Annotated in this window: 211 protein-coding genes and 4 pseudogenes (1 of these 215 cut by a window edge); 86 read left to right on the plus strand and 129 right to left on the minus strand. The window is 63.4% G+C overall.

Annotated features, from left to right (window positions below; genetic code table 11):
* Window positions 1–103: 103 nt before the first annotated feature.
* From BM019_RS25455 to BM019_RS25575, 25 genes are all read right to left on the minus strand, one after another.
* Window positions 104–1,168: a serine/threonine-protein kinase gene (locus BM019_RS25455; RefSeq protein ID WP_092421291.1), complete on the minus strand. Its 1,065-nt coding sequence runs from the start codon at window positions 1,166–1,168 to the stop codon at window positions 104–106.
* Complete coding sequence (locus tag BM019_RS25460; protein ID WP_007930264.1) at window positions 1,165–1,893, minus strand: PP2C family protein-serine/threonine phosphatase; 729 nt, start codon at window positions 1,891–1,893, stop codon at window positions 1,165–1,167. Before BM019_RS25460 ends, BM019_RS25455 begins: the two co-directional genes overlap by 4 nt.
* Window positions 1,893–5,420 (minus strand): type VI secretion system membrane subunit TssM, encoded by a 3,528-nt coding sequence (gene tssM / locus BM019_RS25465; protein ID WP_092421294.1) that lies wholly within the window; start codon window positions 5,418–5,420, stop codon window positions 1,893–1,895. The genes BM019_RS25460 and tssM overlap by 1 nt, the downstream gene beginning before the upstream one ends.
* A 14-nt stretch (window positions 5,421–5,434) precedes the next feature.
* Window positions 5,435–6,304 carry a type IVB secretion system protein IcmH/DotU gene (gene icmH, locus BM019_RS25470; RefSeq protein WP_007930266.1) on the minus strand — a complete coding sequence of 290 codons (870 nt, stop codon included), beginning with the start codon at window positions 6,302–6,304 and terminating at the stop codon, window positions 5,435–5,437.
* A 5-nt stretch (window positions 6,305–6,309) separates the two neighbouring features.
* On the minus strand, window positions 6,310–7,641 hold the full coding sequence (gene tssK / locus BM019_RS25475; protein ID WP_009051584.1) for a type VI secretion system baseplate subunit TssK: 1,332 nt from the start codon (window positions 7,639–7,641) through the stop codon (window positions 6,310–6,312).
* A gap of 2 nt (window positions 7,642–7,643) precedes the next feature.
* Window positions 7,644–8,144, minus strand: a complete 501-nt coding sequence (gene tssJ, locus BM019_RS25480; RefSeq protein ID WP_007930268.1) for a type VI secretion system lipoprotein TssJ — start codon at window positions 8,142–8,144, stop codon at window positions 7,644–7,646.
* 5 nt (window positions 8,145–8,149) lie between these two features.
* Complete coding sequence (gene tagH / locus BM019_RS25485) at window positions 8,150–9,343, minus strand: type VI secretion system-associated FHA domain protein TagH (RefSeq protein ID WP_092421297.1); 1,194 nt, start codon at window positions 9,341–9,343, stop codon at window positions 8,150–8,152.
* A 17-nt stretch (window positions 9,344–9,360) separates the two neighbouring features.
* Entirely contained in the window at window positions 9,361–9,501 is a 141-nt protein-coding gene (locus tag BM019_RS25490; protein ID WP_007930271.1) for a hypothetical protein, read from the minus strand.
* A 95-nt stretch (window positions 9,502–9,596) separates the two neighbouring features.
* Window positions 9,597–11,114 (minus strand): sigma-54 interaction domain-containing protein, encoded by a 1,518-nt coding sequence (locus tag BM019_RS25495; protein ID WP_062824223.1) that lies wholly within the window; start codon window positions 11,112–11,114, stop codon window positions 9,597–9,599.
* Window positions 11,115–11,124: 10 nt separating this feature from the next.
* On the minus strand, window positions 11,125–13,779 hold the full coding sequence (gene tssH, locus BM019_RS25500) for a type VI secretion system ATPase TssH (protein WP_092421303.1): 2,655 nt from the start codon (window positions 13,777–13,779) through the stop codon (window positions 11,125–11,127).
* Window positions 13,780–13,790: 11 nt separating this feature from the next.
* A complete protein-coding gene (gene tssG, locus BM019_RS25505; RefSeq protein WP_007930277.1) occupies window positions 13,791–14,798 on the minus strand; it encodes a type VI secretion system baseplate subunit TssG in 1,008 nt (335 codons plus the stop codon).
* Complete coding sequence (gene tssF / locus BM019_RS25510; RefSeq protein ID WP_009041350.1) at window positions 14,762–16,549, minus strand: type VI secretion system baseplate subunit TssF; 1,788 nt, start codon at window positions 16,547–16,549, stop codon at window positions 14,762–14,764. The genes tssG and tssF overlap by 37 nt, the downstream gene beginning before the upstream one ends.
* A 24-nt stretch (window positions 16,550–16,573) precedes the next feature.
* Entirely contained in the window at window positions 16,574–16,993 is a 420-nt protein-coding gene (locus BM019_RS25515; protein WP_139217392.1) for a hypothetical protein, read from the minus strand.
* Window positions 16,994–17,013: 20 nt separating this feature from the next.
* Window positions 17,014–17,430, minus strand: a complete 417-nt coding sequence (locus BM019_RS25520; RefSeq protein ID WP_225970750.1) for a hypothetical protein — start codon at window positions 17,428–17,430, stop codon at window positions 17,014–17,016.
* A gap of 45 nt (window positions 17,431–17,475) precedes the next feature.
* Entirely contained in the window at window positions 17,476–17,853 is a 378-nt protein-coding gene (locus tag BM019_RS25525) for a hypothetical protein (protein ID WP_092421307.1), read from the minus strand.
* A gap of 134 nt (window positions 17,854–17,987) precedes the next feature.
* Complete coding sequence (locus BM019_RS25530; protein WP_092421321.1) at window positions 17,988–18,194, minus strand: hypothetical protein; 207 nt, start codon at window positions 18,192–18,194, stop codon at window positions 17,988–17,990.
* The gene (locus tag BM019_RS25535) at window positions 18,194–18,997 is read right to left on the minus strand and encodes a hypothetical protein (protein WP_092421323.1); all 804 of its coding nucleotides are present in this window, start codon (window positions 18,995–18,997) and stop codon (window positions 18,194–18,196) included. Before BM019_RS25535 ends, BM019_RS25530 begins: the two co-directional genes overlap by 1 nt.
* Window positions 18,994–19,506, minus strand: a complete 513-nt coding sequence (locus tag BM019_RS25540; protein ID WP_009041354.1) for a PAAR domain-containing protein — start codon at window positions 19,504–19,506, stop codon at window positions 18,994–18,996. The genes BM019_RS25535 and BM019_RS25540 overlap by 4 nt, the downstream gene beginning before the upstream one ends.
* Before the next feature lie 10 nt (window positions 19,507–19,516).
* On the minus strand, window positions 19,517–19,924 hold the full coding sequence (tssE, locus tag BM019_RS25545; RefSeq protein ID WP_007930282.1) for a type VI secretion system baseplate subunit TssE: 408 nt from the start codon (window positions 19,922–19,924) through the stop codon (window positions 19,517–19,519).
* Between the two features lie 14 nt (window positions 19,925–19,938).
* Window positions 19,939–21,414, minus strand: coding sequence for a type VI secretion system contractile sheath large subunit (gene tssC, locus BM019_RS25550; RefSeq protein WP_009051592.1), 1,476 nt, complete (start codon window positions 21,412–21,414; stop codon window positions 19,939–19,941).
* 29 nt (window positions 21,415–21,443) lie between these two features.
* Window positions 21,444–21,947 carry a type VI secretion system contractile sheath small subunit gene (tssB, locus tag BM019_RS25555; RefSeq protein WP_007930286.1) on the minus strand — a complete coding sequence of 168 codons (504 nt, stop codon included), beginning with the start codon at window positions 21,945–21,947 and terminating at the stop codon, window positions 21,444–21,446.
* A gap of 33 nt (window positions 21,948–21,980) precedes the next feature.
* Window positions 21,981–23,537 (minus strand): type VI secretion system protein TssA, encoded by a 1,557-nt coding sequence (gene tssA / locus BM019_RS25560; protein WP_092421325.1) that lies wholly within the window; start codon window positions 23,535–23,537, stop codon window positions 21,981–21,983.
* 628 nt (window positions 23,538–24,165) lie between these two features.
* Entirely contained in the window at window positions 24,166–24,441 is a 276-nt protein-coding gene (locus tag BM019_RS25565; RefSeq protein WP_003213368.1) for an HU family DNA-binding protein, read from the minus strand.
* A 188-nt stretch (window positions 24,442–24,629) separates the two neighbouring features.
* On the minus strand, window positions 24,630–25,778 hold the full coding sequence (locus BM019_RS25570; protein ID WP_092421327.1) for an NAD(P)/FAD-dependent oxidoreductase: 1,149 nt from the start codon (window positions 25,776–25,778) through the stop codon (window positions 24,630–24,632).
* 38 nt (window positions 25,779–25,816) lie between these two features.
* Window positions 25,817–25,984 carry a rubredoxin gene (locus BM019_RS25575; protein WP_007930291.1) on the minus strand — a complete coding sequence of 56 codons (168 nt, stop codon included), beginning with the start codon at window positions 25,982–25,984 and terminating at the stop codon, window positions 25,817–25,819.
* Window positions 25,985–26,200: 216 nt separating this feature from the next.
* On the opposite strand from BM019_RS25575, the gene BM019_RS25580 reads away from it, so the two are divergent.
* Window positions 26,201–26,764, plus strand: a complete 564-nt coding sequence (locus BM019_RS25580; RefSeq protein ID WP_009041358.1) for a chorismate--pyruvate lyase family protein — start codon at window positions 26,201–26,203, stop codon at window positions 26,762–26,764.
* Window positions 26,764–27,654 (plus strand): 4-hydroxybenzoate octaprenyltransferase, encoded by an 891-nt coding sequence (gene ubiA, locus BM019_RS25585; RefSeq protein WP_009041359.1) that lies wholly within the window; start codon window positions 26,764–26,766, stop codon window positions 27,652–27,654. The genes BM019_RS25580 and ubiA overlap by 1 nt, the downstream gene beginning before the upstream one ends.
* A 75-nt stretch (window positions 27,655–27,729) precedes the next feature.
* On the opposite strand, the gene BM019_RS25590 is transcribed toward ubiA, so the two are convergent.
* Entirely contained in the window at window positions 27,730–28,113 is a 384-nt protein-coding gene (locus BM019_RS25590; protein WP_092421329.1) for a COG4315 family predicted lipoprotein, read from the minus strand.
* 151 nt (window positions 28,114–28,264) lie between these two features.
* On the opposite strand from BM019_RS25590, the gene phoB reads away from it, so the two are divergent.
* The 3 genes from phoB (at window position 28,265) to BM019_RS25605 (ending at window position 31,785) form a co-directional block, all read left to right on the plus strand.
* On the plus strand, window positions 28,265–28,954 hold the full coding sequence (gene phoB, locus BM019_RS25595) for a phosphate regulon transcriptional regulator PhoB (RefSeq protein ID WP_007896474.1): 690 nt from the start codon (window positions 28,265–28,267) through the stop codon (window positions 28,952–28,954).
* Window positions 28,955–29,034: 80 nt separating this feature from the next.
* On the plus strand, window positions 29,035–30,327 hold the full coding sequence (gene phoR, locus BM019_RS25600) for a phosphate regulon sensor histidine kinase PhoR (RefSeq protein ID WP_239691108.1): 1,293 nt from the start codon (window positions 29,035–29,037) through the stop codon (window positions 30,325–30,327).
* A 117-nt stretch (window positions 30,328–30,444) separates the two neighbouring features.
* A complete protein-coding gene (locus tag BM019_RS25605) occupies window positions 30,445–31,785 on the plus strand; it encodes a hemolysin family protein (protein WP_062824214.1) in 1,341 nt (446 codons plus the stop codon).
* A gap of 206 nt (window positions 31,786–31,991) precedes the next feature.
* Here BM019_RS25605 and BM019_RS25610 read toward each other — a convergent pair whose 3' ends face one another.
* From BM019_RS25610 to BM019_RS25655, 10 genes and pseudogenes are all read right to left on the minus strand, one after another.
* Window positions 31,992–32,888 (minus strand): peptidoglycan DD-metalloendopeptidase family protein, encoded by an 897-nt coding sequence (locus BM019_RS25610; protein ID WP_062824213.1) that lies wholly within the window; start codon window positions 32,886–32,888, stop codon window positions 31,992–31,994.
* Window positions 32,889–32,949: 61 nt separating this feature from the next.
* Complete coding sequence (locus BM019_RS25615; protein WP_037004383.1) at window positions 32,950–33,264, minus strand: helix-turn-helix domain-containing protein; 315 nt, start codon at window positions 33,262–33,264, stop codon at window positions 32,950–32,952.
* 4 nt (window positions 33,265–33,268) lie between these two features.
* A pseudogene (locus tag BM019_RS25620) lies at window positions 33,269–33,592 on the minus strand (type II toxin-antitoxin system RelE/ParE family toxin); the annotation flags it as partial.
* A gap of 596 nt (window positions 33,593–34,188) precedes the next feature.
* Window positions 34,189–35,151, minus strand: coding sequence for a response regulator (locus BM019_RS25625; RefSeq protein WP_087087478.1), 963 nt, complete (start codon window positions 35,149–35,151; stop codon window positions 34,189–34,191).
* 167 nt (window positions 35,152–35,318) lie between these two features.
* Window positions 35,319–36,080 (minus strand): phosphate signaling complex protein PhoU, encoded by a 762-nt coding sequence (gene phoU / locus BM019_RS25630; protein WP_009041366.1) that lies wholly within the window; start codon window positions 36,078–36,080, stop codon window positions 35,319–35,321.
* A gap of 118 nt (window positions 36,081–36,198) precedes the next feature.
* The gene (gene pstB / locus BM019_RS25635; RefSeq protein ID WP_007928526.1) at window positions 36,199–37,032 is read right to left on the minus strand and encodes a phosphate ABC transporter ATP-binding protein PstB; all 834 of its coding nucleotides are present in this window, start codon (window positions 37,030–37,032) and stop codon (window positions 36,199–36,201) included.
* Between the two features lie 92 nt (window positions 37,033–37,124).
* A complete protein-coding gene (pstA, locus tag BM019_RS25640) occupies window positions 37,125–38,795 on the minus strand; it encodes a phosphate ABC transporter permease PstA (protein ID WP_062824210.1) in 1,671 nt (556 codons plus the stop codon).
* A gap of 15 nt (window positions 38,796–38,810) precedes the next feature.
* Entirely contained in the window at window positions 38,811–41,096 is a 2,286-nt protein-coding gene (locus BM019_RS25645; protein ID WP_009041368.1) for an ABC transporter permease subunit, read from the minus strand.
* Window positions 41,097–41,315: 219 nt separating this feature from the next.
* Window positions 41,316–42,314: a phosphate ABC transporter substrate-binding protein PstS family protein gene (locus tag BM019_RS25650; RefSeq protein ID WP_092421331.1), complete on the minus strand. Its 999-nt coding sequence runs from the start codon at window positions 42,312–42,314 to the stop codon at window positions 41,316–41,318.
* 264 nt (window positions 42,315–42,578) lie between these two features.
* Window positions 42,579–43,868, minus strand: coding sequence for an MFS transporter (locus BM019_RS25655; RefSeq protein WP_164485219.1), 1,290 nt, complete (start codon window positions 43,866–43,868; stop codon window positions 42,579–42,581).
* A gap of 397 nt (window positions 43,869–44,265) precedes the next feature.
* Between BM019_RS25655 and BM019_RS25660 the strand changes: the two genes are divergently transcribed.
* Together BM019_RS25660 and BM019_RS25665 are read left to right on the plus strand one after the other, a co-directional pair.
* Entirely contained in the window at window positions 44,266–44,670 is a 405-nt protein-coding gene (locus tag BM019_RS25660; protein WP_003229628.1) for an acyl-CoA thioesterase, read from the plus strand.
* Between the two features lie 72 nt (window positions 44,671–44,742).
* On the plus strand, window positions 44,743–45,642 hold the full coding sequence (locus tag BM019_RS25665; protein ID WP_092421622.1) for a D-hexose-6-phosphate mutarotase: 900 nt from the start codon (window positions 44,743–44,745) through the stop codon (window positions 45,640–45,642).
* Between the two features lie 7 nt (window positions 45,643–45,649).
* On the opposite strand, the gene BM019_RS25670 is transcribed toward BM019_RS25665, so the two are convergent.
* From BM019_RS25670 to BM019_RS25690, 5 genes are all read right to left on the minus strand, one after another.
* Window positions 45,650–46,186, minus strand: a complete 537-nt coding sequence (locus BM019_RS25670; RefSeq protein ID WP_009041371.1) for a DUF3299 domain-containing protein — start codon at window positions 46,184–46,186, stop codon at window positions 45,650–45,652.
* A gap of 86 nt (window positions 46,187–46,272) precedes the next feature.
* Window positions 46,273–46,518, minus strand: a complete 246-nt coding sequence (locus BM019_RS25675; RefSeq protein ID WP_092421333.1) for a GlsB/YeaQ/YmgE family stress response membrane protein — start codon at window positions 46,516–46,518, stop codon at window positions 46,273–46,275.
* Window positions 46,519–46,625: 107 nt separating this feature from the next.
* Complete coding sequence (locus BM019_RS25680; protein WP_085532795.1) at window positions 46,626–47,708, minus strand: 5-(carboxyamino)imidazole ribonucleotide synthase; 1,083 nt, start codon at window positions 47,706–47,708, stop codon at window positions 46,626–46,628.
* Between the two features lie 11 nt (window positions 47,709–47,719).
* Complete coding sequence (gene purE, locus BM019_RS25685; protein WP_003196369.1) at window positions 47,720–48,211, minus strand: 5-(carboxyamino)imidazole ribonucleotide mutase; 492 nt, start codon at window positions 48,209–48,211, stop codon at window positions 47,720–47,722.
* A 392-nt stretch (window positions 48,212–48,603) separates the two neighbouring features.
* On the minus strand, window positions 48,604–49,521 hold the full coding sequence (locus BM019_RS25690; RefSeq protein ID WP_009041373.1) for a LysR substrate-binding domain-containing protein: 918 nt from the start codon (window positions 49,519–49,521) through the stop codon (window positions 48,604–48,606).
* Between the two features lie 181 nt (window positions 49,522–49,702).
* Between BM019_RS25690 and aspA the strand changes: the two genes are divergently transcribed.
* The 11 genes and pseudogenes from aspA (at window position 49,703) to BM019_RS25735 (ending at window position 61,722) form a co-directional block, all read left to right on the plus strand.
* A complete protein-coding gene (gene aspA, locus BM019_RS25695; RefSeq protein ID WP_007928510.1) occupies window positions 49,703–51,127 on the plus strand; it encodes an aspartate ammonia-lyase in 1,425 nt (474 codons plus the stop codon).
* Between the two features lie 403 nt (window positions 51,128–51,530).
* Window positions 51,531–52,256: a hypothetical protein gene (locus BM019_RS25700; protein ID WP_092421335.1), complete on the plus strand. Its 726-nt coding sequence runs from the start codon at window positions 51,531–51,533 to the stop codon at window positions 52,254–52,256.
* Between the two features lie 24 nt (window positions 52,257–52,280).
* Entirely contained in the window at window positions 52,281–52,505 is a 225-nt protein-coding gene (locus BM019_RS30630) for a hypothetical protein (RefSeq protein WP_139217393.1), read from the plus strand.
* A pseudogene (locus BM019_RS25705) lies at window positions 52,478–52,750 on the plus strand (2Fe-2S iron-sulfur cluster binding domain-containing protein); the annotation flags it as partial. The gene BM019_RS30630 and the pseudogene BM019_RS25705, both read left to right, overlap by 28 nt.
* 282 nt (window positions 52,751–53,032) lie before the next feature.
* A pseudogene (locus BM019_RS31090) lies at window positions 53,033–53,210 on the plus strand (hypothetical protein); the annotation flags it as partial.
* A 474-nt stretch (window positions 53,211–53,684) separates the two neighbouring features.
* Window positions 53,685–55,130: an alanine/glycine:cation symporter family protein gene (locus BM019_RS25710; protein ID WP_092421337.1), complete on the plus strand. Its 1,446-nt coding sequence runs from the start codon at window positions 53,685–53,687 to the stop codon at window positions 55,128–55,130.
* Window positions 55,131–55,230: 100 nt separating this feature from the next.
* Window positions 55,231–56,235, plus strand: coding sequence for an asparaginase (locus BM019_RS25715; protein WP_092421339.1), 1,005 nt, complete (start codon window positions 55,231–55,233; stop codon window positions 56,233–56,235).
* Window positions 56,236–56,430: 195 nt separating this feature from the next.
* Window positions 56,431–57,423 carry an AraC family transcriptional regulator gene (locus BM019_RS25720; protein ID WP_085532753.1) on the plus strand — a complete coding sequence of 331 codons (993 nt, stop codon included), beginning with the start codon at window positions 56,431–56,433 and terminating at the stop codon, window positions 57,421–57,423.
* Window positions 57,424–57,494: 71 nt separating this feature from the next.
* Window positions 57,495–59,414 (plus strand): ankyrin repeat domain-containing protein, encoded by a 1,920-nt coding sequence (locus BM019_RS25725; protein ID WP_092421341.1) that lies wholly within the window; start codon window positions 57,495–57,497, stop codon window positions 59,412–59,414.
* 161 nt (window positions 59,415–59,575) lie between these two features.
* Window positions 59,576–60,607, plus strand: a complete 1,032-nt coding sequence (locus tag BM019_RS25730; RefSeq protein WP_062824201.1) for a histone deacetylase family protein — start codon at window positions 59,576–59,578, stop codon at window positions 60,605–60,607.
* 14 nt (window positions 60,608–60,621) lie between these two features.
* Window positions 60,622–61,722, plus strand: coding sequence for a polyamine ABC transporter substrate-binding protein (locus BM019_RS25735; protein WP_092421343.1), 1,101 nt, complete (start codon window positions 60,622–60,624; stop codon window positions 61,720–61,722).
* Between the two features lie 227 nt (window positions 61,723–61,949).
* On the opposite strand, the gene BM019_RS25740 is transcribed toward BM019_RS25735, so the two are convergent.
* Both BM019_RS25740 and BM019_RS25745 read right to left on the minus strand, forming a co-directional pair.
* On the minus strand, window positions 61,950–63,161 hold the full coding sequence (locus BM019_RS25740) for a YeeE/YedE family protein (protein ID WP_092421345.1): 1,212 nt from the start codon (window positions 63,159–63,161) through the stop codon (window positions 61,950–61,952).
* Between the two features lie 39 nt (window positions 63,162–63,200).
* On the minus strand, window positions 63,201–64,763 hold the full coding sequence (locus tag BM019_RS25745; RefSeq protein WP_092421348.1) for a MocR-like pyridoxine biosynthesis transcription factor PdxR: 1,563 nt from the start codon (window positions 64,761–64,763) through the stop codon (window positions 63,201–63,203).
* A gap of 124 nt (window positions 64,764–64,887) precedes the next feature.
* On the opposite strand from BM019_RS25745, the gene BM019_RS25750 reads away from it, so the two are divergent.
* The 3 genes from BM019_RS25750 to BM019_RS25760 are packed head-to-tail and all read left to right on the plus strand — an operon-like array spanning window position 64,888 to window position 66,656.
* Complete coding sequence (locus BM019_RS25750; RefSeq protein ID WP_092421351.1) at window positions 64,888–65,523, plus strand: FMN-binding negative transcriptional regulator; 636 nt, start codon at window positions 64,888–64,890, stop codon at window positions 65,521–65,523.
* Window positions 65,520–65,966, plus strand: a complete 447-nt coding sequence (locus BM019_RS25755) for a GNAT family N-acetyltransferase (protein WP_007927568.1) — start codon at window positions 65,520–65,522, stop codon at window positions 65,964–65,966. The genes BM019_RS25750 and BM019_RS25755 overlap by 4 nt, the downstream gene beginning before the upstream one ends.
* Before the next feature lie 18 nt (window positions 65,967–65,984).
* A complete protein-coding gene (locus BM019_RS25760) occupies window positions 65,985–66,656 on the plus strand; it encodes a GNAT family N-acetyltransferase (RefSeq protein ID WP_092421354.1) in 672 nt (223 codons plus the stop codon).
* A gap of 1,149 nt (window positions 66,657–67,805) precedes the next feature.
* On the opposite strand, the gene BM019_RS25765 is transcribed toward BM019_RS25760, so the two are convergent.
* On the minus strand, window positions 67,806–68,705 hold the full coding sequence (locus BM019_RS25765) for a homocysteine S-methyltransferase family protein (RefSeq protein ID WP_092421357.1): 900 nt from the start codon (window positions 68,703–68,705) through the stop codon (window positions 67,806–67,808).
* Window positions 68,706–68,816: 111 nt separating this feature from the next.
* On the opposite strand from BM019_RS25765, the gene BM019_RS25770 reads away from it, so the two are divergent.
* The 3 genes from BM019_RS25770 to BM019_RS25780 all read left to right on the plus strand — a co-directional run bounded on the left by BM019_RS25770 (window position 68,817) and on the right by BM019_RS25780 (window position 73,621).
* On the plus strand, window positions 68,817–69,638 hold the full coding sequence (locus tag BM019_RS25770; protein WP_092421360.1) for an ABC transporter substrate-binding protein: 822 nt from the start codon (window positions 68,817–68,819) through the stop codon (window positions 69,636–69,638).
* Window positions 69,635–70,471, plus strand: coding sequence for an amino acid ABC transporter permease (locus BM019_RS25775; RefSeq protein ID WP_092421362.1), 837 nt, complete (start codon window positions 69,635–69,637; stop codon window positions 70,469–70,471). Before BM019_RS25770 ends, BM019_RS25775 begins: the two co-directional genes overlap by 4 nt.
* Before the next feature lie 117 nt (window positions 70,472–70,588).
* Window positions 70,589–73,621 (plus strand): autotransporter family protein, encoded by a 3,033-nt coding sequence (locus tag BM019_RS25780; RefSeq protein WP_092421365.1) that lies wholly within the window; start codon window positions 70,589–70,591, stop codon window positions 73,619–73,621.
* A gap of 83 nt (window positions 73,622–73,704) precedes the next feature.
* On the opposite strand, the gene oadA is transcribed toward BM019_RS25780, so the two are convergent.
* Together oadA and BM019_RS25790 are read right to left on the minus strand one after the other, a co-directional pair.
* Window positions 73,705–75,513, minus strand: a complete 1,809-nt coding sequence (oadA, locus tag BM019_RS25785; RefSeq protein WP_009041393.1) for a sodium-extruding oxaloacetate decarboxylase subunit alpha — start codon at window positions 75,511–75,513, stop codon at window positions 73,705–73,707.
* Window positions 75,514–75,524: 11 nt separating this feature from the next.
* Window positions 75,525–76,940, minus strand: coding sequence for an acetyl-CoA carboxylase biotin carboxylase subunit (locus tag BM019_RS25790; protein ID WP_062824193.1), 1,416 nt, complete (start codon window positions 76,938–76,940; stop codon window positions 75,525–75,527).
* A 367-nt stretch (window positions 76,941–77,307) separates the two neighbouring features.
* Here BM019_RS25790 and BM019_RS25795 point away from each other — a divergent pair, with 367 nt between their 5' ends.
* Window positions 77,308–78,270 (plus strand): LysR family transcriptional regulator, encoded by a 963-nt coding sequence (locus BM019_RS25795; RefSeq protein WP_028683627.1) that lies wholly within the window; start codon window positions 77,308–77,310, stop codon window positions 78,268–78,270.
* On the opposite strand, the gene BM019_RS25800 is transcribed toward BM019_RS25795, so the two are convergent.
* The 3 genes from BM019_RS25800 to BM019_RS25815 all read right to left on the minus strand — a co-directional run bounded on the left by BM019_RS25800 (window position 78,212) and on the right by BM019_RS25815 (window position 82,494).
* Window positions 78,212–78,424, minus strand: coding sequence for a PA3496 family putative envelope integrity protein (locus BM019_RS25800; RefSeq protein WP_007927592.1), 213 nt, complete (start codon window positions 78,422–78,424; stop codon window positions 78,212–78,214). The two genes, BM019_RS25795 and BM019_RS25800, sit on opposite strands and share 59 nt — an antisense overlap.
* 112 nt (window positions 78,425–78,536) lie before the next feature.
* Window positions 78,537–79,403 (minus strand): transcriptional regulator HexR, encoded by an 867-nt coding sequence (hexR, locus tag BM019_RS25810; protein WP_007927594.1) that lies wholly within the window; start codon window positions 79,401–79,403, stop codon window positions 78,537–78,539.
* Between the two features lie 226 nt (window positions 79,404–79,629).
* Window positions 79,630–82,494 (minus strand): EAL domain-containing protein, encoded by a 2,865-nt coding sequence (locus tag BM019_RS25815; RefSeq protein ID WP_092421368.1) that lies wholly within the window; start codon window positions 82,492–82,494, stop codon window positions 79,630–79,632.
* Between the two features lie 246 nt (window positions 82,495–82,740).
* Between BM019_RS25815 and uvrD the strand changes: the two genes are divergently transcribed.
* The 4 genes from uvrD (at window position 82,741) to BM019_RS25835 (ending at window position 87,517) form a co-directional block, all read left to right on the plus strand.
* Complete coding sequence (gene uvrD, locus BM019_RS25820; protein ID WP_092421371.1) at window positions 82,741–84,924, plus strand: DNA helicase II; 2,184 nt, start codon at window positions 82,741–82,743, stop codon at window positions 84,922–84,924.
* Window positions 84,925–85,180: 256 nt separating this feature from the next.
* Window positions 85,181–86,059: a Tim44 domain-containing protein gene (locus tag BM019_RS25825; protein WP_007927597.1), complete on the plus strand. Its 879-nt coding sequence runs from the start codon at window positions 85,181–85,183 to the stop codon at window positions 86,057–86,059.
* Between the two features lie 138 nt (window positions 86,060–86,197).
* The gene (locus tag BM019_RS25830; protein ID WP_009041398.1) at window positions 86,198–86,605 is read left to right on the plus strand and encodes an SMI1/KNR4 family protein; all 408 of its coding nucleotides are present in this window, start codon (window positions 86,198–86,200) and stop codon (window positions 86,603–86,605) included.
* 60 nt (window positions 86,606–86,665) lie between these two features.
* Entirely contained in the window at window positions 86,666–87,517 is an 852-nt protein-coding gene (locus BM019_RS25835; RefSeq protein ID WP_092421374.1) for an alpha/beta hydrolase, read from the plus strand.
* Here BM019_RS25835 and BM019_RS25840 read toward each other — a convergent pair.
* A complete protein-coding gene (locus tag BM019_RS25840; protein WP_092421377.1) occupies window positions 87,514–89,277 on the minus strand; it encodes a cation:proton antiporter in 1,764 nt (587 codons plus the stop codon). The genes BM019_RS25835 and BM019_RS25840 overlap by 4 nt on opposite strands.
* 266 nt (window positions 89,278–89,543) lie before the next feature.
* On the opposite strand from BM019_RS25840, the gene BM019_RS25845 reads away from it, so the two are divergent.
* Entirely contained in the window at window positions 89,544–90,026 is a 483-nt protein-coding gene (locus BM019_RS25845; RefSeq protein ID WP_007927601.1) for an acyl-CoA thioesterase, read from the plus strand.
* Between the two features lie 62 nt (window positions 90,027–90,088).
* Here the strand turns inward: BM019_RS25845 and pdxY are convergent, their stop codons facing one another.
* Window positions 90,089–90,961 carry a pyridoxal kinase PdxY gene (gene pdxY, locus BM019_RS25850; protein ID WP_009041401.1) on the minus strand — a complete coding sequence of 291 codons (873 nt, stop codon included), beginning with the start codon at window positions 90,959–90,961 and terminating at the stop codon, window positions 90,089–90,091.
* A 116-nt stretch (window positions 90,962–91,077) separates the two neighbouring features.
* On the opposite strand from pdxY, the gene BM019_RS25855 reads away from it, so the two are divergent.
* Window positions 91,078–91,473, plus strand: a complete 396-nt coding sequence (locus BM019_RS25855; RefSeq protein ID WP_007927603.1) for a DUF3301 domain-containing protein — start codon at window positions 91,078–91,080, stop codon at window positions 91,471–91,473.
* A 145-nt stretch (window positions 91,474–91,618) separates the two neighbouring features.
* On the opposite strand, the gene BM019_RS25860 is transcribed toward BM019_RS25855, so the two are convergent.
* The 4 genes from BM019_RS25860 to dksA all read right to left on the minus strand — a co-directional run bounded on the left by BM019_RS25860 (window position 91,619) and on the right by dksA (window position 95,093).
* Window positions 91,619–92,581 (minus strand): CobW family GTP-binding protein, encoded by a 963-nt coding sequence (locus BM019_RS25860; RefSeq protein WP_092421380.1) that lies wholly within the window; start codon window positions 92,579–92,581, stop codon window positions 91,619–91,621.
* Window positions 92,582–92,748: 167 nt separating this feature from the next.
* Window positions 92,749–93,447, minus strand: coding sequence for a DUF1826 domain-containing protein (locus BM019_RS25865; RefSeq protein ID WP_092421383.1), 699 nt, complete (start codon window positions 93,445–93,447; stop codon window positions 92,749–92,751).
* Window positions 93,447–94,655, minus strand: a complete 1,209-nt coding sequence (zigA, locus tag BM019_RS25870) for a zinc metallochaperone GTPase ZigA (RefSeq protein ID WP_092421386.1) — start codon at window positions 94,653–94,655, stop codon at window positions 93,447–93,449. Before zigA ends, BM019_RS25865 begins: the two co-directional genes overlap by 1 nt.
* Window positions 94,656–94,688: 33 nt before the next feature.
* Complete coding sequence (gene dksA / locus BM019_RS25875) at window positions 94,689–95,093, minus strand: RNA polymerase-binding protein DksA (RefSeq protein WP_009041405.1); 405 nt, start codon at window positions 95,091–95,093, stop codon at window positions 94,689–94,691.
* Window positions 95,094–95,227: 134 nt separating this feature from the next.
* Here dksA and BM019_RS25880 point away from each other — a divergent pair, with 134 nt between their 5' ends.
* Window positions 95,228–95,608 carry a hypothetical protein gene (locus tag BM019_RS25880; RefSeq protein WP_007927609.1) on the plus strand — a complete coding sequence of 127 codons (381 nt, stop codon included), beginning with the start codon at window positions 95,228–95,230 and terminating at the stop codon, window positions 95,606–95,608.
* A gap of 134 nt (window positions 95,609–95,742) precedes the next feature.
* On the opposite strand, the gene BM019_RS25885 is transcribed toward BM019_RS25880, so the two are convergent.
* The gene (locus BM019_RS25885; RefSeq protein WP_092421389.1) at window positions 95,743–96,963 is read right to left on the minus strand and encodes an N-acetylmuramoyl-L-alanine amidase; all 1,221 of its coding nucleotides are present in this window, start codon (window positions 96,961–96,963) and stop codon (window positions 95,743–95,745) included.
* 130 nt (window positions 96,964–97,093) lie between these two features.
* On the opposite strand from BM019_RS25885, the gene folE2 reads away from it, so the two are divergent.
* Genes folE2 through thrS form a run of 8 tightly spaced genes read left to right on the plus strand, consistent with a single transcriptional unit; the run spans window position 97,094 to window position 104,690 of the window.
* Window positions 97,094–97,990, plus strand: coding sequence for a GTP cyclohydrolase FolE2 (folE2, locus tag BM019_RS25890; RefSeq protein ID WP_092421392.1), 897 nt, complete (start codon window positions 97,094–97,096; stop codon window positions 97,988–97,990).
* Window positions 97,987–98,655, plus strand: a complete 669-nt coding sequence (locus tag BM019_RS25895; protein WP_092421395.1) for a metal ABC transporter ATP-binding protein — start codon at window positions 97,987–97,989, stop codon at window positions 98,653–98,655. The genes folE2 and BM019_RS25895 overlap by 4 nt, the downstream gene beginning before the upstream one ends.
* The gene (locus BM019_RS25900) at window positions 98,655–99,521 is read left to right on the plus strand and encodes a metal ABC transporter permease (RefSeq protein ID WP_053263161.1); all 867 of its coding nucleotides are present in this window, start codon (window positions 98,655–98,657) and stop codon (window positions 99,519–99,521) included. Before BM019_RS25895 ends, BM019_RS25900 begins: the two co-directional genes overlap by 1 nt.
* 11 nt (window positions 99,522–99,532) lie before the next feature.
* Complete coding sequence (locus BM019_RS25905) at window positions 99,533–100,417, plus strand: metal ABC transporter substrate-binding protein (protein WP_085532708.1); 885 nt, start codon at window positions 99,533–99,535, stop codon at window positions 100,415–100,417.
* A complete protein-coding gene (gene hisI / locus BM019_RS25910; protein WP_092421398.1) occupies window positions 100,414–100,851 on the plus strand; it encodes a phosphoribosyl-AMP cyclohydrolase in 438 nt (145 codons plus the stop codon). The genes BM019_RS25905 and hisI overlap by 4 nt, the downstream gene beginning before the upstream one ends.
* Window positions 100,848–101,408 carry a gamma carbonic anhydrase family protein gene (locus tag BM019_RS25915; RefSeq protein ID WP_053263163.1) on the plus strand — a complete coding sequence of 187 codons (561 nt, stop codon included), beginning with the start codon at window positions 100,848–100,850 and terminating at the stop codon, window positions 101,406–101,408. The genes hisI and BM019_RS25915 overlap by 4 nt, the downstream gene beginning before the upstream one ends.
* Window positions 101,409–101,410: 2 nt before the next feature.
* Window positions 101,411–102,748, plus strand: coding sequence for a dihydroorotase (locus BM019_RS25920; protein ID WP_092421400.1), 1,338 nt, complete (start codon window positions 101,411–101,413; stop codon window positions 102,746–102,748).
* Window positions 102,749–102,791: 43 nt separating this feature from the next.
* The gene (gene thrS / locus BM019_RS25925; protein ID WP_092421403.1) at window positions 102,792–104,690 is read left to right on the plus strand and encodes a threonine--tRNA ligase; all 1,899 of its coding nucleotides are present in this window, start codon (window positions 102,792–102,794) and stop codon (window positions 104,688–104,690) included.
* An 80-nt stretch (window positions 104,691–104,770) separates the two neighbouring features.
* Here thrS and BM019_RS25930 read toward each other — a convergent pair whose 3' ends face one another.
* Window positions 104,771–105,292, minus strand: coding sequence for a DUF3617 domain-containing protein (locus BM019_RS25930; RefSeq protein ID WP_007927620.1), 522 nt, complete (start codon window positions 105,290–105,292; stop codon window positions 104,771–104,773).
* Between the two features lie 222 nt (window positions 105,293–105,514).
* Here BM019_RS25930 and cls point away from each other — a divergent pair, with 222 nt between their 5' ends.
* A complete protein-coding gene (gene cls, locus BM019_RS25935; RefSeq protein ID WP_092421406.1) occupies window positions 105,515–106,954 on the plus strand; it encodes a cardiolipin synthase in 1,440 nt (479 codons plus the stop codon).
* Window positions 106,955–106,964: 10 nt separating this feature from the next.
* Here the strand turns inward: cls and cfaB are convergent, their stop codons facing one another.
* The 5 genes from cfaB to BM019_RS25960 all read right to left on the minus strand — a co-directional run bounded on the left by cfaB (window position 106,965) and on the right by BM019_RS25960 (window position 114,359).
* Entirely contained in the window at window positions 106,965–108,152 is a 1,188-nt protein-coding gene (cfaB, locus tag BM019_RS25940; RefSeq protein ID WP_092421409.1) for a C17 cyclopropane fatty acid synthase CfaB, read from the minus strand.
* Window positions 108,153–108,398: 246 nt separating this feature from the next.
* Window positions 108,399–110,303 (minus strand): cation-translocating P-type ATPase, encoded by a 1,905-nt coding sequence (locus BM019_RS25945; RefSeq protein ID WP_092421412.1) that lies wholly within the window; start codon window positions 110,301–110,303, stop codon window positions 108,399–108,401.
* A complete protein-coding gene (locus BM019_RS25950; RefSeq protein WP_092421415.1) occupies window positions 110,300–111,358 on the minus strand; it encodes a protease modulator HflK in 1,059 nt (352 codons plus the stop codon). The genes BM019_RS25945 and BM019_RS25950 overlap by 4 nt, the downstream gene beginning before the upstream one ends.
* Window positions 111,355–112,395 carry a protease modulator HflC gene (locus BM019_RS25955; protein ID WP_092421418.1) on the minus strand — a complete coding sequence of 347 codons (1,041 nt, stop codon included), beginning with the start codon at window positions 112,393–112,395 and terminating at the stop codon, window positions 111,355–111,357. Before BM019_RS25955 ends, BM019_RS25950 begins: the two co-directional genes overlap by 4 nt.
* Window positions 112,392–114,359 (minus strand): protease modulator HflK, encoded by a 1,968-nt coding sequence (locus BM019_RS25960; RefSeq protein WP_092421421.1) that lies wholly within the window; start codon window positions 114,357–114,359, stop codon window positions 112,392–112,394. Before BM019_RS25960 ends, BM019_RS25955 begins: the two co-directional genes overlap by 4 nt.
* A gap of 240 nt (window positions 114,360–114,599) precedes the next feature.
* Between BM019_RS25960 and BM019_RS25965 the strand changes: the two genes are divergently transcribed.
* The 7 genes from BM019_RS25965 to lpdA all read left to right on the plus strand — a co-directional run bounded on the left by BM019_RS25965 (window position 114,600) and on the right by lpdA (window position 121,932).
* Window positions 114,600–115,253 carry a CDP-alcohol phosphatidyltransferase family protein gene (locus tag BM019_RS25965; protein WP_092421424.1) on the plus strand — a complete coding sequence of 218 codons (654 nt, stop codon included), beginning with the start codon at window positions 114,600–114,602 and terminating at the stop codon, window positions 115,251–115,253.
* Between the two features lie 10 nt (window positions 115,254–115,263).
* Entirely contained in the window at window positions 115,264–117,021 is a 1,758-nt protein-coding gene (locus BM019_RS25970) for a bifunctional alpha/beta hydrolase/class I SAM-dependent methyltransferase (protein WP_092421427.1), read from the plus strand.
* Window positions 117,021–118,364, plus strand: a complete 1,344-nt coding sequence (locus tag BM019_RS25975; RefSeq protein ID WP_092421625.1) for a phosphatase PAP2/dual specificity phosphatase family protein — start codon at window positions 117,021–117,023, stop codon at window positions 118,362–118,364. The genes BM019_RS25970 and BM019_RS25975 overlap by 1 nt, the downstream gene beginning before the upstream one ends.
* Window positions 118,354–118,809, plus strand: a complete 456-nt coding sequence (locus tag BM019_RS25980; RefSeq protein ID WP_092421430.1) for a hypothetical protein — start codon at window positions 118,354–118,356, stop codon at window positions 118,807–118,809. The genes BM019_RS25975 and BM019_RS25980 overlap by 11 nt, the downstream gene beginning before the upstream one ends.
* Before the next feature lie 9 nt (window positions 118,810–118,818).
* On the plus strand, window positions 118,819–119,442 hold the full coding sequence (locus tag BM019_RS25985) for a lysophospholipid acyltransferase family protein (RefSeq protein ID WP_062824171.1): 624 nt from the start codon (window positions 118,819–118,821) through the stop codon (window positions 119,440–119,442).
* A gap of 1 nt (window position 119,443) precedes the next feature.
* The gene (locus tag BM019_RS25990) at window positions 119,444–120,376 is read left to right on the plus strand and encodes a phosphatidate cytidylyltransferase (RefSeq protein ID WP_007927638.1); all 933 of its coding nucleotides are present in this window, start codon (window positions 119,444–119,446) and stop codon (window positions 120,374–120,376) included.
* A gap of 155 nt (window positions 120,377–120,531) precedes the next feature.
* Window positions 120,532–121,932: a dihydrolipoyl dehydrogenase gene (gene lpdA, locus BM019_RS25995; RefSeq protein WP_092421433.1), complete on the plus strand. Its 1,401-nt coding sequence runs from the start codon at window positions 120,532–120,534 to the stop codon at window positions 121,930–121,932.
* A gap of 98 nt (window positions 121,933–122,030) precedes the next feature.
* On the opposite strand, the gene BM019_RS26000 is transcribed toward lpdA, so the two are convergent.
* Complete coding sequence (locus BM019_RS26000; RefSeq protein WP_009051665.1) at window positions 122,031–122,504, minus strand: Lrp/AsnC family transcriptional regulator; 474 nt, start codon at window positions 122,502–122,504, stop codon at window positions 122,031–122,033.
* Window positions 122,505–122,650: 146 nt separating this feature from the next.
* Here BM019_RS26000 and BM019_RS26005 point away from each other — a divergent pair, with 146 nt between their 5' ends.
* Window positions 122,651–123,277 (plus strand): LysE family translocator, encoded by a 627-nt coding sequence (locus BM019_RS26005; protein WP_009041429.1) that lies wholly within the window; start codon window positions 122,651–122,653, stop codon window positions 123,275–123,277.
* 320 nt (window positions 123,278–123,597) lie between these two features.
* On the opposite strand, the gene BM019_RS26010 is transcribed toward BM019_RS26005, so the two are convergent.
* The 5 genes from BM019_RS26010 to BM019_RS26030 are packed head-to-tail and all read right to left on the minus strand — an operon-like array spanning window position 123,598 to window position 129,368.
* On the minus strand, window positions 123,598–124,422 hold the full coding sequence (locus BM019_RS26010) for a class I SAM-dependent methyltransferase (RefSeq protein WP_092421436.1): 825 nt from the start codon (window positions 124,420–124,422) through the stop codon (window positions 123,598–123,600).
* The gene (locus tag BM019_RS26015; protein ID WP_092421438.1) at window positions 124,416–125,573 is read right to left on the minus strand and encodes an acyltransferase family protein; all 1,158 of its coding nucleotides are present in this window, start codon (window positions 125,571–125,573) and stop codon (window positions 124,416–124,418) included. Before BM019_RS26015 ends, BM019_RS26010 begins: the two co-directional genes overlap by 7 nt.
* The gene (locus BM019_RS26020; protein ID WP_092421441.1) at window positions 125,570–126,457 is read right to left on the minus strand and encodes a class I SAM-dependent methyltransferase; all 888 of its coding nucleotides are present in this window, start codon (window positions 126,455–126,457) and stop codon (window positions 125,570–125,572) included. The genes BM019_RS26015 and BM019_RS26020 overlap by 4 nt, the downstream gene beginning before the upstream one ends.
* Complete coding sequence (locus BM019_RS26025; RefSeq protein ID WP_092421444.1) at window positions 126,457–127,761, minus strand: glycosyltransferase; 1,305 nt, start codon at window positions 127,759–127,761, stop codon at window positions 126,457–126,459. Before BM019_RS26025 ends, BM019_RS26020 begins: the two co-directional genes overlap by 1 nt.
* Complete coding sequence (locus tag BM019_RS26030; RefSeq protein WP_092421447.1) at window positions 127,761–129,368, minus strand: glycosyltransferase; 1,608 nt, start codon at window positions 129,366–129,368, stop codon at window positions 127,761–127,763. The genes BM019_RS26025 and BM019_RS26030 overlap by 1 nt, the downstream gene beginning before the upstream one ends.
* An 813-nt stretch (window positions 129,369–130,181) precedes the next feature.
* Here BM019_RS26030 and BM019_RS26035 point away from each other — a divergent pair.
* From BM019_RS26035 to BM019_RS26065, 7 genes are read left to right on the plus strand one after another with little or no spacing between them, the layout of a single operon-like run.
* The gene (locus BM019_RS26035; RefSeq protein ID WP_092421450.1) at window positions 130,182–131,153 is read left to right on the plus strand and encodes a GDP-mannose 4,6-dehydratase; all 972 of its coding nucleotides are present in this window, start codon (window positions 130,182–130,184) and stop codon (window positions 131,151–131,153) included.
* 3 nt (window positions 131,154–131,156) lie between these two features.
* The gene (locus BM019_RS26040; protein ID WP_092421453.1) at window positions 131,157–132,599 is read left to right on the plus strand and encodes a mannose-1-phosphate guanylyltransferase/mannose-6-phosphate isomerase; all 1,443 of its coding nucleotides are present in this window, start codon (window positions 131,157–131,159) and stop codon (window positions 132,597–132,599) included.
* Window positions 132,599–133,396 carry an ABC transporter permease gene (locus BM019_RS26045; RefSeq protein ID WP_009041437.1) on the plus strand — a complete coding sequence of 266 codons (798 nt, stop codon included), beginning with the start codon at window positions 132,599–132,601 and terminating at the stop codon, window positions 133,394–133,396. The genes BM019_RS26040 and BM019_RS26045 overlap by 1 nt, the downstream gene beginning before the upstream one ends.
* A complete protein-coding gene (locus tag BM019_RS26050) occupies window positions 133,396–134,670 on the plus strand; it encodes an ABC transporter ATP-binding protein (protein WP_092421456.1) in 1,275 nt (424 codons plus the stop codon). The genes BM019_RS26045 and BM019_RS26050 overlap by 1 nt, the downstream gene beginning before the upstream one ends.
* Window positions 134,667–136,043: a glycosyltransferase family 4 protein gene (locus tag BM019_RS26055; RefSeq protein WP_092421459.1), complete on the plus strand. Its 1,377-nt coding sequence runs from the start codon at window positions 134,667–134,669 to the stop codon at window positions 136,041–136,043. The genes BM019_RS26050 and BM019_RS26055 overlap by 4 nt, the downstream gene beginning before the upstream one ends.
* On the plus strand, window positions 136,027–137,157 hold the full coding sequence (locus BM019_RS26060; protein WP_009041440.1) for a glycosyltransferase family 4 protein: 1,131 nt from the start codon (window positions 136,027–136,029) through the stop codon (window positions 137,155–137,157). The genes BM019_RS26055 and BM019_RS26060 overlap by 17 nt, the downstream gene beginning before the upstream one ends.
* Window positions 137,158–138,288 (plus strand): glycosyltransferase family 4 protein, encoded by a 1,131-nt coding sequence (locus BM019_RS26065; RefSeq protein WP_062824159.1) that lies wholly within the window; start codon window positions 137,158–137,160, stop codon window positions 138,286–138,288.
* Window positions 138,289–138,293: 5 nt separating this feature from the next.
* Here BM019_RS26065 and BM019_RS26070 read toward each other — a convergent pair.
* From BM019_RS26070 to rpmH, 36 genes and pseudogenes are all read right to left on the minus strand, one after another.
* Window positions 138,294–139,166, minus strand: a pseudogene (locus BM019_RS26070) (pyridoxamine 5'-phosphate oxidase family protein); the annotation flags it as partial.
* A gap of 64 nt (window positions 139,167–139,230) precedes the next feature.
* A complete protein-coding gene (locus BM019_RS26075) occupies window positions 139,231–139,854 on the minus strand; it encodes a glutathione S-transferase family protein (RefSeq protein WP_009041443.1) in 624 nt (207 codons plus the stop codon).
* A gap of 130 nt (window positions 139,855–139,984) precedes the next feature.
* Window positions 139,985–140,887 carry a LysR family transcriptional regulator gene (locus tag BM019_RS26080; RefSeq protein WP_092421465.1) on the minus strand — a complete coding sequence of 301 codons (903 nt, stop codon included), beginning with the start codon at window positions 140,885–140,887 and terminating at the stop codon, window positions 139,985–139,987.
* A gap of 58 nt (window positions 140,888–140,945) precedes the next feature.
* Window positions 140,946–141,602: an HAD family hydrolase gene (locus BM019_RS26085; RefSeq protein ID WP_085532670.1), complete on the minus strand. Its 657-nt coding sequence runs from the start codon at window positions 141,600–141,602 to the stop codon at window positions 140,946–140,948.
* Window positions 141,599–142,801, minus strand: coding sequence for an MFS transporter (locus BM019_RS26090; protein WP_092421468.1), 1,203 nt, complete (start codon window positions 142,799–142,801; stop codon window positions 141,599–141,601). The genes BM019_RS26085 and BM019_RS26090 overlap by 4 nt, the downstream gene beginning before the upstream one ends.
* Complete coding sequence (locus tag BM019_RS26095; RefSeq protein ID WP_092421471.1) at window positions 142,794–143,699, minus strand: ABC transporter substrate-binding protein; 906 nt, start codon at window positions 143,697–143,699, stop codon at window positions 142,794–142,796. The genes BM019_RS26090 and BM019_RS26095 overlap by 8 nt, the downstream gene beginning before the upstream one ends.
* Entirely contained in the window at window positions 143,692–144,300 is a 609-nt protein-coding gene (gene nudK, locus BM019_RS26100) for a GDP-mannose pyrophosphatase NudK (RefSeq protein WP_009041448.1), read from the minus strand. Before nudK ends, BM019_RS26095 begins: the two co-directional genes overlap by 8 nt.
* A 4-nt stretch (window positions 144,301–144,304) precedes the next feature.
* Window positions 144,305–145,216 carry an S-methyl-5'-thioadenosine phosphorylase gene (gene mtnP, locus BM019_RS26105; RefSeq protein ID WP_092421474.1) on the minus strand — a complete coding sequence of 304 codons (912 nt, stop codon included), beginning with the start codon at window positions 145,214–145,216 and terminating at the stop codon, window positions 144,305–144,307.
* Window positions 145,213–146,325: a fatty acid desaturase family protein gene (locus BM019_RS26110; protein WP_092421477.1), complete on the minus strand. Its 1,113-nt coding sequence runs from the start codon at window positions 146,323–146,325 to the stop codon at window positions 145,213–145,215. The genes mtnP and BM019_RS26110 overlap by 4 nt, the downstream gene beginning before the upstream one ends.
* Before the next feature lie 2 nt (window positions 146,326–146,327).
* Window positions 146,328–147,026, minus strand: a complete 699-nt coding sequence (locus BM019_RS26115) for an HAD family hydrolase (protein ID WP_092421480.1) — start codon at window positions 147,024–147,026, stop codon at window positions 146,328–146,330.
* The gene (locus BM019_RS26120) at window positions 147,023–148,393 is read right to left on the minus strand and encodes an NAD(P)/FAD-dependent oxidoreductase (protein WP_092421483.1); all 1,371 of its coding nucleotides are present in this window, start codon (window positions 148,391–148,393) and stop codon (window positions 147,023–147,025) included. The genes BM019_RS26115 and BM019_RS26120 overlap by 4 nt, the downstream gene beginning before the upstream one ends.
* The gene (locus tag BM019_RS26125; protein ID WP_062824148.1) at window positions 148,374–149,480 is read right to left on the minus strand and encodes a DegT/DnrJ/EryC1/StrS family aminotransferase; all 1,107 of its coding nucleotides are present in this window, start codon (window positions 149,478–149,480) and stop codon (window positions 148,374–148,376) included. Before BM019_RS26125 ends, BM019_RS26120 begins: the two co-directional genes overlap by 20 nt.
* Window positions 149,477–149,989, minus strand: a complete 513-nt coding sequence (locus BM019_RS26130) for an NUDIX hydrolase (protein WP_275668618.1) — start codon at window positions 149,987–149,989, stop codon at window positions 149,477–149,479. Before BM019_RS26130 ends, BM019_RS26125 begins: the two co-directional genes overlap by 4 nt.
* On the minus strand, window positions 149,989–151,098 hold the full coding sequence (locus BM019_RS26135; RefSeq protein ID WP_009041455.1) for a DegT/DnrJ/EryC1/StrS family aminotransferase: 1,110 nt from the start codon (window positions 151,096–151,098) through the stop codon (window positions 149,989–149,991). Before BM019_RS26135 ends, BM019_RS26130 begins: the two co-directional genes overlap by 1 nt.
* Window positions 151,088–152,167: a Gfo/Idh/MocA family protein gene (locus BM019_RS26140; protein WP_009041456.1), complete on the minus strand. Its 1,080-nt coding sequence runs from the start codon at window positions 152,165–152,167 to the stop codon at window positions 151,088–151,090. The genes BM019_RS26135 and BM019_RS26140 overlap by 11 nt, the downstream gene beginning before the upstream one ends.
* A 671-nt stretch (window positions 152,168–152,838) precedes the next feature.
* Entirely contained in the window at window positions 152,839–154,671 is a 1,833-nt protein-coding gene (gene glmS, locus BM019_RS26145) for a glutamine--fructose-6-phosphate transaminase (isomerizing) (RefSeq protein WP_092421490.1), read from the minus strand.
* Between the two features lie 10 nt (window positions 154,672–154,681).
* Window positions 154,682–155,449, minus strand: a complete 768-nt coding sequence (locus tag BM019_RS26150) for a DeoR/GlpR family DNA-binding transcription regulator (RefSeq protein ID WP_009041458.1) — start codon at window positions 155,447–155,449, stop codon at window positions 154,682–154,684.
* 226 nt (window positions 155,450–155,675) lie between these two features.
* On the minus strand, window positions 155,676–157,043 hold the full coding sequence (glmU, locus tag BM019_RS26155) for a bifunctional UDP-N-acetylglucosamine diphosphorylase/glucosamine-1-phosphate N-acetyltransferase GlmU (protein WP_037034405.1): 1,368 nt from the start codon (window positions 157,041–157,043) through the stop codon (window positions 155,676–155,678).
* 115 nt (window positions 157,044–157,158) lie between these two features.
* The gene (locus BM019_RS26160) at window positions 157,159–157,584 is read right to left on the minus strand and encodes a F0F1 ATP synthase subunit epsilon (protein WP_009041460.1); all 426 of its coding nucleotides are present in this window, start codon (window positions 157,582–157,584) and stop codon (window positions 157,159–157,161) included.
* A gap of 45 nt (window positions 157,585–157,629) precedes the next feature.
* Window positions 157,630–159,006 carry a F0F1 ATP synthase subunit beta gene (atpD, locus tag BM019_RS26165; RefSeq protein WP_007924510.1) on the minus strand — a complete coding sequence of 459 codons (1,377 nt, stop codon included), beginning with the start codon at window positions 159,004–159,006 and terminating at the stop codon, window positions 157,630–157,632.
* A gap of 27 nt (window positions 159,007–159,033) precedes the next feature.
* Complete coding sequence (atpG, locus tag BM019_RS26170) at window positions 159,034–159,894, minus strand: F0F1 ATP synthase subunit gamma (RefSeq protein WP_007924507.1); 861 nt, start codon at window positions 159,892–159,894, stop codon at window positions 159,034–159,036.
* A 50-nt stretch (window positions 159,895–159,944) separates the two neighbouring features.
* Window positions 159,945–161,489 carry a F0F1 ATP synthase subunit alpha gene (gene atpA, locus BM019_RS26175; protein ID WP_007924506.1) on the minus strand — a complete coding sequence of 515 codons (1,545 nt, stop codon included), beginning with the start codon at window positions 161,487–161,489 and terminating at the stop codon, window positions 159,945–159,947.
* A gap of 21 nt (window positions 161,490–161,510) precedes the next feature.
* Window positions 161,511–162,047, minus strand: a complete 537-nt coding sequence (locus BM019_RS26180) for a F0F1 ATP synthase subunit delta (RefSeq protein WP_007924505.1) — start codon at window positions 162,045–162,047, stop codon at window positions 161,511–161,513.
* Window positions 162,048–162,059: 12 nt separating this feature from the next.
* Window positions 162,060–162,530, minus strand: a complete 471-nt coding sequence (locus BM019_RS26185) for a F0F1 ATP synthase subunit B (protein ID WP_007924504.1) — start codon at window positions 162,528–162,530, stop codon at window positions 162,060–162,062.
* A gap of 57 nt (window positions 162,531–162,587) precedes the next feature.
* Window positions 162,588–162,845 (minus strand): F0F1 ATP synthase subunit C, encoded by a 258-nt coding sequence (gene atpE / locus BM019_RS26190; protein ID WP_002555987.1) that lies wholly within the window; start codon window positions 162,843–162,845, stop codon window positions 162,588–162,590.
* A 133-nt stretch (window positions 162,846–162,978) separates the two neighbouring features.
* Window positions 162,979–163,848, minus strand: a complete 870-nt coding sequence (atpB, locus tag BM019_RS26195; protein ID WP_025806879.1) for a F0F1 ATP synthase subunit A — start codon at window positions 163,846–163,848, stop codon at window positions 162,979–162,981.
* A gap of 16 nt (window positions 163,849–163,864) precedes the next feature.
* The gene (locus BM019_RS26200) at window positions 163,865–164,272 is read right to left on the minus strand and encodes a F0F1 ATP synthase subunit I (protein ID WP_037004398.1); all 408 of its coding nucleotides are present in this window, start codon (window positions 164,270–164,272) and stop codon (window positions 163,865–163,867) included.
* 148 nt (window positions 164,273–164,420) lie between these two features.
* A complete protein-coding gene (locus tag BM019_RS26205; protein WP_007924496.1) occupies window positions 164,421–165,293 on the minus strand; it encodes a ParB/RepB/Spo0J family partition protein in 873 nt (290 codons plus the stop codon).
* A gap of 9 nt (window positions 165,294–165,302) precedes the next feature.
* Window positions 165,303–166,100: a ParA family protein gene (locus BM019_RS26210; protein ID WP_092421493.1), complete on the minus strand. Its 798-nt coding sequence runs from the start codon at window positions 166,098–166,100 to the stop codon at window positions 165,303–165,305.
* A gap of 18 nt (window positions 166,101–166,118) precedes the next feature.
* Entirely contained in the window at window positions 166,119–166,763 is a 645-nt protein-coding gene (gene rsmG, locus BM019_RS26215; RefSeq protein WP_007924492.1) for a 16S rRNA (guanine(527)-N(7))-methyltransferase RsmG, read from the minus strand.
* Complete coding sequence (mnmG, locus tag BM019_RS26220) at window positions 166,760–168,658, minus strand: tRNA uridine-5-carboxymethylaminomethyl(34) synthesis enzyme MnmG (RefSeq protein ID WP_007924490.1); 1,899 nt, start codon at window positions 168,656–168,658, stop codon at window positions 166,760–166,762. Before mnmG ends, rsmG begins: the two co-directional genes overlap by 4 nt.
* A gap of 595 nt (window positions 168,659–169,253) precedes the next feature.
* Window positions 169,254–170,624: a tRNA uridine-5-carboxymethylaminomethyl(34) synthesis GTPase MnmE gene (gene mnmE / locus BM019_RS26230; RefSeq protein WP_092421496.1), complete on the minus strand. Its 1,371-nt coding sequence runs from the start codon at window positions 170,622–170,624 to the stop codon at window positions 169,254–169,256.
* Between the two features lie 91 nt (window positions 170,625–170,715).
* Window positions 170,716–172,398: a membrane protein insertase YidC gene (yidC, locus tag BM019_RS26235; RefSeq protein ID WP_092421499.1), complete on the minus strand. Its 1,683-nt coding sequence runs from the start codon at window positions 172,396–172,398 to the stop codon at window positions 170,716–170,718.
* A gap of 2 nt (window positions 172,399–172,400) precedes the next feature.
* Window positions 172,401–172,646: a membrane protein insertion efficiency factor YidD gene (gene yidD / locus BM019_RS26240; RefSeq protein WP_010465488.1), complete on the minus strand. Its 246-nt coding sequence runs from the start codon at window positions 172,644–172,646 to the stop codon at window positions 172,401–172,403.
* Window positions 172,639–173,040: a ribonuclease P protein component gene (rnpA, locus tag BM019_RS26245; RefSeq protein ID WP_009041465.1), complete on the minus strand. Its 402-nt coding sequence runs from the start codon at window positions 173,038–173,040 to the stop codon at window positions 172,639–172,641. The genes yidD and rnpA overlap by 8 nt, the downstream gene beginning before the upstream one ends.
* 16 nt (window positions 173,041–173,056) lie before the next feature.
* Window positions 173,057–173,191: a 50S ribosomal protein L34 gene (gene rpmH / locus BM019_RS26250; RefSeq protein WP_003213577.1), complete on the minus strand. Its 135-nt coding sequence runs from the start codon at window positions 173,189–173,191 to the stop codon at window positions 173,057–173,059.
* A gap of 567 nt (window positions 173,192–173,758) precedes the next feature.
* On the opposite strand from rpmH, the gene dnaA reads away from it, so the two are divergent.
* From dnaA to gyrB, 4 genes are read left to right on the plus strand one after another with little or no spacing between them, the layout of a single operon-like run.
* Window positions 173,759–175,279, plus strand: a complete 1,521-nt coding sequence (gene dnaA / locus BM019_RS26255) for a chromosomal replication initiator protein DnaA (protein WP_007924474.1) — start codon at window positions 173,759–173,761, stop codon at window positions 175,277–175,279.
* A 38-nt stretch (window positions 175,280–175,317) separates the two neighbouring features.
* A complete protein-coding gene (gene dnaN / locus BM019_RS26260; RefSeq protein WP_007924473.1) occupies window positions 175,318–176,421 on the plus strand; it encodes a DNA polymerase III subunit beta in 1,104 nt (367 codons plus the stop codon).
* A 20-nt stretch (window positions 176,422–176,441) separates the two neighbouring features.
* Window positions 176,442–177,545 carry a DNA replication/repair protein RecF gene (recF, locus tag BM019_RS26265; RefSeq protein ID WP_007924472.1) on the plus strand — a complete coding sequence of 368 codons (1,104 nt, stop codon included), beginning with the start codon at window positions 176,442–176,444 and terminating at the stop codon, window positions 177,543–177,545.
* 4 nt (window positions 177,546–177,549) lie between these two features.
* On the plus strand, window positions 177,550–179,967 hold the full coding sequence (gene gyrB, locus BM019_RS26270; protein ID WP_007924471.1) for a DNA topoisomerase (ATP-hydrolyzing) subunit B: 2,418 nt from the start codon (window positions 177,550–177,552) through the stop codon (window positions 179,965–179,967).
* 77 nt (window positions 179,968–180,044) lie between these two features.
* Here gyrB and BM019_RS26275 read toward each other — a convergent pair whose 3' ends face one another.
* A complete protein-coding gene (locus BM019_RS26275; protein ID WP_007921041.1) occupies window positions 180,045–180,761 on the minus strand; it encodes a response regulator transcription factor in 717 nt (238 codons plus the stop codon).
* Window positions 180,762–180,992: 231 nt separating this feature from the next.
* Between BM019_RS26275 and BM019_RS26280 the strand changes: the two genes are divergently transcribed.
* From BM019_RS26280 to BM019_RS26295, 4 genes are all read left to right on the plus strand, one after another.
* Window positions 180,993–181,277, plus strand: a complete 285-nt coding sequence (locus tag BM019_RS26280) for a hypothetical protein (RefSeq protein ID WP_092421502.1) — start codon at window positions 180,993–180,995, stop codon at window positions 181,275–181,277.
* Window positions 181,278–181,581: 304 nt separating this feature from the next.
* Window positions 181,582–182,271 carry an aquaporin Z gene (gene aqpZ / locus BM019_RS26285; protein ID WP_007921032.1) on the plus strand — a complete coding sequence of 230 codons (690 nt, stop codon included), beginning with the start codon at window positions 181,582–181,584 and terminating at the stop codon, window positions 182,269–182,271.
* A 198-nt stretch (window positions 182,272–182,469) separates the two neighbouring features.
* On the plus strand, window positions 182,470–183,456 hold the full coding sequence (locus BM019_RS26290) for a FecR family protein (protein ID WP_092421505.1): 987 nt from the start codon (window positions 182,470–182,472) through the stop codon (window positions 183,454–183,456).
* Window positions 183,457–183,468: 12 nt separating this feature from the next.
* Window positions 183,469–185,784 carry a CHASE2 domain-containing protein gene (locus BM019_RS26295; RefSeq protein ID WP_092421628.1) on the plus strand — a complete coding sequence of 772 codons (2,316 nt, stop codon included), beginning with the start codon at window positions 183,469–183,471 and terminating at the stop codon, window positions 185,782–185,784.
* Between the two features lie 169 nt (window positions 185,785–185,953).
* On the opposite strand, the gene BM019_RS26300 is transcribed toward BM019_RS26295, so the two are convergent.
* The 4 genes from BM019_RS26300 to glyQ form a co-directional block, all read right to left on the minus strand.
* Complete coding sequence (locus BM019_RS26300; RefSeq protein WP_009041472.1) at window positions 185,954–186,724, minus strand: lysophospholipid acyltransferase family protein; 771 nt, start codon at window positions 186,722–186,724, stop codon at window positions 185,954–185,956.
* An 83-nt stretch (window positions 186,725–186,807) separates the two neighbouring features.
* Entirely contained in the window at window positions 186,808–187,341 is a 534-nt protein-coding gene (gmhB, locus tag BM019_RS26305; RefSeq protein WP_009041473.1) for a D-glycero-beta-D-manno-heptose 1,7-bisphosphate 7-phosphatase, read from the minus strand.
* Between the two features lie 7 nt (window positions 187,342–187,348).
* Window positions 187,349–189,403, minus strand: a complete 2,055-nt coding sequence (gene glyS, locus BM019_RS26310; RefSeq protein WP_092421508.1) for a glycine--tRNA ligase subunit beta — start codon at window positions 189,401–189,403, stop codon at window positions 187,349–187,351.
* Window positions 189,400–190,353 (minus strand): glycine--tRNA ligase subunit alpha, encoded by a 954-nt coding sequence (glyQ, locus tag BM019_RS26315; protein WP_003177094.1) that lies wholly within the window; start codon window positions 190,351–190,353, stop codon window positions 189,400–189,402. Before glyQ ends, glyS begins: the two co-directional genes overlap by 4 nt.
* Before the next feature lie 81 nt (window positions 190,354–190,434).
* On the opposite strand from glyQ, the gene tag reads away from it, so the two are divergent.
* From tag to BM019_RS26330, 3 genes are all read left to right on the plus strand, one after another.
* On the plus strand, window positions 190,435–190,995 hold the full coding sequence (tag, locus tag BM019_RS26320; protein WP_062824135.1) for a DNA-3-methyladenine glycosylase I: 561 nt from the start codon (window positions 190,435–190,437) through the stop codon (window positions 190,993–190,995).
* Window positions 190,996–191,186: 191 nt separating this feature from the next.
* On the plus strand, window positions 191,187–192,074 hold the full coding sequence (locus tag BM019_RS26325; RefSeq protein WP_009041476.1) for a lysophospholipid acyltransferase: 888 nt from the start codon (window positions 191,187–191,189) through the stop codon (window positions 192,072–192,074).
* Window positions 192,075–192,144: 70 nt separating this feature from the next.
* The gene (locus BM019_RS26330) at window positions 192,145–192,384 is read left to right on the plus strand and encodes a pilus protein PilZ (RefSeq protein ID WP_009041477.1); all 240 of its coding nucleotides are present in this window, start codon (window positions 192,145–192,147) and stop codon (window positions 192,382–192,384) included.
* Window positions 192,385–192,549: 165 nt separating this feature from the next.
* On the opposite strand, the gene BM019_RS26335 is transcribed toward BM019_RS26330, so the two are convergent.
* From BM019_RS26335 to def, 5 genes are all read right to left on the minus strand, one after another.
* The gene (locus BM019_RS26335; protein WP_009041478.1) at window positions 192,550–192,873 is read right to left on the minus strand and encodes a tetratricopeptide repeat protein; all 324 of its coding nucleotides are present in this window, start codon (window positions 192,871–192,873) and stop codon (window positions 192,550–192,552) included.
* 139 nt (window positions 192,874–193,012) lie between these two features.
* Window positions 193,013–194,386, minus strand: coding sequence for a Trk system potassium transporter TrkA (gene trkA / locus BM019_RS26340; protein WP_009041479.1), 1,374 nt, complete (start codon window positions 194,384–194,386; stop codon window positions 193,013–193,015).
* 21 nt (window positions 194,387–194,407) lie between these two features.
* Window positions 194,408–195,736, minus strand: coding sequence for a 16S rRNA (cytosine(967)-C(5))-methyltransferase RsmB (rsmB, locus tag BM019_RS26345; RefSeq protein ID WP_092421511.1), 1,329 nt, complete (start codon window positions 195,734–195,736; stop codon window positions 194,408–194,410).
* Entirely contained in the window at window positions 195,733–196,692 is a 960-nt protein-coding gene (gene fmt / locus BM019_RS26350; protein ID WP_092421514.1) for a methionyl-tRNA formyltransferase, read from the minus strand. Before fmt ends, rsmB begins: the two co-directional genes overlap by 4 nt.
* 69 nt (window positions 196,693–196,761) lie before the next feature.
* Window positions 196,762–197,268, minus strand: a complete 507-nt coding sequence (gene def, locus BM019_RS26355; protein WP_009041482.1) for a peptide deformylase — start codon at window positions 197,266–197,268, stop codon at window positions 196,762–196,764.
* 152 nt (window positions 197,269–197,420) lie between these two features.
* On the opposite strand from def, the gene BM019_RS26360 reads away from it, so the two are divergent.
* The 3 genes from BM019_RS26360 to BM019_RS26370 all read left to right on the plus strand — a co-directional run bounded on the left by BM019_RS26360 (window position 197,421) and on the right by BM019_RS26370 (window position 200,392).
* Window positions 197,421–198,446, plus strand: a complete 1,026-nt coding sequence (locus BM019_RS26360) for a LysM peptidoglycan-binding domain-containing protein (RefSeq protein WP_092421517.1) — start codon at window positions 197,421–197,423, stop codon at window positions 198,444–198,446.
* A gap of 81 nt (window positions 198,447–198,527) precedes the next feature.
* Entirely contained in the window at window positions 198,528–199,637 is a 1,110-nt protein-coding gene (gene dprA / locus BM019_RS26365; RefSeq protein ID WP_092421520.1) for a DNA-processing protein DprA, read from the plus strand.
* Window positions 199,638–199,834: 197 nt separating this feature from the next.
* A complete protein-coding gene (locus tag BM019_RS26370) occupies window positions 199,835–200,392 on the plus strand; it encodes an L-threonylcarbamoyladenylate synthase type 1 TsaC (protein ID WP_062824130.1) in 558 nt (185 codons plus the stop codon).
* Window positions 200,393–200,444: 52 nt separating this feature from the next.
* On the opposite strand, the gene BM019_RS26375 is transcribed toward BM019_RS26370, so the two are convergent.
* On the minus strand, window positions 200,445–201,422 hold the full coding sequence (locus BM019_RS26375) for an NADPH:quinone reductase (protein WP_092421523.1): 978 nt from the start codon (window positions 201,420–201,422) through the stop codon (window positions 200,445–200,447).
* 168 nt (window positions 201,423–201,590) lie between these two features.
* On the opposite strand from BM019_RS26375, the gene hemF reads away from it, so the two are divergent.
* The gene (gene hemF, locus BM019_RS26380) at window positions 201,591–202,508 is read left to right on the plus strand and encodes an oxygen-dependent coproporphyrinogen oxidase (RefSeq protein WP_009041486.1); all 918 of its coding nucleotides are present in this window, start codon (window positions 201,591–201,593) and stop codon (window positions 202,506–202,508) included.
* Window positions 202,509–202,623: 115 nt separating this feature from the next.
* A complete protein-coding gene (gene aroE / locus BM019_RS26385) occupies window positions 202,624–203,445 on the plus strand; it encodes a shikimate dehydrogenase (RefSeq protein ID WP_009041487.1) in 822 nt (273 codons plus the stop codon).
* Window positions 203,446–203,577: 132 nt separating this feature from the next.
* Here the strand turns inward: aroE and BM019_RS26390 are convergent, their stop codons facing one another.
* From BM019_RS26390 to betC, 3 genes are all read right to left on the minus strand, one after another.
* Window positions 203,578–205,146: a SulP family inorganic anion transporter gene (locus BM019_RS26390; RefSeq protein ID WP_092421526.1), complete on the minus strand. Its 1,569-nt coding sequence runs from the start codon at window positions 205,144–205,146 to the stop codon at window positions 203,578–203,580.
* 187 nt (window positions 205,147–205,333) lie between these two features.
* The gene (gene choX / locus BM019_RS26395; RefSeq protein ID WP_092421529.1) at window positions 205,334–206,266 is read right to left on the minus strand and encodes a choline ABC transporter substrate-binding protein; all 933 of its coding nucleotides are present in this window, start codon (window positions 206,264–206,266) and stop codon (window positions 205,334–205,336) included.
* A gap of 15 nt (window positions 206,267–206,281) precedes the next feature.
* Window positions 206,282–207,796 carry a choline-sulfatase gene (gene betC / locus BM019_RS26400; RefSeq protein ID WP_092421532.1) on the minus strand — a complete coding sequence of 505 codons (1,515 nt, stop codon included), beginning with the start codon at window positions 207,794–207,796 and terminating at the stop codon, window positions 206,282–206,284.
* 114 nt (window positions 207,797–207,910) lie between these two features.
* Between betC and BM019_RS26405 the strand changes: the two genes are divergently transcribed.
* Window positions 207,911–208,861 (plus strand): choline sulfate utilization transcriptional regulator, encoded by a 951-nt coding sequence (locus BM019_RS26405; RefSeq protein ID WP_009041490.1) that lies wholly within the window; start codon window positions 207,911–207,913, stop codon window positions 208,859–208,861.
* A 95-nt stretch (window positions 208,862–208,956) separates the two neighbouring features.
* Here BM019_RS26405 and BM019_RS26410 read toward each other — a convergent pair whose 3' ends face one another.
* A complete protein-coding gene (locus tag BM019_RS26410; protein WP_092421535.1) occupies window positions 208,957–209,607 on the minus strand; it encodes an NAD(P)-dependent oxidoreductase in 651 nt (216 codons plus the stop codon).
* An 80-nt stretch (window positions 209,608–209,687) separates the two neighbouring features.
* Between BM019_RS26410 and BM019_RS26415 the strand changes: the two genes are divergently transcribed.
* Complete coding sequence (locus tag BM019_RS26415) at window positions 209,688–210,014, plus strand: DOPA 4,5-dioxygenase family protein (RefSeq protein ID WP_009046239.1); 327 nt, start codon at window positions 209,688–209,690, stop codon at window positions 210,012–210,014.
* A 97-nt stretch (window positions 210,015–210,111) separates the two neighbouring features.
* Here BM019_RS26415 and BM019_RS26420 read toward each other — a convergent pair whose 3' ends face one another.
* The 3 genes from BM019_RS26420 to trpB form a co-directional block, all read right to left on the minus strand.
* The gene (locus tag BM019_RS26420) at window positions 210,112–210,567 is read right to left on the minus strand and encodes an anti-virulence regulator CigR family protein (protein ID WP_007926184.1); all 456 of its coding nucleotides are present in this window, start codon (window positions 210,565–210,567) and stop codon (window positions 210,112–210,114) included.
* A gap of 114 nt (window positions 210,568–210,681) precedes the next feature.
* Window positions 210,682–211,500: a tryptophan synthase subunit alpha gene (gene trpA, locus BM019_RS26425; protein ID WP_085532600.1), complete on the minus strand. Its 819-nt coding sequence runs from the start codon at window positions 211,498–211,500 to the stop codon at window positions 210,682–210,684.
* Window positions 211,500–212,735, minus strand: a complete 1,236-nt coding sequence (gene trpB / locus BM019_RS26430) for a tryptophan synthase subunit beta (RefSeq protein WP_009041495.1) — start codon at window positions 212,733–212,735, stop codon at window positions 211,500–211,502. Before trpB ends, trpA begins: the two co-directional genes overlap by 1 nt.
* Window positions 212,736–212,862: 127 nt before the next feature.
* Between trpB and BM019_RS26435 the strand changes: the two genes are divergently transcribed.
* A complete protein-coding gene (locus BM019_RS26435) occupies window positions 212,863–213,756 on the plus strand; it encodes a LysR family transcriptional regulator (protein ID WP_092421538.1) in 894 nt (297 codons plus the stop codon).
* On the opposite strand, the gene BM019_RS26440 is transcribed toward BM019_RS26435, so the two are convergent.
* Window positions 213,753–214,079: an ElaB/YgaM/YqjD family protein gene (locus BM019_RS26440; RefSeq protein ID WP_007926179.1), complete on the minus strand. Its 327-nt coding sequence runs from the start codon at window positions 214,077–214,079 to the stop codon at window positions 213,753–213,755. The two genes, BM019_RS26435 and BM019_RS26440, sit on opposite strands and share 4 nt — an antisense overlap.
* A 156-nt stretch (window positions 214,080–214,235) precedes the next feature.
* Here BM019_RS26440 and BM019_RS26445 point away from each other — a divergent pair, with 156 nt between their 5' ends.
* Complete coding sequence (locus BM019_RS26445; protein ID WP_009041497.1) at window positions 214,236–214,451, plus strand: dodecin; 216 nt, start codon at window positions 214,236–214,238, stop codon at window positions 214,449–214,451.
* A gap of 129 nt (window positions 214,452–214,580) precedes the next feature.
* Entirely contained in the window at window positions 214,581–214,805 is a 225-nt protein-coding gene (locus BM019_RS26450) for a DUF1161 domain-containing protein (protein ID WP_062824119.1), read from the plus strand.
* A 157-nt stretch (window positions 214,806–214,962) separates the two neighbouring features.
* On the opposite strand, the gene BM019_RS26455 is transcribed toward BM019_RS26450, so the two are convergent.
* Complete coding sequence (locus BM019_RS26455; protein WP_009041499.1) at window positions 214,963–215,964, minus strand: LLM class flavin-dependent oxidoreductase; 1,002 nt, start codon at window positions 215,962–215,964, stop codon at window positions 214,963–214,965.
* 242 nt (window positions 215,965–216,206) lie between these two features.
* Here BM019_RS26455 and BM019_RS26460 point away from each other — a divergent pair, with 242 nt between their 5' ends.
* Together BM019_RS26460 and BM019_RS26465 are read left to right on the plus strand one after the other, a co-directional pair.
* Window positions 216,207–216,638 (plus strand): OsmC family protein, encoded by a 432-nt coding sequence (locus BM019_RS26460; protein WP_009041500.1) that lies wholly within the window; start codon window positions 216,207–216,209, stop codon window positions 216,636–216,638.
* Between the two features lie 210 nt (window positions 216,639–216,848).
* Window positions 216,849–217,088 carry a DUF1161 domain-containing protein gene (locus BM019_RS26465; RefSeq protein WP_009041501.1) on the plus strand — a complete coding sequence of 80 codons (240 nt, stop codon included), beginning with the start codon at window positions 216,849–216,851 and terminating at the stop codon, window positions 217,086–217,088.
* A gap of 4 nt (window positions 217,089–217,092) precedes the next feature.
* On the opposite strand, the gene BM019_RS26470 is transcribed toward BM019_RS26465, so the two are convergent.
* Together BM019_RS26470 and BM019_RS26475 are read right to left on the minus strand one after the other, a co-directional pair.
* A complete protein-coding gene (locus BM019_RS26470) occupies window positions 217,093–217,512 on the minus strand; it encodes a PA0061/PA0062 family lipoprotein (protein WP_009041502.1) in 420 nt (139 codons plus the stop codon).
* 41 nt (window positions 217,513–217,553) lie between these two features.
* Entirely contained in the window at window positions 217,554–217,967 is a 414-nt protein-coding gene (locus BM019_RS26475; RefSeq protein WP_092421541.1) for a PA0061/PA0062 family lipoprotein, read from the minus strand.
* Between the two features lie 59 nt (window positions 217,968–218,026).
* Here BM019_RS26475 and BM019_RS26480 point away from each other — a divergent pair, with 59 nt between their 5' ends.
* A complete protein-coding gene (locus tag BM019_RS26480; RefSeq protein ID WP_092421544.1) occupies window positions 218,027–219,106 on the plus strand; it encodes an aminopeptidase in 1,080 nt (359 codons plus the stop codon).
* A 57-nt stretch (window positions 219,107–219,163) separates the two neighbouring features.
* Here the strand turns inward: BM019_RS26480 and BM019_RS26485 are convergent, their stop codons facing one another.
* Together BM019_RS26485 and BM019_RS26490 are read right to left on the minus strand one after the other, a co-directional pair.
* A complete protein-coding gene (locus tag BM019_RS26485; RefSeq protein WP_009041505.1) occupies window positions 219,164–219,814 on the minus strand; it encodes an HAD family hydrolase in 651 nt (216 codons plus the stop codon).
* Window positions 219,815–219,841: 27 nt separating this feature from the next.
* Window positions 219,842–220,387, minus strand: a complete 546-nt coding sequence (locus BM019_RS26490; protein ID WP_025806838.1) for a gamma carbonic anhydrase family protein — start codon at window positions 220,385–220,387, stop codon at window positions 219,842–219,844.
* Window positions 220,388–220,476: 89 nt separating this feature from the next.
* Here BM019_RS26490 and prlC point away from each other — a divergent pair, with 89 nt between their 5' ends.
* Together prlC and BM019_RS26500 are read left to right on the plus strand one after the other, a co-directional pair.
* Window positions 220,477–222,555 (plus strand): oligopeptidase A, encoded by a 2,079-nt coding sequence (gene prlC, locus BM019_RS26495; RefSeq protein WP_175510741.1) that lies wholly within the window; start codon window positions 220,477–220,479, stop codon window positions 222,553–222,555.
* Window positions 222,552–222,839 (plus strand): YheV family putative zinc ribbon protein, encoded by a 288-nt coding sequence (locus tag BM019_RS26500; RefSeq protein WP_007926162.1) that lies wholly within the window; start codon window positions 222,552–222,554, stop codon window positions 222,837–222,839. The genes prlC and BM019_RS26500 overlap by 4 nt, the downstream gene beginning before the upstream one ends.
* A 105-nt stretch (window positions 222,840–222,944) precedes the next feature.
* Here the strand turns inward: BM019_RS26500 and BM019_RS26505 are convergent, their stop codons facing one another.
* The gene (locus tag BM019_RS26505; RefSeq protein ID WP_092421549.1) at window positions 222,945–223,601 is read right to left on the minus strand and encodes a phosphatase domain-containing protein; all 657 of its coding nucleotides are present in this window, start codon (window positions 223,599–223,601) and stop codon (window positions 222,945–222,947) included.
* 296 nt (window positions 223,602–223,897) lie between these two features.
* Between BM019_RS26505 and BM019_RS26510 the strand changes: the two genes are divergently transcribed.
* The 4 genes from BM019_RS26510 to BM019_RS26525 all read left to right on the plus strand — a co-directional run.
* Complete coding sequence (locus BM019_RS26510; protein ID WP_009041509.1) at window positions 223,898–224,641, plus strand: gluconate 2-dehydrogenase subunit 3 family protein; 744 nt, start codon at window positions 223,898–223,900, stop codon at window positions 224,639–224,641.
* 2 nt (window positions 224,642–224,643) lie between these two features.
* Window positions 224,644–226,428 carry a GMC family oxidoreductase gene (locus tag BM019_RS26515; protein WP_007924329.1) on the plus strand — a complete coding sequence of 595 codons (1,785 nt, stop codon included), beginning with the start codon at window positions 224,644–224,646 and terminating at the stop codon, window positions 226,426–226,428.
* Window positions 226,429–226,440: 12 nt separating this feature from the next.
* Window positions 226,441–227,766 (plus strand): cytochrome c, encoded by a 1,326-nt coding sequence (locus BM019_RS26520; protein ID WP_092421552.1) that lies wholly within the window; start codon window positions 226,441–226,443, stop codon window positions 227,764–227,766.
* A gap of 106 nt (window positions 227,767–227,872) precedes the next feature.
* Window positions 227,873–228,214, plus strand: partial view of a PA0069 family radical SAM protein gene (locus BM019_RS26525; protein WP_009041511.1) — the 5' portion only. Its footprint extends 717 nt past the window's final position; only the first 342 of its 1,059 coding nucleotides appear in the window; it begins with the start codon at window positions 227,873–227,875; its stop codon lies beyond the right edge, outside the window.

Consider the following 228,214-nt stretch of genomic DNA (forward strand, 5'->3'; position numbering starts at 1 on the left):
CCTCGAAAGACAGCACCTGCAAGTCACCCTGGAAGTCGTCGACCGTCAGGCTGAAGTGGGTTTCATTGGAAGGATTGAACATAGCTTGCTCCCTGTTCGATGGTCATCCGTTACGCCGATGGAACCAGCGTTGCAGCCAGGACGAATCCGCGCGCATGGCATCGCGCAATGCTTGGGCGGAGATGGTGCGTTCCGCCACGTCGAAGGCCAGCGCCGCGCGCAGGGCTGGCCAACAGTGTCTGGGTAGATGCCTGGGCGCTTGCAGCGAGCGGTCCAGGCGTTCGTCGCGGGCCTGGGTCGACGGCAACCGGCGATACGGGTGCTTGCCGCAGGCCAGTTCATAGATCACACAGGCCACCGCATACAGGTCGGCACTGGCCGACAAGGCGCCGCCCTCCAGCAATTCGGGGGCGGCATAGCCGGGCGTCCAGGCGTTGAAGCGGCTGCGGCTCAGTTGCGGCAGGCCGGGAAGGATGCCCTCCTCGGCCTGGCTCAGGCCGAAGTCGAACAGCCGCACGCCGTCTTCGCAGAGCATCACGTTGCTCGGCTTCAGGTCGCCGTGCAGCACACCGCGAGCGTGGCTGTACGCCAGGGCATCGAGCAGCGGCCGCACCACATCGCGCAGCTCTTTCCACGGCAGCCCCAATGGCCGCTCGCAGAGCAGTTTGTCCAGGGTCAGGCCGCGCATCAGCTCCATGGTGATGAAGGCGCGCTGGCACTGGGTGTCCACCTCGAAGCTGTGCAGGCGCACGACGTTCGGGTGGCGCAGGCGTCGGGTCAGGGCGAACTCGCTGTAGAGCAAGGCGCTGGCATCCGGCGTCTCGGAGAATTCTTCGCTCATGACTTTGAGCGCTATGTAAGGGTCGGGATCGCCGAACTGCTCATGCAGCAGGTCCCGCGCGCGGTAGACCGCGCCCATGCCACCGGCCCCGAGCAGGCGCTCAAGGCGGTAACGTCCGGCCAGCACGTCCGGCAGCCCGCCCACAGGCACCACGGCCTGAGCCTTGGAACGGGGGCGATTCCTGGAGCGGTTGCGGCCTTTGCCCTTGGCCTTGGGCGCCACGGGACGCGGCGCCTCATTGGCCTTGGCGAAGGCGAAATAGGTCAGGTTGCTGGCCTCTTCCTCGCTCATCAGGATGTTATCCAGACCGGATTTGAGATCACTCATTGGCGGATCACCACGGCGGTCAGGTTGTCCCGCGCCGAGCCGCGCAGGGCGCCGTCGAACAGACGCTCCAGCGCCACCTGCGGCGAAGCCAGGCTCAAGGCGTTGCCCAGCGCATCGCTGGTCAACCCCTGGTACAGGCCGTCGCTGCACAGCAGGAAGGCATCGCCGGGGTAGACCTGCAACTCCAGCACATCCAGGGTCAGCTGCTCGCTGGCGCCCACCGCCCGGGTCAGGGCATTGGCCGCCGGATGGGCCCGCGCCTGCTCGACGCTCATCTGCTGCTCGTCGATCAGTTGCTGCTGCAGCGAATGGTCCTTGGACAGCTGGTACAGACGCTGCCCGCGCCATAGGTAACAACGACTGTCGCCGGCCCAGATGCACGCCGCGCGGTCGCCTTCCAGCAACAGCGCGACCACGGTGCTGCCCATGATGCTGTCGTGGCGCTCGGCGGTGACGGTCAACTCCTGGCCCAGGCGCCGGTTGAGCCAGTGCAGGCACTGGCGCAGGCCCTTGAGTCGCTCGTCGAAGCTGTCTTGCGCCGGCAACTCGGCCAGGCTGGCGACGATCAACTGGCTGGCGATGTCGCCACCCTGATGCCCGCCCATGCCGTCCGCGACCACCCAGAGCCCCTGCTCCGGACAGTCGAGGAAGGCATCTTCGTTGCGCGCCCGAACCTTGCCCGGGTCGGTGCGCGCAGCGCTGCGCCAGGTACTGGCAACCAGCATCAGAGCTGCACCGGCATGCGGAAGGTACGCAGCACGCCCATGTCGAACGGGTTCGGCGTGCGCTGGCTCATCAGCAGGTAGTTGGCGCGCAGGCCGCCCAGGTCGGCCTTGAGGACCAGCACGTCACGGCCGGTCAGGTACTCGGTCTGCATCAGGTCGAACAGACGGAACAGCGACCAGGGGCCGGTGTTCTTTTCGATGCCCACCGGGCGCCCGGCCATCTTGTCCAGCACCAGGCTGGTGCGGCCGTCTTCGGCATCGGTCGGCCACTTGAAGGACACCGGCACGATCGGGCCGTGGCGGTACTCCATGGTCTTGTCACCGAAACGGAACTCGGAACGGCTCACCGCCGGGTCCAGGGTGTAGGGCTCCAGCTTGAACTGCACCTGCGGCTCCGCCGGGTTCTCCGAGAAGAAGCTCTGGCGGATCACCTGGGCCGCGGCCATCTGGTCGAGGTAGACCTTGGACATCGGCAGGCTATGGCCGTCGATGCTGCGCAGGCGGTAGTTGCCCGGATCGCCGCTGACGAAAGGCCGCATGTAGTTTTCGAAGAAGCGATCGGCGATGCCCTGGGCCTTGAAGAACTCGCGGAAGTCGCTGATGGCGACATCGCTGGTGCTGTGGGCGCTAAACGGATAACGCTTGCTGATGGCCTTGCCGTAGAAGCTGTACAGCTCGCTCTGATAACGCTGGTTCAGGTACTGGTAGGAGTCGTTGAGCACCAGGCGCCAGGTGTCTTCCGCCAGCACGTTGAACCACACGCTCACCGGACGCGGCAGGCGCACCGAGGCGTTGCGCAGGTTGCTCAGGGCATCGCGCTGGCCGCTCATGCGGGTCTTGGCCATTTCGAACGCCGCCTGCTCGGGCGCGCTGGCACGGGCCAGGCCGGCCAGTTGCAGTTGCAGGTCGTTCAACGCTTGCAGCGCCGGCGTCAGGTCCGCCGCCGGGCCGTTGTTGTCGTCCAGCAGGCGGTGCAGTGGTTCGAAGCGACGTTGCAGCGACTTCTTCGCGGTGTCCGGCAGGTTCTTGGCCAGGGCTTCCTGGGCCTTGCCCGCGGCAGCTGCCGCGACCTTGCCCAGCGCCCCGCCCTTCTCGGCGGCCTTGTCCGCCGCGGCGGTCACGTCTTCGGCGCTTTCGGCGATGGCCTGGAAGCGGGTGTTCTCACGCACTTCCACCAACAGTTGCAGCACCGGCGAGTTGGCCGAGGTCAGGCCGGCGACCTGATCGGCGCCTTCGCCGGCATCGTTGAACGGCTGCAGGCCGACCTGGCCCACCGCTTCGCTCCAGAAATTGGCGTAGTCGCGGAAGTACAGCTGCTCCAGCTCCACCATCAGGCGGCGCAGGTCCATGCCGCTGATGCCGCTGCCTTCGCCCAGCACCCAGTTGTCACGCAGGATATCGGTGACCAGCGCCGTGCCCTGGACCGAGAAATACTGCTGGTAACCCTGCTGGGTGTAGAAGCCCGGGATCGCGTAGTCGGTGCCGACGAACAGGCTACCCTGCGGCCCCAGGTGCTGGCTCAGGCGGTACTCCGGCAGGCTCCGCGCCTGTTCGCGCAGCACGCGGTAGACCACGTTGGCCAGCGACTCGCTGCGCAGCACCTGGCGCGCCTGGGCCACCAGCGTGTCGTTGAGCGGGTAGCTGAACGGCAGCTTGAGCAGGCGTTCGAAGTGCGCGTTCAGGCCGTTCTGCACCGCGGTGTTGCCGGCGTAGCGCGTCGACCAGTCGCTGGCCACCCAATCCTTGAGCCAGGACGGATCGCGACGGTCCTGCATGTTCAGCATCAGGTACGCCCGCAGGCTGTTGAGCAGGCGGTCGCGGTCGCGCATGTTGCCGCGGATCTGCCCTTCGAGCATCTGCGCCACCCGTGGCAACAGCTGGGCTTGCAGCTCACGCTCGTAGGCGCTGAGCACCACCGGGTTGCTTTCTTCGCCCTGGTATAGGCCGACCCGCTCGTGCAGCGAGACGTCGCCCTTGGCCGGGAACACCTTGGTGGCTTCGAAGCTGGTGTCGAGGGTCTTGAGCGCCGCCATCGCGTCGTCGCGGGCGGTCAGGGCCGTGCGCTGCTGGTTCCAGTTCTGCGCCAGGGAGCGCAGGTTTTCCAGGCGCTCGTAGTTGGCGGAGAAACCGCCGGCCCACAGCAGGCCGAACAAGGCCAGGGCCACCAGCGCGCCAACGTACAGCGCACGCTGGCCCCAATGGATGCGATTGCGCTCGCGCTTGTCCAGGCCAGCCAGGTCGGCCTCGGGGAAAATCACCCGGCTCAGCAGGTGGTGAATGAAGCGCGAACGGCCGCTGCGCAGGGTCGGCAGCACGCCGGCCGCCATGCCCAGGCTGGCGCCGATGCTGGCGGTGTCGGGGTCGAGCTTTTCGGTCAGGTGCGGCGCGCTGGTCAGGTAGAAACCGCGCAGCTGGCTGGCCCGCTGGTAGCGGTTGCCGGTGAACGCCATGTCGACGAACAGGCACAGGCGCTCGCCGATCTGGCCCAACTGGTGCGGGAAGTCGAGGATGCGGCCACGGCGCTGGGTGTCGCGCTCCTGGTGCATGCGCATGATCACCTGGCTGTTCAGGCGCCGCAGCAGCTCTTCGAACTCCTGGCGCAGCACGGCGACGTCGGTGCCGTTCTGTTCCTTGCGGAAGCTGGTGCCGAGCACCTGGTCGCTTTCCTCGCGGCTCAGCTGGTCGAAGAACTCGTCGAAACCCAGCAACTGGTCGGCCTTGCTCAGCACCAGGTACACCGGCACATCGACATGCAGTTTCTGATGCACGTCCTGCAGGCGCGCGCGGACCTGGCGCGCCAGGGTCTCGAGATCCTGCTCGTTGCCGCTCAGCAGCAGCTCCACCGGAATGGTCACCAGCACGCCATTGAGCGGACGCCCGCGACGGCGCTTGCGCAGCAGGTTAAGCAAGGTGCTCCAGGCACTGCCGTCGACTTCCGCGTCGGGCTGGGTCAGGTAGCGGCCGGCGGTGTCGATCAGCACGCCGTGGTCGGCGAAGTACCAGTCGCAATGCCGGGTGCCGACGGTGTCGCGGGTCAGCTTGCGGTCGATCTTGTTGATCGGGAACTCAAGGCCCGAGAAGTCCAGCAGGCTGGTCTTGCCGCTGCTCTGCGGACCGATCAGCAGGTACCAGGGCAGGTCGTTGCGCCAGCGCTCGCTGCGCCCGCGGTACAGGCTGGAGGTCTTGAGGGTGCGCATGGCTTCCTTGAAGCGGCTGCGCAGCTCTTTCTGTTCCTCGTCGATCAGCTCTTCGCGGCGCAGGCGTTCCTGGCCGTCTTCGCTGTCTTCCATTTCTTTCTTGCGGACCCCGGCGCGCCAGCTGACGAAGACCATGGTCAGGCCCCAGATCAGGAACAGCACGCTGATGGTCAGCAGGCGCGAGGTCGCGCTTTCCCAGAACTTGTAGTCGTTGACCGCCAGCAGCGGCCCGACGAACCACACCAGCAGCGCCACGAACAGCACCAGCAACAGCGTCCAGACCCACGTCTTGCGCAGGAAGGCGCCGACTTTCTTGAAGAAGTTTTTCATCACACGTCCCTGTATTACGGCTGGGGCTGGACCACGGCCGGGTCAAGCTGCTGATAAGGTTGCAGAACGGTCTCGCGCTGCTCGCCCAGAACCCAGGCGAACCCCGAATACATCACCACCAGGCAGACCACCGTGAACAGCGCGACCATCCACCACGGCACGATGCGCACCAGGCTGCGGCGCTTGTCGTGCAAGCCTTCCCAGTGTGGCGACAGCTCGCGCGGCACGTCGCCACGCAGCTGGCGGATCTGCCGGTACAGCGCATCGCGAATGCCTTCGAGTTCGAGCATGCCGCGGGCCATGACCCGGTACTTGCCCTCGAAGCCCAGCGACAGGCACAGGTACATCAGTTCCAGCATCGGCAGGTGCTTGACCGGGTTCTTCGACAGCCGGTCCAGCAGCTGGAAGAACTTCTCGCCACCAAAGGTCTCGTTGTGGAAGCTGCTGAGCAGGCTCATCTGCGACCACTCGCTTTCATTGCCCCACGGGGTGGTGACCACCGCCTCGTCGACCACGGTGCACAGCACGTAGCGGGCGGCCATGACCTGGCTGCTTTCGGCGCCGTTGTGCAGCGCGCGCACCTCGAACAGCTTCAGGGCCGAGGTCAGGCGCTCGTTGAGCGCGTACAGGTCTTCGCGGGTGTCGCTGTGCTTGAGGCGCACCACTTCCGACAACAGATCCGAGGCCGCCGCCACCAGCGCGTTCAGGCTGATGTTGAAGGCCTCGGCCGGGCGCAGGCGCGCGGCGTAGATCATCCGTTCTTCCAGTTGCTCGAAGCGCGGCGGCGCGGCGAAATCGGTCAGCGGACTCTGCGCCGGGCCATGGCCCTGGCGATCGAGCAGGACGGTCTTGTCGTCCTGGTTGTGTTCCATGTCCTTGATCATGTCGGTCAGTTCCTGATGGCCCAGAATTTCAGTTCAAGCTCGGCGAATTCGCCGGACACGTGGAAGGCGAAACCGCCGGAACGCTCCAGTTGCGCCAGGTCTTCGGAACTGAGTTCGAGGATGAAATAGGTTTTGTTGGAGTGGAACGCGATCTGCCGTGGCGCCACCGGCAAGGGTTTGACCTTGATCCCCGGCAGGTGCAGGTTGACCAGCTGGCGAATCCGCTCCACCGGGCCGACCTTGAGGTGCGCCGGCAAGCGATGGCGCAGTTCTTCGGAGTCGCAGTTGGCACTGGCGGCCAGGACGAACGAGGCCGACCCCAGCAGCTTGTGGTCGTGCAACGGCGACACGATGATCCCGTACTGACGCGCCTGCAGCACCAGCTCGATGGCGTGCTGTTCGAGCACCATCGACAGCACCTGGCGGATCGCGTCCATCAACTTGCGAAAGCTCGCGCCCTGGTCGCTGTGCTGGTAGCGGCTGTCCAGGCGCGGGCGCTTGCTGTCGCTGGCGAAAGTCGCAAGATCGCCGAGCATGGTCAGCAGCGTGCGGTACAGCTCTTCCGGGTGCACCTGCTCCAGGCCCAGGTAGTGGCGCAGCAGCAGTTCGGTGCGGTTGATCAGTTGCAGCATCATGAAGTCGCCGACTTCGGCGCCGCCGACCTTGCCGTTGGAGCGGATCCGGTCGGCAATGGTGTCGCCGCGGTGGCTGAGCATGCTGATCACTTCTTTCAGGCACGACAGCAGGTAGCTCGAGGCATGGGCGTGGATGAAGGTCGGCACGAAGTCCGGGTCGAGGCTGATCACCCCGTCGGGGGTGGTGTCGAGGACTTCGCAGAGCTTGAGCTTCACATAGGCCTGGTCGCTCTGTTGCTCGCCCAGCAGCAGGCGGAAGTCCGGCCGGGCGCAGCTGACCTGGCTGCTGGAATCGTCGCCGGCGTTGGAGTCGGCCACTTCCGCCTCGTAGGTGGTGTAGCGCGCCAGCACATCGGACTGCTCCGGACGGCGCGCCTCGATGTGGTTGCCGGTCACCAGCGGCAAGGCCAGGTACACCGGGGTGTTGCCGGTGTTCGGCGGCACGTCGAGGGCCAGCGGCTCGGTGTTGCCGCCCAGTTCGAACAGGCTGCCGTCGGGCAGGATGCCGGAGGCCTGGCTGATCACCAGCTTGCCCATGTTGAGGAACTGCAGGTCGATCTCCAGGCTCAGGAAACCCCAGGAATAACTGCCCAGCAACTGGGTGCGGGTTTTCATCTGGTAGTCGTAGTAGCGATCGTTGTGCTGGAAGTGCTGCGGGCGCAGCAACATGCCTTCCTGCCAAATGACTTTATGCACGTTCATAATTACTTGTCCGCCTTGGCGAGCGTTGCGTTGCTGGTGCGGATACCGGCCTGGTCGAGGGTCAGATCGGCTTCGGTCAGCTCCACCGGAGTGAGCTGCACCACATAGCGCCACTGGGCTTCGGAGATATCGCGGTAGGCCGCCAGCACGCCGACGTAGCGGCTGCCTTCTTCGACGCTGAGCTTGAGTTCCACGGTTTCACCCGGGCGCAGTTCCAGTTCTTCGCTGGCCACCATGTCCGGCGCCAGGGACTCCTTGGCGCGCTCGTAGAGGCTGAAGAAATCGGCATTCTCGAAGGCCACCGGATGCTTGAGCTCGATCAGCCGCACCACGATCGGCGACGGGCGACCGTTGAGGTCCGGGTTGAGCTGGTCGCTGGCGGTCAGCTTTAGGTTGAGCTTGGTCATGGTCGAGTACGGCGACAGCGACGAGCAGCCGGCCAGCAACGCCAGGGCGGTCAGCATGGCCAGCGTCTTGAGTAACAGGGTCGAGCAGCGAGACATGCGCATCATCCTTGGTGTTCGGTGTGAAGGGTGGAGATCAGGCGGATCTGTTCTTCGTAGGCCTGGGCGAAGTCACGGGCCAGCAGGCGTTCGCTCCAGTCATCGTCCTGACGCAGGGCCTGGTGATAGCGGTTGTAGGCTCTCCAGCGGCTGCCGGAGGTGGCCAGCAACGGCTTGTTGTCGCGCTCGAAACGCAGGGTCAGCTGCTGCGGCGAGAAATGCTCGAGGGTGCCGCGCACGGCCGCGCGGCTGGCGGTCAGCAGCGCCACCTGGTGCGCCTGTAGATCGCGGAAGGCGCGGGAGATCGCCTGCTCGGCCGGCAGCTGGCCGGGCTTGTTGCCTTGCAGCAGGATGCCCAGCGCTTCGCTGGCGTCCACGGCGAACTTCAGTGGGTTCTTGCTGCCGCCCTGGGCGGTGGTCAGGGCCAGGCGCAGTTCGTTTTTCAGCTCGCTGCGGGTGCGCAGGCTCTGCTGCAGGCCGCCGATGCTTTGCTTGAGCAGGCGCGCGGCATCGATCGCCAGGGCTTCGCGGGCGTCGTGATCGAGGCCTTTGAGGTCCACCCCCAGCGCCGCGCCGAAATGCTCCCAGAAACCTTCGCTCTGGCGTTCCACCGGGGCCGGCTCGACGGCGACCGGCGCCTCGGGCTGCGCCACCAGTTCCGGCACCAGCAGGCTTTCCATGTCGATCCGCGCATAGTCCGCGCGCTGGCGCGGTTCCTGGCGCGGCGCGTTGAGCGCGGTCAGTTCGTCGATTTCCGAATACACCCGCTCCTGCTGGTCCAGCGCGTTGAGCGGGTCGAGGTCGAGGAAGGCGTCATCGGGAATGATGCTGCCGGCGGCCTGCGGACGCCCGACTTCGGCGTCGAAGGTCGCCGGATCGCGCACCAGGCGCGCGCGGATCTCGAAATCCCCCAGCACATAGACGCTGCCGTGCTCGATACGCTGCGGTTCGCCCTTGCGCAGGCGCGCGCCGCTGTCGCTGGCCTGGATACCGTTGCTGCTGGTATCGGTGAGGAAAAACATCCCGTCGCGGTAGCTGACGATCGCGTGGTGATTGGACAGGTGGCGCTTGCGGTCCGGAATGATCCAGTCGCAATCCTCGCCCCGCCCGATCACCCCGCCGGCCTGCTTGAAGGTTTTGCTGCTCAACTCCGTGGGCACGAACTGCTTGGTGTTCAGCATTTCGAAAACCAGTTCCATGATGATGCTCCTTGCGGTCACTTGCCGCGATTGACCGCCTGCGGATCACCCAATGGGCGATAGGTGTTGTCGTTGAATTTGTAATTACCGCTACAGCCGCCGAGGCCGCTGAGAACGATCAGAGCCAGCAGGGCGGCTTGCCAGTGACGAACAGACATCAGAGGGTCTCCATGGGTAGACAATGCACAAAGCGCCGACCCTTGCGGGCGACGCCTGGCGAAACGAAAAAGGCGCTTGGGGCAGTCATGTCGCGCTAGCCCTCGAAGTCGCCAAGATTGATGTTCAACCGCCCGAGGCGGTACAGCAGCGTGCGCCTGGGCAACCCCAACTCGCGAGCCGCCAGGGTCTGGTTGCCGTCGTTCTTGCGCAGGCAATCGAGCAGCAGATGACGCTCGACCTTCTCCAGGCGTTCGCGCAGGTTCAGCCCGGGTTCCTCCGGCAACGCTTCGATGCTCAGGGAGAAATGCTCGGCCAGCAGCTCGCCGCCTTCGCACAGCAGCACCGCCCGCTCCACCAGGCCCTTGAGCTCGCGCACGTTGCCCGGGAAGGTGTAGCCCGAGAGGTGATTGAGGGCGGTTTCCGACCAGCTCACCGGGTCGCGCTGGAGGAAGGCGCAGGCCTTGTCGGCGAAGTGCCGGGCCAGGTCGAGGATGTCGCCTTCGCGCTGGCGCAGGGCCGGCAGCTCGATCGGGAACTGCGCCAGGCGGTAGTACAGGTCCTCGCGGAACTTGCCCTCGCTGACCAGCACCGCCAGGTCGCGGTGGGTCGCGGCGATGATGCGCACGTCGATCTTGTGGGTATCGTTGGAGCCCAGCGGACGGATCTCGCCCTCCTGCAGCACGCGCAGCAGCTTGGCCTGCAGGGACAGCGGCATGTCGCCGATTTCGTCCAGCAACAGGGTGCCGCCATTGGCCGCGTCGAATAGCCCCGGACGGTCGCGATCGGCGCCGGTGAAGGCGCCCTTGCGGTAGCCGAACAGCTCGCTCTCCAGCAGGTTCTCCGGGAACGCCGCGCAGTTCTGCACGATGAACGCCTGTGAGCGTCGCGGGCCGTAGTCGTGGATGGCCCGCGCCACCACTTCCTTGCCGGTGCCGGTCTCGCCGCGCAGCAACACGGTGTAGGGGCTGTGCAGCACCTTGCTGATCAACTGGTAGGTCTGGCGCATGGCCGTGCTGTTGCCGATCAGCCCGTAGCCGCTGGCGCTGACCGGGGTGCTGGCCACCGGCGCCGCGTCGCCCACCGGACGCCGCAGGCGTTGCAGCAGGTGCAGTTGCCCGAGCACGAACGAGCCCAGTTGCCCCATGGAATCGGCGAAGCCCTGCAGGTCGACATGTTCGCGACTGGCACACAGCAGCAGGCCTTCGACAGCCTTTTGCGTGTTCACCAGCGGCACGCACAACAGCGACTGCCAGGGCGTGTCCCGGGCCGGCAGGAAACTGGTTTCGTGCAGGCTGCCGCTCAACCCCACCAGGCTCACCACGCGGTTCTGGCACAGGGCGAACTGCAATAGCTGCTCACCGTTGTAGTCCGCCGGCAGGCTCGCCGCTTCCCGCGGTTGCAGGATGCCGCCCAGGCATTCGGCGCTCAGGCCGAGCCGGGTATGGGTGGCATCGAGCAGGTACAGCTGGCTCAGCTCGCAACCGCTGAGCCCGGCCACGCCGCGCACGAAATCGCCCAGCAGCGCGCCACCGTCGGCCGCCCGCGACAGGCTGGCGAACTGCGCCAGCAGCGCCTCGGCGTAGATCAGCGGTTGCGGTACACGAGTGAACATCACACCCACCTCAGGCGAACTCGCAGGTCACGCCACCGCTGCTGTCGAGCGTCGCGTGCACGCGCTTGAGGTTCTCGCCGGTGGCCATGGCGTCCAGCAGGCGGTCGGCCACCAGCGGCAGTACGTGCAGGTCGAGCAAATGATCGATCAGGCGCGCGCCGCTTTCGCTCTGGGTGCAGCGCTCGGCCAGATGGTCGACCAGGTTCTGGCAGTGAGTGAAATCCAGCTGGCGACGGTTCAGGCGTTCACCTAAACGGCCCAGCTTGATTTCGATCAGTTCGCGCAGCACCGGGCCGCCCACCGGGTAGTACGGCACCACGCGCATGCGCGCCAGCAGCGCCGGCTTGAAGTGCTTGCTGAGCACCGGACGGATGGTCTCTTCCAGGGTCTCGGCGCTCGGCCGCTCGCCGTTCTCGCACAGCGCGCTGATGCGGTCGCTGGCCAGGTTCGAGGTCATCAGGATCAGCGTGTTGCGGAAGTCGATCTCGCGCCCTTCGCCGTCGTTGGCCACGCCTTTATCGAAGATCTGATAGAACAGGTTGAGCACGTCCGGGTCGGCTTTCTCGACCTCGTCGAGCAGAATCACCGAATAGGGTTTCTGCCGCACCGCCTCGGTGAGCATGCCGCCTTCACCATAGCCAACGTAGCCTGGAGGCGCGCCGATCAGGCGCGACACGGTGTGCTTCTCCTGGAACTCGGACATGTTGATGGTGGTGATGAAACGATCGCCGCCGTACAGCAGGTCGGCCAGGGCCAGGGCGGTTTCGGTCTTGCCGACGCCGCTCGGGCCCACCAGCAGGAACACGCCCACCGGCGCGTCCGGCTTGTTCAGGCCAGCGGCGGTGGCGCGCATCGAGCGGTCCAGCGCATGCACCGCCTGCTCCTGGCCACGAATGCGCGCGCGCAGGTCGCTGGCGAAACTCGCGACCTTGGCGTTGTGCTCGCGGGCCAGTTGCGCCAGCGGCACACCGGTCCAGGCACTGATCACTTCGGCCACCAGGCGCGGGCAGACTTCGAAGCTGACCAGGCGCTCCTGACTCTGGGCATCGCTCAGGGCGCGATGGGTTTCGTTGAGCGCGGCTTCCAGCGCCTCGACGCTCTGCCCTTCCTCCACTTCAGCGGCGAGGGTCTCGATCACCGTACCTTCGGCGTCTTCTTCCACCGACACCAGCGGCGGCTGGTTGGCCGCGTCGCGGGCCTTGGCCAGTTGCTGGCGCAGTTCGAGCAGGCGCTCGGCCAGGGTGCGCTGTTCGCTCCACAGGGTTTCCAGGGCTTGTTGCTCGGCCTCGGCTTCAGCCAGGCGGGCCTCCAACGCGTCCAGTGCTTCCTGGTCGATCACCAGGCCGGCTTCGGCATCGCGGCGCAACGCCTGACGCTGACGGCCGCCTTCGGCCAGTTCGCCACGCAGGCGCTCCAGGCTCTCCGGCGCTGCCGCCAGGCTGATGCGCACCCGGGCACAGGCGGTGTCGAGCACGTCCACCGCCTTGTCCGGCAGCTGGCGGCCGGCCAGGTAGCGGGCCGACAGTTCGGCCGCGGCCACCACCGCGTCGTCGCGCAGGTAGATACCGTGGCTTTTCTCGTAGACCTGGGCCAGGCCACGCAGGATGGTCACCGCCTCGCTGACGGTCGGTTCATGCAACTGCACCGGCTGGAAGCGACGGGCCAGGGCCGGGTCTTTCTCGAAGTACTTCTTGTACTCGGCCCAGGTGGTGGCGGCGATGGTGCGCAGCTCGCCACGGGCCAGGGCTGGCTTGAGCAGGTTGGCCGCGTCGGAACCGCCCGCGTTGCCACCGGCGCCGATCAGGGTGTGGGCTTCGTCGATAAACAGAATGATCGGCTTAGGCGAAGCCTTGACCTCGTCGATCACGCCCTTGAGGCGGCGCTCGAACTCGCCCTTCACACTGGCGCCCGCTTGCAGCAGGCCCATGTCCAGCGACAGCAGCTCGACGCCCTTGAGCACTTGCGGCACTTCACCGGCGGCGATGCGCGAGGCCAGGCCTTCGACCACCGCGGTCTTGCCGACACCGGCTTCGCCGACCACGATCGGGTTGTTCTTGCGGCGACGGGCAAGGATGTCGACCATCTGGCGGATCGCGCTATCGCGGCACAGCACCGGGTCGAGTTTGCCCTCGCGCGCCTGCTGGGTCAGGTTGTGGGTGAAGCGCTGCAACAGCGATTCGCCCGGCGCCGCCGGCTTGCCGCTGGCCGGTTCTTCCTTCTGCGACAGGGCGAAATCTTTCAGGCGCTCGATGTTCAACTTGGCCAGCAATGGCTGGTAGCGGCTACCGGCGTAACGCATCGGGTTGCGCAGCAGCGCGAGGATCAGCGCCGCCTGCTCGACCTGGCTCTGGCCCAGTTCGAGGTTGGCCACCAGCAAGGCGTCCTGCAGCCACTGCACCAGCTCCGGGGCGAACACCGGGTTGCGCGAAGCGCTGTGTTCGACCCGCGATTGCAGCGCCGCGCTCAGCTCGCCGGCGTCCACTTCGGCGTCCTGCAACGCGCGTGCGAGCAGGCCTTGCGGGCGCTCCAGCAAGCCCAACATCAGGTCTTCGACCAGGATCTTGCTGCCGCCCCGGGCGACACAGCGTTCAGCGGAGCTTTCCAGGTCACGGCGGGTTTCGGCGTCCAGCGCCTGGATCAGTTGCTGCAGGTCTACGTTGATCATGTCATCTGTCCTTAATGAATTTTGCTGCCCAGGGTCACCACGCCGTCCGCGCGTTCGCGGCCGAGCCAACTGGTCCACCCCAGGCGACAGGCGTTCTGCTCACCGATGCGCAGTTCGCGGATTTCTTCCTGGCGCAGGACCAGGCGAATGTCGTAGTCCAGCGGGTCACGCAGGGTGAACCGCACCAGCGCGCACAGCGGCTGGTAGCCGAAACCGATCGGCAGGAATTCGTGGAAGCGTTGCCAGTCGAGCTGGCGGATATGGATGCGGAACTTGCCGCTGCGGTCGCGCACCCGTTCGCCCAGCACCAGGTCCTCGCCGAGCTGGCTGTTGGCGCGACCGAGGCGGTTGCGCTGCTCTTCGAGAATTTCCACCCGACGCTCGATGCACTGCTCGATCACCAGGTCCGCATGCTTGAAGTAGTAGCGCAGCACGGCCTCGATCAATGCCGCCGAGTGGGCCCGCAGGCTGAGCAGGCCAAGGTACGGCAGCAGGCGCTTCCAGTTCAGCTCCTTGGCCTTGCGGATGTCCTCGCCGCCGAGGCCGATCAGGGCGAACAGCTGGGCAGAAAACGGGTCGAGCGCGCCGCTCTTGAAGCTGGCGCGGTAGCGGTACTTGCGCCAGATCGGCAGCATCAGCCGTTGCAGGCGATGGTGGAACAGGTCGAGGAAGTTGCGGGTCGGGTTGCCGTCTTCGCTGTCGCCCAGGGCTTGTTCACCGTAGAACGCCGGCAGCGGCGAGCCGGAACCGAACAGCCCGATCAGGTTGAACCGCAGGCGCGCGCGCATTTGCCCGTGCTCTTCGAAAAATTCCACGCGATCGACGTCGCTGCCAGGGAAACCCAGGCTCGGATTGGCCTGGAATTCCAGCTGGTCGTAGAGATCCTCTTCGCTCAGGCCCGGATGGGAATCGCGCAGCCGGTCCACCACCAGCAGCACGGCCTGAAACAGCGAGTACTCGCGAATGACCCGGGTCAGCCCACTTAAAGCAGGGGCTGTAGACCCATACGTGGTGTCCATTGGTACACCTCTCCCTGTGTACTTTTTACCCGCAGCTCGTGGTACGAGTTGAGACTGGCGTAAAGAGCGAAAAACTCGTTGAGAACCGAGGCGAAGACGAACATGTCGCCCTCACCGATATAGCCTTCCGGATCGATGGTCAGCTCGGTGCGCAGACCGCGCAGCGGCAGGCCCCGATGCAACCGGTCGACATGCTCGTGGCGGATCGACTTGAGCCCGCCCAGCAGGCGCTTGCTGACCTTTTCCAGGTGCTGGTCGTAGTAGCGCGGCAAGTCGTAGGTTTCGAGAATCACCTTGAGCGCATCGACGTTGGCCAGCGACAGATAGTTGAGCGACATGTTGCTGATCAGCTTCCACAGGAAGTCGCGATTCAGCGGCGGCGCGTAGCTCGAGGTGGCCGGGGTGATATTGCGGAAACTCAAAAACTCCGGCGTCTCTTCACAGGCCATGCAAATATCGCCGAGCTTGAGCTTGCGCGGCAGGTTCTGATTGGTGCACATCAGCTCGATCGACAGGGTTTCGTGGGCTTCGGTGTGGCGGATGCCGAAGCTCAGGTAGGTGTCGAGGCCGTCGTGCAGCAAGGACGAACGCTGGCGGATGCTGTAATGCGGACGGCTGTTGGGCACGTCGAAACTTGGGTCGTGCTCGAAGGATTCGAACGGTACATATTCCTGGTAACCCAGGCCGCCGGGCTTCCAGCCGGTCACGGTTTCCACCGAGAACACGCCGCAGTTTTCCAGGTCGTATTCGGCCGGCAGCAGCAGGTACTCGTCCTGCTTGCCGTCGAGGCGGATCGGCAGGGCGTCGTGCTTGAACAGGTTGGCGATCGGCGTGCAGTACAGCTTCACGTTGTCCAGGGTCGGCCGCAGGCGCTGGATGCCGCTCTTGCGAATGTCGAAGCGCACTTCCAGGCCGTGCAGCTGCTTGAGGGTGTCCTCCGGCAGCGATTTGAGCAGGTCCAGGCCGTTCAGGTCGACGAACAGGAACTTGTCCTGGAAGGCGAAATACTCCTGCAGGTAGCGATAGCCGCGGAAGGTGTTCAGCGGATACGGGATCAACGCCTCTTCCTCGGCAAAGCCCACCGGCTGCACGCGGTTGCCGGGCATCTTGAACGACATGGCATTGCCGCTGACACCCGGGAACGGCTTGCCGTCCATGCCCAGCGGCACCAGTTCGATGCCTTCGAGGTTGCGCAGCAGGCTCAGGTAGAGCATCTGGCTGATGTAGCGCTCGCCCGCCAGGTGCAGGCGCAGGCGGCTGAGGTTCAGCTCGCCGAGGTGGCCGTCGCAGCTCATCTCCAGGCGCAGGCTGAGCAGCGCGCCGTCGCCTTTCACCGAGTAATTCAGCGCCGTCAGGTCCAGCGGCAGGACTTCGGTCGGGTAGCAAGTGCGGAAGCGACAACGCACATCATCGATGGGCTTGCTCTCCACCGGCGTATCACGCTCCACGCGCAGGGCCGGCCCGGACTGCTTCAGCGGGTCGAACTGCAGAATGCTGAACGCCGGCAACGGCCGCATGTAGTTCGGCCACAGCAAGTGCATCAGCGAGTGGCTGAGTTCCGGCAGCTCGTCATCGAGCTTCTGTCGCAGGCGACCGGTGAGAAAGGCGAAACCTTCGAGCAGGCGCTCCACATCCGGATCCCGCCCGGCCTGGCCCAGGAACGGCGCCAGGGCCGGACTACGCTCGGCGAAACGGCGACCCAGCTGGCGCAGCGCGGTGAGTTCGCTTTGGTAGTAGTGGTTAAAGGACACGGGTTACCTGCCTGGTATTGAATCTCATGAATAAACCGTCCTGTAGAGCGCAACCGTCAGCCCGGAAACCACGTAGCCCACGATGAGCACACACGGAATGAAAACCAGCCAACCCAACATCGGTGCAACGTCACTGGCATCACCGCCAAGCATTTTTGCCAACCGGAAAAGCATCCACGAAGCGGCGTAAAAAGGGATGAACAGCAACGGCCCGAGCCAGACCCGCGCGAGTATTTGTTTCTCGCTCTTGCCACGCAGTAGGCGCATTTCCAGAAGGGCAAAGGCGATGTACGCCACAATGCCCATGCTCAACGCATAGGTCTCGAACAACTCGATGGTCAAAGGGGTGCCTCTCAGACACTCGTCCAGCAGCATGAGCAGGAGAACGGCCAGCGGAATCCAGAGGGCTGTGACAAGCAAGCGACGGCGGCCTGCACTGAGCATGCAATCCCTCTCTCCCATGATTACTGCGCCCCCGCTTTTTCAGAGGTAATCGCAACGCTGGTCTGTAGATAAAGCGCCTCGCCATCAAACCCGGTGATGGCCGCGGCACTCAGCGGAAAGCCATCTTTGCCGTCGTACCGAATCCAGCCTTCAGCCCAGATGTCCCCATTCTCGTGCCGGATCTCGACGTAATAATCCGGCGCCTCGGCCTTGGCGATTTCGACGAACACACCACCATCCTCCGCGCCAACCCACAGCGCATTGGGATGAGCGAACAGTTTTGGCTGGGTATCTCGCTGCCAGGTAAACAGCAGCGCACACAGCACCAGGATCGCCAGCACTCCGATCGAGCAAAGGAATGCGTTGAGGAGTCGCAACGCCTTGCCCCCCATCGAGGGTGCAGCGATGGCTGGCACCGGCCCGTTAGAACAATTCACGGGACACCCATTGATTGCAGCGACAAGGTTGGAATTTAGAAAATCTCATAAACAACCCAATCGCCGAACCGGCTCGAACCCACCCCTGAGATCTCGAAACCTGACCAAACGAACTGCACTTTTTACAAAATAATAAAGACCGACAACTATCATCGGAAAGTAAAGAAAAATACAAACCACGAAAAAAAATGTATACGCCACCTGAGGGAGCAACAAGCCCATAAAGTTGAAACTAATTCTCCACGGGGCTTTGGGTTCGATAAAGCTCAGAGACAGCATGACAAGAGAAATGAAGATAACGAAATATCGCATCATTTCAACGAAGCCCTTCGTCATAAAGCCGCTTTGCAAGCTCTCGATGATTGACCGTCCAGAGCAGGCCGGTGTCGGGTCGCCGACACCGGCTGTGGATTTACCTGACATCGTCGCCTCCTTAACTGACCTTGGCCTGTCCGCTAACCACAAAACAAATAAGCGCCAGAATCCCGAAACAGTCATTATCAAACAACCCTGTAAAGTAGCCTTCCATATTCATTCAGCCCACCCAAAATCAGCATTCAGGCCGGGGGCAAATTAGCGAAGTAGCTACCAACCACCTCAAGCAACGGAATAGACATCAGACACAAAAAAGCTAAAATCCTATGCCACTTAGAATTTCTAACACCAGCAAACAGGCCACTAATCGCCACAAAAAAACAGACTATTGCCAAAACACCAAACAGGTCACTATCCGCCAACACCGCCAAATAACCTTTAAGATCCATCACTTATTGAACCCCATGAAATTCCAGCGGTAGAGTTGGAAGATTTTCAGAAAATCTTCACGCGTCGAGTTTCTAACCAAATTATGAAAGCTCCACCCAACCGGCTTTTTTTCGTAAAATCCTTTTCCAATCGCCAGGCCTGCATATCCATCATTCTGAGGATCAGCCATATTAGAACCAATCATTCTTTTGAAGGTTGTATAAGGGCGGGTGCTCCAACCACCTGTATCTCCCTGCCTTATATCAATTCTTGTGGCACTTACTCCGACCACGACTTGAATATGGTGCGCAATATCTCCTGGGCGATCTAGAGCCTGAGCAAGAATATCGCCTGGCATCAAGTTTTCTGCCGCTGCTACGGGCAAGGTATTCTCACCCGTCTTTTGCATATCTGGAGCGCCGTAAGTCAACATGACCATTTCTGAGAAGCCATACATATTTGAAGCATAGCGATCATGTTCAGCAGCGTTATAATTCTCCATATTTCTATAGACTCTAACACCCGTTTTCAGTTTAACGGGAAGTCCTCTCTTAGCTGAAAACTCGCAGAGCATCCTTAGAGCAAAGTCTTCACATGTGAATTTATTATTGCTTATCGCCCCGTTCTTATCCCAATACTGTTCACTGATTAGTTTCTCTGCAATCAATGGTGCTTCATCATGATAAGCAGCAATATCCACGTCAGTCCAAAGAGCTGTCGTTTTCCAAAACACCTTGTAGGTAACTTTCTTTGGTGTTGGCTCTGCCTTTGGAGTCAAGGCAATAGATCGAGCCATTAAAGTAGATAGCACTTCCGCACTCACGCCGATACTCCATCAATGGCTGCGTGGAAGTCGAAGGTTTCTCCTTCCTTACCTCCTATAAGCTGAGTTCTACCCATAGCATCACTTTGCCCGGAAATAACTTCGCCTTTGGCAGTTGTAATCAGGTAAGGAATATCCTGAAGTGGATTTCCATCCTGGTCCTCCATCACAACATGCTGACAATGCGAGAAAAGCATCAATGGAGTCGGTGGAACAAACGGCGCCGCCGAATGCGAATTGCCGATAATCACCGTTCCCGACCCACCGATAACGATATTTCCATGAGTCCCGACCGAATCAACCGTGGCCGCCGGCTTGCCGTTGATCAGCACGGTAGTCGCCAGGCCGCCGGACATCGCACCGCCACAGGCCGAGGCATCGCCCTGGCGGGCGGCCGCGAGGCCGTCGAAAAACACATCGCCGGAACCGGCGGCGATCGGGTTGGTTGCGTGGCCGGGGAGCGGGCAGGCGGTGGGGTCGCTGACGCGTGCTGCGGGTTTGCCTGACATACTCGTCTCCTTAACTGACCTTGACCTGACCGCTGCCATCCAGGCGCGCGGAAAAACTGACCTGGCGCTTGAACCCGTCCACCTCAAGCAGGCCTTCGATATTGAAAGCCAGCTTGAGCTGGTCGTGATCACGCGGCAGGGAAACGACACGCACGTTGCTCAGACGCGGTTCGTAGGCTTCGATGAAGCTTTCGATGGCCAGGCGGGCCTGGCTCAGCGCGTCGTGCAGGCTCAGGCGCATGTCGTTGAGATCGGGCAACCCGTAATCGGACAGCGTCTGCACGCTGCCCGCACGGGTGCTGAGCATCTTGCCCAGATGGGCAGCCACCGACGCCATGGCGGAAACCTCGCGGCTCCAGCCGACACGTTTGTCGGCCTCGCCACTCAGGCGTTCGAAAAGGCTGCCGTATCCGGTCATGACCTAGCTCCTGGTTACTCTTTGTCCAGCTTGCCAACCAGCGACAGGGTGAAATCGGCACCCATGTACTTGAAGTGCGGGCGCACGTTCAGGCTGACGCGGTACCAGCCCGGCTCACCTTCCACATCGCTGACGATGATCTGCGCAGCGCGCAGCGGACGACGGCCACGCACTTCGGCGCTCGGGTTTTCCTGGTCGGCGACGTACTGGCGGATCCACTTGTTGAGTTCCAGCTCGAGGTCGGTACGCTCTTTCCACGAACCGAGTTGCTCGCGCTGCAGCACTTTGAGGTAGTGAGCCAGGCGGTTGACGATCATCATGTACGGCAGCTGGGTGCCGAGCTTGTAGTTCAGCTCCGCGGCCTTGCCTTCGGCGCTGATGCCGAAGAACTTCGGCTTCTGCACCGAGCTGGCGGAGAAGAACGCCGCGTTGTCGCTGCCTTTGCGCATGGTCAGGGAGATGAAGCCTTCCTCGGCCAGTTCGTATTCACGACGGTCGCTGACCAGTACCTCGGTCGGGATCTTGGTTTCGATCTCGCCCATGCTTTCGAAGTGGTGCAGCGGCAGGTCTTCTACCGCGCCACCACTCTGCGGACCGATGATGTTCGGGCACCAGCGGAACTTGGCGAAGCTGTCGGTCAGCTTGGTACCGAAGGCGTACGCGGTGTTGCCCCACAGGTAGTGCTCGTGGCTGTTGGCAACGGTTTCCTTGTAGACGAAGGATTTGACCGGGTTCTCTTCCGGATCGTACGGGTTGCGCAGCAGGAAGCGCGGTACGGTCAGGCCGATGTAGCGCGAGTCTTCCGACTGGCGGAAGCTCTGCCATTTGGCGAATTGCGGGCCTTCGAAGTGATCTTTCAGATCCTTGAGGTCCGGCAGGCCGGTGAAGCTTTCCAGGCCGAAGAATTTCGGACCGGCCGCGGCGATGAACGGCGCGTGGGACATGCAGGCAACGCTGGACACGTACTGCATCAGCTTCACGTCTGGCGAGCTTGGCGACATGAAGTAGTTGGCGATGATCGCGCCCACCGGCTGGCCACCGAACTGGCCGTATTCAGCGGTGTAGATGTGCTTGTACAGGCCAGACTGCATCACTTCCGGCGAATCTTCGAAGTCGTCCAGCAGGTCCTGCTTGGAGACGTTGAGGATTTCGATCTTGATGTTTTCGCGGAAGTTGGTGCGGTCGACCAGCAACTGCAGGCCACGCCAGGCCGATTCCAGGGACTGGAAGTCTTCGTGGTGGAGGATTTCGTCCATCTGGCGGCTGAGCTTGGCATCGATCTCGGCGATCATGCGGTCAACCATGGCCTTCTTGACTGGCTCGCCATCGTTCTGAGGCTTGAGCAGCTCTTCGATGAAGGCCGACACGCCGCGCTTGGCGATGTCGTAGGCTTCGTCGTCCGGAGTCAGGCGGGTTTCGGCGATGATGCTGTCGAGAATGCTGTACTCGCCGTTCTCGTTGCTTTTCTGTTGTGCTGCACTAGTGCTCATAGTGTTTGGCTTCCTTGACTGATAGAGACTCAGGCTTCGGTGGCTGCGGCGTTCAGGCCCAGCTCACCGAGTACACGACCGCGCGATTCGTCGTCGGCGAGTACGCCTTCGATGGCTTTACGGAATGCAGGGGCGTTACCCAGCGGACCCTTGAGGGCCACCAGCGCGTCGCGCAGTTCCATCAGTTTTTTCAGCTCAGGCACTTGCTCGACCAGGCTGGCCGGGTTGAAGTCCTTCATCGAGTTGACGCGCAGCTTGACCGCCAGCTCTTCGGTGTCGCCCTCTTCCTGAAGACGGTTAGGCACGCTCAGCGTCAGGCTCAGCTCCTGCTTGGCCAGCACTTCGTCGAACGTCATTTTGTCGATGCTGATCGGCTTGCGGTCTTCCACTTTGCGCTCGTCCACGCGCTGGGTGTAATCACCGATTGCCAGTAGCTTCAACGGCAGTTCAATCTCTTCCTGAGCACCGCCGGTGGCGGGTTTGAAGGTGACGTTGATGCGTTCCTTGGGGGCTACCGAGCCTTCTTTGGCCATGGCTTTTCTCCTTGCGGTTGTTGGCCCTGGGGCCTATTCGAGTACCACTTCGAGGTCGAGGTGGCACAGCCTGCGATAAATCTCTTCCTTGCGTTCTCGCACTGCGTGGTTCTGCGGCAACAACTCACAGCAGCTATGCAGGAGGTGCAGCACTTCCAACGCAAGATCCGGCTCCCAGGCATGCAGGCCCGAGCTCAGTAATTCTTGATCGAGGGTTTCGAGCTGGGTCTTGGCCAGCTCGTATTTCTTGGCCATGAAGCACAGCCGCGCCAGGCTGAACTGCCAGAAAAACCTCACCCGCCCGCCATGGGCGTTCTGCAGGCCTTGCTTGAGGATCTGCACGGCGGCCTTAAGGCCGTCCTTGCGCAGGATCGGTAAGACCTCTTCGAGGGCTTCTTCCCAGGCCGGCTGGCTGGCGGTCGCTTCGACCTTGCGCGGCGCGCTGGCGCTTTGCAGATGGGGCATGACGTGAGCGCTGATCCAGCTGCGGGTGGCCGGGTCGGCGAAAGGCGCGCCGTCGTGGAAACGCAACTCGACCACCCCCGGCAGGCGCTGCAACAGGAGCGCGAAGTGAAACTCCACTTCGCGCATCGCCTGGTCGGCGTTCAGCCCCTGCAGGCATTCCCAGACCATGCGCTGGCCGTCGAACCAGAACGGCGCCCTGGCCAGGCTGGCTTCGAGCTCCACCAACAGGTCGGCGTATTGCCCATTGGCAAAACGCTCCTGATAGGTCTTGAGCTTGTCGGCCGGCAGCCCGCGCAACGCAGTGATCTGCTCGGCGTTGCGCTCCGGGACGGCATCGATGGGCAACCACAGCATGGTGCGGTTCAGGCGCAGGGCGCGTACGTCAGTGGCCTTTTGCTTGAGCCACCAGGCGCTCAGCGGGCGGGCGTTTTCCTGCATCGCACGCAGGGCCTTCTGCGCTTCCTTCTCGTTGTCGATCGGCGCGCCAGGCGTGAACAGCTGTGTCGCGGCCTGCTTGACCTGGGCCACCACCGCGCCCACGGCGCCGGGTTCCGGCTGGTTGTCGGCGGCGCGCTGGACCATGGTCGACAGCCGCCGGCAGATCGGCAGCAGCAAGGGCGCGTTGTCACCCAGATGCTCGGTGAGCGCGGCGTCGAGTCCTTCCAGGTGTTCCACCAGGCGGCGGAACAGCGGCAGTTGCTCCTTGATCGCGATGTTTTCGCCCAGCACCTGCTCGAGACGCGGCACCAGCCAGCCGATGGCGGCAGCCCGGGTGCGCAGTTTGGCGGGGTGAATCTGCGCCCAATGCTGTTCGCACAGGTGCTGCAGAAGACCAAGGCCGGCCAGCAGGCCAGGGAAGGATTCACGCTGATACAAGGCCCAGGTGAGCCAGGCGGCCACCCGCAGATCCTTGGACTGGGTACGCAGCAGCGCTTCACTGTTTTCGAGGATTTTCAGCCAGTCGATCTGACCGCTTTCGTGCATGGATTGGGCTTTGCCCAGCTCACTTTCCAGCGCCTCGTATTCGCTGGAGAAGCGAACGTCCTCGCCCGCAAAACTCTCTTTGGAAACAGAGGCTTTGGCGAGTTCGAGGTAATGGGCAGAAAGTTTACTTGAGTAGGACATCCATGGCCTTTTTTGAGATTACGGTCTATACGCACGCGAGACTTTTTTCGCGGGCTGGACAGTATCGAAGAGAGTACTCATCCAATTGAGCCTGCTCTTTCAAGAGCGCGCATCGTAATCAGTATGATGGCCACTAGCAAGCATCCCTTCAAACGACAAGACGAACTGTCATCGGCTGTTCGTAAGAGATTGCCTTATATTTGGCAGGGTTTCCCCCTAGACAACCAGCTGAATCCCTATTCCAACCAGCAACACCAGAAGCCGCGGGCCAGAGCCTTGCGCGATATAAACCAGAGAGCGATTCAATGATTAAGGGTAATGCCAGGCAGAATCGAAATTGCCGGGTACGGAAATAAATCCTAATTCTGAACTTTTATGAAAGAGTGCAGTCGCGAACGCCCCTAACTTTGTAAAGTGCCACCAATATGATGGCATTCAAGACGATAGTTTGCCATCAAACAGTCTGTATGTTTTCTGAGTAATACAGATGTAGTTGCTCGCGAAACTTGCTGTATGCATTCCCATTCTTTATATGCCGAACAACCATCCATAAAAAATGGGCATCCGAATTATCGGCTTGCCCATTTTTCAATACGGTTCTCCCTGCTATCGAGGGAGTTTGTAACAGTTATGGATTGACGCTGTCTTTCAGCGATTTGCCTGGCTTGAAGGCTACGGTGTTGCTGGCCTTGATCTTCACCGGCTCACCGGTTTGCGGGTTCTTACCGGTACGGGCGCCACGGTGACGCTGCAGGAAGGTTCCAAAACCTACCAGGGTGACGCTGTCTTTGCGATGCAGGGCGCCGGTGATTTCTTCGAGAACAGCATTGAGAACGCGGTTGGCTTGTTCTTTGGTCAGATCCGCTTTTTCAGCAATTGCAGCGGCGAGTTCTGGTTTACGCATAGTGAAGCCTCTTTGACGGTTTTTTGTTGTTATGTCCGTGCTGTTCTTCCGGAACAGCGCCCAAGGCGCCGCAGGCTCTACTCTGCGGCAGACGGGTGTGAGGATGGCACGCAGTTAGGAGTGGCGCCAGTCTCTGCGCGACCTTTGTAGTGGCAAACACATGATTATTCCGACAGAACGACCGGTATTTAGGCCAACAAGCCGGGAAGCTCTTTGTTCAGGGCCAGTTTGTCCATGACCGCGGCCCCGGTCAGCGCATAACCCAGCAGTTTGCCGCTGGCATCGCGGCACAGCGCCTTGATGTCGGCGCCCTGCCCTTCGACCGTCCACGCGCCTTCCAGACCGCGTGGCGGTGGCGAAACCACCAGCGGGCAGACAGGGGTTTTCACGGTGATCGGCATCGGGCCATAGCTGACTGCCGTCGGGTTGCCCGCCAGGGTCTGCGCCAGCGCTCGCGCACAGCTCATCAGGGGCATGACGTACAACAGATTCAGCCCATCGACCTCAGCGCAGTCGCCCAAAGCATAAATGTTGGCATGGGACGTCTTGAGATGCCGGTCCACCACCACTCCACGGTTGACCATCAACCCCGCGGCGGCGGCCAGGTCGATACGCGGACGCAGGCCGATCGCCGACACCACCAGGTCGCAGGCAATCACCTCACCATCGGACAGATGCGCCTCCAGGCCATCCGCCGTGCGCTGCAAGCGATTGAGCACCGGCCCCAGGTGGAAGCGCGCGCCCAGGCTTTCCAGCCCGGCCTGTACCGCGGCGGCGGCCGCAGGGTGCAGCAGCGTCGGCATGACCTGCTCGCAAGGCGCTACGAGGTCCACTGCATAACCGCCGAGGATCAGGTCGTTGGCGAACTCGCAGCCGATCAGGCCGGCGCCCAGCAGCAACACCCGGCGCTTGCCGGCCGCGGCCGCGCGAAAGCGCGCGTAGTCTTCCAGGTCGTTGATCGGGAAGATCAGTTCGCCGGCATCTCCCTCCACCGGTACGCGTACGGTTTCCGCGCCCCAGGCGAGGATCAGGTCGCGATAGTTCACCGCTTCTTCGCCAATCCACAGGCGCTTGTGGCCAGGGTCGATGCCGCTGATGCGAGTATGGGTGCGCACCTCGGCCTTCAACTGCTCGGCCATGGCGCCGGGTTCGGCCATGCTCAGGCCGTCGGCTTCCTTGTTCTTGCCAAAACCGGTGGAAAGCATCGGCTTGGAATAGGAACGCCCATCATCCGCGGTGATCAGCAGCAGCGGCGTTTCGCTATCGAGCTTGCGAAACTCCCGGGCCAGGTTGTAGCCGGCCAGCCCGGTGCCCACGATGACGACAGGTGCGTTCATTCCTTACTCCTTCAGGTTCAGGGGATCACAGGGTGTGATCAGCCGATTTCGATCATTTCGAAATCCATTTTGCCGACGCCGCAATCCGGGCAGAGCCAGTCTTCAGGCACGTCTTCCCAGCGGGTACCGGGCAAGATTCCGTCGTCCGGCCAGCCATCGGCCTCGTTGTAGATCAGGCCACAGACCACACATTGCCACTTTTTCATTTACGCGTTTCCTCAGGTTCTCAGGCTGTTGCCGGCGGGATGGTCGATGAATCGACTCTGGATGACGCCAGGGGGCGCGTCCGGCCCAGCGCGTTTTGTACTGATGAGCACCGACGGATGCAAGCACGTTCGCTGCGGGCGGCCGCTCCATTGCGGCAAAATCGCCTGGCGCCATGCTAAGCTCGCGGCCTCATTTGCTGCCAATAATGACCCACTGTGCCGCACTCAATCTCTGCATTTTCCACCCCGGACTGGCTCTCGCAAAGCCGGCTGACGCCCCTCCCCGACGCACAGACCCTCGACTGGCTGTTCGATGAAGGTTCGCTGACCCGGCGCCTGACCCGTCTCTCCAACGACGGCTTCAGCGTGACGCCGCTGGTCGAGGGCTGGCAGCCCCTGCGCGCCGACGAATGCGCCGCGCTGGACCTGCAGCCAGGCAGCCAGGGCTGGGTACGCGAGGTGTATCTGCGCGGTCACGGCCAGGCGTGGGTATTCGCCCGCAGCGTGGCGGCCCGCAGCGCCCTGCAGGACGGCGGGCTGAACATGGACGAACTGGGTAGCCGCTCGCTGGGCGAACTGCTGTTCTGTGACCAGGCCTTTCAGCGCCGCCCCATCGAGGTCTGCCATTACCCTCGCCCGTGGCTGCCCGACGAGGTGCAGGCCGACGACCTCTGGGCCCGCCGTTCGCGCTTCGATCGCGCGGCCCTGAGCGTGCTGGTCGCCGAAATCTTCCTGCCGTCCCTGTGGAGCGCCGTCAGCGCCCAGCCGGAGAACCGCTGATGTATCAGAGCCTGCTCAAATCCCTCAACCGCCTGAATCCGCGCGCCTGGGACTTTATCCAGCTGACCCGCATGGACAAGCCGATCGGCATCTACCTGCTGCTCTGGCCGACCCTCTGGGCCCTGTGGATTGCCGGCAAAGGCTCGCCTTCGCTGGCCAATATCGTGATTTTCGTCCTTGGCGTAACCCTCACCCGGGCCGGCGGCTGCGTGATCAACGACTGGGCCGACCGCAAGGTCGACGGCCATGTGAAGCGCACCGAACAGCGCCCGCTGGTCAGCGGCAAGATCAGCTCCAGGGAAGCCCTGGTGTTCTTCGCCGTGCTGATGTTCATCAGCTTCCTGCTGGTGCTGTGCACCAACGCGGCGACCATCTGGCTGTCGCTGGGCGGCCTGGCCCTGGCGGCCAGCTACCCCTTCATGAAGCGCTACACCTATTACCCGCAAGTGGTGCTGGGCGCGGCGTTCTCCTGGGGCATCCCGATGGCCTTTACCGCCGAGACCGGCGAGCTGCCGGCCACCGCCTGGCTGCTGTACATCGCCAACCTGCTGTGGACCGTGGGTTATGACACCTATTACGCGATGACCGACCGCGACGACGACCTGAAGATCGGGGTGAAATCCACCGCGATCCTGTTCGGCGACGCCGACCGGGTGATCATCCTGACCCTGCAGGGCCTGGCGCTGGTGTGCCTGCTGCTGGCGGGCGCGCGTTTCGAGTTGGGTATCTGGTTCCACCTGGGCCTGCTGGTGGCAGCCGGGTGTTTTGCCTGGGAGTTCTGGTACACCCGCGATCGCGACCGGATGAAGTGCTTCAAGGCCTTCTTGCATAACCACTGGGCGGGATTGGCGATTTTCCTGGGGATAGTCGTGGATTACGCCGTTCGCTGAGGACCGTTATCGCAGGCCAGCCTCACACCTACCGTTTCTGTAGGAGCGAGGCTGGCCCGCGAAGAAACACTACGATCAATCAGGCTTGGCTACTTTCCAGGCGCCATCCATCTTGCCGTCGCCGGTCATGTCACCGGCTTTCTTGTCCATCACGAAGGTGTACAGCGGCTTGCCGTCGTAGGCCCACTGCATGGAGCCATCATCACGCTTGATGACGGTCCACTCGCCCATCGCCTTGTCGCCGCTGGCGGCCATCAGCGGCGGCCAGTTGGCGGCGCACTTGTCGTTGCACATGGACTTGCCGCCGCTGTCCTTGGCAAAGGTGTACAAGGTCATGCCCTTGTGATCGACGAACATACCGTCTTTGGTCATCGCCGGTTCCGCAGCGAACGCCAGCCCCGGCAGGGCCAGCGCAGCGCTCAGCAACAGGGCTTTCCAGGATTGCGTGTATTGAGTCATGGAAACCTTCTTTGGTGGTTGTCAGGATTCGGACCCAAAGCTTAGTCCACGAATGCAGCCCTCGCACCAGCACCTAAAATACTGTCACACGACTGCAATAATTCCGTTATCTAATGCGGCGCAAGACAGTTAAATGACAAGAGGATTAAGCATGGTTGGCAGGAGCATTCTGATCGTTGACGACGAAGCGCCCATTCGCGAAATGATCGCCGTTGCGTTGGAAATGGCCGGCTACGACTGCCTGGAGGCGGAGAACTCCCAGCAGGCCCATGCCATCATCGTCGACCGCAAGCCCGACCTGATCCTGCTCGACTGGATGCTGCCCGGCACCTCCGGCATCGAACTGGCGCGGCGCCTGAAACGCGATGAGCTGACCGGGGACATCCCGATCATCATGCTCACCGCCAAGGGCGAAGAGGACAACAAGATCCAGGGCCTGGAAGTCGGCGCCGACGACTACATCACCAAGCCATTCTCCCCTCGCGAGCTGGTCGCGCGCCTCAAGGCCGTGCTGCGCCGCGCTGGTCCGACCGACGGCGAGGCACCGATCGAAGTCGGCGGCCTGCTGCTGGACCCGATCAGCCACCGCGTGACCATCGACGGCAAACCGGCCGAGATGGGCCCGACCGAATACCGCCTGCTGCAATTTTTCATGACCCACCAGGAGCGCGCCTACACCCGTGGCCAGTTGCTGGACCAGGTCTGGGGCGGCAACGTCTATGTCGAAGAGCGTACCGTCGACGTGCATATCCGCCGCCTGCGCAAAGCCTTGGGCGATGCCTACGAGAATCTGGTACAAACCGTGCGCGGCACCGGCTACCGTTTTTCCACCAAGGCCTGAAGCCGGCCCCTTATTCGCCAGACGCTTACAAGGACGCGTGTTAAGTGAACCAGAACTGGCATGGCACCCTGATTCGCCACATGCTGCTGTTGGTCACCGGCTGCCTGCTGGTGGGCCTGATCAGCGGTTACTACGGCTGGAGCCTGGCCATCGGCCTGGGGATCTACCTGGCCTGGACCCTCAAGCAACTGCTGCGCCTGCACGAATGGCTGCGCCTGCACCAACCCGATGAAGCACCGCCCGATGGCTACGGCCTGTGGGGCGAGGTGTTCGACAGCATCTACCACCTGCAACGCCGCGACCAACGGGTGCGCGGGCGCCTGCAAGCCGTGATCGACCGGGTCCAGGAGTCCACCGCGGCGCTGAAAGACGCGGTGATCATGCTCGACAGCGACGGCAACCTGGAATGGTGGAACCGCGCGGCGGAAACCCTGCTGGGCCTGAAGACTCCACAGGACAGCGGCCAGCCGGTGACCAACCTGGTGCGCCATCCGCGCTTCAAGGAATATTTCGAGCAGGACAATTACAACGAGCCGCTGGAAATCCCCTCGCCGACCAACGACCGGGTCCGCATCCAGCTGTACATCACCCGCTACGGCAACAACGAACACCTGATGCTGGTGCGCGACGTGACCCGCATCCACCAGCTGGAACAGATGCGCAAGGACTTCATCGCCAACGTCTCCCACGAGTTGCGCACACCGCTGACGGTGATCTGCGGCTACCTGGAAACCCTGCTCGACAACGTCGAGGAAGTGAACCCACGTTGGAGCCGCGCCCTGCAGCAGATGCAGCAGCAAGGCGGGCGCATGCAGACCCTGCTCAACGACCTGCTGCTGTTGGCCAAGCTGGAAGCCACCGACTACCCGTCGGACAACCAGCCGGTGCCGATCGACGTGCTGCTGCAGTCAATCAAGAGCGATGCCCAGGCGCTGTCCGGGGAGCGCAACCAGCGCATCACCCTGGAAGCCGACGCGCAGGTCCTGCTCAAGGGCAGCGAGGCGGAACTGCGCAGCGCCTTTTCCAACCTGGTGTTCAACGCCGTGAAATACACCCCGGCCGAGGGCAACATCCGCATCCGCTGGTGGGGCGACGAGCAAGGCGCGCACTTGAGCGTGCAGGACTCGGGGATCGGCATCGACAGCAAGCACTTGCCGCGCCTGACCGAACGCTTCTACCGGGTCGACTCCAGCCGCAACTCCAACACTGGCGGCACCGGCCTGGGCCTGGCCATCGTCAAGCATGTGCTGCTGCGCCATCGGGCGCGCCTGGAGATCAGCAGCGTACCGGGCCACGGCAGCACTTTTACCTGCCATTTCGCCCCGGCCCAGGTGAAAAGATTGCGTACCGACACCCTGACCGACCAGCGGTGACAGCCACGCGCCACTAGGCAATCGCCCTGCCAGCCGCTACATTGGCTGGCTTGCGCCGGCTATTGCGCCGCGCATTTCTCTCTTTATTCGAATACACGGAACCCGCAAAACTCCATCATGGACCCTTCCCCTGGTTTTACCCTCGCGTCTCTTTTCGCCGACTTCGGCATGATTCTTTTTGCACTGCTCCTGGTTCTGCTCAACGGCTTTTTCGTAGCCGCCGAGTTCGCCATGGTCAAACTGCGCTCGACCCGGGTCGAGGCCATCGCCCACAAGAACGGCTGGCGCGGGCAGATCCTGCGCACCGTCCACAGCCAGCTGGATGCCTACCTTTCCGCGTGCCAACTGGGGATCACCCTGGCTTCCCTCGGCCTGGGCTGGGTCGGTGAGCCGGCCTTCGCGCATTTGCTGGCGCCGCTGCTCAGCGCCGTGGGCGTGGATTCGGCGGAAGTGGTCAAGGGCGTGTCGTTCTTTACCGCCTTCTTCATCATTTCCTACCTGCACATCGTGGTCGGCGAGCTGGCGCCCAAGTCCTGGGCCATCCGCAAGCCCGAGCTGTTGTCGCTGTGGACGGCGGTGCCGCTGTACCTGTTCTACTGGCTGATGTACCCGGCGATCTACCTGCTCAACGCCAGCGCCAACACCATCCTGCGCATCGCCGGCCAGGGCGAGCCCGGCCCGCATCACGAGCACCACTACAGCCGCGAAGAACTGAAGCTGATCCTGCACTCCAGCCGAGGCCAGGACCCTAGCGACCAGGGCATGCGCGTACTGGCCTCGGCCGTGGAAATGGGCGAGCTGGAAGTGGTGGACTGGGCCAACTCCCGGGAAGACCTGATCAGCGTGGAGTTCAACGCGCCGCTGAAGCAGATCCTCGCCCTGTTCCGCCGCCACAAGTTCAGCCGCTACCCGGTCTACGACAGCGAGCACAACGAATTCGTCGGCCTGCTGCACATCAAGGACCTGCTGCTGGAACTGGCGGCGCTGGACCACATCCCCGAATCGTTCAACCTGGCCGAGCTGACCCGCCCGCTGGAGCGCGTTTCCCGGCACATGCCGCTGTCGCAGCTGCTGGAACAGTTCCGTAAAGGCGGTTCGCACTTCGCCCTGGTGGAAGAAGCCGACGGCAAGATCATCGGCTACCTGACCATGGAAGACGTGCTGGAAGTGCTGGTCGGCGATATCCAGGACGAACACCGCAAGGCCGAGCGCGGCATCCTCGCCTACCAGCCTGGCAAGTTGCTGGTGCGCGGCGATACCCCGCTGTTCAAGGTGGAACGCCTGCTGGGCATCGACCTGGACCATATCGAGGCCGAAACCCTCGCCGGCCTGGTCTACGAGACCCTGAAACGGGTACCGGAAGAAGAAGAGGTCATGGAAGTCGAAGGCCTGCGCATCATCATCAAGAAGATGAAAGGCCCGAAAATCGTCCTGGCCAAGGTGTTGATGCTCGATTGAGCAAGGCCTGAGCCCCCATCGCGAGTAATCGACGCTCGATTGCTCGCGATCCCTCTCCCCCGATTATCACCTACTCCGCCGATCACCCTGTAGCCGCTGCCGAAGGCTGCGATCGACCTGGGCGGCACTCCGACGAAGCGGGCGCAGGATCTAGAGATCGCTGAAGGCCTGCGGCCTTATCGCAGCCTTCGGCAGCGGCTACATGGCTACTTTTTGCCCAGCGCGAAGTTCGGCAGGCTGCCGATGGGCTGGTTGAACTGATAGGGAATCGACACCAGCCCCAGCCCCGTATTGCGCTGCACCACGAAGTGCAGGTGCGGGCCGCTGCTGTTGCCGGTGTTGCCCGACAGTGCCAGCGGGCTGCCCACCACGACCTGCTGGCCTTCACGCACCTTTACCGAGCCGCGCTTGAGGTGCAGGTACACCCCCATGGTGCCGTCGTTGTGCAACACCCGCACGAAATTGCCGGAAGGGTCGGTGCCGCGCCCGCTCTGGCGATTCTCGGTCTTCACCACCACCCCGCCACGCGCCGCGATGATCGGCGTGCCCTCGGGCATGGCGATGTCCATGGCATAGCGGCTCTTGGGGCCGAAATGGCTGTACCGGCCGTTGGCGCCCTGGGTCAGGCGAAAGGGGCCACCACGCCAGGGCAGCGGGTAACGATAGGTCTGGGCGGCGCCCGCAGGGTCGCCCAGGGAGTAACGAAACTGCGGGACATAGATCAGCGGCTTGCCCGCCTGCATGGCCGTGAGCTGCGCCAGGCGCTGTCGGCTGCGGGCCGGCAGGACCCGGCGAATCGGCTGCCTGGGGGCACTGCGGATATTCTTCAGGCCGGTAAACCCCAGCTCGATCTCCACCGGCGCATACAGGTCGTTACGCACAAAGACGCTGTCCATACCCCAGCTCTTCTCGACGTCCAGACGCACCTGGCGTTCCAAGTGCTCGACCATGCGATCGCGAAACACGAACACTTGGGCGCCCGGCGACGGACGGTCGCTGTAGGACACCACGCCGTTGGCGTCGGTGGACTTGTAGATGGTCATGGCCATGGCCGAGGTGGCAGCCAGCAACAGACCGCAGGAAAATAGCAGGTGCATGAACATGGGCAAGATTCTGAGGAAAGCCTGAAGTCAGGCTAGCAGCCCGACGTGGACTTTGTATGAATCAACCCTGCACCAGAGGTTCCATTGCCGACGGACTGAAACTGATATCGACTCCCAGGTGCGCGGCGTCGGAGAGGTTGACCAGCGCATCCAGGGAAAACTTGTTGATCTTGCCGCTGAGCACGTCGTTGAGCCGCGGCTGGGTGATATTGAGCCGCCTGGCGGCCTCCTTCTGCGAAACCCCCCAGGCCTTGATGGTCTTGCCCAGCTCCAGCATGAGCTTGGAGCGCAGGCGCATATTGGCGGCTTCCTGGGGCGAACCTTCGAGCGCGTCCCAGACACTGGCGAAACGCTCGGTATGCATGTGATCGGTCATGGCGTGCACTTATCTCCTGAAGTCTGGCCCGAGCCAGCTCGATGTCCCGCGCTTCGGTCTTGCGGGTGGTCTTGCGCATGGCGTGCAGCACATAAATGGCCGCGGGCCGGTTGGCCACGTAAAACACCCGAAACGCCCCTGAATCCTCATTGATCCTGATTTCGAACACCCCCGGCCCCACGGTTTTCATCGACCGGCAGTCATAGGGCGGCTCGCCCTGCTGCAACAGATCCAGCTGAAAGCCCGCGGCCCTTCGCGCATCCAGCGGAAAAGCCCGGAGATCCCGAAGCGCGCTCCCGACAAACACCACATCCTTGTGCCTAGGCATCGAACCTCTCCCGTTACTGACCCCAGAGAGGTTAAACAACCCGACCGCCACAGCGCGCGACCGGGTTGTTTCAAAGCGTGGCCAGGCACAAGAAAAGCCAAAAGCACAGACCACAACCTATATCAGTACAGATATAAATCAACCTGAAAAACCGAGAATCGGACACACGGCATCAAACCACTGCCCCCTCCCCCAACGCCTTGCACTGCGCCGCCTGCAACACATCACAACCATCATCCAGCAACAGATACAGCGCCTGAGTGACACGCCCCAGATCACCCTCATCAGCGTGCAGAAGCGTGGTACAGGAAAGTGTTTGCAGCAGGTTTCGCGCCGCATTCAAACGCGGACTGGCACTGGTATGGGGATGTTGTAGCCGCTGCCGAAGGCTGCGATCGATTGGTCGGTATTCCGTGCCGAAGGGGGCGTAAGGTTTTGAGATCGCTGAAGGCCTTCGGCCTTATCGCAGCCTGCGGCAGCGGCTACAGGGTCGGGGCCAGCCGTCCGGAAAGTGCGCCGTCAGGACGGACGTCATCGCGGGCAAGCCTCGCTCCTATGGAAACGTGGCTGCCCGCGAAACAGCGGGCAGGAACCCGTCAGGCGCCGGGGACGAAGTGTTTCTGCGCCGTGCCGCGGGCGATCAGGCGGGAGATGTAGTCGAGCTTCTGCGCATCCTGGTCGACGAAGCGGAAAGTCAGTTGCAACCACTCGCTGTCCGGCTTCGGCTCATAGGCCACCACCGCATGCAGGTAGCCGTTCAAACGCGCCACTTCGGCATTGTCGCCCTGCTCCAGGTCCAGCACGGCGCTGTCCAGTACCTGCGGCAGCGTATCGGTGCGCTTCACCACCAACAGCGCCTCCTTGATACTCAGCGCCTTGATCACGCACTGCTGGGTACCGCTGGGCAAGCGCAACTGGCCCTGGCCACGACCACCAGCAGACGCAGCGGCGGCAGGAGCCGGCGCCTTCACCGGCGGACTGTTGAGCAACCCACGAGACGGGGCTGCGGCGGGAGCAGGAGCGGACACCACGGCAGGCTTGGCAAACGGATTGACCGCCGCAGCCGTCGGCGCGGCGCCGATGACTTCGGCCTTGCCGCCGGTCAGGGCACTCAGGGAGTCATTGCCGAACGCCGAGTTCATCTTGGTCGGCGCGCTGTTCATCAGGGTGTCGAGCTTGCCGACCTTGTTCAGCGCCTGCTTGACCTTGGTCAGCAGCTGCTCGTTGGTGAATGGCTTGCTGACGTAGCCGGAGACGCCGGCCTGGATCGCCTGCACCACGTTCTCCTTGTCGCCGCGACTGGTGACCATGATGAACGGCATGGCCTTCATCGCCTCCTGGCCGCGGCACCAGGTCAGCAGCTCCAGGCCGGACATTTCCGGCATTTCCCAGTCGCACAGGACCAGGTCGAAGGCTTCACGGGCCAGCAGGGCCTGGGCTTTACGGCCGTTGATGGCGTCCTCGATCTTGATGCCAGGGAAGTAGTTGCGCAGACATTTCTTCACCAGGTCACGAATGAACGAAGCGTCATCCACCACCAACACACTTACCTTACTCATCGACCACCCCTTTAAAAATCCCGGCTAGCATAACGCTTTACTGATGGCACTTTGCCAAAACTCTTCAGTCACGCCAGGACTTTTCGTTCGCGGGCGCTGCTTTTCAAGTTCGCTTCCCGCAAACGAAAACGCCCGGCCAAAGGGCCGGGCGCTTCTCTCGGGCAACCTTACTTATCGTCAGCTTCACCCGGAACATTAGCGGTTTCGGCACTGGTGCCTTCAACTTCTTCCTTCATCCGCTTCAGGCCCAGATGGCGCACATCGGTGCCGCGCACCAGGTAAATCACCAGCTCCGAGATGTTGCGCGCGTGGTCGCCGATCCGCTCCAGGGAGCGCAAGACCCAGATGATGCTCAGAACGCGCGAGATCGAGCGCGGATCTTCCATCATGTAGGTGGCCAGCTCGCGCAGCGCGGTCTTGTACTCGCGGTCGATGATCTTGTCGTACTGGGCCACCGACAGCGCCAGGTCGGCGTCGAAGCGGGCAAAAGCATCCAGCGCATCGCGGACCATGTTGCGCACCTGGTCGCCGATATGCCGCACTTCCACGTAGCCGCGCGGGGCTTCGCCTTCTTCGCACAGCTGGATGGCGCGACGGGCGATCTTGGTCGATTCGTCGCCGATGCGCTCCAGGTCGATCACCGACTTGGAGATGCTGATGATCAGGCGCAGGTCGGAAGCCGCCGGCTGGCGACGGGCGAGAATGCGCAGGCATTCTTCGTCGATGTTGCGTTCCATCTGGTTGATCTGGTCGTCGATCTCGCGCACCTGCTGGGCGAGCCCCGAGTCGGCTTCGATCAGCGCGGTGACGGCGTCGTTGACTTGTTTCTCGACCAGCCCGCCCATCGCCAGGAGGTGGCTGCGCACCTCCTCGAGCTCGGCGTTGAACTGCTGGGAGATGTGGTGAGTAAGGCCTTCCTTCGAAATCATCTTGTTCACTCCGCGAAAGTTGCAAGCTTCAAGCTGCAAGCTTCAAGCAGTTAAATATTGATCCGGTACCGCACCATTTCTGTCTTGCCGCTTGAAGCTTGCGGCTTGCAGCTGCTTCCTAGCCGTAACGACCGGTGATGTAGTCTTCGGTCTGCTTCTTCGCCGGATTGGTGAACAGCGTATCGGTGTCGCCGAATTCCACCAGTTTGCCCATGTACATGAACGCCGTGTAGTCGGAGACACGCGCGGCCTGTTGCATGTTGTGGGTCACGATCACAATGGTGAACTTCGATTTCAGTTCGTAGATCAGCTCTTCGACCTTCAAGGTGGAGATCGGATCGAGCGCCGAGCACGGTTCGTCGAGCAGCAGCACTTCCGGTTCCACGGCGATGGTGCGGGCGATCACCAGACGCTGCTGCTGACCACCGGACAGGCCGAGTGCCGATTCATGCAGGCGATCCTTGACCTCGTCCCACAGCGCCGCGCCCTTGAGGGCCCACTCGACGGCTTCGTCGAGGATGCGCTTCTTGTTGATGCCCTGGATGCGCAGGCCGTAGACCACGTTCTCGTAGATGGTTTTCGGGAACGGGTTGGGCTTCTGGAACACCATGCCCACGCGGCGGCGCAGCTCGGCGACGTCTTCGCCCTTGCGGTAGATGTTGTTGCCGTAGAGGTTGATCTCGCCTTCCACGCGGCAGCCGTCCACCAGGTCGTTCATCCGGTTGAAGGTACGCAGCAGGGTCGACTTGCCGCAGCCGGACGGGCCGATGAAGGCAGTCACGCGCTGCTTCGGAATGTTCATGCTGACGTCGAACAGCGCCTGCTTCTCACCGTAGAACAGGCTCAGGCCCGGGACTTCGATGGCCACGGTTTCCTGGTCCAGGTTCAGGCTCTGCTTGTCGCGGCCCAGGGCCGACATGTTGATGCCGTGGGTATGTGCTTCTTGTTGCATGATCTCACTCCGTTCGTAGCTGCAAGCTTCTAGCTGCAAGCTGCAAGTTTGAGCAAAAGCGGCTTGTGGCTTGCCGCTTGTGGCTAATGGCTTTAGCTATCCAGCGCCTTGTATTTCTCGCGCAGGTGGTTACGAATCCACACTGCCGACAGGTTGAGCGTCGCGATCACCAGCACCAGCAGCAGCGCCGTGGCGTACACCAGCGGCCGCGCGGCCTCGACGTTCGGGCTCTGGAAGCCGACGTCATAGATATGGAAGCCCAGGTGCATGATCTTCTGGTCCAGATGCAGGTACGGGTAGTTGCCGTCCACCGGCAGCGACGGCGCCAGTTTCACCACACCCACCAGCATCAGCGGTGCCACTTCACCGGCGGCGCGGGCCACCGCGAGGATCATGCCGGTCATCATCGCCGGACTGGCCATTGGCAGCACGATCTTCCACAGGGTTTCCGCCTTGGTCGCGCCCAGGGCCAGGGAACCTTCACGCACGGTGCGGGGAATCCGCGCCAGGCCTTCCTCGGTGGCCACGATCACCACTGGCACCGCCAGCAGCGCCAGGGTCAGGGAAGCCCAGAGCAGGCCCGGGGTACCGAAGGTCGGCGCCGGCAGCGCTTCGGGGAAGAACAAGCGGTCGAGGGAACCGCCCAACACATAGACGAAGAAACCCAGGCCGAAGACGCCGTAGACGATGGCCGGCACGCCCGCCAGGTTGTTCACCGCGATGCGGATCACCCGGGTCAGGGTGTTCTGCTTGGCGTATTCGCGCAGGTACACCGCGGCCAGCACGCCGAACGGGGTGACGATCATCGCCATGATCAGGGTCATCATCACGGTACCGAAGATCGCCGGGAAGATACCGCCCTCGGTGTTGGCTTCACGCGGGTCGTCGCTGAGGAACTCCCAGACCTTGCTGAAGTAGAAGCCCAGCTTGGTGAAGGTGCCCATGCCGTTCGGCTGGTAGGCGTGCACCACCTTGCCCAGGCTGATCTCGATCTCTTTGCCGTTGGCGTCGCGGGCGGTGAGGCTGTCACGGTTGAACTGCGCGTGCAGGTCGCTCAGGCGGGCCTCGACGTCCTGGTAACGGGCGTTCAGCTCGGCGCGTTCGCTTTCCATGTCGGCCTGGGCGGCGGCATCGAGCTTGCCGTCCAGTTCCAGCTTGCGACCGTGCAGGCGGATGCGCTCAAGACCGGCGTTGATCGCGCCGATGTCGACTTTCTCCAGGGTCTTGAGCTGGGCCGCCAGCTTGTTCACTCGCTCGATCCGCGCCTGCAGTTCCGGCCAGGCCGCTTCGCCTTCGGCGATGACCTTGCCATCCTGCTTGACGTTGACCAGGTAGCCGTAGAAGTTGCCCCACTCGCGCCGCTCGATGGCCATCAGCTCCGGCGGCGTGGTCTGGTTGGTCAGCCAGTCGCCGACGATCCAGGTGAAGTCGTTGCCGTTCAGGTCACGGTTGCCGACCTTGATCAGCTCGCGGGTCATGAACTCGGGGCCTTCGTCCGGCACCGGCAGGCCGGCGCTCTTGAGGCGTGCCCGCGGCACTTCTTCTTTCTGGACCACTTCGCCGATGACCAGGTGGTTGGCCTGGCCCGGCACGTCGTAGTGGGCATGCACCAGGTCCGCCGGCCAGAAGTGGCCCAGACCGCGCACGGCGATCACCGCCAACAGGCCGATAGTCATGATGACCGCGATGGACACCGCGCCACCGCTGATCCAGACGCCCGGGGCGCCGCTCTTGAACCATCCATTCAGGGAGTTCTGTTTCACAGACTTCTACCTTTCTTAAAGCGACGAGTATTTCTTGCGCAGACGCTGACGGATCAGCTCGGCGAGGGTGTTCATGACGAAGGTGAACAGCAGCAGCACCAGCGCCGAGAGGAACAGCACGCGGTAGTGGCTGCCGCCGACTTCCGACTCCGGCATTTCCACCGCGACGTTGGCCGCCAGGGTGCGCAGGCCTTCGAACAGGTTCATTTCCATGACCGGGGTGTTGCCGGTGGCCATCAGCACGATCATGGTTTCGCCGACCGCGCGGCCCATGCCGATCATCAGCGCCGAGAAAATGCCCGGGCTGGCGGTGAGGATCACCACGCGGGTCATGGTCTGCCACGGCGTGGCGCCCAGGGCCAGGGAACCCAGGGTCAGGCCGCGCGGCACGCTGAACACGGCGTCTTCGGCGATCGAGTAGATGTTCGGGATCACCGCAAAACCCATGGCCAGACCGACCACCAGGGCGTTGCGCTGGTCGTAGGTGATGCCCAGGTCATGGGAGATCCACATGCGCATGTCGCCGCCGAAGAACCAGTTCTCCATGAACGGGCTCATGTACAGCGAGAACCAGCCCACCAGGATGATCACCGGGATCAGGATCGCGCTTTCCCAGCCATCCGGCACCTTGAGGCGCACCGACTCAGGCAGGCGGCTGAAGACGAAACCGGCCACCAGGATGCCGATCGGCAGCAGCATCAGCAGGCTGAAGATGCCCGGCAGATGGCCTTCGACGTAAGGCGCGAGGAACAGGCCGGCGAAGAAGCCGAGGATCACCGTCGGCATCGCTTCCATCAGCTCGATCACCGGCTTGACCTTGCGGCGCATGCCCGGAGCCATGAAGTAAGCGGTGTAGATCGCCGCGGCCACCGCCAGCGGCGCCGCCAGCAGCATCGCGTAGAACGCTGCCTTCAACGTACCGAAGGTCAGTGGCGAAAGGCTCAGCTTGGGTTCGAAGTCGGTGTTGGCCGCGGTCGATTGCCAGACGTATTTCGGCTCGTCGTAGTTCTCGTACCAGACCTTGCTCCACAGCGCGCTCCAGGACACTTCCGGGTGCGGGTTGTCGAGCACCAGCGGTTGCAGCTTGCCGCCGGCTTCGACGATCACCCGGTTGGCCCGTGGCGACAGGCCGAACAGGCCTTCGCCCTCGACCACCTGGTCCACCAGCAGAGTGCGGTGCGCGGTGCTGTGGAACACGCCGAGCTTGCCCGAGGCGTCCAGGGCGACGAAGCCCTTGCGGCGCTCTTCGGCGGTGATTTCGATGATCGGCGTGGTGCCCATCTGGAAGGTACGGATCTGCTTCAGGCGCAGTTCGCCGTCCGGGTCGCGGGCCATGAACCACTGGGCCAGGCCGCCCTTGGAAGTGCCGATGATCAGCGAGATACCGCCCACCAGCTGGGTGCTGGCCGTCACTTCGGCATCGGCATCCTCCAGCAGTTTGTAGCGACCGTTGAGGCTCTTGTCGCGCAGGCTGAACACGTCGGCCTGGGCACGCCCGTTGATCACGTACAGCCACTGCTGGCGCGGGTCGATGTACATGGCCTTGACCGGTTCGGTCATCTGCGGCAGCTCGATGCGGTTCTGCTCGCTGGTGACCTCGCCGGTCATCATGTTTTCTTCGCGGGTCAGCTGCAGCACGTGCAGTTGCGCGCCGCTGGAACCGGCCACCACCAGCGCCGAATCGGTGGCGTTGAGGTTGACGTGCTCCAGGGCACCGCCCTGCTCGTTCAGCACGATCGGGGTTTCGCCATAAGGGTATTCGATGGCCGGCGAGATGGTTTTCTTGCCTTCCGGGTAGCTGACCTTATAGGTGTGACGGAACACCAGCGCCTGGCCGTTGGACAGACCAACCACCACCAGCGGGCTGCCCGGCTGATCCTTGCCGATGGCGGTCACGGTGGTGCCGGCCGGAATCGGCAGGTCGACGCGGCGCAGCTCGGCACCGTTGTCGATGTCGAAGAACAGTGCCTGGCCCTTGTCGGAAACCCGCATACCGACCTGGTTCTGCTCTTCCAGGGAGAACATCAGCGGCTTGCCGGCGTCCTGCATCCAGGCTGGCGTCAGCGGGTCCTTGGCGGTCAGGTCGGCGCCCTGGAACAGGGGCAGCACGACATAGGCGAGGAAGAAGAAGATCAAGGTGATCGCGGCCAGCACGGCCAGACCGCCGACGAGGACGTACCAGCGGGTCAGGCGATCTTTCAGCGCGCGAATGCGGCGCTTGCGTTGCAGCTCAGGCGTATTGAAGTCAATGCGCTTGGGGGGAGAAGTCGGAGTCATGGTGGAGTTGGCCAGATCATTCATGCGCACACCCTAGCGATCCTGTATGACAGAAAGATGACAATGCAGTGACGCAACAAATCCGCCGCGGAGCAGAGCTGGCAGCGGATCGAAAATTGGGGGGTGTAGGAGCGAGCTCGCTCGCGATGGGAGCCGCCAGACACAGATGCTGCGTTGGCCTCGCCATCATGTCGCGAGCAAGCTCGCTCCTACAGGGTCCGGGACAGGCCCGGACCTAGGGTGTTACTTTTTTACGACTGCAGCGCCTTCCTGCAGGCCCAGGTCAGCCAGTGCCTTGGCGGCGACTTTGGCTGGCAGTGGGATGTAGCCGTCTTTCACTACCACTTCCTGACCCTGTTTCGACAGAACCAGTTTCACGAACTCGGCTTCCAGCGGGGCCAGAGGCTTGTTCGGGGCCTTGTTGATGTACACGTACAGGAAGCGCGACAGCGGGTACTTGCCGTTCAGGGCGTTTTCTTCGGTGTCTTCGATGAATTCGCTGCTGCCTTTCTTGGCCAGGGCCACGGTCTTCACGCTGGCGGTCTTGTAGCCGATGCCCGAGTAGCCGATGCCGTTCAGCGAGGAGCTGATGGACTGGACCACCGAAGCCGAACCAGGCTGTTCGTTGACGTTAGGCTTGTAGTCGCCTTTGCACAGGGCTTCTTCCTTGAAGTAGCCGTAGGTGCCGGATACCGAGTTACGACCGAACAGCTGGACCGGCTTGTTGGCCAGGTCGCCGGTCACGCCCAGGTCGCCCCAGGTCTTGACGTCGGCCTTGGCGCCGCACAGGCGGGTCGACGAGAAGACCGCGTCAACCTGTTCCATGGTCAGGTGCTGGATCGGGTTGTCCTTGTGCACGAACACGGCCAGGGCGTCCACGGCAACCGGGATAGCGGTTGGCTTGTAGCCGTACTTCTGCTCGAAGGCAGCCAGTTCGGTGTCCTTCATCTTGCGGCTCATCGGGCCCAGGTTGGAGGTGCCTTCGGTCAGCGCAGGTGGCGCGGTGGCGGAGCCAGCGGCCTGAATCTGGATGTTTACGTTCGGGTATTCTTTTTTGTAGTGCTCGGCCCACAGGGTCATGAGGTTGGCCAGGGTATCGGAGCCGACGCTGGACAGGTTGCCCGACACACCAGTGGTCTTGGTGTAGCTCGGGATAGCAGGGTCAACAGCGGCAACCGCGTGGGCAGTCGCAACGCCAGCAGCGACAAAAGTCATTGCCGCCATCAAACGCTTCAGTTTCATGCCTTACTCCTAGCAGATAGGGTGTGTTAAGTCGGGCCAAGTATCTGTAGGCCGTGTGAACACTCTATGGCTGAAATATGACAATTAGATGAAAGGCCAGCATTCGCGATGGAAGGCTGGCCTTTCTTTATTAAGAGGGGGCAAAAGATATTTGTAGCCGCTGCCGCAGGCTGCGATAGGTCCGCAGGACCTCCAGGGCCCTGAAGATCGCCGCGCCCCTTCGGGTCGTTCGCAGCCTTCGGCAGCGGCTACAGGGTCACAGGATCAGCGATCCTTTTTCCACAGGTACAGGCCGACCAGGATCCCGATGCTGCAAATAATTGCAACATAATAGGCCGGGCCCATCGGGCTCTCCTTGAGCAGCGCGGTCACCACCATCGGCGTCAGGCCACCGAAGATCGCGTAGGCCAGGTTGTAGGAGAACGACAGGCCGCTGAAGCGCACCACCGCCGGGAAGGCCTTGACCATCACATACGGCACCGCGCCGATGGTGCCCACCAGCAGGCCGGTCAGCGCGTACAGCGGGAACAGCCAGTCCGGGTGATCCAGCAGGCTGTGGTAGAAGGTCCAGGAAGTCGCCAGCAGCAGCGCGCTGCCGAACACGAACACCCGGCCGGCGCCAAAGCGGTCGGCCAGCGCACCGGACGCCACGCAACCCAGGCTCAGGAACACGATCGCCAGGCTGTTGGCCTGCAACGCGGTGGTCGGGGAGAAGTGATAGACCGTCTGCAGCACGGTCGGGGTCATCAGGATCACCACGATGATCCCGGCGGACAGCAGCCAGGTCAGCAGCATCGAGAGAATGATCGCGCTGCGGTGGTCGCGCAGCACCGCGCGCAGCGGCACTTCCTCGGCCAGGGCCTTGCGCAGCTGCAGCTCGGCGAACACCGGGGTTTCGTGCAGCCAGCGGCGCAGGTACACCGAGAACAGGCCGAACACGCCGCCGAGCAGGAACGGAATCCGCCAGGCGTAATCGGCGACTTCGCCCGGGGTATAGATGCTGTTGATCGCGGTGGCCACCAGCGAACCCAGGAGGATGCCGGCAGTCAGGCCCGAGGTCAGGGTGCCGCAGGCGTAGCCGATATGCCGCTGCGGCACATGCTCGGAAACGAACACCCAGGCGCCCGGCACTTCACCGCCGATGGCCGCGCCCTGGATCACCCGCATCAGCAGCAACAGGATCGGCGCCCACATGCCGATCTGCGCGTAGGTCGGCAGCAGGCCCATGATCAGGGTCGGCACCGCCATCATGAAAATGCTCAGGGTGAACATCTTCTTGCGCCCGAGCAGGTCGCCGAAGTGCGCCATGACGATCCCGCCCAGGGGCCGGGCCAGGTAGCCGGCGGCAAAGATGCCGAAGGTCTGCATCAGGCGCAGCCACTCGGGCATGTCCGCGGGGAAGAACAGCTTGCCGACCACCGTGGCGAAGAACACGAAAATGATGAAGTCGTAGAACTCCAGCGCGCCGCCCAGGGCGGACAGCGACAGGGTCTTGTAGTCATTGCGGGTCAACGGACGAGCAGGTTGCGCGGGCTGCGCGACGCTCGAAGGCACAGTGGTCATGGCAAGGGCTTCTCTTATAGTCGGTTCTGGAAGCCGCAACAGCGCTGGTTGTGGCCTGGCAGGTTCGGCACGATAGCAAATTGTTCGAAAAAGCACATAGACGGGCACAATTGACAATCAAAATCAGAACCGGATGGTCGTCGCCGAGCCTGTCGACCGATATACTCGCAGGCATTGGAGCAACGCCGCCCCGGCAAGGGTTGCTGTGCGAAAACGCCGCTGGGCGCCCCAGGCGCCGACTGGGCCAGCCGGTTTCGCAGAGTTTCCCTTTAGTACGCCTTACGAAGAACGTGACGAACGTAGTATGTTCGGGCTGAATCGTTTTTCCTCAAGACGGCTATTCACCTGAAGTACCAATGAAGAGTCACGGGTCAGAGGCACCCCCGGCATGATAGAGCTCGAACAAGAAGATCCGATCCCGCAAGGCGACCTGGCCTTGCAAATCACCGCGCTTCCCCGCGAAACCAACGGCTTTGGCGATATTTTCGGCGGCTGGCTGGTGGCCCAGATGGACCTGGCGGGTACCGCCATGGCCAGTCGCGTGGCCGGCGGGCGTGTCGCCACGGTCGCCATCGACCGCATGGCATTCCTGGTGCCGGTCGCGGTCGGCGCGCAGCTTTCCTTTTATACCCAGACCCTGGAAATCGGTCGCAGCTCGATCCAGATGATGGTCGAGGTCTGGAGCGACGATCCGTTGTCCAGCGAATGGCGCAAGGTCACCGAGGCGGTGTTCGTGTTCGTTGCCATCGACGGCAGCGGCCGCACCCGCTCGGTTCCACCCAGGGCCCGTTAAATTCGGCGTGGGTTAAACCCGGCGGCTGTTACGTGGTCCATAGCAGCCCTGCTTTTGAACGAGAACAGCACCATGCCTACCCCTCACGTTGAAACGGTGAAACTGGATGAACTGAACTGCTGGCGCATCCGCCACGGTCAGGCCGAACTGCTGGTGGCCCAGCAAGGCGCGCACATCCTCAGCTATCAATTGGCCGGGCAACCGCCGCTGATCTGGCTCAACGACGAGGCCGTGTTCAAGACCGGCAAAAGCATCCGCGCCGGCGTTCCGGTGTGCTGGCCGTGGTTCGGCAACTTCGCGCGCAACCCGCAAAGCGTCCAGGCCATGCGCCAGGGCAGCGAGCCGGCCGGCGCCCACGGCCTGGTCCGCGCCACCGACTGGGAACTGCTGGGCATCCAGAGCGAAGGCGAAAGCCTGCTGGTGGAGCTGCAACTGCCGATCCCCGAAGGCGGGCTGCCAGGCTGGCCGCACCAGGTCGAGCTGAAGCTGAGCATCCGCCTCGATGAGCAACTGCACATCAACCTCACCAGCCACAACCTGGGCGACGACACGGTCACCATCAGCCAGGCGCTGCACAGCTACTTCGCGGTCAGCGATGTGCGCAAGGTGCATGTCGAAGGATTGGACGGCCTGAATTACATCGAGACCCTGGATGACTGGAAGACTGCGCAACAGTCCGGCGACCTGCATTTCACCGGCGAGACCGACCGTATCTACCTCGACCCTCCGCCACAGCTGAGCATCGTCGACCCGGCCTGGGAGCGACGCATCCAGCTGACCAGCAACGGCTCGCGCTCGGCGGTGATCTGGAACCCGTGGATCGCCCGCGCCAAGCAGTTCAGCGACATGGCCGACGATGGCTGGCAACGCATGCTGTGCATCGAGACCGCCAACGTGATGGATGACGTGGTGACCCTGGCGCCGGGCGCCAGTCACACCCTGGGCGTGAGCGTTACCAGCGTACCGCTGTAACGCCGTCTTACAGATCCGACTCCTGCACCACCCGCACTTTCTGCGCATCCAGCGCATAGGCCGCGTCGGCCAGGTCGTTACTGACCGTCTCGATCTTCAGGTGGCCGGTCACCCACAGCGGCGTGTAGATATCGTCCAGCTTCACGCCCTTGGGGAAACGCACCAGCACCAGTTGATTGGGCGGCGGTGGCGGCACATGGATGCAGGCGCCCGGGTAAGGCACGAGGAAAAACAGCGTGCTGCGCCCCTTGGCATCGGACTCCAGCGGCACCGGATAACCGCCGATGCGAATGTCCTTGCCGTTCATGGCCGGCACGGTCTTGGTCGAATACATCACCGCCGGCAACCCCTTGCTCTGCTTCAGGCCGCCCTTTTCGGTAAAGGTGCCATTGGCTTCGGGGGAGTTGTGATCGATTTCCGGCATTTGCTCGAGGGCTTTCTGGTCCGACTTGGGCATCAGTTCAAGCCAGTCGGTTTCCGGCAGTTCGCCGGCATGAGCCAGGCCCGGGCCCAGCAGAACAAGAGTCAACAGAAGACGGCGCATGGAGGAGCTCGGCAAGAAAGGGACAAGACAACGCCGGGCATTCTAGCCCTCTCTACCTGCGCAGCAGAGAGGGCTTTGTCGCTAAATCAGTTCTTTTTGACCAGGCCGTAGACCACCAGCAGCACGACCGCGCCAACCAGCGCGCCGATGAAGCCCGCGCCCTGGCCCGCCTGGTAGATGCCCAGGGCCTGGCCGCCGTAGGTGGCTGCCAGCGAACCGCCGATACCGAGCAGGATGGTCATGATCCAGCCCATGCTGTCATCGCCCGGTTTCAGGAAGCGAGCCAGCAGGCCAACGATCAAGCCGATAAAGATGGTTCCAATAATTCCCATGGCATTTCCCTCTGTATGAGTTAGGTATGCCAAAGCCTAGCCAGCGCCTTGGCATCCTGCCATCAGAGAACGGCGGCCCCAATTGGTTCCACCGCGGCCTCAGGAAGTTATTCGGCGAGCAGCGCTTCGACCTTGAGGATCTGCGCCTCGAGGGTCGCCCTGTCCTTGCAGCGCAGGTTGGCGTGACCGACCTTGCGCCCGACCTTGAAGGCCTTGCCGTAGTGATGCAGGTGGCAATCGTCGATGGCGATGACTTTCTCCACCGCCGGCACTTCGCCGATGAAGTTGATCATCGCGCTCTCGCCGACCTTGGCGGTCGAACCCAGCGGCAGGCCGGCAACAGCCCGCAGGTGGTTTTCGAACTGGCTGCACTCGGCGCCTTCGGTGGTCCAGTGCCCGGAGTTGTGCACCCGTGGCGCGATCTCGTTGGCCTTGAGGCCACCGTCGACTTCAAAGAACTCGAACGCCATCACCCCGACGTAGTCCAGCTGCTTGAGCACGCGGCTGGAATAGTCTTCGGCCAGGGCCTGCAGCGGGTGATCGCTGCTGGCCACGGACAGCTTGAGGATGCCGCTGTGGTGAGTGTTGTGCACCAGCGGGTAGAAGCGGGTTTCGCCATCGCGGGCGCGCACGGCGATCAGCGAGACTTCGCCGGTGAACGGCACGAAGCCCTCCAGCAGGCACCCCACGCTGCCCAGCTCGGCGAAAGTGCCGACCACGTCTTCAGGGCTGCGCAGGACTTTCTGGCCCTTGCCGTCGTAACCCAGGGTGCGGGTTTTCAGCACGGCCGGCAGGCCGATGCTGGCCACGGCGGCCTCCAGGTCGGCTTGCGACTGGATGTCGGCGAACGCCGGGGTGGGAATCCCCAGATCCTTGAACATGCTCTTCTCGAACCAGCGATCGCGAGCGATGCGCAGGGCTTCGGCGCTCGGATAGACCGGGACGAACTGCGACAGGAAGGCCACGGTTTCCGCCGGCACGCTTTCGAACTCGAAGGTCACCAGGTCCACTTCGTCAGCCAGCTGGCGCAGGTGATCCTGATCGCCGTAATCGGCTCGCAGGTGTTCGCCCAGGGCAGCGGCACAGGCGTCCGGAGCCGGGTCGAGGAAAGCGAAGTTCATCCCCAGCGGAGTGCCCGCCAGAGCCAACATGCGACCCAGCTGGCCGCCACCGATTACACCGATCTTCATCGTCAAAAACCTCAGGCGATGCGTGGGTCTGGATTGTCCAGGACGCTGTCTGTCTGCTCAGCGCGGAATTTTTTCAGCACAGTATGAAATTGCGGATGCTTGGCGCCAAGGATGCTAGCCGACAGCAATGCGGCGTTGATCGCGCCGGCCTTGCCGATGGCCAGGGTGGCGACCGGAATGCCCGCGGGCATCTGCACGATGGAGAGCAGCGAGTCGACGCCCGAGAGCATCGACGACTGCACCGGAACGCCCAGCACCGGCAGGTGGGTCTTGGCCGCGCACATGCCTGGCAGGTGGGCCGCGCCACCGGCACCGGCGATGATCACCTCGATGCCCCGCGCTTCAGCCTCTTCGGCGTACTGGAACAGCAGGTCCGGGGTGCGGTGGGCAGAGACCACTTTCACCTCGTAAGGGATGCCGAGCTTTTCCAGCATATCGGCGGTGTGGCTAAGGGTGGACCAATCGGACTTGGAGCCCATGATCACGCCAACCAATGCACTCATCGTCGTGCCTCTTCTCTCTGGGCGCCCGCGGGCGCGTCAAAAACAACAAGCCACGCAGAATGCGTGGCTTGAATGTACGAATTATGGCCGGACGAACCGGCCGAAGGCCGCGCAGTATACCGAAAAAGGTGAGTTAAACGCACTTTTGCCGACCATCTGTCATACACCATGTTTCAAGCGCAAAGCGGCGGTTTTATTGACTTCGGGGTCAGTCAGCATGGGCCAGGATCGTTGCCAGATTCCTGTAGCCGCTGCCGCAGGCTGCGATCGACGGCGAAGCCGACGCAAAGGGGGTATTCCCAATCCTTCAGACAGACCGCGTCGCCAGGTTTTTCGGCCCCTGCGACGGAGTGCCGCCCAGAGCGAGCGCAGCCTGCGGCAGCGGCTACAGGTCAGGTGTTGCCTGTGCCCTGCGCCGCGCCGCCTTCGAGCTTGCGCCACAGCAGCCGGACGTTGGCCTTGCGCACCAGGGCGCAGCGGTACAGGCGGATCTCCAGCGGCACATGCCATTGCGCGCCGCCACAAACCACCAGTTCGCCGCGGGCCAGTTCGGCGCGCACGCTCAGGTGCGGCACCCAGGCAATCCCCAGGCCTTCCAGGGCCATGCTCTTGAGGCTGTCGGCCATGGCGGTTTCATAGACCGTGGTGAACCGCAGGTTGCGCTGGCGCAGCAGCTGGTTCACCGAACGCCCGAGAAACGCCCCGGCGCTGTACGCCAGCAGCGGCACGCTGGCCTCGCCTTCCAGATCGAACAACGGCTTGCCGGCTGCATCCGCCGCGCACACCGGCAGCATTTCGGTCTGCCCCAGGTGCAGCGAAGGAAAGATTTCCGGGTCCATCTGCATGGCCGAGTCCGGGTCATAGAAAGCCAGCATCAGGTCGCAGCCGCCTTCGCGCAGAGCATGCACGGCGTCGCCGACGTTGGTCGCCACCAGCCGCGTCGCGATATTCAAGCCTTCGTTACGCAGCTGGGCGATCCAGCGCGGGAAGAACCCCAGGGCCAGGGAGTGCGCCGCGGCGACCTGCATCACTTCGCCCTGCCCGCCTTCGAGGTGATGCAAGTGCCGCAGCACTTCGCCCAGTTGCTCGACCACCGTGCGCGCGGTCACCAGGAACAGCTGCCCCGCCGCCGTCAGTTCGATCGGCGTGCGCGAGCGGTTGACCAGGGTCAGCCCCAGCGCCGCTTCCAGGCTGCGGATCCGCCGGCTGAAAGCCGGCTGGGTCACGAAGCGCCGTTCGGCGGCCTGCGAGAAGCTGCGGGTGGCGGCCAGGGCACTGAAGTCCTCGAGCCATTTGCTTTCCAGATTCATCACGTCCTCCCGGGGAACGCACCATTTTAGGTCACACGCTTGCCGCGCAAGCGGCGTCACACGGACATTATGCCGTTTATGCATAGGCCAGTGTTTAACAGCATTGGCCCAAATTTTCCCGCAGGCCTAGGATTCGCAGCGTTCCGGCACCGACCGGGTCCATATCGAGATGATTTCTATCATGTCCTCCGCTGCATCTTTCCGCACAGAAAAAGACCTGCTTGGCGTACTCGAAGTACCTGCTCAAGCGTATTACGGCATCCAGACCCTGCGAGCGGTGAACAACTTCCGCCTCTCCGGCGTTCCGATTTCGCACTACCCAAAACTGGTCGTGGCCCTGGCAATGGTCAAGCAGGCAGCTGCTGACGCCAACCGCGAGCTGGGTCACCTGAGCGAAGCCAAGCACGCTGCCATCAGCGAAGCCTGTGCCCGTCTGATCCGCGGCGACTTCCACGAAGAATTCGTGGTGGACATGATTCAAGGCGGCGCTGGCACTTCGACCAACATGAATGCCAACGAAGTCATCGCCAACATCGCGCTGGAGGCCATGGGCCACAGCAAGGGCGAATACCAGTACCTGCACCCGAACAACGACGTGAACATGGCGCAGTCGACCAACGACGCCTACCCGACCGCGATCCGCCTGGGTCTGCTGCTGGGCCACGACGCGCTGCTGGCCAGCCTCGACAGCCTGATCCAGTCGTTCGCCGCCAAGGGTGAAGAATTCAGCCACGTCCTGAAGATGGGCCGTACCCAGCTGCAAGACGCCGTGCCGATGACCCTGGGCCAGGAGTTCCGCGCCTTCGCCACCACCCTGAGCGAAGACCTGGCCCGCCTGAAGACCCTGGCGCCGGAAGTGCTGACCGAAGTGAACCTGGGCGGTACCGCCATCGGTACCGGCATCAACGCCGACCCGCGTTACCAGGCCCTGGCCGTCCAGCGCCTGGCCACCATCAGCGGCCAGCCGCTGGTACCGGCCGCCGACCTGATCGAAGCCACCTCCGACATGGGCGCCTTCGTGCTGTTCTCCGGCATGCTCAAGCGCACCGCGGTCAAGCTGTCGAAGATCTGCAACGACCTGCGCCTGCTGTCCAGCGGCCCGCGTACCGGGATCAACGAGATCAACCTGCCAGCGCGTCAGCCAGGCAGCTCGATCATGCCCGGCAAGGTCAACCCGGTGATCCCGGAAGCGGTCAACCAGGTGGCGTTCCAGATCATCGGCAACGACCTGGCCCTGACCATCGCGGCCGAAGGCGGCCAGCTGCAACTGAACGTGATGGAGCCGCTGATCGCCTTCAAGATCTTCGACTCGATCCGCCTGCTGCAACGCGCCATGGACATGCTGCGCGAGCACTGCATCACCGGTATCACCGCCAACGAGCAGCGCTGCCGCGAACTGGTCGAGCACTCGATCGGCCTGGTCACCGCGCTGAACCCGTACATCGGCTATGAAAACGCCACCCGTATCGCCCGCATCGCCCTGGAAAGCGGCCGCGGCGTACTGGAATTGGTGCGCGAAGAAGGCTTGCTCGACGACGCCATGCTCGCCGACATCCTGCGCCCGGAAAACATGATTGCCCCGCGTCTGGTCCCGCTCAAAGCCTGACCAACGCCCGCCCTGGCCAAAGGGCACTGCTCACCAGGTCGAGGGACTAGACACCTCTCACCTTTTGAGGGCTTGGAGATTCTTCTCCAAGCCCTTTTTTTTTGCCTGCCGTTCTCCCTCCCGACCTCCCGCCGACGCTCGTCATTAAGATCGCCACGCCCGCTTCGCGGCCGATCGCAGCCTTCGGCAGCGGCTACACCATCGGTCCTGATCGAACATTGGCTCCGTAGCCGCTGCCGAGCCCGCGAGGCTGCGATCGCTCTGGGCGGCACTCCGTCGCAGGGGCCGCAAAAACCTGACAGCACAATCTGCCTGGCAAACCACTCGCTTTAAACAAGCACACTCCCGCGGCGCGGAGGATAATCGGCCCTCCGCCCAATCAGACACCGAGGCACCACCGTCGATGGACCCGACGCAAATCCAGGCGATACAGCAACTGCGCAGCTTGATCCCCGTGGGCCTGCGCCATGCCCAGGCCTTGCTCGAACGCTGCGCGGGCAATCCCCAGCAAGCCGCCGAGCTCTACAAGTCCGAGCTGTTGCCGCTACTGATGGACAAGTCCGGCCTGCCTCCCGAGCAAGCCCGGGAATACCTGCACAACGCCGGCTACGACCTGAACCGTGCCCTGCACGCTATAGAAGAAGCACGCTTCACCCTGACCCAGCGCATCCTGCGCAAGCATCACCGAGACAAGGGCCGGGCCCTGGACCTGATCGCCCAGGCCATCGAAACCGAGGAGCGGCTGCCGCGCCAGTACTGGCTGGCCTTCGAGCCGCTGGAACAACTGGCACCGGCACCGCGCTGCTTCATGGTGCTCCACGAGTGGCTGGCCTTTGAGGACTGGGAAGGCTTTGACAGTGCCCTGCACTTTCACCTGCCCCAGGCCATCGTCCAATTCAGGCACCTGCAACTGGACGCCCTGGCGGACACCCTGGAACAGGCCGATCAGCGACAGAAATACCTGAGGGCGAGCCATGCCGGGAGCGACAGCCCCACCGCGCTGGCCGCGCGGATCAATCAGGACCCGCTCTTCAACAGCCACCAGGACGCCTACGACCGCTACCGCGCGCTGCTCGACGAGCGCCTGTTCGAGTGGGTGGAACAGCATATACGGCAGTTTCCAGCCTGAGCGGCAAGCGGCCGGGGCTTTACCTTGAGCAACACCAAGGGCGGCAAGAGCACGCTGGCCTGGAAGCAGATCGCGCACCTGCGGGAAACGCCCGCCTTCTACACCGTGGCCAGCGCCGAGCTGGAACATAAGGGCCTGGTCTGCCGCATCGCCAAACACAGTGACCTCATGCCGCCCCAGGAGTATCGACAAGGACTGCAACAGTTCTTGAGCAAATGCCCGCCCAGAGCAGTTACAGCGTCGAGCTGAAAAAGTCCGGAATAACCCTGTCCGTGGAGCCCGGCCTGAGCCTGCTGGATGTGCTGCTCGAAGCCGGCTGCGACATCGACCACAGCTGTCGCGAAGGGGTCTGCGGCTCCTGTGAAACGCGGGTGGTGGAAGGCGAGATCGACCACCGCGCCGGCGTGCTGACCAAGGCCGAACGGACAGCCAACCGATCGATGATGGTCTGCGTCTCCGGCCGCAAGAGCCGGCGCCTGGTGCGGGATCTCTAGCGCGCTATGTAATTGCTACGTAACGGTTACGTAATTGCTACGTAATCGTTGCGAGGCAAAGGCTGTACGGCAGTTGCGTACCGCCAAACCCACAAAACCACTGAGAATCTGCAAAACCGCTGTTGTAGCCGCTGCCGAGCCTGCGAGGCTGCGATCGGTTGCGCAGCAGCCGCAAAACCTGCCAACCGCGCTTCCATTGATACATCGCGGCGCCCGGATGGCGGCCCCTGCGGTGCCGTTCGCAGCCTCGCCAGCTCGGCAGCGGCTACAGCCGGATGATGAAAAAACCAGAGCGGCTGGGACGACTCGCCGATGTACACCGTGGGCGCGCAGTTCCTGGGCCCGGAACGCCAACCCCTACGGCGGCGCGGAGAACGGCAGCGGCTTCACCAGCACCAGCTCGGTGGGCAGCAACCAGTGGTACTACCGGACCAACGTCAATATCGGCTACTACTTCTGAGGCCCGCGGCCGGTCGACGCTCCTGCGTAAACGCAAAGGTGTCGCCGGTACATGAGCGACGGGAATCTTCCGTAGGAGCGGCCGGTCGACGCTCGATTGCTCGCGATAGCCGCAAAGCGGCGCTCCACCTGCCCCACCGCGTGATCGTCGACCGCCACCGGCGCGCCTGCGCAAGCGCGCCGAGGCGCTTGCGCAAGAACCGATTCAGCCCCTTTCCCCGCCTGCCGTTCCTCGGCTCGACGCGCTACATGCAGACGGCGGGCGCGCGCACCGGTATAGTGCGCCCCCTCTTCACGTGGGCGGCCGTCGGTAACGAGGCTCAACCTCACGGGAAACCCGAACTAATAACAACCCGCGAATTGGAACCGGGACGAACACTCGCCCCACCTGTCGTGCTGCCCGCGCGACGGTGTGTAACTCGATGTTTCGGACCGCCCAGCTTCTGCCTTTGCAAAAAACAGCGAGGAATACTTCATGCTCGAAGTCATCAACGACTTCCTCTCAGGGAAAGTGCTGATCGTGCTCATTGTCGGGCTCGGTAGCTACTTCACGATCCGCTCGCGTTTCGTTCAATTGCGCCACTTCTTCCACATGTTCGCGGTGTTCCGCGACAGCCTCAAAGGCAGCGCCGGGCAGCTCAGCTCGTTCCAGGCCCTGATGCTCAGCCTCGCCGGCCGCGTCGGTGCAGGCAACATCGCCGGTGTCGGCATCGCCGTGACCCTCGGTGGTCCGGGTGCGGTGTTCTGGATGTGGGTGACCGCACTGGTCGGCATGTCCAGCAGCTTCTTCGAATGTACCCTGGCCCAGGTCTACAAGCGCGCCGATGGCGACGGCCTGTACCGTGGAGGTCCGGCTTACTACATCCAGCACGGCCTGAAGCTCAAAGGCATGGCGGTGGTGTTCTCGATCCTGCTGCTGGTCACCTACGGCTTCGCCTTCATCGGCCTGCAGTCCTACACCGTGACCCATTCGCTGCAAAACGCCTTCGCCTTCGATCCAAAGCACACCGGTATCGTCCTGGCCGTGCTGCTGGCCATCACCTTCATCGGCGGTATCAAGCGCATCGCCTCGGTGTCCGACCTGCTGGTACCGATCAAGACTCTGGCCTATATCGGCGTGACCCTGTACGTGATCGGCACCCAGATCGAACACGTCCCAGCCATGCTGGAAACCATCTTCAAGAGCGCCTTCGGTCTCGACCCGGCCTTCGGCGGCTTGCTCGGCAGCGCCATCGTCATGGGCGTGAAGCGTGGCGTGTTCGCCAACGAAGCGGGCCTGGGCAGTGCGCCGAACGTCGCCGCCGTGGCCGCCGTGAAGCACCCGGGCGCCCAAGGCGTGGTCCAGGCTTTCAGCGTGTTCCTCGACACCTTCGTGATCTGCACCTGCACCGCGCTGCTGATCCTGCTGTCGGGCTTCTACACCCCGGGCTTCGAAGGTGACGGCATCGTCCTGACCCAGAACTCGCTGGCCGCCGTGGTCGGTGACTGGGGCCGCATGTTCGTCAGCGTCGCGCTGTCGCTGTTCGTCTTCACCTGCATCCTCTACAACTACTACCTGGGCGAGAACAGCCTGCAGTTCCTCACCCGCAACCGCACTGCGCTGATGACTTTCCGCGGCCTGGTGCTGGCGCTGGTGGTCTGGGGTTCGATGCAGGACCTGTCGACCGTGTTCGCCTTCGCCGACATCACCATGACCTGCCTGGCCTTCGTCAATCTGGTGGCCCTGGCCATGCTGTTCAAGGTCGGCCTGCGTGTGATGCGCGACTACGATGAGCAGCGCCGCGCCGGCGTCAGCCAGCCAGTGTTCGACTCCAGCAAATTTACCGATCTGGACCTGGACCTGAAGGCCTGGCCGACCAGCCCGTCGGTTGCTGCCGAGGCCGACGTTCAGCCGCAAGGCATTCCCGCAGCGCAACGCTGATCGGGTAAAAAACCGGGCGCATGTCTTGCGCCCGGCGTGACACAAGCGGCGGTCAGCTTCATGCTCGACCGCACGCTGTCATCGTTCCGGAGACTCCCCAATGAATGCCAACACCTATCCTGCCGCGCAGCACGTCATGGTGCTCTACACCGGCGGCACCATCGGCATGCAGGCCAGCGCCCACGGCCTGGCCCCGGCCTCGGGTTTCGAGGCGCGGATGCGCGACTACCTGCACAGCCAGCCCGAGCTGGTGGTGCCCGACTGGCGCTTTCGCGAGATGGCGCCGCTGATCGACAGCGCCAACATGACCCCCGCCTACTGGCAGCGCCTGCGCGAAGCCGTGGTCGATGCGGTCGACGTGCAGGGCTGCGACAGCGTGCTGATCCTGCACGGCACCGACACCCTGGCCTACAGCGCCGCGGCCATGAGCTTCCAGCTGCTGGGCCTGCCCGCCCGCGTGGTGTTCACCGGCTCGATGCTGCCGGCCGGGGTGACCGACAGCGATGCCTGGGAAAACCTCGGCGGCGCCCTGGTCGCCCTCGGCCAGGGCCTGGCGCCGGGCGTGCACCTGTACTTCCATGGTGAACTGCTGGCGCCGACCCGCTGCGCGAAGATCCGCAGCTTCGGCCGTCATCCGTTCGCGGCGTTGCAGCGCCAGGGCGGCGGAGCCAAGGCGACCTCGATTCCGCCGCAATTGGATTACCGCCAGGGCAAGCAGCTGGCCAGGGTCGGCGTATTGCCGCTGGTGCCGGGCATCGCCGCCGAACAACTCGACGCCCTGCTGGGCAGCGGCATCCAGGCGCTGGTGCTGGAGTGCTTCGGCAGCGGCACCGGGCCGAGCGATAACCCGCAGTTCCTGGCCAGCCTGCAACGCGCCCGGGACCAGGGCATCGTGGTCGTGGCCATCACCCAATGCCATGAAGGCGGCGTGGAGCTGGACATCTACGAGGCCGGCAGCCGCCTGCGCGGCGTCGGCGTGCTGTCCGGCGGCGGCATGACCCGCGAAGCGGCGTTCGGCAAGCTCAACGCCCTGCTCGGCGCCGGCCTGGACAGCGCCGAAGTGCGGCGCCTGGTGGAACTGGACCTGTGCGGCGAACTGAGCTGACAGCGCGTCATCGTTCACCGTCATCGCGAGCAAGCTCGCTCCTACAGAAGCTCCACAGTCCCTTGTAGGAGCGAGCTTGCTCGCGATAGCCGCAACGCGGCGATCCAGCCGCCGCCCCACGCCAGCGTTGGAGTTTGTCGCTGGCGCGGCATACAAATTGCTCCGTTTTCAGCATCCCCCGGGCTGGAAACGGACATGCTGCACTCCCACCTCACCACCCTCAACGCCGTCTCGCTGGTGCTCAACACCTTCAAGGACCAAGGGCTGCCCAGTGACGCGCTGCTGGCCGGCAGCGGCATCAACGCCGCCGACCTGAGCCGCGCCGACACCCGCATCACCACCAACCAGGAAATGCTGGTGTGCGCTAACGCCGTGGCCCTGCAACGGGATATCGGCCTGGAGCTGGGCCGGCGCATGCACGTCTCCAGCTACGGCATGCTCGGTTATGCCCTGCTCACCAGTGCCACCTTAGGTGACGCTTTGCGCCTGGCGCTGCGTTATCCGGCGCTGTTGGGAACACTTTTCGAGCTGAGCCTGGAAGCGGACGGCGAGCTGATCTGGCTGACCGCCGCGGATTACCGCGAGAACCCGGCGCTGGCGACCTTCAATATCGAGTTCTGCCTGGTGTCGTTGAAGGTCATCTGCGACGACCTGCTGGGCCATCCGCTGCCCTTGCGCGGTGCCCGCTTCGACTACCCCGCCCCCGATTACCAGCGCCGCTATGCCGAGCGCTTCGACTGCCCGCTGCAATTCGATGCAGCCTGCAACGCCTTCGCCTTCGACCGGCGCTGGCTCGAACAGCCGCTGCCCCTGGCGGACGCCATCACCCACCAGGCCATGGCCGAGCGCTGCCGCAAGCAGAACACCGAATTCACCGGGCGCCAGGCCTGGCTCGGGCGCATCCGCCAGCTGCTGGCGGCGCAACTGGACGCCGCGCCGGGCCTGGAAGGCCTGGCCGAACAGATGAACTGCTCGGCCCGCACCCTGCGCCGACACCTCAAGGACCTGGGTTGCAGCTATCAGGAACTGCTCGACGAGCTGCGTTTCGAGCGGGCCAAGCAGATGCTCTGCGAGGACGACCTGCCGATCTACCGCATCGCCGAGGCCCTGGGCTTCAGCGAAACCGCGAGCTTCCGCCATGCCTTCGTGCGCTGGAGCGGCGTCGCCCCGAGCCAGTTCCGGCCCTGACACAAACCCCGGCATAAAACCGCCGATTGCATTACATTGCCGGCCTTTCATACCGGCAAGGGACTGCAAACGTGAACTTCTTTACAGGCATCGTTGCCAGGCACATCCGCTTTTGCGCGAACGGCCTGGCGCTGCTGATGCTCGCCATCGCCCCCGCCGTCCAGGCATTCGACCTGGACCTGGCCAAGATCAAATGGTGGCAAGTCTCCCGCGGTATCGTCCTGGACGAACCGGAAACCGCCACCCTGCAGATCAAGCCGTTCCCCCTGCCAGGCCTCGAGCAGCTTCCGGTGCGGATCGTGCTCAGCCAGTACCGCGGGCTGTTTTATCTCAACGCCTACCAGGACGCGCAGTACCAGCAGCGCATCTACAAGTCGCCGCCCTTGCCGCTGTTCAGCCCCGAGGAACTGCGGGCCTGCGTCTCGCCGGACGACCCGATCCAGGTCTCGGACAACTGGCCGCCGAGCAATCAACTCGAAGTCGGGCTGAGCCTGACGCCCTTGAGCTTCAACTGCATCAGCCCGGACTGGCAGCTCAGCCAGCGTTATCTGCTGATCGACCAGCGCTATCCGCAGCAGCCGATGCTGGCCATCAGTCACCGCCGCGACCTGACCCAGATGGACTTCACCCCATTGCAACCGATCGGTAGCGAGATCGAGCAACAGTGGCTGTACGCCCTGCAACGCTTTCCCCAGTGGTTCCGCCCCTTCAGCAGCGGCACGGGCCCGATCACCTTCAATGCCTATTCGCCAGCGGCCACGGCGGACGACGTCTGGACCCAGTTCCGCGAACTCCACGAGCAACTGCGCAAAGCCAAGGACAAGGGGCCGGGCATCCGCCAGGTGGAAGACTTCTTCGCCGCCCATGACTTTCGCACCATGGCCCTGGATCGCAGCGAATACCCGGGCCTGCTCAACGACATCGCCTACTGGACCAGCGAGGCCGGCCAGCTGAAAACTGCCCGCCCCTGGCTGTTGGAGGTGTTGCGCCGGGAACCCGGGCGCATGCCGACCTACCTCAACCTGGCCGACCTGGACTGGGCCCAGTTCGAACAACGGCCGCTGGACAACATCCACCAGGGCCGCGCCATCGAACGCTATCGGCTGTATTGCGGCATGCGCCTGCAACGCCAGTTGAGCGTGCCGCCGCGCGTATTGCAGCGCCTGGGCCTGAAATCCGCCAACCCGCAGGCGTGCCAGGGCTTCTGGCCGCTGGTGGCCGCTGTGGATGCTGGCGACGCGGCCGAGGTCCGGCGCTTGCTGGCCAGCGGCGTCAGTGGCGAAGTCATGGCCGATGACGGGCGCAGCGCCCTGCTGCACGCCCTGGACGCGCCAAACCTGGAGATCGCCCGACTGCTGCTGGCCCACGGCGCCCATACCAGCGGCCAGTACAAATGGACCACCCTGGCCCTGCAGGCCATGGAGCGCGACCTCAAGGACAGCCCTGACCTGAACCAGGGCGGGCGCCTGAAGTTCCTGCTGGAAGCCGGCGTCGCCATCGACGAACAAAACAGCCGGGGCTACACCCCGCTGATGCAACTGGCCGAGCAGAAGCGCAACCTCGAAGGCTTCACCTGGCTGCTGCAACACCCGCAGAACCTCGAACTGCGCACCGTGGATGACAACGAAACCGCACTGTACCGGGCGTTCTGGGGAAACAACTACGCGGCCATGAGGCAGCTGATCGAAGCCGGTGCCAATCTCAACCTGAGCTACGGTCGTGGCACCTGCTCCAACCAACAACCCGGCGGCCAGAGCCTGCTGACGTTCGTCGCCGACAAGACCTCCGCCGACGACAAGTCCCCCACTGTCAGCCAGCAGGAGACCCTGGACATGTTCACCCTGCTGCTGGAAAAAGGCGCCGATCCGAATGCCGGCCAGCGCTGCGAGAAAAACGGCCGCGCCCTGCTGCTGGGTATCCTCGCCCGGAAAAAACGCGAGGACATGCTCCAGGTGCTGCAGCGCTTCGATCAAGCGCCGCCCGCAAGCTGACCCCGCTGGCGCCCCGCAATGGGGCGCCGTGCTGTTTCAAGGGGCGAATTGCGGACACAGGTTTTGGCCATATCGATCCCCTTTTGGCCGCTCCTGCCGTTCTCCAAAAGCCCCGGCGCCGCAAGACTGTGAGCACCGAACCAGCCTGCGGAGAACAACAAATGCTGACGATCTACTCGGACGATCACCACCTGCACCACGGCCGCTGCGAACTGATCGACGGGCAGCTGATGCCCTGCTTCGAAATGCCGTCGCGCGCCGACCACGTGCTGGACCGCGTGAAGTATCGCAACCTGGGCCCGGTCGAGGCGCCCAGGGACTTCGGCCTGGGACCGATCGAACGCATCCACAGCCGCGCCTACCTGGACTTCTTCAAAGGCGCCTGGGAGCGCTGGGCGGCCCAGGGCATCGACGGCGACCTGCTGCCCTACACCTGGCCGGCGCGCACCCTGCGCAGCGTGATCCCCACGAGCCTGCACGGCCAGCTCGGCTACTACAGCTTCGACGGCGGCGCGCCGATCACCGCCGGCACCTGGCAGGCGGCCTACAGCGCCGCGCAAGTCGCCCTGACCGCCCAGGCGGTGATCCAGCGCGGCGCGCGCAGTGCCTTCGCCCTGTGCCGTCCGCCGGGACACCATGCCGCCGGCGACCTGATGGGCGGCTACTGCTACCTGAACAACGCGGCCATCGCCGCCCAGGCGTTCCTCGACCAGGGCCACAAGAAGGTCGCGATCCTCGACGTCGACTACCACCACGGCAACGGCACCCAGTCGATTTTCTACGAACGCAGCGACGTGCTGTTCACCTCGATCCACGGCCACCCGGAAGCCGAATTCCCGTTCTTCCTGGGTTATGCGGACGAGCTCGGCGAAGGCGCAGGCGTTGGCTTCAACTTCAACTACCCGCTGCCCGCCGGCAGCGGCTGGGACAGCTGGAGCGCGGCGCTGGAACAGGCCTGCGAGGAGATCCGCCGTTATGGCGCCGACATAGTAGTGGTATCGCTGGGCGTGGATACCTTCAAGGACGACCCGATCTCGCAGTTCAAGCTCGACAGCCCGGACTACCTGGCCATGGGGCAACGCATCGCCGCCCTGGGCAAGCCGACGCTGTTCGTCATGGAAGGCGGCTACGCGGTGGAAGAGATCGGCATCAATGCCGTGAACGTTCTCGAAGGCTTTCAAAGCGCCCAGTGAAGGAAACCCGCCACATGAACAGGCTCAAAAGCTACCTCGCGCCCGCGCTCTGCGCGGCGCTGCTGGGCGGTGCCGCACAGGCAGAAGAACGCACCCTGCGCGTCTACAACTGGTTCGACTACATCACCCCCAAGGCCCTGGAAGACTTCAAGGCCGAGAACAGCCAGGTCAAGCTGATCTACGACATCTTCGACACCAACGAGGCGCTGGAAGCCAAGCTGCTGACCGGCAACTCCGGCTACGACGTGGTGGTGCCGTCCAACGTGTTCCTCGCCAAGCAGATCGAAGCCGGGGTGTTCCAGCCGCTGGACCGCAGCAAGCTGCCGAACTGGAACCACCTCGATCCCAAGCTGATGCAGTTGATCGAGGCCAACGACCCGGGCAACCAATTCGCTGTGCCCTACATGTACGGCACCATCCTGATCGGCTTCAACCCAGCCAAGGTCAAGGCCGCCCTCGGCGAGAACGCACCGGTGGACAGCTGGGACCTGATTTTCAAGGAAGAGAACATCAGCAAGCTCAAGCAGTGCGGCGTGGCCCTGCTCGACTCGCCGTCGGAGATCCTGCCGCTGGCCCTGCAGCACCTGGGCCTGGACCCCAACAGCAAGCAGCCGGCGGACTACGCCAAGGCCGAAGCGCTGCTGCTGAAGATCCGCCCCTACGTCACCTACTTCCATTCGTCCAAGTACATGGCCGACATCGCCAACGGCGACATCTGCGTGGCGGTGGGGTATTCCGGCAGCTTCTCCCAGGCCGCCAACCGCGCCAAGGAAGCCAAGAATGGTGTGGTGGTGGACATGCGCCTGCCCAAGGAAGGGGCGCCGATCTGGTTCGACATGCTGGCGATCCCTAAAGGCGCGAAGAACCCGGACGACGCCTACACCTTCATCAACTACCTGCTGCAACCGAAGGTGATCGCCCCGGTCAGCGACTTCGTCGGCTACCCGAACCCGAACAAGGACGCCACCGAGCAGGTCGATCCGTCGATCCGCAACAACCCCAACCTGTACCCGACCGACGCGGCGATGAGCACGCTGTACACCCTGCGGCCGCTGCCACGGGACGCGGAACGGGCGCGGACCCGGGCCTGGACCAAGATCAAGGCCGGGACCTGATTACCCGGCGTCCGTAGGAGCGGCCGCTCGAACGCTCGATTGCCCGTGGCTGGCAGAGCGCCGCTGCGCGGCTTTCGCGAGCAAGCTTCGCTCCTACGGAGGAATGCGTGCTTCTGTAGGAGCGAAGCTTGCTCGCGATGAACGATAACGCGGTGCAACCGATACACCGCGGCGTCCCTATCGCGGGCGAGTCGGATCGCCACCCGCTCGCTCCTACAGAAGATGTTTCAACACCCCGTCAGCCCTTGCGGCTGACGCTCCTCGGCAAAGAACCACGGCCGCAGGCGCACGCCCACGCCGTTGCCGATAAAGGCCGCCACCAGCCACAGCCAGCCGTGCAGGCTGCCGGAGGCGATACCGCTGAAGTAGGCGCCGATGTTGCAGCCATAGGCCAGGCGCGAACCGTAACCCAGCAGCAAACCACCGATCACCGCCGCCACCAGCGAGCGCGCGGGAATCTTCAGGCTTGGCGCGAAACGCCCGGCCAGGCCCGCCGCCAGCAAGGCGCCGAAGACGATGCCGATATCCATCACGCTGGTGATGTCCTGCCACACCGGCGCGGCCAGGGCCTTGGCGTTCGCCGCGCCCTGCCAGAACACCCAGCTGCCGACATCCACCCCCAGCCCGCTGGCGACCTTGGCGCCCCACAGGGCAAACGCCGAGGTGATGCCCCAGGGCCGTCCGGCCAGGGCCAGGGTGGCGAAGTTCAGCAAGGCCAGGGCGACCGCGCCCCACACCAGCGGCCAAGGCCCGCGCAGCAGGCGGCGCCAGCCCTGGTGCGCGCTGTCGACCGGCGCTTCCAGCGTGCCGTGGCGGCTCTTCTCCAGGCGTACCGTAACCAGGGCGATCAAGGCGAACAGACCGAGGCTGAGCCCCAATGCCGGCGCCACGCCGAAGCGCTGCACGATGGACACCGGCGGCAGCGACGGCAAGGCGAACCACCAGTCCACATGGTGTGTGGCGATCAGCGAACCGCAGATGAAAAACAGCAGGGTCACCAGCATCCGCGCGTTGCCGCCGCCCACGGTAAACAGCGTGCCAGACGCGCAACCGCCGCCCAGCTGCATGCCGATGCCGAAGATGAACGCACCGACAATCACCGAGACGCCGGCCGGCGCCACCAGCCCCGTGACCGGCGAACCGAACAGGCTGCCCGCGCCCAGGGCCGGGAAGAACAGCAGCACCGCCAGCGCCAGCATGACCATCTGCGCCCGCAGGCCGGCGCCGCGACGATCGCGGATAAACACCCGCCAGGCCGAAGTGAAACCGAAGGCGGCGTGATACAGGGTCAGGCCCAGGGCCGCGCCCAGCAGCAACAGCCACACCTGGCGCGAGCCGACCTGGGCCTGCAGGAATACAGCGCCGGCCAGCAGCACGATCAAAGCGAACAAGGGCGCGCCGAACTTGCGTTCGGGCGCCGCGGAAAGAGTCAGGCTCATAAGGGTTCTCGATAAAGACAATGGCCGCGAGTATAGCCATCACACGCCCCAGGCCCGACGCAGCCGCTCCAGGGCGCAGGCGATATCGGCTTCGGGCACCGCGGCAAAGCCCAGTACCAGCCCGGCGCGCCGGTCCTGCGGCAGCGGCGAATCCGGCAGCCAGTAGTGGCTCAGGCCATTGATCTCGACATCCACGGCCGCGGCCTGCGCCACCAGTTCGCGCTCCCGGGCCAGGCTGTCCACCGGGATCGTCAGGTGCAGGCCCGCCGCCACGTTCGGCACCTTGCCCACCCCGGGGATATCCACAGGCCAGCCAGCCAGCAAGGCATTGCGCCGGCTCAAGGCGGCGCGGCGCATGCGCCGGATATGCCGCTGAAAATGCCCGGCGGCCATGAATTCGGCCATCACTGCCTGGGTGCTGACCTCGGAATGGCGCACATCCAGCGCCCGGCGCTGGGCGAAGGGTTGCACCAGCGCCGGCGGCAACACCAGGTAACCCAGGCGCAAGGCCGGGAACGCGACCTTGCCGAAGGTGCCGACGTACAGCACCCGGCCTTGTCGGTCGAGCGCCGCCAAGGGTGCCAGCGGCGCCCCGCTGTAGCGGTACTCGCCGTCATAGTCGTCCTCGACGATCCAGCCATTGCTGCGCTCGGCCCAGGCCAGCAGTTCCAGGCGCCGGGCCAGGCTCAGGGTGACCCCGGTGGGGTACTGATGGGACGGCGTGACATAGGCCAGCCGGCAATCGCTCAGGGCCGCCAGCGCCCCGCAGTCGAAGCCCTCGTTATCCACCGCCACCCCGTGCAGGCGCGCGCCGGCAATCGCGAAGGCATGCCCCGCCGCCCGATAGCCGGGGTTTTCCACAGCCACGCCGTCGCCAGGGTTCACCAGCAACTGTGCACAAAGGCTTATGCCCTGTTGTGCACCACTGGTGATCACAATTTGTTCAGCGCTGCATTGCATGCCGCGCGAACTGCGCAGGTAGGCCGCGATCAATCCGCGCAGGCGCTCCTCGCCGGCCGAATCGCCATAACACAGCTGGCCCAGATCCGGTTTGCGCCAGAAAGCCGCATTCAGCTTGGCCCAGACCTCGAACGGAAACAGATCGAAGGCCGGAATCCCCACCCGAAAAGCCCGTGGCGGACCGCTTTGCGGAGTCGCCAGATGATGCTGTTCGACCCTCTGCAAAGCCTCGCTGTGGATAACCTTACTGGATGTAATCCCAGGTAAAACCGGGGATTTTGTGGATAACCCTGTGGGTAAGCCTGGTGATAACCCTGTGGATACTTTTGTGGATAAATTTTTTGTGGCCTTTTTGATCGGCAGCCGGCTCTCGGGCAATTGCGCCACATAGGTGCCGTCGCCCACCCGCCCTTCGATAAAACCTTCGGCGTACAGCTGGTCGTAGGCGCGCACCACGCTGTTGCGGGAAATCTCCAGCGCCGCCGCCAGGTCGCGACTGGCCGGCAGGCGCGTGCCGCTGGCCAGCCGACCGTCCAGCACCCGCTGGCGCAAGGCCTGGTACAGCTGGCGGCTGAGCCCCTGGCCGCGGTCCAGCTCGATACCGGCGGGGTTGAAGGAAAGCGGCAATGTCTGGCTGTTCATGGGCTTGCCCCTCTGAGCGACGGGATAGAGCGTTCAAATGGACCTATGAAAATGACCAAAGATGGCTCTTACAACAGACCAATAGCCTGCCTAGGATGCAGCCATTCGCCAAGGATATTTTTCCATGTACCTACCCCGCGCTTTCGCCGAAGAAGACCTGCCCACCCTGCACCAGCTGATCGGGGAAACCCGCCTTGCCACCCTGGTGACCTACGGGGAGCGCGGCCTGCAGGCCAACCACCTGCCGCTGTCGTTCGCCCCGGACCAGGGCCCGTACGGCACCCTCTACGGCCACCTGGCCAGGGCCAACCCGCAATGGCAGGAACTGGCCAGCGGCGCCGAAGCGCTGCTGATCTTCCAGGGCGCCGAAGCCTACGTCAGCCCGTCGCTGTACCCGAGCAAGGCCGAGCACGGCAAAGTGGTGCCGACCTGGAACTACGTGAGCGTGCATGCCTACGGCGTGGCCGAGGTGTTCCACGATCCGCAGCGCATCCGCGAAGTGGTCAGCGCCCTGACCGACCAGCATGAAGCCGGCCGCGCCAGCCCCTGGAAATTCGAGGACGCCCCCGCCGAGTTCATGGACAGCATGCTGCGCGCCATCGTCGGCTTCGCCCTGCCGATCCAGCGCCTGGAGGGCAAACGCAAACTCAGCCAGAACCGCACCACCGCCGACATCGACGGCGTACGCGAAGGGTTGGCCGCCAGCGCCGATCCCCATGACCAGAGCATTTCCCAACTGATGCGCCAGGAGCAGTCATGAGCCAAATCCAGATTCGTCCCGTCACCGCCGCTGACCACGCAGCCTGGCTGCCGCTGTGGCAGGCCTACCTGCGTTTCTACGAGACCGAGCTGGCCGACGCGGTCACCCGCAGCACCTGGCAGCGCTTCCTCGATCCCGCCGAGCCGACCCACGCCGCCCTGGCCTGGGACGGCGAGCAGGCGGTGGGCATGGTGCATTTCATCTACCATCGCTCCAACTGGAGTATCGAGAACTCCTGCTACCTGCAGGACTTGCTGGTGGTCCCGGAGCAACGCGGCACCGGCGTCGGTCGCCAACTGATCGAATTCGTCTACGCCACCGCCAAGGCCGACGGCTGCTGCAAGGTCCACTGGCTGACCCACGAAACCAACGCCACCGCCATCCAGCTCTACGAGCGGATCGCCGAACGCCCGGGTTTCATTCAATTTCGCAAAGCCCTTTAAGCGTTCAAGGAGATTCCCATGCCGACCTCACTCGCCGATTGGAAAGGCGTACCGCCGCCGTCGACCACCCTGCTCGAAGGGCGCTTTATCCGCCTGGAAAAACTCGACCCGACGCGCCACGCCGACGACCTGTGGCGCGCCTTCCAGGGCCCGGGCGCCGACCCCAAACTGTGGGACTACCTGCCCTACGGGCCCTTTACCGAGCGCAGCGCTTTCAATGACTGGCTGAACAACCACGCGGCCAACAGCGACCCGTATTTCTTCAGCGTGGTCGACCGGGCCAGCGGCCAGGTGCAAGGCCTGCTCAGCCTGATGTCGATCGTCCCGGCCCAGGGCCGCATCGAGATCGGCCACGTCACCTTCGGCGCGCCCATGCAACGCTCGCCCAAGAGCACGGAGGCGGTGTACCTGCTGGCCAAGGAAGCCTTCGCCCTCGGTTATCGCCGCCTGGAGTGGAAGTGCAACAACGCCAACGCCCGTTCGCGTTATGCGGCCGAGCGCCTGGGTTTCAGTTTCGAAGGGGTGTTCCGCCAGCACATGGTGGTCAAGGGCCAGAACCGCGATACCGCCTGGTATTCGATCCTCGATTCCGAATGGCCGAAGGTCGGCGCCGGGTTCGAGCGCTGGTTGAGCGAGGACAACCAGAGCGGCTCGGGGCAGTTGAAGGGGTTGGCAGAGTGCCGGGGGTAAGCCGATGTAGCCGCTGGCGCAGCCTGCGATAGACCCGCAGGCTCTCCGGCGGTTGCAGGAGCCCCGCGAGCGTGCCGCTCGATCGCAGCCTTCGGCAGCGGCTACACAAAGCATGGAACGGCTGCATTATCGTGCCCGGCACTGCCCCTGTAGCCGCTGGCGCAGCCTGCGATAGGCCCGCAGGGTCTCCGGCGGTTGCAGGATCCCCGCGTGCGTGCCGCTCGATCGCAGCCTTCGGCAGCGGCTACACAAAGCATGGAACGGCTGCATTATCGTGCCCGGCACTGCCCCTGTAGCCGCTGGCGCAGCCTGCGATAGGCCCGCAGGGTCTCCGGCGGTTGCAGGATCCCCGCGTGCGTGCCGCTCGATCGCAGCCTTCGGCAGCGGCTACACAAAGCATGGAACGGCTGCATTATCGTGCCTCGCACTGCCCCTGTAGCCGCTGGCGCAGCCTGCGATAGACCCGCAGGGTCTCCGGCGGTCGCAGGATCCCCGCGAGCGTGCCGCTCGATCGCAGCCTTCGGCAGCGACTACACAAAGCATTGAACGGCTGCATTATTGTGCCCGGCACTGCCCCTGTAGCCGCTGGCGCAGCCTGCGATAGACCCGCAGGGTCTCCGGCGGTCGCAGGATCCCCGCGAGCGTGCCGCTCGATCGCAGCCTTCGGCAGCGACTACACAAAGCATTGAACGGCTGCATTATTGTGCCCGGCACTGCCCCTGTAGCCGCTGGCGCAGCCTGCGATAGACCCGCAGGGTCTCCGGCGGTCGCAGGATCCCCGCGAGCGTGCCGCTCGATCGCAGCCTTCGGCAGCGACTACACAAAGCATTGAACGGCTGCATTATTGTGCCCGGCACTGCCCCTGTAGCCGCTGGCGCAGCCTGCGATAGACCCGCAGGGTCTCCGGCGGTCGCAGGATCCCCGCGAGCGTGCCGCTCGATCGCAGCCTTCGGCAGCGACTACACAAAGCATTGAACGGCTGCATTATTGTGCCCGGCACTGCCCCTGTAGCCGCTGGCGCAGCCTGCGATAGACCCGCAGGGTCTCCGGCGGTCGCAAGATCCCCACGAGCGTGACGCTCGATCGCAGCCTTCGGCAGCGGCTACATAGAGCATCGAGCGTCGCCGGGATATCAAGGAGTCGCCCGGTTTAGGCCAGCTGCTGCGCCAGCACCGCAATGTGCTCCGGCCCGATACCGCAGCAACCGCCCAGGTGGCTGGCGCCGCGTTGCCGCCAGTCGGCCGCCCATTGCAGGTAACCCGGCGGGTCGAGGTCGTCGCGCAGCGGGTCGAGGCCATCGTTGGCCGTGGCTTCTTTCGGTTGCGGCGGGAAGGCGTTGGCGTAGGCGCCGATATTGATCTTCACCCCCAGCCGCTCGAAGGTTGCCCGCGCCGCGTCGATCGCCGCGCCTATCACTTCCGGCTGGCTGCAATTGAACAATAGGGTTTCCACCCCCAGCTCCGCGGCCACCGCCGCCGCGTCCGCCACCGGCTCGCCGGAGCGCAGGCGTGGCACCTGGTCTGGGTTCTCATCGTGCAAGGTGAACGATAGCCAGAAGGGTTTGCCGTCCTTGGGCAGGCCAGCATGGATCGCCCGCGCCTCGACCGTGGAGCTCTGGGTTTCCGCCAGCCACAGGTCGACATGCGGGGCCAGACCGTTGACCAGCGGCGCCAGCAACTCGGCGGCGCGATCGGCCTCGAACAGGTCCGGGCGATAGGAGCCGAACAGCGGCGGCAACGAACCGGCGACCCGCACGGGTTTGCCGGAAGCCTGTACCGCGCGCCGCGCCAGTTCGCCGGCCAAGGCCGCCAGCGCCTGGCCTTCGGCGGCAAAACGCGCTTCGCCGATGTGGAACGGCACCACCGCGTAGCTGTTGCTGGTGATGACGTTGGCACCGCTTTCGATATAAGCCGCATGCACCGCTTCCACTGCCTGCGGCGCTTCGCTCAGGGCCAGCGCCGACCACTCGGGCTGCCTGAAGGGCGCCCCGCGGCGTTGCAGTTCACGACCCATGCCGCCATCCAGAATTACCCTGCTTTCTGCGCCCATATGCTTTTTTCTCATATGCTTATGAAAATAACTCACTATCTGAGTCGTTCTTATAACTATTTAATACGCACCGTTCAGTTAATAACAACCTTTTTTCTGCCCGGGATTCCAATGAAATTCAAACCGCTGCTGGCCCTGGGCCTGACGATTCTCGCTGCCTCCAGCCAGGCTTTTGCCGGCGCCACCCTGGACCGTATCGAACAGAAAAAAGAGTTGGTCGGCGTGCTGATGGAAAGCTACCCGCCCTTCTCCTTCCTCAACGATCAGAACCAGCTCGATGGCTTCGACGTCGACGTGGCCAAGGCCGTGGCCGACAAACTGGGCGTGAAGCTGCGCCTGGAAACCCCGTCCTGGGACGTGATCGCCGCCGGCCGCTGGAGCGGTCGCTACGACATCTGCATCTGCTCCATGACCCCGAGCAAGGCCCGCGCCGAAGTCTTCGACTTTCCGGTGCAGTACTACGCTTCGCCGGCGGTGATCGTGGTCAATGCCAAGGACCAGCGCATCCACGGCGCCAAGGATCTGAGCGACAAGAAAGTCGGCCTGACCAGCGCGTCCAGCTACGAGAGCTACCTGAACAAGAACCTGGTGATCGAGGGCGCCGAGGACACCCGGTTGCAGTACCCGTTCGACAACGTGCAGATCGCCCCATACGACACCGACAACGTGGCCTTCCAGGACCTCGGCCTGGGCGCTGGCGTGCGCCTGGACGCGATCCTCACCAACCTGGTAACGGCCCAGCCGCGCCTGGCCCAGGACCCGCGCTTCAAGCTCGCCGGCGAGCCGCTGTACGCCGAACCCAACTCGGTGGCCATCGAGAAAGGCGACGCCCAGTGGCATGCCAAGGTCCGTGAAGTATTCGCCCAGCTGAAGCAGGACGGCACCCTGAGCAAGCTCTCACAGAAATGGATCGGCGCCGACATCAGCCAATGACTTCTCTTTCGCAACCGCCCCGGCCACCGCAAGCGCTGGCCGGGCCACGGGTCAAACGCCTCTTCGGTTTCCGCGCCCGCCTGTACCTGACCTGGGCGGTGCTGTTCGGCCTGTTCGCCAGTTTCTTCCTGAGCTTCGACCTGAAGTTCTCGATCATCCTCGACAAGCTGCCCAACCTGCTCGGCATCACCCTGGCCCCCAACGGGTTTCTGCAAGGCGCGGCGCTGACCCTGTTCCTCTGCCTCTGCTCGATCGTGCTGTCGTCGCTGCTGGGCTTCGTCACCGCGCTGGCCCGGTTGTCGAAAAGCGCCGTGGCCTTTGGCATCGGCAGCTTCTACGCCTCGTTCTTTCGCGGCACGCCGCTGCTGATCCAGATCCTGCTGATCTACCTCGGCCTGCCACAACTGGGCGTGGTGCCGGGCGCCATCGCCGCGGGGATCATCGCCCTGTCGCTGAACTACGGCGCCTACCTCAGCGAGATCTTCCGCGCCGGCATCCTCGGCGTGCCCCATGGCCAGCGCGAAGCCTCCCTGGCGCTGGGCATGCGCGACAGCGTGATCTTCTGGCGCGTGACCCTGCCGCAAGCCATGCGCACCATCATCCCGCCGGCCACCAACCAGTTCATCTCGATGCTCAAGGATTCGTCGCTGATCTCGGTGATGGGCGTCTGGGAAGTGATGTTCCTGGCCCAGTCCTACGGCCGCTCCAGCTACCGCTATATCGAAATGCTCAGCACCGCGGCGATCATCTACTGGCTGCTATCGATCGGCCTGGAACTCATCCAGGCGCGGATGGAGCGGCATTACGGCAAGGCCTACGCCGAGCGCAGTTGAGCGACAGTTTCACTGGCAGGATGCCTTCTTGAAAAAAAGTCCGAGCAAGGAGAGTCGGTTCTTGTAATACCAAACTGGCATATAGGACCATGTCATCCTTCAGAAAAGGACTTCCCCATGATTCTTGCGCCCCACCGTCTGGCCTTGCGTATTGCGCTGATCGTTTCCGGCAGCCTGACGGCCCAGGCCCATGCTACCAGTCTCATCATCGACAGCCCGATCACCACGCCCCCCGACACCCAGGACGTTACCAGGGTCACGGTTACCCCCACGGGCAGCCTGATCACCAGCCCAACAGCGCTGGGCCTGCACTCCGATTACGAAACCGGCGATCGACGCATCTATAACTCCGGCCAGATCATTTCCACGGGTAGCCTGGCGATAGACATAAGCCGCAATCCCGTCTGGTCGCTGGGTAGTTACCAGATTCAGAACAATGCGGGCGGACTGATTCAGGGCGCGGACGCGGCCATTCGCATCAATGACTACGCCGCCAGCTATATCGCCATCGATAACGCCGGCACGATTCGCTCGCTCAACGGCGAGGGTCTGGAATTAAGACAGGCCGGATGGTTCATGGACGGTGCTTCGGTGACCAACCGCGCGAGCGGTGTAATCCATTCCACTTTCAATGACGGCATCAAGACAATCGACAAGAGTCACATCATCAACTATGGAGAGATTTCGACCGGCGACACTCGAACCGCCAGTGACGAGTTCGACGGCATCGATGCTGGTAGCCCCGGTATCGACACGGGTATTGCAGTCTCGGTCGACAACCAAGGCCTGATATCCGGTGGTCGGCACGGTATAGCCACGCTTCGGGATGCCACGCTGGTGAATGTCGGGACCATCACGGGGCGCAATGGTGCCGGCTTTTTCAGCGCAGGCAACGGCGAAGTTTCCAATCGCTATACCGGCATCATCAGCGGCAATGTGAGCGGGTTGCACGACGCGGACGGTGACGGTATCAGGATCGCCAACGCTGCCTTGATAACCAACTCCGGCATCATCCAGGGAATCGGCGCCAGCGGTGTTAACCAACACGGCGCAGCCAATACCAGTGAAGGTCTCTCCATCGGCGGCGGCTCCATTACCAACGCGGGGATACCTGCACCCGGCATGTCGGCCGCTCTGATCAGCGGTGCCAACAACGGCATCCTGATCGACGATGGCAACGGCGGCTCAGCCGTCGCCGCAACGACCCTCAACAACGGCGGCATCATTCGTGGCCTGGATGGTTTTGGGGTGAAGTTCGTAGGCGACTTCGCCGACGAGGTCAGAAACAGCGGCCTGATCAGCGGCAGCAACGGCCTGGCCCTGGACATGGGCGGGGGTGACGACCGCTTGACCCTGCTCAACGGCAGCAGCTTCGAAGGTCTGGTAGATGGTGGCACTGGCCATAACACCCTGGTCATGACCGTAGACAACGATACTGCTCCCGCTGGCAGCTTCGGCGACAGCCGTAACTTCCAGGTCCTGGAAGTGCGCCAGGGCGACTGGACCCTGACCGGCAAGGGCGACTTCAGCGAAGGGGCGCACGTCTTCGACTTCGCGCACCTGACTAACCTGGGTGGTATCGCGGGCGATGTGCTCGTCGACCCGCAAGCGCAATACAGCGGCAACGGCGCGGTCAACAACCTGACCATCAATGGCTTGCTCAGCACCAGCGCTCAGCTCGGCGCTCCGCAGGTCAAGGGTGACCTGGTGATGGGGAGTGGCTCTACGTTGCTGTTCGGGGTCGATGCCGACGGTAGCGCCGGCACCACCCGGGTCGCAGGCAACGCCAACCTGACCGGCTCATCATTGATCGTGCGCGCCGACGACTCCGTAGACGACTATCCGTGGCGTAGCCAATACCGGGTGCTGGAGGCCGGCAGCATTACGGGGACCTTCGCCAAGGTCACCGGTGATACCTATGCCTTCCTCGATCCGGTCATTATCTATGGCTCCAACGCTGTTGATCTGACGTATACCCGCAACGGAGCCGACTTCAGCGAATACGCCCGCACCGCCAATGGTGCACGTGCCGTGCGCAGCATAGAAGAGATGCACCAGGCAGAAGAAAATGCCCTGTACAACGCCCTGCTGAACACCAGCGAAAGCAGCGCGGGCATCGCCATCGAAAAACTGGCCGGCAGCGGCAATGCCAATCTGGGCATCGCGACCCTGAACGCCAGTTCGCAAGTCGCGACATCCATGCTCGCCGCCATGCACCAGATGGGCAGCGGCGCCGGCCTGCTGGTGGGGCTCGACCCAGCACAAACCCCACCCCTCGCGGCTACAGGCGTGCCCAGCAGCCTGCGCAACCTGAATGACCCGAACGCCCGGGGTCGCGTCTGGCTGCAAGGTATCGGCAGCTACGGCAAGCTCGATGGCGAACACGGCAACCCTGGGCTGCAGCAGAAAACCGCCGGTAGCGTGCTGGGTATCGATTGGTCGTTGTCACCGGTCTGGCGCATGGGCGTACTGGGGGGCTACTCGAAAACCGACCTGAGCAACAGCGACGTCGACGGCAAGCTTCGCAGCTGGCACCTGGGGGTTTATGCCATGCGCCAGGACGGGCCGTTGGCGTTGCGCCTGGGCGCGGCGTACAGCCAGCACGACGGGGATAACAAGCGCACGGTGGAGTTCGACCGCTTCAGCGATCGCCCCAAAGGCAGCTACGACGCCGACAGCCAACAGGCCTTCGCCGAGCTGGGTTACACCCTGGGCACAGGCCGGCTCAATGTCGAACCCTTCGCCAACCTGGGCTACCAGCGTTACCACCGCGACCGCTATACCGAGAAAGGCGGCGCGGCGTCACTGGACGTGCACTCCCAGACCCAGGACAACTTCAGCAGCACCTTCGGCGTGCGCCTGGCACAACTCAATCAGCTGCAAAACGGCATCAGCCTGACGCCACGGGCCAGTCTCGGCTGGCGTCATACCTACGGGGATGTCGACAGTGAAACCCGCCAGGCATTCGTGCTGGGCGGCAGCGCTTTCAAGGTCGAAGGTAGCGCCCTGGATCGCGACAGCCTGATGATCGAGGCTGGCCTGGATGTCGGACTGTCGGCGCGCCATACCTTGAGTGTCGGCTACAACGGGGAACTGGGGAGCAACAGCCGCAACCATGCCTGGATGGGGCAGTGGCAGATGAGCTTCTGATCGCGAGACATCAGAAAATCCCAGGCAAAAAAAGGGGAGCATGTGCCCCCCCGAGGTAAAACGTTGCAGATGAAGGCCTGAACTCAGCCTTCGATCTCGATCAGGATTTCGCCCGGATTGACCCGGTCGCCCTTGGCCACGTGGATGGCAGTGACCTTGCCGGCGATGGCCGCCTGGACTTCGGTTTCCATCTTCATGGCTTCGGTGATCAGCACCGCCTGGCCGGCCTTGACGGTGTCGCCTTCCTTGACCAGCACGTCGACGATGTTGCCCGGCATGGTGGTGCTGACGTGGCCCGGCGCGCTGGCCTGCTTGCGCTTGCTGCTGCCACCGCCGACGAACTCGTTGAGCGGCTCGAACACCACTTCTTCCGGCATGCCGTCGATGGACAGGTAGAAGTGGCGCTTGCCTTCGGCCTTCACGCCGACGCCGGTGATGTCGACGCGGTAGGTCTCGCCGTGCACGTCGATGACGAACTCGGTCGGTACGCCTTCGCCGCCGGCCGAGCTCACGCCGCCCGCCTCCGGAATCGGCAGCAGCACTTCCGGCGTCAGGGTGCCGGCTTCGCGCTCTTCGAGGAACTTGCGCCCGATGTCCGGGAACATGGCATAGGTCAGCACGTCTTCTTCGGATTTGGCCAGGGCGCCGATGTCATTGCGCAGCTTGGTCATTTCCGGCTTCAGCAGGTCGGCCGGGCGCACGTCGATCACTTCTTCGCTGCCGATGGCCTGGCGCCGCAGCTTCTCGTCCACCTCGCCCGGTGCCTTGCCGTAGCCGCCTTGCAGGTACAGCTTCACTTCGTTGGTGATGGTCTTGTAGCGCTCGCCGGCCAGCACGTTGAAGAACGCCTGGGTGCCGACGATCTGCGAAGTCGGGGTCACCAGCGGCGGGTAGCCGAGGTCGTGACGCACCCGCGGGATCTCCGCCAGCACTTCGTTCATGCGGTTCAGGGCGCCCTGCTCCTTGAGCTGGTTGGCCAGGTTGGAAATCATCCCGCCCGGCACCTGGTTGACCTGCACCCGGGTATCGACCGCGGTGAACTCGCTTTCGAACTGGTGGTACTTCTTGCGCACGGCATAGAAGTACAGGCCGATCTCCTGCAGCAGTTCCAGGTCCAGGCCGGTGTCGAATTCGCTGCCTTTGAGGGCGGCGACCATCGACTCGGTGCCCGGGTGGCTGGTGCCCCAGGCGAAGCTGGAGATCGCGGTGTCGATATGGTCGGCGCCGTTCTCGATAGCCTTGAGCTGGCACATCGCGGCCAGACCGGCGGTGTCGTGGGAGTGGACGAACACCGGCAGCGATTGCTCGGCCTTCAGCGCCTTGACCAGTTCGCCGGTGGCGTAAGGGGTCAGCAGGCCGGCCATGTCCTTGATCGCCACGGAGTCGCAACCCATGGATTCCATCTGCTTGGCCTGGGCCACGAACGCCTCGATGGTGTGCACCGGGCTGGTGGTGTAGGCAATGGTGCCCTGGGCGTGCTTGCCGGCGGCTTTCACCGCTTCGATGGCCACCCGCAGGTTACGCACGTCGTTCATGGCGTCGAAGATGCGGAACACGTCGATGCCGTTGACCGCCGCCTTGGCGACGAAGGCCTTGACCACGTCGTCGCTGTAATGGCGGTAGCCCAGCAGGTTCTGCCCACGCAGGAGCATTTGCAGGCGGGTGTTGGGCAGCGCGGCGCGCAGTTTGCGCAGGCGCTCCCACGGGTCTTCCTTGAGGAAGCGCACGCAGGCGTCGAAGGTCGCGCCGCCCCAGACTTCCAGCGACCAGTAGCCGACTTTGTCGAGCTTGTCGCAGATCGGCAGCATGTCTTCGGTGCGCATGCGGGTCGCCAGCAGCGATTGGTGGGCGTCGCGCAGGATGGTGTCGGTAACGAAAATCTTCTTGCTCATTGTTCTTTTCCTCACAGGCCTGCGTGGGCGGCGATGGCGGCGGCGATGGCCAGGGCCAGCTCTTCGGGTTTGCGCTTGATCGAGTAGTTGGTCAGCTCAGGGTGGCTTTCCACAAAACTGGTGTTGAACTGGCCGCTACGGAATTCCGGGTTACGCAGGATTTCCTGGTAATAGGCGGCAGTGGTCTTGACCCCTTGCAGACGCATGTCGTCCAGGGCGCGCAAGCCACGGTCCATCGCCTCTTCCCAGGTCAGGGCCCAGACCACCAGCTTCAGGCACATGGAGTCGTAGAACGGCGGAATGGTGTAGCCGGTGTAGATCGCCGTGTCGGTCCGCACGCCGGGGCCGCCGGGCGCGTAGTAACGAGTGATCTTGCCGAAGCTCGGCAGGAAGTTGTTCTTCGGGTCTTCGGCGTTGATCCGGAACTGCAGGGCGAAACCACGGTGATGGATGTCTTCCTGCTTCACCGACAGCGGCAGGCCGGAAGCGATGCGGATCTGCTCGCGAACGATGTCGATGCCGGTGATTTCTTCGGTGATGGTGTGTTCCACCTGCACCCGGGTATTCATCTCCATGAAGTACACCTCGCCGTCGGCGAGCAGGAACTCCACGGTACCGGCGTTCTCGTAGCCCACGGCCTTGGCCGCGCGCACCGACAGGTCGCCGATGTAGGCGCGCTGTTCCGGAGTCAGTTGCGGGCTGGGGGCGATCTCGATCAGCTTCTGGTTGCGGCGCTGGATCGAGCAGTCGCGCTCGAACAGGTGCACCACGTTACCAAAGCTGTCGCCGAGGATCTGCGCCTCGATGTGCTTGGGATTGACGATGCACTTTTCCAGGAACACTTCGGCGGAACCGAACGCCTTGGTCGCCTCGGAAATCACCCGTGGAAACGCCTGTTCCAGTTCGTCGCGGCTGTTGCAGCGGCGAATGCCGCGGCCGCCGCCGCCGGAAGTGGCCTTGAGCATCACCGGGTAACCGATGCGGTCGCCTTCGCTCAGGGCTTCATGGATATCGGCGACGTTGCCTTCGGTGCCCGGGGTGACCGGCACGCCTGCCTTGATCATGCTGCGGCGGGCTTCGGTCTTGTCGCCCATGCGGCGAATCACTTCAGCCGAGGGGCCGATGAATTTGATCCCACGTTCGGCGCAGATCTCCGCCAGCTCGGCGTTTTCCGAAAGGAAGCCGTAACCGGGGTGCAGCGCGTCGCAGCCGGTTTCCACGGCCAGGTTCACCAGCTTGCGCGGGTTCAGGTAGCCGGCCAGGGGTTCGGCACCGATGCTGTGGGCTTCATCCGCACGCTTCACATGCAGGGCATGGCGATCGGCGTCGGAGAAGATCGCGACCGAGCGAATGCCCATCTCGGCGCAGGCACGCACGATTCGTACGGCAATCTCACCACGGTTGGCGATCAGGATCTTTTTTATCACTTGGAGGTACCCTTGAGCCGTTGGAACAAACAACCCGCTGGGTCTGTACGAAAAGTGGCTGCGCGCTGGGCGCCTTCGGCGCTACGCAGGCCATGCTGCGTTAAAAACAGGCTCGGAATGCTCATTTAGGCCCCTAAAGTCGAATGCGACCCCAGCCGTTCCTCGCCTGTTTTTGCCTTGCCTGACCTTCGCTCGCCTACTTTTCGTACAGACCCTCGACCGGGTCGGCGCGTGACCAAATGTTTCAAGCCAGTCGCAGGCCCACACTATTCCTGTCGATGAATTAACAAAAATCAATAATTATTGGGTCGCTCATAAGCAAAGACTTATAGTTGATCCGACAGCCCTCGGCGCGAGACCTTAGATAATGCGTAAGTCCTTGATGCGTATGACATTACGTCAATTGCAGATTTTCAATGAGGTCTGCGATCTGCGCTCCTACAGCCGGGCGGCCGACGAAATGTCCCTGACCCAACCCGCCGTCAGCCTGCAGATTCGCCAGCTGGAGGAGCTGATCGGCCAGCCCCTGTTCGATTACGTCGGCAAGAAGCTCTACATGACCGAGGCCGCCGAGGCGCTGCAACGGGCCAGCCGCGACATCTTCGGGCGCCTGGAAAACCTCGACATGCAACTGTCGGACATGCAGGGCTCCTTGCAGGGCCAGCTGAAACTGGCGGTGGAATCCAGCGCCAAGTACTTCGTGCCGCACCTGTTCGCCGCCTTCAAGCGCCAGCACCCGGAGGTCAACCTGCAACTGACGGTGGTCAATCGGGGCCAGGTGATCCGCCGCCTCTCGGACAACCGCGACGATCTGGTGATCATGTCCATGGTCCCGCAGGACATGGGCCTGGAATTCCTGCCGTTCCTCAATAACCCGATCGTCGCCGTGGCGCCGCCCGACCATCCGCTGTGCCACCTCGGGCCGCTGCGCCTGCAGGACCTGGAACCCTACAACCTGCTGGTGCGCGAACAGGGTTCGGGCACGCGCCTGGCCTGCGAGGAGTATTTCAAGGAAAAACGCGTGCACTTCACCCAGACCCTGGAAGTATCGTCGGCCGAGGCTCAGCGCGAGTGTGTGCTGGCGGGTCTGGGCGTGGCGCTGTTGACGCGCCACGCCCTGAACCTTGAGTTGGCGACCGGGGGACTCGTCGAGTTGCCGGTCGAAGAGCTGCCGTTGTATCGCAGCTGGTGCCTGGTGCAGGCCAAGGCAAAACGCCTGTCACCGGTAGCGCATGCGTTCCTGGGGTTTATCCGCAGCGAACGGGTGCAGATCAGCGGGCTTGTTGAACGTTTTGACGGGAAGCTGCCGAGGCTGCCTGCCAGTAATTGACGGCGTCCAGCTCGGGGTAGTCATTGATTTCCTGCTGCAGACGGCGCAGCTCACAGCGATGTTCGATTGCGCGGCGAAATTCCATGCGGCGCTGGTCTTCCTGTTGACGACGGGTCTTGACTGCGCTGCTGCTCTCTTCGTAAGGCCGGGCCATTTCGAGTCTCCCAATGCGAGTACGGGAGCTTCACGATGACGCCTGCCAATGACGATTTGGCTGCGGGTCGGTTACAGGATGATGAAAGTTACCGGCGATGAAGGCGCCGCGATCAGTCGTCGAGCGCCTTCACCGACTTGGGCGACAGGCGCAGGCTGCGAAGGCTGCGCTTGACGCTCTTGAGGTGGTTGACCAGGCTCGGGCCGCGGGCCATGGCCACGCCCATCGCCAGCACGTCGATCACCACCAGGTGGGCGATACGCGAGGTCAGCGGGGTGTAGATCTCGGTGTCTTCGTGCACATCGATCGCCAGGTTGACCGTCGACAGCTCGGCCAGCGGCGTCTGGCTCGGGCACAGGGTAATCAGCGAGGCGCCGCTTTCACGCACCAGGTTGGCGGTGATCAGCAGGTCCTTGGAACGCCCGGACTGGGAAATGCAGATCGCCACGTCGGTGGGCTTGAGGGTCACCGCCGACATCGCCTGCATATGCGGGTCGGAATAGGCCGCCGCGGTCAGCAGCAGGCGGAAGAATTTGTGCTGGGCATCCGCCGCCACCGCGCCCGAGGCGCCGAAGCCGTAGAACTCCACGCGCTGGGCCTGGGACATGAGGGTCACAGCCCGTTGCAACTCCACCGGATCGAGCTTCTCGCGAACCTCCATCAGGGTGTGCAGGGTGGTGTCGAAGATTTTCAGGCTGTAGTCGGCGACCGAGTCGTCTTCATGAATCGCGAACTGGCCGAAGCTCGCCCCGGCGGCCAGGCTCTGGGCCAGCTTGAGCTTCAGGTCCTGGAACCCCGAGCAACCGATGGCGCGGCAGAAGCGCACGATGGTCGGCTCGCTGATACCCACGCTGTGGGCCAGGTCGGCCATGGAACTGTGCATCACAGCCGCAGGGTCGAGCAGCACATGATCGGCGACCTTGAGCTCCGACTTGCGCAAGAGATGGCGTGATTGGGCAATGTGCTGCAACAGATTCAAAGGGCTGGACTCATTGTTATGGGGCAGACGCCCAAGGATGTAGCAATTTTGTAGTTATACTACATGAATTCGCTTTTTGCCTGCTCAATGCGTAACTGAATCACCTTTGCGCCCCACTGTTTTAGCCTCGCCTGCTCTTTGTAGCTGCTGGCGCCGGGCAGCCGGTATTCGTAAAAACGTCAGATATTCCTGGCCTTTTGCGGCCGATCGCAGCCTGCGGCAGCGGCTACAGGGTCTGGGCCCGCAACAGCGCCGCCAGGCCCTCGGCTTCCACCGGCCGGCTGATCAGGTAGCCCTGCACCTCATCGCATTTCTGCTCCTTGAGAAATGCCAGCTGCCCCGGATGCTCCACCCCTTCGGCCACCACCTTCAGCGACAGGCCGTGGGCCATGGCGATGATCGCCCGGGTGATCGCCGCGTCGGCGCCGCCTTCGCTCAGGCCGCGGATGAACGCCTGGTCGATCTTCACGTAGTCCACCGGAATCCGCTTGAGGTAGCTCAGCGAGGAATAACCGGTGCCGAAGTCGTCGATGGCCAGCTTCACCCCCAGGTCACGCAGCTGCTGGAAGGTGGAAACGATGTGGTCGACGCTGTCGAGCAGATGGCTTTCGGTCAGCTCCAGCTCGAGGAAATGCGGCGCCAGCCCGGTCTCTTCCAGCACACTGCGCACCTGGCTGACCAGCTTGCCCTGGCGCAGTTGATGCACCGACAGGTTCACCGACACCCGAATGGCCGGCAGCCCCTGGCGCTGCCATTCGCAGGCTTGCCAGCAGGCCTGACGAAGGACGAATTCGCCGATCGGGCCGATCAGCCCGATCTCTTCCGCCAGGCCGATAAAGTCTCCCGGCGGTACCCGACCCAGGTCAGGATGGTCCCAGCGCACCAGGGCTTCGGCGGCGTTCAGGCGGCCGGTGGCGAGGCACAGTTTCGGCTGGTAGAACACCTTCAGTTGGCGCTCCTCGACCGCCTTGCGCAGCTGGTTCTCCAGCTGCAGGCGCTCCAGGGTGCTGGCTTGCAGGCTGGCGGTGTAGAACTGGAAGTTGTTGCCGCCCAGGTGCTTGGCGTGTTGCATGGCGATGTTCGACTGGCTGATCAGCGCCGGAATTTCCCGCGCGCTGTCGGGCAGCATGCTGATGCCCATGGAAGCGCTGACCACCAGCTCGTGGCCTTCCACGGTGATCGGCAGGCGCAGCTTCGCCGACAAGCGGGTGGCCACCCGGGTCAGGCTCGACAGGCTGCCATAGGCATCGAACAGCACCGCGAACTCATCGCCGGACAAGCGGGCAATGGTGTCGGCTTCCGGCAGCGCGTTGACCAGCCGCCGCGCCATTTTCTGCAACAGCTGGTCGGCGATGTCGTGGCCCAGGCTGTCGTTGAGCAGCTTGAAACGGTCCAGGTTGATATGCACCAGGGCCAGGCTGCGGCCGCCCTGGCGCATCCGTTGATGGGCTTCGCGCAAGCGTTCGCGAAACAGCGAACGGTTGGCCAGGCCGGTGAGTTCGTCGTAATGGGTCAGGTAGCGCATGCGCTCTTCGGATTCGCGCCGCGCCGACAGATCGGCGAAGAAGCCCACAATATGGCTTACCTTTCCCCGCGTATCGCGCACCACGTTCAATTGCAGCCACTGCGGGTACAGCTCGCCGTTCTTGCGCGCCTCCACCAGTTCGCCCTGCCAGCTGCCGTGCTGTTCGAGGGCTTGATGAATCACCGGAAAGTGCCGCCGTGCATCGCGGCTGCACGGCAGGTCGACCACATTGCGCCCGAGCATGTCCTCGATCTGGTAACCGGTAACCCGGCTGAACGCCTGATTGACCGCCAGCAGCACGTAATCGGGGTCGAGGATGACGATGCCCTCGCTGGCCGCCTCGAACACCATCGCCGCCAGGCGGCGCTGCTCTTCCTGTTGCTTGCTGGCGCTGATATCGCGCCGGGTGCCGACCATGCGCAGCACTCGCCCGCCTGGGCCGCGCTCCACGGCACGGCCACGGTCCTCGATCCAGACCCAGCGGCCATCGGCATGCCGCACGCGATATTCCACCAGGTAATCCTCGGTGCGCCCCTTCAGGTGCTCCACCAGCGCGCGCTTGAGCAGCGGCAGGTCTTCGGGATGCAGCAGCGGCTTGAGGTGGCTGAGCATCGCCCGCACGAACTCCGGCTCCAGGCCGAACAGCTCCTTGATATGGCTGTGATGGACCTCGTCGGTCTGCAGGTTCCAGTCCCACAGCCCCAGCTGGCTGGCCTTGAGGGCCAGGGCCAGGCGCGCTTCACTCTTGCTCAGGGCCTGGTTGGCCGCGTCCAGCTCGAGGCTGCGCTGGGCCACCCGGCTTTCCAGGCCGACCTGGGCCTCGCGCAATTGCTCTTCGGCGCGGCGACGCTGCTCGACTTCCCGCAACAGCTCGCTGTTGAGCTGCTCGCTGCGGCTCTGCGCCTGCTGCAGATGTTCGATCAGGGCCTGGTTCTGGAAACGCCGCAGCAAGCCCATCTGGATCAGGCGGTTGACCTGCCAGGCCACCACGCTGAGCGACACCAGCAGGATCAAGCCCAGCCAGCCCCAGCCACGCTGCTGCTCGTCGCCACCCCAGAACAGGTAGCCGATCGCCGGTAATAGGCAGGGCAAGGTAAAGGACAGGAAGGCCGGCAGGCTGACCGCGTAGGCCACGCTGGCCGAGAGGATCGCCGCGCCGATCAGGCCGAAGACCCAGGCCTGTTGCAGGAAATTGTCGGTGGGCATCAGGGCGATGCCAGCGCAGGCCAGGGTCAGGCCGCTGACGGCAGAGCCGAGCAGGAACATGCGGCGCCAGACCGGCTGCGCCTGGCGGCTGGGAATCGCCGAGTCGAACGCCGCCACCTGGATCACCCGCAGGGCGACCAGGGCCAGCAACCAGACCATCCACACGCTGACCAGCCAATAACGCTCGGGGCTCCACAGCAGCCAGGCGCAGACCAGGCCGTTGAGCAGCATGAACAGGGTGGGCAACAGGGAGCCCTGATAAAGCAGGCGCGTGCGCTCTACCGCCATCTCCATGGCGTATTGCTTGCGAATAACCCGAGGCTCCACGAAGGGTCCGGACGGGCCAGTGCTGAGTGTCATAGGCAGTGTTCTTATAATGATTGAGCCCGAAACGTCGCCGGAGCATACACAAGCAACCGCCCGGACCAAACTGCCTGGAATCATAAAATCGGCAAATCCGCGCGAGCGTCGATCCCTGCGCAATTCCTCCAGCCAAGCCCGGCCAACGGCTGCAGCCCGTGACCGACCGGTCGTCCCCGACGTTCTTTTATCGGCTAAACCAAAGCTTGGTTTGCCCGGTGTGCGCCAGCCCCCTAGAATGCCCCGATGCGCGATGATCTCTCCCTTCTGCTGAACTCCCTCAACGATGCCCAACGCCAGGCCGTAGCCGCCTCCTTGGGTCGTCAGTTGGTCCTGGCCGGTGCTGGCTCCGGTAAAACCCGAGTGCTGGTGCACCGTATCGCCTGGTTGATCCAGGTCGAGAACGCCTCGCCCCACTCCATCCTGTCGGTGACCTTCACCAACAAGGCCGCTGCCGAGATGCGCCAGCGCATCGAGCAGTTGATGGGTATCAACCCGGCCGGCATGTGGGTCGGTACCTTCCACGGCCTGGCGCACCGCCTGCTGCGGGCGCACTGGCAAGAGGCCGGCCTGAGCCAGACCTTCCAGATCCTCGACAGCGACGACCAGCAACGCCTGGTCAAACGGGTGATCCGCGACCTCGGCCTGGACGAGCAGCGCTGGCCGGCCCGGCAGGCCCAGTGGTTCATCAACGGGCAGAAGGACGAAGGCCTGCGTCCGCAACACATTCAGGCCAGTGGCGACCTGTTCCTGGCCACCATGCGCGGCATCTACGAAGCCTACGAGGCCGCCTGTCAGCGTGCCGGGGTCATCGACTTCTCCGAGCTGCTGCTGCGTGCCCTGGACCTGTGGCGCGACCACCCGGGCCTGCTGGCGCACTACCAGAAGCGTTTCCGCCACGTGCTGGTGGACGAGTTCCAGGACACCAACGCCGTGCAGTACGCCTGGTTGCGCCTGCTGGCCAAGGGCGGCGACAGCCTGATGGTGGTGGGCGACGACGACCAGTCGATCTACGGCTGGCGCGGCGCGAAGATCGAGAACATTCACCAGTACTCCGAAGACTTCCCGGACACCGAAGTGATCCGCCTGGAGCAGAACTACCGCTCCACCGCCGGCATCCTCAAGGCCGCCAACGCCCTGATCGCCAATAACACCGGGCGCCTGGGCAAGGAGCTGTGGACCGACGGCGGCGAAGGCGAAGCGATCAACCTGTACGCCGCCTTCAACGAACACGATGAAGCACGCTACGTGGTGGAAACCATCGAAAGCGCCCTGAAGACCGGCCTGGCCCGTAGCGATATCGCCATCCTGTATCGCTCCAACGCCCAGTCGCGGGTACTGGAAGAAGCGCTGCTGCGCGAGCGCATTCCATACCGCATCTACGGCGGCCAGCGCTTCTTCGAACGCGCCGAAATCAAGAACGCCATGGCCTACATGCGCCTGCTCGAAGGGCGCGGCAACGACGCGGCCCTGGAGCGGGTGATCAACGTGCCGACCCGCGGCATTGGCGAAAAGACCGTCGAAGCGATTCGCGAACACGCGCGCCACAGCCATGTATCGATGTGGGAAGCGATGCGCCAGCTGGTGGCCAATAAAGGCGTGACCGGACGCGCCGCCGGCGCCCTGGGCGCCTTCATGGAGCTGATCGAGCACCTGGCGACGAAAACCGCCGAGATGCCGTTGCACCTGATGACCCAGACCGTTATCGAGCAATCCGGCCTGATCGCCTACCACGAAGCGGAAAAAGGCGAGAAAGGCCAGGCCCGGGTAGAAAACCTCGAGGAACTGGTCAGCGCCGCGCGCAACTTCGAGCACACCGAAGAAGACCAGGAACTGACGCCGCTGGCGGCCTTCCTCGGCCACGCTTCGCTGGAAGCCGGCGACACCCAGGCCGACGAGCACGAAGACAGCATCCAGCTGATGACCCTGCACAGTGCCAAGGGCCTGGAATTCCCTTACGTGTTCCTGGTGGGCATGGAAGAAGGCCTGTTCCCGCACAAGATGAGCCTGGAAGAGCCCGGCCGCCTTGAAGAGGAACGTCGCCTGGCCTACGTCGGCATCACCCGGGCGATGCAGAACCTGGTGATGACCTACGCCGAAACCCGACGCCTGTATGGCAGCGAGACCTACAACAAGGTGTCGCGTTTCGTACGGGAAGTACCGAAGGGGCTGATCCAGGAAGTGCGCCTGTCCAACAGCGTCAGCCGTCCGTTCGGCGGTGGCCAGTCGCAGAGCACCAGCAGCCTGTTCGGCGGCAGCGAGATCCCGGACACCGGCCTCAGCCTCGGCCAGGCGGTGCGCCACTCGGTATTCGGCGACGGCGTGATCCTCAACTTCGAAGGCGCCGGCGCCCAGGCCCGGGTCCAGGTGAACTTCAGCGAAGGCAGCAAGTGGTTGATGCTCGGCTACGCCAAGCTCGAAGCCATCTGAGGCCTTGACCTCCTTCGCCATGCCGGGGCGATGCTTCTGAACCAGAAGCATGCCCCGCGGCATGGAGCGAAGTCGGGCTGACCGGCCACTGAACCTTTGCATCCGCCCAACGGACAAACCTGTACAGGGCCCACTTGCCTCGACCCAAGCTGAACCACGGCTGTCAGGCAAAAGCCCGAAACACTCTGCCGCTAGCCAGTGACACTTCACCTGTGCAACATGGCGCGCGTGCCATCCACAAATGGGAATTCCCTTTATGAAACGTTTTCTTAGCATCGCCATGGCGTTGTGCATCGGCCTGACGATGAGCCTCGACGCCAACGCCAAGCGCTTCGGTGGCGGCAAAAGCGCTGGCGCCGCGCCGACCCACCAGACCAGCCAGATGGCTCCGTCCTCTTCCGGCATGGGTTCCACTGCCGCGACCGCCGGTGCTGCCGGTGCCGCGGGCGCTGCCACCAAGGCCAGCGGCGCCTCGCGCTGGCTCGGCCCATTGGCCGGTATCGCCGCAGGTGGCCTGCTGGCCTCCATGTTCATGGGCGACGGCTTCCAGGGCATGCAGATCTTCGACATCCTGATCATGGCGGTCATCGCCTTCCTGGTCTTCCGCTTTATCGCCGCCCGTCGTCGCAAGCAGCAGGAGCAGTACGCTCCAGCCGGCCACGCACCGATGCAGCGTGAAGCCTTCGAGCCAAAACCTGCCTCCGGTTCGATCTTCGGTGGTTCGGCTGCACCTGCCGCCGCGGCCCGTCCGGTAATCAACGCACCAGCCTGGTTCAACGAAGAGCGTTTCGTCGAAGCCGCGCGCAACCACTTCCAGTCCCTGCAACAACACTGGGACGCCAACGAAATGGACAAGATCGCCGAGTTCGTGACCCCACAGATGCTGCAATTCCTGAAGCAGGAACGTGCCGATCTGGGCGACGGCTTCCAGTCGACCTACATCGACAACCTCAATGTGCAACTCGAAGGCGTCGACGACCGCGCCGACAAGACCATCGCGACCCTGACCTTCACCGGCGTGTCGAAGACCTCGCGTTTCGACCAGGGCGAAGTGTTCAGCGAAAGCTGGAACATGGAGCGCGCCCAGGGCGAAAATCAGCCTTGGCTGGTTGCAGGTATCCGCCAGAACGGCTGATTCTCTCCAGTGTCACATCGGTAATCGCAAAACCCCGGCTCAGGTCGGGGTTTTGCATTTCACGATTGCACTTATAGCGAGCTACTGTATAAACCGCCGTCTATTAAACCGCGCCATAGAGCTAAGAGGACCCAGGCCGTGGAAGAAGTCATCGAGCAACTCCGTGAAGCAAACGAACCGGTACCCGTTCCTCTGGAACTGCCGGATGAAGACCTGCTGGTGGAAATCGAAGAACAGCTGTTCATCAATATCCCCTTCGTCTTCAAAGAGTTCCTGTTGACCGTGAGCGATGTCGTCTACGGCAGCCTGGAGCCGGTCACCGTGACCGACCCGCAATCCCACACCTACCTGCCGGAAGTGGCCGCTACCGCCTGGGACATGGGCGTGCCGCGCGAGCTGATCCCGATCTGCCAGGACGGTGACAACTACTACTGCGTCGAGGAAGACGGCACCGTGGTGCTGTGGTCCGGCGAAGAAGAGCTGATCACCGAAGAATCCTGGGAATCGGTGTGGCACTGGGCGCGGGACGTCTGGCTGGAAAGCTGATCGGCCTTGCGCGGTTTCGCCCCGCGGGCGCAGGCGCATGGATCGACTGCCACCCGTTGCATGACGTTCACAAGCGGTCGCGCCACCCGGTCGATCGCCGCATTGACACTACTCGCCAGCAGCCTGCTGGCGGGTTGTCAGTCGCCCATGGCTCAGTTGCAAAGCCTGAGCACGCAGTACGCCCATCAGGTCGAAGTCCTGCCCACGTCACCCTTCCCGCTCGCCAGCAGCCTGCCCCTGCGCTTACCCAAACAACCCCGCCTGCGCGTCTACCTTGAAGGCGACGGCCATGCCTGGACGACAGCCCGCCAACCCAGCCTCGACCCCAGCCCGCAGCACCTGCTGATGGTGCAACTGGCGCTGAGCGATCCGCGTCCCAGCGTCTATCTGGCCCGCCCCTGCCAATTCGTCAGCGCGGCCGACTGCACGGCGGCCATCTGGACCGACCAGCGCTTTTCCCCAGCGGTACTGCGCAGCCTCGACCAGGCCCTCGACCGCCTCAAGCTGCGTTATGGCAATCAGGATTTCGAGTTGATCGGCTATTCCGGTGGCGCGGCACTGGCCCTGTTGCTGGCCGCACGGCGAGACGACATTGCCCAGGTGCAAACCCTGGCCGGCAACCTGAGCCCTCGGCTATGGGTCAGTGCGCTGGGGCTGAGCCCGCTGCACGGCTCCCTCGAGCCGCTGGACCAGGCACCCAAGCTGACCCTGGTGGCGCAACGGCATTTGCTCGGCCAGGCCGACCGCAGCGTGCCTGCCAGCCTCTACCCCGCCTATCGGCAGGCACTGGGGACGCAAGCCTTCTGCGTACAATCCGTCAGCCTGCCCGGGGTCACCCACGACCAGGGCTGGGTCGAAGCCTGGCGACACTGGCGCGACCAACCGCTGAGTTGTGCATCACCGGGCAATTAGTGCCCATTGTCTTCCTTGTGGTTATCCAGGGTATCCAGCAAGGCCACCTGCATGCGGGTGTGCACGCGGATGAACCAGCGCCACAGCAGCGCGGCCACTGCCGCCGTCACCACCGCGATCAGCACCAGCAGCTCGGTGGTCGGCAGGATGCTCGAAGACAGCGCCGCCAGCAGCAGGAATATCACCAGCAGCGACAGCACCGGAATCACCTCGGCGATCACCCGGCGCACGCGCTGGGTGTGACGCCCGGCCATTTCCGGCTTCACCCCCATCTCCGCCAGCAGCATCGACAGGGCCTTGAGCTTGCGATAGGCAGCGATCAGGAACGGCAGCGACAGCAGCAGCGCCCCGCCCCAGATCAGCGCCTTCTGCCAGCTCGGATCACTGATCCAGTCCTGCAGGTATTCACCGATACGCGCGGCGAAATAACCGCCGGAGAAGAAGATCGCCACCACCAGCGCCAGATTGACCCCGACCTGCAACAGGATCCGCCGGATCATCGACGCCAGCAGCGCCCCCTCGCCATGGGGCTGGATACTGCGCAACCATTCGCCGTACATGCCCAGCACCCGGCTCAAGCGGGTCGGCATCACGGTGGCGAGCTTCAGCGACAGCGGGTCGGCGGCGCGGATCAGGTAAGGCGTGAGCAAGGTGGTAATGGCCGACACGGCGACCGCCACCGGGTAGAGAAAGTCGCTGGTGACCTGCAGGGTCATGCCCAGCGCCGCGATGATGAAGGAGAACTCGCCGATCTGTGACAGGCCCATGCCGACCCGCAGCGAGGTGCGGCCATCGTTGCCGGCGATAAAGGCGCCCAGGCCGCAGGACAGCATCTTGCCCAGCACCACGGCGACGGTGATCACCGCGATCGGCCAGGCGTACTGCAGGAGGATCTGCGGGTCGATCATCAGGCCGATGGCGACGAAGAAGATGGCGCTGAACATGTCGCGTACCGGCTCGATCAGGCGCTCGATCTTCAGCAATTGCCGCGACTCGGCCATGATCGCGCCAATCAGGAAGGCGCCGAGCACCATGCTGTACTCCAGCTTGACCACCAGCAGGCAGAAGCCGAAGCACAGCCCCAGCACGGTAATCAGCAGCATCTCGTTGCTTTCGAACCTGGCCACGTAGGCCAGCAATCGCGGGACCAGCAGGATACCGATCACCAGGGCGACGATCATGAACAGCGAGAGCTTGCCGACGGTGGAGAACACTTCCCCGGAGCTGACGGTGCCGCTGACCGCGATGCTCGAGAGCAAGGCGATGATGCCGATGCCGAGGATGTCTTCGACGATCAGCACGCCGAAGATCAGCTGGGCGAAGCGCTGGTTCTTCATCTTCAGGTCGTTGAGCGCCTTGACGATGATGGTGGTCGAGGAAATCGCCAGGATCGCGCCGAGGAACAGCGAATCCATGGTGTTCCAGCCGAACCAGCGGCCAATCTCGTAGCCGATCCAGATCATCAGCACGATTTCCATGAACGCCGCGATAAAGGCCGTGGCGCCGACCTTGAACAGCTTGCGCAGGCTGAACTCCAGGCCCAGGCAGAACATCAGGAAAATCACCCCCAGCTCGGCCAGGGTCTTGATCGTGTCTTCGTCGTGGATCAGGCCGAACGGCGGGGTGTGCGGGCCGATGATGAAGCCGGCGACGATATAGCCGAGGACCACCGGCTGCTTGAGCCGGTGGAAGAGAATGGTCACCACGCCCGCGACCAGCATGATCACTGCCAGGTCCTGAATAAAGCTGATGGCATGCATGGCGTGGGGCTCCTTGGGGTCGTGTTCTTGCGGGCGGCGCGGGGGCGTTGCGCAGCCGGCCGGCCAGCGGGAAAAGCCCTTGGGACGGGCTTTTGAAGGTTAACATCGCGACTTGTGCCAGAAAGGCGGTGCAATATATGGAAACAGATAGATCGCCGCGTGACGGCAACCGCGGGCGCAGCGTCCCGTTATCGATGGTTTGAAACGCTGACCAAGCACCCGCAGAGGTGCGCCCCGCAACCCCTGCCTTAACCCGTGAGTGTGCTATGGAACCCGGAAACGCCCAGCTGTCGATGACGGTATTGATGACCCCTGACATGGCCAACTTCTCAGGCAATGTCCACGGCGGCACCCTGCTCAAGTACCTCGATGAAGTCGCCTACGCCTGCGCCAGCCGCTATGCCGGCCGTTATGTGGTGACCCTGTCGGTGGACCAGGTGATCTTCCGCGAGCCGATCCACGTCGGCGAACTGGTGACCTTCCTGGCCTCGGTCAACTACACCGGCAACACCTCGATGGAGGTCGGTATCAAGGTGGTCACCGAGAACATCCGCGAGCGCTCGGTGCGCCATACCAACAGTTGCTTCTTCACCATGGTGGCCGTGGACGACCAGCGCAAACCCGCCGCCGTGCCGCCACTGCAACCGCAAACCAGCGAAGACAAGCGCCGCTTCATGCAGGCCCAGCAACGCCGGCAGATCCGCCAGGAGCTGGAAAAGCGCTATCAGGAAATCAAGGCCGACGCCTGATCGTCCGAGACAGGCTCGCTGCTACCGAGCGAGCCTGTTGGCAATAAGCCCCCAGGCAACCGTTACAGCTCGATCGGCACCGCCTCGAACCGCACCCGTGGATGGGTGATCCGGTCCTGGGCCCGGATCAGTTGCAGTTCGTAACTGGCGCAGGCCTGGGTTTCCAGCAGCACTTCATGCACCGCCGCGGCGGTGAACTCGAACGCCGCCACCAGGCTGTCGCCCAGCAGCACCCGGGCCAGGAACAGGCCCGAAGTCAGGTCGCCCACACCCACCGGCTGACGCGGGAATGCCAGCAGCGGACGACGCAGGTGCCAGCTGCCTTCGGCGGTCACCAGCAACATCTCGAAGCCGTCCGGCAGCTTGCCCGGATAATCCAGATGCTTGACCAGCACCGCTTTCGGGCCACGCGCCAGCAGCGCCCGGGCCATGGCCAGGCAGTCGAACAGCGACTGCGGCTTGCGCCCGGCGAAGCTGTCCAGTTCCAGCTGGTTGGGGCAGAGGAAATCCGCCACGGTCGCCGCCTCTTCCAACAGGAAGTCGCTGACCTCCTGGGGCACGCTGCAACCCTTTTCCGGGTGGCCCATCACCGGGTCGCACAGGTACAGGGCCTTGGGGTTGGTCGCTTTGATCCGCGCCACACCACCGAGGATCGCCCGCCCCTGCGCCGCGCTGCCCAGGTAGCCGGACAGCACCGCGTCGCAGTTGCCCAGCTCGCCGATGGCGGCAATGCCTTCCACCAGCTCCGGGATCTGGTGCGGCGACAGCACCTCGCCGGCCCACTGGCCGTATTGCGTGTGGTTGGAGAACTGCACCGTATTGAGCGGCCAGACATTCACCCCGACCCGCTGCATGGGAAACACCGCGGCGCTGTTGCCGGCATGGCCGAAGACCACATGGGACTGGATCGCGAGCAGATGAGGCGTACGTTTCATTCGGGTCATTCCGTAAAACGATTGAAATTCGAGCCGCGCAGTATGCGACTAAACGCAACCTGTACGACAGACCGAAGACGCAGTTAAGCTGGTGCGACTTCGTTGGAGCGCACCTCATGCTGACCCTTGGAAACATTTTCGTGCTGATGCTGCTGGCGACCGGCGCCGCCTGGCTATGGCACAACCACGGCCTGCGCGAGCGGGCGCTGGAGAGGGTCAAGCAGCATTGCGCGCGGCTCGATATCGAGCTGCTGGACGGCAACGTGGCGTTGAAGCGCATCGGTTTTGTCAGGGACGCCAGTGGTCGCCGGCGCCTGGCCCGGATCTACACCTTCGAATTCACCGTCACCGGCGAAACCCGCCATGCGGGGACCATCACCCAGTTCGGCGCCCACAGTGCGCAAATCGAGCTGGCGCCCTACCCGATTGCAACGCCCGCGCCGCCACCCGTGCCGACACACAGCGCCGAAGTGATCGAACTGAGCCAATGGCGCGAAGGGCGCAGCAAGTAGCATCGGAACGCCTGGATCATCCGTAGGAGCGAAGCTTGCTCGCGATAGCCGCGAAGCGGCGATTTTTCCTGGCAAAACGCGTCATCGTTGACGATTTTTTGCGCGAGCAAGCTTCGCTCCTACAGAAGCATCGGATTGCGTTGGATTATCGGCAGCACTTGGCCAACGACTGTTGCAGGGTGGCCACGTCCTGCGGCTCGCTGAAGATCAGCTCGATACGCGAATCGCGGCGCCATTCGCTGGCTTGCCAGTGCTGCTCGGCGTTATCCAGGGCGTTGCCCGAGACCCAGCCATCGGCGCCATGGATCACCAGCTTGGCCCGGCGCCAGTCGAGGCTCGCCAGCCATTGCTCGAGGCATCGAACATCGAACACCCGGCTCGGGTGCCAGCGCCAACCGATGCTCCAGCCGCCCTCCTGGGCCTGACTCAGGCAGATGGGCTGGGCCGGATCGGTCCAGATCGTCGGCAGCTGTGCCAATCCCTTGGGTACTTCGAAGGCCTCGATGGCAGCCCCCGCGCGAGCCTCCACGCCAGGCAAGCGCTCCAGCACCAAGGTCCCGCGGGTAGTCCAGAGCAGCGGACAGGCCGGCAACTGCTCGAGAATGCCCTGACGCTGCGCCGCGTCGAGCCCTTCGTCCTTGTTCAGCAGCAACAGGCCGGCGCTGGGCAGTGCTTCCTGTTGAGCCTGTGACAGCGGCTTGCCGGCCGCCAGCGCCTGGGCATCGAGGACCAGCACGCAAGGTTGCACAGCCAGGACCTTTTGCCAGGGCGCCTCGCGCAATTGCTGGAGCAGTTGCGCCGGGTGCCCCAGGCCGGAAGGCTCGATAAACAGGCGGTCGGGCCGGGCCTTGCGCAGCAGGCGCCCCAGGCCCACCTGGAACGGCGCGCCGTTGACACAGCACAGGCAGCCGCCGGCCACTTCGCCCAGGGCGATACCGTCCTCGTCCCGGGCCAGCAGCGCCGCGTCCAGGCCGATCTGGCCGAACTCGTTGATCAGCACCGCCCAGCGCTCATTGGCCGGACGCTGCGCCAACAGGTGCTGGATCAGGCTGGTCTTGCCCGCGCCGAGAGGGCCGGCGATGACGTGGGTGGGGATGTTGTGCAGCATCGGCGGAACGCTCGGAAAGGAGGTGATTGATCCTACGCGCTAAGCCGCGGCAGCGAAATTCCTGTAGCCGCTGCCGCAGGCTGCGATAAGGCGCGCAGCGCCTTCCGAGGGCCTCAAGAGCACGTTTCCTACGGAGCCGATCGCAGCCTGCGGCAGCGGCTACAGGGTCAGCCGAGCCAGTCCAGGGTGAGGATCAGCCGGCGCTCGCCGGGGGCCGGTTGCGGCGAGCGGTGGATCAGGCCGAAGCCCTCGTTGCCCAGCCATTTCTCACCCTTGAACAGGGCCACCTCGCCGCTGGCCATCTGCTGGATCAGCGCGCCATCCGTGGGCTCAGCCTCGGCCTGGCCCAGTTGCCGGCGATCCATCGCGCCCTCGCGCAACCATTGGCTGCCGATGCCGGCATAGGTGGTGATCAGCCGCACCGGCACATGGTCGACATGAAAGCGCGGGCACATGGCCTTATCCAGCACCCGCAGGCGCAGGCCGACGCGCTTGGCGCCCAGCAGGCAGGCAAAGGCGCTGACCAGCCAGGCGACATCGGCGATAAAGCCATCGTAGCCCTGCAGATCGCTGAAGCCAGAAGCCAGGCCGCGCAGGTTCGGCTCGGCGTCCTCGGTGTCGAATTCCAGCGACAGCGACTCGGCCAGCGGCTCGTTCAGCGACAGCAGCAAGGCACCGAAATCGGCGATATGCGCCGGCAACTGGCGCTGCCACAGGGCCAGGTTGACCTCGTCGTCCAGCGCCTCGGCCAGAACGATAGGGGCCGGGCCGCAAGCCTCGCGGCGTATCGGTTTGTGCAGGGTTGGCCGCAGGAGCGGCTTCGCAAGCAGGTTCGCTCCCACAGGGGACAGTGGTTGGTAGAGCATCAGGCGGCGGCCTCTTCATGCCAGGGGCCAAACGGGTCGCGCATCAGGCGCCAGCCCTCCGCGCCCAGGGCCATTTCATCGTCCGTCAGCAGGCAATCGTCGAGCTCGGCGGTGAGCCGGGCGAAGTCGATGTTCTGGCCGATGAACACCAGTTCCTGGCGGCAGTCGCCGGTGGCGGCGGTCCAGTTCTGCATGATCGCCGCGGTGCTTTCCGCATCCTGCGGCCAGTGCTGCTTCGGCACGAAACGCCACCAGCGTCCGGCGAAACCATGACGCATCAGCCCCCCCGCCTGGGACCAGCTGCCGGCCTCCTGGTGCTTGCTGGCGAGCCAGAAAAAGCCCTTGGAACGCAGCAGTTTGCCGTTGCTCCAGGGGCGGTTGATGAAATCGAAAAAGCGCTGTGGATGGAAAGGTCGCCGCGCCCGATAGGCGCTGGAGGCGATGCCGTATTCTTCGGTTTCCGGCACGTGCTCGCCGCGCAATTCCTGCAACCAGCCCGGCGCCTGGGCAGCGCGCTCGAAGTCGAAACGACCGGTGTTGAGGATCTTCGCCAGCGGCACTTCGCCCATCACCATGGGGATGATTTCCGCCTGGGAATTAAGGCGTTCGAGGATGGCGATCAGTTCCTGGCGCTCGTCGCTGCCGATCAGGTCGATCTTGCTGATCAGGATCACGTCGGCGAACTCGATCTGCTCGATCAACAGATCGGTGATCGAGCGCTCATCTTCCTCGCCCAGGGTTTCGCCGCGGGACGCCAGGCTTTCCGCGGCCTGGTAATCGAGCAGGAAGTTCATGCCGTCGACCACGGTGACCATGGTGTCCAGGCGCGCGATATCGGCCAGGCTCTGCCCCGCTTCGTCGCGAAAGGTGAAGGTCTCGGCCACCGGCAGCGGCTCGGAGATGCCGGTGGATTCGATCAGCAGGTAATCGAAACGCCCGTCCCTGGCCAGTTTGCCGACCTCTTCCAGCAGGTCTTCGCGCAGGGTGCAGCAGATGCAGCCGTTGCTCATTTCGACCAGTTTTTCTTCGGCGCGGTTGAGGCTGACATCGCGCTGCACTTCGCTGCCGTCGATGTTGATTTCGCTCATGTCGTTGACGATCACCGCCACCCGCAGGTTGTCGCGGTTGCGCAGAACGTAGTTGAGCAGCGTGCTTTTGCCGGCGCCGAGAAAGCCGGACAGCACGGTAACGGGAAGACGGTTGGTCATCAGGTGATCCTCATCGGGGGCTGGGTGGCTGGGTCAGATCGCCCGTTGATGGCGTTCGCGCAGCTCTTGGCGTTCTTTGGCTTCGATACACAGGGTGGCGGTGGGCCGCAGCAGCAGGCGCCTGAGGCCAATGGCCTCGCCGGTTTCGCGGCACCAGCCGTACTCGCCACGGGCCAGGCGTTCGAGGGCTTCGTCGATCTTGTCCAGCAGCTTCTTTTCCCGCTCCAGCAGGCGCAGTTGCCACTGACGCTGCTCTTCGGCACTGCCGATATCGGCGGGGTCGCTGTGGGGTTCCTGCTCGCGCAACATCTCGAACTCGCCATCGATGCGCTCTTGCAGCTCGACGCGCTGGGCCAGCAGCAGCTCACGGAAATAGGCCTGCTGGACGTCGTTCATGTAGTCCGCCTCGGGCTGGGCGAGAAGTTGCGCTTCGGTCATCGGGCGTTCAGTCATGGTGGGTCACGGATCAGGCTTTATTTAATGTTATAGTATAACAATACAAATAAACCAACCCTCTCTTGCCGCCCGCGACGAAGGGCGGGATGCTTGAGCGTCCCCAGCCGAGAAACCCCATGCGCCACGCCTTGAAATACACGCTGCTGAGCCTGTCCCTGCTGGTCGCGGACACCGCCATCGCGCAGGTGCCCAGCGCCCTGGCCACCTGCACCCGCAGCGCCAACCTGCTGGCCTGCGTGGATGCCGAAGGCAACGCCTACAGCGTCGCGGCCGCGGGCAGTACTACTTATCTGCGGGGTTTCGAGGTCGCCGGCAAACGTTATTGGGCACAGACCAACAGCCGTTACGGCCAGCTGACCTTCTTTACCGGCCTGGCCTCCGACGGCGAGGCCTGGGTCGGCTACAGCCAGCGCGTCGGCTGGACCACCCGCAACCGTTTTTCCAGCTCCGGCGGCAGCAGCGGCAAGTTCACTTGCAGCCGGATCAGCGGCTGCTGATCCACCCGCTGAAAATGGATGTGGGCTGCAACTTGTAGGAGCGAGCTTGCTCGCGATAGCCGCGAAGCGGCGATCCATCAGGCACACCGCGTCATCGTTGACGATCTTTTCGCGAGCAAGCTCGCTCCTACACATCAGGCCTGGGCTTTTTTCTGTTCCTGCAACCAGGCCATATAGCTGTTCACCGGCGGATTCTTCTGGAAGTAGCTCTGCAAGCCCGCGAACAGCCCATCGGCAATCGCCTGCTGGTGCCGCGCGGTGACCAGACGCTGGCTGTCGCGGCTGTTGGAGATGAAGCCTGTCTCCACCAGGATCGAGGGCACGTCGGGGGACTTGAGCACCGCGAAACCGGCCTGTTCCACGCGCTTCTGATGCAGGGTGGTGATGCCCGCCAGGCTGCCCAATACGGTGCTGCCCAACTGCAGGCTGGCGGCGATGGTGGCGTTCATCGACATGTCGAGAATCACCCCGGCGAGCATCGGGTCCTTGTCTTTCAGGTTGAGCAGGCTGGTGGCGCCCAGCAGGTCGGCGCCGTTCTCCCGCTGCGCCATGAAGCGCGCCGTAGCCGAGGTCGCACCACCTTCCGACAGCGCGTAAACCGAAGCCCCGGACGCCGTCAGGCGTGGCGCCGCATCGGCATGCACCGAGATAAACATGTCGGCCTTGTGCTTGCGGGCGATCTCCACCCGCTTGCGCAGCGGCACGAAGAAATCGTCGTTGCGCACCAGCTTCACATCGAAGCCCTTCTCGCGCTTCAGCCGCTTGGCCAGCAGCTGGGCGATCGCCAGCACCACGTCCTTCTCCCGTTCACCACGGGCGCCGACCGCCCCCGGGTCCTTGCCGCCGTGACCCGGGTCGACCACGACGATGATGTCGCGCTTGGGATGCGCCCGGTCCGCCGGTGTTTCACGCGGCAAAACGGAAGCGGCGATCGCCGCTATCTGCTGCGGGACGCGGCTGGCATTGCTCAGGTCAAGCACCAGGCGATGGCCCTGGCCGTCCTGGGGCGGCAGCAAAAAGCTGTCGAGCCGCAACGGTTCGGCGAGGTCGAGGACGATCCGTGTATCGCCCTGGCCAAAGTGCCCGGAACGGATCGAGCGAATCGGCGTGTTGGCCAGGGCCAGTTGGCTGAAATCGCCACTGAGCTGCGCGCCGCGAAGGTCGATGATCAGCCGCTCCGGCGCGCTGAGAGTGAAGGTCTTGTACTGCACCGGCCCACTCAGATCGAGCACCAGGCGCAGCTTGTCGGCCGAGTTCCATAACCGCAGGTTGCGAATCTGGGTGGCGGATGCCCCCACAGGCAGAACCAAGGCCGCGCTGGCCAACAGCAGGTTGAGCAACTGACGTCTGTGCATGACTTACACCGCAGATTGAGGAGCATCCTTGCTCGATAAGGCTTGGTGAAAAAACGTTCAGGAAAAAGGTTTCATCGACCGCATTGTTATAATATAACATGTCGAATTGTTTCCAACGATGGACCTGCTCATGAATGCGCTGACTCTGCCGGATATCGCCGCGCAGGCCGCACGCCAGGCCCTGCCCCTTGAGTGGGTGGGCATGTGTGGCATTGCCTTACCTGTGTTGTTTGATGGCCAGCGGATTGGCGCAACAGCGGATGCCGGCGTCAGCCTCGACGACGGCGAAGCCCGCGGCATTCATATGTCGCGCCTGTATCTGGCGCTGGAAATGCTCGAACAGGAAAACCTCACCCCGGCCCTGATGCGCCAGGTACTGCAACGTTTTCTCGACAGCCACGACGGTCTGTCCAGCAGTGCCTACCTGCGAATTCATGCCGATCTGCTGCTGAAACGCCCGGCCTTGATCAGCCCGTTGGCCGGCTGGAAAACCTATCCGGTGAGCATCGAAGCGCGTCTGAAAAACGCAATGTTCCACGTGGAACTAAAAATCGAGGTGCCATATTCCTCGACGTGCCCTTGTTCCGCCGCGCTTTCCAGGCAGCTGATTCAGCAGCAATTCATCGATGATTTCGCCAACCGGGCGCTGCACCATGAAGACATCCTGACTTGGCTCGGCTCCTCGAAAGGCATAGTCGCCACGCCCCACAGCCAACGCAGCACCGCGCAATTGCAGCTGCGCCTGGATGACTTTCTCGATGAGTTGCCGTTGATGGCGGCGATCAACGACGCCGAAGCCGCCCTCGGCACCGCCGTGCAAACCGCGGTGAAACGCGCCGATGAACAAGCCTTCGCCCTGGCCAACGGGCAAAACCTGATGTTCTGCGAAGACGCCGCGCGCCGCCTGAACCTCGCCTTGCAACGCTCGCCTGGCATCCGCGCCTTCCAGGTGCGCGTGGTGCACGCCGAAAGCCTGCACGCCCATGACGCCGTGGCCGAGAGCCGCTGGAACTGGGAGGCTGCATGATCAGCCTGCAATCGCTGCGTTGGGGCGCGCCCGGCCAACCATTGACGCCTGCGCTCGACCTGACGCTGGAGCCCGGCAGCCTGACCGCCATCATCGGCGCCAACGGCTCGGGTAAAAGCAGCCTGCTGAAGGTCATCGCCGGCCTGCAAAAGCCCTTGGCCGGGAAGATCAAGTTGCAGGTCCCGCGCCGTGGCGGCCTGTCCTATTTGCCGCAGCAGCAGTACCTCGACCGGCAGTTCCCCATTACCCTGCAGGAATTGGTGGCCGCCGGTTTCTGGGGCGATCGGCAAAGCGCGCAACAGCGTGCCGAACGCTTGCAACAGGTGCTCGAAGACTGGTGCCTGAGCGGCCTGGAACAACGCCCGCTGATGGCCTTGTCCGGCGGCGAATTGCAGCGTGCCCTGCTCGCCCGCCTGAGCCTCGCCGATGCCCCGCTGTTGCTGCTGGACGAACCCCACGCCGCCCTGGACGAACTGGGCCAGGCCCTGTTGTGGAAACACATCCACAGCTGGCATCAGCAAGGTCGCACGCAAATCGTGGTCTGCCATGACCTCGCCGCCGTGCGCCAGCACATCCCCCAGACCCTGCTGATCAAAGCCAGCGGTTGCCTGTTCGGCAGCAGCGAGGAACTGATCGTCCAGCCCATTCAGATGCAGGTGGCCTGATGCTCGCCGCCGCCCAGCTTTGGCAGCCCTTCCACGAGTTCGTGTTCATGCGCCGGGCATTGCTCGGCGGCCTGGCGCTGGCATGCAGCACCGCACCGTTGGGAGTGTTTCTGATTCTGCGGCGCATGAGCCTGATCGGCGACGCCGTGGCCCACGGCATCCTCCCCGGCGCGGCGCTGGGCTTCTGGTTCGCCGGGTTGAGCCTGCCGGCACTGACGCTCGGCGGTCTTGGCGCCGGACTCGGCATGGCCGGCCTGGCCGCCTGGATTACCCGGCGCACCGGCTTGCGCGAGGACGCCAGCCTGGCCGCGATTTACCCGATTTCCCTGGCCAGCGGCGTGCTGATTCTCGGCCTCGCCGGCAAACGCCTGGACCTGCTGCACCTGCTGTTCGGCTCGGCCCTGGCGGTGGACGGGCCGACCCTGGAGGGCATGCTCTGGGTCTCCGGGTTCAGCCTGCTGGCCATGGCGCTGATCTACAAAGCGTTGCTGCTGGACACCCTCGACCCACTGTTCCTCAACAGCGTCAGCCGCCTCGGCCCCCTCGCCCACGGCCTGTTCCTGACCCTGGTGGTGCTGAACCTGGTAATCGGTTTCCAGGCCATCGGCGCCTTGATGGTGGTCGGCCTGATGATGCTGCCGGCCGCCGCCTCGCGCTTCTGGAGTCGCCGCCTGCCGGTGCTGATCGGCATTGCCGCGCTGCTCGGTTGCCTCTCGGTGTGGCTCGGCCTGTTGCTGTCGTTCCACTACTCGCTGCCCAGCGGTCCGGCCATCGTCCTGGTGGCGGGCGGCCTGTACCTGCTGTCCGTGGTGTTCGGTCCGGTGCACGGTCTGCTGCGCCGCCCGCCTTTGCTCACATCCCCATGAGGTGTTCCCCGATGCGTGCCCTACTCGTGCTCTTCAGTCTGTTGCTGCCGTTGTTGCTGTCGCCCGCCCAGGCCGCGGACAAACTCGCCGTAGTCACCAGCTTCAGCATCCTCGCCGACATCACCCGCCAGGTCGGCGGCGAGCACATCCAGATCACCGACATGGTCGGCCCGGACGCCGACGCCCACACCTACGAACCGACACCGGACGATGCCAAGGCCCTGCTCAAGGCCCGGTTGATCATCAAGAATGGCCTGGGTTTCGAACCCTGGCTGGATCGCCTGGTGGCCAGCACCGGCACCCGGGCCACGGTGATCACCGCCAGTCGCGGGGTGATTCCGCGCTCGCTGGATGAGGATGGCGAGACCGTGCCCGACCCGCACGCCTGGCACAACCTGGCGAACGCCGAACTCTATGTGGGCAACATCACCAAGGCGCTGGTGGCCGCCGACCCGGCGAACAAAGCTGATTACGAACGCAACAGCCAGGCCTACCTGAAACGGATCTACGCGCTGCTGGCCGAGGCCAAGGCCAAGTTCGGCGCGCTGCCGCCGGGCAATCGCAAGATCGTCACCTCCCACGACGCCTTCGGTTACCTGGGACAGGCCTACGGCATCGACTTTATGGCCCCGCAAGGCCTGTCCACCGAGCGCGAACCCTCGGCCGCCGAAGTCGCGGCGCTGATCACCCAGATCCGCAACGCCAGGGTCAAGGCGGTGTTCATGGAAAACATCAAGGACGCGCGCCTGCTCAAGCAGATCGCCGACGAAAGCGGCGCCCACATCGGCGGCACCCTGTACTCCGACGCCCTCGCCGCCAAGGGGCCAGCCAGCACTTTCACCGGGTTGTTCGAATACAACCTGAACACCCTGTACGACGCCCTGAGCCAGCCATGAACAAGCGCCCTCCACTGTCGATGCTCGACCTGGAAAGCGCGCCCCTGGGCAGCGTTTGGCCGCTCACCGGAGTGCTCGATGCGCTGCCGTGGAACGCCGACGGCCTGATCGCCGCCATCGCCCAACAGCACGACAGCGGCGAGGTGCTGATGCTGGCCTGGATGAACCGCAAGGCGCTGGCCGAGACCCTGGCCAGCGGGCAGGTCTGCTACTGGTCGCGCTCGCGCCGGCAACTGTGGCACAAGGGCGAAAGCTCGGGGCATCGCCAGCGCCTGCTCGAAGCGCGCCTGGACTGCGACGGCGACGCCGTCCTGCTGCTGGTGGACCAGCAAGGTCCGGCCTGCCACACCGGGCGCCCCAACTGTTTCTACAACGCTATTCGCAACGGCGCGGTGCAGGTCATCAGCGCGCCGCTACAGGAAACCCCAGCATGATTCGCAAGAACCCCTCCGGCGATCTGCCGGTCATCGCCGAGTCGGCCTATGTCGACAAGACCGCCATCATCTGCGGCAAGGTGGTGATCGGCGAGAACGTATTCGTCGGCCCCTACGCGGTGATCCGTGCCGACGAAGTCAACGAACAAGGCGCCATGGACCCGATCGTCATCGGCGCCAATTCGAACATCCAGGACGGCGTGGTGATCCACTCCAAATCCGGCGCGGCGGTGACCATCGGCGAGTTCACCTCCATCGCCCACCGCTCCATCGTCCATGGCCCGTGCACGGTCGGCGACCGGGTCTTCATCGGCTTCAACAGCGTGCTGTTCAACTGCGCGGTCGGCAACGGCAGCGTGGTGCGGCACAACTCGGTGGTCGATGGCCGCGACCTGCCGCAAGGCTTCTACGTGCCCTCCACCACCCGTATCGGGCCCAATACCGACCTCTCGCAGTTCCCGCCGGTCAGCGTCAGCGCCTCGGAGTTTTCCGAAGACGTGGCGCGCACCAACGTCGATCTGGTGCGCGGTTACAAAGCCCTGCAGAACGAGTTCTGAACATGAGCAGCGTGCTGATTCGCAACGCCCGGCTGGTCAATGAAGGACGCGAGTTCGACGCCGACCTTCTTGTGGACCATGGGCGCATCGTCAAGATCGCCAGCAGCATCCAAGGCGAGAACGCCCGCACCGAGATCGATGCCCAGGGCCAGTGGCTGCTGCCGGGAATGATCGACGACCAAGTGCATTTTCGCGATCCCGGCGCGCCGGAGAAAGGCAGCTTCCACAGCGAGTCGCGGGCGGCCGTGGCGGGGGGCATCACCAGTTTCATGGACATGCCCAACACCCAGCCCGCGACCCTGACCCTGGCCGCGCTGGAGGACAAGAAACGCCGGGCGGCGATCCACTCGGTGGCCAACTATGGCTTTCACTTCGGCGTCAGCCGCGACAACCTCGACACCGTCGCCGCTCTCGATCCGTGCCTGGTGGCCGGGGTCAAAGTGTTCATGGGCGCCTCCACCGGCAACATGCTGGTGGACGATCCGCAGGTCCTGGAGCGGTTGTTCGCCGAGGTGCCGACCATTCTCCTGGCGCACTGCGAACACACGCCCAGCATCCAGGCCAACGAGCGGCGCATGCAGGAGCGTTTCGGCGAAGCGATTCCCGCCGTGGCCCACCCGCTAATCCGCGATGCCGAAGCCTGCTATCGCTCCTCGTCGCTGGCCGTGGACCTGGCCAAGCGTCACGGTACGCGCCTGCATGTCTTGCACCTGACCACTGCCCGCGAACTGGAACTGTTCGAAGACCAGCCCCTGGCGCAAAAGCGCATCACCGCCGAAGTCTGCCTGCACCACCTGCTGTTCGACGACCGTGATTACGCGCGCCTCAAGCACCTGATCAAATGCAACCCAGCGATCAAGACCCGCGCCGACCGCGACGCCCTGCGCCAGGCCTTGCTCGGCAACCGCCTGGATGTGATCGGCAGCGATCACGCGCCGCACACCTGGGCACAGAAACAGCTGCCCTACCGCCAGGCGCCTTCCGGGCTGCCGCTGGTGCAACACGCCCTGCCCGCCCTGCTGGAACTGGTGGCCGATGGCGTGCTGCCCATCACCACCCTGGTGGAGAAAACCAGCCACCGGGCCGCCGACCTGTTCGCCATTCCCGATCGCGGCTACCTGCGCGAAGGCTACTGGGCCGACCTGGTGCTGATCAGGCCCGAGCCCGAGGGCCTCGCCGTGGCCCAGCAACCGATCCTCGCCCAGTGCGGCTGGACGCCCTTCGCCGAACAGCATTTCCGGCACAGCGTCGACACCACCCTGGTGTCGGGGCAACTGGCCTGGCACGCCGGGCGCCTGTACGACAACTGCCAGGGCCTGCCGCTGCGTTTTACCCGCTGATCCCTTCCCTGAATCCCTCCCCTGGAACACCAAGGAACACCCGATGATTCACATCACCCTGCCCGACGGCTCACAACGTGAGTACGACCAGCCGCTTTCCGTGTACGAGGTGGCCGCAAGCATCGGTCTCGGCCTGGCCAGGGCGGCTGTTGCCGGCCGGGTGAACGATCGACTGGTGGATTGCTCCTTTATGCTCGAGGGCGATGCCCGGGTCAGCATCGTCACCGCCCGCGAGCCCGAGGGCCTGGAGATCCTGCGTCACTCCTGCGCGCATCTTCTGGCCATGGCGGTGAAGGAGTTGTACCCCTCGGCCCAGGTCACTATCGGCCCGGTGATCGAGGACGGCTTCTTTTACGACTTCGCCTACGAACGGCCCTTTACCCCCGACGACCTGCAGCGCATCGAAGCGCGCATGACCCGCCTGGCCGCGACCAACCATGCGGTGCACCGGCGCGAGCTGAGCCATGACGGCGCCCTGGAATACTTCGCCAGCCTGGGCGAGCACTACAAGGCCGAGCTGATCCACGACATCCCGCAGGACCAGGTGCTGTCGTTGTACCGCCAGGGCGATTTCGAAGACCTGTGCCGAGGCCCCCACGTGCCATTCACTGGAATCCTCCAGGCGTTCAAGCTGACCAAGGTCGCCGGCGCCTACTGGCGCGGCGACGCCAGGAACGCCCCGCTGCAACGGATCTACGGCACCTGCTGGGCCACCCAGAAAGACCTCAAGGATTACCTGACCCGCCTGGAAGAAGCTGGCAAGCGCGACCACCGCAAGCTCGGGCAACAACTGGACCTGTTCCACTTCGACGACTGCGCACCGGGCTCGGTGTTCTGGCACGCCAAGGGCTGGACCCTGTTCCAGCAACTGATCGGCTACATGCGCCGGCGCCAGGACCAGGCCGGCTATCAGGAAGTGAACACCCCGGACGTGATGGATCGCAGCCTCTGGGAAACCTCCGGGCACTGGCAGAACTACCGCGACCATATGTTCAGCACCACCACCGAAGACCAGCGGGTGTTCGCCCTCAAGCCGATGAACTGCCCCGGCGCGGTGTCGATCTTCAGTCGCGGCCTGAAAAGCTACCGCGACCTGCCGCTGCGCATCGCCGAGTTCGGCAAGGTGCATCGCTACGAACCCTCCGGCGCGTTGCACGGGTTGCTGCGGGTGCGCCACTTCACCCAGGACGACGCGCACATCTTCTGCACCCCGGCGCAGATGCAGGCGGAATGCGCGAGCACCATCGCCCTGGTCTTCGACATCTATCGCGACTTCGGCTTCCACGACGTCGCGGTCAAGCTCTCCACCCGGCCGGCTCATCGCATCGGCAGCGACGCGCTGTGGGACCAGCTGGAAGGCGCCTTGTCCGGCGCCCTGGAAACGATGGCGATCGACTACCGGATCAACCCCGGCGAAGGCGCGTTCTACGGCCCGAAACTGGAGTTCGTGCTGCGCGACGCCATCGGCCGTGACTGGCAATGCGGCACCCTGCAGGTCGATCTCAACCTGCCGGAACGCTTCGAGATCAGCTACATCGACGAGCACGGCGAACGCCAGCGTCCGGTGATGCTGCATCGCGCGCTGTTCGGTTCCCTGGAGCGTTTTATCGGCATCCTCATCGAGCATTACAGCGGCGCCCTGCCCTGCTGGCTGGCGCCGCGGCAGGCGGTGGTGATCAACATCAGCGAAAGTCAGGCGGACTACGCCCGGTCGGTGGCCGACAGCCTGTCGCGCCAGGGCCTGCGAGCCAGCGCCGACCTGCGCAACGAGAAGATCAGCTACAAGATCCGCGAGCACAGCCTGCAAAAGGTGCCGTACCTGCTGGTGGTGGGCGACAAGGAAAAGGACGGGGGATTTGTCAGCTTGCGCAGCCGCCATGGCGAGGACCTGGGGCGGTGGGCGGTGAGCGAGGTGATGGAGCGCTTACGGGTGGAGTTGTAGCGACAGACGCCATCGCGAGCAAGCTCGCTCCTACAGGTTTAATACGATCCCCTGTAGGAGCGAGCTTGCTCGCGATGCTCTTAGGCTCTTGGCTTGACCGTCCCGCAATCCTGCCCCAGCCACACCGCACGAGTATCCATGCTGCCCTTCTGCTGGAAGCCGGTGGCATTGAAGGTGCCGATGACGTTGGTGGTGAACTCACGATCGCTGAGGAATTTCGCCACGCCCGAGCCCTGGGCTTTCGGGCAGCTGAAGCGGAATTTCCACTGGTTGGAGGTGCGGTCGGTGACCTCCTGGCGGCAACCCGATTGCGGGTCCTGTAGCGGGATGGTGTCGGACTTCACCTGCTCCGGCGTCAGGCACACGCGGATGCCCTTGCCGCCCATGGTCACGCCCTGCTTCTCCAACTGCGCCCGTTGCTCGGGCGTCAGCTGTTGTTGCAACTGACCGAGAATCAACGACAGGTCCGGCAGGCTCTGGTCATCGACTTTCATGTTGCTGGTGGTCAGTTCCCACAGGCCCGGTTGCAGCATCTGGGCCTGCGCGGCCAGCGGAAGCGAGACAACGGCAGCCATGGCCAAACCCAGTAGACGAAGCTTCATCGAATGACTCCTAGACAGTAGTGGCCGTTAGACGCCAGAAATGCAGCGGCGTTGCATGGCGAATTAATTAGCGACAATCATGCTCGAACATGGTCTGTTAGGGTCTGCAACGAAGAGTTGGCGAGCAAGGTCGAGCCTGTTTGCACGTAGCGCCGAAGGCGCCCGGCGCGCCGCTTTTCATACGGACCCCAGCATTGAATCTTCAGGAGCAAGGCTGTCCCCATGGATTATTTTGGCCCACATATTTTTGGCTATCTGATTGCCACCCTGCACTTTCTCGGCCTGATCGCCGCCATCCACGCCGTGCTGACCGTCAGGACCGCCCAAGGCTCCATCGCCTGGGCCCTGTCGCTGTTGTTCATGCCGTACCTGACCCTTATCCCTTATCTGGTGTTCGGCCGCAGCACCTTCGATGCCTATATCAAGGCCCGGCGCCAGGCCAACCTGGAGATGCGCAAGGCGATCAACGAGCTGAACTGGCGCCCCTGGATCGAGGAGGCCCTGAGCGCCCGCGCCTCCGCCGCCTACACCTCGCTGCGGGCCATGCCCAAGCTGGGCCGCATGCCCTGCCTGGCCAGCAACCATGTACAACTGCTGGTCAACGGCGATGCCACCTTCGCCGCAATTTTCGCGGCCATCGAACGCGCCCGCACAGCAGTGCTGATCCAGTTCTTCATCATCCACGACGACGACCTTGGCCGACGCCTGCAAGCGCTGCTGCTGAAAAAGGCTGGCGAAGGCGTGGCGATCCACCTGCTCTACGACCGCATCGGCAGCCATTCCCTGCCCCACTCCTATGTGCAGCCACTGCGCGATGCCGGCATCCAGGTGCATGCCTTCGCCACCCGCAGCGGCTGGCTCAACCGCTTCCAGATCAACTTTCGCAATCACCGCAAGATAGTGGTGGTGGATGGCCTGCTGGGGTTTGTCGGCGGGCATAACGTGGGCGACGAATACCTGGGGAAAAAACCGCCGCTGGCGCCCTGGCGCGATACCCATGTTTCGGTCAGCGGTCCGGTGGTGGCCTGCCTGCAGGAATCCTTCGCCGAAGACTGGTTCTGGGCCTCGCGGCAATTGCCGCCGCTGATCCTGCCGGACACCTACCCCGACGACGGCGTGCTGTGCCAGGTGCTGGCCAGCGGCCCGGCGGACCCTTATGAAACCTGCTCGCTGTTTTTCGTCGAAGCCATCCACGCGGCGACCGAACGGGTGTGGATCACCAGCCCCTATTTCGTCCCCGACGAGGCCGTGTTCGCCGCCTTGCGCCTGGCCGCCCTGCGCGGGGTGGATGTGCGCATCCTCCTGCCGTCGCGCGCGGACCACCGGATCGTCTACGCGGCATCCAGCCTGTACGCCTTCGAAGCCGTACGCGCCGGGGTGCGGGTGTTCCGTTACCAGCCGGGTTTCCTGCACCAGAAAGTGGTGCTGATCGACAGCGAAATCAGCGCGATCGGCAGCGCCAACCTGGACAACCGCTCGTTCCGCCTGAATTTCGAGGTGATGTTGCTGACCGTGGACGAAGCCTTCGCCAGGGAGGTGGAACAGATGCTCAACCTCGACTTCGAGCGTTCCCGCGAAATCGCCAAAGAAGAAAGCCGGGAAACCCACCGCCTGCAACAACTTGGCATGCGGGTCGCCCGGCTTATTTCACCGATTCTTTAGCGTCGGTGTTTCACGAGTAATACAGGTCGTCGCGAGTCCAGGGCAGCTCATGACTGCCATCGGCGTGAGCCTTGACCGCGAGAATCTGGTGCAGGTTGATCCAGCCGCGGGCGAAGGCGTAGGCACAGCCGGCCAGGTACAGGCGCCAGATGCGCAAGGCCTGTTCCGGCACCAGCCGGGAGGCGGCTTCCAGGTTGTCTTCCAGGCGCTCGCTCCAGTGGTCCAGGGTGCGGGCGTAATGCAGGCGCAGGCTTTCCACGTCGACGATCTCCAGCCCCGCTTCGCTGATCTCGGCCGAGATCATCGCCAGGTGCGGCAGCTCGCCGTTGGGGAACACATACTTCTCGATAAAGTCGCCGGCTCCACGGCCCACGGGACGTCCATCGGTGTGCTTGGCGGTGATCCCGTGGTTCATCACCAGGCCGCCTTCGCGCACCGCGCCGAACAGTGTCTTGCAGTACTGCGCCAGGTTGGCGTGACCCACGTGCTCGAACATGCCGACGCTCACCACCTTGTCGAAACGGCCGTCCTGGGGCAGGTCGCGGTAGTCCAACAGTTGCAGTTCCACCTGGTCCTGCAAGCCTTCGGCGGCCACCCGCTCCCTGGCCAGCGCCAGCTGTTCCTTGCTCAGGGTGATTCCGAAGACCTTGGCCCCGAATTCTCGCGCCGCATACCGCGCCAGCCCGCCCCAGCCGCAACCGACATCCAGCAGGTATTCGCCGGGCTGCAAGCGCAACTTGCGGCACAGGTGGCGAAACTTGGCCTGTTGGGCCTGTTCCAGGCTTTCACTGCCGGTCTCGAAATAGGCACAGGAATAGGCCATGTCGCTGTCGAGCCACAGCTGGTAGAAGTCGTTGGAAAGGTCGTAGTGGTAGGAGATGGCGGCCGCATCGGTGGCCTTGTCGTGCAGGGAACGTACCGGCAGCGCTTCTTCCTCGCCGTCCAGCAGCGCCTGGCTCAGTTCATCGCAAACCCGAATGACTTCGCTGATAGAGCCTTCCAGCTCAAGTTTGCCCTCGACGAACGCCGCCCCCAGCGCGTCGAGAGTGGGATGGGCGAGCTGGGTGACCAGTTGCGGGTCCTTGACCACAATAGTGACGCTGGGCGCCGGCCCCAGGTTGAACTCATGGCCATCCCAGAGTCGCAGGCGTAGCGGTAGTTGCAGATTCTGTAAGGCCGGTGGAAGTTGCGCGAGCATGGATAATCCCCCTTGTTTCAGACGTCTGAGTGAGGTTAGACCATACTGAAAAATTAGCAGGCTATCGATCTGATAGCTGAAATTCATCAGTGCCGGCAGTGCCACAATCCCTGCTGAACAGCCAGCCGACCGTCCCGGAAGCTGGACCCTCTTCACAGATGACCGCCAAGCGGGCGCACAGTTCGACTTGGTTTAATTCTAGCTCCAGACGCTCAAACCCGCGCTTTTCCGCCCCGGCCCACGCCCCTACAACTTGAGCAATGGCTCCTGGAAACGCAGCAAACGCCCGGCATTGCCCAGCACCAGCAAGGTGCTGAGGTTATGCAGCAGCGCCGCGATCATCGCCCCCGCCGCGCCAAGCCAGCCGAACGCGGCAAAGGCGACGATGGCCAGGGTCCAGCCCAGGCCGATGATCACATTGACCTGCAGGGTCTGGCGGCACTGGCGGCTCAGCCGCACACAGGTGCCGAGGCGCCGCAGGTCGCTGCCGATCAGCACGATATCGGCCGACGCCAGGGCAATATCCGCCCCGCCCGCGCCCATGGCCACACCGACCACGCCAGCCTTGAGCGCCAGGGAATCGTTGATCCCGTCGCCCACCACCATCGGCCGGAAACCGCTGTCGATTTCCCCCAGCACGCACTTGAGTTTGTCTTCCGGCAACGCCTGGGCCTCGACATCGCCGATACCGACATCCCGCGCCAGGCTGTCGGCCACGCTCTGGCGGTCGCCGGTCAGCAACAACTGGCGGCCCAGCCCCAGTTCGCGCAGTTCGTCGAGGGCAAAACGCGCTTCCGGCTTGACGCTGTCGGCCAGCAACAGCCAGGCGAGAAACTCACCGTTCAGCGCCAGCCCGGCAATCGGACCGTCATGTTCGGGCACCGCCGTGGTGACGATGCCGAGCTGGCCGAACAACTCGGGGCGCCCCAGGGCGGCCTCGCCCTGTTCGGTCTGCGCCACCACTCCCAGCCCCTGGCGCTCGCGAATATCCGACAGCACCAGGAAATGCTCCTGGGCCACCAGGCCGGCCAGCGCGCGGCTGACCGGGTGGCTGCTGGCCGAACCGAGGCTCGCCGCCAGGTTCAGCAAAACCTGGCGATCTTCCCGCGGGCTATCGATGGATTGCAGGCGCAAGGTGCCGAAGGTCAGGGTGCCGGTCTTGTCCACCACCAGCGAGGTCAGGTCCGCCAGTTCCTCGAGGAACGCCGAGCTACGAATCAGGATGCCGTGCCGCGCCGCCACGGCGATCCCGGCAATCGCCGTGGCCGGCGCGGACAACACCAGAGCACAGGGACAGGCCGCCACCAGCACCGCGAGCATCGCCTGGGCATCGTGGGTGATGAACCAGGTCACCGCCGCCAGCAGCAACACCAGCACCATGTAGCTGCCGGCGTAACGTTCGAGCAAACGGGTGATCGGCGGCTTGGAACGCTCGGCGCTTTGCATCAGCGCGATGACCTTGCCCAGGGTCGATTCGTGGCCGGTGCGGGTCACTTCCAGGCGTAACAGGCCGTCGAGGTTGATCGCCCCGCCGAACACCTGCATGCCGACATCGGCCTCCAGCGGCACCGACTCGCCAGTGATCGGCGCAGTGTCGAGGCTGGCCTGCCCGGACAGCACCAGGCCGTCGGCGGGCACCCGGTCGCCGGCGCGCACTTCGACGATATCGCCGGCCTTGAGCGTGGCGTTGTCCACTTCCAGAATGCTGCCGTCGGCCTGCACTCGTCGCGCATGGCTGCGGGTCAAGCGGCCCAGGGCATGAATGGCTTCCTGGGAGCCGATGACGCTGCGCTCTTCCAGCACGTGGCCGAAGATCATGATGATCGGCAACAGCGCCGCGGTCAGCAGGTCGCCGGTGGCCCAGGCGCCGAGCATGGCCAGGGCGATCAACTGATCGGTGATGCCATGCAGGCTCGGGTAGCGCAGGCTGTACCAGGCCGAACGCATCACCGGCAGCGCCACCAGCAACGAGGCGAACCCCAGCAGCAACTGGCTGACGCCGGTCTGCTCCGGGGCCAGCCAGCGCCAGACCAGGCCCAGGCCGAGCAGCCCCAACGCGAGCATGGCCAGGGTCAGCTGGCGCGCGGCGCTGCGTTGTTCGGCAGAGGTGAGCATGCTCGCCGGCGCGGCGGCATGGGTGTGAACAGTCATGGTTGGGCTCCCTGAATGATCAGGCGGGAATCGTCTTTGGGATTGACCGTGGTCACCGAGCCGGCCTGCCCAAGGATCTTCGGCAAGCGCTCACGGTAGATACGCAGGAGCATTTCCGGGTCGGTGCCATTGCGTTGCGCCTGGGCCAGGCCCTGGATGGTCGCGGTATCGGCCTGGGCCTTGGCCAGGCGTTCACCGGCCTGGGCGTGCGCCACCTGCAAGGTGCGGTCGGCCTGTTCGTTGGCGGTTTGCGTGAGCTTTTCGGCTTCGGTGCGGGCGTTGGCCACCGCCTTGTCGGCCTGCTGGCTGGCAGTCAGTACCGCATTGAAGGCGCTGACCGCGGGCCCCGGCAAACTGGACTGGACGTCGACCCGGGTCACTTCGATACCGATTCCCTGCCCGGTCGCCGCCAGATCCGCCAGTCGCTGGTTGATGCCTTGCACCAGATCACCGCGCAGCCGTTCGCGACGCTCGGCGGCCTGGTTGTCGGCCCCGATCAGTTCCGGACGCGCCACCAAAATGGTGTCCAGATCGCGGGCGGCGGTCAGGGCCAGGGTACTGCGAGTCACCAGCCGATCCAGCGCCGGCAATACATGCTCGCCCTGCAATACAAAGGCATAAGGCTCGGTGACCTTGTAGAACACCCGCACATCCAGCTGCACCACCCCAGCGTCGCCAGTCAGCAAGTAACCGGAGCCAGCCAGGGCATCGCTCAGGGGCACGGCGAAACTGGCCACCTTGTCACCCTTTAAGGCCGCATCGGAACGCAACAGGCTTTCCACCCGGCGTTCGATCACCCGGTCTGCGGCAGGCAACAGCACCACCTGTTCGAACGGCTGCGGCCAGGCCAGTAACAAGCCGGCGTTCTGGATGCGATCCAGGGCACCGAAATGCAGGACCACCGCGCGATTCTGTGGATCGATCTGCCGCACATTGGAAAACGCCCAAGCCACGGCTGCCAGCACGGTCACCGCATACAGGGCGAGAAACGCCAGGCGACCGGCCTGAATCCATGGGCTGCCCAGTTCATGTGTTCCACGTGGAACCAAACTCATGGTTGCGACCCGGCGGCTTTATTGCCGAGCGTCGGCGGCCCGTCCACCAGCACCCGGAACGGCGCGGCATCGGTGCGCAGAATCAGCTTGGTGCCCGGGGTCACCACAGTGCCCAAGGTGTCCAGCGAACGCAGCAGGTTGTACAGCTGCGGCGAACCGGCGTAGGCGCGGCCGTAGATCTCCGCCGCCTGCACCCGCGATTGCGCTTCAATGTCCGCGGCTTTCACCGTGGCATCAGCCTGGACGATGCGCGCATCGCGCTCGGCGGCGGAACGAATTTGCGCCGCTTCGCGCTTGCCGATGGCCGTACGTTCGGTGGCGATGGTTTCACGCTCGGCGCGCATACGGTCGACGGTGGCGGTCAGGGTCACTGAGGGCAGCGTCAGACGTTCCACGCCGACTTGCAGCACGCGCACGCCGTAAGTGCTCAGCAACTGCTGTTCGATCTGTTTGCGCAATTGGGCTTCGAAGTCGGCGATGCGCACCTTGCTGGCATCGGTGTTCACCAGATTGGCCAGGTCGAAACTGCTGGCGGTGGTTTCCAGGGCCGAGCCGACAAAGGTGCGGATCTGCCGCGCCGCTTCGTCCGGCTGGTTCTGCACCGCGCGCATAAAGCGCTTCACGTTGTCCGCATCGCCCTGCACCTGCCACGCCACATAGGCCTGGACGATGATGCGCAGACCGTCGCGGGTGCCGACATCCTGCAAACCGCTGGAGGTGGTGCGCAGGCGCAGGTCCACCGGGATCGCCGCCTCGAACGGTGCCGGCCAGCGCCAGCCGAGGCCCGGCTCCAGCAGCACCCGCGCCGGGTTGCCGAAACGGGTAATCACCGTGGCTTCGCCGGAGCGCACTTGCACCAGGCTTGCCGCGGCGACGGCGAACAACACCAGCAACAGCGCCCAGGCCATGCGCCGCCAGGGAAAGGGCCCCGCCTCTTCCGGCGCGCCGTGGTGGTGATGATGTCCGTGGTGATGGCCGCCGTGGCCGTGATCGTGGCCGGCGTGATCCTGATGATCGTGGGAATGGGACTGGCTCAATGGACGGCTCCTGGCTGAGCGGTGTTACCCGGTACCGAAGGCTCGGTCGGCAAAGTGAATGTACGCAGGTCGAGGGTCGGTGCGTTGGCGCCGCCCAGGCGATGATCGAGCACCAGCAACTTGGCGTTGCGCAGGCCCTGGCTCAGCTGGCTCAAATACTGCTCCAGCACGAATGCCTGGCCGGCGCTGGCATAGGCCTTTTGCTCGGCGCTGAACCGCAGGTCGGCCGCTTGCGCCGTGGCCTGCACTTCATGGGCCGTGGCCTGGGCCTGATCGCGGGCGATGCTGGCCTGCAATTGCGCCTGGTTGGTCTGCTCGCTGGCCGCGCCACGCTCGCGGGAGATCAGCGCCTGGGCGCCGATCTGCGCAGCCTGGACGCCGTGATAAGCATTGGCGGCGCCGGCCGGCGGGTGAATGGCCTCGACCACGGTGGCGAGAATCTCCACCCCGCTGTCGAGTTTCTCCAGGTCGGCCTGCACCGCGCGGCCGATATCCTCGGCCAGGTTGGTACGGTCTTCGCCCAGCAGGCCGTCGAGGGTACGCGAGGCGAAGTCGTGGACCAGGATGCGGCTGGCGGTGCTGCGGATCAGCATCGGAATATCAGCGCTGTTGTAAGTCGCCGCCAGCGCCGCCTGATCGCTCAGGCCGATGCGATAGACGAAGCGCACGTCCATGTTGACGATCTGGAAGCTCTGCTTGTCGGCGGCGCCGCTGGCAATCACCTGGGACTTGTCGTTGACATGGCTGGCGTCCCACAAGCGGTTGGCTACCAGTGGCGGCGGCCCTTCGGCGGAGGCCGGTTCGATCACATTGGGCGCTTCGCCGACGCTGGTGGCCAGCTCGTGCACCACGCCGTTCTCGACACTCAGCACCCGGCCCAGCGGCCAGGGCAGGCCCGCGTGCAAACCCGGGCCAAAGACCGCCACCGGCTTGCCGAAACGCTCGTAGATGCCCCGCCCCTGCAACGGCACTTCATGCAGGCCAGTGAGCAGCCAGCCGACCCCGAGCACCACCAGCAGCACCGGCAGGAACGCGCGGCGCATATAAGTGAAGGCCCAGATCTGCCGCAGGTCGATGCCGAAGCGGTTGTGCAATTCGTGCTGCAAGGCCAGCAAGGGTTGCGGCGGCCAGCGCAGCAGATCGGCAACCACGCTGTGGGCCAGCATGCGCGGCTCCAGTTGCGCGCGACGCGGGCTGAATAACGACAAGACCGCGCGCAGCAGGAACTCCAGGGCCACCAGCGCCGGCAACACGCCGAGCAGCACGCCCAGGCGCACCGGCCAGAGCGCCGTGTCGCTGCTGAACAACAGGCCCAGCGCCGCCAGCACCAGGCTGATGATCGCCACTCGCGCCAACTGCGCCAGCGCCGCGGCTTCCGGCCATTCGCCGGGGTGTTCCTGGCTCAGTTGGCGCTCGAACACCAGCAAGCCGAAGGCCAGCAACAGCGCCAGCACCGCGCCGACATTGCCCGCCAGGCCCAGGCTCGCGGCGGGCAGGCCGAGGTTCCACGCCTGCTCGATCACCAACAGCACCAGCAAGGCCCAACCGCCCAGCCACAAGATCGGCGCGCCGATCTGCGCCAACAAACTGGACCAACGCCGGCTGATGCCCTCCAGCAGCCGCTCGTACCAGCCGTCGTCGGGTAGCGGTTCATCCGCAACCGGCTCCGGGCTCGGCGCCACCTCCGGCGTCCGCAACGCACCCGCGCGCCATGCACTGACCCAGCCCGCCGCCTGCAGGCCGCCGACCAGCACCAGCAACGCTGCGGCCAGATTGACCAGCAACGCCGGCCATAAGGATTGCGGGGCAAACAGGCCGACGAAAAACGCCAACACCAACCCCACCCCGGCCAGCCCCGCCAGCCCGATGCCCCAACGCTTCAGACGGCGTTCGTGAAAGGCCGCCCGCTGAAACCTCGGCAAGGCTTCGACCCCCGCCCCTTCAGTCTCAAGATCGACTTGCATAGCACCCCAACGCTGGTCGTTAACCCATTCCGGCCTGTGGATAACTCTCCGGCAGGCCGCTGTATTTGTCACAAATCGTTACGATATAACGATAGTAGTGAAATTTTCGTCCCTTACCTATGCCTTTATTTGCCATGGGCGCGTCACAAACCCAGGGAAAACCGCTGCTGTGCTGATGCCAGCCCGCGAGATCTGGGGCCATAATCCGTGGCCCACTTTGTGACAAGGAAACGTCCAGCCATGCTCTCCATCTACCAGCTCAAACCGCGCTTCCAGAACCTGCTGCGGCCATGGGTCCAGCGCCTGTACGAGAACGGCACCACGGCCAACCAGATCACCGTGCTGGCGGGAGTGATTTCGTTGCTGGTGGGCGCCCTGATCGCCAGCTTCGCCAGCCACCTCTGGCTGTTCATCCTGATCCCGCTGTGGATGATCCTGCGCATGGCGCTGAACGCCATCGACGGCATGCTGGCCCGGGAATTCGGCCAGCAATCGCGCCTGGGCGCCTACCTCAACGAATTGTGCGACGTGATTGCCGACAGTGCGCTGATCCTGCCCTTCGCACTGATTGCCGGCGTCAGCCTGCCGCTGGTCCTGTTGGTCACGCTGCTGGCGCTGTTCAGCGAATACGCCGGCGTGCTGGGGCCGATGATCGGCGCCTCGCGCCGCTACGACGGGCCCATGGGCAAGAGCGACCGGGCGTTCGTGCTCGGCGTGCTGGCCACCGGCATCGCCCTGGGCTGGCTGAGCGCCGCCTGGATCAACGGTGTGCTGGCGGTGGTCGCCGCGTTGTTGGTCTACACCTTGATCAACCGGGTTCGCCAGGGCCTGCTCGACGTACAACTGCAAGACACCCAACGACAAGAAGTCCAGCAAAACGCCCCCTCGGAATAAGGAAGTTGCCATGCGCGAAGCTCTCCACCAGACCTTCACCACCCACGACGGCGTCGAGTTGTTCTACCGCCACTGGCCGGCCACCGCCGCCCCCTCGGACGCCCCGCGCCAGGCCGTGCTGCTGTTCCACCGCGGCCATGAACACTCCGCGCGCATCGCCCACCTGGTGGACGAACTGGACCTGCCGGCCTTCGATTTCTTCGCCTGGGATGCCCGCGGCCACGGCCAGTCGCCCGGCGCCCGTGGCGACAGCCCGAGCTTCGCCACCAGCGTGCGCGACGTGCAGACCTTCTGCGATCACCTGCGGGCCAGCCACGGCATCGACGAAGAACACATGGCCGTGGTGGCCCAAAGCGTCGGCGCGGTGATTGCCGCCACCTGGGTCCACGATTACGCGCCGCGCATCCGCGCCCTGGTGCTGGCGTCGCCGGCGTTCAAGGTCAAGCTCTACGTGCCTTTCGCCCGCCCGGGCCTGGCGCTGATGCGGCGTTTTCGCGGCAACTTTTTCGTCAACAGCTACGTCAAGGCGCGCTTCCTCAGCCACGACCCGGCGCGCGTGGCCTCCTACGACAGCGACCCGCTGATCACCAAGGCGATCTCGGTGAACGTGCTGCTCGGCCTGTACGAAGCCGCCGAACGGGTGGTGGCCGATGCCCAGGCGATCCAGGTGCCGACCCAGTTGCTGATCTCCGGCGCCGACTTCGTCGTCCATCGCCGGCCTCAGGAACAGTTCTTCGAGCGCCTGGGCAGCCTGCACAAGGAAAAACACATCCTGCCGGGCTTCTTCCACGACACCCTCGGCGAGAAGGCCCGGGCCCCGGCCGTCGCCAGCGTCCGGCGCTTCATCCTGCAGAACTTCGCGCGACCGCTGAACCGCCCTGCCCTGCTCGACGCCGACCGCCTGGGCCTGACCTGCGCCGAGTCAGAGGCGCTGGCGGCGCCCCTGCCGCATAACTCCCTGCGTGACCTGTACTGGCGCATGACCCGCGCCAGCATGCGCCTGGGCAGCCAGCTCTCGGCCGGGGTCAAGCTGGGTTTCGACAGCGGTTTCGACTCCGGCAGCACCCTGGACTACGTGTACCGCAACCAAGCGACCGGCACCTCGGCGCTGGGCCGGATGATCGACCGCAACTACCTGGATTCCATCGGCTGGCGCGGTATTCGCCAACGCAAGCTGCATGTGGAAGAACTGCTGCGCCTGGCCATGGAAAAACTGCGCGCCGAGCAGCGCGAAGTGCGCATCGTCGACATCGCCGCCGGCCACGGGCGCTACATTCTCGAAGCCTTGCAGGGGGTCAGTCCGCTGCCGGAGTCGATCCTGCTGCGCGACTACAGCGACATCAACGTGCGCGACGGCAGCGCGTTGATCGCCGAGAAAGGCCTGGGCGAGATTGCCCGCTTCGTCAAAGCCGATGCCTTCGACCGCGACGACCTCGCGGCCCTGGCGCCCAAACCGACGCTGGCGGTGGTCTCCGGCCTGTACGAGCTGTTCGCCGACAACCAGATGGTCAGCGATTCCCTGGCGGGCCTGGCCGCCGCCGTGGAGCCTGGCGGTTACCTGGTCTACACCGGGCAACCGTGGCACCCGCAGCTGGAGCTGATCGCCCGCGCCCTGACCAGCCACCGCGCGGGCCAGGCCTGGGTCATGCGTCGCCGGACCCAGGCCGAGATGGACCAACTGGTGGAAGCCGCGGGGTTCCGCCGGATCACCCTGCGCGTCGATCAGTGGGGTATTTTCAGCGTGTCGCTGGCACAGCGGGTGCAATGATGACCGTCGCCGCGACATACACCCGCGAGCCCGGCCTGCTGAAACCCGCGGTGCTCTGGCTGTTGCTGCTGGCGCCACTGTTTTTCGGCACCTACGGCTTCGCCACCTGGGTCACCGCGCAACGGGCCGAGGTCGGCAGCCTGGTGTTCGACTGGGAGCGGCAGATGCCGTTCTGGGCCTGGAGCATCGTGCCCTACTGGTCGATCGACCTGCTGTACGGCTTTTCCCTGCTGTTGCCCACCAGCCGCGAAGAGCTCAAGCGCCACGCCTTGCGCCTGCTGACCGCGCAAGTCATCGCCGTCAGTTGCTTCCTGCTCTGGCCGCTGCGTTTCACCTTCCAGCGCCCGGAACTGGATGGCCTGTTCGGCTGGCTGTTCGACGTGCTGGCCGGCTTCGACAAGCCGTTCAACCAGGCGCCATCGCTGCACATCGCGCTGCTGGTGGTGCTGTGGGTCTGCTACGCGCGGCATGTCCAGGGCGCCTGGCGCTGGCTGGTGCACGGCTGGTTCGCGCTGATCGGCGTGTCGGTGCTGACCACTTATCAACACCACTTTATCGACGTGCCCACAGGCGCCCTGGCCGGCTGGCTGTGCGTCTGGCTGTGGCCGCTGGACCGCCCCGGCATGCTGCACAACCTGCGTCTGGCCCGCGATCGTCAGCGCTGGCGCCTGGCGTTGCGCTACGCCCTCGGCGCCGTGGCGCTCGCCATCCCGGCCTTCATCTGCGGCGGGGCCTGGCTGTGGCTGCTATGGCCGGCGGTGTCCCTGCTGCTGGTGGCGCTGAACTATGGGCTGTTCGACGCCAAGGGTTTCCAGAAGGGCGCGGACGGCCGCCTAAGCAACGCCACGCGCTGGCTGCTGGCGCCTTATCTGGCGGCGGCCTGGATCAATTCCCGGCTGTGGACACACAAGCATCCACAGCCCGACGAGGTTGTGGATAACGTCTGGCTCGGGCGCGTCCCGACCCCGGGCGAGCTGCAGGACAGCCCGTTCAGCGCGGTGCTCGACCTGTGCGCCGAACTGTCCGTGGACGGTCGCCACCTGGCCTATCGTTGCGTGCCGGTGCTCGACCTGACCGCGCCCACCACCGAGCAATGCCGCGAGGCCGCGCAAGCCATCGAAAGCCTGCGCGAACACGCGCCGCTGCTGGTCTGCTGCGCCCTGGGTTATTCGCGCAGCGCCACCGCCGTGGCCGCGTGGCTGTTGTACACAGGCCGCGCCGCCAGCGTCGATGCGGCCATCGTGCAGATCCGCCGCGCACGCCCGCAGATCGTCCTGCAACCCGCACATCGCAAGGCCCTGGAGCCTTTATCCACAGCCCTGGGGAGCGCCCATGGCCACTGATATGGAACTGCATGCGGTGGCCAGCCTGTTGCGCCGCGGGCATTCGCTGGACCTGTTATCCACAGGCCTGAGCCTGCTCGGCGCCCTGCTTGGCCTCGGTCAGTGGTTGCTCGGCGTGTCCGCCCCCTGGGCCATCGTCCTGAGCGTCGCCCTGCTGGTGCTGGGCTTGCTGCAAAAGTACTGGGCGCTGCGGGTGGCCTTCGATGCCGAGCTGTTCCAGCGGGTGGCGGACAGTCCGCTGCCGCTGGCCGAGCGCAGCGCCGCCCTGGACCAGGCGCTGAGCGCCCTCAACCTGCAACCGGCGAACGCCGGCGGCCGCCCGTGGCAACAACGCAGCCACGGCGCCCTCAACCTGTTGCGTCGCCAGGCCTGGCTACTGGCGGCGCAAGTACTGCTGACACTGGGCTTCATCCTGGCCAGCCCCTCGCTGGCCATCGCCGGATAAGGAATTCTCATGCTCGAACCCCTGGTCGCCACCCTCATCACCTCCGCCGCCCGTACCATTACCGGGGCGCGCAGCCTGTGGCTCGGCTGCGGGCCGCAGGCGGTGCAACGCATCTACTTCGCCAACCACAGTAGCCACGGCGACTTCGTGCTGCTCTGGGCCTCGCTGCCGCCCGCGCTGCGCAAGGTGACGCGGCCGGTGGCCGGCGCCGATTACTGGCAGACCCGCCCACTGCGCCGCTACATCATCAACCGCGTGTTCAACGGCGTGCTGATCGACCGCGAACGCAAGGAGCCTGTGGATAACCCCTTGCAGCCGATGCTCGACGCCCTGGCCAACGGCGATTCGCTGATCATCTTCCCCGAAGGCACGCGCAACCTGGAGGAGGAAGGCCTGCTGCCGTTCAAGAGCGGCCTCTACCACCTGGCGAAAAGTTACCCACAGGCCCAGGTGATTCCGGTGTGGATCGCCAACCTTAACCGCGTGATGCCCAAGGGCCGTTTCCTGCCCCTGCCGCTGTTATGCACCACCAGCTTCGGCGCGCCGCTGTCCCTCGAGGACGGCGAAAGCAAAGAGCACTTCCTCGAACGCAGCCGCGCAGCGCTGCTGGCCATGGCCCCGGAGCATTCTTGAGATGGATAGGCAAACCCTGATGTTGTTCGGCGGGATCGGCGCGGTACTGGTGCTGGCCTCGCTGATCGGTTTTCTGCTCAAGCTGCGCAGCCGTGGCGCGCCGAGCTCGGTGATCGACAACCTCAACGCGCGCATCAACGCCTGGTGGGTGATGGTGCTGGTGATCGGCATCGCCTTCTGGCTCGGCACCAGCGCGGTGATCCTGTTGTTCTACGCGGTGTCCTTCTACGCCCTGCGCGAGTTCCTGACCCTGATGCCGACCCGGCGCAGCGACTACCCGGCGCTGGTGGCGGCGTTTTACCTGGCCCTGCCGGTGCAATACCTGCTGATCTACTTCGACTGGTACGGGCTGTTCTCGATCTTCATCCCGGTCTATGTGTTCCTGCTGCTGCCGATCCTCGCGTCCCTGGGCGGCGACAGCACGCACTTCCTGGAACGTGCCTCCAAGGTCCAGTGGGGGCTGATGATCGCGGTGTTCTGCGTGTCGTTCGTGCCGGCGCTGCTGACCCTGGATATCGCCGGCTACGAAGGGCGCAACCTGCTGCTGATCGCCTACCTGGTGATCGTGGTGCAGATGTCGGACGTGTTGCAGTATGTCTGTGGAAAACTCTTCGGCAAACGCAAGATCGCCCCGCGGCTGTCGCCATCCAAGACCGTGGAAGGTTTTGTTGGCGGCATCCTCCTGGCCTCGTTGATCGGCGGCGCGCTGTGGTGGATCACCCCGTTCACTATCTGGCAGTCGTTCCTGATCGCCCTGCTGATCAACCTGCTGGGCTTCGCCGGCGGCATCGTCATGTCGGCGATCAAGCGCGACCGCGGGGTGAAGGACTGGGGCCACATGATCGAAGGCCACGGCGGCATGCTCGACCGCCTGGACTCGGTGTGTTTCGCCGCGCCGATCTTCTTCCACCTCGTGCGCTACTGGTGGACCTGAACACCCCGCTCCCCGTTCTTCTGTAGGAAGACGCAATCGCCACGCAAGACGCGATCGCGTGCTTGACCGGGGTTGCTGTGCGCGCTCATATTACGGTCATAATTTTTTGCTCGACTACCTTTAAAGCCTTCTTTTCCGATTGCAGGAGAACAGCCATGAGCAGCTACGACGTCGTCATCCTCGGTGGGGGTCCCGGTGGCTACAACGCCGCCATTCGCGCCGGCCAGCTGGGCCTCAAGGCCGCCTGCGTCGAAGGTCGCGCCACCCTCGGCGGCACCTGCCTGAACGTCGGATGCATGCCGTCCAAGGCTTTGCTGCACGCCTCGGAGCTATACGACGCGGCCATGGGCAAGGAATTCGCCGAACTGGGCATCGAGGTCAAGCCCCGCCTCAACCTCGCCCAGATGATGAAGCAGAAGGACGACAGCGTGGCCGGCCTGACCAAGGGCATCGAGTTCCTGTTTCGCAAGAACAAGGTCGACTGGATCAAGGGCTGGGGCCATATCGACGGCCCGGGCCAGGTCACGGTGACCGACAGCGCCGGCGGCAAGACCCGGTTGCAGGCCAGGGACATCGTGATCGCCACCGGCTCCGAGCCGACGCCACTGCCCGGGGTGGAGATCGACAACCGACGCATCCTCGACTCCACCGGCGCGCTGTCTCTCGGCGAAGTGCCCCGGCACCTGGTGGTGATCGGCGCCGGGGTGATCGGCCTGGAGCTGGGTTCGGTCTGGCGGCGCCTGGGGGCACAGGTGACGGTGGTCGAGTACCTGGACCGCATCTGCCCCGGTGTCGATGGCGAAGCCGGCAAGACCCTGCAACGGGCCCTGGCCAAGCAGGGAATCGCCTTCAGGCTCGGCACCAAGGTCAGCAGCGCCAGCACCTCGGCCAATGGCGTGCAGTTGAGTATCGAACCCGCCGCGGGCGGCACGGCGGAGCTGCTGGAAGCCGACTATGTGCTGGTGGCCATCGGGCGCCGGCCCTACACCCAGGGCCTCGGCCTGGAGAACGTCGGCCTGAGCACCGACTCGCGCGGCATGCTCGCCAACCGCCAGCACCGCACCGAGGCCCCCGGCGTATGGGTGATTGGCGACGTCACCTCAGGGCCGATGCTCGCCCACAAGGCCGAGGACGAGGCCATGGCCTGCATCGAGCAGATCGTCGGCAAGGCCGGCGAAGTGAATTACGACCTGATTCCCAGTGTGATCTACACCAAACCGGAGCTGGCCAGCGTCGGCAAGACCGAAGAGCAGCTCAAGGCCGAGGGCCGGGCCTACAAGGTCGGCAAGTTCCCTTTCACGGCCAACAGCCGGGCCAAGATCAACCACGAGACCGAAGGTTTCGCCAAGGTCCTGGCGGACGCGCAGACCGATGAAATCCTCGGCGTGCATTTAGTAGGACCGAGCGTCAGCGAAATGATCGGCGAGTACTGCGTGGCCATGGAGTTTTCCGCCTCGGCCGAAGACATCGCCCTGACCTGCCACCCGCACCCGACCCGCTCCGAGGCGTTGCGCCAGGCAGCGATGGATGTCGAGGGGATGGCGACGCAGATGTAGACCCCTGTAGCCGCTGCCGCAGGCTGCGATCGCGACCGAAGGGCGCGCAAGCTCTCAAGATCGCCGAAGGCCTTCGGCAGCGGCTACAGATGATCGCGTCAGGCCGGTAAATGCCCCAGCGGCAGCGCCCCCGGGGTTTTCACCGTGTGGATCGCGAAGTTGCTGCGGATATCGCTGACGCCCGGCAGTTTCAGCAGGCTGCCGGTGAGAAAACGGTCGTAGGCGCGCAGGTCCGGCACCACCACCTGCAGCAGGAAGTCCGACTCGCCGGACACCAGGAACGCCGAAAGCACCTCCGGCAGCGCCGTCACCGCCTTGTGGAAGGCTTCGGAATGCTCGTCGGTGTGCCGCTCGACCTTGACCCCGACGAACACCGTCAGCCCCAGGCCCACTTCATCGCGATCGAGGTTGGCCTGGTAGCCGCGAATCACCCCGGCTTCTTCCAGCATCCGTACCCGGCGCAAGCAGGGTGAAGGAGACAGGCCGATCTCCTCCGCCAGTTGCACGTTGCTCAAGCGGCCGTCGCGCTGCAGGGCGGCGAGAATCTTGCGGTCGTAGGCGTCCAGTTTCATTTTTGGCATTTTCCGATAGTCACTCCATGTTCAGCTGGAAGATTATGCCAATTTCCGCGTGCATGCTGGCTGACTACGCAAGCACCTGCCCTGCCCTTCGGCCCTAGACTCTACCTACCGAATCGACAACGAAAGGGGGTGGCAAGGTGGCGCAACTGTGGATGTTTTTCCTGGCATTGGCGGTGGTCTATCTGCTGCCCGGCCCCGACATGATCCTCCTGCTGCAAACCGGCGCCCGCCAGGGCAAGGGCCTGGCGCTGGCCACCGCGGTGGGCCTGGCGATCGCCCGGGGCTGCCATGTGGCGCTGGCGGCATTGGGCCTGGCCACCCTGTTCAAGGCCGCGCCCTGGACCTTCGAGGTGGTGCGCCTGGGCGGGGCCGCCTACCTGTTGTGGCTCGGCGTGCAATGCCTGCGGGCCAACCTGCTGCCCTGCCTGCAGGACGGCCAGGCCGCGAGCGCACTGCGCTGGCGTGGAGCGATCCGCCGCGGCCTGCTGACCAACCTGCTCAACCCCAAGGCGCTGCTGTTCTGCTCGGTGCTGCTGCCCCAGTTCATCGACCCGCAGGCCGGCCCCGTGGCCGCGCAGTTCGCCAGCCTCGGCCTGCTGCTGGTGCTGGTGGGTTTGCTGTTCGACAGCGCCTACGCCCTGGCCGGCGCCTGGATCGGCCGCTGGCTGGCACACAACCGCGCCGCCCAGCGGGTCCAGCAATGGCTGTTCGGCAGCCTGCTGATCGGCTTCGCCGTGCGCCTGACTTTTGTGCAACAGGCCTGAAGTTCTGTAGCCGCTGCCGAAGGCTGCGATCGCGACCGAAGGGCGCGCAAGGCCACAAGATCGCCGAAGGCCTGCGGCCTTATCGTCCGAACGCGGCCCGAGCCTTCGGCAGCGGCTACAAAAGACCGCACCTGAGGTTATTGCCCAAACCTGCCCCTGCCGTTATTTGCGTAGGCCCACCCTGGTCGATATTTGCGCAGATCCGCCCGTTGTAGCCGCTGCCGCAGGCTGCGATCGCGACCGAAGGGCGCGCAGGGTCGCAAGATCGCCGAAGGCCTGCGGCCTTGCGCAGCCTTCGGCAGCGGCTACAGGGGGCCGGTTCAAGCCGGCTTGCGGGCAATGATGACCTGGCTCTTGGCGACCACGGCGTCCAGCGCGTGCTTGATCTGCACCCCGCGCGGCGAGTTGAGGATGGTCTGCCAGGTGTTCGCCCATTGGTCCAGCAACGGGTGGTCGGGGTTGCTGAATTCGACCTTGGCTTCCCAGAACAGCAGCATCCACATCGACCAGTAGAAGCCGTACTGGCTATGGCTCAGCACCTCCAGCCCGGCGTCGCCGACCATCTGCTTGAACTGCTCTTCGCTGATGATGCGGATATGGTTGGGCTTCTGGAAATACTCCGGCGCGGCGATGTTCTTTTGCAGGTCCTCGGAGCTCGGGTGCGGCACGCTCAGCAGGTACAGCGCGCCCGGCTGGCCAACCCGCACCAGTTCGCAGAGAAACTGCGCCGGATCGTCCACATGCTCGATGACCTCGGTGGACACCACGCGACTGGCGGTGCCGTCGGCAATCGGCAGTGGATTGCAGTCGGTGACATGGCATTCCACGCCGCGGGCCGGCGTATCGCTCAGGCGCTGGCGCGTCGCCTCGACCTTGGCCGCGTCGATGTCGGCAATGATGATCTTCGCCCCGCGCATCGCGCAGTAATGCACGTTGCCGCCGTCACCACAGCCAACGTCCAGCAGGGTGTCCTCGGCCGTCACCGGAAAGCCGGTGAACAGCTCGCCGTTTTCCTGGTTGAACCAGCCGCTGAGCATGGCGTCCTGCAGGCCCAGCATGTACGGATCGACCTTGGCCGGCGGCGGTGCGTCGGGCGCTACGGCCGCAGGAGCGCTCGCCGTGAGTTTTTTCAGAAGGCTCAGCATGAAGTGACTCCTGTGGAAGGAACGGGAGAACGGGATGTGCCCAGGCGTTGCACCAGCTCGGCGCCCCGATTGCGCAGGGGCAACTCGATGACACGGTAGTTGAGTTCGCTCAGCAACAGCAGCAGGCCCAGGGCGCAGGCCAGCGCCAGCAGCGGCTGCTCGTTCAGCCCGGCCGTGCCCAGGGGCGCCAGGCGGAACCAGGCTTCGCGGACCAGCAGAAACACCGGGATGTGGATCAGGTAGATCCCGTAGGAACGGCTGCCGACCCAGGCCAGCAGGCTTTTCAGCGGGCCGCGGGGCAGCAGGTAGTCGCGGTTGTAGGAAGCGATCCACACCAACAGCGCGCAGAGCACCGCCAGGGCGCCGACCCGGTAACGGGTGACATTAAAACCATCGGTGGCCAACCAGCCCATGCCCAGGCAGGACAGGATCAACAGCAGCGGACCGAGCCCCGCATACCGTCCCAGCCACGTTGGCTCCCAGTGCCGGTAGCTGCCGCAGGCCGTCCACAGCGCCAGCAACACGCCGAGGGCCATGGCGTCGGTGCGGATGACCATCAGCAGCGCCGAGCGCAGGGTCAGGACCTGCACGAGTACCAGCGCCAACAACGCCCAGGCCAGGTACTTGCGGCACAACAGCACCAGCAGCGGCAGCAACAGGTAGAACTGCTCCTCCAGCGACAGGCTCCAGTAGACGAAACTGGCGCCGTACTCATAGTGGAAAAAGCTGTCGGCGAAACGGAAATTGGCGAACTGCAGCAGGCCGGCAACCGTGGCCCACAGGTTGGCGTGCAGACTGCCGAACGCTCCTGAGCGATTGAGGAACAGGCTCGCCAGCAACATCAGCAGCAGCCATAGCCAGGCCGAGGGCAGCAGGCGGAAGGCGCGGCGAATCCAGAAGTCGCGGGTCCGTTGCCAGCACTGCGCGCCGCTGGTGCAGGCGCGCAGCTGCGGGATCAGGCTACGGGCGATGACAAAACCGGAGATGGCGAAGAACAGGTCCACGCCCCACCAGAACTGGCCGTAGGCGGCGACGCCGCCCAACCAGGCGAGCCCGTCGCGAAACAGATTGCCTTGCAGATGATGGAACACCACGCCCAGCACCGCGATGCCCCGCAGCAGCTCGATGTCCATGATCCGCTTGTCGTTCAAGACGGCTCAGCCACGGCGCCGGGCAGCGGCTTGCGGGCAATGATGACCTGGCTTTTCGGCATGAAGCCATCGAGCACCTGCTTGATCGCCAGCCCGTCGGGTTGCGCCAGCAGCTCCTCCCAAGTCCGCGCCCAGCCTTCCATCAGCGCCGGGTACGGCGCCTGGATGCGGTCGCGCACGGCGCCCGGCGGCTCGCGTCCGGCGGCCCGTTCGCTGGCCCAGAAAAAGATCATGCCCATGACCCAGAAAAAGCCCGTGGCCTGCCGATGTTCGATGACCAGCCCGGCGTCCTCGATCATCTGGCCAAAGCCTTCGCGGGAAAAGATCTGCACATGGTTCGGCGCGCGGTAGTAGCCGGGCGGCGCGATGCCCTTCTGCAAATGCTCGCCCACCGGGTCCGGAACGCTGATCAGGTACTGCGCGCCGGGACGGCCCATGCGCACCAGCTCGGCGAGGAACGGCTCGGGCTGTTCGATGTGCTCCAGCACTTCCATGCACACCACTTTGCTCGCGCAGCCCTGGGCCAGCGGCAACGGCAGGCTGTTGCTGACCAGCCCCAGGGCGGGCACGTCCGATTGCTCGGCGACTTGCCGGGCCAGGTCGCGCACCTTGTCGAACTCGCTGTCGGTGAAAATCACCGAAGCGCCCTGGCGCATGGCGAACAGCGTCGCCACGCCCTCGCCGCAGCCGACATCGAGCAGGGTGTCGTCGGCGCTGATGGCAAAGCCCTTGAGCAGCTCGCCGGTTGCGGAACGGAACCAGCCATCGAGCATGGCGTCGCGCAAGCCGCAATCGCGGGGAGAAACCGCAGGCCTGGGCGCTTCGGCCAGCAGCGGCGCAGGCAACGGCGCGCCCCTGCGCAAACGCCGCAGAAATGCCCGCATCACGCGGGAAGCCCGGGGGTCGCAGACGCCTTGCGCCGCTCCAGCACCTGCTGGAAGAACTCGCCCAGGCGCTGTTCGGCCGTGGCCTGGCTACAGAAGCGCCGCAGGCTTTCGACCGCATGGCTCGACATGCGCGCATAACGCTCGGGGTCCTGCAGGGCAACGTCGTAGCTGGCACGATAGGCCGAGCACAATGAATCCCAATTGGTGATGTAGCGCAGGGTCCGGTAGGCCGCCCGCGGATCGTGGGGCCAGGCGGTCAACTCGTCGGTGGAGTCGACGATGAAGGTGTTGTCGTGGTCGATGTAGTCGGCCATTGCGGTGTTGCACGGCGCCACCGCCGGCTTGCCGCAGGACATGAACTCCATCAGCGGCAGGCACTGCCCTTCGCCGAACGAGGAATTGACCACATAGCGGGTGGCCTCCACCAGCCGCTCGTAGTCCGGGTCGGACAAAAAGCCGTGGATCAGCACGATCCGGCACTGGTAGGACTGGTTCTTGTAAAGGTGGTGCAGCATGTCGGCCAGCGCGTCGCCGATATCGTGGTGGGTCAGTTTCAGCACCAGGGTGGCGTCGGCACAGTCGCGAAAGGTGGTGCAGAACGCACTGATCATGTCCTGCCAGTTCTTGCGCCCGTCGTAGGGGTTGAACACCGAGGTGTAGACCACCCCGTCGAGCAGCAGCTGGCAATCGCGGGCCGTGGCATCGAGCGCCAGCGGCCTGTCTTCGCGCAGCATGCCCGGGCCGTAGGCACTCAGGTCCAGGGTCCGGCTGTCGAGCAACAGGCCATGCAGGTTGAGGGTCACCCGGGACGCCCGCGCCTGCTTGCCCAGTTGCTCGCCACGGCGGGCGAAGCGATCCCAGACCGGGGCCGGGATCGCGCAGATCGGGTAGTCCTCGCCCATCACCTCGCGCACCGCTCGCACGGTAAAGCTGGAGTGGGTGATCGCCGCGCCCGCGGTGCCCAGGACCAGCCGCCAGTCATGGCGCGGCTCGCCCTGCCAGCTTTCGGTGGGAATGGTGCTGAACTCCCAGGCGAACACCGGGATGGTCGGGCAGGCGTAATGGTTGGGCGTGCGATGGGGCGGCGAGAACGACAGGAAGATGCACGCCTCGCCGCGGCTCTGGCAGTCGAAATACAGGCGGTCCACCAGCTCGTCGGGGTTGCTGACCTCCAGCACCTGGCCCAGGCGTTCCAGCACCGGCCGGAACTCCTTGAGCACGAAGTAGTAGCTGTATTCGGGACGGCCCAGGTTCTGCTGGATGTTGCTCTTGTTGGTTTCCGAATGGATGAGGATCAGCATCAGGCGTTACCCGCCACGGCCAGGGAGGATGCGCCATCGGCCTCGGTCAGCGGGGTCAGGGCGAAGAACTCCCGCAGGCGCCCCTGGACGCTGGCGAAGCTGCTGTACTCCTGCATGCGCCGGGCCGCGGCCAGGGACATCGACTGGTACCCCGCGGGGTTTTCCTTGGCCATGCGGTAACTGTCCTGGTAAGCGGTTTTCAACGAGCCCCAATCCGGGCGGTGACGCAAGGTACGGAACAGGATGCGCGAGTCCTGCGGCCAGATCGCCGGCTCCTGGCTGGACTTGACGACAAAGGCCACCTCCTCGTCGATGTAATCGAGCATGGCCGTGTGCAGCGGCGCGATCACCGGTTTGCCGCAGGCCATGAACTCCATCAGCGGCAGGCACAGGCCTTCGCACCGCGAGGCGTTGACGTAGAAACTGGCTGCGCCGTACAGCCGGGCGAACTGCTCGTCGTCCAGATAGCCGTGCATGGCCACCACCCGGCAGCTGAACGGTGACAGCTGCGACAGCAGGGTCAGCATTTCGACGTAATAGGTCGACAGGTCGTTCTGGGTCATTTTCAACACCAGGGTGGCGTCTTCGGTGTCGCGCATCGCCCAGCAGAACGCGGTAATCAGTTGATGCCAGTTCTTGCGGCCGTCGTCGGGGTTGAACACGCTGACATAGACCACGCCATCGACCTGGAACTCCACCTGCTGGTCGGTGGCCGGGAGGACAGCCTGGGGGTGTTCTGGCTCAGGCGCGGGTGCCGGCAGGACCACAGGCAGCGCTGCCGCGTGCTCCGGTCTCGATTTCGCCATCAGCGCCCGCAGGCGCTCGGGAACCCGGTCGCGCAACCCCTCGCGGTAGCATTCGCGAACATAGTGCTTGCTGATGAACAGCGGCCGGCGCCATTCGCCGCCGGCCAGCGCCCGATACCATTCGCGCAGATAGTGCTTGGCAATGAACAGCCGGCGCCTGACGGTCAGCGGCGGGGCTTCGACGATTTCGACCTCGACGGGAGCGGGAGGCGGCGGCGCCTCATCCAGCACCGGCGCGATCAGGCCGTCGGCGCAAAGCCCCAGGGCCCGGCTGTCGATGATGCAGCCCTTGATCTGCAGGGTGGTACCGGCGTTGACCGGTACATTGGGGTATTGCCCGCGGACGCCGTCGAAGCGCTCCCACAAGGGGGTAGGCAGCACCAGCACCGGAAAATGCTCACCCAGCACCCGACGCACCGCACGGGCCGTATGACTGGACAGGGTGATCACCCGGCCATGGCGACCAAGGGTGCGGCTCCAGTCCTGGTGCGGGTCGTTATCCCAGTATTCGTGGGGGATCGAATCGAACTCCCAGGCCACCACGCACAGGGTCGGGCAGTCCAGGTCGACCGGGGTTTTCTGGGGTGGGGTGAACGAAAGAAACAGGCAGTCTTCGCCCTTGAGCCGCAGCTCGTGATACAGCCGGTCGACCTCGGCCGGCGTCTGCACCACATGCACGCGCCCAAGGCTTTCCAGCACCGGGCGATAAGCCTTGAGCACGAAGTAATAACTGTATTCCGGACGCCCGAGGCTCTGGCTGATGGAGCCGTCGTTAACATCCGAATAAAGAATGAAATTCATGGCATCTCACGATGAAGCCGCCATCCTGGCACCTTCACACAATGACGGTAGAGCCATGGCGCCACGCCTGTGTTGCGGGCGTGCATCCATCGTTCTCATGCCCGTCTACGTTCTTGTTCTATTTGGTCAGTTTCCAGCGGCTAAAGACAGCCGCCTCTGATCGTTTGGGTCGAGACGAAGGGCATTCTAAACACATCCATCGAATGTTCGGGAACCTACCGGAGAGATTTTTCCTATGCTCAAAAAGGAGAACTTACCGGTCACGATAGGACTTATTGAAATTGCCGCGCAATTGGCACAGATTGACTGCCAAACAACTACAACAATAACTTCGCGCGGCAGGCCATTTTCGATAGTTTTCGGAAGTTCCTGAATTTTCCCGCCTTTAAACCCGGGATTTCGCGCAAGTTCGTGATGAGGGGACTGCCGCTTGAAGAAGCGTCTGTTTGTAACGGACCTGAATGGATTCATGGGTCGTCACACCCAATCCCGCTTGAGCAGCATCGGCTCAGGCCGGAGGTCGCTGCCTGCCTCCTCCCATGGCCCGACCGCCCACCAAAACTTCCAGCGCCTGTTACCCCGATCACCCGACCCGGCGATCCACCTGACTGGCCAGCGCAACAACATCCGCCCTCTGCTTGCCCAGGTCGCCACCACCGCGCTCCAGCCCCCTGCCCGTCCACGGTGGACAGCATCGCGTCGCGTCCATGGTGGCCATGGCGAGCGGCTGAACAGCGAATGGGTGTCTGAAACACCTATACAACAATCCCCGCGAGCGATCCTGTCCGACGGGGAGTCACGGGTACTACAAGAATGACAAAAAGTGCACTGATCACAGGGATCACGGGGCAGGACGGCGCCTATCTGGCCAAGTTGCTGCTGGACAAGGGCTATCAGGTTCACGGACTGGTGGCGCGACGCAGCAGCGACTCGCGCTGGCGCTTGCGTGAGATGGGCATCGAGGGCGAGATCCGCTACCTGGATGGCGACATGGCCGACGCCTGCTCCGTGCAACGGGCGGTGATCAAGGCGGCACCCGACGAACTCTACAACCTGGCGGCGCAAAGCTTTGTCGCCGCCTCCTGGGACCAGCCGGTGACCACCGGTATCGTCGACGGACTGGGCGTGACCCACCTGCTCGAGGCGATCCGCCAGTTCAGCCCGCACACCCGTTTCTACCAGGCGTCCACCAGCGAAATGTTCGGCCTGATCCAGGCCGAGCAGCAGGACGAAAATACCCCGTTCTACCCGCGCAGCCCCTACGGCGTGGCCAAGCTCTACGGGCACTGGATCACCGTGAACTACCGCGAGAGCTTCGGCTTGCACGCCAGCAGCGGCATCCTGTTCAACCACGAATCGCCCCTGCGCGGCATCGAGTTCGTGACCCGCAAGGTCACCGACGCCGCCGCGCGGATCAAACAGGGCAAGCAGCAGGAACTGCGCCTGGGCAACATCGACGCCAAGCGCGACTGGGGATTCGCCGGCGATTATGTCGAAGCCATGTGGCTGATGCTGCAACAGGAGCAGGCCGACGATTTCGTGGTGGCCACCGGCGTCACCACCACCGTGCGCGACATGTGCCGGATCGCCTTCGAACACGTCGGCCTGAACTACCGTGACTACGTGAAGATCGACCCGGCGTTCTTGCGCCCGGCGGAGGTCGATGTACTGCTGGGCAACCCGGCCAAAGCTCAAAAGCTCCTTGGCTGGTGGCCCAAGACCGATCTGCAGGACCTGATCCACATGATGGTGGATGCGGACATGACACGTGTTGCCAAGGAGTAAGGCATGTTGATTCCTGTAATTGTTTCCGGCGGCGCCGGCACTCGTTTATGGCCAGTGTCACGCGAAGGCCAGCCCAAGCCCTTCATGACCCTGCCGGACGGCCAGAGCCTGCTGGGCAAGACCTACCGTCGTGCTGCCGGGCTGCTAGCCGGCAACGGCGAGATCGTCACGGTGACCAACCGTGAGCACTTTTTCCAAAGCAAGGACCATTTCCAGGCCGCCGGGCTGGAACAGCACCACGGCCACTTCATCCTCGAACCCTCGGGCCGCAACACAGCACCGGCGATTGCCGCCGCCGCGCTGGCCGTGCAGGCACGGCACGGCGATCAGGCAACCCTGGTGGTCATGCCCGCCGACCACCTGATCCAGGACGAGGCGGCCTTTCGCAATGCTGTCGCCCACGCCGTGCAACTGGCCGAAGCCGGTTACCTAGTGACGTTCGGCATCACCCCGACCGCGCCGGAAACCGGTTTTGGCTACATCGAATCCGGCGATAGCCTGGACGAACGTGGCGGCACCCGGGTTCGCCGCTTCGTCGAGAAACCTGACCCGCTGACCGCCCAGGGTTACCTCGACAGCGGCCGGTTCCTGTGGAACTCGGGGATGTTCTGCTTCACGGTCGCGACCCTACTGGCCGAGTTGCAGCAGCACGCTCCCGCGCTGCTGGAGCTGGGCCGCGCCTGCCAGGCGGCCAGCACGCCGGTGGAAACCGGACGCATTGTCCAGCACGAGTTGTCGGCGGTGCATTTCGCCGATATGCCGGATATTTCCATCGACTACGCGCTGATGGAAATCTCGGACAAGGTCGCGGTGATCCCGGCCGGCTTCGACTGGAGCGACATCGGCTCCTGGGGCGCGATCAGCGCCCTGGTCGATGCCGACGCCCAGGACAACCGCGCCACCGGCGAAGCCCTGTTCATCGACAGCCACGGCAACTTCGTGCAGAGCGAAGGCCGGATGATCGCCACGGTGGGCGTCGACAACCTGATCGTGGTCGAGACCGCCGACGCCATCCTGGTGGCCCACGCCGACCGCGCCCAGGACGTGCGCCAGGTGGCCAGGCAGCTCAAGGATCGCAACCACGAAGCCTATCGCCTGCATCGCACGGTCAGTCGCCCCTGGGGCAGCTACACCGTGCTGGAGGAAGGCCCGGGCTTCAAGATCAAGCGCATTGTGGTCAAGCCGGGCGCGGCGCTGTCGCTGCAGATGCACCACCATCGCAACGAACACTGGGTGGTGGTCAAGGGCACGGCCATGGTCACCAACAACGGCGACGGCTCGCATCTGGTCAACAGCAACGAATCCACCTTCATCGCCGCCGGGCACAAGCACCGCTTGGCGAACCCGGGGGTGATCGACCTGGTCATCATCGAAGTGCAGAGCGGCGAATACCTGGGCGAGGACGACATCGTCCGTTTCGAAGACCAATACGGCAGGACGGCCTGATGCTGCTCAATCTGTACCGCTCGCTGCGCAGCTACCGGGGCTTCATCCTCGGCAGCGTACAACGGGAGTTCCAGGCGCGTTATCGCAACTCGCTGTTCGGCGCCTTGTGGACCGTGCTCAACCCGCTGTCGATGATCGTGGTCTACACGGTGATCTTTTCCCAGGTGATGCGCGCCCGCCTGCCGGGGGTCGAGGACGGCCTGGCCTACAGCGTCTACCTGTGCGCCGGGCTGCTGACCTGGGGCCTGTTTTCCGAGCTGACCCTGCGCAGCCAGAGCATGTTCCTGGAAAACGCCAACCTGCTGAAGAAGATCAGCTTCCCGCGCATCTGCCTGCCGGTGATCGTGCTGCTCAACGCCGGCATCAACTTCGCGATCATCCTCGGCCTGTTCCTCGGCTTCCTGCTGATCACCGGGCGCCTGCCGGGCCTGGCGCTGCTGGCGCTGATCCCGCTGCTGCTGTTGCAAGTGCTGTTCTGCACCGGCCTGGGGATGATCCTCGGGGTGCTGAACGTGTTCTTTCGCGACGTCGGGCAGTTCTTTGGCATCTTCCTGCAGTTCTGGTTCTGGCTGACCCCCATCGTCTACCCCATCAGCATCCTGCCCGAGTCGATCCAGCGCCTGCTGGCGCTCAACCCGCTGACCGCGCTGATGCACAGCTACCAGAACCTGTTCCTGTACGACCAGTGGCCGCAATGGAGTTCGCTGACCCCGATGCTGGTGATCAGCCTGTTGTTCTGTGGCATGGGGCTGCGGCTTTTCCGCCAGCGCGTCGGTGAAATGGTGGATGAGCTCTGATGGGACATATACGCGTCACCGGCCTGGGCAAGGCCTATAAGCAGTACCCGAACCGCTGGAGCCGGCTGTTCGAATGGATGATTCCGTTTTCCAGGCCGCGCCATCACCTGCACTGGGTGCTGCAGGGCGTCGATTTCGAGATCGAGCCGGGCCAGGCAGTGGGCATAGTCGGGGTCAACGGCGCCGGCAAAAGCACCTTGCTGAAAATGATCACCGGCACCACCCAGCCAACCTGCGGCGAGATCCATCTGCGGGGTCGGGTGGCGGCGTTGCTGGAGCTGGGCATGGGTTTCCACCCGGACTTCACCGGGCGCCAGAACGCGGTCATGGCCGGACAGCTGCTGGGCATGCAGGTCGAGGAAATCGAAGCCCTGATGGCGGAAATCGAAGCCTTCGCCGAAATCGGCGAGGCCATCGATCACCCGGTACGCACTTATTCGAGCGGCATGCAGATGCGCCTGGCGTTCAGCGTGGCCACGGCCCGGCGCCCGGACATCCTGATCGTCGACGAGGCGCTGTCGGTGGGCGACGCCTACTTCCAGCACAAGAGTTTCGAGCGCATCCGCAGCTTCCGCCGCGCCGGCACCACCCTGCTGATCGTGTCCCACGACCGCTCGGCGATCCAGTCGATCTGCGACACCGCGATCCTGCTCGAGCAAGGCCGCGTGGCCATGCACGGCAAGCCGGAAGAGGTGATGGACTACTACAACGCCATGCTCGCCGAACGCGAAGGCCAGACGGTGCGCCAAGAAATGCTCGCCAACGGCCAGGTACGGACCATTTCCGGCACCGGCGAAGCCGCGATCCTCAGCGTGCACCTGCGCGACGAACGCGAGCGCTCGATCGAGATGGCCGAAGTCGGCCAGCCGGTGGTGCTGGAAGTACAGGTCGAGGTGTGCCAGGACATCGAACGGCTGGTGCTGGGTTTCATGATCAAGGACCGTCTCGGCCAGCCCATGTATGGCATCAACACCCATCGCCTGGACCAGGCCCTGACCGACTTGAGCGCCGGCGAGAAGGTCACCTTCCGCTTCGCCTTCACCATGGGCCTGGGCAAGGGCAACTACTCGGTGGCCCTGAGCCTGTCGCGGCTGGATTCGCACCTGGATCGCAACTTCGAATGGCGCGACTACGGCCTGGTCTTCCACGTCATCAATAACCGCCAGGAAGACTTCGTCGGTTGTTCCTGGTTGCAGGCGCGGACCAGTATCGAGCGCACCCTCCCGGGCTTCGTGGAGCCCGTCCAGCCAATCAGCCAGCAGGTGGAACCATGAGCCGCCTGTTGATCGAATGCACCTACGTATTCGAACACCCCGAAACCAACTCAGGCATCCAGCGCGTGGTGCGCAACGTCATCCGCGAGTTGCCCGCAGCCAGCGGCGCGGTGGAATGCATTCCGGTGGCGATGCTCGGCGGCAAGCTGTATCGGGTTCTGAGCCTCAAGCCACTGCCGACCCGGCGCTGGGACCTGATGAGCCTGCGGGTACGCCTGGAGCAGATCGCTAACGTTTTCTGGCTGCGCCACCGGACTCTGGAACGCCGCAAACCCTTTGCCGATTCATACATCGCCCGGCGCTTGCTCTACATCGCGTGCCGCCTGACGGCCTTTGCCTTTCTCAGCATCCCCCTGCGCCTGTGCAACCGCTTGGTGAACGTGGATGAAATCCCCCAGCGTTGTGTGCCGCTGCAACATCAACCGGGCGATCAACTGGTGCTGTTGGACTCGTCGTGGCACGCCGACTTTTTCCCCTTAGCCGAACAGCTCAAGCGCGACGGCGTGGGAATAGTTTCGGTGATCTACGACCTGATCCCCCTGACTCATCCGCAGTTCTGCGACGCCGGGCTGGTCCGGGTGTTCAACCATTGGTTCGACTGGATAGCCCGCACCGCCGACGGCTACGTGGCGATCTCCGCGACCATCCGCGATCAGGTGCACGCGGAAATGCTCCGCCGGGTTGGCCGCGAACAGGTCACGCAGCGTTGGTTCGATTTTTTCCACCTGGGTTCGGAGCTGGATCTGTGCAGCGAGAACTCGCGGATAGACCCGGACCTGACGCAGCTGTTCAAGCATCGGGCACCGGTGTTCCTGATGGTCAGCACCATCGAGCCACGCAAGAACCACGGGTTCCTGCTCGACGCCTTCGAGCGTGTCTGGGCCAGCGGGTCCCAGGCCCGCCTGTGCATCGCCGGGCGCATCGGCTGGAAGTGCGAGGCGCTGATCGAACGGATTCGCCGGCACCCGGAGTTGAACCGGCGCCTGTTCATGTTCAATTCACTGGACGACAACAGCCTGGAGTACGCCTATTCCAAGGCGACGGCGCTGGTGTTCCCCTCCTATGTCGAAGGGTTCGGCCTGCCCCTGGTGGAAGCCATGCAGCGTGGCCTGCCCGCCATGGGCAGCGACATCCCGGTATTTCGCGAAATCGGCGGCGAGTTCATGGCCTATTTCGACCTGAACGATCCGCAGAGCCTGGCCGAGCTGGTCATCCAGCAAGAGCGCACGGGGGTGTTCCCTGCTGCCCGTGATGTGGATGAGTGGCGTTGGCTGACTTGGCGCGACGCCAGCAACCAGTTGATCGAACGTATTGTCCGCCAGCACCGGAACGCCCCTGCGGTCCTGGAGATGAACGATGCGTGTAGCCCTTAACGCGCGCATTCTCCAGGCGCCACGCACCGGCATCGGCCACTACGTCGCGGAACTGGCGCCGGCCCTGGCCGGCGAGCCGGGCCTTGAACTGGCGCTGTTCCATGGCTGGGGTTGGAGCAATGAACTGCCGACTGCCGCGATGCCCGGTTACTCCCGGCTCAGCCCCTGGCTGCGCCAGGTTCCCGGGGCCTACCAGGCGCGGCGCTGGCTGGAACAGCGGCGCTTCGACCAGGGCCGGCACGCCACCATCGATCTCTACCACGAACCCAGTCTGTGGCCGATGTCGTTCGAGGGGCCGACTGTGATGACCCTGCACGACCTGACCCACGTGCATTACCCGGCCACCCAGCCACCGGCGCGGCTGAAGGAAATCGAGCGACGCCTGGGCGCCGGCATGGAGCAGGCGCGGGTGATCCTGACCGATTCGCAGTTCGTCGCCGATGAAGCCCAGGCCTACTTCGGCCTGCCACGCGAGCGTTTTGTCGTGGCCCCGCTGGGTGCGGCTCCACGCTTTCATCCCCGGGAGCCGGCCGAGCTGGAGCCCTGCCTCGCGACCTACAAGCTGCAAGCCCACGGCTATCTGCTCTGCGTGGGCACCCTGGAACCGCGCAAGAACCTGTCCCTGGCTTTGCTGGCGCATGCCCGGCTGCCGGAAACCCTGCGCCAGCGTTATCCCTTGCTGATCGTCGGCATGGCGGGCTGGGAACAGGGGCAATTCAGCGAAACGCTGTACAGCGCCCTGGCCAGCAGCCATGTGCGTCTGCTGGGCTACCTGCCGGACGAACAGCTGGCACAGCTGGTCGCCGGGGCCAGGGCCCTGGTTTTTCCTTCGCGATACGAGGGCTTTGGTCTTCCGGTCCTGGAAGCCATGGCCAGTGGTACGCCGGTGGTACTGACGCGATGTTCGGCGATGCCGGAAGTCGCGGGTGCGGCCGGCAACTATGTCGACCCCGACGATGTGGACGGCTTGCGCCACGACCTGCTGCGCCTGATCGAAGACGACCGCCATTGGCAGGCGTGCCGCGAAGCGGGATTGGAACAGGCAAGACTTTTTTCCTGGGGGCGCTGCGCGCGGATCACCGCGCGTGCCTACCGTCAGGCCATGGGAGGCTGAATGCGGGTCTTACACTTCTACAAAACATACCTGCCTGACTCGGTCGGCGGCACTGAGCAGGTCATCTTCCAGCTCTGCGAAAGCGGTGCCCACTATGGCATCGACGGCCAGGTCCTGACGCTGAGCCCCACTCCCTCCTCCGGCACACTGAAGGTGGGCCAGCATGAGGTGCACCAGGCAAAGCTGGATTTCCAGTTCGCCTCCACCGGTTTCTCCTACAGCGTGTTCAAGCAGTTTCGCGAAATGGCCGCCGAAGCCGACGTGGTCAATTACCACTTCCCCTGGCCGTTCATGGACCTGGTGCATTTCATGAGTGGCATGAACAAGCCCTGTGTGGCCACCTACCACTCCGACATCATCCGCCAGCGCCACCTGCTCAAGCTGTACCGGCCATTGATGAACCGCTTCCTGCACAGCGTCGACCGGATCGTCGCCGCGTCGCCGAACTACCTGCACACCAGCGATGTGCTGCAACAGTTCCCGGACAAGACCCGGGTCATCCCCTACGGCCTGAACAAGGCTGGTTATCCACAGCCTGACGCCGAACGCATGGCCCAGTGGCGCCAGCGCCTGGGCGAGCGTTTTTTCCTGTTCGTCGGGGTGATGCGTTACTACAAGGGCCTGCACATCCTGCTCGATGCCCTCAAGGACGTGGACTACCCGGTGGTGATCGTCGGCGCCGGCCCGCTCGAAGCCGAATTGCATGCCCAGGCCGCGGCGCTGGGTCTGCGCAACCTGCATTTCCTCGGCCGCCTGGGGGATGAAGACAAGGTGGCCTTGCTGCAACTGAGCTACGCCATCGTCTTCCCCTCGCACCTGCGCTCCGAGGCGTTCGGCATCTCGCTGCTCGAAGGCGCGATGTACGGCAAACCGATGATCTCCAGCGAGATCGGCACCGGCACCAGCTACATCAATATCCATGGCGAAACCGGCCTGGTGGTGCCGCCCAGCGATCCCCTGGCCTTCCGCGCCGCCATGCGCCAGCTCTGGGACAACCCGGAACAGGCCGCGCAGATGGGCCTCAAGGCCGAAGCCCGTTACCGGCAGCTGTTCACCGCCGACCAAATGGGCCAAAGGTGGAGCGAGCTGTACCAGGAGTTGCTGGAGGAAAAAGCCCTGTCCTACGCCTGATCCGTCCAGCGCAGGGCCAGCGCCGCGGGTCGGCGCACCAGTTGCTCGACCTCGAAGCGCCACAGGCGCTCGGCGCCCGGGAAGGCGGCGATCTGCGGGTCGTCGAGCACGACTTCAGTGCGGCCGCTGAGCTGCAGCAGGTCGCCGCGGCTGAAGTCGATGAACAGCAGGCCGGCGCGGGGGTTGAGCAGCAGGTTGCCCAGGGTGTTGAAGTGCAGGTTGCCGGCGAAATCCGGAATGCTCAGGCGGTTGCCTTCGACCCGCACGAAACCGGCCGGGCCGCCGCGGTGGGACACATCGACCCAGAGCCGTCCCTCGAGCTCCACGTAACTGGCGACAAAAAACGTATCGGCGTCCCGGATCATCGCCCTCGCCGCTTCATCCAGCGCATCCAGGCGCTGCACCGGCCGGTGCGTGGCCAGCGGCACCGACTCGAACTGACGCAGCTGGATGTAGCGCGGGCAATTGCCGAAGGACTGTTCGACCCCCAGGGCAAAACCGCTGTCGTCCAGCTCGACGATCCGACCGTTGAGGCGGTTGCGCCGCCGGGTATGCAGCTCGATGCCCAGCAGGCCGACGGCCGCGCCCGGCGCCAGCTGGGTGGGGTCTTCGGCGGCGGGCAGGCTGTCGAGCCTTAGCCGCCCGGGGGTTGGCGAGTGGGCGAAACCGACAGCCCCTTCGAGCACACTGGCCCAGGGGTTGCCCTGGTTATCCACAGCCCCGAGCAGCATGAACGGCAGCTGTTGATAAAACTGCCGGTGCTGGTCGGGCATCTCGCTGCGGATCACCTTGCGCCCGACGACGTCCATGCGCTCGGCAACGCCAGCCTGGGCTTGCAGGCGGGTTTCGCCTGCATGCCAGGGGGATTCGATGTTCATGATGGGTCTCCCCTGCGTCGATGACGCAGCAGTCAGCGGGCCCGGGGGGGCCGGGCCGCCAGGTTCAGGCGCTTTGCAGGCCCACCGCGGTGCGCGGCATGCCGACGAAGCCAGGCAAAGCTTCGATGCGCGCCAGCCAGGCGCGGACCTGTGGATAATCCGCCAGCGACACATTGCCCTCGGGGGCGTGGGCGATGTAGCTGTAGCCGGCGATGTCGGCGATGGTCGGTTCGCTGCCCGCCAGGTAAGGGCTGGCCGTCAATTCCTGCTCGACCACCTTGAGCAACGCATGGGAGCGGTCGATGGCCTCCTCGGCGTTGCTCTGGGCGCCGAATACGGTGATCAGCCGCGCCACCGCCGGGCCGAACGCAATCGGCCCCGCCGCCACCGACAACCAGCGCTGGACCCGTGCCGCGCCAACCGGATCGCTGGGCAGCCAACGGCCCTGGCCGTACTTCTGCGCCAGATACACCAGGATCGCGTTGGAGTCGGCCAGCACCACGCCCTGGTCGTCGATCACCGGCACCTGGCCAAAGGGGTTCAGCGCCAGGAAATCCGCCTGTTTATGCTCGCCTTTCGCCAGATCGACGATGATCGATTCAAAAGGCAGCCCCAGCAGCGACAACATCAGTTCGACGCGATGGGCATGACCGGAACGGGGGAAGTTGTAGAGCTTGATGGGGTGCATGGGCAGACTCCGCTGGCAGGGGTGCGGCTCACAAGAGCGGCACTGACGGGCGCCATCTTCCCCCTCGCTTGAAAACAACGGAATCACCAGAAAACACAATCCATCATTTCAGCCAGCGCAACAATCCACGCTACGGTCGCAACGCCGGGTGTCCGCGCAGCGCCTGCACCGCGAAATCGACGAAACTGCGCACCCGCGCCGGGGCCTTGCGCCCGCCCTGATACACCACATGGATCGGCAGCGGCGCCAGTTCGAACTCCGCCAGGATAATCTCCAGCTCGCCCGCCGCCACCTTGCTCGCGACCTGATACGACAGCACCCGGGTCAGGCCCAGCCCCAGGCACGCGGCACTGATCGCCGCCTGGTTGGCGGTAACCACCAGCCGCGGTTCCGGACGAATATTCAAGGGCGTTCCGTTATCGTCGAACAGCCAGCTTCTGGACTGGCCGATGGACGACGGCGCAATCACCGGCGCCTGGCGCAGTTCCTGCGGATGTCGTGGTCGCCCATGCCGCGCCAGAAAAGCCGGGGAAGCACAGATGACCCGCCGCACCTCGCCGACGCGCATCGCGTGCTGGCCGCTGTCGGGCAACTCACCGATGCGCACCGCGACGTCCATGCCTTCCTCGACCATGCTCACCACCCGATCGACCAGCAGGGCATTGATGCTGACTTCGGGAAAGCGTTCCAGGTAATCCACCATCAGCGGAGTCACGAACAGCTCGCCGAACAGCACCGGAGCGGTGATCGTCAATTGTCCGCGCGGGAGGGCATGGATGCCGGCGGCCGAGGCCTCGGCGTCCTGCAACTCGGTGAGGATGCGCCGGCTGTCTTCCAGGTAACGCTGGCCGGCTTCCGTCAGCAGCACATTGCGCGTGGTGCGGGTCAGCAACTGGGTGCCGATACGTTGCTCCAGCGCCGCCACCGCCCGGGTCACACTGGGCGCGGACAGCCCCAGGCGCCGGGCCGCGGCCGCGAAGCCCTGCTCCTGGGCGACGCTGATGAACACCTGCATTTCCTGGAATCGGTCCATGACGGTCCTCGCAGTACGGCGCCCTGCCCCGGCACCGTCCCGCATGGACCGCCCGGGCTCAGGCAGGGACCTGGAGTCGCTGCCACAAGGCCTCATCGTTGAAGTCCCGGATGATACTCCGCGCACCCGCCTCGCGAAGCTGTGTTTCCTCCAGGCCCGAGAGCATGCCAAAGGTGTGGATGCCCGCCGCCGCCGCGGAACGCACGCCGGCCAGCGAGTCCTCGAAGGCCAGCGCCTGATCGGCGCTCGCGTCCAGCAAGCGCAAAGCCGTCAGGTAAGGCAGCGGGTCGGGCTTGCCGCGCGCCAGCTCACCGCCGATCACCAGCGCATCGAAGCGCTCGGCAATCCCCAGGCCCTGGAGCATGGCTTCGGCGTTTTCCCGGGGCGCGTTGGTCACCACCGCCATGGGGATGCCGGCCGCCTGGGCATAATCCAGGGTGCGCAGCACGCCAGGCACCGGAATGGTCTCGCGCAGCTGGGCGCGGAACATGGCCTCCTTCTGCGCCGCCAGCTCCGGGTATTGCGTCGCCGGCGCCTGGGGAAACAGGCCGGAGAAAATCATGTCGTCGGGAAAGCCCATCACATGGGCCTTGTAGTAATCCAGGCTCATGGATTTTCCCCAGCGCGCCAGCAACTGGTTGTAGGCGTTGAGGTGCAGGTCATCGGTGTCGATGAGGGTGCCGTCGAGATCGAACAACAGGGCAGAAAGCTTCAAGGGCGTGCTCCGGAAAAATGCAGACCGCGGGCGATCGGCAGCATGAGAAAGGGGTAGACGATCAACAGGCTGAAAGCCGCTTCGACACCGATCCGCGAGGACAGCAGGCCCAGCAGGAAAGGCGCCAGCAGCAGCGCCACGCCCACCGCCTGCGAGGCCTGGGCGCTGATGGCCGAGCTGGCCTGGGGCGCGATGCGCATCGCCGAACCGAGGATCAGCGGGAAGAAATTGCCCAGGCAGGCGCCCAGGACAAAGATGAACAAGGCCGTCGGCAGCCGGGTCTGGCTGAAGTACAGCAGCACCAGGGTGGCGATGGCCCCGAGCATCACGCCGACCAGCAGCGGCAACGGGCTGATGCGGATCAACGCATAACGGCTGGCCAGGCGCCCGCACACCGTGCCGGCAAAATACAGGCTCATCAGCGTGGCCGCGGCCGAGGCGCTGACCTGGACATGCACGGCCAGGTATTCCGCGCCCCAGAAACCGACGCCCCATTCCGCGGAAATACCCAGCAGCACCAAGGCCCACAGGCTCAGTTGCACCCGCCGGGTCATGAGGGTCTGCCCGCTCTCGCGGGCTTGATCGGTGGCGGCGAGTGTCGCCGGGGCGTTCCAGGCACTCAGCGCGAGCAAGGTCACCAGCAGCGCGATAGCGGCGATGCTGCCCGGCACCAGGCGCCAGGACAGGCCCAGGCCGGTCATGCCACCCACCAGCAGGGCGCCGCCGAGCACGCACAACCCGGCGACGATGTGCGCCTCCACCAGCCTCGACGCGGCCTGTTCGCGATAACGCTCGCCCAGGGCCGCCTGCCCTACCGCCAGTACAAATCCGCCCGACAGGCCCATCGCCGCGGCGGCGAACAAGCTCAGCGACCAGTGTCCGGCAAGGGCGAACAGGCTACTGGCAATAACCACCGAAAGGCAGGCGATGGTGCTCATGCTCGTCGAGCGCAACCGTCGTTCCAGCCAGCGATAGGGCCAGCCGACCAGCGCCAGGCCGGCGGCATAGGCGGCGAAATGCAGGCCGGCCCAACCGAGGTCGAGCGCCAGGGTGTCGCGCAGGAACGGCATGATCGGCCCGAGCAACCCTTGCTGGGCGCCGAACAGCCCGAACAGCAGGTACAGGAACCATGGGCGTGCCTCGCGGACCTGCTCCTGACGGCTGAGCGCTTGACTGGAATCCCGCGCGGCTTCAGCCATGGGCCGTCTCCCGGCTGAACAGCGCCTGCCAATGCCGACAGCGCGCCGCCTTGTCGCGACTGGCCTGCAAGGCCGGCAGCGGTTGCAGCGCGCCGACCGGGTGAGCCTGGCCCGGCACGACCTTGCCATAGCGCTGGCTGATCTGCGCCGCGGCCGGGGTGAGCATCCACTGCAACGCCTGCTGCGCATAGGCGGCGTTGGGCGAGCCGGCCCGGCAGGCGAACACCTCGTCCTCATAACAGCGTGCATCTTCGGGCACGCACCAGCGCAGCTGCGGGTGCTGTTCGGCGGCGCGGGTGGCCGCGGTCGACACCGTCACCCCCAGCCAGGCCTGCCCCTGCACGACGGCCTCGATCGGCGCCGTGGAGGAACCGCTGATCGCAGGGCCGTGCCCGGCCACCTGGGCCAGCAGTGTCCAGGCGGGTTCGCCGTAATGCTCGAGCAACGCGCTGAGGTGCAGATAACCGGCACCGGAGCGCGCGGGGTCGGGCAAGGCGATGCGCCCGGCCCATTCGCGGCCTGTCAGGTCCTGCCAGCGGGTCGGCGCCGCCAGGCCCTCGCGGGCCAGGACCTTGGGGTCATAACAGAAGGCCGGGACGAAACCCGATGCCGCGAACCAGCGGCGATCGGTGGCCACCGCGGCGTCCGGCAGGCCGGAGAATTCGATGTCCGTCAGCGGCATCAGTTGCCAGGCCAGGGCCGGGTCGAGCAAGGCGGTGGCCGCCGTGCCCAGCAACAGGTCCCAGGCCCCGGCGCTGCCACCGTGCAGGCGCTCGATCAGCTCCGAGGTGGAACAACGGGTCAGGCGCACCGGCATGCCGATGTGCTGGCTGATGCCGGCGATGAATTCGGCCAGCTCGGCGTTTTCCATCGAGCTGATGGCGTTGAGCTCAGTCATCGGTGGCCTCCAGCAGCCGGTGCAGCTTGGCGTACTGCAGCAGCATGATGGTCTTGCCGTCGCAGATCTCGCCGCTGTCGATCATTGCCAGGGCCCGGTCGATCGGCAGCTCCAGCACTTCGATCTCTTCGCCCTCGTGTTCCAGGCCGCCACCCTCGCTTTGCTTGTCTTCATCGAAATATTCGCCGACGAAAAAGTGCAGGCGCTCGGTGACCGAACCGGGGCTCATGAAGGCTTCGAACACCTTGCGCACCTCACGGATGCGATAGCCGGTTTCCTCCTCCGTCTCCTTGTGGATGCAGGTCCGCGCATCGTCCTTGTCCAGCAGCCCGGCGCAGGTTTCGATCAGCATGCCGTCGTGTTCGTTGACGAAGGCCGGGAAACGGAACTGCCGGGTCAGCACCACCGTCTGCTTGGCCCTGCTGTACAGCAGGATGGTGGCGCCATTGCCGCGGTCGTAGGTTTCCCGGTCCAGGGTGCGCCAGACACCGTCGCGGCCCTGGAAGTCGTAGGTGGTCTTGCGCAGCACGTACCAATTGTCCGAAAGCACTTCGACCTGATGGATCCGCACCCGGTCCTTGGTGGAGATGGCCTGGTTCATCGCTTTATTCCTTGCTCGCAGAGAGATGAGTGGCATGGGGCGCAACGCTCAACAGACGCTCGACCATGCGCGGGTCGCGGTGCTCGGGCGCGGTCATCACCGCGGTGTCCAGGGCGCGGTCGCAACCGCAGGGGCAGGCACCGGCATGCTGGCCCAGGCGCGTCACGGCTTCGGTCACCAGGCGCCGGGTCAGGTTGAAGGTGTCCGCCATGCGTTGCGCCACCAGCGTGGCGTTCACCGGCTCGTGGGATTCGTGCCAGCAGTCGAAATCGGTCGGAATGGCGATCATCGCGTAGCAAAGCTCGGCCTCGCGGGCCAGCTTGGCTTCGGGCATCGCGGTCATGCCGATCACCGTGCCGCCCCACTGGCGGTACAGGTGGGACTCGGCGCGGGTGGAGAACTGCGGGCCTTCCATGACCACGTAGGTGCCGCCATTGCGCGCCTGGATATCGGCGGCCTCGGCACTCTCGGCGAGCACGCCACGCATGCGCGCGCAGACCGGCTCGCCAAAGGGCACATGGCCGACCAGCCCGGGGCCAAAAAAGGTTTTTTCCCGCTGGATGGTGCGGTCGATGTACTGGTCGATCAGCACAAAGCTGCCGGGAGGCGCGTCGTGGGTCAGGCTGCCCACCGCGCTGACCGACAGCAATTGCGTGCAACCGACGCTGCGCAGCGCGGCGATGTTGGCCCGGGCATTGATCGAGGCCGGTGGGATCACGTGCCCCACGCCATGCCGTTGCACAAAGGCCACGGGCACGCCATTGAGCGTGCCCAGGGTGAGCGGCGACGACGGCGTGCCGAAGGCGGTCGTGCATTCCACTTGCTGAATGTCCTGCAGGCCAGGCAGCTGTTGCAGGCCGCTGCCGCCGATGATGCCGATACGTTGAACGTGCTGGGTTGGAGTGGAATGGGTCACAGGCTACCTCTCGACTTCAGGGGGGACGGTTCGTGTTCGGTGCACACCAGGCGCTCATAGAGTTCGGACAGGGCCGTGGGCGCATTGCCGCGAGGCAACAGCAACCCTTCGCTGGCGTTGCTGCTGTAGCGCGGTTCGTGGATTTTCAGGTGCCGGTCGATCGCCGGCAGGTAGTTCCAGCGCACGCCGGGGTACAGGGAGTGCGCCAGGTGATAGGCGTCGGACGTCGGGGCGATGAATACCCGCACCAGCCAGCCGGAAACCCCGAAGTAATCGGTGGGCCGGCCCGCCAGGTATTCCAGCTCACGGCGATTGCGCGCGGTGCCCTCGATGAACCAGCGGTGTTCGGTCAGCAGCGAGATCCAGGCAAACACCGGATAGGACGTCAGCAACGGCAGCAACCAGCCGAACAACACGCCTTTCCAGCCGCCGAAGGCGTACAGCAACGCCGCCACCGCCGCCACGCTCAGGCACCGCACCAGGGTGGTCAGGCGGGAATGGTTGAGCAGGCTGCTGCGCACCAGGGTGGTGAGGTTCACCCAGGCCCCGCGGGGGGTCAGCGGGTACAGCAACAGCGCATAGAAACCGCTGGGCGACAGGCCCGCCACGTAGCCGCCGGCATGCACCCGGGCGCGGTTGGGGTCGAGTTGCGGATGGTTGGGGTGGCGATGGTGCTCCAGGGTGTGGGTCTGGTGCCGGCTGCGCATGTCGCGCTTGAACATCGGGAACTGGTAGAACACGTTGCTCAGCCACCACTGCCAGGCATGGTGGCGACACAGGGCGAAGTGCACCGCGTTGTGCCCGAACTCCTGCAACGCGCGCATGCGCCCGCCGCTCCACAGCAGCACCGCCAGCCAGGCCAGCGGCGACGAATAGATCGACGCCGCCTGCACCGCGGCGACTATATCCAGCCATGTCCAGACAAAGGGCAGCGGCGCGAACCAGGTATCCAGCGGGCGGTAATACTGCTCCCGCCGCCCCTCCAGGCGCGGTATCAGCTTGAGCAGGCGCAGCACCCGCTGCGCATCCCGGTAATAAAACGCCACCAGCGCGCGCAACAACAGCGAAACAGCGATCAGGCCCAGCAGGACCATGTGCTCGGTGTCCATGATCAGGCCCCCTCGTGAACGACGGCGCGCCGCTCGCCACTGGCGTAATGGCCCAGCAGTTCGCCCAAGCCGCTGAAGACCGGGGCGTCGGCCTGCCGCAGGCGGTCGATGTCCTGATGGCCGGTGCTGACCAGCAGCGGCTGCCAGCCGACGGCCCGCGCCACGTCGTAGTCGTGCAGGGTGTCGCCGATGAACAGGGTGCGCCCGGCCGGTGTGCCGAGCTTTTCCTGCAGCATCAGGGCCTCGGCGGTCTTGCTGGTGGCCTGGTTGTGGCTCAGCCCCACGACATGCTCGAAATGTCCGAGCAGGCCCTTGGCTTCCAGGGTCTTGCGCAGCACGTCGCAATGCGAGGCGGACACGATGGAGACGCCGATGCCGGCATTGCGCGCCGCTTCCAGCACCTCGAATACCCCATCGTGCAGCGGGCACTGCGCGACATGCGTATCGAAATGCTCCAGGTAGTGCTCGACGATTCGCGCGAAGGGCGTGCGCTGCAGGTCGAACCCCAGGGAGGCGTAGAAATCGGCAATCGGAAAGTCGAACAGCGCCCGGTAGCGCACGGCATCGATGGGCGGCACCGCATAGCGCTCGCCACAGCGATTGACCGCGCTGACCGCCAGGGCGATGTCGTCGATCAGGGTGCCGTTCCAGTCGAAGACCAGGTGTTCGATCCCCGAGAAGTGCAGTCGATCATCGATCATGGTCGGGTTTTCTCCGCAAGAAGGGCGTTGAGGGCGATGCGCGAGGCGATCGCCGGTGTGTAGAGCTTGCTCGGCTCCATCACCAGGTTGGTCACGCCAATCTGGGTTTCCAGGGCCCGCCGATTGTTCGCCGAGACCTGGCCCAGGCCGGCGCCGTACCAATGATGGAAACGCGTGCGCCAACTGCGCTGGCCAACGGTTTCGGGAAAACGGAAGTCTTCGGTGGTGGCCATGCTCCAGGCGCCATCGACCACTTCGCACAAGCGGCCCTGCAATTGGCGAAAGCCCTGGCCGCCCTGCAATACCTGGTCGATGTGGCGGTCGATGCAATCGGCCTCCAGCGCGCCGATGGTCATGCCCTGGCTGTACAGCGGGTTCATGCTGCTCAGGGCATCGCCGACCACCAGCAGCCCAGCCGGCCAGTGTTCGACCCGATCGAAGTGCGTGCGGCGACTGCCGGGCATCTTGAAGGTGTAGACCGGCGACAGCGGCTCGGCGTCGCGGATCACCTCATGGATATCCGGCACCGGAAGCGCCGCCAGCGCCTGCAGGAACTCCTGCGGGTCGTTGCCGGGAAAGTGACCGAACCAGCCACCGGTGGTGACCATCCAGCGGTCGCCTTCGATCGGGCTGATCACTCCCATGGAACGCTGCAGCGGCGCCTTGGGCAGCACCAGCAGGACCTGCCACTGCTCGGCATAGGCCGGAAGGCGCCGGTAGATGCGCGACGCATAACCCAGCTCGGTCTTGACCACGCTGGTCTCGACCTCGCCGAAGCCGGCCTCTTTCAGCCACGTCGGCAAGCGCGTGCCACGCCCGCTGGCGTCGACCAGCAGGTCGCAGCGCAGCGTCCGCTCGCCGTGGCCATCGTCGACGGTCACCGCCTCGACCCGCCGGGAAGGATCGACCCCGGTGAACTCGATCTGCGTGACCCGGGTGCTCGACAGCACCTCGACGTTCAGCACGCCGAGCAAGGCCCGGCGCAGTTGGTTGTCGATCAGGCGCCGGCTGCAATAATGGGCATAAATGCCACTGCGGTAGCGGTTTTTCCAACGCCCGCCCTGGTACCACTTCACGTCGTGACCCAGGTCGGCCACTTGCGCGCCGCCCTGCTCCAGGGCGCTCAGGGTGCCGGGGAAGATGCCTTCGATGATCTGCTTGCCGCGCAGCAGCAACAGGTGGACGTGGTGCTCCTGGGGCAGGCTCTGGCGAGGCCCGGTCTCGTCGAAGAAATCGCTCTTCTCGATCACCGTGACCCGCTGGAAACGCCGGGCCAGGACCGCGGCCGTCAGGCAGCCCGTCACGCTGCCGCCGATGACCACGGCATGTCGACCGCCCGTGGCGGTATCAGGCTGGGGAGTAGTCATTGAGCACCTTTGCAATGTAAGCCAGGTCGTCGCCCGCCAGGCCCGGGTGCAGCGGCACCGTGGTCAGCGAACGCAGCAACCGGGCGGCGTTGGGGCAATCGCGGCGGTACTGCGCCAGCAGCGGCAGCTGGTACAGCGGCTGGTTGTCGTACTTGCCGATGTCCGAAGGGATGCCGTGACGCTGCTGGTAGTGCACCAGTTCACGCCCGTCGTGCCCCACCGCCTGCAACAGCAAGGCATAGGCGTTGGCCTCTCCACCTGGGGTCAGCGGCAGTTCGCGGAGCGCCGGGTTGTCCAGTTGCTCCAGCAGTTGCCGGCGGTTGGCCTGGCGCTGGTGCAAGCGGCTTTCCAGCTGCCGCGAACGCGCCAGCCCGAGGGCGGCCTGCAGGCCGCCGAGCTTGAGGTTGATGCCCAGGGTTTCGCCGGTGAGGTTGCCGAACCGGGTGTAGGCGCGGATACGGCTGGCGCGCTCGTCGTCATCGGTCATGACAAAACCGCCCTCGCCGGTGGACATGAACTTGCAGTCGTGGGTGCTGAAGCAGCTGATGTCGCCATGCTGCGCCAGCCAGCTGCCGTTCAGGCGCGTCAGGTGCGCATGGGCCAGGTCCTGGATCAGCGGGATGCCGGCCTGGCGCGTGGTGGCCCAGGTGGTATGCGAGGCAACCGGATACCCCCACATCGGCACCTCGATCACCGCGCAGGTCCGCGGGCCGATGCAGCGTTGCAAGTCATCCGGGTCGAGCCCGAAGTTGTCCGGCGCCACATCGCAGAACACCGGGACCAGGCCCAGGGACAGGATCGGCAGGACGGTGCAGATCGGGCACGTGGGCGCGACTATCACTTCGTCCCCCGGCTGGAACCGCACGCCGGCCAGTGCCGCGGTGACCGAAGCGGCCCCCGACGACACGGCGATCACGTGGCGCACGCCGTACAACACGGCGAGCGCGGTCTCGTAGTCCTCGACGATCTGCGAGGTGCCGGTCAGCCCTGTCGCCAGGGCGCGTTGCAGTTCGGGCACATCGTCGGGGGTATCGTGGCCGCACTTGTCCGCGATGACCCGGGCCTGTTGAGCAAGGGCCTGGTTCATGGCGCCACCTTCCGGCCGACCATGTCCCATACCTCGGCATCGGCGAACACCCGGTCCACCATGCGCCGGAAATTGGGGAACATCTTCAGCTCGGCGGTTTCCTGCCGGCTGAAGAAGCGCGCGTTTTCCACCTCGCGCTCCGGCGGGCAAGCCCGCAGGTCGGTGGCGGTGAGGTAGATCAGGTCCAGGTGGTAATGCGGCCCGTGCTTGTCATCGATGTATTCGCAGAGGATCCGGTAAGGCTGGTGCAACACAGTGACGTCGGTCTCGGCATCCGCCAGTTCCAAGTCACGCTCGCCCAGCAGGGCGGCGTGAATCCCGGTTTCTTCGTAGATCTCGCGCAGCACCGCCACATCAGGGGTTTCCCCCTGCTCGATATGGCCGCCCGGATACAGCCAGACCCCCAGTTTGCGGTGGTGCAGCAGGAGCATCTTGCGGTCGGGGTTCAACACGAACGCCGAGGCCGTGAAATGCCGGTCCAGGGTCGAACGATCAGGAACGTCCGTCATCATGCGGCCCCGTACTGGTTGATCCGTTCGGCCATGTAATCCAGTTCGGCGCGGGTGATGTCCGGATGGACCGGGATGGTGGTCATGCTGGCCAGCAGCGCCTCGGCGTTGGGACAGTCGTTGCGGTACTGGGCCAACGCCGGGAACTCATAGAGCGCCTTGCAGCCGTAGCGCTTGATGTCCGACGGGATGCCCGCCTCGTCCAGGTAATCGATGAAGGCCCGGTTGTCGGCGAAATGCAGCTCCAGGTTGAGGAAGTAGTAGTTGGTCCGCCCGCCCTCGATGATGACCTTTTCCCGCACCTTGCTGTGGTCGAGCTGCTGCAGGAAGTAGGTGGCATTGGCGCGGCGCTGCTCGATCTGCGCGGCCAGCGAGTCCAGGCGGTTGGCGCCCAGGGCGGCGGGCAGCGCGGCCAGCTTGTAGTTGAGGCCGAAATCCTTGCCGTTGAGGTTGCCGAAGCGGCTGTAGTCGCGGCAACGCTGGGCCAGTTGGTCGTCGTCGGTGAGGATGAATCCGCCCTCGCCGGTGGCCAGCGGCTTGCGTTCGTGGGTGCTGAAGCACGACAGGTCGCCGTAGGCCGACAGCGGCCGGCCATTGAGGGTGCTGCCATGGGAATGCGCCAGGTCGAGGATCAGCTTGATCCCCAGCTCGCGGGTCAGGCCTTGCAGCTCATCGACTTCGGTGGGGTAGCCCCACATCGGAATATCGATGATCGCCCGGGTCCGCGGGGTAATGCGGGCCTTGATCGATTCCGGGTCGGCGCCGAAACCGTGACGGCGGGTGTCGACGAAGATCGGGTTGGCGCCCGCGGCGATGATTGGATAGATGGTGCACAGCGGGCAGCTCGGCGTCAGCAGGACGTCGTCGCCGGGACCGACGCCGGCGGCGTAGATCGCCACGCTCAGGGCCGCGCCACCCGAGGAGACCGCGATCGCATGCCGCGCCTCGAACCAGGCTGCCAGCTTGGCCTCGTATTCGCCCACCACATCGCTGGTGCCGGACAGCGGCCGTTCCAGGGTGTTCTGCAAGGTCAGCAGATCGTCGGCGTACACCGGACGGTATTTGTCGGAAACTGAGATGCGGGCGGCGCTGGAGAGATTAGAGGACATTGGTCTGAGCTCCGAGAAAGGCAGGGGACTTGGCGGCATGGGTGGAGTGGAGGGCAAGCACGGGGGCGACATCGGCGCGGGCGCTGTCGGCATGACAGATCTGCTCGATCACCCGGAAGGTCGGCAGCAGGCTCTCGAAGCTGGCCTCGTAAGGCGTACGGTTGCGCACCGCGTCGAAGAACTTCTCCAGTTCGCCGAAATAGCCGCTGCGCTCATAACCCGAATCCAGTGGCCCTGGCTGCCACGCGCCGCGCCAGCGCTTGGCGGTGCCGGTTGCCCCGGTGCCATGCACCGGCTCGTGCAGGGTGATGTTCCAGAGGTTGTTGAGCTCGACCATCATCGAATTGGAGCTGACGATCTTCATGTCGAATTCGAAGTACGGGAACATCGTCCCGCTCAGCAGGCTGACCGTCGCGCCGGAGCTGAAACCGAGCTCCAGGCTCACCAGCAGCGAGTCCTCGTGGCGCTGGACCCGGGATTCGATATCGCGCAATTCGCCGCCGCCGAAGGTCACGCCAAGGTCGATGGTGTGGATCGCCTGGGCCAGCAGGAACGAACGCAGTGTGGAATCCAGCCCCCACAGCGGCGCGGTGGGTTTGCTCGCATAGTGGTTGAGCTGGATGTGCACGACCTTGCCGAACTGCTCGGTGCGCGTCATATCGCGCAGCTGGCGCATGGGCTTGGCATATTTGAAGTTCATGCCCACGCCGGTGACGACCTGGGCCTGGCGCGCCGCGCCGATCAGGTATTCGAGCTCGGCGAGGGTGAAGCACGGTGGCTTCTCGACGAAGACGTGCACGCCCTTGGCCATTGCCTTGATCGCCAGGTCGCGGTGCGCCTGGGGCGGGCACGCCATGACCACCGCATCCAGCGCAGCGGTATCGAGCATGTCGTCGAAGTCGTCGGTGATCGCGACCTCGGAGATGAAGCGGTGAATCTGTCCGGCGCGGTTCAAGTCGCTGTCGCACACCGCGACGATGCGAATATCCGGCATTTGCAGAAGCGTGGGCAGCAGGTTTTCTTGCATCTGCGCGCCGAGGCCGACGATGCCAACTCTGAGTACAGTCATAACCATCTCCATCCTGGAAAAGTGGGTACTGCGTCATAAAAAGGTTGGACGAACGACTACACGGGATCCGCCTCGGGTCACCTGCGGGGTGAGCCGATCCGGTCCGACATTCGCTTCAATCGAGGCAGGATTGCCTCAGAACAACGGATCACCTTTACAGAGTCCGTTCGGGCTGTTGCCCAGGGTCACCCGGGTGGAACACTCGGATGTTTCTCGCCACACGCCGACACCCGGCTGATGCCGAGGAGCCATAGAGGCGCGATGGGCAGAAGGGATAGCGCCGCGAAGGCGATAGGTAGGAGGGGAATCAGGTCGAATCGAGCGCCGGTGGCAATGAGCTACCTGGCCGAAAACCTGGATCGAAGAATTGTGGCTTCGTTTAAAAACGGAACAACGACCGAAATGCCGATACGCATGCATGGCTGAATCATCCTTGAAGCGCTGTTTCTATCCCTTGTTATGCAGGAGCTCCGGTTCCGTGAGCCCTTGCTTTGCACACACCTCATCAATGTGTGGCTTGGATGTATAGATCAGCCTTTTTCGGAGTGCAAATCAGTTGCTATATCGTTTCATCATATTGTTTTGAATAATCCGGACATAAGGCAACGGGCCATATAGGCCCGTTGTCAAAGCGCCGACCGGGCCGAAAAATCAGCCCGGCTGTGGATAACTCACTCCACCGTGACGGACTTGGCCAGGTTGCGCGGCTGGTCGACGTCAGTGCCCTTGAGCACCGCCACGTAATAAGACAGCAGCTGCAGCGGGATGGTGTAGAGGATCGGCGACAGGATGTCGTGGATATGCGGCATGTGGATAACATGCGTGCCCTCGCCGTTGGTCATGCCCGCTTGCTCGTCGGCAAAGACAATCAGCTCGCCGCCACGGGCACGGACTTCCTGCAGGTTGGACTTGAGCTTCTCCAGCAACTCGTTGTTCGGCGCCACGGTGACGACGGGCATGTCGTTATCCACAAGGGCCAGCGGACCGTGCTTGAGTTCGCCGGCCGGGTAGGCTTCGGCGTGGATGTAGGAGATTTCCTTGAGCTTGAGTGCCCCTTCCATCGCCACCGGGAACTGTGCGCCACGACCGAGGAACAGGGTGTGGTGCTTCTCGGCGAACAGCTCGGCGATTTTTTCCACCGTGCTGTCCATCGCCAGGGCTTCGCCCAGGCGGGTCGGCAAGCGCCGCAGTTCTTCCACCAGGGTGGCTTCGACGCCTTCGCCCAGAGTGCCGCGGACCTGACCCAGGGACAGGGTCAGCAGCAGCAGACCAACCAGCTGGGTGGTAAAGGCTTTGGTCGATGCCACGCCGATTTCGCGACCAGCCTGGGTCAGCAGGGTCAGGTCGGACTCACGCACCAGCGAGCTGATACCGACGTTGCAGATCGCCAGGCTGGCGAGGAAACCCAGCTCCTTGGCATTCCGCAGCGCGGCCAGGGTGTCGGCGGTTTCGCCGGACTGGGAAATGGTCACGAACAGGGTATCCGGCTGCACCACCACCTTGCGGTAGCGGAACTCGCTGGCCACTTCGACCTGGCACGGAATCCCGGCCAGTTCTTCCAGCCAGTAACGGGCAACCATGCCGGCGTGGTAGCTGGTGCCGCAGGCGACGATCTGCACGTTGCGCACCTTGGCGAACAGCTCGGCGGCCTGTGGACCGAAAGCCTGGACCAGCACCTGGTTCGGGCTCAGGCGGCCTTCGAGGGTGCGTTGCACCACGGCTGGCTGCTCGTGGATTTCCTTGAGCATGAAGTGGCGGAACTCGCCCTTCTCGGCGGCCTCGGCGCCATCACGGTATTGCACGGCTTCACGCTCGACCGCTTTGCCGTCGACATCCCAGATCTGCACGCTGTCGCGGCGAATCTCGGCGATATCGCCCTCTTCCAGGTACATGAAGCGGTCGGTTACCTGACGCAGGGCCAGTTGGTCGGAAGCCAGGAAGTTTTCCCCCAGGCCCAGGCCGATCACCAGCGGACTGCCACTGCGGGCGGCAACCAGGCGGTCCGGCTGGCTGGCGCTGATCACGGCCAGGCCATAGGCGCCATGCAGTTCCTTGACGGTGGCTTTCAGGGCCACGGTCAGGTCGCCCAGGTCCTTGAGTTTGTGCTCCAGCAGGTGGGCGATGACCTCGGTGTCGGTGTCCGAGGTGAACACGTAGCCCAGGCCCTTGAGTTGCTCGCGCAGGACTTCATGGTTCTCGATGATGCCGTTGTGCACCACCGCCAGGTCGCCGGAGAAATGCGGGTGGGCGTTGCGCTCGCATGGCGCGCCGTGAGTGGCCCAGCGGGTGTGGGCGATGCCCAGGCGACCGACCAGCGGCTCGCCGGCCAGGGCCTGTTCCAGCTCGCTGACCTTGCCCGGACGACGCATGCGCTCGAGCTTGCCATCGTTGGTCAGGACCGCCACCCCGGCGCTGTCGTAGCCGCGGTATTCGAGACGCTTGAGACCTTCGAGCAGGATGGCCGTGATATTCCGTTCAGCAACGGCGCCAACAATTCCACACATGGTTTCTCTCCTAGATGACTGCCGCGCAAATCAGCGTGATGCCGCGGGCCTGAATCTGGTCGCGGGCCTCTGCAGGCAGGCGATCATCGGTAATAAGGGTATGGACGCTGCTCCAGGGCAGCTCCAGGTTGGGAATCTTGCGGCCGATCTTGTCGGCCTCGACCATCACCACGACTTCCCGCGCCACCTCGGCCATCACCCGGCTCAGGCCGAGCAACTCGTTGAAGGTGGTGGTCCCGCGCACCAGGTCGATGCCGTCGGCACCGATAAACAGCTGGTCGAAGTCGTAGGAACGCAATACCTGCTCGGCAACCTGCCCCTGGAACGACTCGGAGTGAGGGTCCCAGGTACCGCCGGTCATCAACAGTACCGGCTCGTGCTCCAGTTCGCTCAGGGCATTGGCCACATGCAGCGAGTTGGTCATGACCACCAGGCCCGGCTGCTGGCCGAGTTCGGGAATCATGGCCGCGGTGGTACTGCCACTGTCGATGATGATGCGGGCGTGTTCGCGAATCCGCGCCACCGCCGCGCGGGCGATGGCTTGTTTATAGGGGGAGACTGGCTGGCCGAGATCGCCGACCAGTTCCTGCGGCATGGTGATCGCGCCGCCGTAGCGCCGCAGCAACAAGCCGTTGCTCTCCAGGGCCGCCAGGTCCTTGCGGATCGTAACTTCCGAAGTTTCGAAGCGTTTAGCCAGCTCATCCACGCTCACCTCGCCCTGTTCATTGAGCAAGGCCAGAATGTTGTGACGGCGCTGGGGCGTATTGCGTTTCGACATGAGCACTTAAGTTTCGATTCGAAAGATAACGGAAGCAATCAAAACCTATTGCCGGAAATTCGTCAAGCGAGGGAAATGAAAAAATGCTGTGGATAACAGCCTGAAGGAATTATCCACAGGGATGACGCTTCGCGGCCACAGAAGGATGGGTATCAGTCCTGTAGCCGCGAGTTTGCTCACGATAGGTAGAGCGAACAGCACCGACCTTGCATCGGCTGTGGATAACTCAGCTTTTCTTGATTTTCACCGGGCGTTTCCAGCCGTCGATGTTCTTCTGTCGGGCACGGGCCACGGCCAGCTGGGCTTTTTCCACAGTCTGGTTGATGGTGGAACCGGCCGCCGTGGTCGCGCCATCCTGGATATCCACAGGTGCCACCAACGAGTTGTTGGAACCAATGAAGACGTCTTCGCCCAGCACCGTCCGATGCTTGTTGGCGCCATCGTAGTTGCAGGTGATGGTGCCGGCGCCGATGTTGCTGCGCGCACCGATCTCGGCATCGCCCAGGTAGGCCAGGTGCCCGGCCTTGGCGCCCTCGCCCATGCGTGCGTTCTTCAACTCGACAAAGTTACCCACATGGGCACGGGCTTCGAGAACAGTGCCCTGGCGCAGGCGGGCGAACGGACCGGCATCGCTGCCTTCACCCAGTACCGCACCTTCGATATGGCTGTTGGCCTTGATCACCACGCCCTTGCGCAGGGTGCTGTCCTTGATCACACAGTTCGGGCCGATCACCACGTCGTCCTCGATGACCACGCGGCCTTCAAGAATCACGTTGATGTCGATCAGCACGTCGCGGCCCACCGTCACTTCACCGCGCACATCGAAACGTGCCGGGTCGCGCAGGGTCACGCCCTGAGCCATCAGGCGCCGACCTTCGCGCAACTGGTAATGACGCTCCAGCTCGGACAGCTGCTTGCGATCGTTGGCGCCCTGCACTTCCATCGGATCGTGCGGTTGCTCGGTGGCCACCAACAAACCATCGCTGACCGCCATCTCGATCACGTCGGTCAGGTAATACTCGCCCTGGGCGTTGTTATTCGACAGACGACTCATCCAGTCGGCAAGGCGATTGGCCGGCACGGCAAGGATGCCGGTGTTGCCTTCGGTGATAGCGCGTTGCGCTTCGCTGGCGTCCTTGTGCTCGACAATGGCTGCTACCCTGCCGTCGGCATCGCGAACGATCCGGCCATACCCGGTCGGGTCGTCCAGCTCCACGGTCAGCAATCCCATTTGCCCGGGAACAACGTGCTTGAGCAAGCGCTGCAGGGTTTCGACTTCAATCAGCGGCACGTCACCGTAGAGAATCAACACAGTGTCGGCGGTAATGAACGGCACCGCCTGGGCGGTGGCGTGACCGGTACCCAGCTGTTTGTCCTGCAGCACGAAATTCAAGTCGTCCGCCGCCAGGCGCTCACGCACCGCATCGGCACCGTGACCGATGACGACATGGATACGCTGTGGATCGAGTTGCCGGGCGCTGTGGATAACATGACCAAGCATGGAGTTGCCCGCCACCGGGTGCAGCACTTTCGGCAACGACGAACGCATGCGAGTGCCTTGACCGGCAGCGAGAATAACGATTTCGAGAGACATGACTGGCTACCAATCCTGGGGGGGTCAGCGGTTGCGACCATGAGGTGAATTGCAAAAAAAGAAAAAGGGTAGCCGAGGCTACCCTTTTTAATCAATCACGCGGAAATCCCGCGGCTTAGCCGCCGAACTTCTTGCGGATCTGCTGGACGGTACGCAGCTGGGCTGCGGCCTCGGCCAGACGTGCAGCAGCAGAACCGTAGTCGAAATCTGCGCCTTTTTCATTCAGGGCCTTCTCAGCAGCCTTGACGGCTTCCTGAGCGGAGGCTTCGTCCAGGTCGGCAGCACGCTGCACGGTGTCGGCAAGAACCTTGACCATGTTCGGCTGAACCTCGAGGAAACCACCGGAGATGTAGAACACCTCGGCTTCCCCGCCCTGCTTGATCAAGCGGATCGGACCTGGTTTCAGATTAGTGATCAGCGGAGCGTGACCCAGGGCGATACCAAGATCCCCGAGCTCGCCGTGTGCGATCACCATCTCGACCAGACCGGAGAAGATTTCCCCTTCCGCGCTGACGATATCGCAATGGACTGTCATAGCCATCTGCTTGCCTCAACCTAAATTAGCGCCCGTTGCCGGGCGCCGGGATTACAGTTTCTTGGCTTTCTCGATCGCTTCTTCGATGCCGCCGACCATGTAGAACGCTTGTTCTGGCAGGTGGTCGTAGTCACCGTTGAGGATGCCTTTGAAGCCAGCGATGGTGTCTTTCAGGGAAACGTATTTGCCTGGAGAACCAGTGAAGACTTCAGCCACGAAGAACGGCTGCGACAGGAAGCGCTGGATCTTACGAGCGCGGGATACCAGTTGCTTGTCGGCTTCGGACAGTTCGTCCATACCCAGGATCGCAATGATGTCCTTCAGCTCTTTGTAGCGCTGCAGCACGTACTGAACGCCGCGAGCGGTTTCGTAGTGCTCGTTGCCGATCACGTTCGGGTCCAGCTGACGGGAAGTCGAGTCCAGTGGATCTACCGCTGGGTAGATACCCAGGGAAGCGATGTCACGGGACAGTACGACGGTGGCGTCCAAGTGGGCGAAGGTGGTCGCTGGCGACGGGTCGGTCAAGTCGTCCGCAGGTACGTATACCGCTTGGATCGAGGTGATCGAGCCTTGCTTGGTCGAAGTGATACGTTCTTGCAGAACGCCCATCTCTTCAGCCAGGGTCGGCTGGTAACCTACTGCGGAAGGCATACGGCCCAGCAGTGCGGATACTTCGGTACCGGCCAGGGTGTAACGATAGATGTTGTCGACGAACAGCAGAACGTCGTTACCTTCGTCACGGAACTTCTCGGCCATGGTCAGGCCGGTCAGAGCTACGCGCAGACGGTTTCCCGGCGGCTCGTTCATCTGGCCGTATACCAGTGCCACTTTGTCCAGAACGTTGGAATCCTTCATCTCGTGGTAGAAGTCGTTACCCTCACGAGTACGCTCACCCACACCGGCGAACACGGAATAACCGCTGTGCTCGATGGCGATGTTACGGATCAGTTCCATCATGTTTACGGTTTTGCCCACACCAGCACCACCGAACAGACCGACTTTACCGCCCTTGGCGAACGGGCAAACCAGGTCGATAACCTTGATGCCGGTTTCCAGCAGGTCGTTGCCGCCAGCTTGTTCAGCGAAGGACGGCGCAGGACGGTGAATGCCCCAACGCTCTTCTTCGCCGATCGGGCCAGCTTCGTCGATCGGGTTGCCCAGTACGTCCATGATCCGGCCCAGGGTCGCTTTACCGACCGGTACGGAGATGGCTGCGCCAGTGTTGTTGACGTCCAGACCGCGCTTCAAGCCCTCGGTGGAGCCCATCGCAATGGTACGTACCACGCCGTCGCCCAGCTGCTGCTGAACTTCCAGAGTGGTTTCGGCGCCTTGAACCTTCAAGGCGTCGTAGATGCTCGGTACGCTGTCGCGTGGAAATTCCACGTCGATAACGGCGCCGATGATTTGAACGATACGTCCGCTACTCATAGCTGGATCCTCTGAATATTTGAACCGTTAAACCGCGGCAGCGCCGCCGACGATTTCCGAGATCTCTTGGGTGATCGCAGCCTGACGCGCCTTGTTGTAGATCAGCTGCAAATCGCTGATCAAATCACCGGCGTTGTCGGTAGCGTTCTTCATCGCGATCATCCGCGCAGCTTGTTCAGCCGCGTTGTTCTCGACCACCGCCTGGTAGACCTGCGACTCCACGTAGCGAACCATCAAGCCGTCAAGCAGCTCTTTGGCGTCCGGTTCGTAGAGATAGTCCCAGTGGTGCTTGAGTTCTTGATCCGGGGTTGCCACCAGCGGAATCAACTGCTCCACCGTAGGCTGTTGCGTCATGGTGTTGATGAACTTGTTGGACACCACGGACAGGCGGTCAATCCGGCCGTCCAGGTAGGCATCCAGCATCACCTTGACGCTGCCGATCAGATCATTGATCGACGGCTCTTCGCCCAGGTGGCTGATTGCAGCGACGACGTTACCGCCGAAGTTACGGAAGAAAGCCGCACCTTTGCTGCCAACCACGCACAGATCGATCTCGACGCCATTTTCGCGGTTTACCGCCATGTCCTTGACCAAAGCCTTGAACAGGTTGGTATTCAAACCACCGCACAGACCACGGTCACTGCTCACCACGATATAACCGACGCGCTTGATTGCGCGGTCGATCATGAACGGGTGGCGATATTCCGGGTTGGCGTTGGCCAGATGACCAATAACCTGGCGGATGCGCTCCGCGTAAGGACGGCTAGCAGCCATGCGCATTTGTGCCTTGCGCATTTTGCTGACCGCCACTTTTTCCATGGCGCTGGTAATCTTTTGCGTGCTTTTGATGCTCGCAATCTTACTGCGAATCTCTTTTGCGCCTGCCATGTAACACCTATCAGGTTAGCAAGCGGGAGCCTCGCGGCCCCCGCTGCGGCTTACCAGGTTTGGGTGGCCTTGAACTTCTCGATACCGGCTTTCAGGCCAGCGTCGATTTCGTCATTGAAGTCACCCTTCACGTTGATCTTCGCCATCAAATCGGCGTGATCGCGGTTGAAGTAAGCAATCAGCGCTTGTTCGAAGCTACCGATCTTGGCGATTTCGACGTCAGTCAGGAACCCACGTTCAGCGGCATACAGCGACAGCGACATGTCAGCGATGGACATAGGCGCGTATTGCTTCTGCTTCATCAGCTCGGTAACGCGCTGACCGTGTTCAAGTTGCTTACGGGTCGCTTCGTCCAGGTCAGAAGCGAACTGGGCGAATGCCGCCAGTTCACGGTACTGAGCCAGGGCGGTACGGATACCACCGGACAGCTTCTTGATGATCTTGGTCTGAGCGGCACCACCTACACGGGATACCGAAACACCGGCGTTCACTGCCGGGCGGATGCCGGAGTTGAACATGGCCGATTCCAGGAAGATCTGACCGTCGGTGATGGAAATCACGTTGGTCGGAACGAACGCGGAAACGTCGCCAGCCTGGGTTTCGATGATCGGCAGTGCGGTCAGGGAACCGGTCTTGCCAGTTACCGCGCCGTTGGTGAACTTCTCTACGTACTCTTCCGAAACGCGGGATGCGCGCTCCAGCAGACGGGAGTGGAGATAGAACACGTCGCCTGGGTAAGCTTCACGGCCTGGTGGACGGCGCAGCAGCAGGGAAATCTGGCGGTAAGCCACTGCTTGCTTGGACAGATCGTCATAAACGATCAGCGCGTCTTCACCGCGGTCGCGGAAGAATTCGCCCATGGTGCAACCGGAGTACGGTGCCAGGAATTGCAGGGCAGCGGATTCGGAAGCACTGGCAGCCACGATGATGGTGTTGGCCAGAGCGCCGTTTTCTTCCAGCTTGCGAACAACGTTGGCGATGGTCGATTGTTTCTGACCGATAGCCACGTATACGCAGAAGATGCCGCTGTCTTTCTGGTTGATGATCGCGTCGATCGCCAGAGCGGTCTTACCGATCTGACGGTCACCGATGATCAGCTCACGCTGGCCACGGCCGACAGGGATCATGGCATCGACAGCCTTGTAACCAGTCTGTACAGGCTGGTCTACCGACTTACGCCAGATCACGCCTGGAGCAACTTTCTCGACCGCGTCGGTCTCGGTGTTGTTCAGCGGACCTTTGCCGTCAACTGGGTTACCCAGTGCGTCGACTACGCGACCCAGCAGTTCCTTACCAACCGGAACTTCGAGGATGCGGCCGGTGCACTTGGCGCTCATGCCTTCAGCCAGAGTCGTGTAGGCGCCCAGTACAACGGCACCTACGGAGTCTTGCTCGAGGTTGAGTGCCATACCGTAGACACCGCCCGGAAACTCGATCATCTCGCCGTACATGACGTCGGCCAGACCGTGAATCCGCACGATACCGTCAGAAACGCTGACGACAGTGCCTTCGTTACGGGCTTGGGAGGTCACATCGAGCTTTTCGATGCGGCCCTTGATAATTTCACTTATTTCGGAAGGATTGAGTTGCTGCATTGCTCTGCTGCCCCTTCAAACTCAAGATTTCAATGCTTCGGCAAGTTTCGCGATTTTGCCGCGAATCGAGCCATCGATAACCAGGTCGCCGGCGCGGATGACGACACCACCAATCAGGGCAGCGTCCTCCGCAACTTGCAGGCGCACTTCCCGGTCGAGTCGTGCACTGAGAACCTTGGCGAGTTTGTCTTGCTGTTCTTGGTTCAACGCAAAAGCACTGGTGACTTCCACATCTACCGACTTCTCTTGCTCGGCCTTGTACAGGTCGAACAGGGCGGCGATCTCCGGCAGAAGCAGGAGACGGTCGTTTTCGGCAACGACGTGGATGAAATTCTGTGCCTTGGCATCGAACTTGTCGCCGCACACGTCGATAAACGTGGCGGCCTTGTCTGCGCTCGTCAGTCGCGGGGCCTTGAGCACGCGCCGCATGGTGTCGTCTTGCGACACTGCTGCAGCCAGGCCGAGCATGGCTGACCAAGAGGCCAGCTGCTGGTGGGCCTGAGCGTGCTCGAAGGCCGCCTTAGCGTAAGGTCGGGCCAACGTGGTCAGTTCTGCCATGATCGCCCTCGCTTAAATTTCAGCAGCCAGTTTGTTAACCAGCTCCGCGTGCGCGTTTTGATCGATTGTGGCACCCAGGATCTTCTCGGCGCCGCCAACGGCCAGCACACCCAGTTGGGCACGCAGCGCGTCTTTGACACTGTTCAGTTCCTGCTCGATCTCGGCCTGAGCCTGAACCTTCACACGGTCAGCGTCGACACGGGCTTTTTCAACAGCCTCTTCGACGATCTGGTTACCGCGTTTCTTGGCTTGCTCAATGATTTCGGCTGCCTGAGCTTTTGCTTCGCGCAGTTGCTGACCCGCTTTCTCTTGGGCCAGTTCCAGGTCGCGAGCTGCTCGGCTGGCAGCGTCCAGTCCATCCGCGATCTTCTTCTGACGTTCGTGCAAAGCCGCGATGACCGGAGGCCACACGAACTTCATGCAAAACAGTACAAAAATGAAGAACGCAACGGACTGGCCAATCAGGGTTGCATTAATGTTCACGCCAACACCTCGCTCGTTCGTTGTCCATCACACCAATCAACTCGAAAATTCGAGTGATTAGCCAGCGAGTTGACCAACGAAGGGGTTCGCGAAGGTGAAGAACAGAGCGATACCAACGCCGATCATGGTCACGGCGTCGAGCAGGCCGGCAACGATGAACATTTTAACTTGCAGCATTGGAACCATTTCTGGCTGACGCGCAGCGCCTTCCAGGAACTTGCCGCCCAACAGGCCGAAACCAATTGCGGTACCCAGTGCGCCCAGGCCGATCAACAGTGCAACAGCGATAGCGGTTAGACCAACTACAGTTTCCATCTTTCCTCCCGACTTTTACGTCGTATGGTTTAGGTTTTTTAGATTAAAGCGGTAAAACAAATCGTTTCATCGTGCCCTAGACGGGCCCCCTCCCGTTTGACCGGGAGGGACATCAGACTGGTCGAGACCGGTCTTAATGGTTCTCTTCGTGCGCCATCGACAGGTAGACGATGGTCAGCATCATGAAGATAAACGCTTGCAGGGTGATGATCAGGATGTGGAACACAGCCCACGCCCATTGCAGCACCACGCCCAGGCCGCTGAGCCAGAGCAGGCCGCTGCCGAACATCACGGCGATCAGGATGAACACCAGTTCGCCAGCGTACATGTTGCCGAACAGACGAAGTGCCAGAGAGATTGGCTTGGCGATCAGCGTCACGAATTCAAGCAGGAAGTTCACCGGAATCAGCAGCGCCTGAATAAAGATATTCTTGCTGCCGAACGGGTGCAGGGTCAGCTCGCCGATGAAGCCGCCGATGCCCTTGATCTTGATGCTGTAGAAAATGATCAGTGCAAACACCGAGAAGGCCATGGCCAGCGTGGCGTTCGGGTCGGTAGTCGATACGGCACGGAAAGGAATGTGCGCATCGCCGGAGATCAGGATGGCCAGTTGAGGAATCCAGTCGACCGGGATCAGGTCGATGGCGTTCATCAGGAACACCCAGACGAAGATGGTCAGTGCCAGCGGTGCAATCACTGGGCTACGGCCATGGAAGCTGTCTTTCACGCTGCCATCGACGAACTGGACCAATACTTCAACGAAGTTCTGCAAAGCACCTGGCTGACCGGAAGTTGCCTTCTTGGCCGCCATGCGGAAAAGAAGAACGAAGATCAGACCCAACGCCACAGACCAGCCGAGAGTATCGACGTGGAATGCCCAGAAGCCCATTTCTTTGGCTTCTGCTGCGGTGTGGGCAAAGCCCCAGCCGCCATTAGGTAGCTGACCGAAGGTCAGGTTCTGCAAGTGGTGCTGGATATAGCCCGAAGCGGTTGTTTCTGCCATGGTTGCCTCAAACGCCCTAAGGTCTCGAAAGTCTTGTTCTCATAAGCAGGGGAGCGAACCAGCTGACCAGTTGGGTCAGCACGAAGACGCCGAATACTGCTAGCGGCGCCAATGGCTTCACACCTGCGAACGTCAATGCAAAGAGCACTGCCGTCAAAATCAGTTTGCCCGCCTCGCCGGCATAAAAAGACCGGACGATGGCTTGAGCTGCTCGGGCGCCGGAAAACCGAAATGCCCTATGAGCGAAATACACATTGGGGAGCAAGGCTATCAGTCCCCCACAAAGGCCTGAGTATCCGGCTACGACTCCATGCCAATGCCAGAGCGCCAAGGCGGCCAGCAATAAAACGACCAACTGAGCCAATAAAACCGGGAAAACCGCCAAGCGATGGAACGGCAGGCGGTTTGGCGTGCGGGTTTCCATCACTCTTGCTCCTCATGGGTCGGCTGCCAGAATTCAATAACTTGGCATAATTTGTGCCGACAAAATGCGCGCAGAGTATAGGGGCGGTTCAGCCCCTATTCAACTGCCGGGTAGTGATTTCCGACTGCACGCTACATGAGGAAATGTTTCAGCGGATGTGTGCAAGGACGCCTTGAAGCTCATCGAGGGAGTTATACCCGATCACCAACTGACCTTTCCCTTTCTTTCCGTGACGAATCTGCACCGCAGAGCCCAGGCGCTCGGCCAGGCGTTGCTCCAGGCGCGCGATATCCGGGTCGGGTTTTACAGGTTCGGCAGGCTGCTGTTTGCCACTCAACCACTGGCGAACCAGGGCTTCGGTCTGGCGTACGGTGAGGCCACGTGCGACAACGTGTCGCGCCCCTTCAACCTGTTGATTTTCCGGCAAACCCAGCAAGGCACGGGCATGACCCATTTCCAGGTCGCCGTGGGACAGCATGGTCTTGATCACTTCAGGCAAAGCGATCAGGCGCAGCAAGTTGGCTACGGTGACGCGGGACTTACCCACAGCCTCGGCAACCTGCTGCTGAGTCAGCTGGAATTCCTGCTGCAGGCGCTGCAGGGCAACCGCTTCCTCGATGGGGTTGAGATCTTCGCGCTGGATATTCTCGATCAGCGCCATGGCAATGGCGGTTTCGTCAGGCACATCGCGGACCATCGCCGGAATGGTTTCCTGACCCGCCTGCTGGCTGGCGCGCCAGCGACGCTCGCCGGCGATGATTTCAAAACGGCCGGAACCGATCGGACGCACCACGATTGGCTGCATTACGCCCTGAGTCTTGATCGAGCTCGCCAATTCTTCCAGTGCCTGAGGGTCCATGTCCCGGCGCGGCTGATACTTGCCGCGCTGGATCAGGTCCAGCGGCAAATGTTGCAGCTCACGCACATCGGCTTGAACCGCCTGTTCTTCCAGCGAGCTGACAGTCGGACCACTCAACAGTGCATCCAGTCCACGTCCGAGACCTCGTTTCTTGACGGCCATGGGGATTCCTTAAGTTGGCTGGGCAGCGGCTGCGCGTGAATTTTTCCGTTGCCGACGAACCATCTCGCCAGCAAGGGCCAGATAGGCGATGGCACCGCGGGACTGTTTGTCGTAGACCAACGCCGGCATGCCATAACTGGGGGCTTCCGCCAGACGGATGTTGCGTGGGATCACTGTGTCGTACAACTGATCGCCGAAGTGTTCCTTGAGTTGCGCGGAAACATCGTTCATCAGGCTCAGGCGCGGGTCGTACATGGTCCGCAGCAAGCCTTCGACCTTGAGGTTCGGATTGAGCAATTCGGAGATGCGCTTGATGTTATCCACAAGGTCGCTCAGCCCTTCGAGAGCAAAGTATTCGCACTGCATGGGGATAATGACCCCATCGGCGGCAACCAGGGCGTTGAGCGTGAGCATCGACAGCGACGGCGGGCAGTCGATCAGAATGTAATCGTAGTTTTCCCGGATCGGCGCCAGGGCACTGCGCAGACGGCTTTCCTTCATCTGCATTTCCAGCAGAACCACTTCCGCGGCGGTCAGGTCGCGGTTCGCCGGCAGCAGTTGATAGCCGCCGTGTTCGGAGTAATGCATGGCCTGGGACAGATCGCATTCGCCGATCAGCAGGTCGTAGACCGAATTTTCCAGGCCATGTTTATCCACACCGCTACCCATGGTGGCGTTGCCCTGTGGATCGAGATCGATCAACAGCACCCGGCGCTTGGTAGCAACCAGCGATGCTGCGAGGTTGATGCAGGTGGTGGTCTTGCCCACACCACCTTTCTGGTTCGCTATCGCGAATACCTTAGCCATTCTTGCTTGTGTTCCCAATCATGCCGTGCGGCGCAGTATCAGCAGATGGCGTTGGCCTTGGCAACCGGGTACGGCCAGGGCGTGTTCGCTATCGAGGTGGAAGTCCGCCGGCAATGCTACCAGCTCATCGGCGGGATGAACGCCCTTCATTGCCAGCCAACGTGTATCGCGGTCGCCGAGGTGGCGAGTCCAGTTGGTGAAGTTCTCCATGCTGCTGAATGCCCGGGAAATGATCCCGTTGAATGGCTGCTGCGGCTGGAAAGCTTCGACACGACTGTGGATAACTTGCAGGTTATCCAGCTTCAGTTCCAGTTTGACCTGGGTCAGGAAGCGGGTTTTCTTGCCATTGCTGTCCAGACAGGTCACTTGCGAATCCGGAAACAGGATAGCCAATGGAATGCCCGGCATCCCGCCGCCGCTGCCAACGTCCAGCCAGCGGCCGTTTTCGATGAACGACATCACGCTCAGGCTATCGAGCAGATGACGCGAGACCATTTCATCCGGATCGCGTACTGCGGTCAGGTTGTAAGCCTTGTTCCATTTGATCAGCAGGGCCAGATAACCCAGCAGCAACTCGTGCTGGGCTTCTGTCAGGTTGACACCGAGTTGGCGAGCACCTGTGGATAACTCTTCTGCATGTTGCGAGGTGACCTGCGAACTCAAGCGCTTTGCTCCAACTGACGGCCCGCGCCGCGTTTTTTCAAGTGAATCATCAACAGCGAAATCGCTGCAGGGGTCACGCCCGGAATCCGTGAGGCCTGGCCCAGGGTTTCAGGACGCGTGGCGCCGAGCTTGCTCTGGATCTCTTTCGAGAGACCGGAAATGTTGCTGTAGTCGATATCCACAGGCAGCTTGGTGTCTTCGCTGGCCCGCAGACGAGCGATTTCATCCTGCTGGCGGTCGATGTAACCGGCGTACTTGGTCTTGATCTCGACCTGCTCGGCGACCTGTGGATCTTCTGCGCCCTGCCCGGTCACTTCGACCAAACCAGCGTAGTCGATTTCCGGACGGCTCAGCAGATTCAGCAAGTTGTACTCATGGGTCAGCGGTGTGCCGAACTTTTCGGCGATCGCATCACCCTGCTCGGTACCCGGACGAACCCAGGTGCTTTTCAGGCGTTGCTCTTCCAGAGCGATACCTTCGCGTTTTTTGCAGAACGCGGCCCAACGGACATCGTCCACCAGACCCAGTTCCCGACCTTTTTCGGTCAGGCGCAGGTCGGCATTGTCTTCGCGCAGGATCAGGCGGTATTCGGCACGGGATGTGAACATCCGATACGGTTCCTGAGTTCCCAGGGTAATCAGGTCGTCGACCAACACACCGATATAGGCTTCATCGCGACGCGGGCACCAGCTGTCTTTGCCCTGCGCGCGCAATGCGGCGTTGGCACCGGCGAGCAGACCCTGGGCGCCGGCTTCTTCGTAACCGGTGGTGCCGTTGATCTGGCCGGCAAAGAACAGGCCGCCGATCACTTTGGTTTCCAGGCTGTACTTCAGGTCGCGCGGATCGAAGTAGTCGTACTCGATGGCATAGCCGGGACGCACGATGTGTGCGTTTTCCATGCCGCGGATCGATTGCACGATCTGCAACTGCACATCGAACGGCAGACTTGTGGATATCCCGTTCGGGTACAGCTCGTGAGTGGTCAGGCCTTCCGGCTCGATGAAGACCTGATGGCTTTCCTTGTCGGCAAAGCGATGGATCTTGTCTTCGATCGACGGGCAGTAGCGCGGGCCAATGCCCTCGATCGAGCCGGCATCGGAATACATCGGCGAACGGTCAAGGTTTGCAGCGATGATTTCGTGAGTCCGCGCATTGGTATGAGTAATCCAGCAACTGACCTGCCGCGGATGCTGTTCCTTGTTGCCCAGGAAGGACATGACCGGGATCGGCGTATCGCCCGGTTGCTCGGTCATCACCGAGAAATCCACAGACCGGCCGTCGATGCGCGGTGGCGTACCGGTTTTCAGGCGGCCGACACGCAGAGGCAATTCGCGCAGACGGCGAGCCAGAGCGATCGACGGCGGATCACCGGCACGGCCGCCGGAATAATTCTGCAACCCGATGTGGATAAGTCCGCCGAGGAAGGTACCGGTGGTCAACACCACGGATTCGGCGAAGAAACGCAGGCCCATTTGGGTCACGACGCCGCGGACCTGGTCCTGTTCGACGATCAGGTCATCCGCTGCCTGTTGAAATATCCACAGGTTCGGCTGGTTTTCCAGGATTTCGCGGACAGCAGCCTTGTACAGAATACGGTCGGCCTGGGCGCGGGTAGCACGCACGGCCGGACCTTTACGGCTGTTCAACACCCGAAACTGAATACCACCTTTATCGGTAGCCATGGCCATCGCGCCGCCGAGGGCGTCGATTTCTTTGACCAGATGACTTTTACCGATCCCGCCAATCGCGGGATTGCAGCTCATTGCTCCGAGGGTTTCCACGTTGTGCGTCAGCAACAGGGTTTTTGCCCCCATGCGTGCTGATGCAAGTGCTGCCTCGGTACCGGCATGACCGCCGCCGATGACGATCACTTCAAAACGGGAAGGGAAATCCACCACGCACCTCGTGCCTGCTTATATGGGTAAAAAAGGATGGGTTCTTGGGATAACGGACAAGTATAGGGTCTTCGCCCTTCCTAAAGAACCCTTTGCACAAAATTTAACCAGCTGTGGATGACTCACGGACAATAAAAATTAAAAAGAAAGAAATTTATTAAATCTTTGTTTTTATGTTTATTCTTAGGCACCAACCCATCTGTGGATAGATTTATACAGCCCTTTGTTTTCAACGTGTACAGAGATTCAAAAGTCTGTGGTTAGGTAGCAACGAGGCCCTTGGATAACCGGTGTAAGCCTGTGGATTAAAGTGATGCTTATCCACAGAGCGGGTTTTCCTCAGTTTTGACGCCCTGTTATCAACTGAGCCTAAGGGCAGTTATTCACAGGGCTTAATCCACAGAAAAAGGCTCAGCCGACCAAAGGGCGCCCACGAGAAATCCGCCGAAGCGCCCAATTGCGCCCGACAAACTTGGAAATGATGGGGAGTACGAGGGATTGCAGGAGCGGGTTTGCCCGTGATGCCGGCGGAACACCGTCATGAGCATCACGAGCAACCAAGCCGTCGAACGGCTGCTCCTATAGGGAGATGGGGTTATTTACCGATGCAGAAGCTGGAGAAGATCCGGCCCAGCAGGTCGTCCGAGCTGAAAGCGCCGGTAATTTCTCCCAGGGATTGCTGGGCCTGGCGCAGGTCTTCAGCCAGCAGCTCGCCGGCACCGGCCAGGGTCAGTTGCGCACGGCCATGTTCAAGCGCGTCGCTGGCGTGGTGCAAGGCTTCCAGGTGACGCCTGCGTGCACTGAAGCTGCTTTCGGAAGTCTGTTCGTAACCCATGCAGGCCTTGAGGTGCTCACGCAGCAGTTCCAGGCCCTCGCCGCCTGCCTTGGCACTGAGGCTGATAGTCACGTGGCCATCGTCGCTGACCTCCAGGGCGATCGCTTCGTTGGTCAGGTCGGCCTTGTTACGAATCAAAGTGACTTTCGCCGGATCCGGCCGCTGTTCCAGGAACTCCGGCCACAAGGCAAAGGGGTCCAGCGCTTCCGGGGCCGTGGCGTCGACCACCAGCAATACGCGGTCGGCCTCGCTAATGGCCTTGAGGGCACGTTCCACGCCGATCTTTTCCACCTGGTCCTCGGTATCGCGCAACCCTGCGGTATCCACAACGTGCAACGGCATGCCGTCGATGTGGATATGTTCGCGCAGCACATCCCGGGTGGTGCCGGCGATCTCGGTGACAATCGCCGCTTCGCGTCCGGCGAGGGCATTGAGCAGGCTGGACTTGCCGGCATTCGGCCGGCCAGCGATGACCACAGTCATGCCATCACGCAGCAAGGCGCCCTGGCCAGCTTCGCGGACCACGGTGGATAACTCGTCGCGCACCGCGTCGAGCATCTGCAGGACATGGCCATCGGCCAGGAAGTCGATTTCTTCCTCGGGAAAATCAATGGCCGCCTCGACGTAGATGCGCAGCGCGATCAGTTGCTCGGTCAGGTTATGCACACGCTTGGAGAATGCCCCCTGCAAAGAGCGCAAGGCATTGCGCGCGGCCTGTGCGGAACTGGCTTCGATCAGGTCGGCGATAGCTTCGGCCTGGGCCAGGTCGAGCTTGTCGTTGAGGAACGCGCGCTCGCTGAATTCCCCCGGCCGGGCCAGGCGGCATCCCAGCTGCAGGCAACGCTGCAACAACATATCCAGGACGATCGGGCCGCCGTGGCCCTGAAGTTCCAGCACGTCTTCGCCAGTAAAGGAGTTCGGCCCCGGGAAATACAGGGCGATCCCCTCATCCAGGACCTCGTCCCGATCGTTGAAAAACGGCCCGTAATGCGCGTAACGCGGTTTCAGCTCGCGGCCGCTGATGGCCTTGGCGGCAATGCTGGCCAACGGTCCGGAAATACGCACGATGCCCACACCACCACGCCCCTGGGCGGTGGCGACGGCTGCGATGGTTTCACGAGGGACATTCATAACCCGCTCCAGACATAAAGAGGCAGACAAAAGTGACAGATAGCAAAACGCCCCACTAGGGGGCGTTTTGAGTGGTTATCCACAGAGTAGGTCAGGCAGCTGCTTTCTTGGTAGCCGCTTCGATCTTACGTGTGATGTACCACTGTTGGGCGATCGACAGGCAGTTGTTCACAACCCAGTACAGCACCAGACCCGCCGGGAACCACAGGAAGAAGAAGGTGAAGATGATTGGCATCATTTTCATCACCTTGGCCTGCATCGGATCCGGAGGAGTCGGGTTCAGCTGCTGCTGGATGAACATGGTGGCGCCCATGATGATCGGCAGGATGAAGAACGGATCCTTGATCGACAGGTCGGTAATCCACAGCATGAACGGTGCCTGGCGCATTTCCACGCTTTCCAGGAGTACCCAGTACAAGGACAGGAACACCGGCATCTGCACGAGGATTGGCAAGCAGCCACCCAGCGGATTGATCTTCTCTTTCTTGTACAGCTCCATCATGGCTTGCGACATTTTCTGCCGATCGTCGCCATGTTGCTCTTTCAGAGCCGCCAGTTTCGGTGCCACTGCACGCATGCGCGCCATGGATTTGTAGCTGGCCGCCGACAGTGGGAAGAAGATCCCCTTGATCAGCATGGTCAGGAAGATGATCGACCAACCCCAGTTACCCACAATGCTGTGGATATGTTGCAGCAGCCAGAAGATCGGCTGGGCAATGAACCACAGAATACCGTAGTCGACAGTCAGTTCCAGGCCTGGGGACAACTCTTTCAGCACGGCCTGGCTCTTCGGACCGGCGTACAGAGTGGCGGTGGTTTCAGCCTTGGCACCTGGTGCAACGGTCAGCGCCGGGCCGGTGAAACCGATGATGTAGTTGCCTTGGTTATCCTTGCGGGTCTGCACCACGTTACTTTCGTTCTTCGCCGGGATCCAGGCGGTCACGAAGTAGTGTTGCAGCCAGGCAACCCAGCCACCTTGCACGGTTTCTTTCAGCGAGCCCTTGTCGATATCTTTCATCGACACTTTTTTGTACGGCTCGGAACTTGTCCACAGGGCGGCGCCCAGGTAAGTCGCGGTACCGGTGGCGGTGCTGGAAGAAGGATCGGAGCTGGCGTCGCGTTTGAGCTGGGCAAACAGGTTGCCAGTCCAGGCCTTGTCGCTGGTGTTGTCGATCAGATAGGTGACTTTCAGATCGTACAGACCGCGGGTAAAGGTGAAACGCTTGATGTAGTTGACGCCGGCATCGCTGAATTTCAGGTCGACATTCAGCTGATTCTGGCCGTCAGCCAGTTGATAAGTCTTTTTCTCGGTCGAGTAAACCGGGCGTCCAGCAGGACGGGCATCCGGACCGTTGGTACCGGTCAGACCGCTTTGCGCCAGATAAGTACGTTCGCTACCGTTATCGAACAGCTGGAACGGAATTTCCGGATGGTCTTGACGACGTGGATACAGCGGCAGCTTCAGCTGGGCGATATCACCACCTTGAGGATCGATAGCCAGATCGAGCACATCCGTTTTTACCTGGATGAGGTCTTTGCTTGCCGCTACCGGAGTTTCGGTAGGGGTGCTGGTATCGGTATTCGCGCTGGGTACATCGGCACTGGCGGAAGCATTGTTACCAACAGGCGTATCCGGTAGAGCCGGGGTGGCAGTGTTGGCAGCAACATTCTGAGTCGGCAGGGCAGCCTGGCCATAATCCTGGTTCCACTTAAGAACCATGACGTAGGACACGATTGCCAGGGCGACGATCAGGATCGTGCGTTTAATATCCATGATTACTCGGCCATCGAAGAAGAACGGGAGGTAGGGATAGGTGGAACCGGGTCATAACCACCGGGATTCCACGGATGACAGCGACCTAAACGACGAAAGGTCAGCCAGCCACCGCGCAGAAGGCCATGATTTTCGATGGCTTCATACGCGTAGCAGGAACAGCTGGGGTAGAAACGACAGTGACTGGCCATCAGAGGACTAATGGCATAGCGATAAAACTGGATCGGAACGAGTGCCAGTTTACGCATTCGGGCTGTCTACCCCTACAGTTTCGGGTTTGGCTGCTGGTGCCGGCTTGTTACGGGCCAGACGCTTCCAGAGCTTGTCGAAATGCTGAATCAATTCGGGGTTTTCTACATCGCCCAAACCTTTGCGCGCGACGATAACGATGTCCCAGCCGACCAGAGCATCCTGGTGCAGGCGAAACGATTCGCGCATCAGACGTTTGAGGCGATTGCGCTCAACGGAGAGCTTGACGCTCTTTTTTCCGATAACCAGCCCCAGACGGGGATGATCCAGATCGTTGTTGCGCGCAAGGAGCAGGAGATTTTTCCCCGGAACCTTGCCGGTAGGGGAGTCAAAGACTGCCTTGAAATGCCGGGGGGTAAGCAGACGCTTTTCCCGACTGAAGTCCTGACTCACCTCCAGTGCCGGAGTATCAAACTGCCAGACGCGCACGACCTTTGGCGCGACGACGCGACAGGACGGCACGACCGTTCTTGGTAGCCATGCGAGCACGGAAACCGTGGGTACGAGCGCGTTTGATAGTGCTTGGTTGGAAAGTACGTTTCATTGTCGTGTTACCTGGTTCGTCCACAACGGGCCGGAATGGCCCCCGTTTTAAGAGATCGGCGATTCTAGAGAAAGCAAGCCTCTAGGTCAATTTCCAACCAGCTTTTCCTTTGTCTGGGTATCTCCACATCGAAGACTGAAGAACCCGGTCAACCAGATATAAAAATAAAGAAGGGAATTATTTAAAGCTTTTCTGTAACGCTTATAAAGGCTAGGGATGCCTCTGTCTGTGGATAACTACATTCAGCCCTTGTAGACCGTGATGTACAGAGAATGACAACACTGTCGAGAAACGGTGCTCTGCCTGTGCTGCGCTATCGGAAAAGCTGTGTGTGGAAAGGTGAGTTATCCACAAGCTGGTTATCCACCGATTTTCGCCCCCAGTTGTGCAATGCCCTCAGGCATGGTTATCCACAGAGCTTATGCACATACCATTGGTCGTGTTTTTTCGGGATAAAGCGTTGATTCGTAGTGCCCTGTGATCAACCTACATGTGGATAAGTGTGCGTCTGGTCGCTACAATGGCGGCTTGTTTTTGCCTCACCGGCTTTCAACTTAGGGGATATCCGTGTCAGTGGAACTTTGGCAGCAGTGCGTGGAGCTTCTGCGTGATGAGCTGCCTGCCCAGCAATTCAACACTTGGATCCGTCCGCTACAGGTCGAAGCCGAAGGCGACGAGTTGCGTGTATACGCACCGAATCGTTTTGTTCTCGATTGGGTCAACGAAAAGTACCTGGGCCGCGTGCTCGAGCTGCTGGATGAGCATGGCAATGGCATGGCGCCGGCGCTTTCCTTATTAATAGGCAGCAAACGCAGTTCCGCTCCTCGTGCGGCACCCAATGCTCCGCTGGCCGCCGCGGTTGCCTCTCAGGTTCAGCAGGCAGCCGCTGCCGCCCCAGTCGCTGCGCCGGCTCCGGCCGCACCGACCAAACCGGCGACCCAGAAAGCCGCCGAAGTCAGCGAAGAACCCTCTCGTGACAGCTTCGACCCGATGGCGGGGGCCAGCTCGCAGCAGGCTCCAGTACGCGCCGAACAGCGCACCGTTCAGGTGGAAGGTGCGCTCAAGCACACCAGTTACCTGAACCGCACCTTTACCTTCGAAAACTTTGTGGAAGGCAAGTCCAACCAGCTGGCCCGCGCCGCGGCCTGGCAGGTAGCCGACAACCCCAAGCATGGTTACAACCCGCTCTTCCTTTATGGGGGCGTAGGTTTGGGTAAGACCCACTTGATGCACGCTGTGGGTAACCACCTATTAAAGAAGAACCCGAATGCCAAGGTCGTGTACCTGCATTCCGAGCGCTTCGTGGCGGACATGGTCAAGGCGTTGCAACTCAACGCGATCAACGAATTCAAGCGCTTCTACCGTTCGGTGGATGCGTTGCTGATCGACGATATCCAGTTCTTCGCCCGTAAGGAGCGTTCCCAGGAAGAGTTTTTCCACACCTTCAACGCCCTGCTCGAAGGCGGCCAACAGGTGATTCTCACCAGTGACCGCTATCCGAAGGAGATCGAAGGCCTGGAAGAACGCCTGAAATCGCGCTTCGGCTGGGGCCTGACGGTGGCGGTAGAGCCACCGGAACTGGAAACCCGCGTCGCGATCCTGATGAAGAAAGCCGACCAGGCCAAAGTCGAACTGCCTCACGATGCGGCGTTCTTCATTGCCCAGCGGATTCGCTCCAACGTGCGCGAGCTGGAGGGTGCGCTCAAGCGTGTCATCGCCCACTCGCACTTCATGGGGCGCGATATCACCATCGAGCTGATTCGCGAATCGCTGAAAGACTTGCTGGCCCTGCAGGATAAGCTGGTCTCTGTGGATAACATTCAGCGTACTGTCGCCGAGTACTACAAGATCAAGATCTCCGATCTGCTGTCCAAGCGTCGCTCGCGTTCTGTCGCGCGTCCGCGCCAGGTAGCCATGGCCTTGTCCAAGGAACTGACCAACCACAGCCTGCCGGAAATCGGCGATGTGTTCGGCGGCCGCGATCACACTACGGTCTTGCACGCATGCCGCAAGATCAATGAACTTAAGGAATCCGACGCGGACATCCGCGAGGACTACAAGAACCTGCTGCGTACTCTGACCACTTGATGACTCCAGCGCAGCTTATTAAGGCAAGGGACTAGACCATGCATTTCACCATTCAACGCGAAGCCCTGTTGAAACCCCTGCAACTGGTCGCCGGCGTCGTCGAACGTCGTCAGACCTTGCCGGTACTTTCCAACGTGCTGTTGGTTGTCGAAGGCCAGCAACTGTCGCTGACCGGTACCGACCTGGAAGTCGAGCTGGTCGGTCGCGTGCAGTTGGAAGAGCCGGCGGAGCCAGGCGAAATCACTGTCCCGGCGCGTAAGCTGATGGACATCTGCAAGAGCCTGCCGAACGATGCGCTGATCGACATCAAGGTCGACGAGCAGAAGCTGGTGGTCAAGGCTGGCCGTAGCCGCTTTACCCTGTCCACCTTGCCGGCCAACGACTTCCCGACCGTGGAAGAAGGCCCGGGTTCGCTGACCTGCCAGCTGGAGCAGAGCAAGCTGCGTCGCCTGATCGAGCGCACCAGCTTCGCCATGGCCCAGCAGGACGTGCGTTATTACCTCAACGGCATGCTGCTGGAGGTCTCCGCCGGCATCATCCGCGCCGTGGCCACCGACGGTCACCGCCTGGCCATGTGCTCGATGCAGGCCGATATCGGTCAGCCGGATCGCCACCAGGTGATCGTGCCGCGCAAAGGTATCCTGGAACTGGCCCGCCTGCTCACCGAGCCGGATGGCATCGTCAGCATCGTGCTGGGTCAGCACCATATCCGCGCTACCACCGGCGAGTTCACCTTCACCTCCAAGCTGGTCGACGGCAAGTTCCCGGACTACGAGCGTGTGCTGCCTAAGGGCGGTGACAAGCTGGTACTGGGTGACCGTCAGGCGCTGCGTGAGGCCTTCAGCCGTACCGCGATTCTGTCCAACGAGAAGTACCGCGGTATCCGTCTGCAACTGGCCAACGGTCAGCTGAAAATCCAGGCGAACAACCCGGAGCAGGAAGAGGCAGAAGAAGAAGTAGGTGTGGAATACAACGGCGGTTCGCTGGAGATCGGCTTCAACGTGAGCTACCTGCTCGACGTGTTGGGCGTGATGACCACCGAACAGGTACGCCTGATCCTGTCCGATTCCAACAGCAGTGCGCTGGTGCAGGAATCCGACAACGACGACTCGGCCTACGTTGTCATGCCGATGCGCCTGTAATCATGCTCAGCAGAAGCTAGATGTCCCTCAGTCGCGTCTCGGTCACCGCGGTGCGCAATCTGCACCCGGTGACCTTCTCCCCCTCTCCCCGCATCAATCTCCTCTACGGCGCCAACGGCAGTGGCAAAACCAGCGTGCTGGAAGCCATCCACTTGCTGGGGCTTGCTCGCTCGTTTCGCAGTGCTCGTTTATTGCCGGTGATCCAGTACGAGCAACTCGCCTGTACGGTGTTTGGTCAGGTCGAGCTGGCGGAAGGAGGACACAGCAGCCTGGGAATATCTCGCGATCGCCAGGGTGAATTCCAGATTCGCATCGACGGGCAGAACGCCCGCAGCGCGGCGCAACTGGCGGAGATCCTGCCCCTGCAGTTGATCAACCCGGACAGTTTCCGCTTGCTGGAAGGTGCTCCGAAAATCAGGCGCCAGTTCCTTGATTGGGGCGTGTTCCACGTGGAACCCCGCTTCATGTCAACCTGGCAGCGCTTGCAGAAGGCCCTGCGGCAGCGGAACTCATGGCTGCGGCATGGTACACTTGACGCCGCTTCGCAAGCAGCCTGGGACAGGGAACTGTGTCAGGCCAGCGCTGAAATTGATGAATACCGCCGCGCTTATATCAAAGCCTTGAAACCAGTCTTTGAGCGGACCTTGAGCGAGCTGGTAGAGCTCGAGGGCTTAACGCTTAGCTATTACCGTGGTTGGGATAAAGAGCGAGAGCTCAGTGCAGTGCTCGCGACATCCCTCCATCGTGATCAGCAAATGGGTCATACCCAGGCCGGCCCCCAACGTGCTGATTTGCGTCTCAGATTGGGCGCACACAACGCTGCGGACATCTTGTCCCGCGGTCAGCAGAAGTTGGTGGTCTGTGCCTTGCGGATCGCCCAGGGGCATCTGGTCAGCCAGGCCCGGCGCGGTCAGTGTATTTATCTGGTGGATGACTTGCCGTCCGAACTGGACGAGCAGCATCGCCGCGCACTTTGTCGCTTGTTGGAAGACTTACGCTGCCAGGTGTTCATCACCTGTGTAGACCACGAATTATTGAGGGAAGGCTGGCAGACGGAAACGCCAGTTGCCCTGTTCCACGTGGAACAGGGCCGTATCACCCAGACCCACGACCATCGGGAGTGAAGGCATGAGCGAAGAAAACACGTACGACTCGAGCAGCATTAAAGTGCTGAAAGGTTTGGATGCCGTACGCAAACGTCCCGGTATGTACATTGGTGACACCGACGATGGCAGCGGTCTGCACCATATGGTGTTCGAGGTGGTCGATAACTCGATCGACGAAGCTCTGGCCGGCCATTGCGACGACATCAGCATCATCATCCACCCGGACGAATCCATTACCGTGCGTGACAACGGTCGCGGCATCCCGGTAGACGTGCATAAAGAAGAAGGCGTTTCCGCAGCCGAGGTCATCATGACTGTGCTGCACGCCGGCGGTAAGTTCGACGACAACTCCTACAAAGTATCCGGCGGTCTGCACGGTGTGGGTGTGTCGGTAGTGAACGCCCTGTCCGAAGAACTGGTCCTGACCGTTCGCCGCAGTGGCAAGATCTGGGAACAGACCTACGTTCACGGTGTGCCTCAGGCACCTATGGCGATCGTCGGTGACAGCGAAACCACCGGTACCCAGATTCACTTCAAGGCTTCCAGCGAGACCTTCAAGAACATCCACTTCAGCTGGGACATCCTGGCCAAGCGGATTCGTGAACTGTCCTTCCTCAACTCCGGTGTCGGTATCGTTCTGAAGGACGAGCGCAGCGGCAAGGAAGAGCTGTTCAAGTACGAAGGCGGCTTGCGTGCGTTCGTTGAATACCTGAACACCAACAAGACTGCGGTCAACCAGGTGTTCCACTTCAATGTGCAGCGTGAAGACGGCATCGGCGTGGAAATCGCCCTGCAGTGGAACGACAGCTTCAACGAAAACCTGCAGTGCTTCACCAACAACATTCCGCAGCGCGACGGCGGCACCCACCTGGTGGGCTTCCGTTCGGCGCTTACGCGTAACCTGAACAACTACATCGAGCAGGAAGGCCTGGCGAAGAAGCACAAGGTCGCCACCACCGGTGACGATGCCCGCGAAGGCCTGACCGCGATCATTTCGGTCAAGGTGCCGGATCCGAAGTTCAGCTCCCAGACCAAAGACAAGCTGGTGTCTTCCGAAGTGAAGACCGCGGTCGAACAGGAAATGGGCAAGTACTTCTCCGACTTCCTGCTGGAAAACCCGAACGAAGCCAAGCTGGTGGTCGGCAAGATGCTCGACGCCGCCCGCGCCCGTGAAGCAGCGCGTAAAGCCCGTGAGATGACCCGTCGTAAAGGCGCGCTGGATATCGCCGGCCTGCCGGGCAAACTGGCGGACTGCCAGGAAAAAGACCCTGCCCTTTCCGAACTCTACCTGGTGGAAGGTGACTCTGCTGGCGGCTCCGCCAAGCAGGGACGCAACCGTAAGACCCAGGCGATCCTGCCGCTCAAGGGCAAGATCCTCAACGTCGAGAAAGCGCGCTTCGACAAGATGATTTCCTCGCAAGAGGTCGGCACCTTGATCACTGCACTCGGTTGCGGCATCGGCCGCGAAGAGTACAACATCGACAAGCTGCGTTATCACAACATCATCATCATGACCGACGCCGACGTCGACGGTTCGCACATCCGTACCCTACTCCTGACCTTCTTCTTCCGTCAGTTGCCGGAGCTGATCGAGCGTGGCTACATCTACATCGCTCAACCGCCGCTGTACAAGGTCAAGAAAGGCAAGCAAGAGCAATACATCAAAGACGACGACGCCATGGAAGAGTACATGACGCAGTCGGCCCTGGAAGATGCGAGCCTGCACCTGAACGAAGAAGCACCGGGTATTTCCGGCGAGGCGCTGGAGCGCCTGGTGAACGACTTCCGCATGGTCATGAAGACCCTCAAGCGTCTGTCGCGCCTGTACCCTCAAGAGCTGACCGAGCACTTCATCTACCTGCCGGCCGTGAGTCTGGAGCAACTCTCCGATCACGCGGCGATGCAGGATTGGCTGGCCCAGTATGAAGTCCGCCTGCGCACCGTCGAGAAGTCCGGCCTGGTCTACAAGGCCAGTCTGCGTGAAGACCGTGAACGTAATGTGTGGCTGCCAGAGGTCGAACTGATCTCCCACGGTCTGTCGAACTACGTCACCTTCAACCGCGACTTCTTCGGCAGCAATGACTACAAGACCGTCGTCACCCTCGGCGCTCAACTGAGCTCCCTGCTGGACGAAGGCGCTTATATTCAGCGCGGCGAGCGCAAGAAGGCGGTGACCGAGTTCAAGGAAGCCCTGGACTGGCTGATGACCGAAAGTACCAAGCGCCACACCATCCAGCGATACAAAGGTCTGGGCGAGATGAACCCGGATCAGTTGTGGGAAACCACCATGGACCCAAGCGTGCGCCGCATGCTCAAGGTCACCATCGAAGACGCCATCGGCGCCGACCAGATCTTCAACACCCTGATGGGTGATGCGGTCGAGCCTCGTCGTGACTTCATCGAAAGCAACGCCCTGGCGGTATCCAACCTGGACTTCTGATCCGGGTTGCATCGCCGAAATGAAAAAGGCCAACGCTCAGCGTTGGCCTTTTTTATTGCCTGGTAAAAAGAGGCGCCCTACTCGGCCGCTGAAACACTTTCCAGGCGATAGCCATAACCATAGATGGTCAGCAACTGCCAGCCACGATCCGCGGTCAACCCCAGCTTGTTGCGCAAGCGGTAGATGTGAGTGTCCAGGGGACGGGAGGAGACGATTTCCTCGTGGGTCCAGAAGCGTTCGTAGAGGTATTCCCGGGATAACGGCCGACCCAGGTTGGCGAACAGGCAGCGGGCCAGGCGGTACTCGCGTTCGGTGAGGCTGATCGGGCTGCCGGCACGGGTCACGGTCAGCTCGGCGTCATCGAAGGCCAGGTCGTTGAAGGTTTGCACCTCGACGGCTGCCGATCGCTGCAAGCCATGACGCCGCAGGACGGCGGTTACCCGTGCCTTGAGTTCGTTGGGGCGGAAAGGTTTGCTCACATAGTCGTCGGCACCGGTGTTCAGGGCCTGGACGATATCGCTCTCGGCATCGCGGCTGGTGAGCATGATGGCCGCCGGTGGTGCCTCCATGTGTTCACGGGTCCAGCGCAGCAACGACAGCCCACTGAGGTCTGGCAACTGCCAGTCGAGAATCAGCAGGTCGAAGGTTTCGCGCCGCAGCTGCCGCAGCAGGTCCTCGCCACGCTCGAAGCTGTGCAGCGTCCATGGCTGTTCCCCGGGGCCGGGGATCTGTCGCAGTGTCTGTTCCACCCGCGCCAGTTCGGCGGGCTCGTCATCCAGTATTGCGACACGCATGCGGGGCAGTTCCTTTTATCGCGAGAGAATGCTGATGGCTTTATTTGAGGCCTTACCTGGCGCTGAGTTTAGGCTGATCAGACGAATCTGAACAATTGTGGCGAATTGCTCTGGTTCATACCTTTGCTCGATACGCTGATGTCATATAGCCGGTAGCCGACAGGAGTACTGTCCATCCGGCCTGCATTCATTGCAGAACGATACCGGCTCGAATGTGCGAGGAAAAGGACTATGGGGAACCTTCTGGGGAAGGGGCGGTTGCTCTACGCAGGCATTGCGCGGGCAGCGGGCCTGGCTCGATTTACCACACTGATGCTCGCGGCTTGCCTGGGCTTGGGTTCAACCGCGGAGCAGCCTGCGCTGCCGTCTTCGGACTACGCCTTGCCGGTGCAGCGCTATTTCAGCCCGTCCGTAACCACTATCGGGTTCAGCGATTCCCAGGGATTCGCTCCGATCAGCGCGCCACAGATGACCCAGCCAATGGTCTATCAGGAGCAGCAGCGTTGGGTGTTCTAGATCAGACAATTCTGAACAAATATTGCAAACCGGCCCGGCCTCCACACCATGCCGGTAAATTCGTAGTCGCTGAGTGGCACACAGGGGCATTCGGAAGTGCTCCGACACAGGGAGTGTCAACCGCCGGATTGGCGGGCGTCAGACCGAGGCCTGGCCTCGATTTGCAGTACAGGGGAATACAGGGAGTGCCTCCTCAGGACGTAATGCTTCGACACAGGGATGTGTCATCCCTCCTCTCCCGCGCGGCCCCACGGCGCCGCCAGCCAACAAACAACTCCTCATTTTTTATCTGTGAAGGCCTCTGATGAAGACATTCGGCGCTGAGTTTTTCGGTACGTTCTGGTTGGTCCTGGGCGGGTGCGGGAGCGCCGTACTGGCGGCCGGCGTTCCGCAGTTCGGGATCGGTTATCTGGGGGTAGCCCTGGCCTTTGGCCTGAGCGTCCTGACCATGGCTTATGCATTGGGTCCGATTTCCGGGGCTCACCTCAACCCCGCAGTCTCGGTTGGCCTGTGGTTGAGTGGGCGTTTCCCGGGTAGCCGGCTGCTGCCTTATATCGTCGCCCAGGTTCTCGGTGGACTCGCCGCGGGTGGCGTGCTGTTCCTGATCGCTTCCGGCAAGGTCGGTTTCGACGCGTCGGCGGGCTTCGCGGCCAATGGCTATGGTGAGCACTCGCCTGGTGGCTACTCGATGTTTGCTGCGCTGTTGACCGAAGTTGTGCTCACGGCGATGTTCCTCCTGATCATCCTGGGTGCCACCGCCAAGCGTGCTCCAGCCGGTTTTGCCCCGATTGCCATTGGCCTGACGCTGACCCTGATCCACCTGATCAGCATTCCGGTCACCAATACCTCGGTCAACCCGGCCCGCAGCACCGCGGTAGCTTTCTTCGCCGGTGAGTGGGCAGTGTCCCAGCTGTGGCTGTTCTGGGTAGCACCTCTGTTGGGCGCAGGGCTGGGAGCCCTGGCCTATCGGTTGATCTCCATCGAGCGGGACTGACCCGTGTGGCCGGATGCGCCGATTCGCATCCGGCCGGCATGGAGCCAAGCAGCGCAGCCGCTCTCCAGCGGTTGTGCTGTTTGTCCCGTAAGGGAATGACCCTGGCCGGCCTTGGTTCGAGAGGTATGGTCAGAACGCTAACAATGCAGTTCTAATGGCACGGACTTCAGAAGAGCGCGACTACGGACCTATGAACCCATGACCTCCTTGCACATCCGCCACCGGGCCATGCTCGTGTCGTTTCTTCTCGGTAGCGCACTGGCCTTTTCCACGGTGCAGGTTGCCGTTGCAGCACCCAAGCGCCCTCTCTATATCGATGAAAACCAGCAATGCCGTGGCCAGCCGTTGCCGGCGACGGTCGAGCACCTCACGGGCGAAGCCTGGAAGCTGGATGCCAAGGGTAACCAGGTGCCCCTGGAAGAAGGCATGAGCGTCGATGAACTCGAAGGGGTGAAGACCTCGCCTTCGGCATTCGTCAGCCTGTCCCTGGGTGATGGCTCGCTGGTGGTACTGCCCTCCAGTTCCCAGATCACCCTGCACCTGAACGAAGAACATGCGATCCCCCAGGTCGCGCTCGAGCAGGGGCAGATCGAATCCTATGTCATCAAGCGCCCGAGCGATTACGACCGTTTCCAGATCGTCACGCCGATCGGCGTGCTGGGTGTACGCGGCACGCACTTCCGGGTGCGTAACGACGATCAGCAGTCGCTGGTGGAAGTGCTCAACGGCCAGGTAGCGGTCAACCGCGAAGACGACGAAGCGCCGAAAAAGACCCTGGGCAAGAAACGCCCTGTGGATAAACCGGTCGGGCCGGTTCCCGGTGAAGTCCAGGTCATGGCTCGCCAGGGTTTGCGCATCCAGAAAGAAGGCCCGCTGAAGCCAGTCGATCTGTTACCCGCGCCGCAACTGATGGGCCAGGCGGGCCAGACGGGCGATCTGCCGGTCTGGCAACTGATCATGAAGCCCTTGCCGGGCGCCAAGCGTTACCGGGCCCAGGTGGCGACCGACAAAAGCTTCCTCAATATCAAGCAGGAACAATTCTCCAGCACGCCGGAAGTCAACTTCAGCGGCCTGGAAGCGTTTTTTTATCATGTCCGCCTTTCTGCTTTCGATGAGCACGGACTCGAAGGAGAGACGGGCGTCTATGACATCTTCTATTACCCCAGGACCACGCGTGTTCAGTAAGTGCGCGGCGGTTTGTCGGTGAGGCGCTGGCGCCGACCCGAGGGCCGGGAGCCGACGCAAGCCCAGCGACTGTTTGGCGGTCTGGTGCGGGAATGGGCATGGGTCAGCCTGATCCTGCTGCCCTTGACCGCCCTGCTGTCGTTGAGCCACGGGTTGGCGCTGAATAACCTGCTGTATGACAACCTGCGGCGGCTCAGCCCGCTGCCGGTCGATTCGCGGCTGCTGATGATCACCATCGACGACTACAGCCTGCAGCAGCTGGGCCAGTGGCCCTGGCCGCGCACCCTGCACGCCGACCTGCTGGATCGGCTGACGGCGGCCAAGGTCCAGGGCGTGTTGTTCGACGTGATCTTCAGCGAACCCGACAGCATTCCCGAAAACGATCAACGACTGGCCCAGGCGGTCTGCCGCGAGGGCAAGGTATTCCTGCCCCTGCTGCGCGAGAGCGTGGCCCGCTACGGCCAGCCGCTGGGTGAGATCGAACCGGTGCCGGCGTTGAGTCAGTGCGCCAAGGCGGTCGGCCATATCAATGCCGAGGCCGACGCCGACGGCACGGTTCGCAGCGTCTATCTGCGCGAAGGCCCACCGCAGGCACCGAAGGCGCAACTGGCCTGGCTGCTTTATCAACAGGCATACCCGGGCACGGCCCTGTCGATGCCCGGTTCGGACACCGCGCAAATCGCCCAGGGCTGGCTGCGCAGCAACCCAGTACGCATCCCCTTCATCAGTCCCCATGGCGGTTTCCCCAGTGTTCCTTATGTCAGCGTATTGCGCGGCGAAGTCCCGCCGGAGCTGTTGCGCGACAAGCTGATCCTGATCGGCACCACCGCGCCCGGCCTGGGTGACCGCTATGTCACCCCGCAGTCGGCCAGTGTCGGCACCACCCCAGGTATCGAGATCCAGGCCAACCTGCTCAATGGCTTGTTGCAGCAGCGCACCATCGTCGCCCTCGGGCAATGGCCGGTCGCGGCGCTGTCGGTGCTGCTGGTAGCGGCCCTGCTGGGATTGCTGCTGGTGCGGCCGCGGCATGCGTTGTGGCTGACCCTGGCCTGCATGGCGGCAGCCCTGCTCGGTTCGGCCGGGCTGCTGCGCCTGGGGCTGTGGTGGCCACCGGTGGCCAGCCTGTTGGGGATGTTGCTGGCGTACCTGATCTGGAACTGGCGCCGCCTGAGCGTGATCCTGGCCTACTTCGGCTGGGAGCTGGCGCGCCTGGACAGCGAGCCTAAGGTACTGCCCGAGCGCCGACGCACTCAGGCTCCCGCAGGGGATGTACTGCAGGGGCAGATCGTGGCCCTGGAGCAGGCATTGAGCCGCACCCGCGACACTCGCCGGTTCATTGCCGACGGCCTGGAATACCTGCCGGTGGCTACCCTGATCAGCGATCCGGACGGCCGTGTGTTGCTGGCCAATCGCAACGCCCGCGAAGTGTTTGGCAACGCGCTGATCGGCGAGGACTTGGTCCACCAGTTGGCCGGCCTGGGTTATCCCGGTTTGCAGGACGGGCAACGCCCTGCCCTGTCGCAACTGCAGCCTGTGGAGTTTCGGGATATTGAGCAGCGCAGCCTGCGCGTGGACCTGGCGCCCTTGCTGCCGATCGACAGCGATACGCCGATCGGCTGGCTGCTGAGCCTCACCGACCTGAGCCTGGAACGAGACGCCGAACAGCAACGGGCCACCCTGTTGCGCTTCCTGTCCCATGACCTGCGCGCGCCTCATTCGGCGATCCTGGCCTTACTCGATGTACAGCGGCACCAGGGCTCGGGCGACACGCGGATTTACAGCCAGATCGAACTCCAGGTGCGTCGCGCCCTGGGGCTCACCGAAGCCTTCGTACAACTGGCGAAGGCCGAGTCCGAGGCCTATCAGTTCCAGCCGAGCATGTTCGCCATGCTGGTGCTGGATGCGTTCGACCAGGCCATGACCATCGCCCAGCTGAAAAACATCCAGCTGGTGCATGACCTCGACGACGATGCCGAAGGCATGGTGCTGGCCGATCAGTCCCTGCTGACCCGGGCCTTGTTCAACCTGCTGGAAAACGCCATCAAGTACAGCCCGTCGGGCTCGACTGTCCGGGTGCAAGTCGCGTGTACGGAGGGCTGGCTGACCTGCGATATCACCGATCAGGGCAAAGGCATTGCGGCCGATGAACTGCCGCAGCTGTTCGTGCAGTACCAGCGCTTCGCCTCGGCGCAGGGCAGCGAAGGCCTGGGGCTTGGGTTGTCGATGGTCAAGGCGGTGGTCGACCGGCATGAAGGGCGGATTGTCTGCCGTAGCGTGGTCGGCGAGGGGACGACCTTCAGCCTGCAATTGCCTCTACTCACGGACTGAATATCGATAGGCGAAAAAAACCGGCTCCAGGCCGGTTTTTTCGTATCCAGAAAACTTATGCACGTTTTTCGGTATTTTATGGGTTTAGGAAATATGTATATAAATCATCTGGTTATGGATTTTATATAGCGATTTCCAATAAAACGGTACACAGGTTATCCACAGAAACTCAGATGGCCATTTTGTCCGGCGCCGCGGCTACCGGAGGCAGCGAACCCATGTCCCGCTGCGCCTGCTCATTCCAGGCCGCGACCCGGTCGTTGAGCTCGGCGATGGCCCGTGGTCCGGAGCCTTCGGCGTACATCGGCGCACCGATCACCACGGTGATGGTGCCGGGGTGCCTGACCCAGCCGGTCTTCGGCCAGTATTTGCCGGCGTTGTGCGCTACCGGCAGCACCGGCAAGTCGGCATTGACCGCCAGGGCGCTGCCGCTGCGGGAGAACTTGCCCATCTGGCCGTAAGGCACCCGGGTGCCTTCCGGGAAGATCAGTACCCAGACATTGTCCTTGAGCAGCTCGTCGCCCTTGCTGGCGACCTGCTTGAGCGCGGCCTTGGGATTGTCGCGGTCGATGGCGATCGGACGCAGCATGGCCATGGCCCAGCCGAAGAACGGCACATACAGCAGCTCCCGCTTGAGCACCTGGCTCAGCGGTTCGAAATAGGCCGAGAGAAAGAACGTCTCCCAGGTGCTCTGGTGGTTCGAGACGATCACGCAAGGGCGCTCGGGGATGTTTTCCGCACCCTTCACTTCCACGTTGATCTTGAGAAACACCTTGGTCAGCCACAATGCGCAGCGGCACCAATAGACGTTGATAAAGCGATAGCGCGCCTTGAACGGCAGGAAGGGCGCGATAAAAAAGCTCAGGGAGCACCACAGCAACGAACTGGTGCCCAGCAGCAGGTAAAAGAAGAAGGTTCTGATTGCCTGCAGGATCGACATAGCGGCGTTTACCGTTGCGGGCATTGCCCGCCTCTAAAAAAGCGCACTCCCGAACAATCCTTGGTCAGGATCTCAGAAGGACTCTAATTGTGGATAAGTTCAGCGGCAACTGCCGCCAGGTCGTCAAAAATCAAGGTGCCTACCGGTAGGGTTTTACCCAGGGTCTTTTCGCCCTTCCCGGTCTTTACCAAAACTGGCTGAGAGTCGACGGCTTTTGCGGCTTCCAGGTCACCGAGACTGTCGCCCACAAACCATAGACCAGCCAGATCCACTGCGTAGTGCCGGGCAATGGTCTGCAACATGCCGGGCTTGGGTTTGCGGCAGGCGCAACCTTCGTCCGGGCCATGGGGGCAGTACACGATGAGGCCGAGTTCGCCGCCCTGCTCGGCCACCAGAGCGCGCAGGCGCTCGTGCATGGCGTCGAGGGTGGCCACATCGTAGTAACCGCGAGCGATGCCCGACTGGTTGGTAGCGACCGCTACCGTCCAGCCGGCCTTGCTCAACTGCGCGATGGCTTCGACCGAGCCGGGGAGCGGAATCCACTCCTCCACCGATTTGATGTAAGCGTCGGAGTCGTAATTGATCACTCCGTCCCGATCGAGAATCAGCAGTTTCACGTACGCCTTACCCCAGCAACGAGATGTCGGCGACACCGAGGAACAGACCTCGCAGACGTGCCAGCAGCGCGTAGCGGTTGGCCCGCACGTTGGCGTCTTCGGCGTTGACCATCACCTTCTCGAAGAAGGCGTCGACCGGCTCGCGCAGGGCGGCCAGGCGGGCCAGGGTCTCGCTGTACTGGCGCGCCGCGGCCATTGGCTGCACGGCCTGGTCCGCTTGCTGGATCGCCGAGTACAGGGAGAACTCGTTGGCGTTGTCGAAGTACTTGGCTTCCACGGTGGTCGGCACGCTGCCTTCGACCTTGCTCAGCAGGTTCGAGACGCGCTTGTTCACCGCGGCCAACGCGGCGGCTTCCGGCAGCTTGCGGAAGGCCTGCACGGCCTGCACGCGCTGGTCGAAGTCCAGGGCCGAACCCGGCTTCAGGGCACGGACCGACAGGTAGGTGGCGACATCCACGCCTTCGTCTTCGTAACGGGCACGCAGGCGGTCGAAGATGAACTCCAGGACCTGATCGGCCAGGCCGGCGCTCTTGACCTTGCTGCCGAACGCGCTGACGGCGAACGCCACGGCTTCGGTCAGGTCCAGGTCGAGCTTCTTGTCTATCAGGATGCGCAGCACGCCCAGCGCGGCACGACGCAGCGCGTACGGGTCCTTGCTGCCGGTTGGCAACATGCCGATGCCGAAGATGCCGACCAGGGTGTCGAGCTTGTCGGCGATGGCCACGGCGGCACCGGTGACGGTGCTTGGCAGCTCGGCGCCGGCGCCACGCGGCATGTACTGCTCGTTCAGCGCCAGGGCGACGTCTTCCGGCTCGCCGTCATTGAGGGCGTAGTAGTAACCGGCGATGCCTTGCATTTCCGGGAACTCGCCGACCATTTCGGTGGCCAGGTCGCACTTCGACAGCAGGCCCGCGCGCGCGGCACGCTGGGCGTCGCCGCCGATGCGCGGGGCGATGAACGCGGCCAGTTTCGAGACGCGCTCGGCCTTGTCGTAGACGCTGCCCAGCTTCTCCTGGAACACCACGTTCTGCAGGCGCTGGTTGAAGTCTTCGAGCTTCTGTTTCTTGTCCTGCTTGAAGAAGAACTCGGCGTCGGTCAGGCGTGGGCGAACGACTTTCTCGTTGCCCTCGATGATCTGGCGCGGGTCCTTGCTTTCGATGTTGGCCACGGTGATGAAACGCGGCAGCAGCTTGCCGTCGACGTCCAGCAGGCAGAAGTATTTCTGGTTGTCCTGCATGGTGGTGATCAGGGCTTCCTGTGGCACTTCGAGGAAACGTTCCTCGAACGAGCACACCAGCGGCACCGGCCATTCCACCAGGGCAGTCACTTCGTCCAGCAGATCAGCTGGAACGATGGCGGTGCCTTCCTGCAGGCGCGCCAGTTCTTCGGTGCGCTTGCTGATCAGCTCGCGACGCTCGTTGGCGTCGGCCAGCACGTAGGCGGCGCGCAGGTCGTCCAGATAGTTGGCCGGCGAGGTGATGAGCACGCTTTGCGGGTGATGGAAGCGGTGGCCACGGGAGTCGCGACCGGCTTTCTGGGCGAGGATGGTGCAGTCGATGACCTGGTCACCGAGCAGCATCACCAGCCATTGGGTCGGACGCACGAACTCTTCCTTGCGCGCAGCCCAACGCATGCGTTTCGGAATCGGCAGGTCGTTCAGCGAGTCTTCGACGATGGTCGGCAGCAGGCTGGCGGTCGGCTTGCCCTTGATGCTTTGGCTGTAGCGCAGCTTCGGCCCGCTCTGGTCGATTTCGCTCAGCTCCACGCCACATTTCTTGGCGAAGCCCAGGGCGGCCTGGGTCGGGTTGCCTTCGGCGTCGAAGGCGGCCTGGCGCGGCGGGCCGTCGAGGTTGATGCTGCGATCTGGCTGCTGGGTGGCCAGGCCGCTGATCAGCACCGCCAGGCGGCGCGGCGCGGCGTAGACGTGCTTGGTCTCGAAGTTCAGGCCGGCGGCCTGCAGGCCTTTTTCGATACCGCCCAGGAAGGCTTCGGCCAGGGTGTTCAGGGCTTTGGGTGGCAGTTCTTCAGTGCCCAGTTCAACCAGAAAATCTTGCGCACTCATTGTGCCGCCTCCAACTTAGCCAACACTTCATCACGCAGGTCCGGGGTCGCCATCGGGAAGCCCAGCTTGGCGCGGGCCAGCAGGTAGGCTTGCGCAACGGAACGCGCCAGGGTGCGCACACGCAGGATGTACTGCTGGCGTGCGGTCACGGAGATCGCGCGACGGGCATCCAGCAGGTTGAAGGTGTGCGAGGCCTTGAGGACCATTTCATAGCTCGGCAACGGCAGCGGCTGATCCAGCTCGATCAGGCGCTTGGCTTCGCTTTCATAGAAATCGAACAGTTCGAACAGCTTCTCGACGTTGGCGTGTTCGAAGTTGTAGGTCGACTGCTCCACTTCGTTCTGGTGGAACACGTCGCCGTAGGTCACCTTGCCGAACGGACCGTCGGCCCAGACCAGGTCGTAGACCGAATCCACGCCCTGCAGGTACATGGCCAGGCGTTCCAGGCCGTAGGTGATCTCGCCGGTCACCGGGTAGCACTCGATGCCACCGGCTTGCTGGAAGTAGGTGAACTGGGTCACTTCCATGCCGTTGAGCCAGACTTCCCAGCCCAGGCCCCAGGCGCCGAGGGTCGGCGATTCCCAGTTGTCTTCGACGAAACGGATGTCGTGCACCAGCGGGTCGAGGCCGACGTGCTTGAGCGAGCCCAGGTACAGCTCCTGGAAGTTTTCCGGGTTCGGCTTCAAGACCACCTGGAACTGGTAGTAGTGCTGCAGACGGTTCGGGTTTTCGCCGTAGCGGCCGTCAGTCGGGCGACGACTGGGCTGCACATAAGCGGCGTTCCAGGTTTCCGGGCCGATGGCGCGCAGGAACGTGGCGGTATGGAAAGTGCCGGCGCCTACTTCCATATCGTAGGGCTGAAGTACCACACAACCTTGCTCGGCCCAGTATTGCTGGAGGGCGAGGATCAAGTCTTGGAAGGTACGCACGGCTGGCGTAGGCTGGCTCACGAAATTCACCTGTTACTTGGGCTGCGATTTAAAGAGCGGGAGTATACCCGATTCAGTTGTGCGCACGCCCACTGGAGCCTTATGCCACGCTGCTTTTGGTGCAACGAAGATCCCCTGTACATGGCGTACCACGATCAGGAGTGGGGCGTGCCGCTACGCGATGCGCAGCGTTTGTTCGAGTTGTTATTGCTCGAAGGGTTCCAGGCCGGCCTGTCCTGGATCACCGTCCTGAAGAAGCGCGAGCGTTATCGCCAGGTTCTGTTCGGCTTCGATGTGCAGCGCGTGGCGCAGATGAGCGATGCACAAATCGACGAGTTGATGCTCGATCCCGGAATCATCCGCAACCGTCTCAAACTCGCTGCCGCCCGGCGCAACGCCCAGGCCTGGATGGCGCTGGAAGACCCGGTGGAATTCCTCTGGTCGTTCGTCGGCGGGGTGCCGAAAATCAATCATTTCAAGGATCGCAGCGAAGTCCCGGCGGTTACCCCAGAGGCCGAAGCGATGAGTAAGGGGCTGAAAAAGGCCGGCTTCACCTTTGTCGGGCCGACCATCTGTTATGCGCTGATGCAGGCTTCGGGCATGGTCATGGATCACACCCGCGACTGCGATCGCTACGCCATCCTCGCTCCACAGGCTGTGTGAAAACTGCTGCGTTCGGCAATACGGCGTTAAAAACAGGCTCGGAATGCTCATTTAGGCCCCTAAACTCTGCTTCCTCGCCTGTTTTTGCCTTGTCTTGCCTTCCACTCGCGACGTTTTCACACAGCCTGTGATGGCCGGTTAGAATAACCGGCTTGCGACAAGGTTCATGACCCGGATATCAGGAGTCACCTGTGGATAAGTTTAAAGGCGCCCTGCTGGTGGGCGCTCTGCGATTGTTTGCCCTGCTGCCCTGGCGCGCGGTGCAGGCGGTCGGTTCGGCCATCGGCTGGATCATGTGGAAGACCCCCAACCGTTCCCGCGATGTGGTGCGGATCAACCTGGCCAAGTGCTTTCCGCAGATGGACGCCGCCGAGCGCGAGCGTTTAGTGGGACAGAGCCTGAAAGATATCGGCAAGTCCCTGACTGAAAGCGCCTGCGCCTGGATCTGGCCGGCCGAGCGTTCGATCGCCCTGGTGCGTGAAGTCGAGGGCCTCGAGGTGCTGCAAGAAGCGCTGGCGTCGGGCAAGGGCGTGGTCGGCATCACCAGCCACCTGGGCAACTGGGAAGTGCTCAACCACTTCTATTGCAGCCAGTGCAAACCGATCATTTTCTACCGCCCACCGAAGCTCAAGGCGGTGGACGAACTGCTGCGCAAGCAGCGGGTCCAGCTGGGCAACCGGGTGGCGGCCTCGACCAAGGAAGGCATCCTCAGTGTCATCAAGGAAGTGCGCAAAGGGGGGGCGGTGGGCATTCCCGCCGACCCGGAACCGGCCGAATCCGCCGGGATCTTCGTGCCCTTCTTCGCCACCCAGGCGCTGACCAGCAAGTTCGTGCCGAACATGCTCGCCGGCGGCAAGGCGGTCGGGGTGTTCCTGCATGCGCTGCGCCTGCCCGACGGTTCGGGCTACAAGGTGATCCTCGAAGCCGCGCCGGACGCGATGTACAGCACCGACACCGAAACCTCCTGCGCGGCGATGAGCCAGGTGGTCGAGCGCTATGTGCGGGCTTATCCGAGCCAGTACATGTGGAGCATGAAGCGTTTCAAGAAACGTCCGCCTGGTGAAGAACGCTGGTACTGACCGCCTGGCACGATCTGTGGATAACCTTTCGCCCAAGGTTATCCACAAAGGCTGAAGCAGAGCACAGCATATGCCCGATTCGCGCAAATCCCTGAGGATCAAGATCCAGCACGAAAGCTTCGGCGAGTGCCTGGGGCAGACGCGCAATCTGTCCGCCAGCGGGGTGTACGTCAAGCACCCGGCATTGGCGGCGCTGCCCAAGGGCGCGGTGGTCTACGGCCAGGTGCAAGGCCTGCCGATGAACGCGCCGCGGGTGAAGATGGAGGTGGTGCTGGTGGACGCCGAGGGTATCGGCCTGCGTTACCTGTGAAGCGTCCGGACATTGCCTCTGTAGCCGCTGCCGAGCTTGCGAGGCTGCGATCGGCTGCGAAGCGGTCGCAAGACCAGGCGCTGCGATTCGTCTGACAATCCCGGTGTTCAGGTTTAGCGAGGACTACGTCCTCGTACGCAGCCTCGCAAGCTCGGCAGCGGCTACCTACAGTCCGCCTTTGCCCTGGCGCTCGAGCTTCTTGAGGAACACCGTCATTTCCTTTTCCGCCTGCTTGTCGCCATGCCCGCGGGCCGCTTCCAGGCCCTGTTCCCAGGCCTGGCGCGCCGCTGGATAGTCCTCCAGGCCTTGATAGGCCTTGCCCAGCAGCTTCCACGCCGCCGAATACTTGGGGTCGAAACCGACGCAGCGTTGCAGGTGTTCGGCGGCCTTGGCGTATTCGTGCAGATCCAGATACCCCTTGCCCAGGCCGAAGCGCAGCAGCGAGTTATCCATGCCCTTGGCGAGCATTTTTTCCAGGGATTCGAGCATGGGGAGGGTTCCTTCGACGGTTATGTGGCGTATTCGAGACAGCTATCGCGAGCAAGCTCGCTCCTACAGGGATGTACGTCTCTCATTGTAGGAGCGAGCTTGCTCGCGATTGGCCGGTCCTGACAGCGCAGGTCCCGGATCAGAAGAAGCTCAAGCCCACGTGGAACAGCTTCTCGACATCGCGGATATGTTTTTTATCCACCAGGAACAGAATCACGTGGTCGCCGGCTTCGATCACCGTGTCGTCGTGGGCGATCAGCACTTCCTCGTCGCGGATGATCGCGCCGATGGTGGTGCCTGGCGGCAGCGCAATGTCCTCGATGGCGCGGCCGATCACCTTGCTCGATTTGGCATCGCCATGGGCGATCGCCTCGATGGCTTCCGCCGCGCCACGGCGCAGCGAGTGCACGCTGACGATATCGCCACGGCGCACGTGGGCCAGCAGGGTTCCAATGGTGGCCAGCTGCGGGCTGATGGCGATATCGATATCGCCGCCCTGGATCAGGTCGACATAGGCCGGGTTGTTGATGATGGTCATCACCTTCTTCGCCCCCAGGCGCTTGGCCAGGAGCGAGGACATGATGTTGGCCTCGTCGTCGTTGGTCAGGGCCAGGAAGATATCGGCGTCGGCGATGTTCTCTTCCATCAGCAGGTCGCGGTCCGAGGCGCTGCCTTGCAGGACCACGGTGCTGTCGAGGTTGTCCGAGAGGTAGCGGCAACGCGCCGGGTTCATCTCGATGATCTTCACCTGGTAACGGCTTTCGATGGCTTCGGCCAGGCGTTCGCCGATCTGCCCGCCGCCGGCGATGACGATGCGTTTGTAGGATTCGTCGAGGCGGCGCATCTCGCTCATCACCGCGCGGATGTTGGCCTTGGCGGCGATGAAGAACACTTCGTCGTCGGCCTCGATCACCGTATCGCCTTGGGGCAGGATTGGCCGGTCACGGCGGAAGATCGCCGCCACGCGGGTGTCGACGTTGGGCATGTGCTCGCGCAGCTGGCGCAGTTGCTGCCCCACCAGCGGCCCGCCGTAATAGGCCCGGACCGCCACCAGTTGGGCCTTGCCTTCGGCGAAGTCGATCACCTGCAGGGCGCCGGGGTGTTCGATCAGGCGCTTGATGTAATTGGTCACCACCTGTTCCGGGCTGATCAGCACGTCGACCGGAATCGCCTCGTTGTCGAACAGGCCGGCGCGGGTCAGGTAGGCCGCCTCGCGGACCCGGGCGATCTTGGTCGGGGTGTGGAACAGGGTATGGGCGACCTGGCAGGCGACCATGTTGGTTTCGTCGCTGTTGGTCACCGCGACCAGCATATCGGCATCGTCGGCGCCGGCCTGGCGCAGCACCGTCGGGAACGAACCGCGGCCCTGTACGGTGCGGATGTCCAGGCGGTCGCCGAGATCGCGCAGGCGATCGCCGTCGGTGTCGACCACCGTGATGTCGTTGGCTTCGCTGGCCAGATGTTCCGCCAGGGAACCGCCCACCTGCCCTGCTCCGAGGATGATGATCTTCATCCAGTCACTCCCTTAGAACATTTATTGACCGCGCGCGGCGGCAATCTTGATCAGCTTGGCGTAGTAGAACCCGTCGTGGCCGCCCTCTTGCGCCAGCAGCTGGCGACCGTGGGGTTGCTTCAGGCCGGCCGGAGGCTGACCCAGTTGCCCGGCGATGTCCAGTTCGCGAGCACCCGGGGTACGGGCCAGGAACGCCTCGATGACCTCGGTGTTTTCGGTCGGCAAGGTCGAGCAGGTGGCGTACAGCAGGATGCCGCCGACTTCCAGGGTCGACCACATGGCGTCCAGTAGTTCGCCTTGCAGGCTGGCCAGGGCGGCGATGTCGTCGGCCTGACGGGTGAGCTTGATATCCGGGTGGCGGCGGATCACCCCGGTGGCCGAGCACGGCGCGTCCAGCAGGATGCGCTGGAACGGCTTGCCGTCCCACCAGGCGGCGGTGTCGCGGCCGTCGGCGGCGATCAGCTCGGCGTTCAGCCCCAGGCGGTCGAGGTTCTCCTGGACGCGCACCAGGCGCTTGGCTTCCAGGTCCACCGCGACCACGCCGGCCAGCGCGGGCTCGACTTCGAGGATGTGGCAGGTCTTGCCGCCGGGCGCGCAGCAGGCGTCCAGCACCCGCTGTCCCGGCGCCAGCTCCAGCAGCTCGGCGGCCAGTTGCGCGGCTTCGTCCTGCACGCTGATCCAGCCTTCGGCGAAGCCCGGCAGGGCGCGCACGTCGGCGGCTTCATCGAGCACGATGCCGTCCTGGCTATAGACGCAAGGCTTGGCGGCAACGCCGGCCTCGCCCAGCAACTGGAGGTAGGCGGCGCGGGAATGATGGCGGCGGTTGACCCGCAGGATCATCGGCGGATGGGCGTTGTTGGCGGCGCAGATGGCTTCCCACTGCTCGGGCCAGAACGCCTTGAGGGATTTTTGCAGCCAGCGCGGATGGGCGGTACGTACCACCGGGTCGCGCTCCAGCTCGGCGAACAGTGCTTCGCTCTCACGTTGGGCACGGCGCAGCACCGCGTTGATCAGTGCCTTGGCCCAGGGCTTTTTCAGCTTGTCGGCGCAGCCCACGGTTTCGCCGATGGCGGCATGCGCCGGGACGCGGGTATAGAGCAACTGATAGAGGCCCACCAGCAGCAGCGCCTCGACGTCGGCATCGGCCGCCTTGAACGGCTTCTGCAACAGCTTGGCGGCCAGCGCCGCCAGCCGTGGCTGCCAGCGCGCGGTGCCGAAAGCCAGGTCCTGGGTGAAGCCGCGATCGCGCGCTTCGACCTTGTCCAGCAGGGTTGGCAGCGAGCTGTTGAGCGAGGCTTTGCCGTTGAGGACCGAAGTCAGGGCCTTGGCGGCGGCCAGACGCGGGTTCATTGGGCGTCCGCCGCTTGTCCGAGCACGGTGCCGGTGGCGAATTTCTCGCGACGGCTGTTGAACAGGTCGCTGAAGTTCAGCGCCTTGCCGCCGGGCAATTGCAGGCGGGTCAGGCACAGCGCCTGCTCACCGCAGGCGACGAGCAGGCCGTCCTTGCTGGCGCCGAGGATGGTCCCCGGTGCGCCCTTGCCTTCGGCGAGGCTGGCGGCCAGCACCTTCAGCGCTTCGCCGTTCAGCGTGCTGTGGCAGATCGGCCAGGGATTGAAGGCTCGCACCAGGCGCTCCAGCTCCAGCGCAGGGCGGCTCCAGTCGATCCGCGCTTCGTCCTTGTTCAGTTTGTGGGCGTAGGTGGCCAGGCTGTTGTCCTGCACTTCGCCTTGCAGGGTTGCGGCGGCGAGGCCGGCGATGGCCTGCACCACGGCCGGCGGGCCCATTTCGGCGAGACGGTCATGCAGGCTGCCGCCGGTGTCGGTGGCGCTGATCGGGGTGCTGACCTTGAGCAGCATCGGCCCGGTGTCCAGGCCGGCTTCCATGCGCATCACGGTCACGCCGCTCTCGGCGTCGCCGGCTTCCACGGCGCGCTGGATCGGCGCCGCCCCGCGCCAGCGTGGCAGCAGCGAGGCGTGGCTGTTGATGCAGCCCAGGCGCGGAATATCCAGCACCGCCTGCGGCAGGATCAGGCCGTAGGCGACCACCACCATCAGGTCCGGCGCGAGGGCCGCCAGTTCGGCCTGGGCTTGCGGGTCGCGCAGGGTCGGCGGTTGCAGCACGGGGATGTCGTGCTCCAGCGCCAGCTGCTTGACCGGGCTCGGCATCAGCTTTTGCCCGCGCCCGGCCGGGCGGTCCGGCTGGGTGTAGACCGCGACGATCTCGTAAGGGCTATCGAGCAAGGCCTTGAGGTGTTCGGCGGCAAATTCCGGGGTGCCGGCAAAGACGATGCGCAGTGGCTCAGTCATGGGAGTTCTCGGTAATAAACACGCGGAAAAGAAAAAGGCTTGCCGCTGCAAGCCTTTGGAAGAAGGGAATCAAGCTTGCTGACGATGCTGCTTTTCCAGCTTCTTCTTGATCCGGTCGCGTTTGAGCGTGGACAGGTAATCGACGAACAATTTGCCGTTGAGGTGGTCGCATTCGTGCTGGATGCACACCGCGAGCAGGCCTTCGGCGATCAGTTCGTAAGGTTGGCCGTCACGGTCCAGGGCCTTGATTTTCACGCGTTGCGGACGATCGACATTCTCGTAGAAGCCCGGTACCGACAGGCAGCCTTCCTGGTACTGGCCCATTTCGTCGGTGAGCGCTTCGAACTCGGGGTTGATGAACACCCGCGGCTCGCTGCGGTCTTCGGACAGGTCCATGACCACGATGCGCTTGTGCACGTTGACCTGGGTAGCGGCCAGGCCGATGCCGGGCGCCTCATACATTGTTTCAAACATGTCGTCGACCAACTGACGCACTTCGTCGTCCACTACGGCCACTGGTTTGGCGATAGTGCGCAGGCGCGAGTCGGGGAATTCGAGGATGTTTAAAATGGCCATAAGCGTAATTGCTACACGTGTGAAGTAAGTTCGGAGTCGGAGGCCTTGCGGGTTCTGGAAGGGCAACCGTTGTAAAACGTGCTCGGTCAGGAGCAGGGAGCGCACAGGCGCTGGCGTTTCACGCGAATACACATAATAAAGGGATTCACCGCATGAGGAAATCACTACTCGCCTTGCTGCTCGTGGGCTGGGCCGGTTTCGGCCAGGCGCAGGTGCCGCTCCGGGAGGGTTATCCACAGCGCTACACCGTAGTGGCGGGCGATACCTTGTGGAGCATCGCCAGCCGCTTTCTGCGCGATCCCTGGCAATGGCCGGCGCTCTGGCAGGCCAATTCCAGCCTCGCCGACCCCGACCTGATCTACCCCGGCGACTCCCTGGCGCTGGTCCGGGTCGATGGCGAACCACGCCTGACCCTGGAGCGCGGCGCTTCCCGGGGTACGGTCAAGCTCTCGCCCCAGGTGCGCCGCACGCCGGTGGCCGAGGCGATCCCGAGCATTCCACTGCAGGCCATCGACAGCTTTCTGCTGAGCAACCGCATCCTCGACCGGGCCGACGCCTTCGACAGCGCGCCCTACATAGTCGCCGGCGATGCCGAACGGGTACTCAGCGGCACCGGCGACCGGATCTTCGCGCGCGGCCGCTTCGACCCGGAGCAATCGGCCTACGGAATCTTCCGCCAGGGCAAGACCTACACCGACCCGCAGAGCGGCGAAGTACTGGGGATCAATGCTGACGAAATCGGCGGCGGCGAGGTGGTCGCGGTCGAGGGCGATATCGCCACCCTGCAATTGCAGCGCACCACCCAGGAAGTGCGCCTGGGCGACCGCCTGTTCGGCGGCGAGCCGCGGGTCATCAACTCGACCTTTTTCCCCAGCGCGCCGAGCCGGGCGGTCGAGGGCCTGATCATCGACGTGCCACGGGGTGTCACCCAGATCGGTGCGCTGGACGTGGTGACGTTGAACAAGGGACGGCGCGATGGCCTGGCTGAAGGCAACGTGCTGGCGGTAATGAAAACCGGCGAAACCGTGCGCGACCGGGTAGCCGGTGGACAAGTGAAGATGCCGGATGAGCGGGCCGGTCTGCTGATGGTTTTCCGCACCTACGACAAGCTCAGTTACGGCCTGGTGCTCAACGCTTCCCGTTCCCTGGCGATCATGGACAAAGTCCGTAACCCATAAAAACCCTCAACAAGTTACCAACAGAGTTATCCACAGCTTATTCCTGCTGCGACCGGGCTTATAACGATCAAGGATGATCCCATGTCACTGTCTGCCCAGGCTCCGGTTTCCCCCGCGGAACTGGAAGCCCGTCTACGTTTGCACCGCTTGCCGGACCTCGGCCCGAAGCGTTTTCAGCTGCTGCTCGAAGCCTTCGGTTCGGCCTCCAAGGCCATCAGCGCACCGGCCAGCGCCTGGCGCGCGCTGGGCCTGCCGGCGAGCGCGGCCGAGGCCCGGCGCAACGCCGAAGTGCGTGATGGCGCCAGCCATGCATTGGCCTGGCTGGAGCGTCCGGGCCAGCATTTACTGATGTGGGACCAGCCGGACTACCCGCCGCTGTTGAATGAAATCGCCGATGCGCCACCGCTGCTGTTTGTCGCCGGCGACCCACGCATCCTGGAAAAACCGCAGTTGGCGGTGGTCGGCAGTCGTCGCGCTTCGCGGCCCGGGATGGACACCGCCGCGGCCTTTTCCCGCAGCCTGGCCGCGGCCGGTTTTGTCATCACCAGCGGCTTGGCGCTGGGGATCGATGGCGCGGCGCACCAGGCTGCGCTGGAGGTCGGCGGACAGACTGTCGGCGTGCTGGGCACCGGCCTGGAAAAACTTTATCCACAGCGCAACCGGCGCCTGGCCGACGCCATGATCGCCCAGGGCAGCGCGCTGGTTTCCGAGTTCCCGCTGGAGACCGGGCCCCACGCCAGCCACTTTCCCCGGCGCAACCGGATCATCAGCGGCCTGTCCCTTGGCGTGCTGGTGGTGGAGGCCAGCGTCGCCAGCGGTTCGCTGATCACCGCCCGGCTCGCCGCCGAACAAGGCCGCGAGGTGTATGCGATACCCGGGTCGATCCATCACCCCGGAGCCCGGGGCTGTCATCAGCTGATTCGCGATGGCGCGGTGCTGGTGGAAACCATCGAACATATCCTCGAAGCCCTGCGTGGCTGGCAACGGCTGCCGTTATCCACAGCCCCGCCAACAGCTGCGCCCGCTCACCCGTTGCTGGCGCTGTTGCATGCCGCGCCGCAGACCAGCGAGGGCCTGGTGCAGGCCAGTGGCTGGAGCCTGCCCAGGGTGCTGGCGGCGCTCACCGAACTGGAGCTGGAGGGCCATGCGACGTGCGAAGGCGGTTGCTGGTTTGCCCGGGCAAAAGGCTAAGGCTCTGTACGAAAAGTGGCTGCGCTCGGCCATGCTGCGTTAAAAACAGGCTCGGAATGCTCATTTAGGCCCCTAAACTCCGCTTCCTCGCCTGTTTTTGCCTTGCCTTGCCTTCGCTCACCGACTTTTCGTACAGACCCTAGGCTTTATAGGCAGGATCGGTAAACTGCGCACAGCCTTAATCCGGAGAGTCAGCAATGGTCAGCAGTTGGCGTGTGCAACAAGCCGCACGAGAAATTCGCGCAGGGGCGGTGATTGCCTATCCAACCGAAGCAGTCTGGGGGTTGGGTTGCGACCCGTGGAACGAAGAGGCGGTGGACCGGTTGCTGGCCATCAAGTCGCGCTCCGTGGACAAGGGCCTGATCCTGATCGCCGACAACATCCGCCAGTTCGATTTTCTCTTCGAGGATTTTCCCCAGGAATGGCTCGATCGCATGGCCAGCACTTGGCCGGGCCCGAACACCTGGCTGGTACCCCATCAGAATCTGTTGCCGGAATGGGTCACCGGGGTCCACGACACCGTGGCCCTGCGAGTCAGCGATCATCCACTGGTGCGTGAGTTGTGCGCCTTGGTGGGGCCGCTGATTTCCACCTCGGCCAACCCTCAGGGACGCCCTGCGGCCCGCACGCGGATTCGCGTCGAGCAGTATTTCCGCGGGGAGCTGGACATGGTCCTGGGCGGCAGCCTGGGCGGGCGCAAGAACCCGAGCCTGATCCGCGACCTGGTGACCGGCAAGATCGTGCGTCCGGCCTGACACCGCGTCGTCGTTTATCGCGGGCAAGCCGGATCGCCGCCCGCGATGCATTTCAAGGCAACAGAATGGTCGAACCCGTGGTGCGCCGCGCCGACAGTTCGGTCTGCGCCTTCGCCGCTTCCGCCAGCGGATAACGTTGACCGATCTCGATCTTCAGCTTGCCGCTGGCGATCATGGCGAACAGATCGTCGGCCATGGCCTGCAGGTTCTCGGCGTTGTTGGCGTAGGTGCCCAGGGTCGGACGGGTGACGTACAGCGAGCCCTTGGCCGCCAGGATGCCCAGGTTGACCCCCTCCACCGCGCCCGAGGCGTTGCCGAAGCTGACCATCAGGCCCCGTGGCTGCAGGCAGTCCAGCGAGGTCAGCCAGGTGTCCTTGCCCACGCCGTCGTAGACCACCGGGCATTTCTTGCCATCGGTCAGCTCCAGCACGCGCTTGGCCACGTCTTCATGGCTGTAGTCGATGGTTTCCCAGGCACCGAGGGATTTCGCCAGCGCGGCTTTCTGCGGCGAGCTGACGGTACCGATCAGCTTCACCCCCAGGGCCTTGGCCCACTGGCAGGCGAGCAGTCCGACTCCGCCAGCGACGGCGTGGAACAGCACGGTTTCACCGCCCTTGAGCTCGTAGGTCTGGCGCAGCAGGTACTGCACGGTCAGGCCCTTGAGCATCACCCCGGCCGCCTGTTCGAAGCTGATGCTGTCCGGCAGGTGCACCAAATTGTCCGCGGGCAGCACATGCACTTCGCTGTAGGCGCCCAGCGGGCCGCTGCCATAGGCCACGCGATCGCCGACCTTGAAGCGGGTCACGGCGCTGCCCACCGCCTCGACCACCCCGGCCCCTTCGGCGCCCAGGCCCGATGGCAAGGCCGGTGGCGCGTAGAGGCCGCTGCGGTAGTAGGTATCGATGAAGTTCAGGCCGATGGCCTTGTTGCTCACGCGGACCTGTTGCGGGCCCGGTTCGGCGGGTTGGTAATCCACATACTCGAGCACTTCCGGGCCGCCATGGGCACGGAACTGGATACGTTTGGCCATCTGCACTCTCTCCTCGGTCGTGTCGCGAAAGTGCCTTATCGGACTCCTATGCTTGACCGCCGTCAACTGCGACCGGCCCCTGTGCGGTGTTATGCTACGCGCCCATTTGCGCAGGCCCCCCGCTGTATCCCTGGCGCCGCGTAGCTTTGCCCGATTCAAGGTGATGCCATGACTACCCGCACCGAGGCCGTAAAAGCCTACCTGCTCGACCTGCAAGACCGTATTTGCGCCGCCCTGGAAGCCGAAGACGGCGGTACGCGCTTCGTCGAAGACGCCTGGACCCGACCGGCCGGCGGTGGCGGGCGCACCCGGGTGATTGCCGACGGTACGGTGATCGAGAAAGGCGGCGTCAACTTCTCCCACGTGTTCGGCAGCGGCTTGCCGCCGTCCGCCAGCGCCCACCGGCCGGAACTGGCCGGCCGTGGTTTCGAGGCGCTGGGCGTGTCGCTGGTGATCCACCCGCACAACCCGCATGTACCGACTTCCCACGCCAACGTACGGTTCTTCATCGCCGAAAAGGCAGGCGAAGAGCCGGTCTGGTGGTTCGGCGGCGGTTTCGACCTGACCCCCTACTACGCCAACGAGGAAGACTGCGTGCACTGGCACCGCGTCGCACAAAAGGCCTGCGCGCCCTTCGGCCCGGACGTCTACCCGCGCTACAAGGCCTGGTGCGACAGCTATTTCCACATCAAGCACCGCAATGAGCCGCGTGGTATCGGCGGCCTGTTCTTCGACGATCTCAACGAGTGGGACTTCGACACCAGCTTCGCCTTCATGCGCGCCATCGGCGACGCTTACCTCGAGGCCTACCTACCGATCGTCCAGCGCCGCAAGGCCCTGGGCTACACCGAGAAGCAGCGCGAGTTCCAGGAATACCGCCGCGGCCGCTACGTCGAATTCAACCTGGTCTACGACCGCGGCACCCTGTTCGGCCTGCAATCGGGCGGGCGCACCGAGTCGATCCTCATGTCCCTGCCGCCGCAGGTGCGCTGGGGCTACGACTGGAAAGCCGAGCCGGGCAGCGAAGAAGCGCGCCTGACCGAATATTTCCTGCAGGACCGCGACTGGCTGGCGGGCTCTGCGTAAAGCGTTGCAGCCGGCTGGCCGGCGCTGGACGATAATGCGATTGAACAGAACAGCGCAGCGTCCCTGTCGCCAGCAAGCTGGTTCCTTACAGGGATGTGCATGAGGGTTTTATTGGATGGATCAGTATGTCGTTTTTGGTAACCCGATCGGCCACAGCAAGTCGCCGCTGATTCATCGGCTGTTCGCCGAGCAGACGGCGCAGCGGCTGGTCTACACCACCCTGCTGGCGCCCCTCGACGATTTCGCCGGCTGTGCCCGCGGGTTCTTCGTGGACGGGCGTGGCGCCAATGTCACGGTGCCGTTCAAGGAGGAGGCCTACCGCCTGGCCGACAGCCTGACCGCCCGCGCCCAGCGCGCCGGCGCGGTGAATACCTTGAGCAAGCTCGCCGATGGCAGCCTGCTGGGCGACAACACCGACGGCGCCGGCCTGGTGCGCGACCTGACGGTCAACGCCGGCTTCAGCCTCAAGGGCAAGCGCATTCTGCTGCTGGGCGCCGGCGGCGCGGTGCGTGGCGCGCTGGAGCCGCTGCTGGCGGAGCAGCCGGCGTCGCTGATCATCGCCAACCGCACGGTGGAAAAGGCCGAGCTGCTGGCCGAGCTGTTCAGCGACCTGGGGCCGGTGTCGGCCAGTGGTTTCGACTGGCTGCGCGAGCCGGTGGACCTGATCATCAACGCCACCTCGGCCAGCCTCACCGGCGACGTGCCGCCGATCGCCGCCAGCCTGATCGAGCCGGGCCAGACGGTGTGCTACGACATGATGTATGGCAAGGAGCCGACCGCCTTCTGTCGCTGGGCCAGCCAGTATGGCGCGGCGATTTCCATGGATGGCCTGGGCATGCTCGCCGAGCAGGCGGCGGAAGCCTTCTTCCTGTGGCGCGGCGTGCGCCCGGACACTGCGCCGGTGCTGGCGGAGCTGCGGCGCCAGCTGGCGCTCTGACACTGCTTCCTTCTTTCTATTGTAGGAGCGAGCTTGCTCGCGATAGCCGCGAAGCGGCGGTGTGACAGCCACAGCGCATCATTGTTGAGGTTCATCGCGAGCAAGCTCGCTCCTACATAATCTTCGCCCGGCTCAATCCTCAAACCGGATCGGGCATTTCTCCGCGCCTTCGAGCTTTCTCAACTCTTCGATCACCGAGGCCCGCGCGCGACGCAGGGTCAGGCTGCGGTTCTGCCGCAGCAGGCGGCGGGCTTCCTGGTGCAGCATGGCCACCCCGGAATAGTCGATGAAGTTGATCTGCCGGGCGTCGATCACCAGGCGCGGCGCATGGCAGCGTTGCATGCGCACTTGCAGGTAATGGCTGGCGCCGAAAAAGATCGAGCCGCCGACCCGCAGGATGTCCTCGTCGCCTTCGCGTCCGTGCTGCACGCGCGGTTGCGAGGTGCGCTTGAGGTAGAAGAACAGCGACGCCAGGACCCCGGCATAGATCGCTGTCTGCAACTCCAGGAGCAAGGTGGCGACACAGGTCAGGCCCATCACCGCGAACTCGGCGCGGCTGACCCGGAACAGTGCGCGAATGCCGCGGTGGTCCACCAGGCCCCAGCAGATCAGCAGGATGCTCCCGGCCATGGCCGGGATCGGGATATGCGCGATCAGCGCCGCGCCGGCCACGGCGAACAAGGCCACCCACAACGCCGAGAACACTCCGGCCAGCGGCGAACAGGCACCGGCCTCGTAGCTCAGGCCGGAGCGGGTAAAAGAGCCGGACGACAGATAGCCGGAGAAAAACGCGCCAACGATATTCGACAGGCCCTGGGCGCGGACTTCCTGGTTGGCATCGAGCAACTGTTCGGAGCGTGCCGACAGCGAGCGGGCGATCGACAGGCTGGTCACCAGCCCCAGCATGCCCACCGCCACGGCGCTGGGCAGCAGGCGCAGGATCATGTCCAGGTCCAGCGGCAGCGGGCTGAACGGTGGCAGCCGGCCGGTAAAGGCGCTGACCAGTTTTACCTGGCCGAACAGCGCCGGCCACAGCCACACCACTAGAGCGCTGAGGATCAGGCTGATCAGCAGCGAGGGCCAGCGCGGCACCAGCAGCTTCAGGGCCAGGCCCACGACCAGCGTGCCCAGGCCGAGGATCAGCGAGGGTTTGTCCACGGCATCGAGATGGGCGAACAGCGAGGTCAGGCTGTTCAGCGCGGTGGCTTCGCTCGGCAAGTCCAGGCCCAGCAGGTTGGGCAATTGTCCCAGGGCGATCACCACCGCGGCGCCAAGGGTGAAGCCGAGCACCACCGAATGGGACACGAAGTTCACCAGCGCGCCGAAGCGCAACAGCCCCAGCAGCCACTGGAACAGGCCGGCGAGCAGGGTCAGCAGCAGGATCAGGGTGATGTAGTCCTGGGACGCCGGCACCGCCAGGGGGCTGACGCTGGCGTAGAGGACGATGGAAATCGCCGCGGTCGGGCCACAGATCAGGTGCCAGGAAGAACCCCAGAGGCAGGCGATCAGCACCGGGACGACGGCGGCATACAGGCCGTATTCCGGTGGCAGGCCGGCGATCAGGGCATAGGCGATCGATTGCGGCAGGGCGAGGATGGCGCCGCTCAGGCCCACCAGCAGGTCGCGCCCGATGCTGGCGCGGGTCTGCCGGGGCAGCCAGCTCAGGAAGGGCAAGAGTGAATGGCGATTGGGCCAGGCCATGGGTCCTCGCGGTCGGGATGGGGCGAAAGGCGTCAGGGTGGAGTGTCAGATCGGAGCGTGCAAGGCCCGTCAGTGACGGTTGTAGCCGCTGCCGCAGGCTGCGATCGACCCGCAGGGGCGCAGGGTTTTCGAGCCCGTTGAGGTCCTGCCGGACCTATCGCAGCCTGCGGCAGCGGCTACAGGTGGATTACAGCTTGGCCTGCACCGCCGGCAGCGCCTCCTTGCCGTCGAGGGTCTTCACCCCGTCCAGCCACTTGTCCAGCACTGCCGGGTTGGCCTTGATCCAGGCCTTGGCTGCGTCAAAGTTGCTGACCTTCTTGTTGGCCACCTCGGCCATGATGCTGTTCTCCATTTCCTGGGTGAAGCTCAGGTTGCCCAGCAGCTTGCCGACGTTCGGGCAGGCCTGTGCATACCCCTTGCGGGTCAGGGTGTAGACGCTGCCGGTGTCGCCGAAGTACTTCTCGCCGCCCTTGAGGTAATGCATTTTCAGCTGCACGTTCATCGGGTGCGGGGTCCAGCCGAGGAAGGTGACGAACTTCTGCCTTTTCACCGCCCGCGAGACTTCGGCGAGCATCGCCTGCTCGCTGGACTCGATCAGCTTCCACTGGCCGAGGTTGAAGTCGTTCTTCTTGATGATCTCCTGCAACGACAGGTTGGCCGGGGCCCCGGAGCCGATGCCGTAGAGCTTCTTATCGAACTTGTCTGCGTACTTATTCAGGTCGTTGAAGTCATGCACGCCGGCGTCCCAGACGTAATCCGGCACCGCCAGGGTGAACTCGGTGCCGTCCAGGTTCTTCGCCAGCTGGGTGACATCGCCATTGGCCACGAACTTGTCGTAGAAGCCCTGCTGCGCCGGCATCCAGTTGCCCAGGAACACATCCACCTGGCCGTCCTTGAGCCCGCCGAAAGTAATCGGCACCGCCAGGGTGTCGATCTTGGCCTTGTAGCCCATGCCGTCCAACAGGAAACCGGCGATGGCGTTGGTGGCGGCGATGTCGCTCCAGCCCGGGTCGGCCATCTTCACCGTTTCGCAACCCTGTTCGGCCCAGGCCAGGGCCGGGATCGAAACACTGCCCAGCGCCAGAAGCGCGGCCGTCACTGCTGTGGATAACCTTTGCATGCTCTTCCCCTTACGTTATTGGTTTGGGCAGGGTTGTGGATAACGAGCCTTGCGCTCCAGATCGTCGAGGTCGATGTGGTTGCGCATGTATTGCGCACTGGCGTCGACCAGTGGCTGGTGGTCCCAGCTCTTCAGCTTGCCCAGGCTCAAGGCGCCTGCGACGAAGCGACGGCGGCGCTGGCTGGCGAGTACCTGTTGGTGGATGGTCGGGATATCCCACTTGGCCCGCGCCTCGCGGAGAAAATCCTCGAATAGCGGGCGATGTTGCGGCGATTGGCTGAGTTCTTCCTGCTCGCGCGGGTCGTTGGCCATATCGAACAGCAGGCACGGGTCGTCTTCGCTGTAGATGAACTTGTAGCGGCCGCGACGAATCATCATCAGCGGGCTGATGGTGCCTTCGGCCATGTACTCGCCGAAGACTTCGTCATGCCCTCCCTGCCCTTGCAGGTGCGGCACCAGGGAGCGGCCATCCAGCGCCAGGCCCGGTTGCAGCTGGCCTCCGGCCAGTTCCACCAGGGTCGGCAGCAGGTCGGCGGTCGAGACCGCCTGGCTTACCCGGCCGGCGTTGAATTGCCCCGGCGCGCTGACCAGCAGCGGCACCCGCGCGGCCATTTCGAACCAATGCATTTTGTACCAGAGGCCGCGCTCGCCGAGCATGTCGCCGTGGTCGCCGGAGAAAACAATGATGGTGTCGTCGATCAGCCCGGTTTCCTCCAGGGTTTCCAGGAGTTTGCCGACGTTGCTGTCGATATAGCTGCACGCGCCGAAATAGGCGCGACGCGCGTCGCGAATCTTATCCACAGGCAGCGGCTTGTCCCACAGGTCGTAGACCTTGAGCAGGCGCTGGGAATGCGGGTCGAGCGCGGTCTGGGCCGGGGTCTGCGGTAGCGGAATATCCTCGTCGCGGTACAGGTCCCAGAAGGCCTTGGGAATGGTGTACGGGTCGTGCGGGTGGGTCATCGACACGGTCAGGCAGAACGGCTGGTCGCCGTCTTCGCGAACGTGATCGAACAGGTACTGGCGGGCCTTGAACACCACCTCTTCGTCGAAATCCAGCTGGTTGGTGCGCACGCATGGCCCGGCCAGCAGCACCGAAGACATGTTGTGGTACCAGCTCGGGCGCACGTCCGGTTCGTCCCAGTTCACCGCCCAGCCATAGTCGGCCGGGTAGATATCGCTGGTCAGGCGTTCTTCGTAACCGTGCAGCTGGTCCGGACCGCAGAAATGCATCTTGCCCGACAGCGCCGTGCGGTAGCCCAGGCGGCGCAGGTAATGGGCGTAGGTCGGGACATCGGCGGGGAAGTCGGCGGCGTTGTCGTAGGCACCGATCTTGCTCGGCAACTGACCGCTGACCAGGGTGAAACGCGAGGGCGCGCACAGCGGGCTGTTGCAGTAGGCGGCGTCGAACACCACGCCTTGGGCGGCGAGACGGCTCAGATGCGGCAGCTTGATGGGCGATGGACCGTAGAACGGCAACATTGGCGCGGCCATCTGATCGGCCATGATGAAAAGAATGTTCTTGCGCTTCATGTATTCGCGGCATTCCATAGTGGGCAGTTATGCGAAAGTGCTGCGATCGAGGATGTAACCCAAGGCATTTACGGTAAAGCCCATGTACGGCAATGACTAGGATAAGCACTGCTTATGTATGAAGCGCTTGGCGACCTGTCCCTGGACCTGTTTCGCGTCTTCGAGGCGGCGGCGCGCCAGCGCAGCTTTACCGCCGCGGCGGTAGAGCTGGGCACCACCCAGCCGGCCATCAGCCAGCAGATCAAGCGGCTGGAGGAGCAGCTCGGCACCCGGCTGTTCGACCGCATCTACCGTGGCATCGAACTGACCGAGGCCGGCAGCCAGTTGTTCGAACAGGTGCAGGCCGGCTTGCAGAGCATCGACAGCGGCCTGAGCGCCATCACCGCCCAGCACCAGCATGAGGTGCTGCAGGTGGCCACCGACTTCGCCTTCGCCGCCTACTGGCTGATGCCGCGCCTGCACCGCTTCCACGCCGCCAATCCACAGGTGGACGTGAGCCTGGTCACCAGCGAGCGCAGCCACAACATGCTGCGCACCGATATCGACGTGGCGGTGCTGTTTGGCGATGGCCGTTTCAAGCAGGGTGAAAGCCACTGGCTGTTCAACGAGGAAGTGTTTCCGGTGTGCAGCCCGTTGCTGCTCAAGGAGCGGCCGCTGCCCCTCGGTGCCCAGTCGCTGCTGGAGTTTCCGCTGCTGCATTTGAAGGGGGAAAACAGCAGCCACTGGTTCGACTGGAGCGGCGTGTTCCGCGAGTTGGGGATCGCCACCCCGCCGGCGCCGGGGCAGCTGCGTTTCGACAACTACACCCTGCTGATCCAGGCGGCGATCGGTGGCCAGGGCGTGGGTATTGGCTGGCGCCACCTTGTGGATAACTTGCTGGCGCAAGGTCTGTTGTGCCGGCCGATCAGCGAAACGCTGATTTCCCGCTACGGCTATTACGTGGTCCTGCCCCAGCGCAAACGCCGCGGGCCGTTGATCCAGCGGTTTTTCGACTGGCTGATGGCCGAGCAGGCCGACAGCGCGCAATCTTTGACCGGGCTGGGCCTGCCTTCGATTGCCATCTGAGGTTTGGGGTTGGCGTGGAAGCCATCGCGAGCAAGCTCGCTCCTACATGGGATCGCATAACCTTCTGTAGGAGCGAGCTTGCTCGCGATAAGGATTCAGCACACGAAGTTCACATGCTCGCCCACATGCAGGTTCAACTGCTGTTCATCGGCGATTCCGGCAGCTACCCGTGCCAGTCGCTGCACCGGCTCGACCCGCTCGGGTGCAAGGCTGTCGATGGGGTGGCTGAAGTGTTCCAGGGTCAGCCCGGGTACGCTTTGCGGCGCATTCACCAGGGTCCAGCGCAAGCTGCTGCCTTGCAGCGTGTCGAGGATGGTCTCGGCCGTCTGGTGGTGTGGGTAGCCTTCCATCTCCGGCTGGTCCAGCACCTCGAAATGCCCCACCAGGAACAGGCGCCGGACGCCCGCGGCCTGCATGCCAGCGATCAGCGCATCGACCGCGCGAAGTTGTTCCCGGGGTTCGAGCAGCAGGTTTTCCTGCTGTTCGAGGCCCATGGGCAGCCCCGGAGCATCCAGCAGGCAGGCCACTACGTCGCCTCCGGCCACGCTTTGCCTGACCCGCGCGGCATCGAACAGGTCACCGCATTTGGTGCGCAAGCCGGGAAGGGGCTCGAGGGCCGTCAGGTCGTCGAGGATGGCGATGACTTCATGCTGGCGCCGCAGGAATTCCGCCATCAGCGCGCTGCCCAGGCTGCTCATGGCACCGTAGAGCACCAGCTTGACCACCGGGGTTTCGGCATTTTTCATGGCGCGGCCCGTTTCTTTACACTGCTAAGGTTATGACCTGTGGGCGGTCGCCAGGGTTCGACTTTGTCATGAGAGGTTCCATGCAACGCATCAAGGGCTATCACGCCCATGTCTATTTCGACGCCAGCACCATCGACCAGGCGCGGGCCCTGTGCGAGCAGGCGGCGCAATTGTTTCCATTGAAGATGGGGCGGGTGCATGAACGGCCGGTCGGCCCGCACCCGGACTGGAGCTGCCAGCTGGCGTTCGAGCCGCAATACCTGGGCGAGGTGTTGCCGTGGCTGGCGCTCAATCGCAACGGGCTGGTGGTGTTTCTGCACCCGGATACCGGGGACGACCTGAAGGATCACACGGAGCATGCGGTCTGGATGGGGGCGATCAGGCCGCTGGACCTGTCGATTTTTTGAGGTTTTTCGCGAGCACGCTCGCTCCTACAAGGTCAGGCGCTTTCTGTAGGAGCGAGCTTGCTCGCGATGGCATCCTTTCAAGCGCCATCAGCGCCGATCAATACAACACGCCATCGAGGATCTCGTAGACGATCCCCGTGCCCACCGCGATCAGCACGATATCGGCGCCCATGCGCCGCCATTCATAACCCGGGTAGTACGGCAGGTGCGCCAGGGCGCGGTTGTCCAGGCGTTCGCCGTAGTAGCCGCGGGGCAGCGGCTGGCCGCGCACCAGATGGATGCCGTGGGGCGGCGGCGCGCCGCGTACGAAGTAGGCGTGGTTGTCGCGAATGGTCTCGCGCACCGGGCCGAAATCCCGGGGTGGGCCACCACGGCGGTCGGCCTGCGGGCCGCGATGCTCATCGCCCCGATTGTCTCCTCGATTGTCGTAGCGACCCGGTTGCGGGCCGCCGCGGTCGTGGTCGTCACGTGGGTCCGCGACCGCGTGCAGCAGCGGGCTGGCACTGAGCATCAGCACACCGAGACCGGCAATCAGGCGTTTGGGCATTTTCATCGGGTCTTCCTCAGAGCACGAACAACAAAAAGGGGTTCAGAACCTGGTTCTGAACCCCTTGGTCTTGCTGGTTAGTCTGTGGACTCTGAGGCGAATTCCTCTGTATCAGGAACTTTACCCTTGGCTGACACGGGCTTGACGCACCCCTTCGGCGAGGGAGGCGCACAGGCTCAGCACGCCGTCCACAGCTTGCTCGGAACTGCTGGCATTGGCGATCTGGTCGATCAGCGCCGACCCCACCACCACGCCGTCGGCGAGGCGGGCGATGGCCGCGGCCTGCTCCGGCGTACGGATGCCGAAACCGATGCTGATCGGCAGGTCGGTGTGGCGACGCAGGCGGGTCACCGCCTCTTCCACGTGCTCCAGGGTGGCGGAGCCGGCACCGGTCACACCGGCCACGGAGACGTAGTAGACGAAGCCCGAGCTGCCGTTCAGTACTTTCGGCAGGCGCGCGTCGTCGGTGGTCGGCGTGGTCAGGCGGATGAAGTCGATGCCGGCGGCCTGGGACGGGTCGCACAGCTCGGCGTTGTGCTCGGGCGGCATGTCGACCACGATCAGGCCGTCGACCCCGGCTTCCTTGGCTTCGGCGATGAAGCGCGGTACGCCGTAGTGGTGGATCGGGTTGAAGTACCCCATCAGCACCAGCGGCGTGTCGTTGTTGCCGACACGGAACTCGCGAACCATTTGCAGGGTTTTCGCCAGGTTTTGCTTGGCCTCCAGGGCGCGGATGTTGGCCAGCTGGATCGCCGGGCCATCGGCCATCGGATCGGTGAAGGGCATGCCCAGTTCGATCACGTCGGCGCCGGCGGCCGGCAAGCCCTTGAGGATCGCCAGGGAAGCGTCGTAGCCCGGGTCGCCGGCGGTGACGAAGGTCACCAGGGCAGCGCGGTTCTGTTGCTTAAGCTGGGCAAAGCGCGTTTGCAGGCGGCTCATCAGTGTTTCTCCTGCTGGGATTGCTCTTGTTGAGAGTGTTCCATGTGGTGCATCACGGTTTGCATGTCTTTGTCGCCGCGGCCCGAGAGGTTGACCACCATCAGGTGATCCTTGGGCAGGTTCGGCGCGCGCTTGAACACTTCGGCCAGGGCGTGGGCGCTTTCCAGGGCCGGGATGATGCCTTCCAGGCGGCAGCACTGGTGGAACGCGGCCAGGGCTTCGTCGTCGGTCACCGAGGTGTATTCGACACGGCCGATATCGTGCAGCCAGGCGTGTTCAGGGCCGATGCCCGGGTAGTCGAGGCCGGCGGAAATCGAGTGGGCGTCGATGATCTGGCCATCCTCGTCCTGCAGCAGGAAGGTGCGATTGCCATGCAGCACGCCAGGCAGGCCGCCGTTCAGGCTGGCCGCGTGCTTGCCGGTCTCGATGCCGTAGCCGGCGGCTTCGACGCCGATGATCTGCACGCTCTTGTCGTCGAGGAACGGATGGAACAGGCCCATGGCGTTGGAACCGCCGCCGATGCATGCCACCAGGCTGTCCGGCAGGCGGCCTTCCTGGGCTTGCAGCTGTTCGCGGGTTTCCTTGCCGATCACCGCCTGGAAGTCGCGGACCATGGCGGGATAAGGGTGCGGACCGGCCACGGTGCCGATCAGGTAGAAGGTGCTGTCGACGTTGGTCACCCAGTCACGCAGGGCTTCGTTCATCGCGTCCTTCAGGGTGCCGGTGCCGGCGACCACCGGGATCACTTCGGCGCCCAGCAGCTTCATGCGGAACACGTTGGCCTGCTGGCGCTCGATGTCGGTGGTGCCCATGTAGATCACGCAGTCCAGGCCGAAACGGGCCGCCACGGTGGCGGTGGCCACACCGTGCATGCCGGCGCCGGTCTCGGCGATGATGCGTTTCTTGCCCATGCGCCGCGCCAGGAGGATCTGGCCGATGCAGTTGTTGATCTTGTGCGCGCCGGTGTGGTTCAGCTCTTCGCGCTTGAGGTAGATCTTGGCGCCGCCGCAGTGTTCGGTCAGGCGCTCGGCGAAATACAGCGGGCTTGGACGGCCGACGTAGTCGCGCTGGAAGTAGGCCAGTTCCTTGAGGAACTCCGGATCTTCCTTGGCCGCTTCGTATTCGCGGGCCAGGTCGAGGATCAGCGGCATCAGGGTTTCGGCGACGTAACGGCCGCCGAACGCGCCGAACAGGCCGTTGGCATCAGGACCGTTGCGCAGGTTGGTCTGGTTCATGGGGCGCTCCCGGTGATTCGTCAAAAGGGTGAATGCTGGAAAGACAATGGCGTTCACTCTACCCCTGACGCCCCAGGCTGAAAACCGATAAGATCGCCACAACCTGTCAGGAAAACTCACATATCCCATGAGCCACGACCTGCCCCCGCTGAACGCCCTCCGGGCCTTCGAAGCCACCGCTCGCCTGAACAGCGTCAGTCAGGCAGCCGAACAGCTGCACGTCACCCATGGCGCGGTCAGCCGCCAGTTGAAGGTGCTCGAAGAGCATCTTGGGGTGAGCCTGTTCGTCAAGGAAGGGCGCGGCCTTAAACTCACAGATGCCGGTATGCGCCTGCGCGATGCCAGCAGCGATGCCTTCGAGCGCCTGCGCACGGTCTGCGCCGAGCTGACCCAGAGCACCGTCGATGCGCCCTTCGTGCTCGGCTGTTCCGGCAGCCTGCTGGCGCGCTGGTTCATTCCGCGCCTGGGGCGGCTGAATGCCGACCTGCCGGACCTGCGCCTGCACCTGTCGGCCGGTGAAGGCGATCTCGACCCGCGCCGGCCAGGGCTGGATGCCTTGCTGGTATTCGCCGAGCCGCCGTGGCCGGCGGACATGCAGGTCTTTGAGCTGGCCAGCGAGCGCATCGGCCCGGTGCTCAGCCCCCGCTACAGCCGTTACGAGCAACTGCGCGAGGCGCCGGCCAGTGCGCTGCTCAACGAGACGTTGCTACAGACCACCTCGCGCCCGCAGGCCTGGCCCAGCTGGGCACGGCAGAACGGCATCGACGCCGGGGCGCTGAAGTTCGGCCAGGGTTTCGAGCATTTGTATTATTTGCTGGAGGCCGCGGTGGCCGGGCTGGGTGTGGCGATCGCGCCGCAGCCGCTGGTGGCCGAGGACCTGCGTGCCGGACGCCTGGTTGCCCCGTGGGGCTTCTGTGAAACCCCGGGGCAACTGGCGTTGTGGCTACCCAAGCGCGCCGCGGACGGGCGCGCCCGGCAGCTGGCGCAGTGGCTCAGTAACGAGCTGCGCCAGACGCCTTAATTGCCGCGCTTGCACAGCAGGTAAGCGGCCAGCAGGCCCAGCGCGCCCACGGCGACGCCGGCGGTGGTCCAGGGGTGCTGCTGGGCGTAGTCGCGGGTGGCGATCCCGGTTTCACGGGTTTTCACTTTGACTTCTTCATAGGCATCGCTGAGCAGGCTGCGCGAATGTCTCAGCGCGCTCTCGGCGTTGCTTTTCAGCGCCTTGAGGGTTTTGCGCGATTCGTCCGAAGCGTCGTCCTTGAGGCTTTCCAGGGACTTGAGCAGACTTTCGATCTCGGCTTCCATGCTTTCCAATGAGGCTTTGCGTAACGAAGTGTTGGCCATGGTGGCTCTCCTGCATTGTTGATTGAGGGTCTGTAGGGTCCGACTGCGCGGCCTGGCGAAAGTGCATTAAATCTGAACTTCGATGGGCCGGGGCTCACTCAAGTGTTGCCGCTAATCGCTGCTAGGCTTTGATCTACCTCATAAGGAGAGCGCGCCATGTCTGATCATCACACCTACAAGAAAGTCGAACTGGTCGGTTCGTCCCCTAGCAGCATCGAAGACGCCATCAACAATGCGCTGGCCGAAGCCAGCAAAAGCATCCAGCACCTGGAGTGGTTCGAGGTCACGGAAACCCGTGGGCATATCAAGGATGGCAAGGCCGCGCATTTCCAGGTCACGCTCAAAGTCGGTTTCCGCATTGCCAACAGCTGAACCTGGGCTAGGCTGTTGAACTTGTGCGCTGGCCGATTGCCATAGGGAATGGCAAAGCGCTATATCTGCCTCGATGCCGAGCAGGCCGGGGCTTGACGCTTATTTTGATTCGACCAGGGAATGTGACCGATGAAAAAACTGGTAATGGCTTTAGCGTTGTTGAGTGTCGCGGGAACAGTCCTTGCTGCCGGCAAATCATGCGAAGAGCTGAAAAGCGAAATCGCCGCGAAGATCGATGCCAAAGGGGTGTCGGGTTATTCGCTGGAAATTGTCGAAAAAGGCAGCGCGACTGACGGCAAAGTGGTCGGTACCTGCGAAGGCGGTACCAAGGAAATCGTCTACAAGCGTGGCTGAGCCCTTGTAGCAATGAACAAAGCCGACGCGCTGCGTCGGCTTTTTTGTGCCCGGGTCAGGCCAGGCGTGCCCCTGTAGCCGCTGCCGCAGGCTGCGATCGCGACCGAAGGGCGCGCAGGGCCTCTGGATCACCCAGTCCTTCGGCCCGATTGCAGACTCAACCCTTCATCACTTGCGCCAGCAATTCGTAGGAATGCAGGCGGTCGGCGTGCTCGTACAGGTCGCAGGTAAAGATCAGCTCATCGGCGCCGGTCTGTTCGATCAGCACTTCGAGCTTGGCGCGGATCTTTGCCGGGCTGCCGATCATGGCCAGGCCGAGGAAGCTGCCCACGGCCTCTTTTTCATGGGGCAGCCACAGGCCGTCCATGCTCTTCACCGGTTTGCGCTGCACCAGGCTCTGGCCGCGCATCAACGCGAGGATCCGCTGGTACACCGAGGTCGCCAGATAGTCGGCCTGTTCGTCGGTATCGGCGGCCACCAGCGGCACGCCGAGCATCACATAAGGCTTGTCGAGCACGGCCGAAGGCTTGAAGTGATTGCGGTACACGCGAATCGCCTCGTGCATGTAGCGCGGCGCGAAATGCGAGGCGAAGGCGTAAGGCAAGCCGCGCTCGCCGGCCAGTTGTGCACTGAACAGGCTGGAACCCAGCAGCCACACCGGCACCTGAGTACCGGTTCCCGGCACCGCGATCACCCGTTGTTCCGGGGTGCGTGGGCCGAGATAGGCCATCAGCTCGGCGACGTCTTCAGGGAAGTCGTCGGCGCTGCCGGACCGTTCGCGGCGCAGGGCGCGGGCGGTCATCTGGTCCGAACCCGGCGCGCGGCCCAGGCCCAGGTCGATACGCCCTGGGTACAGGCTTTCCAGGGTGCCGAACTGCTCGGCGATCACCAGCGGCGCATGGTTGGGCAGCATCACGCCGCCGGAGCCGACGCGAATGCTCGAGGTGCCGCCGGCCAGGTAGCCCAGCAGCACCGAGGTCGCGGAGCTGGCGATACCGTCCATGTTGTGGTGCTCGGCGACCCAGAAGCGGGTGTAGCCGAACTTCTCTACATGGCGGGCCAGGTCCAGGGAATTGCGCAGCGATTGCGCCGGGCTGCCGTCTTCGCGCACGGGGACCAGGTCGAGGGTGGAAAACTTAACGTCGGACAGTGGTTTCATGAACCTGCTTCTCCTTTGGTGTGCAGGCCTTTGTCATGAGCCAAAACCTGCCGAATGCTGTAAGCCTGTTTCATGCAATGTGGGCATATACCCGAGTTTCAATAGCCAGGCTGAATTTGCTGTCCGGATAAACGGTGGATTCAGACAGGATGAACTTCGCCGGGCCTTCTATCCTCTAGAACCCTGAGTAGCAGAAAACCACATGGGCGCGGTCTTTCGCGCCCGTTCTCGAGGAGACAGACATGAGCATCATCAAGAAAGCATCGGCTCACTGGGAAGGCGACCTGAAAACCGGCATTGGCTCGATTTCCACGGAAACCGGGGTACTGCGCGATGCACCTTACGGTTTCAAGGCGCGTTTCGAGGGCGGCAAGGGCACCAACCCGGAAGAGCTGATCGGCGCCGCGCATGCGGGGTGTTTTTCCATGGCCTTCTCGATGATTCTCGGCGAGGCCGGGCTCAAGGCCGACAGCATCGACACCAACGCCGAAGTGACGCTGGACCAGGTCGATGGCGGTTTTGCGATCACCGCGGTGCACCTGATCCTCAAGGCGAAGATTCCCGGCGCCAGCCAGCAGCAGTTCGATGAGCTGAGCAAGAAGGCCAAGGAAGGTTGCCCGGTGTCCAAGGTGCTGAATGCCAGGATCAGCCTGGATGCGACGCTGGTCAGCTGACGGTGTTTTAACCTGCCCTGTCGCTTCGCGAGCCAGCTCGCTCACGCCTTCGAGCCCGTAGGCGCGAACTGGCTCGCGATTGCACTCCTGCCGAAACTCCCGCGCCCGATATGCGCGGCGTCAGAACTCGCTTCATGAAAATGTGGTCGAATAGCCGACTGCAGGCTCAGCCCATGACCATGGGCGCTGCATCAAAGGGAGCTCCATATCATGAAACGTTTTGCCCTGGCAGTTGTTTGTTGCGCGCTGGCCACCTCGGCCCTGGCGGCTCCGAAGGATTGCGAAGAACTCAAGAAAGAGATTGAAATCAAGATCCAGGCCAACGCCGTGCCCTCCTACACCCTGGAGATTGTCAGCAAGGAGGAGGCCGAAAAGCACGACGTGGCCATGGTGGTCGGTACCTGTGAAAACGGCACCAAGGCAATCATCTATCAGCGCAACGACAGCTGATCGTTCAGATCACGCAGTTGACCCTATGGTCTTCGGCCAGCAGCTCACGCTTGGCGTTGTACAGCCGGGCACTGGGAGAGAAACCCAGCGAGCGGGCTTCCAGCAGGTAACGCTGGCCGGCTTCGAAATGGTCGTAGCGCACGCTCAGGTAGCACAGGCGCTCGGCCGGATCGTTCAGCAGGCCGAGGCGCCCGCTGAACACCTCGAAATCGAAACGCACCATCAACTCATGACTGCCCGGGGTGACCTGGAAATAGCGGCCGTCGGTCAGGCGCTGGTTGTCCAGGCGCTCGGCCATCAGCAGCTTGCCGCCCGGCGTCGGGGTGGCGAAATCGACCCAGGCCTGCTGCGGATCCACCGCCGGCAGGGGGCTGGAGCAGGCAACGAGGCCGGTCAGGGCAAGCAGCAGCAAGGGTTGGCGCATGAGGTCGGGCCGTCCGGGGAAAGGCCTCAGCATAGCGCCGATCAGGTGCGCTGGCAGCCCGCCGGTTGGCCGGTACCCACCAGATTGCGCTGCTGGTCATAGAGTCTGGCCCAGGGCCGGAAGCCGATATTGCCGGTCTGCAACTGATAGCGCTGGCCGGCGTTGAAGTCCTTGTATTTCACATTCAGCTGGCAGTCGCGCCACAGCGGTTCGCTGTCCGGGCCGATATTGGTGGGCTCCACGGCGAACTGGTAGCGCACCTTCAGCTCATGGTTGCCGGGCTGTACCTCGAAATATCGGCGGTCCACCCAGGCCTTTTCGTCGACCTCCAGCGCCTGCAGGGCGGTGTCCTGGTGGGTGTCGAGGTCGATCCAGGCTTGCGTCGGATCGGGGGCGGGCAATCCGGCACAGCCGCTCAAGGTCAAGAGTCCGGTGGTCAGCAGCAACACGCGCATAGCGAAACTCCAGGCAGGCGAGATAGTCTTGGGGGCAGACTCTCGAAGGATGATTCGATTTGATTAGGCCGCGTTCAAGCCATGGGTTACTTGATCATCTTTTGCGCTTTTTGTTTCCGGGCTTGCTGCTTTTGTTGCTCAACGGTTGTTCCAGCGTGGGTTACTACGGCCAGCTGGCCAGTGGCCAATGGCAGCTGTTGCAGGCCCGTACGCCGGTCGAGCAGGTCATCGCCGACCCGGCTCGCGACCCGTTATTGCGCGCCCATCTGGCCCAGTCGCAGAAAGCCCGGCTTTTTGCCAGCCAGCACCTGCACCTGCCGGACAACCAGAGCTATCGCCTCTACGCCGACATCGGCCGGCCCTACGTGGTGTGGAATGTATTCAGCACCCCTGAGTTTTCCCTGAGCCCCAAGACCCACTGCTTTCCGATTGCCGGCTGCGTGGCCTATCGCGGCTACTACAGCCAGGGCGCGGCCCGCGGCGAGGCGGCCTTGCAGAAACAGCAGGGCATGGATGTGGCCATCGGCGGGGTGGAGGCCTATTCGACCCTGGGCTGGTTCAACGACCCGATCCTCAGTTCGATGCTGCATTGGGGCGACGAGCGCCTGGCGACCCTGATCTTCCATGAGCTGGCCCATCAGCGCTTTTATGTGAAGGACGACACCGAGTTCAACGAATCCTTCGCCACCTTCGTCGAGCAGGAAGGCACCCGGCAATGGCGCGCGGCCCGCGGCCTGGCGCTGGCCAGCGATGCCCTGGTCAAGCAGAAGGACCAGTTCATCCAGTTGATCCTCGATACCCGCCAACGCCTGGAACGCCTGTATACCCTGCCGCTCCCAGCCGAGCAGATGCGCCAGCGCAAGGCCGCCGAATTCGAACAGCTGCGCCGGGATTACCGACAGCTGAAGGACAGCCAATGGCACGGCGACGCGCGCTACGACTTCTGGATCAACACCCCGCTGAACAATGCCAGGCTGCTGCCTTTTGGCCTGTACGACCAGTGGGTGCCGGCATTCGCCGCCTTGTTCAAGCAGGTGAACGGGGATTGGCCGGCCTTTTACCAGGCCGTGGAGAAGCTCGGCGCGCTGCCGGCTGAAAAGCGCAAGGCGGCGCTGCAAGCACTGATGAACGCCGCCTGAAAAGGACGCCATCGCGGGCAAGCGAGCGTCGAGCAGAAGCCCGCGATGGCCGGTGGTTCAGCGCTGCAGGAACGCCTGATGCAGCTCATCCAGGGTCTGGAAGTGGTAGGCCGGCGCCTCGGCGCTCAGTTCTTCGTGGCTGCCGAAGCCATAACCCACCGCCGCCGCATCCAGCCCGTTACGGCGGGCGCCGATCAGGTCGTGCTTGCGGTCGCCGATCATCAGGGTATCGCTGGGGTCCAGGCCCTCTTCGCTGACCAGGTGGCGGATCAGCTCGACCTTGTCGGTGCGGGTGCCGTCCAGTTCGCTGCCGTAGATCACCTTGAAGTGCCGGGCGAAATCGAAGTGCCGGGCGATCTCGCGGGCGAACACCCATGGCTTGGAGGTCGCGATGTACAGCTGGCGGCCTTGCCCGCCGAGGGTTTCCAGCAGGGGCGTGACGCCGTCGAACACGCGGTTCTCATACAGGCCGGTAACCTTGAAACGCTCGCGGTAGAAATTCACCGCCTCCCAGGCCCTGGCTTCGTCGAAGCCGTAGAACTGCATGAACGCCTGCAGCAGCGGCGGACCGATGAAGTGTTCCAGCTTGCTCAGGTCGGGTTCGTCGATGCCCAGCTTGCCGAGGGCGAACTGGATCGAGCGGGTGATGCCTTCGCGCGGGTCGGTCAGGGTGCCATCGAGGTCGAACAGAACGGTTTGGTAATGCATGTGGATTCCTGGGCAGTGGGTCGGGGCTCAAGCCTGGTCGTAGCCTTCGGCCAGGTGCAGGTCCTTGAGCTTCACGTAGTTGGCGGCGCTGTAGGTGAAGAAGGCACGCTCCTTGTCGGTCAGCGGGCGGGCCTGTTTCACCGGGCTGCCCACGTAGAGGAAGCCGCTTTCCAGGCGTTTGCCCGGCGGTACCAGGCTGCCGGCGCCGACGATCACATCGTCTTCCACCACCGCGCCGTCCATGACGATGCTGCCCATGCCGATCAGCACCCGGCTGCCGACGCTGCAACCGTGCAGCATCACCTTGTGGGCGATGGTCACGTCGTCGCCGATCAGCAGCGGGAAGCCGTCCGGGTTGAAGGGGCCGGCGTGGGTGATGTGCAGCACGCTGCCGTCCTGCACGCTGGTGCGGGCGCCGATGCGGATGCGGTGCATGTCGCCGCGGATCACCGTGAGTGGCCAGACCGAACTGTCGGCACCGATTTCGACGTCGCCGATCACCACCGCCGAGCTGTCGACGAAGGCCCGCGGGCCAAGGATGGGCGTGTGGTTCTGATAGCTGCGAATGGCCAAGTTGGATACCTGCTCTGACATTTATTAATGGGGTCGATAGCTGCGGTGGGCGTCGATTGTAATTAAGATGATGCTACGTTTCTTCCAGCATGTTTCTTCCAGCCAAGGTGCCAACCGTGAGTGTGAACAACCCTCTTCTGCAGCCCTACGACCTGCCGCCGTTTTCGGCGATCCGCGCCGAGCACGTACAGCCGGCCATCGAACAGATCCTGGCTGACAACCGCGCCGCCATCGCTGAAATCCTCAAGAACCAGGGCGCGCAACCGACCTGGGCCGGCCTGGTGCTGGCCATGGACGAACTCAACGACCGCCTGGGCGCGGCCTGGAGCCCGGTCAGCCACCTCAATGCCGTGTGCAACAGCGCCGAATTGCGCGAGGCCTATGAGTCCTGCCTGCCGGCCCTGAGCGCCTACGCTACCGAGCTGGGGCAGAACCGCGAGCTGTTCCAGGCCTTCGAAGCCCTGGCGGGCAGCCCGCAAGCCGCCGGTTTCGACGTGGCGCAGAAAACCATCCTGGAACACTCCCTGCGTGACTTCCGCCTGTCGGGTATCGACCTGCCGCCAGAGCAGCAGAAGCGTTACGCCGAAGTGCAGAGCAAGCTCTCCGAGCTGGGCAGCCGCTTCTCCAACCAGCTGCTCGACGCCACCCAGGCCTGGACCAAGCACGTCACCGACGAAGCGGCCCTGGCCGGCTTGACCGCGTCGGCCAAGGCGCAGATGGCTGCCGCGGCCCAGGCCAAGGACCTGCAAGGCTGGCTGATTACCCTGGAATTCCCCAGCTATTACGCGGTAATGACCTACGCCGAAGACCGCGCGTTGCGCGAAGAAGTCTACGCCGCCTACTGCACCCGCGCGTCGGACCAGGGCCCGAATGCCGGCCAGAACGACAACGGCCCGGTCATGCAGGAAATCCTCGACCTGCGCCAGGAACTGGCCCAACTGCTGGGCTACGCCAACTTCGCCGAGCTGAGCCTGGCCACCAAGATGGCCGAGTCCAGCGACCAGGTGCTGAGCTTCCTGCGGGACCTGGCCAAGCGCAGCAAACCGTTCGCTGCCCAGGACCTGCAACAGCTCAAGGCCTACGCCGCCGAGCAAGGCTGCCCGGACCTGCAAAGCTGGGACAGCGGTTTCTACGGCGAGAAGCTGCGCGAGCAGCGCTACAGCGTGGCCCAGGAAACCCTGCGCGCCTACTTCCCGATCGACAAGGTACTCGGCGGCCTGTTCGCCATCGTCCAGCGCCTGTACGGCATCGAGATCGCCGAACTGAAAGGCTTCGACAGCTGGCACCCGGATGTACGCCTGTTCGAGATCAAGGAAAACGGCCAGCACGTGGGGCGTTTCTTCTTCGACCTGTATGCCCGCGCCAACAAGCGTGGCGGTGCCTGGATGGACGGCGCCCGCGACCGTCGCCGCACCATTGACGGTGTACTGCAAAGCCCGGTGGCCAACCTGGTGTGCAACTTCACCCCGGCCGACAGCGGCAAGCCTGCCCTGCTGACCCACGATGAAGTCACCACCCTGTTCCACGAATTCGGCCATGGCCTGCATCACCTGCTGACCCGCGTCGAACATGCCGGCGTTTCCGGCATCAACGGCGTGGCCTGGGACGCGGTGGAGCTGCCGAGCCAGTTCATGGAGAACTGGTGCTGGGAGCCGGAAGGCCTGGCGCTGATCTCCGGTCACTATGAAACCGGCGAGCCGCTGCCTCAGGACCTGCTGGAAAAAATGCTCGCGGCGAAAAACTTCCAGTCCGGCCTGATGATGGTGCGCCAGCTGGAATTCTCGCTGTTCGACTTCGAACTGCATGCCACCCATGGCGACGGCCGTAGCGTGCTGCAGGTGCTCGAAGGCGTGCGCGACGAGGTCTCGGTGATGCGTCCGCCGGCCTACAACCGCTTCCCCAACAGCTTTGCGCACATCTTCGCCGGCGGTTACGCGGCGGGTTACTACAGCTACAAGTGGGCCGAAGTGCTGTCGGCCGATGCCTTCTCGAAGTTCGAGGAAGAAGGCGTGCTGAATGCCGAGACCGGTCGCGCGTTCCGCGAGGCGATCCTGGCCCGTGGCGGTTCCCTGGAGCCGATGGTGCTGTTCGTCGACTTCCGCGGACGCGCACCGTCGATTGACGCACTCTTGCGCCACAGCGGCCTCACCGAGGACGCAGCGGCATGAGCGAGGGGCCAGTGAAGACGAAAAAACGCTTTATCGCCGGGGCGGTCTGCCCGGCGTGCAGCGAGCAGGACAAGTTGATGATGTGGAGCGAAGACGACGTTCCCCATCGCGAGTGCGTGGCCTGCGGTTATTCCGACACCCTGAATGAACAGGGGCTGTCGGTGCCCAAGGAACTGGGCACGCGGGTCAACACCACGGCCCTCAAGGCGCCGGATGCCAAGGTCCAGTCGGTGCAGTTTTTCCCCAACCCCAAGTTGAAGAAAAAGACCGACGAACCCAAGTAGCTCTGTAGGTGTAGGAGCGAGCTTGCTCGCGATAGCGGCGTATCAGACACACTGCTATCGCGAGCAAGCTCGCTCCTACAGTGACCGCATCGCCCTTTCCCTTGCTCAATTCGCCGGCTTGCTGAAGCTCACTGTCTCGAACCAGCTTTTCACCGAACAGGTGGCGAACACGCTGGTGCTGCAATCGCCATTGGCCAGGGCAGTGCGCAATTTGTCGACATCGGCCTGCATCATGTAGCGAATGCCGTCCTTGAAGTGGGAACTGTCGCCAAACCCGCCTCCGGTCATTTCATTCAGCGCCTCCTCCTTGCTCCAACCCTGGACCACCACCCGATACATCGCCGACATCAGGCCGGTGCGATCCGAGCCGTGCTTGCAGTGCATCAGCACCGGGCCCTCGCTTTCGGCGTTCTGGATCGCGCGCAAGGCCGCCAGCACATCGGCGTCGTCGACGTGATTGGTCCGGTAAGGCAGCTGCACCTGCTTGATTGCCGGGGCCTGCAGCCAGCTGGCGTCGGACTCTGGCAGGAAGTTGATCACCGTGCCCACCTTGAGCTTTTCCAGCAAAGGCACGGCGCCGCTGTCCGGCAAGGCGCTGCGGTAGAGCGTCGGCGACATCTGGTACAGGTTGTAGTGGGTTTCCACCGGCTGGGCCCACTGGGCCGGGCGGGTCGCGCCGGTTTCGGCGGCCTGGGCCTGGGGCCAGGCAAGCAGCGTCAGCAGGAACAGGCAGAAGGCGGGAAGGGTAGGAAAGTTGTGCATGCGCAAGGCCGTGACCGGAAATGGTGATGGATGGAGCCTAGCTTCCATCCGGGCCGGTCAACGGCCTGTGAGGCGCTCGTCAAAGAAACGTGAAGCCGCTGCGATAGAGGTTTTTTCTCGGCAATCGCGACTTTTTTGCAATGCAAACGATTTATTCGAATGCTTAGCCTGCTACCATTTGTAACCAAAGTTTGCTGAACTGTGTTTCCCCGGCGCTTCCAATCGCCGCCAGAACGACAAGCCACGCCATGACGCGGCTGCCCAACCCGTGAATGCCTAGTGTGAGGTGCACCCCCATGTCTGATCACGATCAAGACAACCCGCGGCGTGAGTTTCTGCGCAAATCCCTGACCTTGATCCCGGTGGTCACGGTCGCCAGTACCGGTCTTGGCAGCTCGATGCTGATGGCCGCCCCCGAAGCGCCCAAGCCGGTGGAGCCGGCCCGAACCCCGGTCAGCACCGAGGCTTACCAGCCGACCTATTTCACCGCCGAAGAGTGGGCCTTTGTCCAGGCCGCGGTAGAGCGCCTGATCCCGGCCGACGAACAAGGCCCGGGCGCCCTGGAAGCCGGCGTGCCGGAATACATCGACCGACAGATGAACACCCCCTACGCCGCGGGTGCCCTGTGGTACATGCAAGGCCCGTTCAACGCCGACGCCGCGCCGGAGATGGGCTGGCAGAGCAAACTGGTGCCCAAGGAGATCTATCGCCTGGGCATTGCCGCGACGGATGCATGGTCGAAAGCCTTCAACGGTAAAACATTTGCCGCGCAAGACAGCGCTACCCGAGACGATTTGCTCAAGCAGCTCGAAGCGGGAAAACCTCCATTCGACAGCGTTCCGCCGAAGATTTTCTTCAACCTTTTGCTGCAAAACACCAAGGAAGGGTTCTTCTGCGACCCGATCCACGGCGGCAATAAAGGCATGGTCGGCTGGACGTTGATCGGCTTCCCCGGCGCTCGCGCCGATTTCATGGACTGGGTGGAACGCAACGAGCAATACCCTTTCCCGGCAGTGTCGATTCGCGGCGAGAGGGCTTGAGCATGGCAACGGTAATGAAGAAGGTCGACGCGGTGATCGTCGGGTTTGGCTGGACCGGCGCGATCATGGCCAAGGAGCTGACCGAGGCCGGGCTCAACGTGCTGGCGCTGGAGCGCGGGCCGATGCAGGACACCTACCCGGACGGCAACTACCCGCAGGTGATCGACGAACTCACCTACAGCGTGCGCAAGAAGCTCTTCCAGGACATCTCCCGGGAGACGGTGACCATTCGCCACAGCGTCAACGACGTGGCCCTGCCGAACCGCCAGCTGGGCGCGTTCCTGCCGGGCAACGGCGTCGGCGGCGCCGGCCTGCACTGGTCCGGCGTGCATTTTCGCGCCGACCCGATCGAGTTGCGCATGCGCAGCCACTATGAAGAACGCTACGGCAAGAACTTCATCCCCAAGGACATGACCATCCAGGACTTCGGCGTCACCTACGAAGAACTGGAGCCGTTCTTCGACTACGCGGAAAAAGTCTTCGGCACCTCGGGCCAGGCCTGGACCGTGAAAGGCCAGCTGGTCGGTGAAGGCAAGGGCGGCAACCCTTACGCGCCGGACCGTTCGGAGCATTTCCCGCTGGAGTCGCAGAAGAACACCTACTCCGCCCAGCTGTTCCAGAAAGCCGCCGGCGAAGTCGGCTACAAGCCCTACAACCTGCCGTCGGCCAACACCTCGGGGCCGTACACCAACCCCTATGGCGCGCAAATGGGGCCGTGCAACTTCTGCGGGTTCTGCAGCGGCTACGTCTGCTACATGTACTCCAAGGCTTCGCCGAACGTGAACATCCTGCCGGCCCTCAAGCCGTTGCCGAATTTCGAGCTGCGCCCCAACTCCCACGTGCTCAAGGTCAACCTCGACAGCACCAAGACCCGCGCGACCGGCGTTACCTACGTCGATGGCCAGGGCCGGGAGATCGAGCAGCCGGCGGACCTGGTGATCCTCGGCGCCTTCCAGTTCCATAACGTGCGCCTGATGCTGTTGTCCGGCATCGGCAAGCCGTACGACCCGATCACTGGCGAAGGCGTGGTGGGCAAGAACTTCGCCTACCAGAACATGGCCACCATCAAGGCCTACTTCGACAAGGACGTGCACACCAACAACTTCATCGGCGCCGGCGGCAATGGCGTGGCGGTGGACGACTTCAACGCCGACAACTTCGACCACGGCCCCCACGGCTTCGTCGGCGGTTCGCCGTTCTGGGTCAACCAGGCCGGCAGCCGGCCGATCGCCGGCACCTCCAACCCGCCGGGCACCCCGGCCTGGGGCAGCGCCTGGAAGAAGGCCACCGCCGACTACTACACCCATCAGGTGTCGATGGACGCCCACGGTGCCCACCAGTCCTACCGCGGCAACTACCTCGACCTCGACCCGGTGTACCGCGACGCCTACGGCCTGCCGCTGCTGCGCATGACCTTCGACTGGCAGGAAAACGACATCAAGATGAACCGCTTCATGGTCGAGAAGATGGGCAAGATCGCCGAGGCGATGAACCCCAAGGCCATCGCGGTGCTGGGCAAGAAGGTCGGCGAGCACTTCAACACCGCGTCCTACCAGACCACCCACCTCAACGGTGGCGCGATCATGGGCACCGATCCGAAAACCAGTGCCTTGAACCGTTACCTGCAGAGCTGGGACGTGCACAACGTGTTCGTCCCGGGCGCTTCGGCCTTCCCCCAGGGCCTGGGCTACAACCCGACCGGCCTGGTGGCCGCGTTGACCTACTGGTCGGCCCGCGCGATCCGCGAGCAGTACCTGAAGAACCCCGGCCCGCTGGTCCAGGCATAAGGAGCGATGACCATGAAAACCCTCGTTATCGCGACCCTGGCGCTGCTTGGCAGCGCTTCCCTCTGCGCCGCCGAAACCGATCGGCAAGCCTTGATCAAGCAGGGCGAATACCTGGCCCGTGCCGGTGACTGCGTGGCCTGCCATACCGCCAAGGACGGCAAGCCGTTCGCCGGCGGCCTGCCGATGGAAACCCCGATCGGCACGATCTATTCCACCAACATCACCCCGGACAAGACCGGCATCGGCGAGTACAGCTTCGACGACTTCGACAAGGCCGTGCGCCATGGCGTGGCCAAGAACGGCAGCAGCCTGTACCCGGCCATGCCCTACCCGTCCTATGCGCGGGTCAGCGACGCCGACATGCAGGCGCTGTATGCCTACTTCATGCAAGGCGTGGCGCCGGTGGTCCAGGAGAACCGCGACAGCGACATCCCCTGGCCGCTGAGCATGCGCTGGCCGCTGGCCGGCTGGCGCTGGATGTTCGCGCCAAGCGTGGCGGGCCAACAAGGCAGCGGCCAGGCGCAGGCTGCGCAAGACCCGGTGGTCAGCCGCGGTGCTTACCTGGTGGAAGGCCTCGGCCATTGTGGCGCCTGTCACACGCCGCGCGCCCTGACCATGCAGGAGAAAGCCCTGAGCGCCAGCGAAGGCAGCGACTTCCTGGCCGGCAGTGCGCCGCTGGAAGGCTGGATCGCCAAGAGCCTGCGCGGTGACCACAAGGACGGCCTCGGCAGCTGGAGCGAAGAGCAGTTGGTGCAGTTCCTCAAGACCGGTCGCAGCGACCGCGGCGCGGTGTTCGGCGGCATGAGCGACGTGGTGGTGCACAGCATGCAGTACATGTCCGCGGACGACCTGACGGCCATCGCCCGTTACCTCAAGTCGCTGCCGGCGGTGGACGCCAACGACCAGCCGCACCAGTACGACAAGGCGGTGGCCGAGGCGTTGTGGAAAGGTGACGACAGCAAGCCGGGGGCGGCGGTGTACATCGACAACTGCGCGGCGTGCCACCGTACCGACGGCCATGGCTATACCCGGGTGTTCCCGGCGCTGGCGGGCAACCCGGTGCTGCAAAGCGCCGATGCCACGTCCTTGATCCACATCGTGCTCAAGGGCGGTACCTTGCCGGCGACCCATACCGCGCCATCGACCTTCACCATGCCGGCCTTCGCCTGGCGCCTGTCGGACCAGGAGGTGGCCGATGTGGTCAACTTCATCCGCACCAGCTGGGGTAACCAGGGTTCCGAGGTGAAGGCCGCGGATGTGGCGGGACTGCGCAAGGGCGACCTGCAAAGCACCTCGAACGACGACCTGGGGCAGGTGACGAAGCACAGCGGCGGCTGATCGACCGCTATGCAATCAGCGCCAACGGCGTGCTCCGCCCGACGGCGCTTTGCAACAGCTCAAACCTCTATTACTGTATATAAATACAGTAATAGAGTGCCTGCCCATGTCCAGCCCCCTGCCCCCACGCGGCCGTGGCACCGCGACCAACCCGCACAACCGTTTTGCGCCCCAGCGCTCGGTGGCCTTCGACGACGGCTGGTACCAGGAAGCCCCGCTGACCCAGGGCACCGAGGTGCGCCTTGAGACGGCGAAATCCATCATTACCCGCAACAGCTCGCCGGACCTACCCTTCGACCGCTCCATCAACCCCTATCGCGGTTGCGAGCACGGCTGCATCTATTGTTATGCGCGGCCCAGCCACGCCTATTGGGACCTGTCGCCGGGGCTGGACTTCGAGACCAAGTTGATCGCCAAGACCAATGCCGCGGCGATGCTCGAACAGCAG

The sequence above is a fragment of the Pseudomonas sp. NFPP07 genome (assembly GCF_900115645.1).
Classification (GTDB): Bacteria; Pseudomonadota; Gammaproteobacteria; order Pseudomonadales; family Pseudomonadaceae; genus Aquipseudomonas; species Aquipseudomonas chlororaphis.

Bases quoted from the DNA above. Each gene is read 5' to 3' on its own strand.
- betC (WP_092421532.1), bottom strand. From the start codon at position 207,796: ATGAAGCGCAAGAACATTCTTTTCATCATGGCCGATCAGATGGCCGCG.
- BM019_RS25625 (WP_087087478.1), bottom strand. From the start codon at position 35,151: ATGAGTAAGGTAAGTGTGTTGGTGGTGGATGACGCTTCGTTCATTCGT.
- recF (WP_007924472.1), top strand. From the start codon at position 176,442: ATGTCCCTCAGTCGCGTCTCGGTCACCGCGGTGCGCAATCTGCACCCG.
- BM019_RS25665 (WP_092421622.1), top strand. From the start codon at position 44,743: ATGCCTACCCCTCACGTTGAAACGGTGAAACTGGATGAACTGAACTGC.
- atpG (WP_007924507.1), bottom strand. From the start codon at position 159,894: ATGGCAGGCGCAAAAGAGATTCGCAGTAAGATTGCGAGCATCAAAAGC.
- BM019_RS25865 (WP_092421383.1), bottom strand. From the start codon at position 93,447: ATGCTCTACCAACCACTGTCCCCTGTGGGAGCGAACCTGCTTGCGAAG.
- BM019_RS26515 (WP_007924329.1), top strand. From the start codon at position 224,644: ATGGCAACGGTAATGAAGAAGGTCGACGCGGTGATCGTCGGGTTTGGC.
- BM019_RS25650 (WP_092421331.1), bottom strand. From the start codon at position 42,314: ATGAAACTGAAGCGTTTGATGGCGGCAATGACTTTTGTCGCTGCTGGC.
- BM019_RS25765 (WP_092421357.1), bottom strand. From the start codon at position 68,705: ATGGGCGCAGAAAGCAGGGTAATTCTGGATGGCGGCATGGGTCGTGAA.
- BM019_RS25800 (WP_007927592.1), bottom strand. From the start codon at position 78,424: ATGGCCCGGCCTTACGAAGAGAGCAGCAGCGCAGTCAAGACCCGTCGT.
- BM019_RS25700 (WP_092421335.1), top strand. From the start codon at position 51,531: ATGGACCCGACGCAAATCCAGGCGATACAGCAACTGCGCAGCTTGATC.
- BM019_RS25825 (WP_007927597.1), top strand. From the start codon at position 85,181: ATGAAACGTTTTCTTAGCATCGCCATGGCGTTGTGCATCGGCCTGACG.
- BM019_RS25460 (WP_007930264.1), bottom strand. From the start codon at position 1,893: ATGCTGGTTGCCAGTACCTGGCGCAGCGCTGCGCGCACCGACCCGGGC.
- BM019_RS26210 (WP_092421493.1), bottom strand. From the start codon at position 166,100: ATGGCTAAGGTATTCGCGATAGCGAACCAGAAAGGTGGTGTGGGCAAG.
- BM019_RS26110 (WP_092421477.1), bottom strand. From the start codon at position 146,325: ATGGACACCGAGCACATGGTCCTGCTGGGCCTGATCGCTGTTTCGCTG.
- BM019_RS25795 (WP_028683627.1), top strand. From the start codon at position 77,308: ATGCGTAAGTCCTTGATGCGTATGACATTACGTCAATTGCAGATTTTC.
- mnmE (WP_092421496.1), bottom strand. From the start codon at position 170,624: ATGAATGTCCCTCGTGAAACCATCGCAGCCGTCGCCACCGCCCAGGGG.
- BM019_RS25645 (WP_009041368.1), bottom strand. From the start codon at position 41,096: ATGAATGATCTGGCCAACTCCACCATGACTCCGACTTCTCCCCCCAAG.
- trpA (WP_085532600.1), bottom strand. From the start codon at position 211,500: ATGAGCCGCCTGCAAACGCGCTTTGCCCAGCTTAAGCAACAGAACCGC.
- BM019_RS26460 (WP_009041500.1), top strand. From the start codon at position 216,207: ATGAGCATCATCAAGAAAGCATCGGCTCACTGGGAAGGCGACCTGAAA.
- BM019_RS26290 (WP_092421505.1), top strand. From the start codon at position 182,470: ATGACCTCCTTGCACATCCGCCACCGGGCCATGCTCGTGTCGTTTCTT.
- BM019_RS26475 (WP_092421541.1), bottom strand. From the start codon at position 217,967: ATGCGCGTGTTGCTGCTGACCACCGGACTCTTGACCTTGAGCGGCTGT.
- icmH (WP_007930266.1), bottom strand. From the start codon at position 6,304: ATGATCAAGGACATGGAACACAACCAGGACGACAAGACCGTCCTGCTC.
- BM019_RS26140 (WP_009041456.1), bottom strand. From the start codon at position 152,167: ATGACTGTACTCAGAGTTGGCATCGTCGGCCTCGGCGCGCAGATGCAA.
- hisI (WP_092421398.1), top strand. From the start codon at position 100,414: ATGAACAAGCGCCCTCCACTGTCGATGCTCGACCTGGAAAGCGCGCCC.
- glmU (WP_037034405.1), bottom strand. From the start codon at position 157,043: ATGTCTCTCGAAATCGTTATTCTCGCTGCCGGTCAAGGCACTCGCATG.
- BM019_RS26485 (WP_009041505.1), bottom strand. From the start codon at position 219,814: ATGCATTACCAAACCGTTCTGTTCGACCTCGATGGCACCCTGACCGAC.
- cfaB (WP_092421409.1), bottom strand. From the start codon at position 108,152: ATGCTCGCGCAACTTCCACCGGCCTTACAGAATCTGCAACTACCGCTA.
- BM019_RS26435 (WP_092421538.1), top strand. From the start codon at position 212,863: ATGAGCCACGACCTGCCCCCGCTGAACGCCCTCCGGGCCTTCGAAGCC.
- BM019_RS26150 (WP_009041458.1), bottom strand. From the start codon at position 155,449: ATGTCGAAACGCAATACGCCCCAGCGCCGTCACAACATTCTGGCCTTG.
- BM019_RS25740 (WP_092421345.1), bottom strand. From the start codon at position 63,161: ATGAGCCTGACTCTTTCCGCGGCGCCCGAACGCAAGTTCGGCGCGCCC.
- glyS (WP_092421508.1), bottom strand. From the start codon at position 189,403: ATGAGTGCGCAAGATTTTCTGGTTGAACTGGGCACTGAAGAACTGCCA.
- cls (WP_092421406.1), top strand. From the start codon at position 105,515: ATGGATTATTTTGGCCCACATATTTTTGGCTATCTGATTGCCACCCTG.
- BM019_RS26040 (WP_092421453.1), top strand. From the start codon at position 131,157: ATGTTGATTCCTGTAATTGTTTCCGGCGGCGCCGGCACTCGTTTATGG.
- tssE (WP_007930282.1), bottom strand. From the start codon at position 19,924: ATGACCGGATACGGCAGCCTTTTCGAACGCCTGAGTGGCGAGGCCGAC.
- dprA (WP_092421520.1), top strand. From the start codon at position 198,528: ATGTCACTGTCTGCCCAGGCTCCGGTTTCCCCCGCGGAACTGGAAGCC.
- BM019_RS26200 (WP_037004398.1), bottom strand. From the start codon at position 164,272: ATGGAAACCCGCACGCCAAACCGCCTGCCGTTCCATCGCTTGGCGGTT.
- BM019_RS26055 (WP_092421459.1), top strand. From the start codon at position 134,667: ATGAGCCGCCTGTTGATCGAATGCACCTACGTATTCGAACACCCCGAA.
- BM019_RS26130 (WP_275668618.1), bottom strand. From the start codon at position 149,989: ATGACGGACGTTCCTGATCGTTCGACCCTGGACCGGCATTTCACGGCC.
- BM019_RS25885 (WP_092421389.1), bottom strand. From the start codon at position 96,963: ATGCACAGACGTCAGTTGCTCAACCTGCTGTTGGCCAGCGCGGCCTTG.
- BM019_RS25930 (WP_007927620.1), bottom strand. From the start codon at position 105,292: ATGAAGCTTCGTCTACTGGGTTTGGCCATGGCTGCCGTTGTCTCGCTT.
- phoU (WP_009041366.1), bottom strand. From the start codon at position 36,080: ATGATTTCGAAGGAAGGCCTTACTCACCACATCTCCCAGCAGTTCAAC.
- BM019_RS26050 (WP_092421456.1), top strand. From the start codon at position 133,396: ATGGGACATATACGCGTCACCGGCCTGGGCAAGGCCTATAAGCAGTAC.
- BM019_RS25670 (WP_009041371.1), bottom strand. From the start codon at position 46,186: ATGCGCCGTCTTCTGTTGACTCTTGTTCTGCTGGGCCCGGGCCTGGCT.
- BM019_RS25835 (WP_092421374.1), top strand. From the start codon at position 86,666: ATGACGTTCACAAGCGGTCGCGCCACCCGGTCGATCGCCGCATTGACA.
- pstB (WP_007928526.1), bottom strand. From the start codon at position 37,032: ATGCAACAAGAAGCACATACCCACGGCATCAACATGTCGGCCCTGGGC.
- BM019_RS25950 (WP_092421415.1), bottom strand. From the start codon at position 111,358: ATGAGTTTGGTTCCACGTGGAACACATGAACTGGGCAGCCCATGGATT.
- tssJ (WP_007930268.1), bottom strand. From the start codon at position 8,144: ATGTCTCGCTGCTCGACCCTGTTACTCAAGACGCTGGCCATGCTGACC.
- aqpZ (WP_007921032.1), top strand. From the start codon at position 181,582: ATGAAGACATTCGGCGCTGAGTTTTTCGGTACGTTCTGGTTGGTCCTG.
- atpA (WP_007924506.1), bottom strand. From the start codon at position 161,489: ATGCAGCAACTCAATCCTTCCGAAATAAGTGAAATTATCAAGGGCCGC.
- BM019_RS26080 (WP_092421465.1), bottom strand. From the start codon at position 140,887: ATGGACCGATTCCAGGAAATGCAGGTGTTCATCAGCGTCGCCCAGGAG.
- aroE (WP_009041487.1), top strand. From the start codon at position 202,624: ATGGATCAGTATGTCGTTTTTGGTAACCCGATCGGCCACAGCAAGTCG.
- BM019_RS26205 (WP_007924496.1), bottom strand. From the start codon at position 165,293: ATGGCCGTCAAGAAACGAGGTCTCGGACGTGGACTGGATGCACTGTTG.
- BM019_RS25540 (WP_009041354.1), bottom strand. From the start codon at position 19,506: ATGTCAGGCAAACCCGCAGCACGCGTCAGCGACCCCACCGCCTGCCCG.
- BM019_RS26390 (WP_092421526.1), bottom strand. From the start codon at position 205,146: ATGGCCTGGCCCAATCGCCATTCACTCTTGCCCTTCCTGAGCTGGCTG.
- BM019_RS26035 (WP_092421450.1), top strand. From the start codon at position 130,182: ATGACAAAAAGTGCACTGATCACAGGGATCACGGGGCAGGACGGCGCC.
- BM019_RS25815 (WP_092421368.1), bottom strand. From the start codon at position 82,494: ATGACACTCAGCACTGGCCCGTCCGGACCCTTCGTGGAGCCTCGGGTT.
- BM019_RS25915 (WP_053263163.1), top strand. From the start codon at position 100,848: ATGATTCGCAAGAACCCCTCCGGCGATCTGCCGGTCATCGCCGAGTCG.
- tssA (WP_092421325.1), bottom strand. From the start codon at position 23,537: ATGTCCTACTCAAGTAAACTTTCTGCCCATTACCTCGAACTCGCCAAA.
- choX (WP_092421529.1), bottom strand. From the start codon at position 206,266: ATGCAAAGGTTATCCACAGCAGTGACGGCCGCGCTTCTGGCGCTGGGC.
- BM019_RS25845 (WP_007927601.1), top strand. From the start codon at position 89,544: ATGGAACCCGGAAACGCCCAGCTGTCGATGACGGTATTGATGACCCCT.
- dnaN (WP_007924473.1), top strand. From the start codon at position 175,318: ATGCATTTCACCATTCAACGCGAAGCCCTGTTGAAACCCCTGCAACTG.
- pdxY (WP_009041401.1), bottom strand. From the start codon at position 90,961: ATGAAACGTACGCCTCATCTGCTCGCGATCCAGTCCCATGTGGTCTTC.
- folE2 (WP_092421392.1), top strand. From the start codon at position 97,094: ATGAATGCGCTGACTCTGCCGGATATCGCCGCGCAGGCCGCACGCCAG.
- BM019_RS25960 (WP_092421421.1), bottom strand. From the start codon at position 114,359: ATGCAAGTCGATCTTGAGACTGAAGGGGCGGGGGTCGAAGCCTTGCCG.
- BM019_RS26360 (WP_092421517.1), top strand. From the start codon at position 197,421: ATGAGGAAATCACTACTCGCCTTGCTGCTCGTGGGCTGGGCCGGTTTC.
- BM019_RS25615 (WP_037004383.1), bottom strand. From the start codon at position 33,264: ATGACCGATCACATGCATACCGAGCGTTTCGCCAGTGTCTGGGACGCG.
- BM019_RS26180 (WP_007924505.1), bottom strand. From the start codon at position 162,047: ATGGCAGAACTGACCACGTTGGCCCGACCTTACGCTAAGGCGGCCTTC.
- BM019_RS26455 (WP_009041499.1), bottom strand. From the start codon at position 215,964: ATGAAACCACTGTCCGACGTTAAGTTTTCCACCCTCGACCTGGTCCCC.
- trpB (WP_009041495.1), bottom strand. From the start codon at position 212,735: ATGAACCAGACCAACCTGCGCAACGGTCCTGATGCCAACGGCCTGTTC.
- thrS (WP_092421403.1), top strand. From the start codon at position 102,792: ATGATTCACATCACCCTGCCCGACGGCTCACAACGTGAGTACGACCAG.
- BM019_RS26010 (WP_092421436.1), bottom strand. From the start codon at position 124,422: ATGCTGAGCCTTCTGAAAAAACTCACGGCGAGCGCTCCTGCGGCCGTA.
- BM019_RS26405 (WP_009041490.1), top strand. From the start codon at position 207,911: ATGTATGAAGCGCTTGGCGACCTGTCCCTGGACCTGTTTCGCGTCTTC.
- uvrD (WP_092421371.1), top strand. From the start codon at position 82,741: ATGCGCGATGATCTCTCCCTTCTGCTGAACTCCCTCAACGATGCCCAA.
- BM019_RS25855 (WP_007927603.1), top strand. From the start codon at position 91,078: ATGCTGACCCTTGGAAACATTTTCGTGCTGATGCTGCTGGCGACCGGC.
- trkA (WP_009041479.1), bottom strand. From the start codon at position 194,386: ATGAAGATCATCATCCTCGGAGCAGGGCAGGTGGGCGGTTCCCTGGCG.
- BM019_RS26065 (WP_062824159.1), top strand. From the start codon at position 137,158: ATGCGGGTCTTACACTTCTACAAAACATACCTGCCTGACTCGGTCGGC.
- BM019_RS25990 (WP_007927638.1), top strand. From the start codon at position 119,444: ATGGATAGGCAAACCCTGATGTTGTTCGGCGGGATCGGCGCGGTACTG.
- atpD (WP_007924510.1), bottom strand. From the start codon at position 159,006: ATGAGTAGCGGACGTATCGTTCAAATCATCGGCGCCGTTATCGACGTG.
- BM019_RS26415 (WP_009046239.1), top strand. From the start codon at position 209,688: ATGCAACGCATCAAGGGCTATCACGCCCATGTCTATTTCGACGCCAGC.
- BM019_RS26275 (WP_007921041.1), bottom strand. From the start codon at position 180,761: ATGCGTGTCGCAATACTGGATGACGAGCCCGCCGAACTGGCGCGGGTG.
- BM019_RS25750 (WP_092421351.1), top strand. From the start codon at position 64,888: ATGTACCTACCCCGCGCTTTCGCCGAAGAAGACCTGCCCACCCTGCAC.
- BM019_RS26505 (WP_092421549.1), bottom strand. From the start codon at position 223,601: ATGCACAACTTTCCTACCCTTCCCGCCTTCTGCCTGTTCCTGCTGACG.
- phoR (WP_239691108.1), top strand. From the start codon at position 29,035: ATGCTGCTGTTGGTCACCGGCTGCCTGCTGGTGGGCCTGATCAGCGGT.
- ubiA (WP_009041359.1), top strand. From the start codon at position 26,764: ATGTATCAGAGCCTGCTCAAATCCCTCAACCGCCTGAATCCGCGCGCC.
- BM019_RS25980 (WP_092421430.1), top strand. From the start codon at position 118,354: ATGGCCACTGATATGGAACTGCATGCGGTGGCCAGCCTGTTGCGCCGC.
- BM019_RS25970 (WP_092421427.1), top strand. From the start codon at position 115,264: ATGCGCGAAGCTCTCCACCAGACCTTCACCACCCACGACGGCGTCGAG.
- zigA (WP_092421386.1), bottom strand. From the start codon at position 94,655: ATGACCAACCGTCTTCCCGTTACCGTGCTGTCCGGCTTTCTCGGCGCC.
- BM019_RS25975 (WP_092421625.1), top strand. From the start codon at position 117,021: ATGACCGTCGCCGCGACATACACCCGCGAGCCCGGCCTGCTGAAACCC.
- aspA (WP_007928510.1), top strand. From the start codon at position 49,703: ATGTCCTCCGCTGCATCTTTCCGCACAGAAAAAGACCTGCTTGGCGTA.
- BM019_RS26470 (WP_009041502.1), bottom strand. From the start codon at position 217,512: ATGCGCCAACCCTTGCTGCTGCTTGCCCTGACCGGCCTCGTTGCCTGC.
- oadA (WP_009041393.1), bottom strand. From the start codon at position 75,513: ATGAGCAAGAAGATTTTCGTTACCGACACCATCCTGCGCGACGCCCAC.
- BM019_RS25455 (WP_092421291.1), bottom strand. From the start codon at position 1,168: ATGAGTGATCTCAAATCCGGTCTGGATAACATCCTGATGAGCGAGGAA.
- BM019_RS25710 (WP_092421337.1), top strand. From the start codon at position 53,685: ATGCTCGAAGTCATCAACGACTTCCTCTCAGGGAAAGTGCTGATCGTG.
- BM019_RS25690 (WP_009041373.1), bottom strand. From the start codon at position 49,521: ATGAATCTGGAAAGCAAATGGCTCGAGGACTTCAGTGCCCTGGCCGCC.
- BM019_RS26025 (WP_092421444.1), bottom strand. From the start codon at position 127,761: ATGCTGATCCTCATCCATTCGGAAACCAACAAGAGCAACATCCAGCAG.
- BM019_RS25965 (WP_092421424.1), top strand. From the start codon at position 114,600: ATGCTCTCCATCTACCAGCTCAAACCGCGCTTCCAGAACCTGCTGCGG.
- BM019_RS25895 (WP_092421395.1), top strand. From the start codon at position 97,987: ATGATCAGCCTGCAATCGCTGCGTTGGGGCGCGCCCGGCCAACCATTG.
- atpB (WP_025806879.1), bottom strand. From the start codon at position 163,848: ATGGCAGAAACAACCGCTTCGGGCTATATCCAGCACCACTTGCAGAAC.
- BM019_RS25490 (WP_007930271.1), bottom strand. From the start codon at position 9,501: ATGTCTGTTCGTCACTGGCAAGCCGCCCTGCTGGCTCTGATCGTTCTC.
- BM019_RS25755 (WP_007927568.1), top strand. From the start codon at position 65,520: ATGAGCCAAATCCAGATTCGTCCCGTCACCGCCGCTGACCACGCAGCC.
- tssH (WP_092421303.1), bottom strand. From the start codon at position 13,779: ATGATCAACGTAGACCTGCAGCAACTGATCCAGGCGCTGGACGCCGAA.
- BM019_RS26370 (WP_062824130.1), top strand. From the start codon at position 199,835: ATGGTCAGCAGTTGGCGTGTGCAACAAGCCGCACGAGAAATTCGCGCA.
- BM019_RS25680 (WP_085532795.1), bottom strand. From the start codon at position 47,708: ATGAAGATCGGTGTAATCGGTGGCGGCCAGCTGGGTCGCATGTTGGCT.
- dksA (WP_009041405.1), bottom strand. From the start codon at position 95,093: ATGACCGAAGCGCAACTTCTCGCCCAGCCCGAGGCGGACTACATGAAC.
- BM019_RS25770 (WP_092421360.1), top strand. From the start codon at position 68,817: ATGAAATTCAAACCGCTGCTGGCCCTGGGCCTGACGATTCTCGCTGCC.
- BM019_RS26125 (WP_062824148.1), bottom strand. From the start codon at position 149,480: ATGAACCAGGCCCTTGCTCAACAGGCCCGGGTCATCGCGGACAAGTGC.
- BM019_RS26160 (WP_009041460.1), bottom strand. From the start codon at position 157,584: ATGGCTATGACAGTCCATTGCGATATCGTCAGCGCGGAAGGGGAAATC.
- BM019_RS26120 (WP_092421483.1), bottom strand. From the start codon at position 148,393: ATGACTACTCCCCAGCCTGATACCGCCACGGGCGGTCGACATGCCGTG.
- BM019_RS26335 (WP_009041478.1), bottom strand. From the start codon at position 192,873: ATGCTCGAATCCCTGGAAAAAATGCTCGCCAAGGGCATGGATAACTCG.
- prlC (WP_175510741.1), top strand. From the start codon at position 220,477: ATGTTTCTTCCAGCCAAGGTGCCAACCGTGAGTGTGAACAACCCTCTT.
- BM019_RS26135 (WP_009041455.1), bottom strand. From the start codon at position 151,098: ATGTCCTCTAATCTCTCCAGCGCCGCCCGCATCTCAGTTTCCGACAAA.
- BM019_RS26075 (WP_009041443.1), bottom strand. From the start codon at position 139,854: ATGCACCCCATCAAGCTCTACAACTTCCCCCGTTCCGGTCATGCCCAT.
- lpdA (WP_092421433.1), top strand. From the start codon at position 120,532: ATGAGCAGCTACGACGTCGTCATCCTCGGTGGGGGTCCCGGTGGCTAC.
- tssK (WP_009051584.1), bottom strand. From the start codon at position 7,641: ATGAACGTGCATAAAGTCATTTGGCAGGAAGGCATGTTGCTGCGCCCG.
- BM019_RS25495 (WP_062824223.1), bottom strand. From the start codon at position 11,114: ATGTTCACTCGTGTACCGCAACCGCTGATCTACGCCGAGGCGCTGCTG.
- BM019_RS26090 (WP_092421468.1), bottom strand. From the start codon at position 142,801: ATGGCTGAAGCCGCGCGGGATTCCAGTCAAGCGCTCAGCCGTCAGGAG.
- BM019_RS25945 (WP_092421412.1), bottom strand. From the start codon at position 110,303: ATGACTGTTCACACCCATGCCGCCGCGCCGGCGAGCATGCTCACCTCT.
- BM019_RS26280 (WP_092421502.1), top strand. From the start codon at position 180,993: ATGGGGAACCTTCTGGGGAAGGGGCGGTTGCTCTACGCAGGCATTGCG.
- hemF (WP_009041486.1), top strand. From the start codon at position 201,591: ATGACTACCCGCACCGAGGCCGTAAAAGCCTACCTGCTCGACCTGCAA.
- rpmH (WP_003213577.1), bottom strand. From the start codon at position 173,191: ATGAAACGTACTTTCCAACCAAGCACTATCAAACGCGCTCGTACCCAC.
- tag (WP_062824135.1), top strand. From the start codon at position 190,435: ATGCCACGCTGCTTTTGGTGCAACGAAGATCCCCTGTACATGGCGTAC.
- BM019_RS25985 (WP_062824171.1), top strand. From the start codon at position 118,819: ATGCTCGAACCCCTGGTCGCCACCCTCATCACCTCCGCCGCCCGTACC.
- tssM (WP_092421294.1), bottom strand. From the start codon at position 5,420: ATGAAAAACTTCTTCAAGAAAGTCGGCGCCTTCCTGCGCAAGACGTGG.
- BM019_RS25880 (WP_007927609.1), top strand. From the start codon at position 95,228: ATGCGCCACGCCTTGAAATACACGCTGCTGAGCCTGTCCCTGCTGGTC.
- BM019_RS25530 (WP_092421321.1), bottom strand. From the start codon at position 18,194: ATGGATCTTAAAGGTTATTTGGCGGTGTTGGCGGATAGTGACCTGTTT.
- BM019_RS25860 (WP_092421380.1), bottom strand. From the start codon at position 92,581: ATGCTGCACAACATCCCCACCCACGTCATCGCCGGCCCTCTCGGCGCG.
- BM019_RS25920 (WP_092421400.1), top strand. From the start codon at position 101,411: ATGAGCAGCGTGCTGATTCGCAACGCCCGGCTGGTCAATGAAGGACGC.
- rsmB (WP_092421511.1), bottom strand. From the start codon at position 195,736: ATGAACCCGCGTCTGGCCGCCGCCAAGGCCCTGACTTCGGTCCTCAAC.
- nudK (WP_009041448.1), bottom strand. From the start codon at position 144,300: ATGAACCAGGCCATCTCCACCAAGGACCGGGTGCGGATCCATCAGGTC.
- tssB (WP_007930286.1), bottom strand. From the start codon at position 21,947: ATGGCCAAAGAAGGCTCGGTAGCCCCCAAGGAACGCATCAACGTCACC.
- BM019_RS26300 (WP_009041472.1), bottom strand. From the start codon at position 186,724: ATGTCGATCCTGCAGGCAATCAGAACCTTCTTCTTTTACCTGCTGCTG.
- BM019_RS26500 (WP_007926162.1), top strand. From the start codon at position 222,552: ATGAGCGAGGGGCCAGTGAAGACGAAAAAACGCTTTATCGCCGGGGCG.
- BM019_RS25745 (WP_092421348.1), bottom strand. From the start codon at position 64,763: ATGAACAGCCAGACATTGCCGCTTTCCTTCAACCCCGCCGGTATCGAG.
- BM019_RS26440 (WP_007926179.1), bottom strand. From the start codon at position 214,079: ATGGCCAACACTTCGTTACGCAAAGCCTCATTGGAAAGCATGGAAGCC.
- BM019_RS25730 (WP_062824201.1), top strand. From the start codon at position 59,576: ATGCTGACGATCTACTCGGACGATCACCACCTGCACCACGGCCGCTGC.
- BM019_RS25905 (WP_085532708.1), top strand. From the start codon at position 99,533: ATGCGTGCCCTACTCGTGCTCTTCAGTCTGTTGCTGCCGTTGTTGCTG.
- BM019_RS25660 (WP_003229628.1), top strand. From the start codon at position 44,266: ATGATAGAGCTCGAACAAGAAGATCCGATCCCGCAAGGCGACCTGGCC.
- BM019_RS25760 (WP_092421354.1), top strand. From the start codon at position 65,985: ATGCCGACCTCACTCGCCGATTGGAAAGGCGTACCGCCGCCGTCGACC.
- BM019_RS25675 (WP_092421333.1), bottom strand. From the start codon at position 46,518: ATGGGAATTATTGGAACCATCTTTATCGGCTTGATCGTTGGCCTGCTG.
- BM019_RS26450 (WP_062824119.1), top strand. From the start codon at position 214,581: ATGAAAAAACTGGTAATGGCTTTAGCGTTGTTGAGTGTCGCGGGAACA.
- tagH (WP_092421297.1), bottom strand. From the start codon at position 9,343: ATGGAACTGGTTTTCGAAATGCTGAACACCAAGCAGTTCGTGCCCACG.
- BM019_RS26060 (WP_009041440.1), top strand. From the start codon at position 136,027: ATGCGTGTAGCCCTTAACGCGCGCATTCTCCAGGCGCCACGCACCGGC.
- BM019_RS26420 (WP_007926184.1), bottom strand. From the start codon at position 210,567: ATGAAAATGCCCAAACGCCTGATTGCCGGTCTCGGTGTGCTGATGCTC.
- BM019_RS26330 (WP_009041477.1), top strand. From the start codon at position 192,145: ATGCCCGATTCGCGCAAATCCCTGAGGATCAAGATCCAGCACGAAAGC.
- BM019_RS26510 (WP_009041509.1), top strand. From the start codon at position 223,898: ATGTCTGATCACGATCAAGACAACCCGCGGCGTGAGTTTCTGCGCAAA.
- BM019_RS26375 (WP_092421523.1), bottom strand. From the start codon at position 201,422: ATGGCCAAACGTATCCAGTTCCGTGCCCATGGCGGCCCGGAAGTGCTC.
- BM019_RS26030 (WP_092421447.1), bottom strand. From the start codon at position 129,368: ATGAATTTCATTCTTTATTCGGATGTTAACGACGGCTCCATCAGCCAG.
- atpE (WP_002555987.1), bottom strand. From the start codon at position 162,845: ATGGAAACTGTAGTTGGTCTAACCGCTATCGCTGTTGCACTGTTGATC.
- phoB (WP_007896474.1), top strand. From the start codon at position 28,265: ATGGTTGGCAGGAGCATTCTGATCGTTGACGACGAAGCGCCCATTCGC.
- BM019_RS26045 (WP_009041437.1), top strand. From the start codon at position 132,599: ATGCTGCTCAATCTGTACCGCTCGCTGCGCAGCTACCGGGGCTTCATC.
- BM019_RS26115 (WP_092421480.1), bottom strand. From the start codon at position 147,026: ATGATCGATGATCGACTGCACTTCTCGGGGATCGAACACCTGGTCTTC.
- BM019_RS25575 (WP_007930291.1), bottom strand. From the start codon at position 25,984: ATGAAAAAGTGGCAATGTGTGGTCTGTGGCCTGATCTACAACGAGGCC.
- glmS (WP_092421490.1), bottom strand. From the start codon at position 154,671: ATGTGTGGAATTGTTGGCGCCGTTGCTGAACGGAATATCACGGCCATC.
- BM019_RS26000 (WP_009051665.1), bottom strand. From the start codon at position 122,504: ATGAAACTGGACGCCTACGACCGCAAGATTCTCGCCGCCCTGCAGCGC.
- BM019_RS26410 (WP_092421535.1), bottom strand. From the start codon at position 209,607: ATGAAAAATGCCGAAACCCCGGTGGTCAAGCTGGTGCTCTACGGTGCC.
- tssG (WP_007930277.1), bottom strand. From the start codon at position 14,798: ATGGACACCACGTATGGGTCTACAGCCCCTGCTTTAAGTGGGCTGACC.
- fmt (WP_092421514.1), bottom strand. From the start codon at position 196,692: ATGACTGAGCCACTGCGCATCGTCTTTGCCGGCACCCCGGAATTTGCC.
- BM019_RS25610 (WP_062824213.1), bottom strand. From the start codon at position 32,888: ATGTTCATGCACCTGCTATTTTCCTGCGGTCTGTTGCTGGCTGCCACC.
- BM019_RS25565 (WP_003213368.1), bottom strand. From the start codon at position 24,441: ATGCGTAAACCAGAACTCGCCGCTGCAATTGCTGAAAAAGCGGATCTG.
- yidD (WP_010465488.1), bottom strand. From the start codon at position 172,646: ATGCGTAAACTGGCACTCGTTCCGATCCAGTTTTATCGCTATGCCATT.
- BM019_RS25715 (WP_092421339.1), top strand. From the start codon at position 55,231: ATGAATGCCAACACCTATCCTGCCGCGCAGCACGTCATGGTGCTCTAC.
- purE (WP_003196369.1), bottom strand. From the start codon at position 48,211: ATGAGTGCATTGGTTGGCGTGATCATGGGCTCCAAGTCCGATTGGTCC.
- BM019_RS25525 (WP_092421307.1), bottom strand. From the start codon at position 17,853: ATGTCAGGTAAATCCACAGCCGGTGTCGGCGACCCGACACCGGCCTGC.
- BM019_RS25570 (WP_092421327.1), bottom strand. From the start codon at position 25,778: ATGAACGCACCTGTCGTCATCGTGGGCACCGGGCTGGCCGGCTACAAC.
- BM019_RS26465 (WP_009041501.1), top strand. From the start codon at position 216,849: ATGAAACGTTTTGCCCTGGCAGTTGTTTGTTGCGCGCTGGCCACCTCG.
- BM019_RS25590 (WP_092421329.1), bottom strand. From the start codon at position 28,113: ATGACTCAATACACGCAATCCTGGAAAGCCCTGTTGCTGAGCGCTGCG.
- tssC (WP_009051592.1), bottom strand. From the start codon at position 21,414: ATGAGCACTAGTGCAGCACAACAGAAAAGCAACGAGAACGGCGAGTAC.
- BM019_RS25900 (WP_053263161.1), top strand. From the start codon at position 98,655: ATGCTCGCCGCCGCCCAGCTTTGGCAGCCCTTCCACGAGTTCGTGTTC.
- gyrB (WP_007924471.1), top strand. From the start codon at position 177,550: ATGAGCGAAGAAAACACGTACGACTCGAGCAGCATTAAAGTGCTGAAA.
- yidC (WP_092421499.1), bottom strand. From the start codon at position 172,398: ATGGATATTAAACGCACGATCCTGATCGTCGCCCTGGCAATCGTGTCC.
- BM019_RS25720 (WP_085532753.1), top strand. From the start codon at position 56,431: ATGCTGCACTCCCACCTCACCACCCTCAACGCCGTCTCGCTGGTGCTC.
- BM019_RS25515 (WP_139217392.1), bottom strand. From the start codon at position 16,993: ATGCTCAGTGCAGGCCGCCGTCGCTTGCTTGTCACAGCCCTCTGGATT.
- BM019_RS26095 (WP_092421471.1), bottom strand. From the start codon at position 143,699: ATGACTGAGCTCAACGCCATCAGCTCGATGGAAAACGCCGAGCTGGCC.
- BM019_RS25840 (WP_092421377.1), bottom strand. From the start codon at position 89,277: ATGCATGCCATCAGCTTTATTCAGGACCTGGCAGTGATCATGCTGGTC.
- BM019_RS26520 (WP_092421552.1), top strand. From the start codon at position 226,441: ATGAAAACCCTCGTTATCGCGACCCTGGCGCTGCTTGGCAGCGCTTCC.
- BM019_RS25780 (WP_092421365.1), top strand. From the start codon at position 70,589: ATGATTCTTGCGCCCCACCGTCTGGCCTTGCGTATTGCGCTGATCGTT.
- BM019_RS25775 (WP_092421362.1), top strand. From the start codon at position 69,635: ATGACTTCTCTTTCGCAACCGCCCCGGCCACCGCAAGCGCTGGCCGGG.
- BM019_RS25735 (WP_092421343.1), top strand. From the start codon at position 60,622: ATGAACAGGCTCAAAAGCTACCTCGCGCCCGCGCTCTGCGCGGCGCTG.
- def (WP_009041482.1), bottom strand. From the start codon at position 197,268: ATGGCCATTTTAAACATCCTCGAATTCCCCGACTCGCGCCTGCGCACT.
- BM019_RS26020 (WP_092421441.1), bottom strand. From the start codon at position 126,457: ATGCGGGCATTTCTGCGGCGTTTGCGCAGGGGCGCGCCGTTGCCTGCG.
- BM019_RS25605 (WP_062824214.1), top strand. From the start codon at position 30,445: ATGGACCCTTCCCCTGGTTTTACCCTCGCGTCTCTTTTCGCCGACTTC.
- BM019_RS26445 (WP_009041497.1), top strand. From the start codon at position 214,236: ATGTCTGATCATCACACCTACAAGAAAGTCGAACTGGTCGGTTCGTCC.